Here is a 230,686-nt window from a genome sequence, read left to right as displayed (position 1 = left end):
CGCAATCTGATCATGGAGATCCATGCCGTCGCGCAATGCGTCACGTCTGAAAAAAAGAGACTGTCGTATATTAAAGATCTGTACAGCACCAAGTATCCGCTGGATATGACGACGACAGACGCGCAGTTTGAAAACAGAAGCCAGACAAAGGTCCCGGCGGTTTTTCACGGTGTTCTCGAGACGCCGAGTGCCGTTTCGCGCGTTCTGGCACTCAATGTTCACCCGGGCGCCGTCACACTGGCAGCAGGTTCCGGCGAGATGTCATGCCCATTGAATGTCTGTGTCCTGTATATCAGCGACGACGGACGCGTGTTGTCCGCCATGCGCCAGTTTGATGTCACGGCGGCATCAGAACCCATGGAGAACGCGCATTCAACCGCCAATGCCGTCTGCGGGAAGGACGTCTACGGTGTCCCTGTCGGCAACGCCATAGAGCTGCGCATTCCTGTCGACATGACGATAACGGCAACGACAGCTGTGCCGTTTAAAACGATTGACGCCCTGTCATACGATGAGACGATGCCGCTTGACCGCTCTAAAGAGCCGTCACTAATCGTGACGCGCACCGCAAACGGCGAGTCTCTGTGGGACATTGCCAAGAAGCACCATTCCTCCTCAAAACTGATTCTGGCGGCAAACGAGATGGACAGTGAAGAAAACATGGGCGCCGGTCAGCTGCTCATCATTCCAAAACAGCGGTAAAAAGATAAATAAAAACCAAGCCTCTCTGTTGTCACAAACGACAATAGAGAGGCTTATAATTTGTACAAATAGCACTACTCGTCTTTTTCGCTGCCAACCATGTTTTTCGGGGTCTTTAAGGAGGCGAGGGGAGAGCGCAGCGCAGCCTCGCGCAGGCTGTCACTTTCGACGTGCGTGTAAATCTGTGTCGTGTTCAAATGTTCGTGGCCGAGCAGCTCCTGAAGCGTTCGGACGTCAACGCCGTTTCGCAGCATCAGCGTTGCCGCCGTGTGGCGCAGCTTGTGCGAGGAGTATTTGTCGGCGTCAAGACCGGCCGCCGCCAGGTGCGTTTTGACGAGATGGTGAACCGTGGCCGTCGAGACGCGGTTCCGCCGTGACGAGAGGAAAAGCGCGCGGCGGTCAACAGGTTTTATATCCATTCGGACCGCCAAATAGCTGTTGAGCGCCTCACAGCATGCATCGTTTAAGTAAACGATGCGCTCTTTGCTGCCTTTGCCGAGCACACGCAGCGAGTCGGGTCGCACGTCGCCGAGGTTAAGGCCCGCCAGTTCGGAAATACGCAGGCCACAGTTTAAAAAAAGCGTCAGAATGCAGTAGTCGCGCGATCGGTTTGCACCGGTGACGGACGTTAATAGGCGCGTGCTTTCCTCAAGCGTTAGGTATCGCGGCAGCGTTTTAGTTGTCTTCGGAGAGTCAAGGTCGGCTACAGGGTTTTTATCAAGCTGCTTCGTTTTGACGGATAGGAAATTGAAAAAAGAGCGGAGCGCCGCGATTTTTCTTGCACGGGTTGTTGCGGACAGGCCAGGCTTAGACGTGCCGCCGCGGCTTGCCTTTGTGCGCTCGCGCGCAAGGTAGGCCAGATAGTCGTAGATATCGGCAAGTGCAACCGATTGGACGACGGCGAGGTCGACGTCCTGAATCGAAATATCGTCAAACGCTGTGTCTTTCGGTACTAAGCGTCTGTGCCGCTTTAAAAACCGGAAAAAGGTTCGGAGGTCAAGATAATACTCGTCAGCCGTTTTTTTGGAGTGGCCTTTAATCGTTTCGTGATACGTCAGAAAGTCACGGATCACGGCGGGGGCCGTCAATCTGTCGTCCATTTGAGTTCCTCATTTGCAGTAAGTGATGTCATTTTTACAATTATCATACAACATTTTGCCAGGGAGGTCTATTGACGGATTGACCAAACATTCAACAAAATAAAAATTTTGTTGAATGCAGTGGGGGAAAACGGGGCGAGAGGGGGGTTCAAGCGGTCTGAATATGAATATAAAAAAGAGCCGCTGTATTATTGCTAATACTGCGGCTCTAATTGATGATCAGCAAACTGCCTAAGTTCATGGCAGTTTGTTATGTTTTTAATCGGCGTCCAAAAAGTTGAGGACAAAAATTTGTTAACTTCAAAAAGACAAAAAATCTCATCGTTATCGAGATTGTATGTAACCGCTTTGACCGGCGGGCTGAGTTCTTCGCCGTCAGTTGCCTGCCAAAGCCAGACGTTGGAGTTTTTTCTGAATTTCATACCGACGATCGGCAAAAAGGGCAGTTTTACGAGGCTCGTATATGCGCCGATCAGTTGATGCTCATCATTGAGTACTTTGACGACCAGTGTAACGTTCAATCATCGCTCCCCCTTTATTCAATTCTTATCAATTATACCTTGTGTGACTTGTATTGACAAGCAGAATAAAACCACCGGAGTTTGTATAGATTAGATAAAAAGATCCTAAAAACGTCAATCTCCGACAAAAAAAGCATTCTAATATTTTGTTGAAGCCTGCACACACTAGCATGGGAGGCGAAGGAAAATGAGTCTCATTCCCTGCACCGGAGACTGTGTCTATCAGGCAGATGGTTGCTGCGGGTTGGAACGCGCCGCTTCAAAAGGCATACCGGAGCCATCCGGAGAAAACTGCGTCCATTTCATCCGAAAAAATAAACAGGCGACGGCGCTTGACGGCGAAAGTATCTCATAAGGCCTGAAATATTCACAAAATGAGTATCAGCCTTCTGATGAAGCAAGCGCGAGGCGGATGGCTTCCTCAATGTTACACGCCTGTAAAAGTGTGAGTCCCTCTGGCGCTGTGACTTTCCCCAGACCGTTTTTAGGGAGCAAACAGTATTTAAAACCGAGCCGCTTTGCTTCCGATAGGCGCATGTTCATCTGGGTGACAGGACGCAATTCACCCGTCAGCCCGACTTCTCCGACAGCGACGAGCTCGTCTTTAAGGGGCTTGTCCCGATAACTCGACGCCAGGGCGAGGACGACGGCCAAGTCGGCAGAGGGCTCGTCAATTGAGAGGCCGCCGACAACATTGAGATAGGCGTCACAGCTGCCGAGACGAAGGCCGCCGCGCTTTTCCAAAACGGCTAGCAGCATCATTGCCCTATTGTATTCAATGCCTGTTGCGTTGCGGCGCGGGACGTTGTAACTGCTTGGCGCGACGAGGGCCTGCACTTCGGCCAGAACGGGACGCGTCCCTTCCAGAACGCACGTGACGCACGTCCCCGGTGCGGCCGTCGGCCTGCCAGACAGCAGCAACTCTGACGGATTGGCGACTTCGGCAAGGCCGGTCTCCAGCATTTCAAAAACGCCGATTTCATTTGTTGGGCCGAATCTGTTTTTCGACGCGCGCAGAATTCTGTAATGAGAGGTCATCTCCCCTTCAAAGGCGAGCACGCAGTCAACCATGTGCTCAAGCACCTTCGGCCCCGCAATCGCACCCTCCTTGTTGACATGCCCGATGAGAAAGACAGTCAAGCCGCTGTTTTTTGAAAACTGGAGAAGCGACATCGTACACTCGCGCACCTGCGCAACACTGCCCGGCGACGAAGAGAGCTCGCCGTTATAAAGCGTCTGAATGGAATCGACGATCATAATGTCCGGCCCCAGCACCTCACAGGACGATAAGATTTCCCCGAGCTCTGTTTCGGATAAAACAAAAAGACCGCTCCCCGACACGCCAAGCCGCTCAGCACGCAGCTTCAGCTGGCGGCCGGATTCTTCCCCAGAGACATACATAATCTTTTTCCCGATAGCAAGATGGCGGCAGATTTGGAGCAGCAGCGTCGACTTACCGATGCCCGGCGGCCCACCGACAAGGACAAGGGAGCCGACAACAGCCCCGCCGCCGAGCACACGGTCGAGCTCTGTTAGGCCGGTTGAAAACCGAATATCGGCGGACGCGTCAAGCTCCGTTAAAAGCTTTGGCGTCCGGGCTGATGACACACCGCTTTTAACGGGTGCGCTTTTCGTGACTTTTGTCGCGACGGGCTGTTCAACAACCGTGTTCCAGCTGCCGCAGGCGGGGCATTTACCCTGCCATTTCGGCGTCTCGTTGCCGCACTCCGTGCAATAATATGCTATTTTAGCTTTCATTGGTGCCTCCAAAATCTGTCTGATACAGGCCAGCCCTGCTTGTCAGATAACACGCCGCGACGGTCGCGGCAATTTTTATTTGATACCCGTCTGTCAGCAAACGCTGTTCCTCAGCGGCGTTCGTCAGAAAACCGCACTCAATGAGTAGCGCCGGGCATTTGATATTATTCATCAGGAGAATAGAATCTGGGATTTTTGATGCCGTCCGCCGATTTTTAGGGTCGAGCGCCTGAATAAGCGAGGACTGCATCACATCGGCAAAGGGCTTGCTCCCCCCTGTCGGCGCGTACAGCACCTGCGCGCCGTTTGGGCTGCCACTGGGATACGTATTCTGGTGAATGCTGATGAGCACGGCGTTCGGTGTTTTGTTAATGAGTGTCAGCCGCCTTTTCTGATCCTCCGCTTTTTTCGCCCGGATCGTTGTCGCGCTGGCGGAATAGTCGAGGTCTTCTGTTGTGCGTGTCATCACAACAGGCACGCCGTAAAAAACAGCAATGAGCTCCAGCTTTTTTGCAATTTCAAGGTTAATTTGGCTCTCCTTCACGCCCGAGAGCGATACGGCACCGCCGTCTTCCCCGCCGTGACCGGCGTCGATGATGAGTGTTTGCCGAGATGTTGCCTCATTGCCTGAAAAAACGCGCCGCAGCGCGGGTGAATCAAAGGATAATGCAGCTGAAATCATGAAGATTGTTAACAGTAAAACGACAAGAAACCTTAATTTATTCTGATTGCCCATCTTTAACACGTCCCCTTTCATTTCATGGTATGACTTGAAAAAAGACGTTATGAAAAGGATTCGGCAAAGAGACTGGCACGGTGCCGCGAAAGCAGGATGAACACGGAAAAACGACCTGTCATATACTGGTTCGGGAAACACTTTCCCAAAGAACAAAAGGAGGAAAACACTTGGAGGATCATTACGTACAACCGAGCAGTACCGCGCGGCAGCGATATGCAGCTGGCGCAAAGACAATGCCGTCCGGTGCACAGGCAAACAGCAATGCCGGCGTTATGGGCAGTGGTAGCGCTTCAAATAACATGAACGCCCCGAATATGGGCGCCATGCCATATATGTCCGCAAAGCAGAACATGGGCGTTTCGCCGATGGCCAGCGCCAACAGCGGGTTGATGCCGGAAATGATGAACAAGCCGAACAGTGGCGTGTCCCCGATGAACATGGGCATGATGCCGCAGCAGGCGGCAAAGCCGAACATGGGCGTTTCGCCGATGGCGAACGCGAACAGCGGTATGATGCCGGAAATGATGAATAAGCCGAACAGCGGCGTTTCCCCGATGAACATGGGTATGATGCCGCAGCAGGCGGCAAAACCGAACATGGGCGTTTCGCCGATGGCGAGCGCCAACAGCGGTATGATGCCGGAAATGATGAATAAGCCGAACAGCGGCGTTTCCCCGATGAACATGGGCATGATGCCGCAGCAGACGGCAAAGCCGAACATGGGCGTTTCGCCGTACATGACCGGCAAACAAAATGTTTCCGGTGCGATGACAGATACATCCCCCTGCGGGTATAAAAACGGCGAACTGCCGCCATGCGCGCCTCTGTCCGTCGGATATGTCCCGTTCCAATCGAAAAATCCGCCGACATATCAAAATGATGAGGCGTTAACGCGCGGAACGCTTTTCCCCGGCCTAGACTTGCCGTTCATGAACATCGCGAACAACACAAACCCATACGCCGGAACACCTTTGGGCGAGCTGATGGCGCTTGGTTTTGCCATCGACGAGCTCAATCTTTATCTGGACACGCATTCAAATGACAGGGATGCGCTTGACATGCTGAAAACGCTCAACAAGCTAATGAAAGAGGGCATGGATAAATACGTCCAGCTGTACGGACCTCAGACAATTATGGACATTACATCCGGCGATGAATTCACATGGCTTAATAACCCCTGGCCGTGGGAATACGCCGAAAGAGGGGCGGGTAAATAAGGATGTTTGAATATCAGAAAAGGCTCGAATACCCCGTCAAAATCTCAACACCCAATCCCGCCCTGGCAAAATTCATCATCAGTCAGTACGGCGGGCCGGACGGCGAACTCGGCGCTTCCCTGCGCTACCTCAGCCAGCGCTACTCTATGCCTTACCCGGAGCTCAAAGCGCTGTTAACCGATATAGGTATATGGTAGACGCAAAAGACTTTTTTGTGTTCTTTACCGTAAAACGCTGTGAATAAGAGGCGCTGGCGATGGCTTGTCAGGGCCGTATGAAACGGCGGTGTTGAGATAGGCGCGGGCGGGAGCGAGGCGGCTTTTATCGCTTGTGTGCAAGACGGCGAGCGTCTCGCCGGGGGCGCAGAAATCTCCAAGCGATTTATTAAGCACAATACCGGCCAGCGGGTCAACACCTTCTACGGCCTTCTCCCGACCGGCCCCGAGGGCGGACGACGCTTTGCCAAACAGCTCGGCGTTGAGGTGTGTTAAATAGCCGCCTTGGGAGGCGACGAAAACGTCTTGGACGGGTGCTTCGCCAAGTGCCTTGGGGTCGTCAATAAAGGCCGTATCGCCGCCCTGATAGGCTATCCACTGGCGAAACTTCTCGAGGGCGCGGCCGCTTTGCAGGGCATCGTCCACCGCCGCGGCGCTTTGCGCGTGCGGCCAGCCATGGCATAGGGAGAGCATCTCGGCGGCGAGGGCGCAGGAAACGTCGCGCAGCGCCCCGCCCTCCCCTTTCAAAACACGGACAGCCTCTAAAACCTCCAACGCGTTGCCGATGGCGCTCCCGAGCGGCACGTCCATTGTCGTCACAAGGGCGGCCATGTTGCGGCCTGCCGCTTTGCCGATCGTCACCATCGTCTGTGCGAGCCGGGCGGCGTCTTCCGGGGTTTTCATAAAAGCACCGCTGCCGAATTTCACGTCCAGTACGATGTTTTGCGTGCCGGAGGCGAGCTTTTTGCTCATGACGCTCGACGCGATGAGCGGAATGCTGTCAACCGTTGCCGTCACGTCGCGCAAGGCGTACATTTTTTTGTCGGCTGGCGCAAGCGTGCCCGACTGGCCAACGACGGCGATGCCGATTTCCTTGACTTGCTGTATAAACCGATCACGCGTCAGCGTTGTCTGAAAGCCCGGGATCGCTTCAAGCTTGTCCACCGTGCCGCCCGTGTGTCCAAGCCCGCGGCCGGACATTTTGGCGACAACGACGCCGAGGGAGGCGACAATCGGCAGCGCGATCAGCGTTGTTTTATCGCCGACGCCGCCTGTGCTGTGCTTGTCGGCCGTCAAACTGCCAAACGGGGACAAATCGACGCTGTCACCAGACTGTTGCATGGACAGCGTCAGCGTTGTGACCTCGCGTGCGTCCATCCCGCTGAAATAGACGGCCATGAGAAACGCCGCCATCTGATAATCCGGCACGTCGCCCACCGTAAAACCGTCAACCGCATAGCGGAGCTCATCGTCCGTCAGCGCCTGTCGATCACGTTTTTTTTGAATGATATCGTAAAACCGCATAACGCGCGTCCCTTCTCCGGAATTTTCCTTATCATATCACATCCGGCGGCTAAAGTTAATCCTCAAATTGCGCCTGAAACGGCGCTGAAAGGCCGAACAGGCGGATCGTCACGCCGCCGTTTGTGACGGTGAGCGACTCAACAAGGCTCAGATAAAATACGTCGTCATCGTGCATACCGGCGCAAAGCGCTGACAGCGCCGCTATGAGCGTCTCGTTTTCCCTGCCGGATATGGTTTCAACGGATCCAGCTTGATGACATAAGGCGCTTTCCTCCCGCTGATACGCCTCTTTTAAAACATTGTAGACAGCCTTATCAACATCGCCGGACAGATACGCATCCGTCAGCTTCATCTGCTTATCCCGCAAAGCTGTGACAGTGTGCGCGGGCTGTGCGCGCCTTGCCACGTCGCTTAAGTGCCTGAGGATATTTGAGAGGTTTTGCGTCAGCACCGCGCTGTCAAAGCCGGAGACGATCGCCTGCACGCAGGAGACAACAGCCTCCTCCCGCAGGGAGCGGACAGCGTCACAACACCGGCAGCCATCCGGCACCCAAAGGCGGTAGAAGCTGCCGTCGCGGCGGCGGCGCGTCCGGCAGCGATACGTTTTACCGCACACACCACAACGGACTTTGCCGGACAACGGATAACGGACGGCGCGGGATGTGTCGGCGTTTTGTGCTGTATTACGACGATTGAGCTCTTCTTGGGCGGCTGCCCATGTCGCACGCGGAATGATGGGCTCATGATGGTTTAACAGACGGACATAATCTTCAAAGTCGGGATTTCTGATCTTTTGGTGCGACAGATAATCAACGGTGATGGTTTTCCGCTGGACAAGGTCGCCGCAATATTTTTCGTTGCGCAGAATTTTATAAATAGCACCGCCGGACCAGGTTGTTTTCCCGGATGGTGTCAAAATGCCGTCCTCGGTGAGCGTGCGCGCAATCTGGCGGACGCCGCAGCGCCCGTCCAAAAAAAGGCTGAAAATCCGGCGGACGATAGCCGCTCCGCAAGGCTCGACCGTCAGGCTGCCGTTTACCGCCGTATAGCCGAGGAGACTGCGCCCGAAGACAACGCCGCGCTCCATGCGTCGCCGCTGGCCCCATTTGACGCGTTCGCTCGTTTTCCGGCTCTCCTCCTGCGCGACAGACGCCATGATATTCAGCCGCAGTTCGGCATCCGGATCGAGCGTCGAAATACCGTCGTTTAAAAATAAAACACCGACGCCCCATCGCTTTAAAGCACGCGTGTAGCGAACGGTGTCCAAGAGATTTCGCGAAAAACGGCTGATCTCTTTTGTGACAACGAGGTCAAAAAGGCCAAGCTTCGCGTCGCCAAGCATGTCAAGAAAACCGGTGCGCGGGGCTGCCGACGTGCCGGAAATTCCTTCGTCAGCGTAGATTTGATAAAGCGACCAGCCGGGTGTGGCAGCAATATAGTCGGTAAAAAACGTTTTCTGGCTTTCAAACGAGGTTTGCTGATCACAAAGCTCGGTTGACACGCGGCAGTAGGCGGCAACGCGCGTTGTCAAAAGTCTGCCTCCAGTCGATCAAAGCACCAAAAGAGTGCCCCTTCCGATAGCAAACAGCGCCGCCGTAGCGCGAGTAAGGCCTGCTTTTCAAAAATACGGATGAACCCGGCGCTTACAGCGCGCTGTTCCGCATCAATCATCTTTAAGCTTTTCAACGCCATCCCTCCCCAAAAATCATATTCGGGCGCGCAGGTGTCTTTGCCTGTCTCAGAAAAATTTGTGTTATTGCGTTAACGAAATAGGTACGGAGGAACTGGGCCACCTCGAGATGGTCGGCACTATCGTCCACCAGCTGACGCGGAACATGAAGGTGGAAGACGTTAAAGCAGCTGGGATGGAAGGCTATTTCGTCGACCACACGGCGGGCGTCTATCCGCAATTTGCCTCCGGCACACCGTGGACAGCCGCGACGATGCAGGTATCCGGCGACACCATCGCCGACCTTACAGAGGATATGGCTGCCGAGCAGAAAGCGCGCAAAACGTATGACAATATCCTAAGGCTCTCAGACGACCCGGACGTTAATAACGCCATCCGGTTTCTGCGGGAGCGCGAAATCGTCCATTTCCAACGGTTTGGCGAGGCGCTCCGCCTCGTCACCGAGCGGCAGAACCAGAAAAACGTTTACGCCGTCAACCCAAGCTTCGACAGATAAAAAAGCATGGCAGCCGGTTCATGAACCGGCTGCCGTTTTTCCATCGAAAAGCGATGACACAGACTGACCGCTATTTCGCGACACAAAAAAGCTATACGCAGCGGAACAGTTGTATTATAATAGACAAAAAAGAGAAGGACGGCATCATCATGGACGAGCGGCTCGGGTTTATACGGGACAAGCTGGATATCAAAATTCTGATTTTGTTTATTTTGCGGCGGCTCCCCGAACCGGTCACTATGGAAACGCTCAGCGACCTCACGCTGTGTGACGAGGGCATCAGCTATTTTGATTTTGCCGAATGCGTCACAGAGCTTGTTGAAACGGCACACCTACAGACGGACGGGCATACGTACACCCTGACGGAAAAGGGCGTTCAAAACGGTGAAATCACGGAGAATAGCCTGCCGTTCTCAGTTCGCGTCAAGGCAGAGCACAGCGCTGCCGACATGCGCTTTCGGCTCAATAGAAAATCGATGATTTCAACGAGCCATGCTATACGGCGCAAAGGCGGCTATTCCGTGCGACTGTCACTGTCAGACGGTGTGAGTGACCTTGTGTCGATGGAGCTGTATGCTTCAACCGAACAGCAGGCGCGCACGCTTGAAAAAGGCTTTGCGCAGAATGCCGAGTCCGTCTATAACCGCCTGATTCAAATGCTTTTGGAGCCGTCAAATGACCCCGTACAAAAATAAAAAGATCATGCTGAGGCCGCTGCCGAAGAAACGTGAAATGCCGGGTTTTTACCCGGCATTTATCAGTGCCTCTTTGCACGGCTCAGTATGACAAATTGAAGAAGAATATGGTCCCGCAGCTGCGGTTATGCACGAGGGTGCGACTTGTTGTAGACATCCTTGAGTTGCTTTTTGACAAGCTGCGTATACACCTGAGTCGACGAGATGTCGGCATGGCCCAGCATTTCCTGTAATGAGCGGATATCCGCACCGTTTTCCAGCAAATGCGCGGCAAAGGAGTGGCGCAGCGTGTGCGGCGTGATTTCTTTTTCGATCCGGGCTTTCTCCTGGTAGTGCTTAATGATCTTCCAAAAGCCCTGACGCGACATGCGCTCGCCGCTCATGTTGACAAAGAGGGCCACTTCCGTCGGCAGCGCGAGCATCTGATGGCGTACGAGCGTGATGTAATCGGCAAGCGCCTTGATCGCCGCCGGATAAAGCGGGATCATCCGCTCTTTTTCGTTGTTGCGGCAAACGATAAGACCGGTTGAGAGATTGATATCATCTTCATTGAGCGATATGAGTTCACTGACGCGAATACCTGTTGCATAAAGAAGCTCCAGCATCGCTTTGTCGCGGTAGCCCTTCATATCGGTGCATTCCGGCTGCTCTAATAAAAGCTCTACTTCCCTGCTCGTCAAGATCTGCGGGAGCTTTTTAACCGTTTTGACAGTTTCGATATTATAGATCGGGTTGCCGGACAGACGTCCAGCCGCCGTCAGAAAATTGAAAAAACACTTAAGTGACGCGACCGAGCGCGATATTGTCGCCGTCGACTTGCCGTTTTTCGTCAGCCAGTCAATATACCGCTCCACATCCCCCTTGTCGACACCCGATAAAGAGGTATAACCTTTTGTTTCGAGATACATGAGAAATTGATTGATATCCCGCATATAGGATGAAATCGTATTCTTAGACGCCTGCTTCTCATCCGTCAGATATATTTGAAAATCGCTTAAGGAAACAGATTCAAGCACGTCTTGTACCTCCCGTCATGAAGTAATATGCGAAGCGGTAAGCGCAATCAGGTGCGCCGTCAAATATGTGTCGACCACCGCTGTGAAAAATAATACTATAAAGCACAGACCACAGGAGAGCAGCATGCGCCTGTCCACAAGCTCAGCGGCCGGCTTTAAAGAACCCGGAAGAGCCCGCTTGAGCAGCGACAGGGAGGCTGAATAGGCGGTGAGTGCGATGATAAAGAAACACGGGAGCGTCAAAAGCGTGTTCATGCCGAAAATCGACAGTGATAGCAAAACGCCTCGGCCGCCGAACAGGCGGACAATGGCGGAGACTGAGAAGCAGAGAAAAAAGCCGCGTGCTGCCGACAGAAGCGGGATCAAGACAACGCCGAATACCGATAAACCGAAGAAAACGGTCAGCAGCTGGTATTTAAAATTCGTCACAACAGCTGAAAAAAGCGCTGGCTTTGATGCCGATGCGCCTGAAAACGAGGATAGATAGCTCTCCAGATAATGACGGAGCGTTGTCCCGTCGTGAATAAGACCGGCTGAAACGGTACCGGCAATCGCGCCGCAGATAAACAGGACGGCACAAAAGACAAGGCCGGTGCTTTGTGTTCTGTCCGCCCGAAGCGACAAAACAAAGAATCTTTTGTTCAAGTCAATCACCCCATATAAAATATGGGACAAGACTGAAAAAAATGCCATGCTTTTGCGCATGAGCTGCCGTTGAAATCTTAACAGTAAAAACACTATAGTACAAACAGGCTCAAGAATCAAGGATGACAGTGGATATTTCGAAAGTTTGTTAATTATGTCCATTTATTATGTCGATTAGATTATGTAAACATTGAATATACAGGCTGCAAAAGAAACAAATAATAACAAAAGAACTATATATAGGACGCATGCTTAGAATGCGCCTATATATAGAACGGAATGAAACAGTTATGTCAATCTCTCGAAACGCTTTAGAGCATTTTTGGTTGAAAACAGTCTCGTTCAATTTCGACAATTACGCACGCTTGTGATGTGTTTTTTTCATATTAAGCGCGCCGCCGAGCACGCCGCCCAATAAAAAGACGGCAAGATAAACAGGCGTTCGCGAGCTGATGAGGCTGCCGTTTTCGTTCAATGAGGCTCCCAGGAGCGTGAGGCCGAATAAGACAGCCCCGACGAGTGCACCGACGACGACAATACGGCTTTTGTTACGCCTGCCGGCAACAAATGCGCCGATAAGCGCCCCGGCAAATGCCGCGGCACAAACAATCGCAACCATCAGGTTTTCCGGCACAGTGCCAGATACAATAAGTGCGGCGAGACCGGCAAACAGGATCAATATGGCGGCAATGCCGACGACAGCGCCAAGGACAACACTGACGGCCAGCTGACGTGCCGGGCTCATTTGATTGTCGTTTTTACGCATGATAATGCCCCCCGTGCAAATAGTTTGTACAACATCCTATTCGCACAGAGGGCTCAAAATGACTGACGAGAAGCTTATTATTTCGGTGGTTCTTCCGTGGCTTTTCCGACCGTTGAAATGGCCCATTTGGCAACCTGAACGCGAACCCTGTCCTCGCTCGTTTCAAACGTGACGGTGTCATTTGTGACGGAGACAACCTTGCCGATAAAACCGCCGATTGTCGTGATGACATCACCGACGGAAAGTGTATCGCGCATTTCCTTGAGCTTTTTCTTCTTCTTGTTTTCTGGGCGAATCATGAAGAAATAAAAAACGACAACAAGGACAACGATCATTGCGATCGAGCCATACTGTGAAGCAAAAAATTCCATAATGTACCTCCATGAACGTAATGCTTGCATTATACGTGCCGCGCCAAAAAAAAGCAAGTATAAATATAGGCTTAAAGGCGTTTGTCAAGGATTTCAGCATATTTTGCCCGAAAAGCGTCAAATGTATCCGTCTTCAGAGCGTCCCGGATGCGGGCGGTTAACGTGTTGTAGAAATAAAGGTTATGGAGAACAGAGAGCCGGAGCGCCAGCATTTCGCCCGACTTAAAGAGATGGCGCAGATACGCACGCGAATAGCGGCGGCAGACAGGACACGCGCAGTCGCCGTCAATGGGGCCATCATCCGCCTTATACTTTTCGTTATGGATATTGATAATGCCGGACCATGTGAACAGGTGGCCGTGGCGGCCGTTTCGCGCCGGCATTACGCAGTCAAAAAAGTCGATGCCGCGGGCGACGGCCTCAATAATATTGACGGGGGTGCCAACGCCCATCAGGTAGCGCGGCTTATCGGCCGGCATAAAAGGCTCCACCGTCTCAATCGTTTCATACATCTCGCTGACGCTTTCACCGACGGCAAGGCCGCCGATGGCATACCCCGGCAAGTCGAGGGCGGCAATCTCCTGCATATGGGCAATGCGCAGGTCGGGGAAAACGGCGCCTTGATTAATACCGAAGAGCAGCTGCCCGCGGTTGATAACATGAGAACTTTCTGAAAGCCTTTTGAGCTCGTCGCGGCAGCGGACGAGCCAGCGGGACGTTCGGGCGCAGGAGGCCTTCACATAGTCGTAGGCAGCCGGTATGGCAACGCACTCGTCAAACGCCATGGCGATGTCTGACCCGAGATTGCTTTGAATGCGCATGCAGTCTTCCGGCGACATGAAGATTTTGCGCCCGTCGACATGTGACTGGAACGCGACGCCTTCCTCAGAGAGTTTTCGGAGCCCGGAAAGTGAAAAAATCTGAAAGCCGCCGCTGTCGGTGAGGATCGGCTTGTCCCAAGCCATAAAAGGATGCAAACCGCCGAGACTTTTAATGAGCGCGTCACCGGGGCGAATATGGAGGTGGTATGTGTTCGACAATTCGACCTGACAGCCGATGTTTTCCAAATCTTCCGACGAGAGACCGCCCTTGATGGCCGCCTGCGTGCCGACGTTCATGAAAACAGGCGTCATCACAACGCCGTGCGCCGTTGTGAGTTCTCCAAGCCGCGCGCGGCCTTCTTGTTTATGGCGTTTAAACATAATATCTCCGATTTATTGAACAAATAAATGCTTGCCGCTGCTTAAAACGTCCAGTCAGCTGATGAACATCGCGTCGCCAAACGAGAAGAAGCGGTAGCGCGCTTGAATGGCCGTCTCATAGGCGTTTAATACATGCTCACGCCCGGCGAGAGCCGAGACAAGCATCAAAAGCGTACTCTCCGGCAGATGAAAATTTGTGATGAGTGCGTCAACGCACTTAAAGCAGTAGCCCGGATAAATAAAGGCGTTTGTAAAGCCTGAAAATGGCGCGAGCGTTCCGTCTTCCTCGGCGCGGGACTCCAGCGTCCGGCAGGACGTTGTGCCAACGGCAATAACGCGCGCGCCGCTCCGCCGCGTTTTGTTCACGATGTCGGCCGTCTCCTGCGATATTTCGCAATATTCCGCGTGCATCACGTGGTCTTCAATCTCTTCCGATTTAACGGGACGAAACGTGCCGAGACCGACGTGAAGCGTCACGGCGCAAATTGTAACACCGCGCGCTTTGACAGATTCCAAAAGTGCCGGCGTGAAGTGAAGCCCGGCCGTCGGCGCGGCTGCCGATCCCAAAACACGGGAATAGACGGTCTGGTAACGCTCGGTGTCGGTGAGTTCTTCATGGATATAGGGCGGCAGGGGCATTTTGCCAAGGCGCTCAAGTACTTCCATAAAAATACCGTCGTATTGAAATGTCAATAGGCGGTTGCCGCCGTCAATTTCACCCGTTACAACGGCTGTTAAATCACCATTGCCAAAAGAAAGCGCCGTCCCCGCACGCGTTTTTCGGCCCGGGCGCGTCATGCATTCCCAGACACCGCCACCCCTGTCACGCAGCAGAACGACTTCAACGGCGCCGCCGTGTTCCCGCCTGCCATATAGGCGTGCCGGGATAACGCGGGAATCATTTATAACGAGGCAGTCCCCTTCTTTTAAAAGCAATGGCAGGTCATAAAAATGGCGGTGTGCGAGATCGCCCGAAACCTTGTCAAGCGTTAAAAGCCGGGAGGAATCGCGCTCGGCAGCTGGTGTTTGCGCGATCAGCTCCGGCGGGAGGTCAAAATAGAAGTCGCTTTTCTTCATCCAACGGTAACCCCGGTAAAATAAAACGTTAAAATCTGGTCATATGTCTTGCCGTAGTACTTGGCCATGGAATAAGCGCCCCACTGGCTCATGCCGACATTATGGCCTTTTCCCGCGCCGGAAATAACAAACGTCTTGTCCGTCGACTCGCCGCCGACAGGAACGGTGCTACCAGAGCCGTCCACAGCATACAGCTGGCCCTGCCCCAATAGCGCCGGAACGCCGCTGCCGCCGACGGCATAGTACGTCTCCTGCTCGCCCGTGAGCACGCTGCCGGAGCCGTTGACGTACAAGTCGTCCGAGCCGCTTGTCGTGATCGTAAAATGAATAGAGCTGACGCCGAGGGCCGAGCGGACGCTCTCCCCTTTAGTAAACGTAAAGGTCTTGCCGGTATCGTCTGTCAGCGTGACCTTGTAAACATTGCCGACGGCCGTCGTCTGCGTCACAGCCATGCTGACGATTGTCGAGCAGTTATACCCCTTGCTGCGCAGGCGCTGCGTGATGCTGCTGGAGGTATACGTCACCGTCCAGTAATAGCCGGAGGCAATAGACGTGATGTTCTTTTCATACGGGTCGGCGACGCCGCGTAGGTACGGCACGGCTGAGGCCCACACATTTTCGCTGTTTTCCGTCGCGCCGCCGTCACAGGAGGAGTAAAAAGCGACGCACAGCTGGCCGTTATACGTCAGGTACTTCCCGGCCGTCTGGTCAACGGCCGCGTCCGTCGTGGCGTTGGATAAACTGACGCCGCGGTAAACCTGGCAATCCTCCGTCGTGCAGACATCGAAGCCCGAGTGCTTGCCGATGTTGGCCAGTACATATGTCCGCGCGCAGACGGCCTGCGCCTTTAAGGCCTCAACCGGCCACGTGTTCGACATTTCATATGGGATAACGCCCTTTGTGTAATCTTCAATATTGACGCAGTTAATAACGGTCAAATCACCGCCGGATGGCCGGGAGTACTGAAAGCCGCCATAATACTTATAACCTTTAAACCACGTCTGGCATTTGGCGCCGCCGCTAGACAGCGGAAAAATAACGAGATAAGACGTTGTGCCGTTTTCAAACTCAAAGAGGATTGTATCCGTCCCTGTTTTAACGACGGTGACGGTATTCGATGTACCGGATGTGACGGCGGCATTTTGAATACTGTTGGCTGTTATGTATGAAGCGGCTTCATCCTGGGAAATGAATTCGCCGATACAGACGTAAAAGCTGCCGCATGAATACTTTACGAAGCTTTTCACATACGCGGCTGCCGCCGCTTGCGCACTGGCAAATGTCGCATACGATGTATTGAGCTGGACGTGGTAGCAGCCGACAACAATGGTACCGGCGGAGCCGGGCGTATAACAATTGACCGCGCTGTCATAGACCATGTTCCGGTCACGCAAAACAGTCAGTTTTGTTTCTGCCGTCGATACGCCAAGCGGTACAAACTGGCGACTGCCGTCGAGCGTGCCGAACTGATAGCCGCTGCCGGCCCCCGTCACATTCTGGAGATTGGCCGAAGACAGGGCGCTTGAACCGTAGTATAAACCGACTTTCACGGTTGTAAACGGCGGCGTGTAGGCCTGTGCTGTCTGTAAAACAGCTGCAGATATTAAAATCACCGCAGACAATATCAAATGAAATAAGCGCCTTAAAACATTCTTCATTCCAAAACCTTTCAGTAAAAGCGGCCTACATGATAAAAGACCAGAAACCGGCTGAAACAGCAGGCGTTTTTATTGACACAAAAATAATCTTGTGTTAATATATATAATTATTATTAAGCGCAGAGGCGCGGTCCTTATCAGTAGCGGCGGCGAGGCGTCCGGTTTTGCCGAAGACCTGCCGTGAAAGGAATGACCGCCGAAGGACGGCCGCTATCGGAAGCGGCACTCCTGGTTTTCGGGTTAACAGCCCGGCGACTGTCACCTTGAACGAGGTGGAGAGCTGACTGCTTTTGAAATATTGCCGTCTATTTAATGGCGACATTATATTACAAAATCAGCCGGTTGACTAGCCTGCTGATTCATTTTTTTAGGCTGGATAATTTTAGCGGTATTTATGAAGGCGCACGAATACATTTTATTGAGGTGTGGGTACGATGAATAAGTATAAAGTCGGCGTGATCGGCGCAACGGGCATGGTTGGGCAGCGTTTTGTTTCCCTGCTGGAAAATCACCCGTGGTTTGAGTTGACGGTTGTCGCAGCCAGCGCGCGTTCCGCCGGAAAAACATATGAAGAGGCCGTCTCCGATCGTTGGGCCATGACGACGCCGCTACCGGAGAGCGCAAAAAATCTGATCGTTTTATGCGCTGAGACGGATGTTCACGACATTGCAAACAAGGTCGACTTTGTCTTTTCCGCCGTTGATATGAAAAAAGAAGAGATCAAAGCCTTAGAAGAAGCCTACGCGCGGGCTGAATGCCCCGTTGTCTCCAATAACAGCGCCCACCGCTGGACGCCAGACGTCCCGATGGTTGTGCCGGAGATTAACCCCGAGCACATTGAAGTGATTGACAGTCAGCGAAAACGGCTGGGGACAAAGCGGGGTTTTATCGCCGTCAAGTCTAACTGCTCCCTGCAAAGCTACGTCCCCGCTTTGCACCCCCTCAAGAACGAATTCGGGCTAAAGAAAGTGCTCGTGTGCACCTATCAGGCGATATCGGGCGCCGGAAAAACATTTGAGACGTGGCCCGAAATGATTGACAATGTCATTCCCTACATCGGCGGCGAGGAGGAAAAATCAGAGCGCGAGCCCATGAAAATCTGGGGCTGCGTTGACGGCGGCGAAATCAAAGCAGCCACGCTCCCGTCAGTCACGGCGCAGTGCATCCGCGTGGCCGCCTCCGACGGGCACTTGGCGGCCGTCTTTATGACTTTCGACAAAAAGCCGACCATTGCGGAAATCCGCGCCAGATGGGCGTCGTTCAGCGGCCGCCCCCAGGCGCTCTCGCTTCCCTCGGCCCCAAAGCAGTTTCTGCACTATTTTGAGGAAGACAACAGACCACAGACGAAGCTTGACAGGATGTTGGAAAACGGCATGGCCGTCTCTGTCGGCCGCCTGCGGGAAGACACGCAATACGATTATAAATTTGTATGCCTCAGCCACAACACGCTGCGCGGTGCGGCGGGCGGTGCCGTTTTAATGGCAGAGCTTCTGTGCGCCGAGGGGTACATCACAGCCAAATAAGGAGGTTTTATAACCATGAAGACACCTGTATTTACCGGCTCGTCCGTTGCCATTATAACGCCGTTTCGAGACGGCAAGATTGATTTTCAAAAGCTCGGTGCGCTCATTGATTTTCAGATAGCGGGCGGCACAAGCGCCATCACCATCTGCGGCACAACCGGCGAGAGCTCCACGCAGAGCATTGACGAGCACATTGAGGCGGTTGACTTCTGTGTCCGTCACGTCAATGGGCGCGTGAAGGTCATCGCCGGTGCCGGCAGCAATGACACGATGGCGGCGCTCCAGCTGTCCCTCGAAGCCGAGAAGTCAAAGGCTGACGCGCTGCTGCTCGTGACGCCCTACTACAACAAGGCCACGCAGCGCGGGCTTGTCAAGCACTACACATTTATTGCCGACCGCGTCTCAACGCCGATTATTCTCTACAATGTTCCCAGCCGCACCGGCGTGACGTTCACGGCCGACACGTATAAGGAGCTCTCCCGCCATCCGAATATCAACGGCATCAAGGAGGCCTCCGGCAGCTTCTCACTCCTCACGACAACGCTTGCCGCCTGCGGTGACGACATGAACATCTGGAGCGGTAACGATAACGAGGTTGTCCCGATGATGGTGCTCGGCGCGAAGGGCGTTATTTCCGTTGCCGCCAACATTATCCCCGGCGTGATGGCGGAGATGACAAAATCCTGCCTCGACGGCGATTTCAGGCGCGGCGCTTCCTTGCAGCTAGAGTACTTAGAGCTCATTGACCGCCTTTTCATTGAGGTAAACCCCATCCCCATCAAGGCGGCCATGAATCTGATGGGTATGGATGTTGGTATACCGCGGCTGCCGCTGTGCGAGATGGAACCGCAGAATCTCGAAAAGCTCAGCGCGTCACTACGCCGCCATGGTCTCATTCAATAAAAAGAGGGAGAGACAACGCATATGCTAAAGATGGTCATATCGGGCTGTAACGGGTATATGGGAAAGACTGTCGCTCGTTTGGCACGGGCGGAAGGCGATATTGAGATCGTCGCCGGCTTTGACGTCAACACGACGAAAACGGACGTCTTCCCTGTCTACGCCGATCCGATGGAATTCGGCGGACAGGCAGATGTCGCCGTTGATTTTTCAAACCCGGCAGCGCTTGAGAGCCTGCTCGTCTGCTGCACGCATAAAAAACTCCCCGTCGTCCTCTGCACGACGGGCTACTCGGAAGCCCAGCTGGACATGGTGCGTGACGCCGCCAAAAAAATACCGGTCTTTAAATCCGGCAACATGTCCATCGGTATTAATCTCCTCATGGATCTCATCCGCCGCACGGCGCCGTTTCTCGGTACGGGCTTCGACGTTGAAATTGTCGAGCGCCATCACCGGCGCAAGGTTGATGCCCCGAGCGGCACGGCGCTGATGCTTGCCGACGCCGCGAAAAGCGCCCTCCCCTATGATCCCGTTTATATTTACGAACGGCAGAGTGTCCGGCAACCGCGCGGCGACCGCGAAATCGGCATCTCTTCGGTCCGCGGCGGGACGATTGTGGGTGAGCACGACGTTATATTCGCCGGGCTTGACGAGGTCATTGAGCTCAGGCATACGGCCTATTCGCGTGACGTTTTTGCCGCGGGCGCTGTCAAGGCCGCTAAATTCATCGCCGGTATCACGAAGCCGGGCATTTACGACATGCAGGACCTGCTCGCGAAATAAACTAAAATATCATTCATTCCAGCCGGCGTTATGACGTCGGCTGAAATTTTTAAAAATTTTGTAACTGGTGCAAGGATTCGGCCTGCCGAATCGTTTTAAGTGCAGAGAGGTAAAACGATGGATCAAAAAACTTTCGATACAAGCGATTATGTCGTCCGGGCGATTGATAAATATGCCGACATGATTCGTCGTGTGACGTTTCTCCATCTGAAAAACCGCGACGACGTTGAGGATATTTTTCAGGAAGTGTTTTTGCAGCTTTTGCGCTGTAACAAAATATTTGACAGTGAAGCCCATGAAAAGGCATGGCTTCTTCGTGTTGCCATAAACAAATGCAAAGATTTACATAAGAGTTTCTTTCGAAAAAATGTTCTATATCTTGAAGATTTTGATTTAACAACAGAGGATGAAACGGATCATGAGGTTTTACGAGCAGTACTCTCGCTTCCAAAGAAGTACAAGGATGTTATATATCTCTTTTATTATGAGGGCTATACGGTTTCTGAAATTTCAGGTTTATTAGACAGAAACGAAAATACGATTTATTCGCAGCTTCACCGGGCAAAGACGCTGCTTAAAATAAAATTGGAGGATTAGACATGAACGCACTTCAAAAAGCGCTCTCAGGCGTATCGGCCGACGCGCTGTTAAAAAGTGACACAGCGGCCTTTATCAAAAGTCAAAGCGCTGTCGTCCCGTTGACACCTGTAGCCGGTACTGGCAACAAGCGTATTTTAAAAAGGATTTTTGCCGTGGCGTGCGCCGCTGTGCTTTTTTGCGCCCTACCGGCCGGCGCTTACGCCTATTACAAGACACCGACGTCCTACGTCAGCGTTGACATCAACCCCAGCGTCGAGCTGGGTATCAACGCCTTCGGCGTCGTCGTCAGCGTGACGCCGTACAACGACGATGGAAAAACGATTATAGAAGGATTGTCGCTCGTGAACCTCGATGTCGGCGAGGCCGTCAAACAGCTTGTTGTATCGGCTTCTGATCACGGCTTTATCATGGATGACGGGTCAACACTGATTGCCGTCACGGCCGAGTCAAATAACGATAAGACGGCGGAGCAATTGCAGGAGGAAGCCAAAGAGGGTGCGGAGGACGCCGTATCGGGCGAAAACAATACAGCCGCCGTGCAAGCAGAGGCAATCGGTCTGGCCCGCCGGGACAGAGCCCTTGCGCTTGGTATCACGCCGGGCAAACTCAACCTGATAGAAAAGCTTCAGGCGCTGGACCCGACGATCAAAGTGGAAGACTACAAAGATGCTTCGGTGACGGAGATCCAAAAAAAATACACTGAGCTCAAGCGCGAACAGCATCAAAACGGACAGGACGCGGACGAATCAGAATCATCAGACACAGATGAGACGCCGGATGAGTCCCCCGCCGTGACGAATACCGACGATGCGATTGAAACAGAGAAACCAGGCAATACCGATAAGCATGAAAATTCTGGAGAAACCGAGAAAAATCACGCCAAGTCCGAACAGAACAGTCAAAAGCATAACGAGGACGAAAAAGCAACACGGTCAACGAATAAGCCGAGCGATCACGACGATGAGGAAAACGACGACGACTCAAATTAATGACGGCGATAAAAAAGACAGCTTCGAAAGAGGCTGTCTTTTGCGTTTTCAGCTGCGGTATATTTACTTCCGGATGGGAAAAAATATCACAGATTATTGACGCCGGGAGGAAACAGACATCCATGTCAAGCACTGAAAATGACACGACCATCAATACGGAAGACCTCAAAAACAGCGCGGCGAAAGCCGCCGCTGAAATGACGCCGCACGGCCGTGTTTCAACGAAGGGTACGGCCGCAAAAGCACTCGCCGATCTGAGCGCCATCAAAGCTGTCATGCAGCGCGCCGCCGCTTATGCCGAAACGCACGTCAGCATACCGCAGGCGCTGGAGTGGCTTTTGGACAACTGGTACATCGCCGAGCGGGAGGGCAAATGCGCCATCCATGATCTCAAAGCTTCCCCCCGGCTTCGCGCCGCCTTTCATAAAAAGCAGACGCTTGTTATCGCGCATGCTGCCGAGGCGCTCGTCCGCGCCGGTGCGGGGCGCGTTTCTGGTGATGGATTGGGCGTTTTCCTTGATGTCTTTCAGGAGACGGTCTGCCTGTCGGAGGACGAGCTGGCTGCGTTCGTTCCGGCCGTCCGTCTGGCGCTGATTACGAGCTTAGCAGACGTTTGCCGCCAGCTGCGTGCTGTCATGGCGGAAAATGTTTGCGGGGACGGCCTAGCCGCGTATCTGGGGCATCTTTTTACATCGCTTCGATTTTTATCTGGTTTCGATGCGTCCAAAACTCTTGAGTGCGTCAACCGCGTTGAAACAACACTCCGCAAGGACCCTGCCGGTATCTATCCGACAATGGACGAGCAGACGCGCTTTACCTACCGGCGTACTGTTGCCGCCCTGGCACGAGAGACGGGCCAGAGCGAATTTAATGTCGCGGCGCATGTTTTGGCGCTGTCGGCAGAAATAAACGCCCACGTCGGCGTCTTCCTTTTTATTAAGCCGCTTGGCAAGGAAAAAAAAGAACATAAGGGCTCCTTTTATATTGGTCTTTTACTCCTATCAAGCTTTTTTATAGCGCTGCTCGTCAGCTTTCTGCTTGACGAGCCAGTGATAGCGCTTCTTCTGCTGTTCCCTGTTTTCGAAATCATCAAAAACGTCACGGATTATTTTGTTCTGCGATTTATCCCGCCTCAGCGTGTTTTTCGCCTAGAGCTCGAGGAAGGCATCCCGGACGATGCGAAAACGGTGTGCGTCATTTCACTTCTGCTATCAGACGTTAAAAGCGGCGCACGCGCGGCAGCGCTTCTGGAGGAATACAGGCTGGCCAACCGGGACGCCGGAAAAAATCTGCTTTTTGCCCTGCTGGCCGACTTGCCGGACGCACCGAGCGAAACAATGGTGGACGACAGCGCAGCGCTTCAGGCGGCCGCCGACGCCGTCAACACGCTCAACGAAACGTATGGGGGCGGTTTTTTTCTTTTAACGCGCAAACGGCGGTTTAATAGCGCCGATCGTCAATTCACAGCCTGGGAGCGCAAGCGCGGCGCTATTTTAGAGCTTTGCCGGTTTTTGAACGGCAGACCTTCCTCGTTGTATTGTCCGGCGGGAAACGGCGGTGCTGCGATGGGCGCGCGATATGTTTTGGCGCTCGACAGCGACACACGTCTTTCCGCCGGATCGGCGCGCGAGCTTGTAGGCGCCATGCTGCATCCGCTGAATACGCCGATAATTGACGAAATTCGCGGCATCGTCACGCATGGCTGCGGTCTGATTCAGCCGCGGATATCTGTCGACCTCGCGGCCGCCAACCAAACGGATTATACACGTATTTTCGCCGGACAGGGCGGTATTGACCCTTACGGCGGCATCACAAGCGACATATATCAAAATCTATTCGGCACAGGCAGCTTTGCTGGAAAAGGCATTATTGATGTGGCGGCATACCTGGCTTGTCTCGACAGCCGCTTTCCCGAAAACACCGTCTTGTCGCACGATTTGCTTGAGGGCGCTTACCTCCGGTGTGTCTATGCTGGCGATATTGAGCTGACGGATGGTTTTCCCGGCAAGGTTACGACGTTTTATGACAGAATGCACCGCTGGACGCGCGGCGACTGGCAGTCTCTCCCTTGGTTGTTCGGCAAGGTTAGAACGGCAGATGGGACACGCGTCAAAAACACCCTGTCGCAGCTTGACCGCTGGAAGATAGCCGACAATCTGCGTCGAAGCCTCACGCCTGTGTTTTCCTTCGCGGCGGTTGTTATCGGTATGCTGTTTGATAATAAGGATTTTCTCTGGGCATCCCTGATTGCTGTTTTGGCGGCTGTATCGCATCTGATCATTGCCTCTGCTGCCGGGATATTCCAAAAAAGATACGGCAGGGTGCGATATCACACCACCATCATAAGCGGGCTCGGCGGCCAACTGCTGCAAACACTGATCCGGCTTGTCCTGCTCCCTTTTGAAGCATGGGTCTGCCTGCATGCTGTTATGACGGCGCTTTTCAGAATGCTCATTTCTCATCGCCATCTGCTGCGCTGGGTGACGGCCGCCGATACGGAAAAAAGGTCAAAAAACACTGTTTATACCGTCATTATACGCCTCTGGCCTGCTGTTTCGGTATCCATCCTGCTGATGCTTCTAACGCCGTTTCCGGCGGCGGCAGCCGTCGGAGTCGTTTGGGCACTGTCACCAATACTTGTCATAGCGCTCGGTCGGGACACGCGGAAAAAAGATGTCTTGCCAGTTGAGGACAAGCTCTTTCTGGCGCGTTGCGCCGGTGACATCTGGCGCTTCTTTGACGATTTGCTGACAGCGGAGGATCATTTTTTGCCACCGGATAATTTTCAGGAGCAGCCGGCCGTCGGCACGGCCCATCGAACGTCGCCCACGAATATCGGCCTGGCGCTGCTGTCGGCTTTAGCCGCCGTTGACCTCGGCGTCTGCCAGCCTGAAAAAGCGCTTACTGTGATTAAAAATATTTTCACAACGATTGACAAGCTGCCGAAGTGGAACGGCCATCTTTACAATTGGTACGACACACAGACGCTCTCTGTCTTGCAGCCGGCTTACGTTTCGACCGTTGACAGCGGCAACCTTGCCGGTTGTCTCATCGCCTTGCGCGAGGGCCTTATGGAACTCAACGAGCCGGTGCTGGCCGAGACGGCTGCCCGGCTTGAAAAAGCCATGCGTTTTGACGTTTTATTTGATGAGAAACGTCAGCTGTTTCGCATTGGACGCGACATTTCAACCGGTGAAATGACGGCGGGCTGGTATGACCTGTTGGCGTCTGAAGCCCGACAGACGAGCTATATTGCCATTGCCCGCGGTGACATTTCGCGCAAGCACTGGCGGCGGCTTGGCCGCTCGCTTGTTGCCAAGGACGGATATCGGGGCATGGCGTCCTGGACGGGGACGATGTTTGAATACTTCATGCCGGAGCTTTTACTCCCGTGCTATGAAAACGCTTTGATTGATGAAAGCCTTCGTTTTTGCCTGTACGTACAGAAAAAACGGGCCAAAAAAATGCCTTGGGGCATGTCGGAAAGTGCTTTTTACGCATTCGACCAGTCACTTTCCTACCGCTATAAGGCGCACGGCGTTCAACGCCTTGCGCTTAAGCGCGGGATGGGACGAGAGAGCGTCGTTGCCCCATACGCAACGTTTCTCACGCTGCCGGTCGCTCAGAAGTCGGCCGTCAAAAACCTCAGGCGGCTGTCCAAGCTTGGAGCCGAGGGGCGGTATGGCTTCTATGAAGCCATGGACTTCACACCAAGCAGAATGCGCGCGAAGCCTTTTGAAATCGTCAAAACATATATGGCGCATCACCTCGGGATGAGCCTCATAGCGCTTGACAACGCGCTTAAAAACGGGGTGATGCAAACACGCTTTATGCGCGATCGCAGTATGGCTGCTTTTGCCGAGCTTTTGCAGGAAAAGGTCCCCGTCGGCGGTATTATTTTGCGTCAGCCGCCGCGCGACGTGCCGGAAAAACCGACGCGCATCACCTCCCCCCACTGGCGGTTTACAAGTGACAGCATCGATATATTCAAGCCGCGCTGCACCCCGATCGGCAACGGCGCATATACCGTTTTATGCGCAGAAACGGGTCAGACAAGCTCTGTGTGGAATGGCGTGACCCTGACGAAAACATCGGACGAATCGTTCGGGGAAAACGCCGGGATGGCGTTCTTTTTAAGCTGCGGTGACGAGACTGTCTCCCTCCTCCCCACGCCTTTTTTTGATGCCAATGTGCATTATGAAGCCGAGCTCGGCGGCGCGTTATCCCGCCTGACGGCCAAATGCGCCAGCCTGCACAGCACTGTAACCGTTACCGTGCCTGAAAACGAGGCGGGCGAAAAGCGCGTTGTGGAGGTTGTGTCAAGCGCCGCGCGCGATATGGAACTCGTTTGTTATTTTGAGCCTGTTTTGGCTCGACAGTCCGATTATGAGGCGCACCCCGCGTTTTCTAAACTGTCGCTCGAATCGGCGCTCGTTGATGGCGCCGTCGTCGTTCGGCGGCGGCCGCGAGCCAAAGGGCGCGGTATCGCGCTGGCACTCGCTGTCTCGGCGCCGTTTACGTTTGACACATCGCGCGAGAAAGCGCTGGGCCGCGGCGGGCTTTTGGCGATCAAACAGGCGCTGCGGCGTCCGGCTGGCGGCTCTCAAGGTGCCGTTTTAGACCCCTGCGTTCTCGTCCGCATCAAACTGACACTTAAGCCAAACGTGCCCTGCCGCGTCGCCTTCGCGCTGACGACTGCCGCGACAGACATGGCAGCCGCCGCCGCCGCCCAGCGTATCCTAACGGCGGAAAGCCCGGCGGTTTATTCCCGTCTGGATGAAACGGCGCGTCGCCTGTCCCTCACATCGGAACAGCTGGAAAACGCGATGACGCTCTTACCGGCGCTCGTCTACCCCTCTATTGACAGGCGGCTTGACAAGCAAGCTTATGACGCCCTGAAAAGCGGGCAAAAAGCGCTTTGGGCATACGGGATATCAGGTGACCTGCCCGTTGTTACTGCGTCCGTGGCATCCGACTGTGATCTTCCCGCCGCGGAAGAGCTGATTACGGCGCACCGCTTTTTATCGGAAAACGCAGCCGCCTTTGATCTCGTTTTCCTCCTGCGTGATGCCGGTGACTACAGAAGCCGTCTGCGTGAGGGCATCCTTGATATTTTGCGGGCAAAAGGCCTCGACTTTAAGGTCAGCGCGCGCGGCGGAATTCATTTGGCCGACAGCGCCGCCCCGTCGGCATCGACGGTACTCGCTGTTTCCTCGCGCGTCATCGCACCCGGTGAAAAACTGAAAAATAGTGAAGCGCGTCAGTCAGCGCGCCCCCTGCCGCTCCGGCTGACGGATGCTTCAGCCCGCCCGGCGCTCGGCTGGACGTATAACGACGACAATAGCGTGACCTTTTCGGGACGGCTTCCGGAAAACGCGTGGAGCCAGATGCTTTCAAACGAACATTTCGGCTTTCTGGCAACAGATGCCGGAACCGGCCATCTGTGGCACGAAAACGCGCGTGAAAACAAAATTAACAAGTGGCAGAATGACAGTCTCAGGACCCTTGGTACGGAAAAACTCGCGCTGTTAACGGCGACCGGGCCTGTTTCGCTTTTCGCATCACCCGACGGGCCGGACTGCGCCGTGACATATGGCTTCGGCTGGGCAGCGTGGAAAAAGGAAATCGACGGCGTTTTGTATACGACGACGGCATTCGTCCCGCCGGACGTCTCGGCTCGTGTTCTCATCATTTCTGCCGACCGTGAAATCGATATTGACATTGCGTACGAGACTGACCTTGTTCTCGCCCCGGATGATAAAAACGCAGTTTACGTTGTCACCGCGCACGATGACGACGGTTTCACAGCGCGCAACCCATACAACACCGACTTTCCCGATACCGTTTTCCGCGTCACGACAAACGTGAAGGCTAACGCATTTACCTGTCTGAAAACAAGCGCACTGGCGGGCGTTTATGACGGCGTGACCGGTGCCGGTTTTCTGCCGTGCATTGCCGCGCGGTACAAAGCCGTTCAAACGGTTGTCCTTGTGACAGGCTGCGATCAGGACGAAACGCTCCGCGCGCTGACAAATCCGTTGGCGGCTGCCGCTTCACTCAAGGAAACGCGCGCGTGGTGGGCGTCCATCACAGGAAAAATGTCCGTTAAAACGCCGAGCGACGCGCTCAACCGGTATTTAAACGGCTGGGCAACGTATCAGACGCTGGCTTGCCGTGTGTTCGGGCGGAGCTCACTGTATCAAAGCGGCGGCGCTTACGGTTTTCGTGACCAGTTGCAGGACGTCGGCGCGCTGATTGACGAGGTGCCCGCGCTCGTCCGGGCGCATCTCGTGCGCGCGGCGGCGCATCAGTACGAGGCGGGTGATGTCCAGCACTGGTGGCACCCTGTCAAAAACAAGGGCGTCACCGGCGACAAAGGTGTGCGCACACGGTGCAGCGACGATTTATTATGGCTGCCGTATACGCTGTGCCTTTATATTGAGAAAACGGGCGACCGTGACGTTTTGAATGTGCCGATCTCCTATCTCCGGTCAAGTCCGTTGGCGGAAGACGAGCAGGAACGTTATGAAGAGCCCCTGCTGTCGCCTGTTCAAGAGCCGCTTTATACGCATGCCGTCCGCGCTGTCGACCTCGTACTGGCGCGCGGCACGGGTCAGCACGGACTGTCGCTTATCGGCAGCGGCGACTGGAACGACGGCATGAATCTTGTCGGCGCGCTCGGCTCTGGCGAAAGCGTTTGGCTTTCTTGGTTTGCCTGTGTGACGGCTGAAAAAATGGCCGCACTCTGCCGGGATAATAACGATTCCGGCACAGCCGCTCGCTTTGCCGAGGCAGCAGATGCCCTCCGTGCCGCTTCTAACGCTTCCTGGGACGGCGACTGGTTCCTGCGCGGTTACTATGACGACGGAGCCCCGCTTGGCTCTTGCACGTCGGAGGAGTGCCGGATTGACTCGATTGCCCAGAGCTTTGCGGCTTTTGCCGGCGGCGAGCCGGACAAGGTGAAAACGGCACTCTCCAGCGCCGTCCGAAAGCTGTATGACAAGCCGGACAGCGTCGTGCGCCTGTTTGACCCGCCCTTTGCAGACGGCGGTTCAACGCCGGGCTATATCAAGGGCTACAGCCCCGGCTTCCGTGAAAACGGCGGACAATACACGCATGGGGCTGTCTGGCTCGCGATGGGTCTTTTTCAGTCCGGTATGACGGACGCCGGATGGGATGTTTTGGAAGCATTGCTGCCGCAGGACCGGCCGATTGACGTCTACAGAACGGAACCGTATGTGCTGGCGGCCGATGTCTACTCGGCCCCCGGCCACATTGGCCGCGGCGGTTGGACGTGGTATACGGGCGCGGCGGGGTGGTTTAAGCGCGTTGCATTGGAAAACCTTCTCGGCTTGAACCTTGTCGGCGGCGTTTTGCATGTCGCACCACGTTTGCCGTCCTCTTGGGATGGCTATGAAGCGGATTGGCAAACAAGTGCCGGAACGTATCATATCACAGTGAAAAATGGCGGCGAGACAGCGGTCACGTTAAACGGCAGCGCCATCTGTGACGGACGGGTCATCGTCGAAAAAGCCGGTGAAAAATGTCTGTCGGAAAAAGAGTGAAAAAAACATTTTCCAAAGTTTATGGAATAAGGTATACTATAAAGGAACGCGGAGAGCAAAAAATCCCCGCGTGACCGGGAATTTTGAAGCGGAGGCCGCCAATGCAGGATGTTATCGCAAAACAAATAATGCCGGATGTGACACTCACATGCGTCAAAACAGATAAGTTTAAAACGTGCTGTCTGTCAATGAACCTGATCACAAAGCTTGACCGCGAAACAGCGGCGAAAAACGCACTGCTGCCGCGCGTCTTGCTACAGGGCACATCGTCGCTGCCCGATATGGCGCGTGTGAACAATTATCTCGACGCGCTGTACGGCGCGCGCGTTGTCCCGATGGTGCGGAAAAAGGGTGAAATGCACTGTATTGGCTTTCTCGCCGATTTTATTGACGATGATTTCGTACAGCCGGGCGAAAATATTTTAGAAAAAGTGGCAGCACTGCTGGGGGAACTCTTACTCTCGCCGAAAACGCACGGCGGTCTGTTGACTGCGGAAGCTGTCGAAAGCGAAAAGAAAAACCTGATTGACGACATCAAATCGCTTATCAATGATAAGCGCGCTTACTCAGTCGAGCGCCTGTATGCGCTCATGTGTGCCGGTGAGGCGTTCGGTATCGGCCGCCTTGGTGATGAAAAGGAAGCGGAAGCCGTCACGCCAATGTCGCTGACGAAGCATTATAAAAACTTGATCGCCGCGTCGCGCATGGAGGTTTTTTACGCTGGGGCCCATGAACCCGCGCGCGTTGAAGCGGCGCTTTTAAGCGCTCTGTCTGCCCTGCCGCGGACCGGTTCCTTCACCGAGACCGGCACAGACGTTGTCCTGACAGCGCCGGACGGCGCGCCTCGGTCTTTTGTTGACGAGTTTGACGTCAACCAGGGTAAATTGGCCATCGGGTTCCGGCTGGGCAGCGTTATGCGCGCGCCGGACTATCCGGCGATGCAGGTCTTTAACGCTGTTTTCGGCGCGTCCGTCACCTCAAAGCTTTTTATGAACGTTCGCGAGAAGCTATCGCTTTGTTATTACGCAAGCTCCGTCATTGAAAAGCACAAGGGCGTCATGGCCGTTGCCTCCGGCGTCGAATTTTCAAAGTTTGACGTGGCGCTGCGCGAAATCTTGGCGCAGCTCGACGCCGTCAAAAAAGGCGACATCAGCGATTGGGAGCTCTTATCCGCCAAACGGGCCGTCATCACAGCCGTCAAATCCACGATGGACAAGCCGACGGGTCTGGAGGAACTCTTTTTCGATCAGGCCGTCGCATCCATCAAATGCACGCCGGACGAGCTGGCAGCCTTGGCCGACGGCGTGACCCGCGAGGACGTTGCCGCCGTCGCCGCCGGGATTGAACTCGACACGGTCTACTATCTCACGGGTCTTGGCAAAGGGGGTGCTGTCCATGAAAAGTAAAGGGTATGACCGCATCCGCGAACAGGTGTTTACGGAGAAGCTTGAAAACGGCCTGACTGTTTTCGTCGTCCCAAAACGTGGCTATAACAAAAAATATGCTTTTTTTGCAACAGATTACGGCGGAGCCGACAGGCGCTTTCAGCGTGCCGGGCAGTGGATTGACACGCCGATGGGCGTGGCGCATTTTCTTGAGCACAAAATGTTTGATACGGAAGACGGCAACGCGCTGGCGAATCTCTCGGCGAACGGGGCCTCGCCCAACGCCTTTACGTCGTCGGATATTACGGCTTATTTCTTTGAGAGCATCGACAAATTTGAGGAAAACCTTGAGATTCTGCTCCAATTTGTCTCCGTCCCCTATTTTACGCCCGAAAGCGTCCAGAAGGAACAGGGCATCATCGGGCAGGAAATCCGCATGACGGAGGACGAGCCGGATTATGCCGTCTACTACGGGCTGATGAAGGCCCTTTATCGCCACAACCCGCTGCGGGACTCTGTTGCCGGAACCGTTGAGAGCATTGCTGAAATAACGGCCGACACGCTGTATAACTGCCACGCCGTTTTTTATAACCCGTCAAACATGGTCCTCTGCGTCGCCGGGGATGTTGAACCGGAGAGTATCCTTGAGCTTGCGCGCAGGATATTGCCGAAAGAAGCGGGCGAAATTCCCAGCCGCGATTACGGCCCGGCGGAATCTTCCGAGCCGGAAATAAGGCGTACGGAAAAAAAGATGTCCGTCAGTATACCGATTTTCCTCATCGGCGCAAAAGCAAAGCCGGTCAAAGACGGGGCCGATTATCTCCGGCAGGAGCTGGTTGGCAATCTGGCGCTGGACATTTTGGCGGGGCACTCCTCCCCGCTTTACCTCAGGCTGTATCAGCAGGGGCTCGTCAACAGCGGCTTTTCGGCAACGTATGAAGCGGCTGCCGGGGCCTTTTACACCATGCTTGGCGGTGAGAGCAAGGATCCCGACACGGTTTTTGAGGCCATTAAAGAAGAAGCGCTTGCCATCGCCAAAAACGGGTGTGACAAGGACTTGTTCGACCGGCAGAAAAAAGCCGCGCTCGGCCGCCAGATCCGTGCGCTCAACGCTTTTGACGCCGTCTGTTACAACATGGCGCACGCCTACTTCAGAAGCTACGACGCCTTTGAAGCAACAGAGGTTTTGAATGCGATCACGCCTGACGACGTGACAAATTTTGTCCGTGACAATCTCACGCCGGACGCGATGGCACTGTCCGTTATTTTGCCGAGCGGCGACGCATGAAAGGTCGGCAGCTTTTAAATTGCCGATAAAAGGGTGGTTTCAATGCATGAGATTCCGATTTCGTTCCCGATGTTCGGGGAGCACTTTGTTATAAACCCGCCGCGCGCAATGACGGTGTTTGGTTTTGCGATTTATTGGTACGCCGTTCTGATTGCCGCCGGATTTGTTCTGGCGACGCTGTATGTGATAAAAAGACGCGATGATTTCGGCCTGACGCAGGACGACGTGCTCGACCTATTTATCTGGGCCGTCCCCTCTGGCATTGTCGGTGCCCGCCTGTACTACATCCTCTTCAACGCCTCAGACTATTTCGGTCCCGGCAAATGGCTCAATATCCTGAAATTCCGTGAAGGCGGCCTTGCCGTCTATGGCGGCATCATTGCAGCAGTTTTATGCGTCTGGATTTACTCGAAAGTCAAAAAAATTCCAGTCGGCGTTCTCTTTGACGTCGGGGCGCTCGGCCTTTTAATTGGTCAGGCCGTCGGCCGGTGGGGCAACTTTATAAACCGTGAGGCTTTTGGCGGCCAGACGGATCTGCCGTGGAAAATGGGGTTGACGACAACAGCCGGAACGGTTTACGTCCATCCGACCTTCTTGTATGAATCGCTTTGGAATGCCATCGGCTTTGTCCTGATTCATTTCTTTTCAAAAAAATACAGAAAATATGATGGTCAAGTTTTTCTGCTTTATGTGGCCTGGTACGGTCTGGGGCGTTTTATGATTGAAGGCCTTCGGACGGACAGCCTTTATATTCACGGCACTGATATCCGTGTCTCACAGCTTGTCGCCGCGCTGTCGGTTGCCGCCGCCGTTATCATCCTGGTGCGCAATCAGCTTCGGAAAACGCCGAGGCATCCCCTCTATGTCAACGCCGTTTCGGAGACGTTGCATTCTGCCGACAAGCTGGAAACAGATGACCCCGACCAGCACAAGAAAGACAGCAAAAATACCCGCAAAACATCTTTAAAGACGAAGACAAGTGACAGCCGACAGAACACTTAAGGAGGTTTTAATCATGACAAATTTCGATGATCTCAAGCAGATTGCCAAGGACACGATGGAGACAATTGCCGACAAATCCGTTGAACTTTATAAAATTGCCGAGGAAAAAACAAAGGTGCTAGCCCGCACAACGAAGCTGACAACGGAAATCGCACTGGAAAAAGGCAACATCCGCCGATTTTACCGCGAGCTCGGCCAGCTCTACTTTGAGCAGCACGGCACATCCCCCGAACCGGCTTTTGAGCCCGGCTGTACGGCCATAACGGCGTGTCTTTTAGTCATTGCCGAAAAGCAGAAAGAAATTGACGACCTGAAAGCCAGCGGTGCTGACATCGACGACGTTGTTGATGATGTTTTAGATGATGATGACGAAGACGACATCGACACATCACAAAAGACATCTTCGGTTTCGGAAACAGTCTGGGACGCTGAAGACGATATGCAGGAGGGCGGAAAATCAACACCGCCGGAATTCAAGCTTTAAAAGAACAGTGACGGGCGGCACGGCAGTGTCTGTGCCGCCCGCCGTGCGCCCTGATTTTCCCTGTTAGAAAACCAAATCGTCAAAGGTGTTTTATAAAATACCGGAATTTTTGTATTTTTGAATGACTTTTTTGGATTATTGTATTTAATAACCAAATAAACATACGATTTAGCACTTTGTTATATTTACTTAATCTCCTCTTGGTGTTAAAATCATCTGGGTTTGTCGGTACATAAAAAGCGTTTGCGCAAGACGCAGCCTCAGACGCTTTTTATCCTGAAAGGAGTTACCGACATGACTGTTTGCGACACAATGGCAAGACGCACGGCCTTTTCCTTTGAAGTGTTTCCGCCAAAGACGGACGAGGGTATGGCAAAGCTGATCGGCAAAAACGGTGTTTTAGAAAAGCTGTATACACTCAAGCCGGACTATATATCCTGCACCTATGGCGCAGGCGGAACCAACGCCGGCAGGAATCTTGAGGTGCTTGACGCCGTCAAAAAATCCAATGCTGCAACGCCAATAACACACTTTACCTGCATCGGCAACACGCGGGACGGAATCCGCAGCCAGCTTCAAACGTACCTTGACCACGGTATTGACCACATTCTCGCCCTGCGCGGCGACCTTCCCTTCGGCTGGACCGGGACAGGGGGCGATTTACACTACGCGACAGAGCTCGTCTTGTTCATCCGAAATGCGTTTGGCAGCCGGTTTACGATTGCCGTCGCTGGTTCTCCGGAAGGCCACATTCAATGCCGCAGCCTAGAGGCGGATATCGGTTTTTTAAAACAAAAGCAGGATGAGGGCGCCGACTTCATCATGACCCAGCTCTGTTGGGATATTGACCAGTTCCGGCGGTGGCTCGATCAAATTCATAAGGCCGGTATCACCATGCCGGTCGACGTGGGTATCATGCCGGTGCTGGACGCTGGAGCGACGATCAATATGGCGCTGTCCAGAAACGGCTGCGTGATGCCGAGGGCTCTTTGCGAAATTATTTCGAAGAACTGGATTTTTCCGAACCCCTTTGCGCCGGGTGAATCCGAACAAGCCGTGGCGGCAAAAAAGGCCGCCTTTAAAGAAGCGGGCATCGCTTATACAATCGGCCTCATTGACGCCTACCGCGCCGCTGGCGTTAGCGGTATTCACCTCTACGCCTTGAATAAATATGACGACATGGCCCAGCTCGTCAAGTTGTCCGGTATTCAGGATCTTTAGACGTCGCATCAATTTGGTAGATAAGCATTTCAGCTTATATATAAACATTTTTAAGGAGGACTTAAACATGCTTGACCCCAGAGAATACAAAGACTGGCAAATTGCTGAAGACGCAGAAAAAAGCTTACCCGGCGTCGAATATTTCCGTGAGAAGATGGGCCTTCTCCCCGAAGAAATCATCCCCTACGGAAAGACACCGAAGCTCGACTTCATCAAAATCATGAAGCGCCTCAAGGATAAGCCGGACGGCAAGCTCATCGAAGTCACAGCCATCACCCCGACACCGCTCGGCGAAGGCAAGTCCACAACCTCCCTCGGTATCATCGAAGGCCTCGGCAAGATCGGCAAGAACGTCGGCGGCTGCCTGCGTCAGCCCTCCGGCGCCCCCACGATGAACGTTAAGGGTACGGCGGCCGGCGGCGGCAACGCCCTCCTGATCCCGATGACTGAGTTCTCCCTCGGCCTCACCGGCGATATCAACGACATTATGAACGCCCACAACCTCGGCATGGTCGCTCTCAACGCCCGTATGCAGCACGAGCGCAACTATACCGATGAAGAGCTCGCCAAGCGTGGCCTGAAGAGACTCGACATCGATCCCGATCGCATTGAGTTCGGCTGGGTTATCGACTTCTGCGCACAGGGTCTCCGCAACATCCGCATCGGCATGGGCGCAACAAAGAACGACGGTTTTGAAGTCAACTCCAAGTTCGGCGTCGCTGTCGGCTCCGAGCTGATGGCTATTCTCGCCATTGCCCGTGACCTCAAAGACCTTCGTGAGCGTATTTCCAACATCGTGCTTGCTTACAGCAAGAGTGGCGCGCCTGTCACAGCCCGCGATCTCGAGGTCGACGGTGCTATGTGCGCTTGGATGCGTAACACCATTAACCCCACGCTCTGCTACACGATCGAGCATCAGCCCTGCCTCGTCCATGCTGGCCCGTTTGCGAACATCGCCATCGGCCAGTCCTCCATCATCGGCGAGCGCCTCGGCCTGAAGCTGTGGGATTACTATGTCACAGAGTCCGGCTTCGCTGCCGACATCGGCTTCGAGAAGTTCTGGAACGTCAAATGCCGTCTGTCCGGCCTGAAGCCCAACGTCTCCATCATCGTGGCAACAATCCGCGCCCTGAAGATGCACGGCGGCGGCCCGGCCGTCGTTCCGGGACGTCCCCTCCCCGCCGAATACACGCAGCAGAACCTCGAGCTCCTCGAGAAGGGCTGCGCCAACCTCTTCCACCATGTTAAAAACGTTGTCAAGTCCGGCATCAAGCCCGTCGTCTGCATCAACAAGTTCTACACCGATACAGACGAGGAAGTCGCTCTCATCAAGAAGCTCTGCGCTGAGAAGAACGTCCGCTGCGCGCTCTCCGAGCATTGGCAGTTTGGCGGCGAAGGCGCAGTCGAGCTCGCCAACCTTGTTGTCGAAGCCTGCGAAGAGCCCGTCGATTTCAAATACCTCTATCCGCTTGAGATGCCGCTGCGTCAGCGTGTTGAGACAATTGCCAAGGAAATCTACGGCGCCGACGGCGTTGATTGGGCACCGCTTGCTCTCGAGAAGGCTGAGCGCTTCGAGAAGGATCCGAAGTATGCCGACTACGCGACAATGATGGTTAAAACCCACCTGTCCCTCTCCTCTGACCCGACGCTCAAGGGTGTACCGACGAATTGGCGTCTGCCGATCCGCGACATTCTCGAGTACGGCGGCGCGAAATTCCTCTGCCCGATGGCCGGTACGATCAGCATGATGCCCGGCACAGGCTCTGACCCGGCATACCGCCGTATCGACGTTGATGTCGAAACAGGCAAGGTTTCTGGTCTCTTCTAAACATCACAACTATTCTCTTCGTCTATGCCGCTATGCCGCCATTCTTTGAATTGGCGGCATAGCCCCATCCATCGCGTGCTCTAAAGCCGCGAAAAATAAAGGAGAATGACTATGTCTTTTGTTACAGTTAACTGCAACGAATTTGTTGAAGTGCTCGCGTCAAAAGCTCCCGTTCCCGGCGGCGGCGGCGCATCCGCCCTTGTCGGCGCCATCGGCACCGCGCTTGGTTCCATGGTCGGCAACCTGACGGTCGGCAAGAAAAAGTATGCCGATGTTGAAGCTGATATCCTCAAAATCATGGATAAGGCCGCCGCGCTCCAGAAAGACCTTCTGAAGCTCGTCGACGAGGACGCCGTCGTTTTCGAGCCCCTGTCCAAAGCTTACGGCATTCCCAAGGACGACCCGAACAGAGATAAGATCATGGAAGACGCTCTCAAGGCCGCCTGCTCCGTTCCGATGGACATTATGCGCGCCTGCTGCAAAGCCATTGAGCTCCATGAAGAGCTTGCTGCTAAGGGCTCTGCCCTTGCGCTCTCCGACGTCGGTGTCGGCGTTGTCTTCTGCAAATCGGCTCTGATGGGTGCCAGCCTCAACGTCTTCATCAACACAAAATCGATGATGGATAAGGCGCATGCCGCCGAGATCGAAAAGGAAGCCGACGCGCTCCTCACAAAGTACTGTGCGCAGGCTGACGCGATCTATGATTCCGTCATCAAACGTCTCAGATAGGAGATCAATAAATGGCTGAAGTATTAAAAGGCGCGGCAGTTGTCGCCGCGATGAACGAAAAAATGACGGCTGAAATCGCCGTCTTAAAGGAAAAGGGCGTCACACCGACGCTGGCGATTCTGCGCGTCGGCGAGAGAGATGACGACATTTCCTACGAAAAGGGCGCGATGAAGCGCTGCGATACAGTCGGCGTTGCCGTCAAGAACGTCGTCCTCCCTGCCGACGTTACGCAGGACGTGCTCATGCAGAATGTTGAAGCGCTCAACAACGATAAGAACGTCCACGGCGTTCTCATCTTCCGCCCCCTGCCGAAGCATCTGGACGAGGAAGCCGTCCGTCAGGCCCTCAAGCCCGAAAAGGACATTGACGGTATTACTGACGGGTCGCTGGCCGGCGTCTTCACCGGTAACGGCAACGGCTTTGCACCTTGCACTGCGCAGGCCTGCATGGAAATCCTCGATTTCTACAAAATCGACTGTAAGGGCAAGCGCGCCGTTGTGATCGGCCGCAGCCTTGTTGTCGGCAAACCGGCCGCCATCATGCTCATGGGCAAAAACGCAACCGTCACGGTCTGCCACACAAAGACTGTTGATATGCCGGCTGTTGCCCGCACCGCCGAAATCCTCATCGTCGCCGCCGGTAAAGCCAACGCCGTGACGAAGGAATATCTCGCACCCGGTCAGGTTGTTGTCGATGTCGGCATCAATATGACGGAAGACTTCAAGCTTTGCGGTGACGTGAAGTTTGACGACGCCGAGTCCATCGTTGGCGCGGTAACGCCGGTTCCCGGCGGTGTCGGAACGGTCACAACGTCCGTTCTCGTTTCCCACGTTGTCGAAGCCGCGAAGAAATCTCTTTAAGCGATATGATTATTATTGCCGAAAAACTCAACGGTTCCATACCGTCGTGTGCCAAGGCAATCGCCGACCGTGACGCCGCCTACATCCGGACTCTTGCCGCGATGCAGGCGGCCGCCGGGGCGGCTTACATCGATGTTTGCGCAGCCGTCAAGGAAAACGAGCTTGAGACACTTCGGTGGATGATTGACCTTATCCAAAACGAGACGGATACGCCCATATCCGTTGACAGCCCCGATGCGCGCACGTGTATGAGCGCGATGCAGTTTTGCAACAAGCCTGGCCTTATCAACTCCGTTTCCGGAGAGGGCGATAAAATGGACGTCGTCTTCCCTGCCATCACCGGGACGGACTGGAACGTCATGGCGCTTTTGTGTGACGACACAGGAATCCCGCGGACGGCCCAAAAACGCATTGATGTTTTTGAGCAAATCATGAAAAAAGCCAAAACCTTCAGCATTGAACCGTCAAAAATTCACATCGATCCGCTGATTGAAATGCTTTGCACGTCGGAAGACGGCATTGCCATGGTCTGCGAGGTCATGACACATATAAAAAAGACGTACCCCACCGTACATCTGTCCGGCGCTGTTTCGAATATTTCCTTCAATCTCCCTGCACGCAGACTCATTAACCAGGCGTTTACTGTTTTGGCGATGAACGCAGGAATGGACAGTGCCGTTCTTGACCCATTAAATCAGGATTTGATGGGCATGATTTTTGCGACGGAAGCTCTTCTCGGAAATGACGAAATGTGCCTTGATTTTATTGGTGCTTATCGTCGAGGCCTCTTTGGTCAAAAGAATAAACCGTGACGCCGTATCAACATACTGAACACACTATTTGACAGGAGGAATTTTCGCATGTCAAAAATCAAAGATGTCGCCAATGCCGTCGAATTAGGGAAGGTCAAGCTGATCGAAGGCATCGTTCAGGAAGCGCTGGCTGATGGTGATGACCCGAATACAATTCTCAATGAAGGCATGATAGACGCCATGGGCATTGTCGGCGCGAAGTTTCAAGCAAACGAAATTTTTGTACCTGAAATGCTTGTTGCCGCTAAAACGATGAAAAAAGGCGTTGAGATATTAAAGCCGTTTCTTGCCGCCGGAACAGGTGCCAAGCACGGCAAATACATCATCGGAACTGTTGCCGGTGATCTCCATGACATTGGTAAGAACCTTGTCGCGCTTCTCATAGAATCGGCCGGTTTTGAAGTGATTGACTTGGGCGTCGATGTTCCGGCAGAAAAATTTGTTGAAGCGGTTCGGGAAAACCCTGACTGTAAAGTTGTCGGCGCTTCAGCGCTCTTGACGACAACGATGGATTCGCTTCGACATACCGTTCAGGCAATGATTGACGCCGGCTGTAAAGACCAGGTGAAGATCATGGTCGGCGGGGCGCCCATCACCCAAGCGTTTGCCGACGAAATCGGTGCCGATGCGTATACGCCGGACGCCGCCACAGCTGCTACAAAAGCGCTGGAGCTCGTCAGAGGGTGATCTGAATTGGATAATAAAAGCCCGGGCTTTGGCCCGGGCATTTTTTCTTTTATATATCGGCGTCCGACGTATCCCCGAAGTAGTTGTTGCGAAAGCGCTTCGGCGAGACGCCCGTTTCCTTTTTGAAGACCTTTGTAAAGTAGCTCTGATCTTTAAAGCCGCATTGCGTTGAGATGATAGCGAGACTGATGCAGTCCTCCAGAAGCATTTTTTTGCTTTTTTCAACACGCACCTTTGTGATATACGCCGTCAGACTCATGCCGGTCTCCTGTTTGAAAATACTGCTGAGATACGATTTGCTCAGGTAAACCTCCTTGGCCAGAGAATCAAGCGTCAGCTTTTCAGCACAGTTTTTCTTAATGTAATTGGTGATTTTGAAAACAACGTCGGAGTGTTTCACCTGTGCGAGGTCAAACGCTTGGACAATAAAGCGGCGAACGATATCGGATATCCAGAAAGCCAACTGGTCGACATCGACGTAAGATTCGATTTGTAGGATAAAGTTTTCCGACAGGCGGAACGTCTCGGTCGGGTCCGCCCCCGCTTCAATTGTTGCGCGCGACAGGATGACAAGCAGCTCCAAAAGACGTGCCTTGATAGCGCTGATGTCAAAATTAGAGTAAACATATATATGCGCCAGCATTTCATTGAGCATCTGAAGCGCCGAGCTTTTTTCGCCGCGCAAAACGGCGATGCGCAAGTCTTTTTCAAACTGGAGCAGCATGTCGGCACTCTGCGTGTCCATATCTTCGTAGTAATCTTTGGCGACGTAAATTTCCTTCAGGATCTTTTCCTGATCATACAACATATTCTGGTGCTCGACACCTGAGATATGTGCCGTGACGACAGAGACGATTTCAGAAATATGCTGAACCTTTTTCGTCGAAAACTCACTGAGCTGCGACACGGCCCACGCCATATCCGGATTCGGGAGATCATACAAAACGTCCTGCATTTCTCCCATGACAAAGGGGCCGAGCACGAGACCGGCCGTTAATTCACCGGCACTGTCGGAAATAGAGGCGGCGATAAAGGTTAGCCCCAGCGGACAGTAATAAATATACTTGCCGTTCCAGCGGTGCGCCTCATGGCAGCCGTACAGATGTGTGGCAAGCTCGTTTTTCTCAAACGTACAGTGTGCGCAGAAGTTCTTCAGTTCGTCTTCGTGTAAAAGAGAAGGCGGTTCCTTGTCCGGCACGTCGACAATTTTGCAGCCGATATCGAGAAGTTCGGAAAAATGTTTTTGATATTTGACGCATTTTTCCTGGAGGCTTTGCAGCACGGTCAGCCCCTCCTTTACAAGTATTTAATATAAACATATTAACTAATAGAATAAATCTGAATTCGGTTTTTGTCAACTTTCATTTTTTCATCAGTCAGGACTTGATGATTTTACAAAAATATCAGCCATCACCATGGCGCGTGCGTAAAAAATCCGTTTTGCCGGCACAAACGGGCAAAACGGATATGAAAAGATGCAAGTGTTATCTGGAACCGATGCAGATGTTATAAGCAACCTGCGCGGCGTCAATGGCATTATCGGTATATAAATCGGCACCGATGTGCTCGCAGTAGCGCTGTGTCACCGGGGCGCCGCCAATCATGATTTTAACTTTGTCCCGGTAATCTTTTTCTTTAAAATAGTCGATAACGTGACGGATTTCCTCCATCGTGGCAGTTAAAAGTGCTGAACAGCAAACGATGTCGGCGTTGCATTCAACGGCCGCATTATAAAAACGCTCGGCTGATATATCAACGCCAAGATCAAACACCTTCAGGCCTTTTGTCTCCATCATCACACGCACAATATTTTTGCCGATATCATGCACGTCCCCTTTAACGGTTCCGATGACAACAACCCCCGGCGCTGTATTGTCGGCTGATAAATAGGGCTTGAGAACCTGAAGACCGGCATTGATGGCTCGGGATGATACAAGGATATTCGGAATGAAAACATCTTCCGTTTTGAACTTTTCAGTGACGCTCGTCATGCCGTGCAGCAGACCTTTGTCGATGATAACCTGCGGCGCTATGTTTTCTTGTAAGGCTTGCGCAACCAATTCCTTGACTTTCGCAATTCGGCCTTTTTGCAGAAAATCACTGATTTTTTCCAACGTGGTCATCGTTTTCTCCTCGACGCTCTTCTGTGTTCTGTGACAAGTTTCACATGGAATTGACAAGGTTTTAACCTGAATTTAAAATTTATGTTACTATTATAATGAATTTACACCTGAAATGCTATCGTTTTTCAAAAACACCAGGCGTTTTGCGTCTGCCATTTGTTGTCATATCAGCAAAATATTAAAGCATTATAGACAGAATACCCGATGTGTTTGGGTCACTTATCGTGACAATGACGGTATCTGTTTATTAATTCACAAAATATTCACAATATTTTGTGAAGGACGACGGATAATATTGGGCACTCAAAGAATCATTATGTCAACTTATAAAGGAAAATTCTCCGCCAAAAGGCCCGTAACGACAAGCGTCTCGGGGGGCGCTTGCGCCCCGGAGAATTAATTATGGTTAGTTCAGGAAATCCTTTAGCTTTTTGCTGCGGCTTGGATGGCGGAGTTTGCGGAGGGCTTTGGCCTCGATCTGACGGATACGTTCACGCGTGACATTGAATTCCTTGCCCACTTCTTCAAGCGTGCGTGTGCGTCCGTCCTCAATGCCGAAACGGAGCCGCAGAACCTTTTCTTCGCGCGGCGTCAGTGTCCCAAGTACGTCGGAGAGCTGTTCCTTCAACAGCGTAAACGAAGCAGCCTCCGCCGGTTCCGAGGCATCCTCGTCGGGAATAAAATCACCGAGATGGCTGTCCTCCTCCTCACCGATGGGCGTCTCCAGCGAGACAGGTTCCTGCGCAATTTTCAAAATCTCGCGTACCTTTTCGACTGGCAGCCCCATATCCTCTGCGATTTCCTCCGGTGACGGATCGTGGCCGAGCTCCTGAAGCAGTTGGCGTGAAATGCGCATAACCTTGTTAATTGTTTCAACCATATGGACCGGAATACGAATCGTCCGCGCCTGGTCGGCGATGGCCCGCGTGATGGCCTGGCGAATCCACCATGTGGCATACGTTGAAAATTTATAGCCTTTTGAGTAATCAAATTTCTCAACGGCTTTTATAAGGCCGAGATTGCCTTCCTGAATCAAATCAAGGAAAAGCATCCCACGCCCGACATACCGCTTGGCGATACTGACGACAAGACGGAGATTGGCTTCCGCCATGCGTTTTTTGGCTTCCTTATCACCTTCCGCCATACGCATAGCGAGCTCGATCTCATCATCAGCGGACAAGAGGTTGACTTTGCCGATCTCCTTGAGATACATCCGCACGGGGTCATCGACACTGAAGGTGTCAACAAGTGTCTCCGGGTCGACGAGCTCATCTTCGTTCAGGCTTTCGATTTCCTGAAGCTCTTCAATTTCCGGCGTCAATTCATCAGTAGCGAGGAATGTATTATCGTCGCCATCACTTGTTTCGATATTAAAATTTTCGAGCGTGTCATAAAAGCGATCAATCTGCTCCTGTTCGAGGTTCATTTCTTCCAAGACATCAAGAAGATCCTTCGAGCTAAGCCTGCCGCGCTTTTTTCCTTCTTCAATCAGCGCTGTCAGGCGCTCTTCATTGTCCTGCTCTTTTGTCTTTTCCGTGTTTTCCTCTTCACGGGGCTTTTTCTTTATATCCATTACTTTCCTCCACACCCTGATTTGTCTCTGTAAGACGCCAATACAAGGAGGGGATCCTCCTTGGCGGTTCTCTTTTTTTGCTCTGTTCTTATTTTATCTATGTAATCTCGCATGGCCTTATTCGCGTTGGCCAGCGACTCCGGTCGTTGCAAAATAACGGATAGCTGCGAGGCCTCTGATGAGCCGAGCTCTGCTAAAAGCGCTGCCGTCGTGACATCCAGACCGGCCTGACGGCGTTTTCGGATGATGGCAAAAACATCAGCTAAAAAAGGTGATGAAAAGTCAGCTTCCGTAAAATCAAGCTTGTCCGCAACATCGCACATGGCGCTGTCTAGGACGGCGAGGCGAACAACACCTTCCTCTGCTGTCGCTGAATAGACGTTTTCATACCGGATTGCTCTGTCTGTTGGCTGTCGGACATTTTCCACGTTTTGCTCGGCACGGTCTTTGCGCTTTTTCTCAGCAGAAAGACGCTTTTTGAAGGCCTTTTTCACCTCATTTTTAACGGCTTCAGAAGAGACGCCGGCCGTTTCGGCGACCTTCGCGCCATATATTTCACGCTCGACAGCGTTGTCAATGCGGGAGAGCATGGTTGTGGCTTCGGCAAGGTAATCAAGCCTTCCGGCATCGGACGATAAATCGTGTTTTTCGCGGATCAACGTCAGGCGATAATCGATATGGTTTTCGCTGCGTTCTATCAGGACGGAAAACGCGTCACGACCGAATTTTTGAATAAATTCGTCAGGGTCCTTCGCCCCCTGCAGGCGCAGGACGCGGACATTGAGTCCGGCCTTCTCCAACAGGCCCAGTGCGCGCTGTGCCGCTTTGATACCGGCCGTGTCACCGTCATACGCAACGGCCACGTTCTGTGTGTACCGCGACATAAGGCGAACCTGATCTTCCGTCAGCGACGTGCCGAGTGAGGCGACAGCCCCGTCAAAGCCGGCCTGGTGCAGGGCGACAACGTCGATATTCCCCTCCGCCAAAATCAGCATGTCTGACTTTGTCTTTTTCGCAAGATTGATCGCAAAAAGGTTGCGGCTTTTGTCAAAAACAAGTGTATCGGGCGAGTTGAGGTATTTGGGTTCGCCATCGTTGAGTATGCGCCCTGAAAAACCGACGACGCTGCCGCGGACGTCTATAACGGGAAACATCAATCTGTTTCGAAACGTGTCGTAAACGCTTTTTTCATCCCGGCGACTGAGCTTCACAAGCCCGGCATCGAGAAGCTCCTGACGCGTGTAGCCAAGTTTGTGCATCGCAATGGATAGGGCCGTCCAATCGTCCGGCGCGGCGCCAAGGCCGAAGCGCGTGACCATGGCCTTGGAAATATCACGCTTTTCAATATACGCTCTGGCTGCCGTGCCCTGTGGCGTCTGTAAAACGGAATAAAAAAAACGCGCCGCGTCGCGGTTGAGTTCCAAAAGGCGGGCTCTCTTACTCTGTGTTTCCTTTGACGATTTCAAATCGGGAACCACCATGCCGGATCGCTGGGCCAAAACGTGAACGGCGTCGACATAAGAGAGATTTTCAATTTCCATCACAAAATTGACGACGCCCCCACCCTTCCCGCAGCCGAAGCAATGATAAATCTGCTTATCGGGGCTGACGGAAAAAGACGGTGTTTTTTCACTGTGAAACGGACAAAGACCGAAAAGATTGCTACCGCTTTTCTTCATCAGGCGGACATAGCTGCCGACGACGTCGACGATATCATTTTTTGAAATCAGCTCGTCCAGAAACGATTCGGGAAAAGCCATGTTAACCGTCCTTTCCTCTTGTGCGCGCCGAGGGCTTGACAAAAAAGCGGATTGACTGGATCAAGGCATGCAATTTCAGGCTTTTCCTGTTATCACGGTATTTATACCATCTCCGGGGCTGTTTTATACACAAGCGTGATTTTGGCAGCTTTAGAGAGGAACACACATGGAAAAACTTATTTAACCTGCCACGCCTCCGGGATAAACAGCGTGTTATATTGTGACATGGCATATTTATCCGTCATGCCGGAGACATAATCGGAGACGGCACGCTCAATACCGTCGCTGTCGGCAATGTGGCGGTATTCCGGCGGCAAGTGCTCGGGGTGATCGCGGTAATAATCAAAAATGGCGGACAAGATGCCGTAGACCTTTTTTTCCTCGCTTTTCGCGCGCATATTTGTATAAACACGCTCAAACATAAAGCTGCGAAAGCTGTTGAAAACAAACGTGACGCCGGGACTCATGCGGATGGCTGTTCTGTCGGCGCTGGCAACGATAATGTCCTTAATAATCGTATCGATCCTAAGGCTGTAATGGTCACCCAGTGCGCAGGCAATTTCCTGCGGTATATCGGTTTCGTACAAAATACCGGCGCGAACGGCGTCATCGACGTCGTGATTGATGTAAGCGGCTCTGTCCGCCAGACGGACGACCTGCCCTTCCAGCGTTTCCGGAATTGTGTCGCCGGTGTGGCAGACTATGCCGTCGCGAACTTCATATGTCAGATTCAGACCTTGCCCGTCCTTTTCAAGCCTGTCAACAACGCGGAGGCTTTGCAGCGCGTGGTTATAACCGCCGAAGTCGGATAAAATGAGGTTCAGCGCGCGCTCTCCGGCGTGACCGAACGGCGTGTGGCCGAGATCATGCCCCAGAGCGATCGCCTCTGTCAAATCCTCGTTGAGCAAGAGGGCGCGCGCGATCGTCCGCGCGATGCGGGCCACCTCGATCGTGTGTGTCAGACGCGTTCTGTAATGGTCACCCTCCGGCTGAAGGAATACCTGTGTTTTATGCATCAAGCGCCGGAACGACTTGCTGTGGATGATGCGGTCAACGTCGCGCTGAAAGCAGGTACGCACGTCACTTTCCTGTTCCGTGACGGCACGGCCTTTTGTCGCTTCCGATCGCACACCGGGCGGCAGGATGATGAGGCGCTCGTGCTCTTCGCGTTGCTGCCTGACAGTCATAAATAACGCCTCCGCATTTTTTCCGTACAATTTCTTATACCGCGCCGAACCCTAAAATCCTCTTTTTTTTGATTAATAATTATCAAGACCGCGAAAATGCGTCGGTTTCGGGCGCATTTTAATACCTGATATGATACCCATCGCGGCAAACATCGTGACAATTGACGAACCGCCATAGCTGAAAAACGGCAGCGTTAACCCGATGACGGGCGTCAGGCCAAGGCACATGCCGATGTTCTCCAGGGTTTGAAAGAGCAGCATGGCAGCCAGCCCAAAGCAGACGAGAAATCCAACGGTGTTGTTCGAGCGGATGCCGACGTAAACACACCGGATTATTATTGCCATGAGTAAAATGATAATCGCGAGGCTGCCGATAAAGCCGAGTTCTTCCCCGGCAACGGAAAAAACAAAGTCGGTATACTGCTTTGGAACGGCACCGGATTGTGTCATCGCCCCGTTATAAAGGCCCTGCCCTAAGAAGTTCCCGGCGGCAATGGCGATTTTACTCTGGCTCGATTGCCAGTTGACGTAGAGACCGGAAGGGTCGATCGTCGGGTCATACGGGGCGAGAATGCGGGCTTTCTGATATGCCGAAAGGAAAAACCTCCAAGCCAGCGGAATAAACGCGGCTACAAGTCCACCGCCAATAATCATCCAGCGAAAATCCAGCCCCGCGATAAAGAGCATCATGAATAAAATAAAGAAATAGACGAGCGCTGAACCAAGGTCTTGCGACGAGATTAGAATGAATATAAACATAACGCCGAAAACAGCTATGATTTGCAAAAGCGGCATCGTCGCGTTGAGTGTCCGCCGCTCCTTAAAATCGGAAATCATTTTTGCCATGATGATTGTAAACGGAATTTTAACGACCTCCGCCGGCTGAATGCCGATCGATCCAAATCGAAGCCACGCCCTGTTACCCGTACCGCCTTCAACGCCCCAGATAAACAGCGTTGAAATGAATAGAAGGCTTAGGACATAGAGAATCTTTGACTTGTCGGCCATGACGTCAATGTCCAGGAGTGAGAAGAAGACAAAAAGGCCGATACCCAGTAAAAGCGCAATCGTTTGTATCACGACATACGATGTGCTCCCGCTGCTTTGAACAGCGCTGTCAATTAAAATAATGCCGTAAACGGTGCTGATGACACACAATGCCAGAAGCAACATGTCCGCTTCTCTCATATAGCGGATTACGGCGTCCATCTTCTTTTTCACGGTTTCGCTCCTGTCATTTGTTTGAAATGATACTTCTAATCATTTTATCATTTTTCACACATGACGTAAACATGAAATTCACTCTTTTACACTTTGTTTAAAAGTGGTATACTCGGCCTATCAATTTGAAAACGGGTGTTTTATGACAATTGTGACAAACAGTGCCGAGGAGACGACAACAGCGGGGATAAGCCTCGCCGCCAAACTAAAGGGCGGCAGCGTTGTTGCGCTGCGCGGTGATCTCGGCGCGGGCAAAACACAGTTTGTGCGCGGCTTGGCGATTGGCCTTGGCATACAAGCGCGCGTCACGAGCCCAACATTTACAATCGTCAATGAATATTCCGGCTCCGTGCCGCTTTTTCATTTTGACATCTACCGCCTGCACGACGCAAACGCGCTGTACGACATCGGCTGGGACGATTATCTCGACCGAGGCGGCGTCATTGCCGTCGAGTGGAGCGAAATCGCTGAGTCGGCATTTCCCGATAACACCGTCCGCGTGACGATTACAAAAGAAAACGATACGACTCGGCGGATAACCATTGACTTTCCGGAGGCGCACGCATGAAAATACTGGCCATCGAATCGTCGGCGAAAGCAGCGTCCGTCGCGTTGACGAGCGGTGAGACGCTGATCGCCCAATACTTTCAAAATTCAGGCCTCACGCACAGCAGAACGCTCTTGAAAATGGCCGAAGCGCTATTAAGCGATACCGGTATCGGTTTTGATGCGCTGGATGGCATTGCCGTTGCCCAAGGGCCGGGCTCCTTTACCGGCGTGCGCATCGGCGTGGCTGCTGCCGTTGGGCTCGCGTTGGGTTCTGACCTCCCCGTCTGCGGTGTGTCAACGCTCGTGGCGATGGCGTATCAGTGCCCCGATTTATCCCATATTGTCTGCCCCGTGATGGACGCGCGGCGCGGCCAGGTATACAATGCGCTGTTTGACGGCACCACGGGAGAACCAAAAATGGTCTGCCCCGACCGTGCCATTGTGGTGACAGACCTGATTTGTGAGGCACACAGTGCGGAGCGGCCGTACCTTTTCGTCGGCGACGGCGCCGTGCTCTGCGCTGAGCAGTTTGAAAAAGCGGGTGTTTTGTACACGCTCGCGCCGCCGCTTATACGCCTGCAAACAGCATACGGTGTTGCCCGCGCCGCCTTAAATAAGCCCTTTATCTCTGCGCTTGACTTGCAGCCATCCTACCTGCGCGCCTCCCAAGCCGAACGCGAGCGGCGCGAAAAAGGGCTTCCACTCTAAAAGACAATACGATAGAAAGGAGCGCCTGCATGGCTGTACTTCATATTCTGGACCACCCGCTGATTCATCATAAGCTGGCACTGCTGCGCGACAAGAACACAAGCGTCAAAGATTTCCGAGAGCTTGTGGCCGAACTGGCTGTGCTTTTATGCTGTGAAGCCGCGCGCGATTTGCCGCTGGAAACGATCAATATCGAAACGCCGGTCGCCACGGCGTCCGTCCGAAAGATAGCCGGAAAGGAACCGGCCGTCGTCGCTGTTTTGCGGGCCGGGCTTGGGATGGTCGACGGCGTTTTGCGCCTGATACCAGCGGCGAGAGTCGGCCACATTGGCCTCTCCAGAGACCCGGAAACACTCAAGCCCGTTCAATACTACTGTAACCTGCCGACTGATATCGCCGCGCGGCCCGTTTTTCTTGTTGATCCGATGCTGGCAACGGGCGGCAGCGCGTCGGCCGCTATTACAGCGCTCAAGCAGTACGGCTGCTCTTGCCCTAAGCTTCTTTGCCTCATTGCCGCGCCGGAGGGCATCGCGCACGTTCACGCTGAGCACCCAAACGTTCCTATTTTCGTCGCTGCTGTTGATGAAAAGCTCAATAGCCACGGCTACATCGTCCCCGGCCTCGGTGACGCAGGCGACCGGATTTTCGGGACGCTTTAGCGGTTTTATTGCGCAAGGCTTTCCCAAGCGTTGATTTTTTCATCGAGTGCAGCTTGAAGCGCCGTCTCGCGCGCGTCAAGGAGCAAAAGCTTTTCGTAATCGGTACAAAACGTTTCTTTCTCCGCTGCCAAATCGCGCAGTTGATCCTCTAATGATGCTATGTCGCGCTCGAGCCGGGCCAGTACCTTGTCCGGCGACGGCGCGCCTTTTTTTCGCGTCTGCTTCGCCGTCTCCTTGGCGGCAGGGGCTGGTTTTGAAGCTGGCTGCGCCGTCATGGCGCGGAAATGCTCATAAGTCCCTTTGAAATCGGTTACGCAGCCGTTTTCAAGAAGCCAGATTCTTGTGGCGAAACGGCTGATGAAATACCGGTCGTGCGAGACGAATAGGAGCGTTCCGCCGAACGAATCAACGGCATTTTCAATCCACTCGCGTGAGGCGATATCGAGATGGTTTGTCGGCTCGTCAAGTACGAGGAAATTGATATCGTCCTGCATCAGCTGGCACAGCCGCAACCGGCTGCGCTCGCCGCCGGATAGCTCAAAGACGGATTTAAAGACATCCTCTCCTGTAAATTGAAATGCGCCAAGCCTGTTGCGGGCCGTCTGCGGCGTACAATTGTCGGCGTACACGAGGGTGTCGAGGAGCGTTCGCTCGGGGTGCGCAAAAGTGACCGCCTGTTCTAAAAAAGCCGTCTTGACGGACGGCCCTAACCGGACAGCGCCCGCGTCGGGGCGCAGCGTCCCGAGCAGGATTTGAAGCAGTGTTGACTTCCCTGCCCCGTTTGCGCCAAGCAGCGCGATACGCTCGCCGCCCTCAATCAACAGTTCAATATTCCGCAGCAGATCCCTTTCGCCAAAGCGCTTGGAAACACCGCGCAGCTTCAGCACCTCGTCACCGCGGAAGTCCTTTTCGGAAAAGCGGGCGTTCGGGTTTTTCTCGCGCGTCGGTTTTGCTGTTGTCAAAACGCGGTCGATACGCTTTTCGATTGCCGCTGATTTTTTCATAAGGTTTTTATTGCCTGTCCCCCACTGGGCCAAACGGTCTGCCGCTGCCTGCAGGCGCGCGGCCTCGTGCTGCTCACGATCATATATTTTTTGCTGTTCTTCAAAGCGCCGCGCTTTTTCCGCGACGTAGAATGAATAATTGCCCGCGTAATGCGCAGCCTTTCCATTTGAGATTTCAATCGTCCGCGTCACGACACTGTCAAGAAAATAGCGATCGTGTGAAATGACGAGAACGGTGCCCTTGTATTTTTTTAAATAATCCTCAAGCCAGGCGCAGGCGTTTAAATCGAGATGATTCGTCGGCTCGTCGAGCAAAAGAATGTCCGTATCCTCTAAGATAAGACGCGCCAGATTGACACGCGTTTTCTCACCGCCTGATAGGGTTGAGAAAAGCTGCTCACGCTGTTTTTGGGGGATTTCCAAGCCATTTGCCACTTTGTTGCGCGCGTAGTCTAAGTCATACCCGCCGCAGCGCTCAAACGTGTCAGCCAGCACATCGTATTCCCGGAGCTGTTCAGTCGTCGCCCCATGCGCCATCAAGTCTGTCAGGCTCGCTATGCGTGCTTTCATTTCTAAAAGACGCTGCTGCGCTGAAATAAGCACATCCTCAGTTCTGTATGCAGGTGGAAAATGCGGAATTTGTGACAAAAGCCCTGGACGACGCGATTTAGGGATGGCAATAACGCCCTCGTCCGGCGTGAGGTCACCGGCGATGATACGAAAAAGCGTCGTCTTCCCGGCACCGTTTCGGCCAAGCAGGCCAACGCGTTCGCCTGCGGTCACGTCAAACGACAGGCCGTCAAGCAGATTTTTGCCGTCTTCAAACGACTTTTTGATATTTTGAACGGATAAATCAATCATATGTGACTCCGGATGGATGGCGCGAAATTTGTTGAATTCGTCAACGCATTATAGCATAAACAGTTGTTATTCACAACGCATGATGCTATAATACCTGCTAAGCGGTATTATGTTAGCCTGCAACGGCCACGGCCGCATGCTAGTTTAATAAAAACGTCCGATGCCGGGTATACCTCGTTATATCCGGTTTAATCTTAACCGAGGTGATCCTGTGCGCTTTGCAATTGACGGCACGATCAATATTGACAAGAAACGGCGCTATGATGTTGTCATTGTCGGCGCAGGTCTTGCCGGGCTGTATACGGCGCTGCATATTGACGAGCAATACTCCTGCCTCATTTTAGCCAAGGACAAGATTGACATGTCGAATTCCTGGTTTGCGCAGGGCGGCATCGCGGCGGCCATTTCAAGCGACGACACGCCTCGCCTCCACCTGGAGGACACACTCATTGCCGGTGCCGGGCTGTGCGACAAGGCCGCTGTCACCGTCCTTGTTGACGAGGGGCCGGGCGACATTGCGAAGCTTGTTTCGCTCAACGTTCCGTTTGATATCAATGAGAGCGGCGACTTGCAGATCACGCGCGAGGGCGGCCATCGTAAAAACAGGGTCGTCCATGCCGGCGGCGACGCAACGGGCCGTGAGACCGTGAAGGCGCTTGCCCACATCGTCTCGCTGCGCAAGAATATCTCTTTTTCGGATGACACGTGCTTCTATGATATTTTGACAGATCGGCTCGGCGCCGTCTCCGGCGTCATCATCAAAAAAACCGGTGAGGACTTTCTTCTCATCGAAACGTCTCACGTTGTGATCGCGACGGGCGGCATTGGTCAGGTTTATAAAGCGACGACAAACCCCTCCGTCGCGACAGGCGACGGCATTGCCGCAGCAATGCGCGCCGGGGCCGCCGTAAAAAATCTTGAATTTATTCAATTTCATCCGACCGGATTGTGGAGCCCCGTCCCAGAAGACCGAGAGTTTTTAATTTCCGAAGCCGTTCGCGGTGAGGGCGGCCTTTTAAAAAACAAAGCGGGCGTCCGTTTTATGGCTGGGACGCACGAACTTTCCGAGCTTGCCCCGCGCGATATTGTCGCCAGGGCAATCGTCCGGGAGATGCAGAAAACGGGTGACGACCATGTTTTTGTCGACATCACAGCCAAGTCCGAAGAGTTTTTGAAACACCGCTTTCCGACAATTTATCAAGAATGTCTGCGCCGTGGTATCAACATCGCGCGTGATTTTATTCCTGTCTGCCCCGTTCAGCATTATCTGATGGGCGGTATCCAGACCGATTTAAAAGGCCGGTCAACGATACCCGGTCTCTATGCCGCCGGTGAGGCTGCTTTTACAGGCGTTCACGGCGCCAATCGTCTGGCCTCGAACTCCATGCTTGAATGTCTTGTTTTCGGCCGCCGAGCCGCCGAGGACATCAGCCGTCATTTGAAGACCGGGTCTCCCGCCGCTAAAGTCAGTCTGCCGGTCATACCCCTCCGGCAAAAATCAACGCTCGACTATGCTGCCCTGCGCCAGAAAATTAAAGACATCATGAATGAAAACGGCTACGTTATCCGCCATGAAGAAGGGCTTCAGGAAGCTATTGAAAAAGTCGAATATATCTTAAGTAAGCTTGAAGATGTTTTTGATGCGTCGAGCCTGTATCTCGAAACACTGAACATGGCAACTGTTGCGCTGGCTATTTTAAAGGCGGCGCTGCAGCGCACAGACAGCATCGGTTCACATTACAGGGAGGATGCCTTATGACAGGTTATCTGGACGACATTGGGCTTGACACCCTTATTTCTGCATCCCTTTTGGAGGACATCGGCACCGGCGACGTGACAACGCTCTCCTGTGTTCCGGCAGAAGCCGCTTCAAAAGCTGTGTTTATCGCCAAGGAATCTGGCGTTTTCTGCGGCATGACCGTCCTACAGCGTGTTTTTCAGCTGCTTGACACCCGCGTTGACGTGACACCGCTCTTTCAGGACGGCGACCACGTCGATAAGGGCGCGATCATCGCCGAAATTCAGGGCCCGTCCCGCAGCATTTTAACCGGCGAGCGAACGGCTTTAAATTTCATTCAGCATCTATCCGGCATCGCCACACGGACGAGTGAGGCCGTCCTGCACCTTCAAGGGACAGCCGCCGCGATTGTTGACACGCGCAAAACGACGCCCGGCCTGCGCGTGCTTGAAAAATACGCCGTATCCTGCGGCGGCGGCAGAAACCACCGCTTTGGCCTGTCGGACGGCGTTTTGATTAAAGACAATCATATCGTCGCCGCCGGTGGTATCCGGGCAGCCGTTGAGGCGGCACGGAAAAACGCGCCGCATACGTTAAAGATCGAGGTGGAGACGGAAACGCTTTCGCAAATCGCCGAGGCGCTTGATGCGCGCGCCGATATCATCATGCTTGACAACATGACGCTTGAGGCAATGGCCGAAGCCGTTCGCTTTATCGACAAGCGGGCGCTGACGGAAGCCTCCGGCAATATGGGCGACCGTGATTTAAAGGCTGTCGCCGAGACAGGCGTTGACTTTATTTCCGTCGGTGCGCTCACCCACTCTGTTCGAGCGCTCGATATCAGTTTAAAATTTCGTTGAGTAATTAAAGACGCGTACAGGCGGGACGATTTGTCCCGCCTGTTTTTTTCTTGACAGAATATATCATCATCCGTTATACTAAATTAGTAATTTACTAAATATTTATAGGTGTAAAATGAAAATTCCAACAACACTCAAGCACAAGCCCGTCATCGTCTCAGCGGATTACGACAGAATTGACGGTCGGTACGCCGGAAATTCCGACGCGAAGGGGCTTTCCGTCGGCCTTGCGCAATGGAACGACCGCGGAAAAGTTGACGTTTCGGCGAAGATCTGGCGTTATACCGGCGAAAAATGGTCGCGCCAGTCGGAAGAGATGCCGCTGCACCGGGTTTTAGACCTTGCCATGCTTATATGCAAAACGAAAGCGTATCTGCAGGAATCTTATCGCTTCCCAAAGCTCTATGACCCGGAAAACACGACGATTGACCGCGTCGCGATACAGGGCGGTGCGCTGGATGTTTCTGTCTGCACCGATAATCCGATGCTTGATGCGGATGTTGTGCTCCTGCGGGACGCGCTTATGAAGGATGACGAGCTCTTAAGCGAGCGCCTGCACCGCCTCTCGGCACTTTTAAAGGAACTTGGTTATTAAAATGGATAAAGAGCACAGAAAACAGCAAATCACCGATTATAAAGAGCGCCAGCAGACAGGCGGTGTTTTTATCATCAAAAACACTGTCAATGGCAAGGTGCTTTTAGACGCCGCACCCGATATTCTGGCGGCGCAAAACCGATTTGAATTTGCAAAGCAAATGAACTCCTGCGTAACCCCCAAGCTCAAGGCCGATTGGGAAAAGGACTCTGCCACTGCCTTTACTTTTCAAGTATTGGAAACACTCGATAAAAGTGACACCCAGACGGCCGAACAATTCCGTGACGATTTAAAAGTTTTAAAAGAACTCTGGCGAGACAAATTTTCGCTCGATCTGCTCTACTGACGCATAAATAAAGGATGAGGCTTCTGCCTCATCCTTTTATGTTTTTCATGCTTTGCCGTCGCACCCGAGGACGCTAATGAGCTTATTTCTAACGAGCGCCCTTATGTTGTCACGTCCCGGTGTGAGGTACTGGCGCGGGTCAAAATGGGACGGATTCTGCGCCATATACTGGCGGATCCCCGCCGTCATGGCAAGGCGCAGATCCGAGTCGATATTTATCTTGCAGACGGCCATTTTTGCCGCCTGTCGCAGCATATCCTCCGGAATGCCAACGGCATCCGGCATCGCGCCGCCGTTGTCATTAATGATTTTGACAAGTTCCGGAATAACGGAGGACGCCCCGTGCAAAACGATCGGGAATCCCGGCAGACGGCGGCCGACCTCCTCCAGAATGTCAAACCGCAGGCGCGGCGTCTGGCCCGGCTTGAACTTATACGCGCCGTGACTCGTCCCAATGGCGATGGCGAGCGAGTCAACGCCTGTTTTTGTCACAAATTCCTCTACCTCGCCCGGATGGGTAAACGAGGCGTCTTCATCGGAGACGTTCACATCGTCCTCGATTCCGGCGAGCTTGCCCAGCTCCCCTTCCACAACGACGCCGCGGTCGTGCGCGTACTCGACGACTTCGCGCGTTAAACGGATGTTCTCTTCAAACGAATGCTTCGAGCCGTCAAACATGACGGAGGTGAAGCCGCCGTCAATGCAGGACTTGCAGACGTCAAAGCTCTCGCCGTGGTCAAGATGAACGCAGATAGGCAGGCCCGTATCGGCCTCCGCCGCTTCAATGAGCTTCATGAGGTAGACGTGCTTGGCGTATTTGCGCGCCCCGGCGGAAACCTGCAGAATCAGCGGCGCGCGCACCTCTGCTGCCGCCTCTGTGATTCCCTGAATTATTTCCATGTTATTGACATTGAAAGCCCCGATGGCATAGCCGCCGTCGTAAGCCTTTTGAAACATGTCTTTTGACGTGACAATTGGCACGATATATTCCCCTTTCAGAAGGTTTTTTCCACTGCATTATTTTACCACAATTTTAACGCAATTCAAGATAAACGGGTCGTATTTCCCGTTTGATTTTAGGCCGCTATTATGATAGTATGAAGTGATTGATGTGATACTCTGGAGGTAACTTATGGCAAATACACTGACGGGCGCCTGCGTTTTCGCCCAGTCCGGCGGCCCCACCGCTGTTATTAACGCCAGTGCTTACGGCGTTATCAAGGCAAGCCTTGACGCGCCTGAAATCACCGCCGTTTACGGCGCGGCACACGGTATTATGGGCATTTTAAACGATACGCTTTACGATATGGGTCAGGAAGACCTTTTTGAACTGGAGCTTTTACGCAATACGCCCTCCAGCGAACTCGGTTCCTGCCGCTACAAGATGGCTGACCCTGAAAAAGACGAGACGGATTACCGGCGCATCCTTGAGATTTTTAAAAAATACAATATCCGGTATTTCTTTTACAACGGCGGCAACGACTCGATGGACACGTGTGCCAAGGTCAGCCGCTTCATGGAGAAATCAGGTTATGACTGCCGCGTCATGGGCATTCCGAAAACGATTGACAACGACTTGTGCGGCACCGACCACTGCCCCGGCTACGGCAGCGCCGCCAAATACATAGCGACTTCCGTCGCCGAGGTCTGCAAGGACACGCACGTCTACGATGTCGGAACGGTCACGGTTGTTGAAATCATGGGGCGTCACGCGGGCTGGCTCACGGGCGCCGCGGCGCTTGCCGCCATTTCCTGCGCGCCGCCGGACCTCATCTATCTCCCAGAGGTCGACTTCAACATGGAGCACTTCGTGTCGGACGTCTCCCGCATTTACGCCGAGAAAAACAAGTGCCTCATCGCCGTTTCCGAGGGCGTGCACTACGCCGACGGGACGTTTGTCTCCGAGGCGAAGGTCTCCTCCACCGACGGGTTCGGACACGTTCAACTCGGCGGACTTGCCGCGACGCTGGCGGGCCTTGTAAAGCTCCATACCGGCTCAAAAGTCCGCGCCATTGAGCTGAGCCTCTTGCAGCGCTGCGGGGCGCATCTGGCATCCCAGACGGACATTGACGAGGCCACAGCGGCTGGGCGTTATGCCGTTTCGTGTGCTATCGCCGGTGAAACGGGCAAAATGGTGGCGTTTGAGCGCGGCTCTCAAAACGGCCAATACGTCTGCAACATGATTCTTCAGCCGCTTTCCATCGTGGCCAATGCGGAGAAAAAGGTTCCGCGCGACTGGATTAACGCCGAAGGCAACAACGTCACAAATGACTTTATAGAGTATGCCCTGCCGCTCATTCAAGGTGAGAACACACGCGCCGTTGAAAACGGCCTGCCGCGTTTTGCGCATCTCAAAAAAGTGCGTGTGCAATAACGTCAAAATAAAAAAGATTCTTCACGGGGCTGAACCTGTGAAGAATCTTTTTTATTGACTGAAAAGCGTTTTTAGAAAACCATTTTCTGCATGGCGACGTTATCAAATTTCTTCAGCTCCGCTTCGAGCTTTGCAATCTCCCCGTCGGCATTATCAAGAAATTCTAATAAGATCACGCCGGAAGGACTGCACGCGTCTTCTGATGCCGCATGCAGGCCGATGCGCGTTTGAATGCTGCAGCCATACTTGGACAAAATGGTCTGGAATTCAGCGGCGTCTTTCATGCGGTTTTTCAGCTGGACACCCATAATAGTTTTTGACATTTACATGCCTCCTTATTTATATCTCACTCGCAGTATACCATTTATTTTCTATGTTTCAACACGATTTCATTCATTTTCAAGCGTCAACTGCCAGTTCACGCCAAAGCGGTCTGTCAGATAAGCATAGCAAGACGTGAATTATGCGGACTTGCGGAAAATTACAGACGCTATTTAATGAGTAGTAACAGAGTCGTAACGCCAGCCAATTACTTAAAATTTTAGACAATTATTTAAGAAATAAAAAAACCGTGTAGTCGTAGCAACTACACGGTTATTTCAGTCCGAGTGACAAGACTTGAACTTGCGGCCTCTTGACCCCCAGTCAAGCGCGCTACCAACTGCGCCACACCCGGCTATTCAATTTAGACGCTCAATGATGATACCATAAATCATACCGCAATGCAACACCGCATTTTACTTTCGCGGTCAAATTTCGATTATTTCGGTACGTTAAAAGTGAAACCGCTTGATCAGCTCGTTCTTATACTTTTTGTCGCCGAAAATAAACATTGCAAGCAGCGTGAGGAATGAATAGACGGCAGAGACGAGGCTGGGCCAGGCTGTCGTCACGAGATGGGCAAGGACGGAAATGACCGGCAGAAGACCTAAGATGATGGTGATAAACTGGTACAGGGCGTATTCGCGCCATTTCATCCATTTGATAAGGATGACAAGGGATATAAATGTCGTCGCCGCGATGAACAAAAACGGTACGACATAATCAAGGCTCCACCCTTTCGCGCGAACAACAAAATGCGCGGTGATAAAAAAGACACAAACACTGACGGCGTTGACGGCAATGTGATGGCCGATATTTTTACGGACGGTCACCGGATAGATAACGGCGGCCCAGAATACGGCGATACCGGCAGCAACGAGAAGCGACCACAGCATGCCCTGATATGTCAAGAGATTAATGAGAAGTGTTGAAGCCACTGCAAAAAGCGATAAAAACGCTAAAATACGGAGCGTGAGATTGTATTTTGCTTTTGCGTTATAACGCGGATAAATATCATGCTGCTCTGTCGCAGACAGTAAACCCGACATTTTTGGAAGATCCGATTCACTTGGCTGAGCGGTCAGGCGCATCCCACAAAGTGGGCAGAAATCGTATCGTGTGTTGACTGACACACGGCATTTATCGCAGTTTTTCATAAGCCGTCTCCATTGTTTGATTCAATGACGATCTGCAAGCCGCGTGCAGCTAGAAAGCGAAAGAAATAGCGCTCAATATCGGCCTCCTCCATCACACGCGAAAATGAGACGATCATACTGCCGTCAAAGGAGCAAACGGCACAGCTGAAAGCGTTCATGACGGGCGCGCCTAAAATGAAATTAAAACGCCGAATATCGGCTTTCATCGACTCCGGGATCGTGACGACACCAATATTTGATAAAACGGACGTCACCAGACGCTCCCCATACAGCGTGTACGCTGTTTTCAGCGCAATGTTCTTTAAAAACAGCGGCGTCAAGCGCATGAAAGGGCTGCGCTCGGCACTAACATTCGCGCCGAATCTTTCGATCAGCTTGTCTTTTTTGATCCCGTCTCGCATCTGCGCTTTGACAGAAGCCAATATTTCTTCAAACGCGTATGACCCGGCACCGAAGGTCATCCCCACATTGATATAGGAGGTAAAGTTGCGCATTGTTGTTGACGGAAAGTGCTTTCTCAGATTGATAGGGATAGACACTTTGACAGGATGCTTGTGACCGCGTCCTTTAAGCTGCGTTTCGAACACGGCGTCAATCATGAGCGCAGCGGTATATTCAGTAATTGTTGCCCCGGCATCTTTGGCCAGCTGCTTAAACGCATCAAGCGGGATAATCCCCTGTGTCACACGGAGATTTTGTGGCGGAATCCGCGTTCCTTTAACCTGATAGGCCACCTCCTCCGCGCGGCTGCCGATGGCTTTCTGATCGTAATACTTTTGAAAGCTGTCTTCAATTTCGCTGTGTGAGAGGCAGCGCTCTCCGGCAACGATACTCTCGTCCGGAACGATCCGCCTGCCGGTCAGTGTGAGATAATGATAGACAAGCGTTTTCAAAAACGTGATGGCACCTGTCCCGTCCGACAGGGCGTGAAAGACCTCCAGACTGATCCGCGCGTAATAATACGTGACGCGGAAGAGATAACCGTTTGTTTCGCGCAGGTTGACCGGCCTGCAGATTGGCGCTAGTTCCTCGGATACGGTCGCGCTTCCCGGGTTATGCTCAAAGTAATACCAGAAGAGGCCGCGCTGCATCCGGACATCAAAAGTCGGAAAGCGACGCAGCGTCAGGGTCAGCGCTGTCTGCAAGACTTTGGGATTGACGTTTTTCATCAGCTCTACAGACATCCGATAAACGCTGGCGCGGTTTGCATTGGTCACGGCCGGATAAATTTTGGCGGCGTTATCGAGCTTGTACCATCTATTTTCATTTTTTAACGCTTTATCGTCGTTTGGCATGGTAATCCCCTCATCTATTATGCGCCAAAATGAAGCATCAAAATGACATAAGGATGCTTTCGCGTCAAGATATTATACATATGATGTCGAAATTTCAACCGCCATTTCCCGGCATCCAGTGACGTGACCGGTAACAGAACCGGCCGTTACGTCCGATAGGCGCATCAAAAAAAGCGGTGCTTTGTCTTCGGTAAAGGCCGCGGTTATTGCAATATCGGCCCCATATTGGGCACTGTCAATAAGGCCGGAAAAGGCTTCAATCTCGATTTTAATTCGGTCAAACAGATGATACGGGCAAGCAAGCTCAACAACAGCCATCTGGCGCATCCCGGCAATTCCGGCAGCCTCAAGCGCCATTTTTGCGGCCATTGAGTAGGCCCGCGTCAAGCCGCCGGTACCAAGAAGAATGCCGCCGAAATACCGCGTGACGACGCAGAGAACATTTTCAATGCCACCGCGGCGAAAGACCTCCAGCATGGGCAGGCCGGCCGAGCCTTGCGGCTCGCCGTCGTCTGAATAGCGCACAACGGTGCCGGCGCGCAGGATATAGCACCAGCAGTGATGGCGGGCGTCGTGATGCGCCGATTTGACAGCGTCAAGCTGCGCTTTGGCCGCCGCTTCCGTCTCAATGGGCCAAACTTCACCGATAAACCGGGATCTCTTTTCAGTCAACTCGCCCAAGCCATAGCCGGACGGCGTCAAATACGCCACACGTTTACTCCTTTGCCGTTGTGGACTCGTCCATCATAAAGCCCTGCAGCCTGCCGTACGTCTCTGGATTTAAGACGGCTTCAATTTCAATGCAGTCGTCCAGATAAGAAAGACGCGTCACCGAAGCCTCCCGATGGAGCATTTCAACAATGCCGCCCTGCTCATACGGCAGGCGCAGCGTAACCTTTTTCTTTTTCTTTTCTAATATCTCCTCGATCTTTTGAAAGAGCGCCTCAACGCCTTCACCGGTACGCGCGGAGATATCCACCATGTCGCTGCCCTTTGGATGCGTGACACTTAGTGCTTTGTCGCACTTGTTGAACACTTCAAGCCTCGGCGTCTCCTCCGCGCCAAGCTCTAATATCAGCGCGTCGACAACACGGGCCTGGTCAATCCAGAGGGGACTTGACGCATCGATAACGTGCAGGAGCAGGTCGGCATACTGCAGCTCCTCCAGCGTCGCTTTAAAGGCCTCAACGAGATGGTGCGGCAGCTTGCGGATGAAACCGACCGTATCAGACACGAGCACCTCCAGCGTGTCGCTGATTTTCAGGTGGCGCGTTGTTGTGTCCAGCGTGTCAAATAGCCTGTTTTGAGCGGAAATATCCGCCTGTGTGAGACTGTTGAGAAGTGTTGATTTCCCCGCGTTCGTATAACCGACGAGCGCGACGACGGGAACGCCGTTTTTCTCTCGACGGCGGCGCTGCGTGGCGCGTATCTGACGGACAGCTTCGAGCTCCTCCTCCAGCTTCGCGATCTTCCGGCGGATGTGGCGGCGGTCCGTTTCAAGCTGTGTTTCACCGGGGCCGCGCGTGCCGATGGGCGCTGATGTCCCGGCTTGCCGCTCAAGATGCGTCCACATGCCGGTCAATCGCGGGAGCAGGTACTTATACTGCGCCAGCTCCACCTGCAGGCGGCCTTCGCGTGTGCGCGCGCGCTGGGCAAAAATATCAAGAATGAGCGACGAACGGTCGAGAACGCGCACAGCCAGATCCTCCGACAGGGCGCGCATCTGCGAAGGCGACAGCTCATTGTCAAAAACGGCCAGCGTTGCGCCCGCCGCATCTAAAAGCGCCTTGACCTCCCGGACTTTGCCGTCACCAATAAACGTGCGCGGCTCCGGCGTCTGCCGGTTTTGAAGAACACGGCCGACGGCGACGCCGCCGGCCGTCTCTAAAAGCGCTTCCAACTCGTCCATACTGTCGTCCGTCGAGCGCTCGGAGACGGCCATGCTGTCGGCATTAAGCCCGACGAGAACGGCTTTTTCTTTTTCCTGTGTATTGGGGGTATCGATAACAGTCACCTGCTTTTTTTTACGTTTGAAAACCGCGCCTCACTTTGCCAAAACCTCAATAATTTCACCGATGTACATCCGGTGGTAGTCTAAACTCTCATAAACCTTTTCAATTTCGGGCGCTAAAAAGTTTTCTGGATCAAACTCGCCGAAGTAGATTTTTTTGCAGACGAGAACGAGCTCCGCCTCTTCAAAATAGACGGCGCCGCAGTCGGCAAAACAGGGCGTTAGGCCCGTCTCGCGAACTTTGTCAATATCACGGCCGCTCTGTGAACCGCACAGATAGAGCTTATCTCTCATTTTTTCAGGATAAAAGCTGAGCGTGTAGTATGTGCCATCATCAATAAACTTTCTCGTATAGCGCTGCGGGCGAACAAAGGTAAACGTCACGGGCTTCTGCCACAAAACACCTGCCCCGCCCCAGCTGGCCGTCATCATATTAAATCCGGCGCGGTCACCCGCCGTCACCAGCATCCATTTGTCTCCGATGAGCTCAAAAACGTTATCCTTGATGTCCTTAACGCCGATTTTACGAAAATCCATGCGAAAAACCTCCCAAAATCTGCTGATCTGGAATCATTATATCGCAGGCGGACAAAAAAATATACCCGCACTTTTCAGCGCGGGTAAGTTTCGGTTATTTTTGCAAGCCAAACTTCTTGTTGAACTTATCAACGCGGCCGCTGGTGTCTACCAGCTTTTGCTTGCCTGTATAAAAGGGGTGACACTTCGAGCAGATTTCCACCTTGATATCCATCTTCGTGCTTCCCGTTTCAATAACCTCACCGCAGGCGCACTTGACCGTCGTCTGCTGATAGTTGGGATGGATCCCTTCCTTCATCATGTTCACCTCTTTAAAGTATCGTCTGTAGTTTTTCGCGCTCGTGTATTTTAGCACAGATTCCGCCGGAATGCAACAGATATTTGCAAACTTATTCGGTGATTTCCGCAGCGCTGTCGAGCGCAAAGAAATAGAGAAATTTCCCGGCAACGGGAAGACCCGTGATGCGGCGCATCGCGCGGGCATATGCATCAAGCTGCGGCTTGTAGAGGGCTGTTTTTTTCGCCAGCGTCTCATATGTCACGCGGTCTGTTTTAAAATCGACGATAAAGAGCGCGCCTTTTTCCTCAAAGCAGCAGTCGATAACACCCTGCAACAAAATTTCGTCATCGCCCCCGGCCGGAAAATACAAGCACGCCTTGTCGAGCAGCGAAAATTTAAATTCACGGTAGAGCTTTTCCGCCGAGAGGACGCGCCGACCAAGCTGAGACTGAAAAAATGTTAGAATTTTTTGTGGCGAGACAGCATTAGCCTGTTTTGGCGTGAGAAAGGCCATATCTGTCAGGCGCTTGAGCTCGTCGCTGACTGATGCGATCGACGAACAGCGCGAAAAATCAATAAACTGCATCGCCAAGTGCAGCGCGATACCGCGCTCGGCAGCCGTGAGCCCAGTGTTTTCCATCAAAAACGCGGGCCGTGGTGACGGGCTTTGGCCGATAACAGGAAGGCTTTCGGCCTCGTCAGCCGCTTCAAAGTCGGTAAACCGCCCCTTCAAACCCGTCGCCGTCAATTTGGACGGAAGAGCGGCTGCCGCTTGAAACGGATACGAAAAGGCCAAGTGTTCGCGGATCGTTTCTATATACGAAGCATCCGGCGTGAAAGCGACTTCCGGGGGCGCTACCGTGTCATTTCGGGAAACCGCGACGGGCTTCCATGTCATGCGCCGGATCACCCAATCGCCGTCCGCCTGCTGCGTGACACTGTCACCAGCGCGGAGACAATCGGCCTCCGGGCGCGTCAGCACCGGCAGGAGAATAAAACCCGCCAAGTTCCGAACCGTCTCTAAAACCTGTGGCTCAACGGGGCAGGCGGCGTCCCTCAAAAGCTTTTGAAGCGCCTTGTCGGCATCCTGAAACGTCGAGACGATGATGAGTTTTTCGCGCGCGCGCGTCATCGCCACGTAAAGAACGCGCAGCTCCTCGGCCGTCATCTCCGAGACAAGTTTTTTGGCGATTGCCAGACGTGCCAGCGTTGGAAACTCGATGCGGCGGCCGGTATCGCGGCACTTCGGGCCGACGCCGAGGTCGGCGTGGATGAGAAGCTGGCGTGCGGCGTCCTGCAGGTTAAACTTTTTCGTCGTGTCGGCGAGGATGACGACGGGAAATTCGAGACCCTTCGATTTGTGGATGCTCATGATCGAGACGGCGTCAACACCGCCTGCGACGTCCTCCTCACCGATGTCTCCCCCGCTGTCCATGAGCTTTCGCAAAAACGACAGGAAGGCATATAGCCCCTGATAGCCCGAGGCTTCATAGCGCGCCGCCAGGGCGATCAGCTTCAAAACGCGCGCGCGCCGCATCTCGCCATCCCGTTGTGCCGCAAGGATCGCGAATAACCCAGTTTGATGCGCGACGTGCCAGATGAGCCTGTCGGCCGGAAGCTCGGGCGCCATGAGGCGAAAAGCGTCAAGCGCCTTGAGAAAGCCGGCGCTGCGGGCGTTTGTCTCCGCGTCTTTCTGCAACGCCGTGAAAAAGTCACCTTTCCGGTCAGCCTGCCGGATTTCCGCCAAATCGTCCGGCGTGAAACGATAGATGGGGCTTTTTAAAACGGTAACAAGCGGCACGTCCTGCCTCGGGTTATCGATAATCTCTAGAAGCGCCAGCGTCAGCGCAATTTCAAAGCTCTCGAAAAAGGTTTCACCGGCGGGAGACGTACAGGGAATGTGCCGTTTGGACAGCGCTTCGGCGTAATACCGGCTTTTGTCCTTAACCGAGCGGAGCAAAATGGCGATATCCCCATACCGGAGCGGTCTCAAGCCGCCCGCCCCGTCTGGAATGCTCAAGCCGCTTTGCAGGAGCTCTTCAATTCGCCCCGCGACGAACGCGGCCTCGGCATCAGCCTTTTCAGGGCTTTCCTCGCTGTCGTCTTCCTTTGCTTTGAGGTCAAGGATGTTCAGTTCAACAGGCGCGTCCAGGCAAAGCGTGCCGTCCCGCCCGGGGCGGAGCGCCTCGTTTTCGGTATAGGCCATCTCGCCAAACGCCGGTGACATGATGTTTTCAAAGATAAAATTGACGGCGTTTAAAATGGCCGCCTGCGAGCGGAAATTTGTCGACAAGTGGATGCGCTGATTTACGTCCGGCGTATTCTCCGTTAAATCCTGATATCGCCTGTATTTATCAAGAAAAATTGACGGGTCTGCCAGCCGGAAGCGGTAAATCGATTGTTTGACGTCTCCCACCATGAAGATGTTCGCGCCGTCTTTTGATACAGCAGTAAAAATGAGCTCCTGTATGGCGCTGACATCCTGATATTCATCGATGAATATTTCACGGTACCGATCGGATACGGCGCGGGCGAGCACGTTTGGATTACCCGTCTCCTGATCCGTTAAAAGGCGGACGGCAAGGTGCTCAAGATCCGTGAAGTCCACTACCCCAGCGCGACGCTTGAGCGCCGTGAACACATCGTCAAATTGCAGAACGCGTTCTAAAAGCGACGTTATGACCGGTCGGACGGATACCATATCAGCGACCAGCTCGTCGGATGTGTATTCAAAAACAAGCGCTGCTTTTTTCATCGCGTCACGGCATCGCGCGCGGATATCCTTGATTGCCTCATAGCCCTTTACGCTTTTTGCCCGCGGAAAATCGATTGCTGAGGCCGCGCGCGCCGCGTCCCACGATATGTCAAGCGCCGCAAGAAAGGCTTCAAGGCTCAAAACCGTCTGCTCGACGCTGGCGCCGTAAGCGGCGTAAAGGTCTTCATATAATGCAATATCGGCTGATAGGCTCTCCATAACGCCGTGCCAGTAAACAGCTTTTTTGCGAGCGTCATCCATTAAAAACCGGCCCCAAACTGTTTCCGACGCGTCCTGCCCCGCCATCAGGGCGAGCACTTGCAGCTGATCTTTAACCCATTTTCCGGGGTTTGGGTGACTCATCAGAGCCCTATGGGCGTCTAATATGACGGCAGCCAGCTTTTTATCATCCCGCCCGGCCGACATTGCGTCGACAAGGGCTGCAAATTCCGGCGCGGCGTCAAGCCGGTCATAGGCCTCTTCCAACAAGACGTCAAGCGCCTTTTCTTTTAAAATCCGGCTTTCATTCTCATCGGCGACGCGAAAGTCGGACGGCAGGTCGTATGATGCGGCATATTCACGTAAAAGGTCGGCACAAAAAGCGTGAATTGTGCCGATTTTTGCCTGGTAACAAAGCGCCGACTGCCGCCGGAGATGCCTGTTTTCCGGGTCGTGCGACAAGCGCTCGGCGATCTCGTCGAGAATACGCGACCGAAGCTCCCCGGCGGCGGCACGCGTATATGTAATAATAAGAAAATCAGTGATATCGCAGCTGTCATTGGGGTCTGTTATCCGGCTTAAGAGGCGCTCCACAAGCACCTTTGTTTTTCCTGACCCGGCCGCCGCCGACACGAGCAGCGACGTACCGCGAGACGAAATTGCCGCCTGCTGCTGCGCTGTAAAATTGGTTTTACTCATACGGCCTGCCCACCTTCCAGCAGCGCCCAAACCTCTGTTGTTCGGAGCTTTTTAAGGGGCCTGTAGGCATCACCGTCTTTTTCACTGAACTGGCAGGCCGCGCCATAGTCACAATAGAGGCAAGCCTTGTCGTTTTGGTTTTTATAATAAGGTTCGGCTGTAATGTCTCCCGCGCGGAGCGTTTGTCCAATCGCGCGCAGCCGGGAATCGACAAGGTTTTTTAAAGCGTCCAACTGCTGCGGCGTTACGAGACTGTCACTGCCGCTTTCGGCAGCCGGTATATACTGCTTTTCGTCGCCGTGTTCCATCGCTTCGATAACGGCGGCATCCCCAAGGATAATGCCGCTGCGTCGGCGCTTTTTTGCGCGTTCCGCTTCGACCGTTAGGGCATCGGTATTCCGTCCTAGCGGCAAAAGCTCTTCGCGCGCCGGGGCATACAAAACGCCGCACGGCACGATGTTATGCCCATATCGCGCCGCGCCGCCGCCTGAGAGCGCGAAGAGATAGATGAGCATCTGGAGGTTCAAGCCGTACCATATATCCGATAACGTAAACGTCTTCTTCCCTGTCTTGTAATCGATCACACGCAGGTATAGCTTGTCGTCCCGTACCCAGCCGTCAACTCTGTCAACAAACCCTTTGATGGAAAGCGCACCGCTTCCGTCCGTCATCCGATATGGGGCAACGTCACCGCTTTCAGAGAATTCAAGCTCAAAATCGACCGGGTGGAACGAGGATTTCTTCAATTCGCGCACCATATCACCTGTGATAAACGCGGCGTCACCGGCAAGGCGCTCGAAGAGGTAGCGAAACCGGCCGGACTTGTCGGCAAAGTCACCAAGCGTCTCACGGACGTAGCGGCTGACAAATTGCGCCGTCAGCTCCCGGCAGGTATCATCGTCAATATTTTGAAACCCGACGCTTGTCTCAATGGCGCGTGTCACGTTCTCCAATAGATCGTGCAAAAATGTCCCGGCGACAGGCGCGTCGAACCCGGCCTGCTTTCTGGGGCGCAGCTTGAGGCCGTATTGGAGAAAATATTGATACCGGCAGGCATAGAATTTATCAACGCGGGACGCCGACAAATCGGGAGACATGCCATAAAGCCCGGCGGAGGCCTCTGGTGACAGCGCGCCCCGCGCGCGGTGCGCCCCGGCTGCGATGTCTCGAAGAAGCGCCGCGGCTTGCGCGTCGGCGCTGAAATACGTATAAGCGGCCGCCGCCCACGCGTTTTCCGGCTGGCGGAGCGCCGACACGGCAAGCTCAAAGCACGGCGTTTTGGCGGCGATGCGCGCGTTCGGCTCTTCGCTTTCCGAAAAAGCGAACAAGGCGTTTAGTCGCCGCACGAGGAAGGACGGGCGCTTTTCAGACCCAAAGGCGCTCGCCGGATGCGTGACGACGAGGGTATCGGTCGGCAGCGTAACGACGGCATAAACGCCGTATAATTCTCTGTACAGCCGTTCCTCCGCTGTTTGGACACCGCTAAGGCCAACAGCGCGAAGCGCCGTTCTGTCGCTGTCCGTCAAAAAGCCGCCCGCCGCCGCTTTTGGCAGGGCGTCGTCCGTCGCGCCGAGAATAATGAGCGCTTTCAGCCCGCGGCGCCGGACGCGCGAGACGTCGCCGATGGTGACGCTGTCGAGCGAAACGGGAATCGACGCGACGTCATACTGCGTGATGAGCAATTCCCAGAGCCTTTTAAAGGCGGCAATCGACGTGTTTTCCGAGCCGAGCATCGCGGCAAACTGTTCCATTGCTCCAAGGAGTATGTTCCACAGCTGGTCATATTCGTCGCCAAGCTGGACTTCGCCGACGCGGCGATATGCGTCCGCTTTTTCCTGAATCCGCTGATACAAATTGATCTCCGTCAAAAATTCGTATAAGGCGCGCAGCTTTTCCGTGTTGCTGCCCGCCTGAAACAGACCGTTTTTGAGTTGGAGGAGCGGCTTGATAAGACGGCGGCGCAAAGCATTGAGATACACAAGCTTCTTCTCGTCCATCGCCTTATCGCCCGGTTCATAACCGGAGGGCGAGAGAACCCAGTCCTCTTCCCGCGTCCAGACGGTGCCCTTCAAATCCCAAAGGAGTGCATAATTTTCAAGCGTATCGGCCTCCTCAAGCGTTAATCCGCAGAGCCCCGTTTTTATATATCTAAAAACCGAATCAACCGTCCAGCCGTTTAAGAGAAGTTCCAACGCAGCCGTCATGACGGCGATGGGCGGCTTTTGGCGGATACCTTCCTTCCGTCCGGCAAAAACCGGTATGCCGAATTTTTGAAAAACATTCTCAAGAAGCGTCTCGTAAGACGGCCAGTCTGGTGCGGCAACGGCAATATCACGCCACCGGCAGCCGCCGCGGACGGCCGCAAGCACCAAGGAAGCGGCATAATGGCACTCATCCTCCGGAGAAGCAAATCGGCGGCAGATGACAGCGCCGTTTGTCTCGCCAAAACACGTCTCGTCATATGTAAACAACTGATTTTCAAGGTGTAAAAGCGCCGGTGCTCTATTCATTCTTTCAGTGCAGAGGGTGACGGATGTCAAAACGCCGCTTTTTTCCGCTAAACGGCTGAGCTCGAGTGCCGTATGGCGCGCCGGCTCAAAAATTTCAGAGCCGCCGTCGAGACCGTCGCACGTCAGAGAAACGGTCATCGGGACATTTTGACGAATGAGTGCTGTGATGACGGCGAGCTCCTGCTGCGTGAAATCGGAAAAGCCGTCAAAGTAAATATGCGTGGGCTGAATCGGTGCGCGCTCGTTTATAACACGGGCCAGTCGTGTAAGGCTGTCGTCCGGGTCGGCGTGTTCACCGTCAAAAAAACCGCCGTACACCGACAAAATCAGTGACAGGTCGCGGAGCTTTTCTTTCAGCGGGCTTTGAAGCGCATCCGCGGCAGCAGAAACAGCCTCCGGTGTGACGGCGGCGCTTTTAAGCTCCTTCGCCAGGCCGACAAGGCTCTCTAAAAGATCAACTTGCCGCTCCGTTACCGACAGCGCCTCCAGCTTTGCCTGAACGGCAGAAACAGCGCGCCACATTAAAAGCAGCTTGCCGCCGCTGTCGACAATCGGTGCGGCCAGCCCGCCTACTTCGGAAAAAACACGGCTTGCAAGCCGCGAAAAACTCAGCACCTCGCCGTGCAGGGTGAGGCTGTCCCCGCACGAGGCCAAGAGGCGGCGTTCGGCGTCGTGCGAGTACTGCTCCGGCACAATAAAGTAAAGGCGCTTGGCACCGGCATCCATTTTTCTTTTAAAGTCATCTATGAGGCGGGATGTCTTCCCTGTCCCCGCGCGGCCAAGCAGCAGGTTTATCATACTTCATACCTCTGTCGTCATTGTTCTTTTATTATAAACGTTTACCGCTTAATTGTCAGCGCCTTCCTTGAGATTATGAGACAGAATCCAGATTGTTGCAACATTTATCAAAATGAATCATATTTTGTCATTTCCTTTGACCGCGTTTGTGATTATAATGGACATATAGCGATTAGGAAGCGGGGGTTTTATGTCAGTTTTGATTTACCGGCTTGTTGCCTTTTTATTGGCGCTGATCACGTCATCTAACGCTGCGGCCATCAATACCTCTGACGCCCCCTCGGCGACTCATACGCCGCAAATAACATCAGAAATGCCCCTCGTCGCGTACGACGGCCCCGTCGAGCACCTTTTCTTCCATCCTCTCGTCGCCTATCCGGAGCTTGCTTTTGACGGCGATAACAAAGAAAAAGGCATTGACGAATACATGGTCACCGTCTCGGAGTATAACAAAATCTTGCAAAGCCTCTACGATAACGATTATATCATCGTCAGTATGAACGACGTCTGGTCCGAAAAGCAGGACAGTGACGGTATTTCCCAGATGGTTCGGAATACACTCATGCTGCCGTCGGGCAAAAAGCCGATCATCTTGTCGTACGACGATGTTAATTACTATAACTACATGATCCAAAACGGCTTTACCTATAAGCTTGTCATTATGGATGGCGAAATCTGGAGCTGGGGTCTCGACCCCCAGGGGAATCCTGTTTACTCGCAGGACCTTGACGCCGTCACCCTTCTCGACAAATTTGTCAAGGCGCACCCTGATTTTTCTTTAAACGGTGCCAAGGGCTGCCTGTGCCTGACCGGCTACGAGGGTATTCTCGGCTACAGAACGATGACGGATATCGCCAACGAGACGCCGGAAGCCGCGTCGGCGCGCCAGGCGGAAATTAACGCCGTTAAGCCGGTCATTACGCTTTTGAAGCAGACCGGCTGGTATTTCGGCTCCCACTCGTGGGGCCATATCGATTTATCAAAATCGAGCTTAACGAGAGTCGAGGCCGATACGCAGCGCTGGCTTGACGAGGTCGGCACCCTTGTCGGCCCGACATCTCTTTACATCTACCCCTTTGGCGCCCGCCCCGATGGCGACGACGTCAAAAAATCAGGACCTATATTAAAATATCTTCAAGGTCAGGGCTTTCGTATTTTTTCATCCGTCGGCATTAGTGCTTTTTCAGAAATCAAAACTGATCTCGACGCCGTTATATGCGACAGAATGCATGCAGACGGGTCAACGCTGCGCACACAGCGCGCGCGCTATCTGAAGTTCTATGACGCTGCGCTTGTGTTTGACGCGGCTGTACGGCCAAACTATGGCGTAAATTGGTGACAGAAAGAGCCCCGCCTGACGGCGGGGCTCATGCGTTGTTGCTTCGTTAGATACCGAGCCATGCGCGGACTTTGTTGATAAGCTCGATAGACTTGAATTTGAGAACGTATTCCGGCTTGTCGGACGAAATCAGCTGTATTTCATCATCCGTCAAATTTGTCATTTTTGAAAAGTCAACGGCGGCGGACGTACAAAGCGGCGGGAAGATGACGCACCACCAGTTATGGCCCGCCCCGGCCCCAATGATCACGCGGAGGGACATATACGTCCCCGCAGGCAGCGAAAAGCTGTCATAGACGCGTGTCGGGAAGTCCTCAGGCCCGATGGTTGCTGTAACATCATACGAATAGCCGTTTGCTGTAACCGTCTGTTTCGCGTTGGCGATGATTTCAGGGAGACGCTCTTGAATAATCGATACTGCCGCGTCCCTGTCGGTGACGCCGTCTAAAAGATCGGCGACCGAGCCGAGTATTGTGTCACGCACCTTGAGCTTTAAGGCCTGATCGTCATCGGTATCCGAATTTGCCACAACGTGCAGGCGGATCAGCTTTTCTGACAAATCGGCGTCTTCCTTTGACAGCGCCGCGCCGCACAAAATTGTTATAACAAGCGCGGCAATGAGCGCTATTTCCCATTTTTTCAGTTTCATAAGTAAAAAAACCTCCGAGCATTTGTATGAGATATACAAATGATTGACGAGGTTTTTTGTTTTTATACCAATAATAAGTATTATTTACAAAATGATCTTTTCAGACGGGCGTGTTAAAAACGTTTCTGGAAAGCGCATTTTTAAGTCGATGGCGGCAGTTTCGGCCTCGTCTGCCTTTTCAAAGACAGCAAAGACAGCCGAGCCCGTTCCCGTCATCACGGCGCCAAGCGCGTTATAATTGAGAAGGCGGTCTTTTATCTCGCCGACAGCACCAGTGCCCTTTGGGAGAACATCTTCAAAAACATTATACATCCTTCGGGCAACGCCTGTCAGGCTCTGGCTTTTGAGCGCTTCAACGAGACCCTCTGTATCAGGCCGCAGCCGAATTTTATCGCAGACGATTTTTGAAAAAAGCTCCGGCGTCGAAATCGCAAACGGCGGCTTACAGATGACAATCGCGCATTCCGGCATAGGCGAAAGCGCCGTCAGCCGCTCACCGCGGCCTTCGGCTAGGGCTGTCCCGCCCGCCACGCAAAACGGCACGTCTGACCCGAATGATGCGCCGAGGCGCTCAAGTGCAGCTTGGCGCAGTCCTGTTTGAAACAGCCTGTTAAGACCTCGTAATACGGCGGCGCCGTCCGAACTGCCGCCGCCAAGCCCCGCGCCGACAGGAATTCTTTTTTCAATGGCAATTTCCGTCCGATAGCCTGTGATGCCGGTCTCATTATAAAAAACACGGGCGGCGCGGGCAGCGATGTTGCGCTCGTCAACGGGCAAATATTTCAAATCGGTCTTGATGAAAATGCCGTCCCCGGGTGTACACGTGATTGTCACGCCGTCGTTCAGCTCGGTGCTTTGCATGACCATGCGCATATCGTGATAACCGCTTGCCAATTTGCAGACAATGTCGATGGAGAGATTTATTTTTGCATAGGCTTTTTCAACAACCGTCATCACAGTGCCTCAAACAGCATGCCCATGAGCTTGATGCCGGCGTCGATAAAAGGTCCTTTCTCACCGTTTGCTTCCGTGTAAGATAAGCCGCTGCCTGTTGCCTTTCGGCTGTCGTACAGGAGAAACGGGACGGGGTCTCCGTCATGGCCGCGTGTTGACGTCAGCGTTTTATGGTCGGATAAAAGCAGCAGACGGTATTCGATATCCTGATTGGCCAGCGCTTGCGTCAGCGGCGCGACAACGCGCGCATCCAGCCATTCAATCGCTTGAAGCTTCCCTTTGAGGTCACCGTTATGCGTGCATTCGTCGGGCGCTTCGACATGGAGGGCGACAAAGTCATGCGCTTTTAAAACGTTCAAAGCAGCCTCGACCTTGCCCTCATAATTTGTTTCAAGCTCGCCCGTCGCGCCGTCCACCGTGATTATCTCAAGGGCGACGAGCGCGGCTATGCCATGGCAGAGCGGCACGGCAGAGACGACGCCGCCTGTTTTGCCATACGTTTTCGTAAATTGCGGCAGGGCGACTGCTGTCCCCTCCGCCCAGAACCAGATGCCGTTTGCCGGCATTTTACCAGCTGCGCGGCGTTTTTCATTGATTGGATGATGATCGAGAAGCGCATGCGCCGCGATCATCAAATCTAACAGCACCGCGGCATTCACGCAGCCCGACGGAAGAATTGGGCCGATCTTTTCGCCGAGATGATCGTGCGGCGGCGTTAAAACAATGCCGTTAATGTCAGCCTTGTCCTGCACGGCAATGTGCCGGAAGGACGGCGACGGGTATACGCGCACACCAGCTTTTGCAGCAAAACTCTGAAAGGTCGGGTCATTAAACAAAGCCCGAATAAGAGCTTCGGAGTCCTCTCCTTCAATGGAACCTGCCGAGTGCGAGAGAATTCTCTTTTCAGAAAAAGGCACGTCCGCGTCTTCAACCGTCACCATATTGCAGCGGTAGGCAATGTTGCCGGGCTGCAACACGATGCCGCTTGCCGCAGCCTCCAAGGGGGCGCGCCCTGTATAGCACGCCCGCGGGTCGCAGCCGAATATCGAGAGAATCGCCGTATCGCTCCCCGCCGGTAGGCCCGCCGGAACATTTTGGACGGAGCCGACGATGCCGTTTGCTGCCAGCGTGTCAATCGCCGGTATATGTGACGCTTCGAGCGGCGTTTTGTTGCCAAGCGCCGCGACGGGGTTGTCGGCCATGCCGTCGCCGATGACAAGAATGTATTTCATGGTAAGCCCTTTCGTTTATAATCTGTTTAAGAAGCGCTCAAGGCGCTTGAGGGCTTCCGAGATATTGTCGATCGAGGAGGCGTAGCACATGCGGACAAAGCCCTCGCCGCTTTTACCGAAGGCGTCTCCGGGGATGACGGCCACCTTTTCCTCCAAAATAAAGCGCTCACAGAATTCTTCTGACGTTAGCCCGGTCGACTGAATACACGGGAACATATAAAAAGCACCCTTCGGTTCAAAGCAGGAAATATTAAGGTTCCGCAGACCGTCAAGCAGGAAGCGGCGGCGGTAATCGTAATCCTTCCGCATCATTTCAACATCCGGGTCACCCGTTTTGAGCGCTTCAATCGCGGCATACTGGCTCGTCGTCGGCGCGGACATGATGGCGTACTGATGGATTTTCAGCATTTGCTGGATGATGGGTACCGGGCCGCAGACGTAGCCCATACGCCAGCCCGTCATGGCATGGCTTTTTGAAAAACCGTTGACGACAATCGTCCTGTCATACATCCCGGGGATGTTCGCCATGGAGACGTGGTGCTGGCCATAAGTTAGTTCGGCGTATATTTCATCCGAAAGCACCATAATGTCCGTTCCGCGCAAAACGTCCGCCAGGGCTTCTAGGTCCGAGCGCTCCATGATACCGCCCGTCGGGTTGTTCGGATACGGGAGCACGAGAAGCTTCGTCTTTGGAGTTATGGCGGCGCGCAGCTCGTCCGCCGTCAGGCGGAACTCGTTTTCAACCTTTGTTTCTACATAGACAGGCTTACCGCAGGCAAGCTCCGTAATCGGCCCATAGCACACGAACGACGGCACCGGCACAATGACCTCCTCGCCGGGATTGACGAGAGCGCGAATGGTGAGGTCAATGGCCTCGCTGCCGCCGACAGTGACGATGATCTGATCTTTGAAGGTGTATTCCAGATTGAAGCGGCGCTTTAAGTACCCGGCGATTTCGCCGCGCAGGCGTGTTAAGCCCGCGTTGCCCGTGTATTTCGTAAACCCCTTTTCAAGCGAAAATATTCCGGCATCTCGGATATGCCATGGCGTCACGAAATCCGGCTCGCCGATTCCGAGGGAAATCGCGTCGTCGCTGTTGAGCTCTTCCAATATGTCAAAAAACTTTCTGATGCCGGAGGGCTTAAGCTTTTTAACGTTGTCACTTAATAAATGATTGTAATCCATCATACGAACAGCACTCTCTCTTCCTGCTCCTCCTGAATGCGGTAGACGCACCCTTTTTCCTTATATTTTTTCAGCATAAAATGCGTCGCCGTGGCGGTCACACCCTCAATTGGCGCCAGGCGCGCAAAAACAAACTGGGCAACGTCCTTCATTGATTTGCCGGTGATGTAAACGGCTAAATCAAAATCGCCGGACATGAGATAGAGGCTGTCGACCTCGTCATACTGATAAATCCTCTGGGCGATCCTGTCAAAGCCCTCGCCACGCTGCGGCGCAATTTTAACCTCGATAAGCGCCGTTACGGATTCCTCACCCGTCTTGTCCCAATCCACGAGCGCCGTATATTTTAAGATGATTCCATCTGCTTCGGCTTTGGCAATGGCTGCTTCAACATCCTTCACATCCATGCCCAGCATCGCGGCGATTTGTGCTGCCGTCAGCCGCGCGTCCTTTTCAAGAAGCTTTAGAATTTCGTCCATGTCAAAACCTCCGTTTTATTTTTCGAAGCTGCCGGTGCGTCCGGCAGCGCCGGTGCGCCATCTGTAATGTGTTATTATACAGTATTCAAAATGATTATAAAACAGTAAATTTCGATTTCCACGTGAAAAAGTGTTCAAATATCAGGCTGTTGGCAGCTCTTTTTTTGATCGCGCGCATTTCTTTTTTCGACATGCATAGTTTTTTCACGCGCGGTTATATTAAGCGTGTAGCATATAAAGGAGGAATCCAGCAATGATTATGGATCGAATTGCGCTTGTCCTTGCAATCATCGGCGGCCTCAACTGGGGTTCGATCGGTCTTTTCAAATTTGATTTCGTTGCCTATCTGTTCGGCGGTCAGCTGTCGTCGGTCAGCAGAGTCATATACACCCTCGTCGGTCTCGCTGCTATTTGGCTCATTTCCCTGCTGTTCAGGGACCGTGAAGCGGAGCACGAAGAGCGGGTATAACGATATCCAGAGGCTTGACCTCTGGATACATAACAAACCGTGGAATTTTAAAGCGAAGCGTTCGAAAAACGACCTGCCGCCGGTCAAGTACCGGTCGGCAGGTCGTCAAACTTCCCACGAAAGAGAATTTTAAGCGAATCCTTTGGCGGGCCTTCCAAAAGCGCCCCGCTGGCGTCGTAACGGCCGCCATGTGCCGGACAGTCCCACGTTTTTTCTGCGGTGTTGAACCGAAGCTCCGTTCCCATGTGTGTGCATGTGATATCAAGGATCGTCACATCGTCGTTTTCATCCCGGTAAATGCCGGCTTTTTGACCCTCAAACCGGATGACACGCCCTTCCCCCGGCTGCAGGCCCGACAAGTCGTCCGTCCCTTCCAGCTTTGATTTTAAGAGTTCGGCAATAGGGCTTAAAATACCGTACAGTGTTTTTCCGGGTGCGGCGATTAAATCGCCGCGTGTTCTGGAATAAAGGCCTTCAAACCGGCAGGAGCCTTTGTCGATCAGGTCGGCGATCATCATACCGGCAAGCGTGCCGGTTGAAAGACCCCATTTTTTAAAACCGGTCGCCACATAAATATTCGAACGCTCGGACGTTCGGCCGATATAGGGTATCATATCGGGTGTGTCATAATCCTGTGCCGACCACATGGCGAGCACCTCTTTGACGCCCGCCAGCCTGTCGGCATAGCCCATGAGGTTATTGAAGTGGACGGTCATATCGCGCGCGCCGCGCCCTGTCAAATGGCTGTCGCCCACCGCGATTAAAATCTTTTCGCCGTTTTCCAAATGCGTCCGGAAGGAACGCGTCGGCATCCCGGCTGATATAAAGCTGCCTTCCGCCCAGTCGCCTTTGGCGCGGACGGCGATACCATATGTCCTTTTTGGGTAAAGCCGGGCAAAAAAGACGTTCGGCCCGTCATATAGTGGGTATTGCGTCGCCTCAACAACATGTTTTGCGGCAATGACGATATCGTCCTCGCAATAGACACGAACGACATCGTCTGTTTTTTCAATTTTAATGGCTTTTGTCCCACCGTGGATAACGGCGCCCCTTTTGACGGCAGCGTTGGCAAGCGCGTTAACATAGCGCACCGGGTGAAAAACAGCCTGCGCCGGGAAGCCCATCATGCCGATGTTTTCAACAGGAAATGTTGGTTTTTCAAGCAGCGCAGACGCGATACCCACCGAAGTTGCCGCTGCGTGTTCCTTTTGAACGTCCTCCCATTCCTTTTCGTTTCTGGCAAAGATATAGGCAGTGTTCTCGGTCAGCTGGCAGTTAATTGATTCCGAAAAAACAACACTTTTAACAAAATCGAGGGCGATTTGCTGTGAGGCGGCATAGTCGCGGGCGGTATCCAGCCCGTATTTTTTGAGTATCCTTGAATAAATGATATCATGCTGGATTGTCACTTTTCCGGTTGTGTTACCGGTTGTGCCGTCTGAAATGCCGCCCGCCTCAATAAGAAGCGGTTTAAAGCCTTTTTTCGCGAGACAATAGGCACAGGTTACACCGGTAATCCCCGCGCCGATGATACAAACGTCGGCCGTCAGGCTTTTTGTCAGGCGCGGATAATGCGTTTTTTCACCGGTGAGATTCCAATTGGAAATTGTGTTGTGCTGCATAGCGTGCCCTCCGCCTTATTTTGTGGCAAATTTACCCTCATGGCGTTAGTTTGAGGTCGGCGGCGTTATTTTATGCATAGACGCATGTCCGCTTGCATATGTGAAAGGTTTGTCCGCTGAAAAAAGACAGATATCTCCTCTTTTGACAAGCTCAACCCTCTCATAACTGCCCTTTTTCATGCATATAGTCTAGCATGACTATTGCCGGGAGTGATGTTTTTGAAATCCAACATCGAGGAGCGCGCCTGTGATTTGGCGGAATACATCATAGAGAGCAAAGCGACGGTGCGGTCGGCGGCTAAAAAGTTCGGCATCAGCAAATCAACTGTACATAAAGATTTATCCGAGCGGCTTGAACACATCAACAGGCCATTGTATCTCCAGGTAAAAGAAGTGCTGGAATTCAACAAGGCCGAACGGCATATACGGGGCGGACTGGCCACAAGAATGAAATATAAGGGCGTCTGAAGCAAAAAGGAAGTCCGGCTTTTGGCCGGACTTCTTTCTCTCAGGACACCAGCCTTCAGCGGCGGGTGCTTTTTTTTATCGGTTTTTTTGTTTTGCCGTGATCGTGCGGGCGCCCTGATTGTTTTTTGGGCCGCTCCGGGTTTGTTACCGGGCGGACAAGGCACTTCTTCCCAAAGCCGATGAGGTCTTCCCGGCCTGCTGTTTTAAGCGCTTCCAAGACAAGCGGCCTGTTCTGCGGGCGCTTCCACTGCAAGAGGGCGCGCTGCAGGGCTTTTTCATGCGCGGTGCGCGGTACATAGACCTGTTTCATCGTGCGCGGGTCCAGGCCGGTGTAGTACATGCAGGTCGACAGCGTCCCCGGCGTCGGATAAAAGTCCTGCACCTGCTCCGGCTGAACGCCGCGCGCGCTGAGATATTCGGCAAGGCGGACGGCGTCGGCAAGCGTTGAACCGGGGTGGGACGAGATGAGATACGGCACAAGAAATTGCTTTTTGCCGTAACGCTCGTTGAGTCGGTTAAATTTCTCTTCAAACCGGCTGTATACCTCATGCGGCGGCTTGCCCATCAGGGCAAGGACAGCGTTGTCACAATGCTCCGGCGCGACCTTGAGCTGGCCGGAGACGTGATGCTTCACCAGCTCGGCGAAAAATTCGCCGCTTTTATCTTGCATCAGGTAATCAAAGCGGACGCCGGAGCGGATAAAGACCTTCTTGACGCCCGGCACCGCGCGAACCTTCCGCAATAGCTGGAGATAATCGGTGTGATCAGCCTCTAAGTTTTTACATGGTTGCGGGGCAAGGCAGCTTTTTGCTTTGCACAGGCCGGTTTTAAGCTGCTTTTGACAGGCTGGGGCTCTAAAATTGGCCGTCGGGCCGCCGACATCATGGACGTAGCCTTTAAAAGCCGGATGGCGCGTCATCTCCTCGACCTCGCGGAGAACAGACACATGGCTGCGGCTTGTGACAATTCGCCCCTGATGGAACGCCAGCGCACAAAAATGGCATGCGCCGAAGCAGCCCCTGTTGTGGATGACGGAAAAAAGCACCTCTTCAATGGCCGGGACGCCGCCTTGCGCTTCATACATCGGGTGTACCGCGCGCGTAAACGGGAGCGACGCCACGCGGTCAAGCTCTTTTGTATCAAGCGGCAGCTGGGGCGGGTTCGCAACGAGAAATTTTTCGCCGCAGGGCTGAAGGACAGCTCGGCCGCAGACAGGGTCGTGCTCATCATATTGCAGCATGGCGGCCTCGGCATAGCGGCGCTTGTCCCCCGTCACATTTTCAAACGACGGGCATGAGACCGACTCAAACGAACAGGCAGCCAAATCGCCCGTCACATAGCACGTACCTCGGACGTTTCTTATTTCCTCGGGCGGGACGCCGTCAGCGAGCGCTTTGGCAATCTCCCGTACGGCGTTTTCACCCATACCGTAAATCAGCAGATCAGCCTGTGCGTCAAATAAAATCGGGTGGCGCACCGCATCGTCCCAGTAATCATAGTGCGCAAAGCGCCGGAGCGATGCCTCAAGCCCGCCCAGGACAATCGGGAGCCCCGGAAAAGCTTCGCGGACGCGGTTTGCGTAAACAATGGTCGCGCGGTCCGGCCGCAATCCGGCCTTTTTACCGGGCGAATAAAAATCTTCACCGCGGCGCTTTTTTGCCGCCGTATAGTGGGCGACCATTGAGTCAAGATTCCCCGCGTTAAGTAAGGCCGCATAGCGCGGGCGGCCCATCGCCGCAAAATCATCAGCCGATTTCCAGCCCGGCTGTGCAAGGACGGCTACGCGGTACCCCTCAGCTTCCAGCACCCTGCCAATGACGGCCGTGCCGAAGCTTGGGTGGTCGACGTACGCATCCCCCGTCACGAGGAGAAAATCGTAATAATACCACCCACGCGACACCATATCCGCTTTTGAGACAGGCAGAAAGTCAAATAATGTCATACAAATTCTTCCCGCCCAGTGCGATATTCATTTCCAGAATATCGTGACGACCGTTCGGGCCATCCTCTTCCCTTACCTTCTCAAAGCCGTATTTGGCGCAGAACCAGTAAGCGCGCTCGTTATGGGCGCTCACGGCAACACGCAGGCGCTCCCGACCGAGCGTGCGGTAGACAGAAACGGCCTGGCCTAATAGTTGAACGGCAATTCCAGTTTTTCGGTGCGAGCCCGTCATATAGAAAAATTCAATGACGCCGACGTTATCAAGAGCACCCTCCTTTGTTGCCAGCTCAATGGCACCGACGGGTGTGTCGCCAATCAGCGCCAGTGACACGGCACGCGAGTGCTCCTGCGCGTGGCGGCGGGCGTTCTCCAGCCAAAACCCAGCCATCGCGTCACAGGGGCGCTCTGCGTCGCACGCCTCGGCGCGATACTCGAGATAGAGCGGCACATTTCCGGATAGGTCAAACGGAACAAACCGGATATTTGTGGAGTCAAACGTCGTATTCTCACGCCACCACTTCTGATGGGCAAACGTCGAGTACTCCTCCGGCAGATGTGAATTGTCGCCATAATAATCAAAGGTCATTGTATCGCCGTCGGCAACGAGACGGGCAACAGCCGTATTGTCGCAATGCGGCACGCGGCGTATTTCCTGCGGCGAAACATTCATGACACCGCTGGCAAAAGCCCTGATGGCCGAGCCGTGCGAGAAAACGGCAACCGTCTGGCCGTTATGGCAGGCGGCTATTTTTTCAATTTCGCGCGTCATGCGCTGCCGGAGGTCTAAAAAGCTTTCCGCGCCGTCAACACGCCACCGCGTCGGATCGTTATTGAAAGCGTCCAACTTGTCCGGCTCGAAGCGTTCAACCTCGCCCCACGGCGTGTCCTCCCAGACACCCATATTGACCTCGCGGAGCGCCGGTGTGAAAGCGGCGTCAAGCCCATGGTTTTTATAAATGGCGGCAGCCGTCAAACGCGTGCGTGTCAAATCGCTTGAATAAACGGCGTCGATTGAAACATCGGCAAAGCGTTTTTTCAGCGCGCCGATCTGCTTGTAACCGCGCCGCGTAACAAGGCTGTCATACTGCCCGTGGATGCGCCGGTAGAGGTTCCCCTCCGCCTCGGCGTGCCGAATCAGATAAATCGTCGTCATATCAGCTGCGAATAACCCTTCCCGTCAATTCTGTGACCGACGTTATATTTTTCCTGCTGAGATACGCTTTTATGCCCGCCGTTATCGCTATCGGTGCCAGTGGGTCATTAAAAATCGCCGTGCCGACGGCGACCATATCGGCCCCCGCCAGAAGCATCTCAACGGCGTCCTCACCCGTTGAGATGCCACCCATGCCGAGAATCGGAAGCGGGACGGCTGCAGCGACCTCATACACCATTCGCAGCGCGACCGGAAAAACAGCGGGGCCGGAAAGGCCGCCCGTCTTGTTCGCCAGAACAGGCCTGTGCGTTTCGATGTTGATGCGCATGCCAAGCAGCGTGTTAATGAGCGACAGGGCGTCCGCCCCGGCGTTTTGCGCTGCACGGGCAATTGACACAATGTCCGTCACATTCGGTGAGAGCTTCACCATCACGGGCACTTTGGCACGGTCTTTCACCGCACGCGTAACGGCGGCGGCGCCGTCACACGAAGTGCCGAAGGCGATCCCCCCCGCCTTGACGTTCGGGCAGGAGATGTTGACCTCAATCATGTCAACGCCTGCTTCGGATAGCTTTTCGGCCATTTCGGCGTATTCATCTACCGTATTGCCGGAAATGTTGGCAATAATATTGGTGTCAAACTGTTTTAAATACGGCAGCTCACGCGTGATAAACGCGTCAACACCCGGGTTTTGAAGCCCGACGCTGTTTAAAATCCCCATCGGCGTTTCAGCAATGCGCGGCGGCGGGTTTCCGAGCCGCTCCTTCAGCGTCAGGCCTTTAACGGCTATCCCGCCGAGCTTTGACAAATCGAAATACTCGGCGTACTCCCGGCCAAAACCGAATGTGCCGGACGCCATCACAACCGGCGTCTTGAATGTAACACCGGCAAAATTAACCGATAAATCCGTCATGACCAGCAAACCTCCCCGGCGTTAAAAACAGGCCCATCCTTACAGACGCGGCGCATGTGCTCTGTCCCGTCCTCCTGCGTTTTACAGGCGCAAACGAGGCACGCGCCGACACCGCAGCCCATGCGTTCCTCCAGCGATACCTGACAGGGGACGTGAAAGTCTTCAGCCAACTGCGCCACGGCACGGAGCATCGGTCTTGGCCCGCAGGCCAGAACGCCGTCATAAGCGCCTGTTTCAAGGTAGTGCTTGACCAGGCCCGTCACAGGGCCGTGCGCCCCGGCGCTCCCATCGTCCGTCGCGATACTGACAGGGCAGTGCTTTCCGATCTCGTTTGTCAGGATTATTTGATCTTTTGAGCGAAAGCCGAGAAGCGCCGCGTGCTGCCCGGGCATTGTGCAGGCAGCGTAAAGCATCGGCGGCACACCGATCCCCCCGCCAACAAGCAGCAGGTGTTTCCCGTTCAGACTGTAGCCGTTTCCGAGCGGGCCGAGAACATCAAGACAGTCACCGGGACGGCGCTCTGAAAGCCACGAGGTACCCGACCCGCGCACGTCGACGACAAGCGTCAAAACCCCGTCATGCCAGTCACAGACGCTGATTGGGCGGCGCAGTAGAAGCTCCGCGCCGCACCGAATATGGACAAACTGACCGGGCTTCGGGCGCATGTCCCGCGCATCTAATCGCAGGGCAAACACCGTATCCGTCAGGCGATCGTTTTGTAAAACAGCAAAGGTTCCGTTTTCCGGCATACTGTGCCTCCTCAATAGTCATTATTGTTATTTTACCGCAAATATCCTGCCGTGACAACAGCGCCTTGTTTAAGTTTACAATTTTAACGTTTTATATTTGTTAATCTTGAAATAACACGCAAATTATTATAGTATACTGAGGGTTAAATGCATTATTTTTCAAGCGCACATTAGATTTTGACCGGAGGAACGTTATGAAAAAAGTTGCGGTTATTATGGGGTCTGACAGCGATTTGCCTGTCGTCTCCGCCGCCATCAAAAAGCTCAAGGCGTTTGACATTCCGTTCGAGGCGCACGTGATCTCCGCGCACAGAACACCGCTTCAGGCCGAGCGTTTTGCCAAATCGGCGCGTGACAACGGCTTTGGCGTTATTATTGCCGCAGCCGGTAAGGCCGCGCATCTTGCTGGCGTGCTCGCAGCGTATACGACACTCCCCGTTATCGGGCTGCCGATCAAATCCTCGACGATGGACGGGCTCGATAGCCTCCTCTCCATCGTTCAAATGCCGACCGGCGTCCCTGTGGCGACGGTCGCCATCGGCGGGGCTGACAACGCGGCCATTCTCGCCGCGCAAATTCTTTCGCTTAGTGACGACGCCCTGGCCGCGCGTTTACAGGACTTCAAAGAAAAAATGGCATCAGACGTGCTTGAAAAAGATAAAAAACTGCAGGATGAGGTAATGGCATTATGAAAAAGCTGGAGCAACTCTACGAGGGCAAAGCCAAAAAGGTCTATAAAACGGATGACAAGGACCTGCTGATCGTCGATTATAAGGATGATGCGACCGCCTTCAATGGCGAAAAAAAAGGCACCATCGTCGGCAAGGGCGTCATCAATAATAAGATGACCAACCACTTCATGCGTCTTTTAGAAGCCGACGGTATCCCGACGCATTTTGTCAAAGAGCTTTCCGACCGCGAAACACTTGTCAAGACGGTGACGATTCTGCCCTTAGAGGTTATCGTCCGCAACATCGCCGCCGGCTCTTTTTCCAAGCGCTTTGGCGTCAAGGAGGGCACTGTTTTTAAAAAGCCGACGATTGAGTTTTCTTATAAAAACGATGCGCTCGGCGACCCGATGCTCAATGACTATCACATCTTCGCCATGGAGCTGGCAGCACCGGCCGAGCTCTCACTCATCCGCGAATATGCCTTTAATATTAATGATTTCCTGAAGGCAACGCTGAAGGAATGCGGCATAACGCTTGTCGATTTTAAGCTGGAATTTGGCAAAACGAACGACGGCACAATCATTTTAGCCGACGAGATATCGCCGGACACCTGCCGTTTCTGGGACGCCAAAACCGGCGAAAAGCTTGACAAAGACCGCTTCCGTCAGGACCTCGGCAATGTTGAGGGAGCCTATCAGGAAATGGCAAAGCGCCTGCTCGGCGCGTAATTTTGTTTGATTGCATCAATTTGAAAGGATGTCAGCATGCTAAATTCTAAGTCGGACAGTTACGCAGCGGCCGGTGTCGACGTCACCGCCGGTTATGAATCGGTTGAACGCATTAAGCCTCTTGTCAAAAGTACTTTCCGTCCCGGCGTTCTCGGCTCTCTCGGCGGCTTCGGCGGTCTGTTTGAGCCTAACACGGCCAATATGACCCGCCCTGTTTATGTCTCCGGCACGGACGGCGTCGGCACAAAGCTTAAAATTGCTTTTATGATGGATAAGCACGACACGGTTGGTATAGACTGCGTTGCCATGTGCGTCAACGATATTATTTGCGCCGGTGCCGAGCCGCTCTTTTTTCTCGATTATCTCGCCATGGGCAAAAATTTCCCGGAACGCACGGAAAAAATCGTCGCGGGCATTGCCGAGGGCTGCCGTCAGGCGAGCTGCGCACTCATCGGCGGCGAGACGGCCGAAATGCCGGGTTTTTATCCGGAGGACGAATACGATATGGCCGGGTTTGCCGTTGGTGTCGTCGACCATGACAAAATGCTTGACGGGTCAAAAATCCAGTCAGGGGATAGACTGATAGGCCTTGCCTCATCCGGTGTGCATTCCAACGGTTTTTCCCTCGTCCGCAAGGTGCTCAATATCACGCCGGAAGCCCTGAAAACGTATATTCCGGAGCTCTCCACAACGCTTGGCGAAGAGCTTTTAAAGCCGACACGCATTTATGTTCCGCAGGTGCTCCACCTTTTAAAAACTCTCGGCATGAAAATTAAAGGCATTTGCCATATCACGGGCGGCGGTCTTTACGAAAACGTGCCGCGCATGCTGCCGGACAACGTTACGGCCGTCATCCGGCCGCACGACTTTCCGGAAAGCGCGATTTTCTCCTATATCGCCTCAAAAGGTGATATTCCGGCGCGCGATATGTACAACACGTTTAACATGGGCGTTGGCCTCGTCATGGCCGTTGACAGCCGCGACGTCGGCAGCGTTCTGGACGCGCTGATTCAAATCGGCGAGCGCCCATATGTGATCGGCAGCTGCGTCAGCGGCGACAAAGGAGTTGAGCTGCGTTGGTAAAAACAGCCGTTCTCGTCTCCGGCGGCGGAACAAATCTTCAGGCTATCATCAATTCTCTCAATTTTGGCAAAATTAAAAACTGCGAGCTGGCGGCCGTTATTTCCTCTAAACCGAATGTATTTGCGCTGACGCGTGCTAAAAACGCCGGGATTCCGACGTATGTTGTCGATTACGCGGGTTACCCCGACCGTGACGCCTTTAATGAAGCGATTTATCAAAAGCTCAAAAGCCTAGAGATTGAGCTTGTTGTCATGGCCGGATTCCTCGTTGTCCTCGGCGAGCCGCTCGTCTCTGCGTATGAAAACAGAATTATCAACATTCATCCGTCCCTCGTTCCCGCTTTTTGCGGGGAAGGGCTTTACGGCATTCGTGTCCATCAAGCTGTGCTCGACTACGGCGTCAAGATTTCCGGTGCAACCGTCCACTTTGCCACCGGAAAAGCCGACGCCGGCCCCGTCATCATGCAGCGCGCCATCTTTATCCGCGAGGATGAAACGCCGCAATCCCTTCAAATGCGAATCATGCAGGAAGTCGAATGGAAGATCTTGCCGGAAGCGATTTCGCTCTTTTGCGAAGGCCGCCTGTCCGTCGTCGGACGCATTGTGCATATTAAGGAGTCGATAGAATGAAGAATTTGACCGAGGCACTTGAATCGAACACGTATCCGGGCCGCGGCATTCTTTTGGGCCGCAGCGAGGACGGCAACAGCGCCGTCCTTCTCTATTTCATCATGGGGCGCAGCGAAAACAGCCGCAACCGCGTTTTTGTCACAACAGACGACGGTATCCGTACCGAAGCGTTCGACCCTGCAAAAATGTCCGACCCCAGCCTGATTATTTACCATCCTGTCCGCTTTTTTGATAACCATGTCATCGTCACAAACGGCGATCAGACCGATACGATTTGGGACGGCATGAAATCAGATCGAGGCTTTATAGCGTCCTTAAACACGCGCACCTTCGAGCCGGACAAGCCGAATTATACGCCGCGCATCTCAGGCCTTTTAAGGCCGGACGGAACCTATGCGCTATCCATTCTCAAAAGCCACGATGGTAACCCCGACTGCTGCTGCCGCTATTTCTTCGATTATGAAACAGCGCTTCCCGGCGTCGGCCACCTCATCCACACCTACCAAAGCGACGGCGACCCGATCCCCTCTTTTGAGGGCGAACCAAAGGCCGTTGCCATGACGGGCAGTCTGCTGGATATTGCCGACGGCGCTTGGCGCGCCTTAAACAGTGACAACAAGGTTTCGCTGTACGCCTTTTCAAAAAACCTGCTGACCGGTGAGACGGCCAATATGATTTACAACAAAAATGCCTGATTGAGGTGACGATAATGACAGAACTTGAACTGAAATACGGCTGTAACCCCAACCAGAAACCGGCCCGAATCCTGATGAAAGAGGGCGCGCTCCCCATCGAAGTTCTCGGCGGCAAGCCGGGCTATATCAACTTTCTAGACGCGTTCAACGGCTACCAGCTCGTCCGCGAGCTCAAGGCCGCAACAGGCCTTCCGGCTGCCGCGTCGTTTAAGCACGTATCTCCGGCCGGTGCGGCCGTCGGGACACCCTTGACCGATATTGAAAAACAAGTCTTTTTCGTTGAAGGCCTGCCCCTTACCCCGCTGGCCGCAGCCTATGCGAAAGCGAGAGGCGCCGACCGTCTGAGCTCCTACGGCGACTGGGCGGCGTTGTCGGACGTCTGCGACGAGGAGACGGCGTCCCTTTTGGCACTTGAAGTGTCCGACGGTGTCATCGCGCCGGGGTATACCGAGCGCGCGCTTGAAATCTTGAAGGCAAAGCGTAAGGGCGGGTACAACATTGTGCGCATCGACCCGCAATACACGCCGAGCCCGCTTGAGCATAAAGACGTTTACGGCGTCACCTTTGAGCAGGGCCGAAACGACCTTCATATTGATGAAAAGATGCTTACAAACATTGTGACAGATGCCAAAGACCTGCCGGACTCTGCCCGGCGCGACCTCGTCATCGCGCTCATCACTTTGAAATATACCCAATCCAACTCCGTTTGCTATGTGAAGGATGCGCAGGCCATCGGCATTGGCGCCGGTCAGCAAAGCCGGATTCACTGCACGCGCCTGGCCGGCAGCAAGGCCGATAACTGGTGGCTGCGTCGGCACCCACTGGTGCTCGCACTCCCCTTCCGTCCCGACATTGGCCGCCCGGCGCGCGATAACGCCATCGACGTCTATATTTCCGATGAATATGAGGACGTTGTCTCAGACGGCGCCTGGGAAGCCGTCTTTACGAAGAAGCCGGATATTTTAACAACCGACGAAAAAAAGAGCTGGATTGCCGGGATGACGGGTGTTTCCGTCGGCAGTGACGCCTTCTTCCCCTTTGGCGATAACATTGAACGCGCGCGAAAATCTGGCGTCTCCTATATTGCCCAGCCGGGCGGCTCCATCCGGGATGACAATGTCATCGATGTCTGCAATAAATACGGTATCGTTATGGCCTTTACGGGCATCCGCTTGTTCCATCACTGAAGCGCCATTTTAGTAGGGGCGGATTCTTTATCCGCCCCGATAATTGTATAGATGGAGGTCAACCTATGAATATCCTCGTCGTCGGCGGTGGCGGGCGTGAACACGCTATCTGCCATGCGCTGCGCCGCTCCCCGCGCACCGACCGTCTTTATTGCGCGCCCGGCAACGGCGGCATCGCCGGTGTTGCCACGTGCGTTGACATCAAGGCAACGGATCTTGATGGTATCGTCCGCTTTACAAAGGATAATCAAATCGACTTTGTTATGGTAGCGCCGGACGACCCATTAGCGCTTGGCCTTGTCAATAGGCTGGAGGAGGCGGGTATCCGCGCTTTCGGCCCCCGTGCTGAGGCCGCCATCATTGAAAGCAGCAAAATCTTTTCAAAGAACCTGATGAAAAAATACGGTATTCCGACGGCTGAATACGCAGTCTTCGACGACATGGACAAGGCCATCGCGTATGTTCACGAAATGGGCGCGCCGATTGTCGTCAAAGCCGACGGGCTGGCGCTCGGCAAAGGCGTCGTCGTCGCGCCGGATGAAAAGACGGCTATTAACGCCGTCAAATCCATGATGGCTGACAAGAAGTTCGGGGCCAGCGGCTCCAAAATCGTCATTGAAGCGTGCATGACGGGCCCCGAAGTCACCGTTCTCGCTTTTACGGACGGAAAAACAATCGTCCCGATGCTCTCCTCACAGGATCACAAGCGCGCTTTCAACAATGATGAAGGTCCAAACACCGGTGGCATGGGCGCTTTTTGCCCAAGTCCAAACTACACACCTGAGATTGCCGAAACCTGCATGGAGACAATTTTTCTGCCGACAATCCGCGCGATGGCACAGGAGGGTCGGCTGTTCAAAGGCGTTATTTACTTCGGCCTTATGCTGACGCCGAAAGGGCCGCGCGTCGTCGAGTACAACGCCCGTTTCGGCGACCCCGAGACACAACCGATCTTAACGATGCTGGAAACGGATCTCTTAGATATTTTCGAGGCCGTTGTTGACGAACGTCTTGCCGATATACCCGTTAAATGGCATAACGGTGCCGCCTGCTGTATCGTGATGGCAAGCGGCGGCTATCCCGATAGCTATGAGAAGGGCTATGAAATCAAAGGACTGGAGACAGTTCCGTCAGATATCACCGTTTACCACGCAGGAACACTTTTTAAAGACGGTCAATACTTAACAAACGGCGGGCGTGTTCTCGGCGTAACGGCGACGGGCGCAACGCTGTCTGACGCCGTTAAACGCGCCTATGACGGCGTTAAACGCGTGTCCTTTCAAAACGCTCATTACAGAACGGATATCGGCTCAAAATAAAACGCAAAAAAGATAGCGGCACGTGCCGCTATCTTTTTTTATTTACATCGTTGTTTCAGCTGAATTTTTCAAGTAAAACACCTGTGTATTCGCTGGTTCTTTCAGGAATGATGATGCTTTCTTCCTCATAATCGCGACAAGCTGTTTTATTGACCTTAAAGTATGCCGTTTTGTCTTTCAGCGAGGCCGCCTGACTTGTCAGCTCTTCGCTTGCCGCTGCGCTCTCCTCGGAAATTGCCGCCGTGTTCTGAACGACCTGAGAGACCTCCACAATCCCTTGGTTGACTTGTTCAACAGAAGTCGCCTGTTCCTGCGAGGCAATGGCAATCGAGCCGATGAGCTCTGCCGCCGCTGTCACACGCTGGACAATCTCTTCAAGCGCTTCGGCCGTTTTATTGGCAATCATCGTGCCTTTGTCAACACTCTTGACGGAACCTTCGATGAGCGCTGTCGTTTCCTTGGCCGCGTTTGCGGATTTAGCCGCCAGATTTCGGACTTCTTCCGCCACGACGGCGAAGCCTTTGCCATACTGACCGGCGCGGGCCGCCTCAACAGCTGCATTGAGCGCGAGAATGTTTGTCTGGAATGCAATATCGTCAATAACCTTGATGATTTTGCTGATATTGCTCGACGATGTATTGATCTCCTCCATGGCCGAGAGCATTTCTTTCATCTGTTCATTGCCTTTGGCGGCTTCATTTTTGACGTCGAGCGTCAAATCGTTTGCCGTGCTGGCGTTTTGCGCATTTGTTGTTGTTTGTGCCGCAATCTCCTGAACAGCGGCCGACAGCTGCTCGACCGTGCTGGCCTGTGTTGACGCACCTTGCGCCAGTGAAACACTGGAGTCACTGACCATACTGGCGCCTGAGGCAACCTGATCAGACGCGGCGATAATCGACGCCGTCAGCTCGTTAAATTTTTCAACAAGCTCTTTTAACGCCTTCCCCAAAATATCGTAGTCGGAGCGAACGGTGACAACTGTCGTCAAATCGCCTTCGGCGATTGCCTGCGTCTGCTTTGCCATTTTCCGAGTGGTATCAATCATTTTAAAGAATGAATTGGCAATCCCGCCGATTTCGTCCTTTCTCTGGTCCCACGCCATATCAGCATCATCAAGGACTTTTGACACGTCCATGTCACCCAGCGCCAGCTGCTTTGCGAGGGCTGACAGCTTCCGAAGCTGCGGTCCGTTTAGGCTGATGAGAATGGCTCTGATGATAAAAACAAATGTCACCGACAGTGCTGCTACAACGGCCAGGATGATGACAAGAAGCGTCGCCTTCAGGTTATCTTTGTCAAGTGTGTCCTTCGCCAGATTTTCATTCGTAATGGCGACATTTTCAAGTGCGTCACCAGTTTTATTAGCCGCAGCACTCGCGCTTTCAATCTGCGCTAAAATCTGGTCTGCACCCACGCCGGCTTTTGAAGAATTAACAATTTGGATAACGGCTGCTTTATAGCTTTCAAATTGTTTCAGCGCCGCATCAATATTGGCTTGATCGGTGGTGCCTGTAACCGTTTTTTGATAGTCAGAAATTAACGAGTCAATCTCGTTTAGATTCGTATTAATTGCGTCGTAATACTTCGTTTTATCCGGCAAGGCATTATAGATATAGAGGTCACGAATGTCCATTCTGATATTCAAAAAGTGATTTTTAACGTCTTCCGATATTTTAATGCCGACGGTGCTTTGATTGAATGTTCTAGCCTGATCGCTTTTTAAAACAAGCAAGCCTGTTATTCCGATCACACCGATAATAACAGAAAATATGGCTGTGATCAGAAAGCTGACTGAAAGTCTTTTTGATATTGGAACATTGCTTAACCACTTAATCACATTAGGGTCCTCCTTTATGTCTTTGGTACCAAATGATGTATCGGTTGAGGCGATGCACAGATGAACAACGAGCTTCACTTTGTTTTACTGGGCGCCGTTGCTCCTTTTATTATATATCGTCTTTTTTTATCTTTTTTTTACAAAAATTGAATCAAGCGTATAAAATTTTTAATGCCTCTTTTCGGATACAAAAAAGACCGCAACGCATCAACATGCGTTTGCGGTCTTCTGGCGGAGAAGGAGGGATTTGAACCCTCGCTACGCTCATCACGTACTACTCCCTTAGCAGGGGAGCCCCTTCGGCCTCTTGGGTACTTCTCCGAATAATTTGACATATAAAATTAACTGTTGATTTAATAAGAACGGCAAGCACACCGATTTCCGAAAATGATGGCGGAGAGAGTGGGATTCGAACCCACGGTACGTTGCCGTACGACGGTTTTCAAGACCGTTCCGTTATAACCACTTCGGTATCTCTCCGTTTAAGCGCAACATGAATATTAACATAAAACGAAAAGCTTGTCAACGAAAAAGACCTAAAAGGCCGTCTCAAAACCGGCCTTTGTAAAGTGTTTATGAGCTCAATTGAACGATGATTTATCCTCTATTTTAATACCCAGGATAACGAAGATGCAGGACGTTCCCCAGCAAATACCGGACGCCCGACAATGGGCTTGGCAGCGACCCTTTTAGCACAAGAATAACAGCAAGCGTCGTCACAACGCCGTAAAAACCAACCAAAACAATGATCTCCTTTTGTTTCTTTTCGCGAATGAGTTTTGAGAAATCAGCAAGTGCCATAAAAGCAAAGATCATGATGACAACGGCAAGCATTTTCTTATCCCCCTTCATCTGAAATCAACACGATTGACTTGATGTTACTGTCCGGCTGTCTGTGGCTTTTTAAACATGCCTCTTATAAGCGCCGTCAGTAACGTTGCAAGCGGCAGGAAAACGGCGAAAAAGGTCACTTGAAATGCAGCGGCGCCGCTTGTAAACCAAGCGCTGTGGTCAAACATGGAATGAAACGCGTTATTGGCGTACAAGATGAGCAGCGCGCCCATAATATACACGAGAAACTGGTACGATTCAAATTTACACAGCCGTTGGAAGGTGGAGACTGCAGCGTAAAGCGCAACGGATACCTTAAAGAACATGAGCGCAATAAGCGTAAATACATAAATGATGTCCATACGCGTCAGGATGTCCCCCACGTCGATCATTCGAACGACGGCGTATGCTGGAAATGAAAATATTGTTGATATGTTTCCGAGCACGGCAATATCTCTTAAAACGATGATGAGAAGAACGGCCCCGCCAAGCGCAAGACCATTAAAAAGCGCTTTCCCAAACGCACGCGGATTTTGCATATTTGGCTGAAACATAAGCAACAAAAACGGGTCTGCCAGCGGAATAAGCGAGATCAAATGCGAGGCCGCGAAATAATCGACGGGCGGTTTTACAAAAATCGGGAGAAAATTCTTGTAATGAATTACTTTGTACAGCAGCAGCAGATTTAATAGAATAATCAGTGTACTGCCGACGGCGAACAGCATGCCGTATTTGAGCATATTTGACGGCCCTTTCCGGACAGCCCAAACACAGACAGCCGTAAAGGATAGCATAATTAAGATCAGGGGGGTATTTTGAAGAACAAAGTTTTTAATAAACGTGCCCATGCTGTTTGTGTTAACGGCGGCTATTGTAATAAAAAAATAAAGATAGAAAATTGAAATAATTTTCCCAATGACCTTTCCGAAGACAGCCTCACTGATTTCAACAAGTGAAGAGCCAGGAAATTGATAGCTTAAACCCGCGTATATCGCGGTATAAAGCGCGCTGAGGAGCAGCCCTATTATAACGGCAACCCAGGCTTCCGTCCCTAAAAACGTATACAGATGCTTTGTCATCAGACTAGTAGCGATGATGATAACGGCCGACGCATACATAATTTGCTTCGCGGTTATTTGAGCTTTCATATCAATTGCCCTCCGGCGCCAGCGGTTTGCCGATGCGGCCGCTACCATCAGCTTTGGCATTTACGCTGACGGTAACTGTGATGTTTTTATAGGCGTTTTTCCAGTTGTCCTTCAGCTTCTCCCACTGTTTCGGATATTTCCGATAGAGCATCTCGCCAAACCCAAAAATGTCGGCGTCAAGCTCCTTGGACTTTTCAACGGCGCTTAATATTTCGCCTTTAATCGCTTCGGCAGTGGCCGCAAGGACCGGCGCAAACGTTTTTTCATCCGAAAGCGTGAGCGTGCCCGTCTGATCGCCGATGCCAATCAGTGTTTTGATGTCAATATTGAAGGCAGCCGTACCGTCTGTGTAAAGCGTCGGCGTGACGTTGCTTGACGCTTCCTTGATTTCAATGGTTGAGGAGACGCCTTCTACCGAAACAGGGATGACGCCAGTCTGCGTTTTTCCAGTGGCAAATAGAAGCCCGCGGGTTTCAACGGCATTTAATTCTCCCACCATGCGGCTTTGATCAAATACGGCGCAGCCCTCAACCGTCAGTCTTTTTTTCCCGTTGTTTTCATCTAAACGGACAAGTGGGGCATAAGCAGCCGTCGTCTTGCTGCAGATTGATTCGACAAAATCAAATTCCGTTATAATTGGCGCTTCCGACGTAATTTTTTGGTCTTTGAGCATTTTTGAAAGCTCCGTGCTTGTTATTTTTTCAAATTCTGGCTTTGTACTCAAAATCTCCTGCGCACGTCCTTTCGCGACAAATACGTACAGCGTCATACGCGCTTCCGGTGCCCGAAGAAAAAAATCCAGACTGTCCCGCAAACCGCTTTTAGCCAGATCTTCCCCGATAACCATGACCTGACTGTGCGCGACATAGATACGGCGGCTCATTTCGTGCTGCATATCGCGAATAATATCATTGATCAGTTTACCGCTGCCGGTTTGATTGATATAGGCTTCTTCCGTGCCGGTGCCCTTTTCGCCAGCCTTCGAGCCTTTAGACGATTTTGACGATGAGGCCCCGCCAGGATTAGCCATCTGAACGGTGACGTCCGTCTCCCCCTCCGTCTCTGATTTATCAAGACCGACGCCGAGTACGATCCCAAGCGTATCGAGCTCACGCCTGTCATAGCAGCCGGATAAACCCGCCATCAGGCAGGCGGCGACAATGAACGTGACAATCTTCCTGACGGCTTTCCCCATTGACTATTCCCCTTCTTTGTTATTGTCGGTCGGCGGGATATCATAGTTTCTCCGCTGGTGATCAAGCGCCATCCCTTTCGGCCGGCTAAGCATCATCCAAAGCGGTGCGCGGATAATGGCGTCTTTAGAATCCTCAAGGTCAAAAGGCACCGTTGGCGACAGGTAATCATATCCAAAGGATTCGAGTGACGACATATGCACCAGCGCCCCCAGAAGCCCAAGTGTGATACCGAACCCCCCCAGAACCGCTGCCAGAACAAGCAGGACAAGCCGCAGGATAACGGCCGAGTCATTTTGCCCCGATACTAGAAAACCGGAAACCGCCGTAATGGCTACAACGATAACCATCGGCGCACCGATCAGCCCCGCAGCGACGGCCGATTCGCCAATAACAAGTGCACCGACAATACTCAGTGCCTGCCCGACCGGCCGAGGCAGACGCACACCGGCCTCTCTCAAAATTTCAAACGTTATAATCATAATCAGCGCTTCAACAAATGCTGGAAAAGGAACACCCTCACGTGCGCTGGCTGACGTGATTAAAAGGCTTGTTGGGATGAGTTCCTGATGATACGTCGTCACAGCGACATAAAAAGCAGGCGCTAAAATTGTAATGAGATATCCGATGACGCGGATTATCCGCGTAAATGTCGCGTAGTACGGGCGAAAATAATAGTCCTCAGCCGCCTGAAAGCTCTCTAGCAGTAAAAATGGTACGGTCAAGACAAAAGGTGTGCCATCGACAAGAATCGCAGCGCGCCCTTCAAGCAGCTTTGCCGCAACAACGTCCGGCTTTTCCGTGTATCCAATTGTCGCAAAAATCGAGCCCGGAGAATCCTCAATTAATTGCTCGATATAGCCGGACTCTAAAATAGCGTCCGTTTTAATCGCCTCAATGCGGCGGCGGACTTCATCGATAAGCTCTTTTTTTGCCAGACCGCTTATATAGGCTATGACGACATTTGTTCTCGTTCGCCGGCCGATCGTCATCGACTCAAAAGTTAAAGCAGGGTTTTTGATTTTTCGGCGGATCAGCGCCGTGTTTGTTCGCATACTCTCAATAAAGCTTTCGCGCGGGCCGCGGATGACAGCTTCGCTTGTTGGTTCGGAAATGCCGCGCTTTTCCCATCCCTTTGAGTTCATATCGATGGCTCTCGTCTCACCGTTTACAAACAAAACGACGTCGCCAGATAAGACGGCGTCCATTGCATCGGACAGTGTTGTGAGCACCTTGATCTCATTAATTGAAATCAAGGTTCTTTCAATATAACCAATAATGTCTTCGTGTTTGATTTCTGGCGGTGTCGAAGCTGATTGAAATAGGAGCGGCTTAATAACGTCGTCATTGATGAGTTTGCCGTTGACAAGCCCGTCAACAAAAACGAGCGCGCAGTCGGCAGCGATTTTCCCGTCAATATAAAACCTTCGAATCACAATATCATTGCTTGAAAACGTACTGTTTTTAATTATTGTGACAACATCGTCAAGTGCGGCTGAAATATGATCGTCCTTTTCAGGCCGTGGTTTTTGTCGGGTCATTTCCTGCTTCCCGGCAAACCAAACACCCGCTTTTCTCAAAAAATATCCGAACATTCTCGTCTCCATCTAAAAGCTTAGTCCTACTATTATTTTCATTAATAGAAAAAACATAAATGCAGATTTATCCAAGCGCAAAACAAAAGCCGGCCTTTCGGCCGGTTTATGGTATAATTTTCCACCTTCGTCACCTTTCATCTTATTTCGCCGAATTGTGCCGTTATAATGTCGGTATTAAACAGTGACGGGCGGTATTAGGATGGAAATCAATAAACTTGTCTGCTTGAGCGTCGAAAGATCGGAACAATGGTGCCTATATCTCGGTTGCTGGCATGGCATACCTGTATTCGTCACAAAAGATGAAAAAGACGCCAAAAGCGCCCTTTATCAGGACGGTACCTGTTTCATCGTCGTCGGCGCAAAGCTTGCGCGTTTTGGAAAAACGCTTTTCCTGAACAGGTTGTGGCATGAAGTCTCGCATCTTTATTTTGCCGATGTCTGGAAGCCGTGGGACATGCGTTACGAATATAGAGCGGATCTCGTCGCCGCGGCGGCCACAGGGCGCGACGCAACGCTTCAACGCTTGAGCGGAATGCTGACCGCCTGCACAAATCCGTCAGCCGAACGCCTCATTAGGCTGCGGCTGTTTAATCTGATGACATGTGAAAAGCCATACTCGCCAGACGATGTCTCCGTGATGCTCAAAGCGCTCCGTCCCGTTACCGTCCTCTCGTAAATCAGCCGAGGCAGCCCCTGAGATAAATACCCTGATGCAGAAGCGTCAGATAACCTTCATGAAAGGACGACGTTGCGTTGGCGCAGCTGCCGGCATTAATAAGCGAGCGAAATACGGCGCTTGACGTTAGCTGATTGTCGCCATCGGTTGGTACGTTTTCAGCCGGCACTGGTAAATCATTTGCCGCCGAAACCACCATAAAGCCGGTTTCAAGAATTTTTCTATTGACGTCACGCAGGGACGGGTCAACGCTTGATGTTGTGCAGATGCTGTCAAAAGCGTGTTTCATCGTTTTTGTTTCCATACCTTTTCCCCTTTTCAGCCGGTCAGACGGCTTTTTTTATGCCCCTTTATCGAGAATAATGCATAAGTCCTCGCGGATAGCTTCTTCAGAAATATAGCGGTTTTTGACGACAATTGTTTCAATCAAATTGTCCAGCAGATGAATCAGCGTTCGGATGATGACAATCCAGTTTTCAACATCACCAAGGTGCGGCATCACAAGCTGGAAATGCCACGGGATGAGAGATTTTTCCCACTCATCCATAATTTCTGACAGTTCCTCGTCGCCGTCGAATGATAAGCTTACTTTTACGCCAAGGCGAAAAACCTTTTTATCGTAGCTATCGAGCTGGTTGAGGGTGTAAACGTATTTTGTGTAATACTCGACAATATTATTTTCTTTGATTTGTCTGGAATGCCTGTTGAGCAGTTCAAAATAGTCTTTTTTTATAATCTCGTGAAAAAGCTCTTTTTTGCTGCTGAAATAGTAATAGACCATCGGCAGGGAGCAATTGGCATCTTTCGCAATATTGCGAATCGTTGCGCCGTGATAGCCGTCTCTGTTGAAATGTTCGACGGCGACTTCCTTGATTCGTGCCCTTAAATCCGAATCCATATGACGGCTCCTTTATATTAACGTTCGATAGTATTATATGACAGTATATTAATTATTTCAAGCATATTTTCAATATTTTCTCATTATTTACCGATTTTAATCAAAAAAGAGGCCTTATGCCTCCTTTTTGATGTTTATATATGACTAAGGCATGTAATACGTCAACGTCATTTCTGTGACTTTATTGCCAACTATTGTAAATGCCAGCTCATCATACTCCTCACTGTAGCGGTAAATATCGGACCCACTTTGATTTTCTGCTTTTTCGGCTTCCGGGAAGACCTTCAACACCGTATTGAGCGTGTCGCCAACGTGCAGAGCAGCGAATGCCGCAATGGTCTTGTCGGTCACCTGAATCTGCATGAGCCAGAACGTTGTGATGTCATCCTTCGGCGCAAAGAGCAGGAGCTTTAGGCCACTGTACTGAACCGTTCGCACAGACGAACCGGTAAAGGTGTCGTTCCCCTCACCCAAAACTTCTGTCTTGTCGGCGAGGCGCTTTAATGGAATTTTATTTAGCGTAGCCTCGGGAATCTGCTCCTGAAGCGTCAACCGGACAGTGCCGACCACAACGCTGAAAATGCTCCCCGTCGGGCCACTGTCACCCGGCGTCGATGTCGGCTTTGAATTCGAGGAGGCTGACGGCGCATCAGTGTCAGCCGGGAGCGGCGACGCGGTCTCTTCCCCGGCCGTTGCCGCAGTATCACCCGTCGGATAAGGGGACGATATCGGGTTGACCGAACCATCCGGTGGCGTTGCATATGTAAGCATCAGACCGCCTGATTTGCAGGCAGATAATGACACGAATACCAAGCAGGCGACGAGAAAGGACCCTAGTTTTTTTTTCATGTAAACGCCCCGTTTCATAAATAAGGATGCATGACAATAACTGTCTATTGCCGGACAAAGGCCCCTATAAAAGGGGCCTTTGTCTGCAAGATATATAGTCCGTTCAGCCACGTGTGACAGCGACTTCCTGCTTTTTAAAGGTCGGAACGAGAATACCAACTTTTTTAATCGCCGAGCCAAAATCCCTGTTATCGATGGACTGGCACAGCTTATCAAATTCAGCCTCGAATATGATCGGCGGGCTGCCGTTGGCCTTCAGAATGTATATGCGCTGGTTTTCTGTTTTTGAGACGATTTCATCCGAGAGACTCAACTCTTCAAAAAGCTTTTCGCCGGGCCGCAGCCCTGTAAATTCAATTTTAATATCTATATCCGGCTTGAGTCCGGATAGGCGAATCATTGATTTGGCAAGCTCATAGATGCTAACGGGCTCTCCCATGTCAAGCACGAAGATTTCCCCGCCCTTCGCCAGCGCGCCGGTCTCCAGGACGAGCTGGACGGCTTCCGGAATCGTCATAAAATAACGTTTGATATTTTTATCGGTCACCGTCACCGGGCCGCCTTCTGAAATCTGCTTTTTAAACAGCGGGACGACACTGCCGTTGCTGCCAAGGACGTTGCCGAAACGAACCGCTGAAAATCGCGTTGTCCCCCAGCTGTTCGCCCGCTGAATCAGCATTTCAGCAACGCGCTTTGTCGCGCCCATAATATTTGTCGGATTCACGGCTTTGTCGGTTGAAATCAGAATAAACTTATCCACCTGATGCTTAATGGCCATTTCAACCATGTAAAGCGTTCCCATAACATTGTTTTTCAGCGCTTCTTGCGGGTTGAGCTCCATCATCGGCACATGTTTATGCGCGGCAGCATGAAAAACGATAGACGGCTTGTACAGGTCAAAGACCTCACGCAGGCGTGCCCGGTCCTGGATGGAACCGATTGCCGTTACAAACTGCGTTTTCGGGTATTTTTTTCTCAGCTCAACGTCCGCTTCAAACAGCTTGTTTTCATTGATATCGAAAATGACAACGAGGCGCGCGTTGTAATTCAATATTTGGTTGACTAGTTCGAAGCCGATAGAGCCAGCGCCGCCGGACACAAGAACGGTTTTGCCGGTGACATAGGCGCTCACACTTTCCAAGTCAAGCTTGACGACATCACGCCCCAAAAGGTCTTCAACGTGGATTTCGTTGATCGTTGCCTTTGAGAGGCCGTCGGCCGTGAACGTTGTCATATTGCCAAAGCGTTTGACGTTGAAGTTGGCCTCGCTGCAGAGCCTGAAAATATCACGGATCGTTGAATTGTCCACAAACGGGATAGCGATGATAATCGTATCCGCCTTGTATTTTTCGGCAGCGTATGGGATAAGCGCCCGCCCGCCAACGACCCGGAGGCCTTTGAACATTTTACCCGCCTTGGCGGGATTGTCGTCAATAAAAGCGACGGGGTACATGTTTTTTGACTTATCGTTTCGAAGAAGGTCCGCCAGATATTTACCGGCGTCCCCGGCGCCCATGATGATCACGCGCTGCATCGTTGACGAGCGGCTGAAGTTAGAAATAACATTAACGGCGCGCCTGAGAAATAACAGCGCGAGCCTGTATGTCCCGAGGAAAAAGATCGAGTAAACAAGAATGTTGATGAGGTAGATCACATCAAAGCTCTGGCCATAAACGAGCAGGTGAAACACAAGCGCAAGAGCCAACGCCACTAAAAAAGTCCCCGATGAAAACAAGACACTTAATGAAAAGTTTTCAAAGATCGGATCGTTATACGTTCTCAAAATGATGCTGAAAAGCCCCATTGTGATAATAACCATCAGAAGAAACGCACGAATTGACAAGAAGTTCTCCGTCACCGACGCCTCGGGATGGTATAAGACCGTACACAAAACGCTTCCGAATACAACGCTTAAAGCATCTGCGGCAAACGTCATGATTTTTCTTAATGAGTCGTTAATCTTCATCATTTTTCACCTCAGTCTGGTCAGACAAGCGTTTAACAAAGTTTATGCAAGCTTGACCAACTTATCACAAATTTTCTGCTTTTTTAAGCAATTGAAGAACTTTTTTATACGTTGTAACCTCTTCTTCCAGCTCTTCCAGACGTGTGACAATGATACGAATATCGTCATCGGAAATACACGGGCTATCTGTGCGTGATTTTCGAATCCATCTGTAAAAAGTTGATTTTGGAACGTTATACTCACAGCAAATCTCTTCAACGCTTTTCCCTTGCCGATAGCGCTCCAGCATTTGTTTCTTTAGTATCTCCTTCGACATACTTAATCCCCTTCAAACTTGATTTTGCAGGACGCTGTCAGAAGGCAAAAACCCCCTTCACCGAATCTCGGGAAGGAGGCTGAAGATCAGATATCCTTCAAGTTCGGCAACCGGCTGTCATAGTCATACGACCTTAGACCCTCAGCTTTGCGTCCCTGCTTTTCAACAGGTTTGCCATTTATCGCTTGAACTATTAAATTATATACCAATTCACTATGTTTAATTTAAAGTTAACACAGCCAAGATATATTGTCAAGCTTCTTTTCTCAATTTTTCTCACAATTTTTCAATTTATTGTTTAAAACAGTGAAATTTCGTTATGATTAGCTAATATTGCGTGTTGCCCGGGACAAGTATTTGTCATTTTTGGTGCTTTTTTGCGCAAGCGTCCGAATACTGGCAGCCACTGCAACTGCAGGAGCAGTTGCTGATCCCTCGCTTTTTTCGCCGAAGAAGCCAAATGATGACACCGACCACAGCCCCAACAAGCAGTACGCCGATAAAAAGCGAAGCCAGATGATATTGCACAAAGAACAGCATGGCTCTCCCCCCATAATAAGCAATTCTATAATATGCCGAGGATTGGATTTTTCATACATAACAAGCGCAGGTCGACGTTTTTTACATGTTATCAGTTGTCCGCCTGAAACTAATTTTTGTATTTCCTGTCATTTTCCGACTGCTTTCTCACAGAAGAGCCGATAGACTGTACTTGTCCCACGAGGACGGAACATGCGCTTTTGGAGGAATGCAACGTTGAAAGCCTCAATTAAATCAGGTCTTATTCTGCTGTGTGCGCTCATCTTTCTGTCAATGCTGACGGAGGTTCGGACGCAGGCTGCCGACTATAAATTCAATATGTCATACATATTCTTCGGGAAATCTTACACAGGTCTCGTTGACAAGACGCAAAACAGTCTCAACGAGGTCGCGCCGAATTATTTTTCGCTGAATAAAAACGGAAGCCTTGCCTTAACGTCGGCCGTCAGCGCTTCATTTATCAGTGACATGCACAAGCGCGGCATTTCGGTCGTCCCCTATCTGACGAATGATTGGTCGCGCTCTGTTGGCCGTGCTGCCATGAAAAACAGGCAGGCGCTGGCACAAGCCCTTGCCGACGCCGTTATCACGTACGGCCTTGACGGTGTGAATATCGACATTGAAAATCTGACATCATCCGACCGTGACGACTTTGTCGAATTTGTTCAGCTTCTGCGCGCGGCGCTCCCGGAAGGAAAATCAATCGCCGTGTCCGTCGCCGCGAACCCTTGGGGTATTTCAACGGGCTGGCAGGGGTCATACGACTATGCCCGGCTTGCCGAATACAGCGATTATCTCATGATTATGGCATATGACGAGCACTATTGCGGCGGTCCCGCCGGTCCTGTATCCAGCCTGTCCTTTGTCGAAAAGTCAATCAAATACGCCGTCAGCGTGATTCCGAAGGAAAAGGTCGTTCTGGGCCTCCCCTTCTACGGTCGTATCTGGTCGAACAACGGTGGTTATCCAAACGGCACCGGCATCACAAACGCGAAAATCGCCCAGCTCGTTAACAGCTATGGGGGCACTGTGACTGTTGACCCTGCCAGCCGGTCAACAAAAGCTGTTTTTACGGTCAGCCAAAATGCAAAAAAGCCTGTCGTGGGTGGTCAGTCGCTTGCCGCCGGGACATATACCATCTGGTACGAGGGCGAGCAGTCGATTAAAGAAAAGCTCTCGCTCGTCACAAAATACGATATCAAAGGCACAGGCAGCTGGGCACTCGGTGAAGAGTCGGACAGTACCTGGGATTATTATAAGCTCTGGCTCAACAGCTGCACGTTTGGCGATATCGAAAAAAACTGGGCAAAAGACGATATTCTGGAGGCATATTTAGACGGCTGGGCGGACGGTATCAGCGATACGCGTTTTTCACCGGATGCACCGCTCACGCGCGCGCAGGCCGTTGCCATGATCGTCAAGCGCCTTGGCATTGAGCTTGTCTCCGACCCGGCGCTGCGGTTTGATGATTGTGTCGGTTCCTGGGCGGAACCTTACATCGAGACAGCGCGCCAATACCACATTGCAGACGGCATCGGTAATAATCTTTTTGACCCCGACAGGACTGTTACGCGCGAGGAACTGGCCGTCATGCTCAAAAACGCTACGTCGTATCAAGCAAAAACCGACGTTTCAGATGGCAATAACGCGTTTTCAGACGTCTCGCAAACGTCAAACCCGGAGTCGTATAATGCGATTGAAACGCTGCGTCAAAACGGCATTTTGTTCGGCTATCCGGACGGCAGCTTCCGACCGGAAAAAATTGCAACGCGCGCCGAGGCAACAGTTATGATCTCACGCCTCACCCCCGGGTCAGCGGCAGCGGCTGTTTTCACCGGTGACGGGGGTCTGTTCTAGCTGCCGCTTAACAATGTACCAGCATTAATCACCGAACGACTCGTTTTTCGATTCTTTATCGCGGCGTTTTGCTTTGGGCCTGTTATATGCTTTTGGATTTTCCGGCCGCCTGGTGACAGGGTTCAGGGCGCCCCATGTCCTGCGCTTTCGGGCGAGCTGTTCCCGTTTTTGTCGCTTTGACATTTTTTCAAACGGCACGAAACGGTCCATTGGCATGATCCTTTCAATTAAATTAATAGAAGTTTATCAAACGCGCCGGACCTTGTCAAACTGGCGCGCAGCAAGACTTTTAACAATCCGCTCATGCGGATTGTTTTTTTTTTAACGAAATTATAAATATGTCCGATAAAGATGTTAGATCAGATTTTACACCAAGCAAAAAGGGATGACGACGATGTTAAAAAAATTTCACCTCGATAAGCTCAGCATTCAAATGCTCATTTTTATATCCGTTTTAATTTTTGCTTCCGTTGCTTTGACGGCCGTCTTGTCAATCCGTTCGATGTATGATGTTGTCGGTTCCATCAAACAGTCGGAAGTTCAGTCTTCATTATCTCTTTTGAGTCATGAAATAAGCGATATGGCTGACAGCAGTAAAAAAACTTCCGTCGTCATCGCTTCGGACGGTCAGCTCGTCAGCGCTGTGTTATACGGTGACGCCGCAGCCGTCACGCAGAGGGCTTCCGCCTTTTCCAGCGCGCTCCAAAACGCCTGTGTGACCGTCACAGATCGATACGGCGCTGTTCTCGTCCGCTTACAGGGTGCCGACGCATCGGGCGATTCGCTTGCCGACCAGGCCGATATCAAAGCGGCGCTCGTCGGCGAACCTTTTTCCGGTGTCCTCTCCGACAAAACCCTTGGCTTGTCTGTCGTTTCCGCCGCGCCCGTTACCGACAACAGCGGCGCTGTTATTGGCACGGTCTCCGTGGCGTTTCCGCTGACGGACACGACGTTTCTGGATCAATTAAAAACGGTCTCCAATAACGACTATACGATTTTTTCCGGTGACGTCCGTATTAATACGACAATCATGCAAAACGGTAAGCGCGTCATCGGCACGAAACTCAGCGCCGCTGTCACAGACGTCGTAATTACGAACAAGCGATCCTATATTGGCAAAGCAGCGATCCTCGGTGAAAACTATGTGACGGCATATCAGCCGATTTTCGCCGCCGACGGGTCAACAGTTCTGGGCGTTCTCTTTTCTGGCGCGAAGGTTACGGACATTGAGCAGTCGTACGCGTCCAACCTGCGCAGCATCATCCTTGGCGCCCTGGCGCTTGTGATCGTTTTTGACGTAATTGCCTTTTTCCTCGTCGACAGAAAGATCAAACGGCCGCTCTGCACAGTCGTGCAGGCTGCGCAAGCCATTGAGACCGGCAGTATTGACCCGGCCGTCACAGTAAGCCTTGCCTCTGTCCGCAGTCAGAATGAAATTGGATCCCTCGCGCGTTCCATGGAGAAAGCCGTCGGATCGATTGAACGCATCGCCCGCGATACCGCCTCTTTGGAAGCCGTTGTCGATACGAATAACCTCTGCATTCGTGTTGACGCCACAGCGCATCAGGGTATCTACAAAAAGATTATGGAGATTGTCTCCAAGCTCGTCATGCAGCTGCACGGCACCGTTTCCAATATCAGCGCCATTGCCGAACAAGTCTCTGCTGGGGCGCAGCACCTCTCCGACGGGTCACAAGCGCTCTCCCGCGGGGCAACAGAGCAGTCCGGCGCGATTGACGAGCTATTCGAATCCGTCACGAATGTTGCCGACAAGGCGTACAGAAACGCCGAAAACGGTGGCCGAGCAACCGAATACATGAATGAAGCCGCTTCGAGCGTTTCGGAGAGCAACAGCTTTATGAAACAGCTGCTGCAGGCGATGGGCGCCATAAATACATCATCGGAAAAAATCTCGAGCATTATTAAAATCATTGATGATATATCCTTCCAAACAAATATCCTCGCTCTAAACGCCGCCGTAGAAGCGGCGCGTGCCGGTGCCGCCGGGAAAGGCTTCTCCGTCGTTGCCGATGAGGTGCGTATGCTGGCGTCCCGCAGTGCCGACGCCGCCAAGCAAACGGATGAATTAATATCAAATACGATTAACACCATCCGCCAAGGGACAAAGCTTGCCAATGCAACGGCAGACACCTTAAATACTGTTGAAGAGAAAGCGACACTCGCGCAAGAGATGAATGCCGACATAACAGCAGCCTCCAACGAGCAGGCGTCGGCTATTCTTGAAATAAAGCAGCGGTTAAACGCCATCTCTTCCGTTGTCCAGAACAATACGGCGACAGCAGAAGAAAGCGCTTCAATCAGCGAGGAACTGTACGCCCAGTCGGCAAGCCTCTATAACGAAATCAAAAAATATAAAATCTAGCGACGAGAAAGCCCGCCCGGCATGATATGCCGGGCGGGCTGATTTTTTAAGAGTGCTAGCTTCTTTGAAAGCGCTCGGCAATCGCCGCATTCCCGCGCGCGGGGTCAATGCCCATCTCTGCCAGAAGAGCGTATTCATCGAGTGTGCCCGACCCCTGCAAGACGCGGTACGCCCCGCAGTCGCTGCCGGAGGCAATCAAGACGCCTTTTTGATAAGCCTCAGTTAATACCGCTTTCTGCGCCTCATGCACATTTTTCATCACGACACCGTCATACCGACCGTCACCGATGAGGTTATAAGCCGTAACGGCCGTTGGTACCCAGACGGCTTTTGTTTGCAAAAACCAGTCGATAACCGACCTGTCCGGCCAGAAGCCGTGTTCAATACTGGAAACGCCCGCCTCCATGGCGTTTTTCATGTTTTCGGCGCCGTTGCAGTGGGCCATGACAGCAAAACCCTCGCCCTTGGCGATGTTGACGGCCTCACGCAGCACCGATGTCGGTAAGATAGGGCCCATAATCGCACCGCGGTCGTTAAAATCCAGCATACCGGTGACGGTGATTTTGATAAAGTCGGCCGACAGCGCCTTCGCCCGCAGGACAAGCTCTTTGAATTCCGCCATCGTCTCGAAGGCGACGCCGTACATCCCGCCGTAATACCCCTTCATGTGTGTGATATAAATCGGCGTGCGGTAATCAAGGCCATATTCCGGCGCAATCTGCTTGGCAAACGCGGAAACCATGTACTTGTCTCCCCCGTCGCGGTAAAAACCAATGCCGCTGCCGACAACCGTCTTTAAATTTTCTCGGACGTACGCCTCGTCAACGCCGTTTTTATGGCGGCGCATCGCGTCGGCGTAGCTGACCCCGTCTGCTATGATGTGACCGTGGCACTCGAATTTCACTGTAAAAACCCTTTCTCGCGCAGCCATGCGACAGATGACGCGGCCTCGCGCGTTTCAAGCGTCAGCGTCGCGTCTTTCTGACCTTCGGCGATGATGCGTATGATGGTCTCCATGTCGATGACGCCATCGTCCAGACCGGCATGGTCGTCCCAGGTGCCTGCGTTGTTGTGCAGGTGCGCGTGGCCGAGGTATGGCAGCACGGCTCGCGTCCACGCTTCAAGCGTCATGTCCCGGCGCATGATATTGGCGTGACCGACGTCAATGCACAGGCGAAGCCGCTTGTCGTCAACCGAGCGCACGATGTCCATAAGCTGCTGGGGAGAATCCTCCAGAACATTTTCAAGGACAAGACATAAATCGCTCGGCTTATCTTTTAAAAAGTCGCGCCAAAACGTGACGGAGCGCTCAACGAAATACTCTTTAAAATACACAAGCGGTATGTATCCGGAGTGGACGACAATCCGATTGATGCCGTAGCAGCGTGCCAGCTTGACCGCCTGCTCGTAGCGTCTTTTGGCGACGTCAAGCACAAGCGGGTCGATGGCAGACGGGCACAGCTCGTTAAACGGCGCATGCAAAACGCGGCGGTCGACGCCGCTGATTTTCTCGCGGACAACACCGTCCCACAGCGCAAAATCAGCGTCCATATTCGACGCCGTGCAGAATTCAGCAATCTCTAGACCGAACCCGTTTTCGCGCGCCGTTATCGGCGCGTCGTCAGCCAGCGTCGACAGATAAAGGCGGCCTTGAAGGTCGCCGGTGTGTAAAGCCACTTTATCACCTCAAAACATGATAACGTTAGCATGATTCGCCATCCTTGTCAATAAACGCTGTGAAAGGCCGCAAAGGCCGACAGCACTTGACAAAACAGCACGCTGCCGATAAAATGGTGAAAAAATCGACATGCCGGGGAAGCCGGGCCGGCGCGGGCGTGCTTTTGCGCGACACTCTCCGTCACCGGAGAGTTTTTTATTAGCCCTATTTCGACGCCAGATAAGGATACACCATGGATATTTTAAGCCTCAATCAAGATATAACAGGTGCCAGCCGTGAAGCAATGGCGCAGGCGCAACAGCGCTGGGACGGGATCGCCAAGCCGCTTGGCAGCCTTGGCCTGCTTGAAAAGGTTATTGTTCGCCTGGCTGGAATTACGGGCAGTGCCGATGTTTTTATCAACAAGCGCGCCGTCCTCGTCCTCTGTGCCGACAACGGTGTTGTATGCGAGGGTGTGTCGCAGTCCGGCAGCGAGATTACGCGGCTAGTCGCAGAGAACCTGACGAAAAAGCAGACATCCGTTTGCCGCATGGCTGAGGCCGCGCACGCGGACGTCATTGCCGTTGATATGGGCATGGCCGAGCGCTTTGCAAGCCCCCTGCTGCTCGACCGCCGCATTGCCGACGGGACGCGCAATATTGCCGCAGGCCCCGCCATGACGCGCGATGAGGCGCTATCCGCCATAGAGGCCGGTATTGACCTTGTCCGCCTGTGCCGTGAGCAGGGCTATCAGATCATCGCCACCGGCGAAATGGGGATCGGTAATACGACGACATCAAGCGCCGTCGCGTCGGTGCTGCTGCAAAAGCCGTCTGCTGCCGTCACCGGGCGCGGTGCCGGCCTCTCCGACGAGGCACTGGCGCGGAAAAAGGCCGTCATTGAGAAGGCTGTTGCCGTCAATAATCCAGACCCATTTGACGCGCTGGACGTCCTCTCAAAGCTCGGCGGGTTCGATATAGCCGGGATGACCGGCATTTTCCTCGGCGGGGCTTTATACAAGATGCCTATTATTGTAGACGGCATCATCAGCGCTGTTAGTGCGCTGTTGGCCCATCGCCTGTGCCCGAAAGCGGTTGACGCGATGGTGGCCAGCCACGTCTCCGACGAGCCAGCAGGTAAAATGCTCTTAGAGGCCCTGTCTCTTCAGCCGATTATTCACGGCGAAATGCGCCTCGGCGAGGGGACGGGCGCCGTGGCCCTTTTGCCTCTTCTTGACCTCGCGCTGGCCGTTTATCACGGCTCGTCATCTTTTTCCGACATCGGCATGGATGCTTACACGCCACAGGGAGGGTTATAATGCTTACACTCGTCATCGGCGGCGCTGCCAGCGGCAAAAGCGAATACGCCGAATCCCTGGCCATATCCCTGCCATTGCCGCGTTATTATGTCGCAACGATGATGCCCTTTGATAAAGAAGACCTCCTGCGTATTGAAAAGCACCGGACAATGCGTGCTGAAAAAGGCTTCACAACGAAGGAGCGCTACACGAGCCTTGCCGGTCTGCGCCTACCAGAGCGCGGCACTGTTTTGCTGGAATGCCTGGGCAACCTCACCGCCAACGAGCTTTTTGCCGTCGGCGGCGCCGGTGATAGGACGGTTGAAGCTGTTTTGGCGGGCGTTCTGGCGCTTGAACAGCAGTGCGAAAACCTCGTCATCGTCACAAACGACGTTTTTTCCGACGGCGTTTCCTACGACCCCGAAACAGCGCGCTATATCGAGGCGCTGGCAGCCGTCAACAACGTTATCGCCGCGCGATGCGCGTGTATTTATGAGCTCGTCTGCGGGATTCCGCTGCCGCTTCGGGAGGCCGCCCTATGAGTTTTATCCGCTCATTTCTATTTTCATTTTCAATGTTTTCCCGCCTGCCTATGCCGACTCTCAAATGGCATGACGACAACATGCGCTACATGCTTGCGATGTTCCCCTTCATCGGCGCTGTCGTCGGTCTTTTTGTCTGGGCTTGGCTCGCTGTCTGTCAGGCGCTTGATTTTGGTGTTCTGCTCCGGGCCGTCGGGCTCGCGCTCGTCCCAGTCGCCGTCACCGGCGGCATCCATTTGGACGGCCTGTGCGACACGATGGATGCCCTGGCCTCCCACGCGCCGCCCGTGCGTAAACGTGAAATTCTCAAAGACCCCCGTGCCGGGGCTTTTGCCGTCATCGGCGCTTTGTCCTATATCGTTTTCTATATCGGCATCGCGTCTGAACTGCTCGTCACACCGATTACGCCGATGCTCCTCGGGCTGATCTATGTCCTCTGCCGCTGCCTGTCCGGTCTTTCTGTTCTCCTGCTCAATGCAAACGCAGACAAAGGGCTGCTCAGTTCCTTTAAGGATTCGGCCGACAAGACGGTTTCCGTGATTATTCTGGGTTTTATTTTCGCCGGCGCTGCCGTCTGGCTGCTGCTGACGGCGCCCCTCACCGGCGTCGTGATGCTTCTTGCCGCTTTTATCTGCTTCATCTATCTAATTGTTATGTCGCGGCGCCAGTTCGGCGGCATGAGCGGTGATTTGGCCGGTTTTTTCCTCCAGCTTTGTGAGCTGGCTATGCTGGCTTCTATTGTCATTGTCGAAAAGGTGGTTTAAACGTGATATTTGTTATTGGCGGTCTCGGCGGCGGAAAACGCGGTTATGTGAAAACGCTTGGCTTTACCGACGCGGAGATGGCAGACGCCGTCATTGACGACAAACCAGTCGTCTATAATCTGCAGAATCTTGTAACGGCGCGTCAAGGTGCGTATATGGACCTTCTGCCGGTGCTGCTTGAGAAAAAGGTTGTGATCTGCAACGAGGTCGGCAGCGGTATTGTCCCCGTTGACAGGGCAGAGCGCTTTGCCCGCGAGGCGACAGGCCGCCTGTGCGTTGAGCTGGCGTCTCAGGCGGAGAAGGTCGTCCGTGTCTGCTGCGGTATTCCGGCTGTGATTAAAGGCTGAAAGGTGCTTTATTATGGACGTTGTTTTTTTACGGCACGGCGCGACGAAAAGTAATCAGGAAAAGCGCTATGTCGGTATGACGGATGAGCCGCTCAGCCCAGAGGGAGCCGTCTTTGCCACGTCAACCGGCATTCTGCCCGACGTCCAAAACGTTTATGTTAGTCCAATGCGCCGCGCTGTAGAGACGGCACACATAAAATTTCCAAACGCCGAATTCATCATCTGCGCCGACCTTCGAGAAATGGACTTCGGCGATTTTGAAGGCCGCACAGCTGATGAAATGGCCGAAGACGCCGACTACCGCCGTTGGGTAGACAGCGGCTGCACAGACCGCTGCCCGAACGGCGAGCAGCTCGACGAATTTTCAAATCGTACCTGTCGCGCGTTTGACACGATTGTCCAAGAGGCCATTGAGCACGGCGCGTCTCAGCTTGTGATTGCCGCCCACGGCGGAACGCTGATGGCCATATTAAGCCGCTATGCCGAGCCGCCACGCGCGTATTTTGACTGGCGCGTCCCCCCTGCCTGCGGCTATCGGGCTGTGCTTGACGAAGGCAGCTGGCACGATGCGCCGCACCTGATGCGCGTTGAATATTTCGAAACGCTCTTACCAAATCAATTTAAAGGTGATCAAAATGTCTAAAGGTCTGACGCATGTTTATTACGGTTACGGCAAAGGAAAGACAACAGCAGCGCTCGGTCTGGCGCTGCGAGCCAGCGGCTGCGGCAAGAATGTTGTCATCGTCCAATTTTTAAAAGACGCTAACACCGGTGAACTCTGCAATCTGAAAATTCTGCCGGGCGTCACCGTCCTGCGCGGGACGGCAGCGAAAAAGTTTGTTCGCGATATGACGCCTGACGAGCTTACTGAAACAAAAAGAATTCAAAACGATCATCTAATGAAGGCGCTGTCGCTCGTCGAGGCGGGCGGCGTTGATCTGCTGATTCTGGACGAAGCGTTGGACGCGTATCAGCTCGGCCTGCTTGATGAAGCGCTTTTCTTGGAGCTTGTTTTCAACAAGCCGTCATCTTTGGAGCTCGTCATCACCGGCCACCGTCCGGACGAAAAAATTATGGCCGCTGCGGACTATGTCACCGAAATGGTCAAGCACAAGCATCCGTTTGACAATGGCATCAAAGCCCGGCGCGGCGTTGAATTCTAAGTTTGTAAATTGACAGCATGGCAGGAAATATGCTACAATTTGGGTAACGAAAACGAAAAGGATTCGATGCTCATGAAGCTGACGACGCGCTGGCGATAAAATCCTTGAAAGGCTGCTCACACGGCTTTTTAAGGGTTTTTCATTTTTAGAGGCGACGCGTTTATAGGCGCGCATCACACGACAGGAGACACAAATGAAACTCGACGCTTTTTTTGCTGAAAATCCGCGGTTTGCGCTCGCCTATTCCGGCGGCGTTGACTCGACGTATCTGCTTTCCGCCGCCAAGGAATATGGCTGCGACGTGAAGGCGTATTTCATCAAGTCTATTTTTCAGCCGCAGTTTGAGCTTGACGACGCGCGGCGCATGGCTTATATGCTGTCCGCCCCCATGACGGTTGAGACGATCGAAATTCTTAAAAATCCGGATGTGGCGGCCAATTCGCCGGACCGCTGCTATCATTGTAAAAAAGCCATTTTTTCACGCATTTTGGAGCTCGCGCACCGTGACGGTTACACCGTCGTCTGCGACGGCACGAACGCCTCCGACGACGCGGGAGACCGCGCCGGGATGCAGGCGCTGATTGAGCTTGGCGTTCGCTCCCCGCTGCGCGAGTATGACATGACGAAAGCGGAGATCCGCAGCCTTTCCCGCGCGGCGGGCTTGTATACGCATGACAAGCCGTCCTATGCCTGCCTGGCAACGCGCATACCGACCGGCACCGAGATCAAAGCCGACTGTATCGACACCGTCTCCAAAGCGGAAGAGGCGCTGCATGTGCTCGGCTTTTCCGATTTCCGTATCCGCTTCTTTTCGGGCGCTGCCCGCATTCAGCTTCCGGAGGAGCAGTTCCGCACAGCCTTTGATAAGCGGCGAAAAATACTTGACACGCTGTATCCGTATTTTGACGCTGTTTTTCTCGACCTGCTGCCCAGAAAAACAGAGTTTCAGACGCCCGACACATATTGACCCGCCTAAACCAAAAGGAGGATTTTGTGGAACAAGACAAGCTCCTGGCCCTGTTAAACGCCGTTCAAAACGGCGTCACTTCGCCGGAGGAGGCGCTGTTAAAGCTGAAAATGGCACCGTTTGAAGACCTTGGCTATGCAACGGTTGATCACCACAGGCGTCTTCGCCACGGTATCCCAGAGGTTATTTACGGTGCGGGCAAAACACCTGAACAAATTGCCGGTATTGCCGCCGCCATCAAAAAGAGCGGCAGCAATGCCGTTTTAATCACAAGACTGACACCGGAAAAAGCCGCAGACCTCGCGCAGCTTCTGCCGATTGACTATGACAACATCTCGCGCCTTGCTGTTCACGGCACGTCGCCGAAACCGTCAACACGCGGCACCGTTACCATCGTCGCCGCCGGGACGAGCGATTTGCCCGTTGCAGAAGAAGCCGCCAAAACGGCCGAGGTTTTTGGCAACCGCGTTGAGCGTGTGTTCGACGTCGGCGTAGCGGGATTACACCGCCTGCTCGGGCGGCTTGAAGGCCTCATGACGGCGAAGGTTATTATTGCCGTTGCCGGGATGGAGGGCGCTTTGGCAACCGTTGTCGGCGGGCTTGTCGCCTGCCCTGTCATCGCCGTTCCGACAAGCGTTGGCTATGGGGCCAGCTTTAACGGTCTTGCCGCGCTTTTATCCATGCTCAACTCCTGCGCCGGTAACGTCAGCGTCGTCAACATCGACAACGGCTTTGGTGCTGGGTATCTTGCCAGCCTCATTAACCATATCGGGGAGGAATCCGCGTGAAGCTCTTTTTAGACTGCCAGATGGGCGCTTCCGGCGACATGCTGATGGGGGCATTATTTGAGCTGCTCCCTGAGCAGTCCCTTTTTTTGCAGCGTATGAACAGCCTTGGCCTGCCGGGCGTTTCCGTCACAGCCGAACCGATGACAAAATGTGGCCTTGATGGGACAAAAATTCGCGTTATAGTCAATGGTGTTGAGGAGACAAGCGAGGACATGCCCGATCCGGTATCGGACAGCAGCCACGCGTCTCACAAGCACAAAAATCAGCCGGTGAAAAAACAAGACGACAGCGGTGCACCGGCACCGCATCGGCACTACTCATATACTGACATCTGCACACTGATTCTGGGCCTTGACCTTGCCGAAAACGTTAAAACACAGGCGCTCGACGTTTACCGCCTGCTCGGCGAGACTGAAAGCGCCGTTCACAACGAGCCGCTTGAGGCGCTTTCCTTTCACGAAGTCGGCTCGCTTGACGCCGTTGCCGACATCGTTGGCTGCTGCCTTTTATTCCACATGCTCGGCCCTATGACCGTGACTGCCTCCCCTGTCCATGTCGGCGCCGGCTTTATCCGCTGCGCGCACGGCGTTCTGCCCGTCCCGGCACCGGCGACGGCGGCGCTCTTGAAGGATATTCCGATTTACGGCGGCAGTATCAAGGCTGAGTTGTGCACGCCGACTGGCGCGGCGCTGCTGCGCCATTTTGTCTCGCGGTTTGGCGAGATGGAACCGATGGCTGTTTCAAAAATTGGCTGCGGTATGGGGACGAAGGATTTTGACCGCCCCAACTGCCTGCGTGCCTTTTTAAGCGACAGGACGGCTTCAACCGACACTGTCGTTGAAATCTCCTGCAATCTTGACGATATGACGCCGGAAGCGCTTGGTTATGCAACGACTTATCTCATGGACAACGGCGCGCTGGATGTGTTTACGACACCGATTTTTATGAAAAAAAACCGCCCTGCCGTCCTGCTCACCTGTTTGTGCCGTCCGGAGGAGAAGGATATTTTGACGCAGGCGATTCTTGAACAGACGACGACGTTCGGCGTCCGTTTGATGACGCGGCGGCGTGATGTTCTCGACGTAACGCTTGAAACGGTCGAGACGCCTTATGGCAGCGTCCTTGTCAAAACCGGCGGCGGTTACGGTGTGACGAAATCAAAACCGGAGTATGAAGACGTCCGCGCCTGCGCCGACCGCCACGGCGTTTCCTTTCAGACGGTCTATAATGCCGTGATGGCGGTAATCGCCCCTTGAAGCAAATAAAAAATCCCGGCCACAAGGCCGGGATTTTTTTATGCCTCTATATACGAACAGCAATAGTCGGCCGTTTCCTCAACAATCAGTTTGAATTTACTGTTGGCTGCCACCTCGAAGGCCTCACCCGCCGTAAAGCTCTCCCAGATGTTCTTTCCGGGCAGCTCAACTTGCAGCCGCCCGCCGAGGATTTCCATCACCTCTTTATCTGCCGTCCCAAATTCATACGTCCCAGGGAGCATGATACCGAGCGTTTTTTTGCTGCCGTCCTGAAACACAACGGTCCGGCTCGTCACCTTTCCGTCAAAATATATATTCGCCTTTTTAATCACAGCGACGTTTTCAAATCTGTCCATTCCGATCCTCCATAAAAATGATATGTCTTTTGCAGACGTCCAGGGTTTCTGACAGTATAAACCGAAACACTCGGCTCGTCCAGAAATATTTCTCTTGACACATTCCCTATTATTACTTATTATTACTTATAAAGACTATTAAGGAGCTTTAATATTATGAACGAAACATATTATACCGTCGAACACGTATCGGAAATGCTGAACATCCATCCAAAGACGATTCAGCGCTATATCAGAGAGGGTAAGCTCCGCGCCGTCAAGCTCGGCAAAAGCTGGCGGATCACGGGGCATGACCTCAGCCGCTTTACTGAAAACGGCCTTATCATGCCGTACAGTGATGACCAAAACGCCTCGCCGGCTCTGTCCGTCACGGCTTCCGCCGTCATTGACATCGCTGTCCGCGGCAAAGAGGACGCCGTTCGTATCATGAACGCCTTAACGGCAGCCTCCATCTCTAAGCCACCGGAGTACGGTCACTCGTCTCTCCAGTCTCAGTATATCGTCGAAGAGAGCAAGGTCCGTTTATCGCTTTGGGGCGGCGTGCGATTTATGGCCGCCATCATGGCGTCCGTTGCCTATTTGACGGAGGAAGACGGGAGGAATGATTAATATGGCGACAAGCGTTTTCAAATCGCCGGAAGCGCGCGACGCCTTCCGCACCGTGTACAACGGTGTTCTCAACCGTTTCCCTTTCGGGCACCAATATGTGGACACAGCCTTCGGCCGGACCTTTATATTGACAGCGGGTCGCGAGACGGCACCGCCTGTCTTCGTGTTCCATGGGTCGTGCTCCAACAGCGTTTTTATGTCTCAAGAAATCATCGCGTTGTCTCAAGATTACCGTGTCTATGCCGTTGATCTCCTTGGAGAGGCTGGAAACAGCGCTGAATTCAGACCGAACCTCGAATCAGATGCCTTTACACTCTGGCTTAAGGACATTTTTGATGCGCTCAGCGTTGAAAGCGCCGTCATGCTCGGCAGCTCTCTCGGCGGCTGGTTGGCTCTGAAATTTGCCACAGCGTATCCGGCGCGCGTCTCGCGCCTTATTCTGATTGCACCGGGCGGCCTGTCAGGACAGAACCATGAATACACGATAAAAGCTGACAGTGCCAGAGCACGAAACGAAACGCTGACGATGGATGAAGCCGTTATCGGCGACGCGGCGCTGCCGAAAGAGGTCGTCGATTTCATGAACCTTATCCTCGCGTCGTATAACCCGATCACGGCCATACTGCCGGTATTCACAGATGACCAGCTTAGACGGCTAGTGATGCCCGTTTTGTTCATTGGCGGTGAGAACGACATTCTGCTTGACGCACCCGGGGCGGCTCGTAGAATCAGCGAAAACCTCCCGCATGCAGAAGTTCATCTGCTTCCGAATACAGGACATATAATCTTAAACGCATCCGACTATTTCATACCATTTCTTCAAAAGGAGGTATCGCCGTGAAAACGCTCGAAAATAACGGAATTTCAATCGCCGTCTGTGATACCGCGTCGCACATAGGCACTATTTCAGATGTCCTTGATTTGCTTGCGACGGCGACTTATGGGTCTGAATGCGCCGGTCTTGTCCTACTCAAGGAAAGCCTGCCGGAGGCATTTTTTGACTTAAAAACAGGCTTCGCCGGTGACGTCTTGCAGAAATTTTCAAATTACCGGATGAAGCTTGCCATCGTCGGCGATTTTTCACAATATACAAGCCAAAGCCTCAAAGATTTTATTTATGAGTGCAACAAAGGCCGTCTCGTGTTTTTTAAACACAGTCTTGATGAGGCGATGACGGCTCTGACAGCCTCGCCCTGAACGGGCGGGGCTTTTTTATGAAAACACACGCCGAATTTCAGGCACCATTTTTTTCGCCGACTCATAGCCCGCGTCAAGGCAAGCCGTCATCTGCTCAAACGTCAGAAGACCGGCCGTATCCGGCAGGAGTGGGACTAAGGAGAGCTTTTCGCCGCTCGTCCTGTAGCCGCTCAGGCAGCTCATCAGGATGGATAAGGACTGGTTGCAGACATCAAGAATGTTGCCGTCTGCCTTCATGGGGGTGGCTGTGTTCACATCAACGCCCAGAACGTTTTTTTCTCCGGCCGCAATGAGCAGGTCAACCGGTACTATATCTGTCACGCCGCCGTCAACAAGGAGCATCCCGTCCAGCTTCTTCGGCTGAAAGACGGCGGGAACAGCACAGGAGGCTCGCATAGCCGCGCTGATTTGAACGTCTGATTTCCAGATGACGTTTGGCATTTGTACAGCCTTGGCCCTATTATTTGTATAGGCAATTGTCTTCCTGCTGAAGAGGTCAACGGCTGCGATGACAGTTATCATGCGAAGGTCTGTCATTTTTTTGCCGCCAGCTAACCCCTCCAAATACTTCTCCAGCTTATCGCCTTTAATAAAACCTGAAAATGTCATGCGCTTCTTGCGAAACAGCTGCACAACAGATCGGAGAATCCCAAAATAATCCGCGTCCATGAGTGACGGGCCCGATTTACTGAGTTTTAAAATAATCTCCTTCATGCTGCTCGGCGTATAGCCTAACGCATACAGCCCGGCGACAAGGCTGCCGGCGCTCGTTCCGGCGACAGACGTCGGCAAAAGCCCGGCCTCCTCCAAGGCACACAGAACGCCAACGTGTGCCGCGCCACGTGTGCCACCGCCGGACAACGCAATTCCAAAACGCATCACCAACGCCCCCTTTATCGGTCTGAGTGATTATATTTTGTGTGCACCGAAAAATTGCCTGTACGCCCCTAAAGGCAAAAAAATCGCGGGGCAATAACCCGCGATTTTTTGATACTGTTCCGATTATGAGAGTTTGTCAAGCAATCCGAGCTTCTCCAGCGTGTTGTACAGCGCTGTGGCGACGGCTTCCCGTGTCATGCACTGCTCCCAACCGAAATTGCCGTTCCCATCTCCACTGATGATCCCTGCTTTTGTGAGCTTTTCAACAGCCGCATCCGCCCATGGACTGTGCGCCGCGCCTGTTTTGGAGATTTCCGTCAGCGCCTTGCGCGCCGCGCCGACCGTCGTCGGCAAATTTTCATCCTGAGCAAAAGGCAATCGCCACAGACCTTTTTCGTTATAAGCCTCATTGAAGTCGACGGATATCCCGGCAGCTGTCTGACCATTTTGATACTGATAGATGTCGGCACGTGCTGACTTCTTACCACCAGACCAGGCATACGTCTGCCAAAAGCAGTCGCACACGGCGCGTTGTGCCATCTCCTCGATGACATCAAAGCTTCCATAGACGCCAACTTTATAGGGCGCGATTGCTTCTTTTGCTGCTCTTAAATAGGCTTCAATGGCTACCATATCTTTAGCGGTTGCCTGAAAATCAACGGCAAAAATAATAGCGTTGTCTTCCGGCATTTTTACCGCCCGTGCCGCTTCCAGTGCCAGCAAACCGTCCGCCGAACCGTTTTTTCCGCCGCCGCGCGCTCTTTTAGCGCTCGTTTCAAAAACGGATACGATAGACAGCCCCGCAGCCGTCAGGCGTTCTGCTTCGCCGTATGATAAATGCTTCGGATAACTGTCCGGAACGAGATAACGGCAGACGAAGCGGTATCCCGTCGTATATAACGCTGCCGCCGTCGTTTCTAAAATTGGGGTGCTTGTATCAATACCTTTAATCGATGCCATTTTATTCTCCTTCCCATACAGCATATGATACAGGCTGTCTTTTTGAGACAGCTGGGAAGTCTGAACAGTAGCCATCACTGGACGAAAAAGAGATGTTCCCTTTCGTCAATCTTGTCACACGCGACGGTAAAAGATTTTCTTGATTGATTCAACCGATGCAATATAAAGTGCAACAATACAGCCGATAACAAGTAAAACCCACGGCTGCATTGGAATAAATCCAAAGAGCCCGGCAAGCGGTGTATAAGGTATAGCGACTGCGATAAGAGCGATGAGCAACACGGCCAACGTCAGAGCGCCGGACGGTCTGCTTTTGAAAAACGGTTTTCTCGTCCGGACAATCAGGACAATGATCGCGGCTGAAACGACCGATTCGATGAACCATCCCGTTCTAAACGACGTGTCTGTCGCGTGCAGGAAGAACCAAAGAAGCGCAAAGGTGACATAGTCAAATATTGAACTGATTAGGCCAAATGTTACCATGAAGCGGCGGATAAATCGGATATCCCAGCGCCGCGGTTTACTGATCAGTTCGCTGTCAACATCATCGGAGGCAATCGTCATCTCCGGAATATCCGTCATCAGATTTGTGAGCAGAATTTGCTTCGGCAGCAGCGGGAGAAACGGCAGAAATAGCGACGCGCCCGCCATGCTGAACATGTTGCCGAAATTGGCGCTCGTCGCCATAAAGACGTATTTGAGCGTGTTGGCAAACGTGACGCGCCCTGCCTTGACACCACTTAAAAGCACCCGCAGGTCTTTTTCGAGCAGGACGATATCAGCGGCCTCCTTGGCCGCGTCCGCCGCGCTGTCCACCGATATGCTGACGTCAGAAGCGTGCAGCGCCGAGGCATCGTTAATGCCGTCACCCATATATCCAACGACATAACCGGCTTTTTTGAGCGCTAAAATGATGCGCTCTTTCTGATTCGGTTCAACCTCGGCAAAGATTGACACCGTCGGCGCTTTTTGTATCAGCGCATCGTCACTCATCTGGCGCAGGTCTGACCCCGTTAAAAGGTCGCCGCCGATGCCAATCTGTGACACAACTGTCGCGGCAACGAGGTGATTGTCGCCCGTGATGATTTTGAGGCCGACACCGAGCTCCCGCAGATGCCCGATTGTCTCGCGGATGTCTTCTTTAAGCGGATCAAAAAAAGTTAAAAAGCCGAGAAAGGTCATGTCGTGCTCGTGCTCATTCTCGTGAAGCGTCTCAACACCCGTTTTATATGCGACGCCCAGCGTCCGGTAGCCTTTGCTTGAAAACGCCGCAAAATGTTTTTCAATTGCGCTTCTGACCGCTTCAATGTCGACAATACTGCCATCGGCCGTCTCCGCTTTTGTGCAGACATCAAGAATATTTTGAAAGGCGCCTTTTGTCACAACGAGCTGCCGTCCCATCTGGTCTGCCAGAAGAATGCTCAGACGCTTGCGGATAAAATCATACGGCTCCTCTTCAAGCTTTTCATATCCGGCTATATCAAACGGCTGGTGTGATCGGATCGCCGCGTCTATCGGGTTATTGAAGCCCGACTCAAAAGAAGCGTTGAGATACGCATAATAAAGCACCTTGTTATATTCAATGCCGTCGATGCCATACGGTGCGTTGAGGCGGACCATCCCCTCCGTGAGCGTGCCGGTTTTATCGGAACAGAGGATGTCCATACTGCCAAAATTTTCGATTGCCGCTAAACGCTTGACAATCACTTTGACCGCCGCCATCATCTTCGCGCCGTGCGCAAGGTTGATGCTGATGATCGCGGGGAGCAGCTGTGGCGTTAGACCGACGGCAAGGGCGAGTGAGAAAAGAAAGGCGTCGAGCGGCGGTCTTTTTAAAATGATGTTAATCGCAAAAATAGCAAACACGAGGATAAGCGTGATCTCCATCAGCAAATACCCGAAGCGCCTGACGCCGCGTTCGAATTCCGTCTCCATGGGGCGCAGCTTCAGACGTTCTGATATTTTTCCGTATTCCGTCTCTTTGCCCGTTTTGACGATGACGGCGCTGCCGGTACCGCTGATAACGTGCGTCCCCATCCACAGGCAATTCTTCCGTTCGGAGAGAACGGTCTCCGCCGGGAGAAGAGCGACCTGTTTTTCAACGGGGTATGTTTCCCCTGTCAGCGTTGCCTCGTCGACAAACAGCGCGTTATCCTCAATCAGCAGGCAATCTGCGGGGACAAGGTCTCCCGCTTTCAGAAGCACAATATCGCCGGGGACGATGTCCTCAACACCGATGTCCACATCCCGGCCGTCGCGGCGTATCAGTGATCTGATCTGCACTAAGGCCAGCAACTTTTTCACCGAATTGTCCGCCCCGTATTCCTGCCAAAAGCCAAGTAGGCTGCTTATTAAAACGATTGCCAGAATGATGAGTGCGTCGGCTGTGTCTTTTAAGAAAATGGATAGAGCAACAGCAAAAAATAGAATAATAAGAATCGGGCTTTTAAATTGCGACAGCAGAAGCGACAGGGCGTTTGTGTTTCGCTTTTCTTTGAGGACGTTTGCGCCAACCAGCTTAAGTCTTGCCGCAGCCTCCTCACTTGTCAGGCCGTTTTTTTCTGTTTGAAGGTCTGAGAGGATATCGGCCGTCTGATACGCCCAAAAGCAATCTTTTAGTTCCGCCATTGGTTGCCCTCCTGCATCAATGCTTACTTTTGCATGATTCATTTTAACATGTTGCGCAATAAATACATAGGGGGGTGTCTTCCAAAGCGGTGGATTTACTCAGCGGTCTTCTAAATCACAGCTCATTGATATATAATAATGGGCATCTTGACAGGCGCACTGAACGAAAGGTGCCTTAAAAAAAGATTGGAGTGTTTATTTTGCTCATTCAAAAAGAAACGGCGCTCATTGTTGTCGATATGCAGTACGGCGGCGGCGCGCCCGACGGGTCACTTGTTAAAATGCTCAATGTCGATGTCACCCGCCAGGAAGACATTGTCACGCCGATGATCGCGCTCAAAGACTTTTTCAACGCGAACGGGATGCTCGTCGTCAACGTAAAAACGGAATATGAGGCGGATTTCAGCGACTGGCCGATGCTGGACGCGCGATTTGAGGTCAAAAAGCACCGCCATTTTGTTAAAGGGACGGCTGATGCCGAAATCATCCCGCCGCTGGCGCCGCGTGACGGCGAAGTCCTCATTGTTAAAAACAGATGGAACGCCTTTTTCAATACAGACCTGGACGGCCTGCTTCAAAAGCATGGCATCAAAAACCTCGTTATCGTCGGCGCCGCCACCGATGTCTGTGTCCTAGAAACGTGCAGCGCCGCGTTCTCACGCAATTACAACTGTATTGTTCCGATTGAAACGACGGCTTCATTCACGCCGGAGCGCAAACAACTCGGCCTTGAAATGCTCGCCTTTGGGCGAAGCCTTGTCGTTCATGTCGACGATGTTTATAAAATGTTTGCGTAATATGAATATTATTATTGACATATGCCGATATCTCTGTTATGATGCGGCTAGTATCCGGCATATGCCATGAATTCGATGGTGTGAGGTGATAGGATGCCGCGTCCGAAAAAATGTCGGCGCGTCTGCTGTATGCCCCAGAGCCTCAGCTTCGGGCCGCTTAACGGTGCGTCGGAACAGTGCGCGCGTGTTGTGATGACGGTGGACGAATTTGAATCGATCCGGCTGATTGACCTTGAAGGGCTCAGTCAGGAAGACTGCGCCGGACAAATGGGTGTGGCGAGAACGACGGCACAGGCAATTTACGGCAGCGCGCGTCTAAAATTGGCACAATGCCTTGTCAGCGGCTTAGAGCTATCCATCAGCGGCGGTGACTACGTTTTATGTGACGAATCGTCGCCACCTTGCTCTTGCCGTCATTGTCACAAAAATAATTGTCATTTGGGAGATGAAGTAAAATGAGTGAAACGTGCAGCAGCAGCTGTACCTCCTGCGGGAGTGATTGTTCTGACAGAACGGAAGAACAAACAGATTTCAGGGAGCAGCCCCACGAACTCAGTCACATTAAAAAAGTCATTGGCATTGTCAGCGGCAAGGGCGGTGTCGGCAAGTCGCTTGTCACGTCTATGCTGGCCGTTCTGGCTCGGCGTGACGGGTTTAAAACGGCTGTCCTTGACGCCGATATCACGGGGCCTTCCATCCCCAAAGCGTTTGGCCTTTCAGAAAAAGCCACTGGCAGCGAGCTGGGCATTCAACCCGTTAAAACAAAAACAGACATTGCCGTGATGTCACTGAACCTTTTAACCCAAAATGAGACGGACCCCGTCGTCTGGCGCGGCCCTGTCATCGCCGGGATGGTCAAGCAGTTTTGGAAAGACGTCATCTGGGGCGACGTTGATTTGATGTTTATTGACATGCCGCCCGGCACGGGCGACGTACCGCTGACGGTCTTCCAGTCGATCCCGGTTGACGGCATTGTGATCGTCACCACACCGCAGGAGCTCGTCGGCATGATTGTTGAAAAAGCTGGCAACATGGCGCGGATGATGAAAATCCCCGTCTTCGGGCTTGTTGAGAACATGAGCAGCGTCACCTGTCCTGATTGCGGTAAAAGCTTCTCGATCTTTGGTGAGAGCCGCGTGGAGGCGTCTGCCGAAAAATATCAAATCCCGGTGACGGCTCGCCTGCCGATCGACCCAAAGCTGGCAGAGGCGTGCGACGCGGGGACGATTGAGCAGTTTGAAGGCGACTGGCTCGATGATATCATTAACTTCATAGAAAGCGAGGAAATGATGTGAGGGTTGCGGTAACATACGAAAACGGACTCGTTTTTCAGCATTTCGGGCACGCGGAGCGCTTTAAAATCTATGATATCGATGACGGCCGCGTTCAGGCGGCGACGACTGTCAACACCAACGGCAGCGGCCACGGCTCGCTGGCGGCCATCTTAAAGAACCTGAACGTTGACACCCTCATCTGCGGCGGTATCGGCGGCGGTGCCAAAACTGCCCTCAGCGACGCGAACATTCGTCTTCTGGGCGGCGTCTCCGGTGACGCGGACAAGGCCGTTGAAGCTTTTCTGGCGGGCGCGCTTGCCTATAACAGCGAGATCACCTGCAATCACCATGGGGAGCATCACGGCGGTCACAGCCAAGCGCACACCTGCTCAGAGCACGGCTGCGGCGGTGAACACCACCATCATCACGGCGCGCACTGAATTATCTGATAAAACAGCGGCTTTCCTGTAAGAGGAAAGCCGCTGTTTTATCGGCATGTTGTTATTTTTACTGGCTGGGTGGCGTTATATGCTGACCGAGTGGCTTAAACCAGACGTTCATACTCTCCACCCCTCCGGAGATGTGCGTGTTGTTGATGAGCGTCCCGGCAAATAGATAGCCTATTTTTGCAAAAGTCACATTCATGCCATATGACAGGGCTCGCGCTATTGTATACGCCGTGAGGACACCTCTATTTTTCATTTCGCATTCCATCTCGCAAAGCAAATACCCGGCAAGGCCCTTTGACCGATACGCTTCCAGCGTGGCAAAATCGGTCATTTCTACATTGTTGTTTTCCAGGTCCATCTCACAAGAGGCGGCAGCAACGAGCGCGCCGTCAGCTCTGATGCCGAAGTAGACGACGTTTTCACGCATCGTCTTTTTCAGATACGCCGGATCGAATATGGGAAATGGGTAGGATGGAAAAACGCGCCGGTAAAGTGCCGCCAAATCGTTGGCGTCGCTTTCCGTCAGCAAGCTGAAGCGAAACCGTCTGTCAGGAATAGGCGTCTTAACCGCCATCTTAGTTTTTTCGGCAGCTTCAAGTATTTGCGCCGCTTCCGCCTCGTTTGTCTCAATTTTTCTGGATGCATCCAGATATCGGGCTATAAAGCGTGCGTCTTCCCTCCCTTGAAAGAAAAGAGGAATGCGCGCCTCTGTGGTATATCCTTTTTTTTCGAATTCTTCAGCTGCCCATTGCGGAATCTTGGCAAAAATTTTGGTATACTGATGACGGGCCGCCAAGTCCTCCATCTGACCGATGATTTGCGGGTAATCGGCTTTAGAGAGCTTCATCAGATAGACCCTGTTGTTCAAGGGGCCGTGCTGGAGTGTTGAAGAGCCCAGTTTTATTGTTGCATCAGTCATTCTATGACTCCGAAACGGTGTTAGTCCGTCTGTTTATTCTTGCGTTGTTTTCAGGGATCAAAGAGATGTCTTCATCATAATCCGACAGCAGTCTGCTGATGCCGACGGCGTTTATTTCCTGCTTTTCATCGATATTCAACTGTAAGTCGCAAGTGTCACAATCCCTGTCACACGATATTGATTTATACGAATCCGGCTCTCGGTAAGTCGTGATGATGCCTTCGTAATTTCTGAGAACGACTTTATTGTCCGACCACGAAATGAGGTAGTTCGGCATAACGGGAATCTTGCCGCCCCCGCCGGGTGCGTCAATAACATACGTCGGTACCGCAAAGCCGCTTGTATGACCCAACAGGTTTTCAATAATTTCAACGCCTTTGCCAACGGACGTCCGAAAATGTGTCAGCCCTTCCGAAAGATCACATTGATACAGGTAATAGGGGCGCACCCTGTTTTTGACGAGCGTATGCACCAGCCTTTTCATAATGATCGGGCAGTCGTTGACGCCTGCGAGCAAAACCGACTGATTTCCAAGTGGGATACCCGCGTCAGCCAATTTTTTCAGCGCCGCTTTTGAGGACGCTGTTATTTCATTCGGATGGTTGAAATGCGTGTTGATCCAGATCGGATGATGCTTTTTGAGCATGTTTACGAGTTCGTCCGTAATCCTATACGGCAGAACAACTGGCATCCGCGTCCCGATCCGGATAACTTCAACATGCTCAATTTTCTTGATTTCAGTTAAAATCCAGTCGATAAAGTCATCCGGCAGCATCAATGGGTCGCCACCGGAAAGCAGCACGTCTCTGACGCGCGGCGTATTCCTGATATAGTCAATCGCTTTCATGATTGATTCCCGGTCAGGTATGTTTTCAACGTCGCCGACTTTCCTTTTCCGTGTACAGTGTCTGCAGTACATAGAACAGACATTGCTCACATGCAGCAGGACTCTGTCGGGATAGCGGTGCGTTAAACCCGGAACAGGGCTATCCTTTTCCTCGGCAAGCGGATCGGCCATTTCATGCTTCTGAACAATCAATTCACTTGGGTTCGGGAAAGCCTGTTTATAAATTGGGTCGTTTTTTAAATCCTTTTTATCGATCAGTGACAGATAATAGGGCGTGATGGACAGCGGAAATTTATCCAGCGTTCTAACCAGTTCCTGCCGCTCTTCAGTATCAAATTTTATATCCAGCAGCTTTTCAAACGTTCCGATATCTTTTATTCTGTGTTTGAGCTGCCATTGCCAATCCGTCCACTGTTCATTTTTCGTATTGAGCTTATCTGTCAGCATTCGATTCATCATTTTTTTCTTTCACCTTCCTTTTTTAAATTAAAAAAACCAGAGTCAGATATAATTTGAATCACCGGTATTAAAGCCCCGATTGAATCAATTATATATAACTCTTTGTATAAGTTTATCATATTTTCGTCATAGTGTCAAATTTGCATCCGATTTCTCCGTCTTTCTCTGTATATTTTGAAATCATAACCTGCTTTTTTTATCTTCCGTCGGAATCTCTTAACGTTTGATTTTTATCATGTTAAAATAGATACAGGCGGATACATCATCCTGCAAATAGACTAAAAAGAATGGAGACACTTTGTTTTGCTTTACGGAATTATTGATCTCGGTTCAAACACTATCCGGCTTTCGATATTCACATATGAGCAGGGCGAGGCAAAGCTGCTGCTCAATAAAAAAGTCATGGCTGGTCTTGTCTCGTATGTTGACGACCAAAAGCTCTCAAGCGCGGGAATCGCCAAAGCTTGCGCGGTCCTCAACACCTTCAAGGAGCTGCTGACAAATTTTAATATTAAAATCTATCATGTCTTTGCAACAGCATGCCTGCGCAATATTGCCAATACGGACGAGGCAACCAAGGCAATCACCGACGGGACGGGTCTTCACGTTGACGTTTTGACTGGCGAAGAAGAGGCACGCTTTGGCTTTTTAGGTGCTTTGCGCGTCATTGACTCTGAAGACGGACTTTTAATTGACATCGGCGGGGCAAGTACGGAGCTTCTCATCTTCAAGAAAAAAGAGATCGTTCAGGCGGCCAGTATGCCGATTGGTTCCCTAAATCTCTATTTAAAATACATCGCCGACTTTCAGCCGACGAAAAAGGAACTCGCGGAAATTAAAAATGGCGTATTGTACGAAATAGAAAAGACAGGCATTTCCGGCACTGTCCGCGACCTGTTTGCCGTCGGCGGCACAGCCAAAACGGCCTGCAAGCTCTATGACGACTTTTACGATCTCCCGACGAGTAATGTGATTATGGAAACACCGAAATTCGAGGCACTTTTACAGGCCTACAATGATAACAGCAGCGGCTTTTCACGGCGCATTCTACAAGTTGAGCCGGAACGATTTCACACGATTATCCCCGGGATGGTTGTTTTAAATACGATCGCCAAGAGTTTTGAAAGCGACAGCATCACGATCAGCAAGTGCGGCATTCCGGAAGGTTACTTATACAACCGGGTCGTCAAAGCGCGTACAGATGTATAAATAATTAAGCTGAAAAACAGAATTATTGAAAAAAACGGTACCGAAAGGTACCGTTTTTTCACAGCAAAATGGAACGATTTTTATCCTATCAAAGCTCTCAGCGCTGGCTTAATAGCGATTACATTGTGGACAGGGGCGCCGCCAGTCTGAGCAGAAGCTCCGATAGACTTCTTGTGGACGTTTTTATATCGCTATCAATCCATTTCTGAATGACGCCCACGCAACCGGTGATCTTGAAGGAATAAATATACTCGGCGTCTTCGCGCGTGATAATGCCGCGGGATATCTGCTCGTCAATATCCTTGTCATAGACCAGCATCATGATTCTTTTCTGAAAGTCCAAATCGCCGCGCTCGCTGATGAGGATTTTACACAGCAAGGCGTTTTTTTTGATATATTCAAGAATCTGTTCAACCATGTCAATAGTACCCGCATCTCCCGCGTCAAATGTACAGCCATGCAGATGGGCTGCAATATTCTCAAACAGACCTTCCTCAATTTTGCGCAGCAGATCATATTGGTCGCTGTAATGGGCGTAAAACGTCGCCCGGTTAATATTTGCCCCTTCGCAGATTTCCTTGATAGTGATCTTCGAGATATCCTTTTCAGCAAGCAGCTTTATAAAGCTCTCTTGGAGGACCATTTTTGTATATTGAACCCGTCTGTCTTCCCTGCCGGCCATGTTTCTTCCTCCCCAGCGGCGGAGAATTTGACCCGCCGTCCCGTATGCGTTTTGCTTGACAATAATCGCTCTTTCACTTTTGACCGTATTGTTTAGGAATGTAAATAAACTGTTAACAAATAAACATAATTCGAAATTCTGTCTGAGAACTGACATATCCTTCTGATCTGTTCGTTGACTTGTTGACACCGAGGATTATATTATACACGTGTCATATAGTCAACATCATGTCGTATAATGCATTTTTTCGGGAGTTTTAATGAAAAATATCGCAAACGCTGTCATTCAGCATAAAAAAAGCGTTCTGATTGTATTTATCGTGCTCACGGTTCTCTGCGCCGTATTCAGCTTGCTCGTCTCTGTCAACTACAATATGGCAGATTATCTGCCTGAGGACGCCCAGTCCACCAAGGCCATCGAGATCATGAAAAGCGAATTCGGCGGTGCGCTTCCAAATGCCCGCGTCATGGTGCGCGGCGTGACGGTACAAGAGGCGCGCGCATACAAAGAAAAGCTCGCATCGGTTGACGGTGTGACGTCTGTCACCTGGCTGGATGACGTCATCGGCAGCAAAACGCTCTCCAGCGTTCCTTTGTCATTTCTCGATCAGGCTCTTGTTGAAAAGTATTATAAGGACGCGACCGCTCTTTTCACCGTCTTCATCGACAGCGGCCGGGAGAAGCGTGCCGTCTCCGCCATTCGAGAAATCATAGGGGATAACGGCGTCGTTTCCGGTGATGCCGTCAACACTGCCGTCACACAAAAATTGTCCTCTTCCGAGGTCGTCAAAGCCATGGTGATCCTCCTCCCCGTTATCTTGCTGATCCTGCTGCTGACTACCGATTCATGGGCAGAGCCGCTCCTGTTTCTATCTGCGATCGGCGTGGCGGTGGTCATCAACATGGGCACAAATGTCTTTTTTGGCGAGGTTTCCTTTATTACAAAAGCCGTCAGCCCAATTTTACAGCTGGCCGTCTCTCTTGATTACGCCATATTCCTGCTCCACAGCTTCGACACATACCGCCGTGAGCATCCGCCGGAGGCGGCAATGGCGCTGGCCATGAAAAAGGCCGCAAAGTCTGTTGCCGCCAGCGCTGGCACAACGCTCGTGGGATTTTTGGCCCTGCTCTTCATGCGCTTCGGCATCGGGGCCGACCTTGGGTTCAATCTGGTCAAGGGCGTTCTTTTAAGTTTCATCGCCGTTATGATCTTTTTACCGGCGCTGACGCTCATCAGCTACAAGCTTTTGGATAAAACGCGGCATAAAAGTTTCATTCCGTCCTTCAGCCCTGTCGGCAAGCTTGTAACAAAGATCAGCCCGGTGTTTTTGATTTTAGCCGTGACGCTTGCCGCACCGGCATTTTTGGCCCAATCCAACATTGAATTCCAGTATGGTATGGGCTCAGTCTCCGCCTCCACTAGCGCCGCTGCGGATGACGCGGCCATCGAGTCGGTTTTCGGAAGTGACAACACACTTGTGCTGCTTGTCCCAAAAAGCGAAGCAGGGAAAGAGGCGCTTTTAGACGCAGCGCTCAGCGACGTACCGCACGTTACAGGCGTCATCTCTTACGCGGCCGCCATCGGTTCCGAAATACCGCCGTCGTACCCGTCTGCGGAAATTACCAGCCAATTTTACTCGGATCATTACGCCAGAGTTATTATTAATACGGATACAAAAAGCGAAGGGAGCGAAGCCTTCGCCACTGTCAAGGCCATACTGGATACGACAGGCAGCTTTTACCCCAATGGGTCGTTCTGGCTGGCCGGCCAGAGTGCCACGCTGTACGATATGCGCGCCGTCGTCTCCACCGACACCATGAGCGTCAATATCGCCGCAATCGTCGGGATCTTCCTGATTCTTCTGATGACCTTCCGCTCCCCGATCACGCCGCTGCTGCTGGTGTTTACAATTGAATCGGCCATCTGGCTAAATCTGTCGTTTGCCTATTTTTCGGACCTTTCCTTCAATTTTATCGGATATCTTGTTATCAGCACGGTCCAGCTTGGGGCAACGGTAGATTACGCCATTCTCATGACCGACCGTTATACGACAAATCGCTTAACCATGCCGAAGAAGGATGCCATACGGAAAACGATCAGTGATAATCTGGAAGTCATCCTTATTTCCGCCGTGATTCTTTCCGGCACCGGTTTTATCCTCGCCGCCACGTCGTCAAATTCAATCATATCGCAGCTCGGCCTGCTCCTCGGCAGAGGAACCGTTCTGTCATTTCTCATGGTTGCGCTTGTCCTTCCGGCGCTGCTGACGCTGTTTGACGGTGCTGTTCAGAAAACAGCTTTTCGTTTCAAGAAGCCTCGCGTCAACGAGAATTGACGCAGATTGTAAGGAGTCGTCTCATGAAAAAATTCGTTTCCGCCACTCTGTCTGTCATTCTGCTGCTCAGCCTGACAATTCCAGCTTCCGCCTCGGAGCGCGCGCCAACCGAGAAGGAAGAGGTGGTCTATGCCATACTCGGCCTAGACGGACAGCCCGAGCGCATTGACGTGGTCAATATTTTTAACACCGGTGACATTACCGACTACGGAGATTATTTGGGCGTTGAAAATCTCACCAATGCCGACCCAATCACGCAAAACGGCGATCAAATGTCCGTCAGCACTTCAGCCCAACGGTTTTATTATCAGGGAACGCCGAAAGCGGCCGTACTTCCGTGGAATTTTGCTATCACGTATACGCTGGACGGCAGCGAAATCGCCCCTTCCGCGCTTGCCGGAGCCTCCGGTACCCTTTCCATACACATTCGTGTCTCGCAAAACCCGAAAGCCGACAGTTCGTTTTTTTTAAACGATGCTCTGCAGATCGCCCTTAGCCTGAACACTGAACTCTGCCAGAACATCGTTTCCGAGGGCGCCACCGTAGCCGACGCCGGGGCCGACAAACAGCTCAGTTATATCGTTCTGCCGGGCAAGGGCGCCGACATTACCGTCACCGCCGACGTTCACGACCTTGAAATGGCCGCCATGAGCTTCAATGGCATCAGGCTCGTCCTCAATATGGATGTGAGCGGTACGGCGCTCACGGGACAGCTCGGCAAACTGGCCGACGCCATCGCGGGTCTGGACGACGGCGCTGCGGGCTTGCAGGACGGGGTCCGCCAGCTCAGTGACGGAATGACGCAGTATCTCGACAGCTTAAACGCATTCAATAGCGGGTTTAAAGACCTCTCTGATGGGGCGTCCCAGCTCGCGTCCGGTATATCCGGTCTGGAGACCGGCCTTAAAGACCTTGCTTCACAAAACGACGCGTTTGTCGCCGGGGCCCTCGCGTCACGGCAAGCGGCTTTTGATTCGGCAAACACAGCGCTTGCCGGTGCGGGGCTTCCACAGCTGACACCGGAAAATTACAGCGAAGTTTTATCCGCAAACGCTGCTTTTGCCGAAGTTAAGTCGCAGTTGGACGGTGTCGTCTCGTTTGCCGATGGCATCATCGCATACACGGACGGCGTCTCCCGTCTGGCGTCTGGTGCTTCAGATTTAAGTAGCGGCGCGCAGGGCCTCGATGGCTCGCTTTCTCAGATGGCTGCCGCCGCGCAGGGGCTCTACGACGGCGGCGTCAAGCTGAGCGCCGCGATTTCGAGTCTTAAAGAAGGCATCTCTGAATATAAGAGCGGCACGGCGCAGCTGCGCGACGGCACAAAAGATATGAAAAGTGATGTTGCCGGTCAGATTGATGATTTGCTTTTGGGGATATCCGGCAGCGACGCGGTAAAATCCTTCGTATCGCCGAAAAACACAAACGTCACTTCCGTTCAGTTTGTGTTTAAAACCGGCACGATCAATATCCCAGAAAAGGACACGGCCGTTTCCATTCAAGAAAACAACCCGACCTTCTGGGAAAAGCTGCTCGCCCTGTTCGGTATGAAATAAAACGCCGCTGCCAATAGGCTGCAGGAACAGTTTGCGGCCATTATGCAACGCTCAATGCGAGCTTGCAGATTCGGGGATCCGATCATTTGAGATGCTGATTCACCGTAAAGAAATCTTTCCATGGGTCTTCCCTCCCGATTCTCAGGAGCGCTTCTTGCATATCAACACCGTCGGGTGCGACCGCGTCAAGCGCATCCCATGAAATGGGCATAGACACTTTCGCGCCTTTCCGCGCTCTGACGGAATAGGGGGCAATGCTCGTGGCGCCTCTCCCGTTTCGAATCCAGTCGATAAATATCCTATCCGTCCGTTTTGCTTTTCTGACATTGCTTGTGTAGCGATCCGGCCATTTCTGCTCCATAACCTCGGCCACGCGCCTTGCAAAATCGTGAAAAGCATCCCATGGGGCAGCAGGCTTAAAAGGAATAACCACATGATATCCCTTGCCACCGCTTGTCTTGAGGTACGATATAAGCGACAACTCGTCCAGAATACTTTTCAGGTCTTTTACCCCCTGCCGTACCCTGTCAAGGTCCATCCCTTCGTCGGGATCCAGATCAAAAACCATCACATCCGGCTTTTCAAGCGCGTCTATACGGCTTCCCCAGGTGTGAAACTCCAGCGTTCCCATCTGCACTTCCGAAATCAGGCCGGTTAGGTTCTCAAGATAAAAATAATCTTCCGTGCCGCCTTCGCTATTGGAAACCGGAATCGTGACGATGCCGCTCTCACCCTGCCCGGGGTGCTTTTTATAAAAGCAGGTTTGGGAGATGCCCTTTGGGCAGCGAACGATGCTTAAAACCCTGTGCGAAACGTAAGGAAGCATGCGCTCGGATACCTTTTTGTAATATCGGATCACATCGATTTTGGTAATCGGGGGATCGTCAAACAGCACCTTGTCGGGATGTGTAATTTTGACGCCCGCGACGATCAGATCGTTTTTTACGGTTTCCACCGGCCTGCCCTCCCTATCTTCATCAGATAAATCGTCAAATGTCTCGTCATCCGCTCTTTCTATAATTACAGTCTTTGGACTTTTGTCTAGGCGCAGGCCTTTGAAGCTGGCCTGCCTTAAGAGATGATCCTTCGTCCATTCGGCAAACCTGATTTCAGCGACCAATTCCGGCTCAAGCCATGTTATTGCTTCATTTGGCCTTGCCTTCGGGGCGAGCCTAAAAGGAGAGGCCGCCCTTCCGATCTGCGCAAATTTTTGTTCGAGCTCTTTCGCGTCCGATTCGCTCATGCCTGTTCCAGCACGCCCGACAAAGAAGAGGTTGTCTCCTTCATAAACGCCAAGCAAAAGCGCGCTGACGCCGCTTGTTTTTTTGTCCGTCAACGTATAACCGCCGATGACGAATTCCTGCCTTCTTTCGCACTTGAGCTTGATCCAATCACCGTTTCTGGTGCTGCTGTAAACGGAGTCCGCTCTTTTCCCGACGATTCCTTCCATCCCCATTTTGCAGGCAGCCGCAAAACTCTCCTTCCCGCTTCCCCGGACATGGCGGCTGTAGCGGAGACTTGGCGGCGCATCCCGCAGCAGCGCCTCAAGCGTATCCTTCCTTTTAACAAGTGGCTCCTCTCGCAGGTCTCTGCCGTCGAGCGCCAGCAAGTCAAAGATCATATAGGTCAGATTTTGGCGTCTTGGGTTCTTGAGGTAATTTTGAAGCGCCTGAAAATCCGTCTTGCCCGACGCGTCCGCCACCGTCATTTCGCCGTCCAGAATCATCGCTCTGCCGTCTGCCCAATCGGCGAGGGCTGTGGCAACGCTTTGGAACCGCCCCGTATAATCGTTCCCGTTTCTGCTGATGAGGCGCACGCTGCCGCCTTCAAGATACGCCAGTATCCTGTAACCGTCGTATTTGAGTTCAAAAAGCCAATCCGTCCCGTCTGGAATCGTCTTGGTTAGTTTTGCAAGCTGTACATCTGCTGTGCTGAAAGGGTTTTTTGTATTTTTCTCATCGGCCCCCGCTTCAATTTCCGTCATCGTGCGCCCTGTTCTGACGCTTGTCGTCAAGTCAGAGATGCCGTCTGTCGTTTTGGCGTATTCGTCCTTTTCCTTAAGCAAAAGCCAGTTATCCTGCGTCTCGGCCGCCTTCCCCTTCAGCCGAATAATCGCCCATTTGCCCTTGAGCCGACGACCTTTAAGCTCAAATTTTAGGCTGCCGTTTTCAAGGCCTTCCGCCACATCCCCGAAAGGCGTCCAGAAGCCCTCGTCCCAGAGCATGACGACACCGCCGCCGTATTCCCCTTTAGGAATCGTCCCCTCGAAGTTTCTGTATTCCAGCGGATGGTTTTCAACCTGTATGGCCAGCCGTTTATCCCGGGTATTATAGGAAGGCCCTTTGGGCACCGCCCAGCTCAACAAAACGCCATCCCATTCGAGGCGAAAGTCATAGTGGTCACGGCGGGCCATGTGGTGCTGCACGACAAAGCGCAAGCCTTCTTCCGAACCGTCTGAAATGCCTTCCGGTTCCAAGGTCTTTTCGAAATTTCTTTTTCGGTTGTACGCGTCAAGCTCCATCATGAATGTTACGCCGTTTCCTTATCTTTCTTGGCCTTTTCAACGCTTGCCTTCAGGGCTTCCATCAGGTCAATGACCTTACCGGCACCCTGCGCTTCTGGTGCGACGACCTCTTTACCGGAAATTTTCGTCTCAACGAGTTCTTTTAACTTGACCTGATACTCGTCCTTGTATTTTGACGGGTCAAAGGGCGTGTCCATCGAATTAATGAGGGTTTTCGCCATAACAAGCTCCTGCTCGGATACATCCGGTTTGGCATATTGCTTTTGAAGCGCCTTCATGTCGTCGGCGTAAAACATCGTGGAGATCAAAATACCGTCGTCGCGCGGAATGATGGCCATCAGCGTATCCTTTGTCCCCATAACGGTTTTGCCGATGGCGATTTTCTGCTCGGCCATCAGCGCGGCCCGCAGCAATTCGAAGGCCTTTTCGCCGCCTGTTTCGGGCGCCGCCTGATATGTTTTATCGTAATAAACGGGCGATATTTGATTGAGCTGCGCGAAATGCAGGATCTGAATAGACTTTTCCTTTTCCGTCTTGATTTTTTCGATCTCTTCGTCTGTCACGACGACATATTGATCCTTGTCGTATTCAAATCCTTTCACGATATCCTCAGCCGCCAGTTCTTTGCCGCAGTGGACGCAGGTTTTCTTATATCGGATGCGACTGTTGTCATCCTTATGAAGCTGATTGAAATGGATGTCGTTATCCTGCGTTGCCGTGTACAAGGCAATCGGGATCGCAACCATGCCGAATGTGATGACTGATTTGCGTGCTACCATCATAACACCTCCTCCTGTAGTGTTTCCATTAATCTTTTTCTTAATATAAAAAACCACGCCGGAGCAGTCTCCAGCGTGGTTTTTGCAAATTTGATCGTTACTGTGCCATGGCTTTGCATTCAGCAGCGCAGGCGGTGCATTCACTTGCGCATTTGACGCAGTGGTCGTCCTTAAACATGCCACATTCTGCGGCGCATTTTTCGCACACGGTCGCGCAGAGCCTGCATAAATCTTTCGCATGTTGCGCGTCAAAAGACATGAAGCAGGCTGCCTGCTTGCAGAGCGCCGCGCATTCAATCAAAATTCCGATACAGCTTTTTCGCGCCTGCACGTCAGCTTCGTTCAGGCAGAGCTTCGTGCACTCGTCGCACGCCTGCGCGCAGCGGTTGCAGGCGTCAATGCATTTTTGATATTTGTCGGTGAGGGTTGAGACGATTCCTATGGTAAACATCCTTTCGTTCCGTATTTTTCATTGAGTTTAGTCCGTTTTTCGCCTTTGTCAGTATTTCTCTATAAGTCGCCATATATCCATTGCAGCAGAATCGGTTGTAATTAACAACGAAAAACAGCCGCCCGATGGCGGCTGTCCTATTTTGGCGGAGAGGGTGGGATTCGAACCCACGTGCGCTTGCGCGCAAACTGATTTCGAGTCAGCCCCGTTATGACCACTTCGATACCTCTCCGTATTGCATTACTTAAAATACACGATTATAATATGTTTGTCAACCTTCAGTAAAAGGCGGTGTGAACGTGGCAGGAGGGCTTACCGAAATCAACATTAAGGCCGATCTGCCGACGTCAAACGACGCGATCCGCCGCCTTACTTATCACCTGCGCACGGCTAAAACCCTCGGTTTTTCAGCCTTAAAGGTCATTCACGGGTACGGTTCGACCGGTAAGGGCGGAAAAATCCGCATAGAGGCGCGCCGCTATCTTGGCGAGCAGAAACAGAAGGGGCTCATCCGTGATTTCATCACCGGCGAAGATTTTTCAATTTTTGACGAGACTACGCGCCGCGCCTTTGAGCATTGCCCCGACCTGCGGCGTGACAGCGATTTAGAGCGCCACAACAACGGTATTACCGTTGTTATTTTATAAAAACAGGAGGCATTATGGATCTCATTGTTGCCGTAGATCAAAACTGGGGCATCGGGTATGGGGGGACGCAGACGATTGTCATACCGGAGGACAGGCATTACTTCCGCGAGTTGACGATCGGTGAGACGATGATTGTCGGTCACAGGACGCTTCTCGATTTCCCCGGCAAAAAGCCGCTGCCCGGCAGACGAAATATTGTCATTTCGCGCAACAAAGACCTTAAAATAGACGGCGCCGACGTGGTCACCTCCCTTGACGAGCTTTTTAAAGCTCTGGGAGATACGGATCTTGAGACGGTGCATGTTGTGGGCGGCGGCACAGTTTTTAAAATGCTGCTCGATTACTGCCAGTATGCTTATGTGACGAAAATTAAAGCTGCCCCCGAGTCGGACGCCTTCTTCCCAAACCTTGACGAGATGACGAACTGGTCGCTTGATAAAAACGGCGAGACGAAAACATACAACGGCATCGAATATGTCTACCTGCGGTATCGGAACAGTACCCCGCTACATTATACAGATAAATGAGGAATCGCCATGTTTGAACATTTCGTAACCGGTGTAACGCTGCCGGAAGCCTACCATAATGCCCTTTTAGCGCTTTACCGCGAGCACATGACGCTCCCCTGCCCCGATTACAACACAGAGCAAAAGGAAGCCTCCATGACGTTTGTCGTCAAAGAGCCGCTGACAGAGCCGATGATCACGAAGTTTTTTATCGGCGACCCACGCTCCCTCGAGCAGTACCGGCAGGAGATGCTGGACGGGATTCTTGATTTTGAGGTTGGCCGCGGAAATTGGGAATACACGTATCATCAGCGCATGGAACGGCAAATCCCCTGGGTCATCGGCGAGCTGCGCCGCAATCCGGATTCCCGCCGCGCTGTTATCAGCATTCGCAGCGAGGCGGATATGCACACCGGCTCACCGGCTTGTTTGCAGAATATCCACTTTCTCATCCGTGACGGCAAGCTCCACTGCAAGGTGCTGTTCCGCTCAAACGATGCCACAAAAGCAGCCTTTATGAACGCCTTCGCGCTCATTATGCTGCAGCAGCGCATTGCCGAGGCCGTCGGCGTTACCGTCGGCACGTACACACACCGCGCCAACAGCTTTCACGTCTACGCGCGTGACTGGGCGATGTTTGACGGGTATATCCGGCGCATTGAAGGCTCTGGTGACAACGCCTACTGCTACGTCGGCGACTGGGACGAACTGATGGAAGAAGCCAAGCCGGAAATCGAGGCCATGGTCAACCAACTCAAAGAACGCCTGTAACGTATCGTGCCGCCTGAAATGTCATTTCAGGCGGCTTTTTCACGCCTTGTGTCGAACACTGCTGTTTGCAATTATTTTCCGCCTGTGATATGATGCTTTCCAGTGAATTGACGAAAGAAAAAGGTTTCTGTATGGATTTAAAAATGTGCGTACCGACGCTGTTCGGCTTGGAGGGGCTCGTTGCCGACGAGCTTAAGCGCCTTGATATGACCGATGTCCGCGCCGAAAACGGGCGCGTTCTTTTTACCGGCGATAAAATCGACATCGCCCGCGCCAACATCAATCTTCGCACCGGTGAACGCGTTTTGCTCGTTGCCGGTCAGACACGCGCCGAGACGTTCGATGCGCTTTTTGAGGGCGTTCGGGCCATGCCGTGGGAAAATTATATCCCCATTGACGGGGCCTTTCCCGTTAAAGGGCACGCGCTCAATTCTGCCCTCCACTCTATTCCCGACTGCCAAAGTATTGTTAAAAAGGCTATCGTTGAGCGCCTGAAGGCCAAATATAAACTTGATTGGCTCAAAGAGACTGGCGCTGTGTATCAGGTTCAGTTTGCCATCATGAATGATATCGCCGCGCTGTATATCGACACGTCGGGCGCTGGGCTGCACAAACGCGGCTACCGCCCCGTCGGCAACGCCGCCCCGCTGCGTGAGACGCTGGCTGCTGCTATGGTAAAGCTTGCGCGGTACCGCGGCAAGGAGGAGCTCTGCGACCCGTTTTGCGGCTCCGGCACGCTGCCGATTGAAGCGGCGCTGGCGGCGCTTAACCGCGCGCCCGGCATAAACCGGCACTTTGCTGCCGAGCGCTGGATTTGGCTCGACAAAGGCCTTTGGGCGCGCGCCGCGTCTGAAGCGCGCGACAAGGAATATAACGGCACCTATGCCATCTGGGGCGGCGACATTGACCCGGAGAGCATTGAGATTGCCAATGCCAACGCCAAGCGCGCCGGTGTTGAAAAGCTTATTCGTTTTGACGTTTCTGAGGCCGCCGACTTTGCACGGCAGACGTCCGGCGGGATTATCGTGACAAATCCGCCGTATGGTGAGCGCGTCATGGCGCACCGAGAAGCCGAGCGGATTTACCGCCTGTTTGGCGCAGCCGTCAAAAACCTCGACCATTGGAAAATGTATATTCTCTCTTCGCATACGGAATTCGAACGCGCCTTTGGCCAGACGGCCGTCAAAAAGCGCAAGCTCTATAATGGCATGATCAAATGCGAGTTGTTTATGTATTATTAGACGACGATAGCTATTTTTGATTAGATTTATCAGCTTCCGGCGGACTCAAGAAAAAGTGGCGGTGAAATCGTGAAGCATCTTTTTATCATCAATCCTGCCGCCGGCGGCGTCAAGCGACGCCTGAAGGCGATCGCACAAAGTATTGACAATCTGATGCAGAAACGCGCGCTCGACTACGAAATCTACATCACCAAAGCGCCGATGGACGCGCGCGATAAGGTCTGGGAAGAAGCCAAGGCCATGACGCCGCTGCGGGTTTACGCCTGCGGCGGTGACGGGACGCTGAACGAATGCGTTGGCGGCGCGGCAGGGCTTCGCCATGTTGCCGTGACGCATTATCCGTGCGGCACCGGCAACGACTTTGTGAAGCTCTTCGGCAAGGCGGACAGCACCCTGTTTAAAAATCTGGAAGCGCTTGTCGACGGTTTTACGATGCCGCTTGATCTGATTGACTGCAATGGCCGTTACGGCCTCAACATCTGTTCTGTCGGCATTGACGCGCGCATCGGTGCCGACGCCCACAAATACAGCGGCCTGCCGCTGATTGGCGGCGCAACGGGCTACCTCGTTTCCATGCTCCTGAACGTTCTGCGCGGGATTAACCAACCATTGTCGGTAACAACACCGTCCGAGCGGTTTGAGGGCGGCTTTGCGCTTATCTGCGCCTGCAACGGCCGATTTTACGGGGGCGGCTTTAACCCCGTGCCGGACGCTATGCCGGACGACGGACTGCTTGATTTTCTCCTTGTCAAAGCCGTTTCAAGGCTCCAGTTTGCTCGCCTTGTCGGCAAATACGCTACTGGCCGCTTTCGCGAGCTGCCCGAGCTGATAACGCACATTCGCGGCAAGACGATGACCATTAGAAGCCCCGAGACAATTGTTGTCAATGTCGACGGCGAGATTTTGCGCGCCAAATCCGTCACGTTTCAGATCATTCCCGGCGCCATCTCCTTCTTGTTCCCTTGTGGCATGCAATTTTTTAATCTTGACAGTTCATCTGACGCCATATGCGTGTGATATCAGGAGATTTAAGAAGATATCTCCAACATAATTTAAAATATTCAGACTATTTGAGTGATTTTACTGCTGTTATCAAGAATATAGACATTGCACATTGCTAAATGTTGGACTATTATTATACCTGCGTTAGCACTCATAATATCAGAGTGCTAACGCAGCAGTAATGATATAAGCAATTAATTTTTTATACTGGAGGTAATCACAATGACATTGAAACCATTGGCCGACAGGGTCATCATCAAGCAGGTCGCCGCCGAGGAGACAACCAAAAGCGGTATTATTCTCACGAGCGCCGCGCAGGAAAAGCCGCAGGTTTACGAAGTGCTTGAGGTCGGCCCCGGCGGACTGGTCGACGGCAACGAGGTCAAGATGGTTGTCAAGAAGGGTGACCGGGTCATCACAGGCAAATACTCCGGTACAGAAGTGAAAGTTGACGGCGTTGAGATGACGATCGTCAAGCAGAGCGACATTCTTGCTGTCGTCGAATAATCAATAATTAGGAGGTTTGTAGAATATGGCAAAGCAGATTATTTACGGTGAAGAAGCCCGCAAGGCCCTGGAAAAGGGCGTCAACCAGCTGGCGGATACCGTCAAGCTGACGATCGGCCCCAAGGGCAGAAACGTCGTTCTTGATAAAAAATTCGGCCCTCCCCTCATCACCAATGACGGTGTGACAATCGCCAAGGAAATTGAGCTGAAGGACCCGTTTGAAAACATGGGCGCGCAGCTTGTGAAGGAAGTCGCCTCCAAGACAAACGATGTCGCCGGTGACGGCACGACCTCGGCAACTGTTTTGGCGCAGGCTATCATTCACGAGGGCATTAAAAATGTGGCCGCGGGCGCAAACCCCATGATCATGAAAAAAGGTATTGAAAAAGCTGTCGTGGCCGCTGTCGCAGCGATGAAGTCAAACTCCCAGCCCGTCTCCGGTTCTGAGGACATTGCGCGCGTCGGCGCTGTCTCCTCCGGTGACGAGACGATCGGCAAGCTGATTTCCGAGGCTATGGAAAAGGTCTCCAGAAACGGCGTTATCACGGTTGAAGAATCCAAGACAGCCGAGACGTACTCCGAGGTTGTCGAAGGTATGCAGTTTGACCGCGGTTATGTCACCCCTTACATGGTCACAGATTCCGAGAAGATGGAAGCCGTTGTCGATGATCCGTTTATCCTGATAACCGACAAAAAGGTTTCCAACATTCAGGAAATTCTCCCCGTTCTCGAGCAGGTTGTTCAGGCTGGTAAAAAGCTTGTCATCATCGCCGACGACATCGAGGGCGAAGCACTTGCCACGATCATTCTCAACAAGCTTCGCGGCACTTTCGTCTGCATCTGCTGCAAAGCGCCCGGTTTCGGCGACAGACGAAAAGAAATGCTGCGTGACATCGCCGCGCTGACGGGCGGCCAGGTCATTTCCACAGAGCTCGGCATGGAGCTGAAGGAAGCCACGATCAATATGCTTGGCCGTGCGCGTCAGGTCAAGATGTCCAAAGAAAATACAATCCTTGTGGACGGTGCTGGCGACCAGAACGAAATTCAGGCCCGCATTAAGCAAATCAAAACGGAGATCGATATCACAACCTCCGACTACGACAGAGAGAAGCTTCAAGAGCGCCTTGCCAAAATTTCCGGTGGCGTCGCCGTCATCAAGGTCGGCGCGGCGACAGAGACAGAGATGAAGGAAAAGAAGCTCCGCATCGAGGATGCTTTAAACGCCACGCGCGCGGCTGTTGAGGAAGGTATTGTGGCCGGCGGCGGTACGATTTATGTTGTGGCCGCCAAGGCTGCCGATGCCCTTTTGAAGGACGCCAGCGGTGATGAAAAAACGGGCATCGCCCTCATCGCCAGAGCGCTGGAAGCCCCCATTAAGCAGATTGCCGCCAACGCCGGACTTGAGGGTGCCGTCATCCTTGACAAGGTCAAATCAAGCGCCGACGCCGCTTTCGGCTTTGACGCCTATAAAGAGGAATACACAGACCTTATTAAGTCCGGCATCGTTGACCCGACGAAGGTCTGCCGTTCAGCACTTGAGAACGCGGCATCCGTCGCCGCGATGGTCTTGACGACGGAGTCCCTTGTCGCGGATATCCCGGAACCTCCCGCCCCCGCCCCGGCAGCACCGGACATGGGTGGCATGTATTAATTGACATAGAAGAAAACGGACGCAGGCACATCCTGCGTCCGTTTTTTATATGGCGTCAAAACTCGGCAATTTTCGTTTTCTCCAAATAATCGGCAAAACGCCGCTCGTAATTTTTGTGGTTCGTCTGCTTTTCTTCGTACATGCTTCTGTCAGCCGTAATCATCAGTTCATGGTAACTGGTCGCAGAGCGAAGATAGCCGACTGACCATCCTACTGAAATGCTCACCGGTGCGGACGACGTCTCCTTGTTATAGCTTTCAACGGTTGCGCGCAGCTTTTCACGTGCCGCTCTTGCCGACTTCGAGTCGCACGACGGCAGAATGACAACAAATTCATCGCCGCCGATACGCACGACAATTTCGTCGTCCTCAAAGCAGTTCGTCAATATGCTGCCCACGGCGACGAGCAGCGCGTCTCCGGCGTGATGGCCGCAATGATCGTTCACGAGCTTGAGCCCGTCAATATCGATGGTGATAAGCGCGACGGGATCATAGCGTCCTGCTGCAAAGCGCTCAAAGATCTCTTCGAGATACGCTCTGTTAAAAAGGCCTGTCAGCCTGTCGTGAAAGCTTAAAAACCGCAGCTGCTCCTCAAACTTCTTATTTTCCGTCATATCGTCAACGAGAATAATTGTCCCCGTAAATTTATTGCTGACATCGCGCATTTTATGAAACTTGACAAGCAGCGCGCGTTTTCCAAGCCGAGCCGAATTATAATCCAGCTCGATCGTTTTGACGGTCTTGTTCTCCCGTGAAAACTCTAAAAAAGGTTCATAGAGGAAGGGCAGCGCATCCTTAACATCTCGTTTATCACTGGCATCGAGATAATACGCCCTGTCGGGTGATAATGGGTCTTTGTCAAACAGGCGCATTGCCGCGTAATTGATATTGACGCACAAATGCGCCGCATCAAGCAGAATGGCCGGTGTCGGCATACTTTCAAAGATCGTTAAATATTTGTTTTTTTCGTTTGTCAAATCAATATTGCACGCCTGCATTTCCTGAAGAACCGTTTCAAACGGGTGCGAGACCCATTCCGCGCAAAAGGAGATTTCGTTTAAATCAAAAAATCGAATAATCCATTTTTCAAAGAGCGCTCTTTTTGAGGCATCGCCCACTGACTCGGCAACGAGGTCAATATAAACTTGCCTGTAGAGCTTCATCATCGACAAAAACATCTCCAGACGAATGCCTCTATTCCGGTGCCGAAGGGCTTCTTCCATCCCAAATTGCGCCTCGGGGTTGACCGTTTGAATCGACGATACCGTTATTTCAGAAAGTGTCTCGCTCACTGTTACCGATTTGGCCATTGCCTGGGAAAGACCGTTAATTGAGACGATCCACGGCTCTTCAAGTGTCGAGGTGAACGCCGTGAAACCAGCGCTTTTGGCAGAGTCAAGAATGCGTTTGACCAATTTTTCCTGATGATTCAGGATGAGCCCGATCAACTCACGCATAGAGATTCCTCCTTCTCTATCCGGCACCCTATAATATTCCATAATTGGTTGACATTACGTTATTTTAAACAATAACTTAATAATATATTTCAATATTATTGTCCATATTATACAACTGATTTGACGTTTTAGCAACTTATTTTTATTAATCCTTTGCTAAAATAATAAAAACAGCGCGCCCATTTGGGCGCGCCGGATAAATTTATACGTTATTCTTCCCAGTTGTGCCAGACGTTTTGGACGTCGTCATAGTCCTCCATGAGCTCCAGCATCTTCTCCATGTTCTTGACGTCGTCGGGATTTGTGAGCTTCACGGTGTTCTGCGGCACCATTTCAAGCTGCGCGGAGAGGAACTGATATCCCTTTTTCTCCAAGGCGTCTGCCACAGCATTAAAGCCGTCAACCGTTGTATAAATCTCAAAAGCACCCTCGCCCACCACGAAATCTTCGGCACCGGCATCGAGCACGTCCGTCATGACGGCGTCCTCTTCAAGCGCTTCATCCTCATTGTCGATGATGATAACGCCCTTGCGGTCAAACGACCAGGAGACGCAGCCGGTAGCGCCAAGGTTGCCTCCGTACTTATCAAAATAATGGCGGACCTCCGAGGCCGTTCTGTTGCGGTTGTCTGTCATGGCTTCCACAATAACGGCAACACCGGCCGGGCCGTAGCCTTCGTAGGTGATGCTTTCAAAATTATCACCGGCTCCGGAGCCGAGCGCCTTTTCAATTGTTCTCTTGATATTGTCATTGGGCATATTGGCCGCCTTTGCCTTTGCAATAACAGTGGCTAGGCGCGAATTGTTGTTTGGGTCCCCGCTGCCCCCTTCTTTAACGGCAACGATCATCTCTCGCGCTATCTTCGTAAAGGCCTGCGCGCGCTTGGCGTCGGCAGCGCCTTTTGTTTTTTGAATATTATGCCATTTGGAATGCCCCGACATGAAAACAACTCCTCAATAATTCTCTATCGACCCACACTATGAGCAACAGAGATTTTACCATAATTTCGACCGTCTAGCAAGCCTTTCTCACCGATGTTTTCAACAATTAAAGCAACGGCCCGCCTCCGTATAAAACACCACTATGTTGTGCACAATAGCGTTGAATCATTGAAGGAGGTGGCAGAATATGGCCTCAAAGGGAAAAAATCAGCAGGATATGAATAGCAACAATCAGCAAACACCGCAGCAAAATCGATCGGTCAATCAGACTGGCATGAATCAGCAACAGCAGCAGAAGAAAAACCCAAACGCCAAGTAAATACGTAAGCGGCGGCCATTGGCCGCCGCACTGTTTTTAGGTAACGCCATTTATTAGAAAGCCTCATCATCCACGGTTTCCCGGCTCTCTTTAGCGAGCAAGAGCGCGCGCAGATCTTTTAAGTGCAAGCCGAAGGCACGCGCGGCGTTAAAAACCGCAAAAATGCAAACCGCGGCGTCGATAAAAACGGCGAGCCAGACCGGAACAATACCAATCAAAATCGTCAGCAGGAGCAGTGCTTTAACACCAAGAAGCGCAATGATGCTTTGTGTTACTGTTTTTGCCGTTTCACGCGCCAATGTGACAGCCACGGGAATCTTGCTTGCCTCATCTGTCATCACAACGACGTCGGCAGGCTCAAAAACCTCCGAGCGGCCGAAACCGCCGAGCGTCACGGCGATATCCGCCATTTGAAACAGCGCGGCGTCGGCAACACCGTCGCCGACAAAGAGGAGCTTGTCCCCTTCCAACTGCATCTCACGCAGGCTCTTAAGACGCTTCTCCTTCTCATCCGGCAAACACTCGGCATGCAGCTCCCGTATGCCAAGAGATACCGCAACGTCGGCAGCGGCTTCTTTTTTGTCGCCGGTAAAAAGCGCGATTCTGTCAATCCCAAGGGCTTTTATATCCGCAATAGCTTTTTGAGAATCTGGTTTTAAATCATCGCGAAGCAATATGCGCCCGGCGTATTTCCCGTTGACGGCAATGTATACAACACTTGCCGGTGCTTGCGAAATGTCCGGCGTGATGCCGACTTCGGCCATCATGCGCTCGTTACCGGCTGTAACAGTGACGCTGCCGATTTGAACCTCGACACCGCGGCCGGGAAGCTCCCGATAATTGGAGGCCTTTGACTCGTCCGGCTCTGTACCCGCGGCAGCGGCAATGGAGCGGGCTATCGGATGATTTGAGAACATCTCGGCATACGCCGCCAGCAGAAAAAGGCGCTCACCTGAAATTTCATAGGCATGAATATCGGTGACCTGAAAGCGGCCTGTTGTCAAAACGCCCGTTTTATCGAAAATAACCGACGTCGTGTGTGCAACGGCATCTAAAATGCTGTGTCCTTTAAAGAGAATGCCGGACTGCAGCGCACGCGCAATGCCTGCGAAATATGTTATAGATACCAACGCGCTATAGACAGTACCGGAAGCGACAAAAAGCAGCGTGAGCGCCCTGTAGAGCCACGGGGTTATCGGCAAGCCGCCAATGAGCGGCACTGCAAGACCAATCAAGACGGCCAGAACGATGACGGCAGGCGTTAAGAGACCCGTCACACGCGCCAGGCGGCGCTCGGGCTTCGCTTTTCTCTCCGATGCTTCCTCGACAATGGCGGCAGTCTGTGCGACAAACGCATCGTCAAACGTCATCGTGACACGAACATTCAAAACGCCCGTGTTGTTCACGCTGCCCGAGGTCACAAGGCTGCCGTCCGTGACCGGCACAAGGCGCGTATCACCCGTGAAGGCAGACGTATCAAGCGCCGATTCGCCGCTGATGACAATCCCGTCAAATGCGAGAATCTCACCGGGTGCGACAGAGACGATATCACCGACCTGAACACGCCCGGCAGGGACGCGCGTGACAGCGCCGTTAATAACAGCATTGGCAGTCTCCGGCCGACGGTCGAGCCGGCTTTTAATATGCGTTGTTATTTTCTCCGTTATGATCTCCCGCAGAAGCGTCCCGGCTCTCAACATCAAAATTGCCGCAGCACCCGCACCGGCTTTGCCAATACAAAAAGCGGTAACGACACCAATTATGAAAAGCAGGTTTTTGTCAAGCGATCTTTTTTTAATAAGTCGAAAAATAGCTTCTAAAATCATGTCATACGTCGACAACAGAATGGAAGCGCCGAAAACGGCCTTTTTAACCCAGGCGGGTACAGGAACCGCCAAAGCTGCCACAAACAGTATAAAAGCACCCGTCAGACAGACAAATAAGACGATTTCGGGCGCTGGTTTAAGCCGCGTGATATTCAGTTTTTTCAAAATATTCTTCAAATTCCGATCCTCACACGATTTTCTTAAACACGCCGTGTTTACAAAATACGACGAATTCCGTCTGTTTGTCAAGTCGGATTTCTAGCATTTTTATACAAACAAGGAAAAAGCGCCTCCGGTTGCACCGGAGGCGCGATTGGGTCATCGTCGCCGGACTGCTTACTCGCCCTTTTCTTCTTCCTCGTCATCGAACTCGAACTCCAGCTTGTCGCCGCATTTCGGGCAGTCGACCGAGCCGTGTTCAAGGTCTGTCTCATCGATAACGATGTCCTCACCACAGGACGGGCATGTCACTTCATAGGCGATTTCATCACCGCAGCAGCAGTCATCCTCATCATCACAGCAGCAGTCACAGCCGTCTTCGTCGTCGTCTTCATAATCGTCGTCATCGTCATCGCCGAAAACGATCTCTTCAACATCGGCCAGATCGTCCGACAGGGCGTCAAGCTCATCGCCGATGTCAAGCGCGTTTTCACTGAGATCTTCAAGCTCCAGCGCAATGTCCTCAAGCGTATCTATGATAACCGAAATGAGTTTGTCTTCCTTTTTATCCGTGTCGAGCCCGAGCCCTTCCGCAAGACCTTTTAAATATGCCACTTTTTCAGAAACTGTCATTATGTGCCTCCTTCAGCTGTTAAACACCTTCGTATACTTAAATCGCTTTGCGATCTCAGCCCTTGGCGCGCTCCAAATATTCACCTGTTCTCGTGTCGATGCGGATCTTTTCGCCTTCGCTGATAAAGAGCGGCACCTTGACCTCCGCGCCCGTCTCAACCGTTGCCGGTTTTGTCACGTTCGTTGCCGTGTCACCTTTAAATCCCGGGTCGGTCTGCGTGATTACGAGCTCGACAAAGTTTGGCGGTTCGACATTGAAAACCTTGCCTTTGTAGGCATAAATCGTACACGGCATATTCTCCTTGACAAATTTAAAATTGTCACCGAGGATGCTGCCGTCAATCGGCTCAAGCTCAAAGCTCTCCATGTCCATAAAATAATACAGATTGCCGTCGTTATAACTGTATTCCATATCACGGCGCTCAACAAAAGCGTTTTCGAATTTGTCCGTCGGGTTAAACGACGTTTCAACAACAGCGCCCGTGATGACGTTTTTCATTTTTGTGCGGACAAATGCCGCGCCTTTGCCCGGTTTGACATGCTGGAATTCGACAACCTGCATAACCTTCCCGTCCATTTCAAAGGTTACGCCGTTTCTGAACTCACTTGCAGAAATCATTTTTTTTCCTCCCGTTTCGTGTCTGGTCTGCAGTTATTTTATCCGATGTCCACCACGTTTGCAAGGACAATTTATACAACGAGCAGTGTCTTCGGAAGGCTTGTCAGGTTTTCGCAGCCGTCCTGCGTGACGTAGACGACGTCCTCAATCCGGACGCCATAGCGGCCGGGGATATAGACACCCGGCTCAGCTGAAAGGACGGCGCCGGCCGGTATGACCCCGTCAAACGACGGCGCGGCCGACGGGGACTCATGCACGTCTAACCCGACGCCATGGCCAAAGCCGTGTGTAAAGTATGTGCCATAGCCGCTTTTCTCCAGCACGCGGCGGGCAGCCGCGTCAATATCGCACCCGCGTACCCCGGCGCGTACGGCGGCAATCCCTGCTTCCTGCGCGTTTAAGACAGCATGATAAATTTTTTGCATTTCTGCGTCCGGCTGCCCGACGCAGAGCGTGCGCGTCGTGTCGGAGCACCAGCCGTCTTTTTTCACGCCGAAATCGAGCGTCAGAAAGCCCTTTTGGATTTTCGCGTCGCTTGGAGCGCCGTGCGGCAGGCTTGAGCGCGGGCCGGAAACAACGATGGGGTCAAACGATTTGTCGTCTGCGCCATTTTTTAAAAACTGGCAGACAAGCTCGGCGGCAAGCTCTTTTTCCGTGATATCTGCCCCAACAAGCGGCAGAATTTCCTCAAATGATTTTTCCGCAATACGCTGCGCGGCAATCATAAAAGCAAGGTCTTCCCTGCTTTTAACGGCGCGCAGATCGTCAACAAGCCTGCTGGAGGCGACGAGCAGCGGATCGAGCTTCTTTTGCCACTCGGCGTGTTCAGAAACAGTCATCGTCGCATCTTCGAAGCCAAGTGAGCGGATGGCGTTATCCGCACAAATTTCGTTGAGCTGCTTTGCATACGGTGCTTCCCGGCCGACCGCCAAAACTGCGGCGTCCCCTATCTGCGCTTTGGCCGCCTCAAAATACCGGCTATCCGTCAAAAACCACGCTTTTTCCGCTGCCACCAGACAGACGCCCGCCGTTGAGGGAAAGCCCGTCGCGTAAAAGCGAGCAGTTGCGCTTGTTAGCAGCACGGCGTCTGTGCCGCTGTTTTTAACGGCAGCCTGAATTGTCTGTAAATGCGTCACAGCGCTCTCCCCCTTGCGCAAAAAAGCGCATCTTATTCCGCTGTTTTTTGCTGCCCCATTTTATTGCGGCACATAGCCCGGAAGGGCGCTTCCAGCCAGTAGCGCAGGTTGAGCACAGGGTTAATGAGCCGGATTGGCTCGACAATGATGGATGTGATACCGGCGGCGTTGGCGGCAATGATGTCGGTATAGACCTGATCACCGGCGAGGGCCGTTTCCGACCGATGACGACCCAAGCGCGCGAGCGCCTTATTGACGCCGGTGACGAACGGCTTGTTGGCACCCTTGATGTAGTCAACGCCAAACGCGGCGGCAAGGCTTTCAACGCGTTTTGATTTTCTGTTGTTCGTCACGATAAAGAGGTCAACACCGCTGTCACGGACGTTTTCCGCCCACGCGGCGATTGATGCCGTTGGTTCCAAAGTACCGTACGGCGCCATCGTATTGTCAAGGTCCAGCAGGAGCAAAGTAATGCCGTGCCGCCTGAGAAATTCGGGCGACACATCACAAATGCTTTTAAAAGAGAAGTCCGGTACCAGTGAAAAACTCATATAAGACACCTATTTATCATACTTTATAGTATATCAAGTCGCGCCCTTTTTAACCGGCTAATACCGGTCAGACGGCAGACGAATGCGGCACATTGAGCATGCGCCGAGCGTTTTGAATAATACTGTTTGATTCTACCACGTTCTGGGAGGCAGGAACAATTGGATAATAACACAAATATTTTCATTGCCGCGCCGCCGGAGTTCATTGAATCAGCCGGTCGGAGCGGCCTGACTGTCGCTCACATGATTTATCGGATCGGCCGTGGTTACCGGCTATATCGGGCGCAAGGCGCGGAGGTCAAAAACGGCGGGGTGATGGTGCTCGATACAGACGGGTTCACGGGCGGCGGGCCGGTATCCGAACTAGTTGCCGAAATCCTCACCGAATGCGCGCGGCACAATTTCACGGGTATTGTCTTGGAAACGGGCGATAAAGCGCCGCCAGCCGCCGCCTCTTTGGCTGTTCGACTTTCGGCGGCAGCCGCCGAACAGTCCCTCACGCTTTATATTCAGGAAGCACTCGCACCGGCCTGCCCAACGGGCGTTGTGCTCATTCAGTCGGCGCTGTCCGGCGGGCGGCTTTCTGACCATCTCGGTGACGCCGTCACGCGGTACGGGGCGCATCGTGTCGCCTTGGAAATTGAGCGCGTTAAAATGGACTTTCTTGTTCCGGCCGTCACCGGGGCAGGACGGGCACTCGCACCGGGCGAATTTGAAGCGCTTTTGGCGGAGTACAAGCCGCAGACCTTTTTATCGAATGACCTATGTGCCAATTATTTTACATACCGCAATAAAAAAGGCACACATTTTGTCTTATTCGATACAGCCGCCAGCATTCGGCGCAAGCTCGCCGTCGCGCAGCGCCTTGGCATCACGACAGCGTTTCTCTACTACCCGCATGTTTCTGATCTTCTTGGTAAGATTTTAGAGCCTTAGGATTCATTCGGGACTAGATCAGCTACCGCTCGATTTTTTTGATGTTTTTTTCGATATTGCTCCGTGCGCTCATGATTTCGTGCCCGCAGCCGGTGCAACGCAGCTTGAAATCGGCCCCGATACGCAGCACCTGCCAAGTGAAAGCGCCGCACGGGTGCTTTTTTTTCATTGTGACGACATCGCCGACTTGGACGTCCATACGCGCCTCCCATTTGAGCGTGGAATTTGTTTTTTTTGCGTAGGGGCGATTATGAATCGCCCGCCAATCTATCCCCATTCATGATTAAGTCCCAGTATTTCTTCGCGGCCTGCTCTGTTTTATTGTCGCCGTACTCATAATATGTCGTGTTTTTGATCGTGTCCGGCAGATACTGCTGCGCGACCCAGTGATTCGGATAGCTGTGCGGATATTTGTAATTCTGTCCGCGCTCCATGCCGGTCGAATCGGCGTGAACGTTTTGGAGTTCGCGCGGAACCTCACCGCTCTTCCCCTTTCGGATATCCTCGAGCGCGGCGTCGATGGCGAAATAAGCGCTGTTTGATTTTGGCGCCGTCGCTAAGAGGACGGCGGCCTCGGCCAGCGGTATCCGTGCCTCCGGCAGGCCGAGCTGAAACGCGCTGTCCACGCAGGCTTTGACGATGGCAATGGCCTGCGGGAATGCCAAGCCGATATCCTCCGCGGCGATAACGAGCAGGCGACGGCACGGCGAAATGAGGTCCCCCGCCTCTAAAAGACGGGCTAAATAATGCACCGCCGCGTCCGGGTCGGAGCCTCGGATCGACTTTTGAAGCGCCGAGAGAATATCGTAATGGCTGTCGCCGTCCCTGTCGTAGCGCATAGCGCTGCGCTGCGTCAGCGCGCTGGCATCGTCAAGCGTGATTCGGACAATGCCGTCTTTTTCCGCCGAGGCCGCATATAACAGCTCGACGGCAGACAGCGCTTTGCGAACGTCGCCGCCGCAGGCGCTTGATACGTGCGCAACAACACCGTCTTCCGGCTGAATCGTCACGTGATCGCGCCTTTCAAGATAGCCGAGCGCCCGCAAAACGGCCGGGCGGACATCCGCTGCCGTCACCTCCTTGAATTCAAAAACGGTGCTGCGGCTTAATAGCGCGTTATAGACGTAGAAATAGGGGTTTTCCGTCGTTGAAGCGATGAGGGTAATTTTCCCGTTTTCGATATACTCTAAAAGCGTCTGTTGCTGCTTTTTGTTGAAATATTGGATTTCGTCGAGATATAGAAGCACGCCGTTTGGCGCGAGCAGTGTGTCAAGGTCGGCGATGATGCTTTTTATATCGCCGGAACTCGCTGTTGTGGCGTTGAGCTTGTGAAACGATCTGCCGGACGCGCGCGCAATGATATTAGCCACCGTCGTCTTTCCTGTGCCGGACGGGCCGTAAAAGATCATATTCGGAATTGTGCCACTGTCAATGATACGGTGCAGCAGGCCTTTTTGACCCAGAATGTGTTTCTGCCCTACGACGTCGTCGAGCGTTTCGGGGCGCATTTCATCCGCAAGCGGCCTGTCCATACGATCATCACCTTTCACAGTCAAATCTACCTGAGATGCACAGAAATAGCAACTGAATCTTTTGCGGTCATAGAATGCTTGAATGCCTAAGATTTGCATTTCATAATCGTTGATGCTAATATGTATTTATTGTAACTGACACCATATTTACCTAAAAGAGTTGGAGGTTATTATGATCTTATTCTGGGTTGTGATTGGCGTCACTTTCATCTCCTCGGTTTTATTGTTTTTTGGAAAGGGCAGTTGGCTCATCGCCGGATATAACACGGCAAGTCCCGCGGAAAAGGCAAAATATAATCAAAAAAGTTGTCCCGGGCCGTTGGTATCGAGTTATTCTTTGTTGATTTGGCGACGGTTTTTTTAATCGTGTTACATAATGTGACATACTCGATCCTTTACATTATCCTGCTTGCGTGTTCCGTTATTTTTTTAATGATGTACACCAACAAAAAATGCCTCGCTCAAGGGCGTGACATCAGTTCTCAACCCGCACCAAACAAAAAAAATATGATCGTTTTAATTATCGTCTCGATTTTTATTTTGCTGACCGTCGGCGGTTCCGTCGCCTTGGTTGTTTACGGCGGTAGTGCGCCTGTCTATTCTATATCGTCAACTGACCGGACGTTTACAATTAAATCCATGTACGGCAAAACACTCAATCTTGCGGATATCAAAAGCGTTGACCTAAAAGAAACTTTGCCAGGCAATTTGAAACGGACGAATGGCTACGGAGGAGCTGGTACTGTTACAAAAGGCTATTGCAGCTCCGATATCGGCGACGTTTTAGTCTTTGTCGATTCATCTATCTCTCAATATATTTACCTCACAACAACGACAGAAATCATAATATTTAATAACCACGATATCGTCCAGACGAAAGCGCTGTATGACGAACTTGTTGCGGCGATAGCTCAATAAATTTCGGGTGAATCCTATGAAATACGATCCTGACATTCATCACAGACATTCTATCCGATTAAAATCATTCGATTATGCATCGGCCGCTTCCTATTATATAACGATTTGCACCATGAACCGAGCGTGTTTATTTGGTGAGGTTAACGTAGGGGCAGACCTTGTGTCTGCCCACGTCGTTTTGAACACGGCTGGGAAAATGATCGAAGACGTCTGGATGGAAACAATCGCTTCTTTTCCATGTGTATCATCACCCGAATTCATACTCATGCCAAACCACTTGCATTGTATATTAACTATTGCAAGGGCAGACACAAGGTCTGCCCCTACGATGGTGGCACAGGCAGACACAAGCTCTGCATTTACGATGCCGGCACAGGCAGACACAAGCTCTGCATTTACGATGCCGGCACAGGCAGACACAAGGTCTGCCCCTAAGATGACGGTTGGGAAAATTATTCAAGTTTTTAAATCAAAGTCAACTGTAAACTATATTCGAGGCATTAATAGTGGCATCTTCGAAGGATTCGAAAAGAGACTCTGGCAGAGAAACTACTACGAACATATCATTCGTGATGAAAAAGACTACCTATCAAAGTGCAACTATATCCGGCAAAATCCATGCCGATGGACGGACGATGAATATCATGCCGGGACATCTGGAAAGTAGGGGCAGACCTTGTGTCTGCCCAGAATTTAAAATTCAAAAACGGGCGGGATTGCTCCCGCCCGTTTAGTGCCTACTGTTATTAATTGTACAACGGATATTTTTCCGTGAGCTGACTCACCTCACTGCGGATATAGTCGGCCTTGTTATTGTAATCCGAGGCTGTGAGGAAAATGAGCTCGGCGACCTTTTTCATGTCCTCTTCCATAAACCCGCGACCGGTGACGGCCGGTGTGCCGAGGCGGATGCCGCTTGTGAGCGAGGCGTTCTGCGGGTCGTTCGGAATCTTGTTTTTGTTGGCTGTAATGTAAACGGTGTCTAAAAGCTTTTCCATGTCTCGCCCCGTGACGTTGAATTTGCGCAGGTCAACGAGCATCAGGTGATTGTCCGTTCCGCCGGAGACAAGATCAAAGCCGTAGCCCAAGAGGGCTTCCGCCAGCGCCTTGGCGTTTTTGCGGATCTGCTGCTGATACGTTTTATATTCGGGCTTGAGCGCTTCGCCGAAAGCGACGGCTTTGGCGGCAACGATGTGCATCAGGGGGCCGCCCTGCGCGCCCGGGAATACGGCGCTGTTGATTTTTTTGGCAAGAGCCTCATCGTTTGTCATAATGAGGCCACCCCGGGGGCCGCGCATTGTTTTATGCGTCGTCGTCGTCACAATGTCGGCGTACGGCACGGGCGACGGATGCTCACCGGCGGCAACGAGGCCTGCAATATGGGCAATGTCAACCATGAGTGACGCGCCAACTTCCTTGGCGATTTCCGAAAACGCCTTAAAGTCGATAATACGGGGATAGGCTGAGGCACCGGCAACGATCATCCGCGGCTCATGCTTCTTGGCCAGCGCGCGCACCTCGTCGTAATCAATAAGGTTTGTGTCGGGCGTGACGCCGTAGGAGACGATGTTATAATATTTGCCGGAAAAGTTAGCCGGGCTGCCGTGCGACAGATGGCCACCGTGGTCGAGGTTCATGCCGAGCACCGTATCGCCCGGTTTCGTGAGCACCATGTAGGCCGCGTAGTTTGCGGAGACGCCGGAATGCGGCTGGACGTTGACGAAATTCGCGCCAAAAATCTTTTTTGCGCGCTCGATGGCAATCGTCTCCACCACATCGACTTCCTCACAGCCGCCGTAATAACGGTGGCCGGGATAGCCTTCGGCATATTTATTCGTCAAAACTGTTCCGGCGGCAAGCAGCACAGGCTCCGTGACACAGTTTTCAGAAGCAATCAGTTCAATATTGCGGCGCTGGCGGGCAAATTCCTTTTCAATTGCCGCACCGACCTCCGGGTCGTAATCGGAAATCGCGGCCATCATCTCTCGAATCACGGGTCTTCCTCCAATAACATAAAATTAAGGACATTATATAGAACTTCCGCCGCTTTTTCAACACATAATTCTGTAAAATGAGTGGCTTTTCAACAGGTGTCATGCTATGATCGGATTAAATATTCTTTTTGGAGATTTTTTATGACCGGTCAAAACGCCATACAAGATATCATCCGTGTTCTGGCATCATTATACCCCGACGCGACCTGCTCGCTGCACTATAAAAAGGACTACGAGCTTCTGTTCGCCACACGCCTGGCCGCCCAGTGTACGGACGAGCGCGTCAACAAAATTACACCGGCTTTTTACGCAGCGTTCCCGACACTCGGTGCGATCGCCAATGCCAACATTGAAGATGTTGAACGCTATATTCACTCCTGCGGCTTTTATCATGCCAAAGCGCGCGATATCGTTGCCGCCGCGCAGATGCTCGTTCGTGATTTTTCCGGACGTGTCCCCGATACGATGGAGGCTTTGCTGAAACTACCTGGTGTCGGGCGCAAAACGGCCAACCTCATCCTCGGCGACGTCTATAAAAAACCGGCCATCGTCGTCGACACGCACTGCATCCGGCTGTCGAACCGGCTCGGTCTTGTCGACACGGAGGACCCGGTTAAAATCGAGTCGGCCCTGCGCGCGCTTTTGCCGCCGGATGAATCGTCCGACTTCTGCCACCGCCTCGTGCTGCACGGGAGAGCCGTCTGCACAGCGCGGCGGCCCGACTGCGCCGCGTGCCCCTTGCGTCCCTATTGCCGGACAGGCAGCATCATTTGAGCGCAAAAAACGGTCTTGACAACGCCAATAAATTTTAGTAATGTTATAATATTAAAGACGCTGAAGGGAACAAGACATTTTGACGTGACTTCAGAGAGCCGCCGGTTGGTGCGAGGCGGCACACCGATAAATGTGTATAGCTCATCCCGGAGTCGCCTGCCCGACATGTAGGGTGGGACGGTTGGCCTCGTTATCGGCACAGACCTTGCCAGAGGTCACGAGGGCACCGGCGCAAGCCGCTGCCGAACCGGGGTGGTACCGCGTGAATGTCACGCCCCCGACGATTGTATCGTCGGGGGCGTTTTGATTTCCCCGACAGCCATGACTGTAAGGAGGAACCAGCATGAAAACAGCACACGAAAAGTATATCCCCTTCAAGCCCGAAGTGATGACCACGCGCGCGTGGCCCTCCAAGGTGCTCACAAAAGCGCCCGACTGGTGCAGCGTTGACCTGCGAGACGGCAACCAGGCGCTTATCGACCCCATGAATCTCTCTGAAAAACTTGACTACTTCAAAATGCTCGTCGACATCGGCGTTAAAGAAATCGAGGTTGGCTTCCCTTCGGCCTCCGAAACGGAATATGAAATCCTCCGAACGCTCATCGACGGCGGCCACATCCCGGATGACGTGACGATTCAAGTTCTCGTTCAGGCGCGCGAGCACCTCATTAAAAAGACGTTTGACGCCGTTCATGGCGCTAAAAACGTTATTATTCACTTCTATAACTCGACATCGACACTCCAACGCAAGGTCGTTTTTAAAACCGACATGGACGGCATTATCAAAATCGCCGTCGACGCCGCCGCCCTCATCCGTGATTTAAGCCGCCCGGCGATTGACAGCGGCATGAACATCCGCTTCGAATATTCCCCGGAGAGCTTTTCAGGAACAGAGATGGACAACGCCGTCAAAATCTGTGAGGCTGTCATGACGGCGCTGGGCGCAACGCCGGAAAACCCCGTCATTTTGAATCTGCCGTCCACCGTTGAGGGCAGCATGCCGAACCAGTACGCCGATCAGATCGAGTACTTCATCAGCCGCCTGCCGAACCGCGACGCGGCCATCATCAGCATTCATCCCCATAACGACCGCGGTACCGGCGTCGCCGCAGCGGAGCTTGCCATGCTGGCGGGTGCCCAGCGCGTTGAGGGCACGCTCTTCGGCAACGGCGAGCGCACCGGCAACGTCGACCTCGTGACGCTGGCGATGAATATGTATTCTCAGGGCATTGACCCGAAGCTCGACTTGTCGGACATCACGAAAATCCGGGCGCTGTACGAAAAGTGCACGCGCCTGCCCGTCCACCCGCGCCATCCGTACGCCGGCGACCTCGTTTTTACGGCGTTTTCCGGCTCGCATCAGGACGCCATCAATAAAGGATTTAAGTATATGAAAGAGTCCGGCACGGAATACTGGGAAATCCCCTACCTCCCCATCGATCCCGCCGACGTCGGCCGTCGCTTTGAGCCGATCGTCCGCATCAACAGCCAGTCCGGCAAGGGCGGCACGGCGTTTATCATGGAGCACAATTTTGGGTTTGAACTGCCAAAGGCCATGCAGGCCGAGTTTTCTGCCGTCGTTCAGAAAGAGAGCGACCATGTTGGCAAGGAACTCCTGCCCGAGCGCATTTTTGAGCTGTTTAAACAGGAATATCTGAATCTTGACGCCCCGTACCGCCTCGTCCGGCACGCTTTTTCGGAGTCCTCGGAGGAAAACGAGCAATCAACCGTTCGCTTTTCCGGGACGATGATACACAAGGACACGACCTTTGAGATCAGCGGCGAGGGCAACGGCCCGGTTGATGCCTTCTTTAACGCCATCCGCGGCCAGAAAATGGATCGCTTAACGTTTGTCGACTACAAGGAGCACGCCATCTCAGACGGTTCCGACTCGCAGGCTGTGGCGTATATCCAGCTGCGCGACGAGGCCGGTCATGACTTTTTCGGCGTCGGCATGTCCCCAAACATTAACCTCGCACCCCTGCGCGGCATCATCAGCGCCATCAACCGTGCATCAAAAAAGGCCTAGTGCACAATAACACAAAGCAGCCGCCGGTTAAAACCGGCGGCTGCTAATTTTATCTGATGCTTACTGAACGAGCTTGGAGATCTCGTCGGCGAAGTTTTCCTGCTTCTTCTCGATGCCCTCGCCTTTTTCAAAGCGCGTAAACGCCTTGACGGTAATCGTGCCGCCGAGCGCCTTGGCTGTCTGCGCTACGTGCTGCTCAACGGTAATCTTATCGCCCTTGACAAAGGCCTGCTGCAGGAGGCAGTTTTCCTCATAGAATTTGCCGACGCGGCCCAGAACCATCTTTTCAATGATGTTTTCAGGCTTGTTGGCGTTCTTCGGGTCTTCCTTCGCCTGAATCATGAGGATTTCTTTTTCCTTGTCAAGAACGGTCTGGTCAACGTCCGACTTGTCTCTGTAAGTGGGGTTCATCGCCGCGATCTGCATGGCAATGTCCTTGCCAAGCGCCGTAACGGCGTCCATGTCGGCAATGCCTGAAACGTCCATATTAACCATAACGCCGATTTTGCCGCCCGCGTGAACGTAAGGCACGCAGACGCCTTCGGTGTACCGGATAAAGCGGCGCGTTGTGATGTTCTCGCCGATGACGAGCACCATCTCCTGCTGCATCTCCTGAACCGTTTTGTCGGAACCGGGATACTTGGAAGCCAAAAGCGCCTCAAGGTCGGCCGGTGCATTTTTGGCGACAGCCTCGGCAACGCCCTTTACGAAATCGACAAACTTCTCGTTCTGCGCGACAAAGTCTGTCTCCGCATTGACTTCGACAACGACGCCAATGTTATCAATAACAGCTGAATAGGCCATGCCTTCAGCGGCAATGCGGCCTGCTTTTTTCTGTGCGGCGGCGAGACCCTTTTCGCGCAGCCAGTCAATGGCCTTCTGCATATCGCCGTCGGATTCCGTCAGCGCTTTTTTGCAGTCCATCATGCCGACGCCCGTCAGTTCACGGAGCTCTTTAACGTCCTGTGCGGAAAATGCCATCTTATTCTGCCTCCTCTTTTGCCGGTGCCGCTGCCGCTTCCGCAGCAGGCGTTTCGGCAACGTCAAGACCCTGGCGGCCTTCCTGAACGGCGCTGGCCATGGCCTGCGAAATGAGTCGAATAGCACGGATGGCGTCGTCGTTGCCGGGGATGATATAATCAATTTCGTCAGGATCGCAGTTGGTATCAACAATCGCGACAATCGGGATTTTCAACTTGCGTGCCTCGGCGATGGCGTTGCGCTCTTTGCGGGGGTCGACGATAAAGAGAGCCGACGGGAGCTTTTTCATGTCCTTAACGCCGCCGAGATATTTTTCGAGCTTTTCGATTTCATTCGAGAGCTTGATAACTTCCTTTTTCGGAAGCATGTCAAATGTCCCGTCTTCCTGCATTTTGCGCAGCTGGGCGAGACGGTCGATGCGGGTGCGCATCGTTTTAAAGTTTGTCAGCATGCCGCCGAGCCAGCGGGCGTTGACAAAAAACATGCCGACGCGCTCTGCCTCTTCCTTAATGGCATCCTGCGCCTGCTTCTTCGTGCCGACGAAAAGGATTGAACCGCCGTTTTCGCTGAGCGTGCGGACGAAGTTATAAGCTTCTTCCAGCTTTTTAACCGTCTTCTGCAGGTCGATGATATAAATGCCGTTGCGCTCCATGTAGATATAGTGCGCCATTTTGGGGTTCCAGCGGCGTGTTTGATGGCCGAAATGGACACCCGCTTCGAGAAGCTGTTTCATTGAGACTACTGCCATGATTTTTCCTCCAATTTTGTTTTTCCTCCAGCCTCATCAGCTTTCACGCCGACCTTACGGCACACGGCGCGAAATCCGAGGCTGTGCGTATTTGTACAGCAAATGGTAGTTTAACAGATAAATCCGCTAAAATCAAGTACTAATGTTATATACAATACGAATTATTTTTATTATGATGATGCATGGAAAAAGGCATGATCGCCAGCCCGTGCCGACGATCATGCCCATTAGGTGCGTCTTACTTATACCCAAATAAACTTGCGGCGTTTTTCGCGGCGGTAATCGCCGCCGACGTCGATGAGGATGATGTCCTCCCCGATGCAGCGAATACACTCCCACGGGATGACATAATCGTCTTCATGCCAGAACAGGCCGAAGAATCGGCACGGCCCCGGGACAACGATGGCGATGACACAGCCCGTCAGGGTGTCGACTAGGACGTCACAGACAAAACCCAGCCGAAAACCGGTGCAAACATTGATGACCTCCTTGCACCGAAGGTCGGCGATCCGACACTGCATGGTCAGCACTCCTTTACGCGTTATCCGTTTCATTTTATTCCCGCAAAGTTAAACTATGTCTTCAGCCAAGCTCTCCCAGTCGACCGCCGGTAAAACTGCGCCAAATACAGCTTGACGGACGGCGCTTTTTGCTGTATCATGTGTCAAGTAATAATGCTTAACACCGGAGGCGGCCAGTATGACGGATAAAAAGCTCCAGATGGCGATGCTTTTTGATTTTTACGGCGACCTTCTGACGGACAAACAGCGCGAATACTTTGACCTCTACCACAACGAGGATCTGTCGCTTTCCGAGATTGCGGAAAACGCCGGGATTTCCCGCCAGGGCGTACACGATTTGATTATGCGGGCGGAAAACACCCTGTCGGCTGTTGAGCGCAAAACCGGCCTCATTCAGCGCTTTGCACTGATGCAGTCCGTGGCGGATAAAGCCGCTGCGCTTACCGGTGAATTACTGGCCGAGCAGGCGCAAAACGGCACGCCGTCCCGGCGGCTGCAGGAGCTTTACGATATGTTAAACGGTCTGAAAGGTTAAGGGACTTTTATGGCATTTGAAAGCCTTTCCGAAAAACTTGGCGCAGCCTTTAAAAAGCTGCGGGGTAAAGGGCGACTCCACGAGGCTGATATTAAGGAGGCCATGCGGGAGGTTCGCCTCGCTCTTTTGGAAGCCGACGTCAGCTTTAAGGTCGTCAAGGACTTTATAGCGGCTGTCAGCACCCGCGCCGTCGGCAAGGACGTTTTGGAGAGCCTAACCCCGGCGCAGATGGTCATTAAAATTGTGAACGAAGAGCTCACGGCTTTGATGGGCACAACAAACGCTAAAATTCAAATTTCGTCAAAACCGCCGACGATTGTCATGCTCGTCGGCTTACAGGGCGCCGGTAAGACGACGAATGGCGCGAAGCTTGCAGCGCTTATGCGCAAACAGCACAGCAAACGTCCCCTGCTTGTCGCGTGCGACATTTACCGCCCGGCGGCCATTAAGCAGCTTGAAACGGTTGGCAAGCAGCTCGATTTGCCCGTTTTCCAGATGGGGACGGCCAATCCCGTTGAGATTGCCACGGCAGCCATCGCGCACGCCAATAAGCACGGCAACGACATGGTTTTTCTCGACACCGCCGGTCGCCTTCATATCGACGAGGCGCTGATGGATGAATTAAAAAATATCAAGGCTGCCGTTCAGCCCACAGAAATTCTGCTCGTCATTGACGCCATGACCGGCCAGGACGCCGTCAACGCGGCGCAAGCCTTTGACGATGCATTAGGCATTGACGGCATTTTGATGACAAAGCTTGACGGTGACGCCCGCGGCGGCGCAGCGCTTTCCGTCCGGGCTGTGACGGGCAAGCCCATCAAATTTGCCGGTACCGGCGAAAAGCTTGACCAGATAGAGGTTTTCCACCCCGACCGGATGGCCTCACGGATTCTCGGCATGGGCGACGTGATGACCCTCATCGAAAAGGCCGAGCAGAACTTTGATGAGAAGAAAGCCCGCGAGATGGCGGAAAAGCTCTCAAAAAACAAGTTTACGCTGACGGATTATTACGAACAGCTGACGCAGCTCAAATCGATGGGCAGCCTGTCGGATATTGCCGGGATGCTGCCGGGCGTCGACGCGAAGGCGCTGGCCGGGGCCTCCATCAACGAAAAGGATATTACAAAAACAGAGGCCATCATCCTGTCAATGACAAAGCGTGAGCGCGACAACCCGTCCCTCTTGAACTCCAGCCGGAAAAAGCGCATCGCCGCGGGGAGCGGCACGCAGGTCGTTGACATCAACCGTTTGCTCAAGCAATTTGAAATGATGCAGACCATGACAAAGCAGATGTCGAAGGGCCGCATGCCCGCGATGTTCGGTGGCGGCAAAGGCCTGAAAGGCAAAAAAGGTCTTTTTGGTTTTTAACACATAACGTCATTTAATATCACTTGATATTGAATTATAAAATCTATTTAAATAACGGAGGCAAATATCATGGTAAAAATCAGGCTGCGCCGCATGGGCGCGAAGAAAAACCCCTATTACAGAATCGTCGTGGCCGATTCCCTCTCCCCGCGCGACGGCCGCTGCATTGAGGAGATCGGCTCATACAACCCGCTGACCGAGCCGGTTGAACTGAAAGTTGACGCTGAGCGCGCACAGTATTGGATCAAAAACGGCGCACAGCCGACCGACACCGTCAAGGCGCTTCTTAAAAAATCCGGCGCTGTTTAATCCGAGGAAAGACAATGAAAGAGTTGCTGCTTTATATCGCGCAGAATCTCGTCGACAACCCCGACGACGTCACCGTGACGGAAAAGGAAACCGAAACAGAGACGGTTTTTGAGCTGCGTGTGGCGCAGAGCGACATGGGCAAGGTCATTGGCCGTCAAGGCAAGGTTGCCAAGGAAATCAGGGCGCTCATGCGTTCCGTCGCCCAGCGGCAGGGCAAGCGCATCAGCGTTGATATTGTCGACTGATGATATCGGAGGTCATCCATGCTCAAAGAGTTTCTCGAAGCCGGAAAGGTCACGGGGACGCATGGCATCCGCGGCGAGGTTAAAATCCAGCCGTGGGCCAACACCCCGGCCTTTCTCGCCGCGTTTAAAACGCTCTATCTAGACGGCGTGCCCGTCGCTGTTATTTCGGCGCGGGTGCATAAGGGCAGTCTCATCGTTTTATTTGGCGGTGTCGAAACCATCGACGATGCCGTCCGGCTGAAAAACAAAACAGTCTTTATTAAACGGGATGACGCGCCTTTACCGCCGGGCGAGCATTTTATTGCCGATCTGATCGGGCTTGACGCCTTTGACGACGATACGGACGAAAAGCTCGGCCGCGTGACGGACGTTTTAACGCTCACGCCGCATAATGTGTACGTTATTACCGGTACGCATGAAATCCTCATCCCGGCCGTGTCCGACTTTGTCCGGCGCGTTGACTTGGACGCCGGTATGATTACCTTTCACCGGATCGAGGGCATGTCATGATTATTGATATCATGACGCTTTTTCCCGAGACGGTCGGCGATGTGCTTTCTGAGAGCATCATCGGCCGCGCGCAGGAGCGGGGCTTTGTACGCGTTGTTTGCCATCAGATTCGCGATTATACGACGAACCGGCAAAATCAGGTGGACGACTACCCCTATGGCGGCGGACGCGGCTGCGTCATGCAGGCACAGCCGCTCTATGACTGCTGGAAGCACATCTGCGATGAAGCGGGCTCACGCGTTCACACCATTTACCTCTCCCCCTGCGGGACGGTTTTTACACAGGCAGACGCCATCCGTCTTAAAAACGATTATGACAGACTGATCCTCGTCTGCGGCCACTATGAAGGTGTCGACGAGCGGTTTATCGAGGAGAGCGTCGACGAGGAAATTTCGCTGGGCGACTTTGTTTTGACCGGCGGCGAAATCCCGGCGCTCGCCGTTGCCGACGCCGTCTGCCGCCTTGTGCCAGGCGTTTTGCCGGATGAATCGTGCTTTACGAACGAAAGCCATTGGAACGGCCTTTTGGAATACCCGCAGTACTCAAGGCCGGAAATTTGGAACGGCCGCCGAGTGCCGGAGGTGCTCTTATCCGGTCATCATAAAAATATTGACAAATGGCGGCGGAAACAGTCGATTCTCCGCACGCGTCTGCGCCGCCCTGATTTATACGAGAAGCTGTCGTTTCAAGACAAGCAGGACCGAAAGCTTCTTGAGGAAATCGATAAAGAACTCAAAAAAGAGTAACTTGCACATCACAAAAATAATACAAAAAAAGTCGAATCGGCTATAAGCATGATATTTCCGCTGGTATAATCGGTTGCGTTGGACTAAAATGAAAATAAAATGTCAGGGAGGTCTATAAATTACATGTTTCGAATTGCTACAAAAAAGAAACTGAACGATGCGGTTACCTTAATGGAAATTGAGGCACCTGAAATCGCAAAAAAGGCGCTCGCCGGGCAGTTCATCATCTTCAAGATCGATGAATTCGGTGAACGCGTCCCGCTGACCATTGCGGATACCGACCCTGTCCGAGGGACAGTGACGATTATCTTCCAGATCGTTGGTCGCTCCACGATGCTGCTTGATCAGCTCAATGTGGGCGACACGATTGCCGATTTTGTTGGCCCGCTCGGTATCCCCACGCATATTGAGGGCATCAAAAAGGTCTGCATTGTCGGCGGCGGCGTCGGCTGCGCCATCGCCTACCCCTCCGCTAAGGCCCTTTTCAATGCCGGTGCCGAGGTTGACATTATTGCTGGCTTCCGCAGCCAGGACATTGTTATCCTCGAAGACGAGATGAAAAAGGTCTGCAAAAATTATTACCTGATGACCGACGACGGCACAGCCGGTGAAAAGGGCTTTACAACAACAAAGCTCAAATCACTTTTAGAGGCCGGTAATCAGTATGATATGGTCATCGCCATCGGCCCCATTATTATGATGAAACTGTTGTGCGACACGGCAAAGCCCTTTAATGTGCCCTGCACGGTCAGCCTCAACCCCATCATGATCGACGGCACCGGCATGTGCGGCTGCTGCCGCGTCACGGTGGACGGCGTCATGCGCTTTGCGTGCGTTGAAGGCCCTGATTTTGACGGCCATAAGGTTGACTTTGACGAGCTTATGAAGCGCAACTCGATCTATAAAGAGCGTGAGCAGCATGATCGTGAGCATGTTTGCAAACTGACGGGAGGTATCAGAACGCATGGCTAACATGGACAAGAAAAAGACCCCGATTCCGGAACAGGAACCGCAGGTCCGCAATAAAAACTTCGAAGAAGTCGCGCTCGGGTACACCGAGGAAATGGCCAAAAACGAAGCCGCCAGATGCCTCAATTGCAAAAACAAGCCATGTGTTGAGGGCTGCCCCGTTAACGTGCGCATACCCGAGTTTATCGGCAAAATTTCTGAGGGCGACTATGAGGCCGCTTATGAAATTCTGACCTCCACGAACAGCCTCCCCGCTGTCTGCGGCCGTGTCTGCCCGCAGGAGTCTCAGTGCGAGGCCAAATGCGTCCGCGGCATCAAGGGTGAGCCTGTCGGCATTGGCCGCCTTGAGCGCTTCGCCGCCGACCGCCACATCACCTGTGCGGAGAAAAAGGCCTGCCCGACGATTCAGAAAAACGGTGTGAAGGTTGCCGTTGTCGGCTCCGGCCCGGCCGGTCTCACGTGCGCGGGCGACCTGGCGATGAACGGCTTTGACGTCACGGTCTTTGAATCCCTTCATGACGCTGGCGGCGTTTTGATCTACGGCATCCCGGAATTCCGACTCCCGAAGTCGATCGTTAAAAAAGAAGTCGAGCAGCTTCAGGGCTACGGCATCACCATTAAAACGGATATGGTCATCGGTAAGACAATGACGATTGACGAGCTGTTCGCTGACGGCTATGAGGCTGTTTTTATCGGCAGCGGCGCGGGGCTTCCCCAGTTCTTGAACATTGAAGGCGAATCGCTTTTAGGCGTCTACTCGGCCAACGAGTACTTAACGCGTATTAACCTCATGAAGTCCTACAAGGACGGCTACGATACGCCGGCTGTTAAAAGCAAGCGCGTCGCCGTCGTCGGCGGCGGCAACGTTGCCATGGACGCGGCACGCTGCGCGCAGCGCATGGGCGCTGAGAAGGTTTATATCATCTACCGCCGCTCGATGGACGAGCTGCCCGCCAGAAGCGAGGAAGTGCACCACGCCATCGAAGAGGGCATTGAGTTCCAGCTTCTCAGGAACCCCGTCAAAATTATCGGCGATGAGAACAGCCGCGTCGTCGGCATCGAATGCGTTGAAATGGAGCTCGGCGAACCCGACGCTTCCGGCCGCCGCCGTCCGATTGCCAAGGAAGGCTCCAACTTCGTCATCGATGTTGATACCGTCATCATCTCCGTTGGCACGAGCCCGAACCCCCTCATCAAGTCCACGACGAAAGGCCTGGAAGCCAACAAGCACGGCTGCCTTGTCGCCGACGAGAACGGCGCGACAACGCGCGAGGGTGTTTTTGCGGGCGGTGACGCCGTGACAGGTGCCGCAACCGTTATCCTTGCCGCAGGCGCCGGTAAAACGGCCGCCAGCGCCATGATGAAATACCTCGAAGAGAAAAAGAAAAAATAACGCATCAACAGACAAACCGGCCGCTAAAAAGCGGCCGGTTTTATTATTGTCTTATAAATGGCGCGATGTCTCCTTCAAAGGCTGACAAATCGCCTTCCCCCTCGACGACGAGCGTCAGCTCAGACTCAATCGTCAGCAGCATAAGCCCAAGGAGGGATTTCGCGTCCGCCGTGCCGCTATTGCCGTGGACCCAGATGTCAAACGGGTATTTCTCGGCGATTTTATTGAGGTTGAGCGCGTCCTCCGCCGTGACAACGCGGACGTTGTAGGTCATCGTAACAGCCCCTTTCAAAAGGCGCGTCGCCGAATGGTTCTAAACCTTCAGCTCTGTCTCAGCGTCAAGGCGGGCGTCAGCCATCGCCTCTAAACGCGGGCGGACAACTGTTTCCAAGAATTCTGTCACCTGCTCCGGCGCCCGGCCGATATATTTGGCCGGGTCGAGTTCTGCGCGTATTTCCGCCTCGGTCAGACCAAAGAGCGGGTCATCTGCCAGCCGGGTGATCAAATCGTTGGCAAGGCCTTCTTCTTTCACAACGCTCCCGGCTGCGACCGAATGGACGCGGATGGCCTCATGCAGCTCCTGCCGGTTGCCGCCTTTTTTGACGGCCTGCATCATGATGTTCTCCGTCGCCATAAACGGCAGCTCCTCACGGATGTGCTTGTCGATCACTTTTGGATAGACCTTGATGCCATTTGCAACGTTGAGACAGATGTTTAAGATGGCGTCAACCGCTAAAAACGCCTCCGGCACCGACAGGCGCTTGTTGGCCGAATCGTCCAGCGTGCGCTCAAACCACTGGCTCTGCGCCGTGATGGCAGCGTTTTGCGCGTCAACGATAACATAGCGCGACAGCGCGCAAATGCGCTCACAGCGCATGGGATTGCGTTTATACGGCATGGCCGACGAGCCGATCTGTTTGCCTTCAAACGGCTCTTCGCACTCCTTGAGGTGGCTTAAAAGCCGCATGTCGGTTGCAAATTTCGCGGCGCTCTGCGCGATGCCGGAGAGCGTGCCGAGCACAAACGCGTCCGTCTTGCGGGAATACGTTTGGCCGGAAACCGGGACGACGCCGTCAAACCCCATCTCTTCGGCAATAAGAGCGTCCAGCTTTTTTATTTTTTCGTGGTCGCCGTCAAAAAGCGCCATGAAGCTCGCCTGTGTGCCCGTTGTCCCCTTTGAGCCCAACAGCTTGAGCGTTTGCAGGCGGAAATCGACTTCATCGAGGTCCATGACGAACTCATTGAGCCAAAGGGCTGCCCTCTTGCCGACGGTTGTCAGCTGGGCGGGCTGAAAATGGGTAAAACCAAGCGTCGGCAGGTTTTTATACTGCTCGGCAAAGTCCGCCAAACGCTCTATAACGCCGAGGAGCTTGCCTTTGAGCAGCCGGAGACCGTCACGCATGAGGATGATGTCTGTATTATCGCCGACGTAGCAGCTTGTCGCGCCGAGGTGTATAATCGGAAACGCTGCCGGGCAAACGTCACCAAACGTGTGGACATGGGCCATGACGTCGTGCCGCAGCTTTTTTTCCATCTCGGCGGCCTTCTGATAGTCAATATCCGTTAAATGCGCCGCCATCTCATCGACCTGTGTATCCGAAATCTCAAGGCCGAGCTGTTTTTCCGCGCGGGCAAGCGCCAGCCAAAGCCTGCGCCAGGTTGAAAACTTTTTGTCGGCGGAGAACAGATACAACATTTCGTCGCTCGCGTAGCGGGATGATAAGGGGCTTTCATAAACGTTTGTCGGCATTGTGTTGTTCCTTTCGGGCAATTATCAATAGTCGTCGAGATTAATATATTTTGGGACAACGCGCTCGGCGGCGGCTCTTTTAAGCGCCGCAGGCAGCGCTGCAATGATCTGATTCATTTGCTCGGGCGTATTGTATTCGCTGATAGACAAGCGCAGGGGTGCGGCGTTTTCCATTTGAGTTAGCCCGAGGGCTTTGAGGATGCGGGACGGCTCGCCGGAACCGGCGCTGCAGGCGCTGCCGGCGCTGGCACAGATACCGGCTTCGTTGAGCGCGGCAATAAGAGGCTCTCCGCTGATCCCACTAAATATAAAAGAGGCGATTCCCGGTACGCGTTTTTCCGGGTGACCCGTCAGTTGGACGCCGGGCATTTTTAGAATCTCTGTTGTCAGCATATCGCGCATCGCCGTTGTCTTCCCGACGATTTCATCCATTCGGCTTGACGCGTCACCGAGCGCCGCCGCCATGCCGACAATGCCGGAAACGTTGAGCGTGCCGGAGCGCTTCCCTTTTTCCTGCCCGCCGCCGATGACCATCGGGGGCAAAACCGTTCTGATATTGATATACAGCGCGCCGACACCTTTCGGACCGTGGAATTTGTGGGACGAGATGCTGAGCATGTCAACGCCCAGCTCGCCGACATAAATCGGAATATGCCCGGCTGCTTGAACGGCATCCGTATGAAAAAGGACCCGGTGCTTTTTTGCAACAGCACAAAGCTCACGAATGGGCTGGATTGTCCCGATCTCATTGTTGGCCGCCATAATGCTGACGAGAATGGTATCTTCGCGAATGGCTTCTTCAAGCTGCTCGGGGCTGACAAGGCCGTAGCGGTCAACCGGCAGAAATGTGACCTCGTACCCCTTTTTTTCCAGATACTGCGCCGTTTTGTAGACAGCGCTGTGCTCAATCTCGGTCGTAATTAGGTGGCGGCCCTTCTGCCGCAGCGCGACGGAGGACATAAGCGCCCAGTTGTCCGATTCCGTACCGCCGGAAGTGAAGTAGATCTCATTGACGCGCGCGCCGAGGCAGGTGGCAATTGTTTTTCGGGATTCTTCGACAGCGCTTTTGGCTTGTGTGCCATAGCTGTGCGTTGCAGACGGGTTGCCGAAGCTGTCCCTGAAGTACGGCAGCATCGCATTTAAAGCGATGTCCGAGACAGCCGTTGTCGCCGCATTGTCCACGTAGATTCTTTGATCTGTCATACGCGTTCCTCCGATTCCAAAGCCTTTATATTCAGTTGTTTTGCCTCTTTTTTATCCTTTCAGGAATTTTTCGAGCCGGTCAAGCCCCTTTTCAATATTCTCCATCGACGCGGCGTACGTAAAGCGGACGAATTCCGGCGCGCCGAAGCCGACGCACGAAACAGCGGCAACGAGCCCCTTTTCGAGAAACGCCAAAGCAAAATCGTCGGCGTTATGGATGACACGGCCGCCAAGTGTTTTACCGAGGAGCTTTTTAATGTTGAGCATGACGTAAAAGGCACCATCAGGTTTAATACAGCCAACGCCTTCCATGGCGTTGATGCGCCCGACGATATAGTCTCGCCGCTTTTGAAAAACGTCGCGCATGGCGTCAATGCCGTCCTGTTCACCGGAAAGCGCCTCACAGGCGGCAAACTGGGAAATTGTCGACGGCGCGCTGGTGGCGTGGCTTAAATAATTCGTCATGACCGTTGCGAGATTTTTCGGCGCAGCGGCAAACCCGATGCGCCAGCCCGTCATGGCGTAGGACTTGGAGACGCCGTTAATCAAAATGGTACGCGCCTTCACGTCTTCCCCAAGAGATGACACGCTCGTGAATTTCTTGCCGTCGTAGACGAGCCTGTAATAGATTTCATCGGAGATGATATAGAGATCATGCCGGACACAGACGTCGCAAAGGGCTTCAAGCTCATCCTTTGTATAAAGCATCCCTGTCGGGTTGGAGGGATTGTTGAGAATACAAAGCTTCGTCTTGTCCGTCACGGCCGCCTCCAACTGGGCTGCCGTGATTTTAAATCCGGCTACCTCCCCGGCTGCAATCACGACGGGGATACCGCCCGCCATTTTCACGGCCTCTGTGTACGTCACCCAATAGGGCGCCGGGATGATGGCCTCGTCCCCGGGATTGAGAAGCGTCATCAAGGCGGCGAAAAGGTTGTGCTTGGCACCGCTGGCGGCAACAATCTGCGTATAATCATAATCGACACCGCAGTCAAGGCGGAGCCGCTCAGCCGCTGCCTTGCGCAGCGGGATGATACCGGCGACAGGCGTATATTTCGTCTGTCCGTCGCGGATAGCGCGGATTGCCGCTTCTTTAATATGATCGGGCGTGTCAAAATCGGGCTCGCCCGTGCCGAAGCCGACAACGTCCAGCCCGTCTGCTTTCATCTGCTTGGCAAGCGCGTCAACGGCCAGTGTGGTGGAGGCCTGCACGGCCAGTGCGATGCGCGATATGTCCTTCATGGATGATTCCCCTTATTGAACAGAGCTCCGCCGAATCAAGCGCTCGGCGTGCTGCCTGTTATTTTAACAGTATTATATTTGAATTCCGTGTTCAATGCAAGCGCGCTGCGGAAATTGCGCCGGATTTTCAGAGCTGTTTATCGCATGCGAATGACACAGGATTTTAAAAAATCCGGTGCCTTTGCGGCACCGGATTATCCATTATTGAAGGGCGCTGCCACTGGCAGGCTTGACGCCATTTTGCGTAAGGATCTCGGCGGCTTTTTCGTTATCCTCCACGCGGAGGATGACAAATGCCCGGCCCGGCTCATGCGTAATGAACGCGTAGACGTATTCCACGCTGATGGCCGCATCCGACAGGGCTCGCAGAACCTTGGCGAGGCTGCCCGGCGCGTCCTCAACGGAGACGGCAAGCACTGGATTGACACTCGTAACGCAATCGGCCTCGCGCAAAACGGCGAGCGCTTTCGACGTGTCGTCCACAATCAGCCGGAGAATGCCGAAATCGGACGTATCCGCAATCGACATGGCTCTGAGATCGATCCCGTTTTGACCGAGCGTCTCGACGACATCGACGAGCTTACCGGGCTTGTTTTCCACAAAAACAGAAATTTGATCAATCGTCATAGCGTGTGCCTCCTTTAAATTTTCCGTTTGTCAACAACGCGAACGGCTTTGCCCTCGCTTCTTGTGAGGCTTTTCGGGGCTTTAAGCGTGACCTTTGCCGAGATACCGAGCATTGAGCGGAGCTTATCCATCAGCTCATGCTCGCGCGCTTCAATTTGCTTGACCGTGTCGGAGAACATCTCCGGGTTCATCTCCACACAGACTTCCAGGGTGTCTGTATGATTGACCCTGTCCACAATGATCTGGTAATTGGCCGACAGGCCATACGCTAAAAGCACTGTTTCGATTTGTGACGGGAAGACATTGACGCCGCGGATGATGAGCATATCGTCGCTTCTCCCCATCGGCTTTGCCATCTTAATAAGCGTTCGGCCGCAGGAACATTTCTTGCGTTCCAGCACGCAGATGTCGCGCGTTCTGTATCGCAGAAGCGGAAAAGCCTCTTTCGAGATGCAGGAAAAAACGAGCTCGCCCTTCGTCCCTTCGGGGAGCACTTCGCCCGTGTCGGGATCAATGATCTCGGCGATGAAATGGTCTTCGTTAATATGCATACCCGTTTGCTCTTCACACTCAAACGAGACGCCGGGCCCGATGATCTCCGTCAGGCCATAGATATCGTACGCCTTAATGCGCAGCTTCTCTTCCAGGCGCTCGCGCATCTCCTGGCTCCAAGCCTCCGCGCCGAAAATGCCGGCCTTGAGCTTGATCTGATCACGGAGCCCCTGCTCTTCAATGATCTCTGCGAGAAACTCGGCGTACGACGGCGTGCAGCAGAGAATCGTTGACCCGAGGTCGACCATGAACTGAATCTGGCGGTCGGTATTGCCGGAGGACATCGGCAGCGTCAGGCAGCCGACGTTGTGCGCGCCCCCGTTGAGGCCCATGCCGCCCGTAAACAGGCCGTAGCCATAAGCCACGTGGACGACGTCGTCCTTCGTGCCGCCTGCTGCGACGATGGCGCGCGCACAGCAGTCGTCCCACAGGTCTAAGTCGTTTTGCGTGTAAAAGGCGACGACGCGCTTGCCCGTTGTCCCACTCGTGGAGTGAATGCGGACGCAGTCATGAAGCGGCGCTGCCAGAAGGCCATATGGGTAGGCGTCACGAAGGTCGGTCTTCGTGAGAAACGGCAGCTTATGTAAGTCGTCCGTTGATTGAATGTCGGCGGGTTTGAGACCCTTTTCATCCATGAGCTTTTTGTAGTACGGCACATTGTCGTACATCCGCCTGACCGTTTGAACAAGCCGCTCATCCTGAATTTTTTTCAGCTGCTCCGGTGCGGCGCATTCAATTTCCGGCTGGAAGTAGTTTTGCATTGAAATCATTCCTTTCTGTCGGATTTTGCTTATTCGGCGCTCTTCCCGAGCGCAAAGGCCTTTTTGTTGAGCTCAAGGAATTTTTGGGGGACGCTCTCGGCAATCGCCTTATCCCAGGCATCTTCCGGCAGCGCAAAATATTTGGACAATCGCCCCATCAGGACAATGTTCACCGCCTTGGACGAGCCCGCCGCTTTTGCCAGCGTCAAGGCGTCAAACGCATCGATATCAGCCCCGGCCGCTTTCATGGCGGACACCAGGTTATCGGGATACGCGGCAGCGCCTGTAATGACCGGCATGGGGTCAATCTGCTGCGTATTTGTGATAATTTTCCCGTCCGGCTTTAGATAGGACAGCCAGCGGGCCGCCTCCAACAGTTCAAAAGATACGATGTAATCGGCTTCGCCGGTATCGATAACGGGCGACGCCACTTTGTCACCGTAGCGGACGTATGTCACGACGGAGCCACCGCGCTGGCTCATGCCGTGCACTTCGCTGACCTTGACATCATAGCCCGCGTTTAAAAGGAGCCTGCCCAGGAGCTTGCTGGCCAGAAGCGACCCTTGCCCACCGACGCCGACGATCATGATATTTTTTGTCTCCATCACTTTGTCGCCTCCTCCGTTGTTTCAAACGCGCCGAAGGCGCAAAGCTGTGTGCAGACGCCGCAGCCGACGCAAAGCGTTGCGTCCACAGTCGCCTTCCCGGCGTTAAAACTGATGGCCGGGCAGCCGATATTCATACAGCTTTGGCAACTTTTGCATTTGTCCGGGTCAACCTTTAAGGGCGGCTTCGGCTTGACCGATTTTAACAGCGCGCACGGTCGGCGCGAAATAATAACAGACGGTTCAGGTGCCTCCAGCTCCTCTTTGACGGCGTCAATGCACTGCTGCAGATCATAAGGGTCGACGACGCGCACACGCCGGATACCGACGGCACGGCAGAGCGCTTCCAGATCAATTTTCCCGGCCGGGTCACCCTTGATGTTAAACCCTGTTGTCGGGTTTTGCTGATGGCCTGTCATGCCGGTAATCGAATTGTCCAAGATGATAACGGTTGAATTGGAGCCATTATAAGCGATGTCAATAAGGCCCGTGACACCCGAGTGCATAAACGTTGAGTCACCGATGACGGCGACGGCCCTTTTTTCGCCTGCTTCCCCCAGCGCTTTGTTAAAGCCGTGCAGCCCGGAAATCGACGCGCCCATACAAATCGTCGAATCCATCGCGGCAAGCGGCGGCATGGCACCAAGCGTGTAGCAGCCGATATCGCCGATGACGGCCGCCTTGTTGCGCACGAGCGCGTAAAAGAGGCCGCGGTGCGGGCAGCCCGCGCACATGACGGGCGGCCGCATCGGAATATCAGCGTCCAGCGTTCGGCCCGGCGTTGCCGGAATTCCCAGCTTTTCTCGGATGAGATTTTGCGAAAACTCGCCGACGACGGGGAAAATGTCCTTCCCGGAAACCGTCAGGCCAAGCGCGCGGCAATGCGCCTCAATAAAGCTGTCAAGCTCCTCGACGACGAAAAGCCGGTCAACCGATGCGGCAAAATCACAAATAAGCTTCGTCGGCAGCGGCCAGACGAGGCCGAGCTTTAAAATGCTGACGGTATCGCCGAAAACTTCCTTCACGTATTGATAGGCCGTGCCGGAGGTGATGATGCCGAGTTTTCTGCCGCCCTTTTCAACGCGGTTTAAGTCGCTCGTTTCGGCAAAGGCGGCAAGGCTTAAGAGCCGCTGTTCAACGACGGGATGCCGCCGCTTGGCATTGCCGGGCATCATAATGTACTTTGCGCCGTTTTTTTGATACGGAACAGCCGGTTTTTCAGTGCGTGGGCCTGTCTCCACGACGCTTTGCGAGTGGGAAACACGCGTACATAAGCGCAAAAGCACCGGCGTGTCAAACCGCTCCGACAGCTCGAAGGCTGCCTTTGTCATCTCGAGGCATTCATCAGAATTCGACGGCTCGAGCATCGGCAGCTTGGCTGCCCGCGCGTAATGCCGCGAATCCTGCTCATTCTGCGACGAGTGCATGCCGGGGTCATCGGCCACGCCGATGACCATACCGGCGTTGACACCGGTGTATGAAATGGTAAACAGCGGGTCGGCGGCCACGTTGAGGCCGACGTGCTTCATTGCGCAGAAGCTGCGCTTCCCGCCAAACGACGCGCCGAAGGCGACCTCCATCGCCACTTTTTCATTCGGCGCCCATTCGGAATAAATCTCATCGTATTGTGAAACGAACTCCGTCATCTCTGTACTGGGCGTCCCCGGATAACTGGAAACAACGCTTGCCCCGGCTTCAAAAAGCCCTCTGGCAACCGCCTCGTTTCCGAGCATCAAGACCTTCAAGCAAAGATCCTCCTTTAATGTTGTCCGGCCGTTGGAGGCCGACGCTACTTGCTGTATTATATCATCACCTGCCGCCCCTGTAAAATTGAAATTAAAGTTTTATGGCTAACAATCGGCACAAGGGGCGACTGTTAGCCATAAACAATTTATTGTAATAGGTTTTTTATTTAACGGCTTTTTTATCAAAGCAGCTGAAGATACTTTCGATCTGCTGCGCGTCCGGCTTCTTTGTGATGAGAGAGACAACCGGAATGATGACAAGGCTTAAGAGCATGGTAATCACGCCTGTAATGATCGGTGATGAAATGAATCCGATGAACGTATTAGATACTGAGATACCAGCTGCGGTCATGGATGGAATGATGAAGAACTTGAGAATCATGTTGAGCACAGTCAGGCCGACGCCGACGATGAAGGACGTCCAAACAGCGGGCCTTGTGACACGTTTCCAATATAGGCCGTAGATGAATGGGCCAAGGAACGAACCGGCGAGCGCGCCCCAGGAGATGCTCATAAGCTGTGCAATAAACGTCACCGTCGATTTATATTGGAAGAGCGCGAGAAGTGCGGAAATCAAAATGAAGACAGCCAGCAGAATTCGAATTGTCAGGACCTGTTTCTTTTCGGTCATATTTTTAACAACTGTCCCCTTGATGAAGTCAAGCGTTAGCGATGAACTCGACGTCATGACGAGCGCCGCCAAGGTGGACATGGACGCTGAAAGAACAAGAATAACGACGATGCCGATCAGAATATCCGGCAGCGTGGACAGCATACTCGGCACAATTCTGTCAAAGACAACGACATTCTTGCTGTACAGCGCGGAAGAATCAAAAAGCCTGCCGAAGCCGCCCATGAAGAAGCAGCCCGCTGAAATGACAACAGCGAAAATCGTTGAGATAATCGTCCCTTTCGCGATGGATTTTTCATCCTTGATGGCATAAAACTTGTGAACCATCTGCGGCAAGCCCCATGTTGCAAGCGATGTCAAGATAACAACTGCAAAAAGGTTTACTGGATCGGGGCCAAACAGCGATGTAAACGCGCCAGTCTTTCCTGTTGCAGTAGGCACCTGGGAGAGGGCTGTCAGCGCGTGTGAAAAGCCGCCCTGACCGTTGATAACGGCAAGGACGACGGCTACGACGCCGCCCAGCATAATAATCCCCTGAATAAAGTCATTGATGGCTGTGGCGAGATAACCGCCCAATATGACGTAAATTGCCGTTAAAACGGCCATTGCGACGATACAGACCGAATAGTCAATGTTGAACGCCATGCCGAATATTCTGGACAGGCCGTTGTAAAGCGATGCCGTATATGGGATCAGGAAAACAAACAGAATTGCCGACGCGGCAAGCTTGATGCCCTTGCTATTATATCGCTTTGAAAAGAAATCGGGCATGGTAGCGCTGTCTAAATGATGCGTCATAATCCGAGTCCGCCGTGCGAGAATGAGCCAAGCGAGCATGCTGCCGATAATGGCGTTGCCAATACCGACCCACGTCGCCGACAGGCCGAATTTCCAGCCAAACTGGCCAGCGAACCCGACGAACATGACGGCTGAGAAATACGTTGTGCCATAGGCAAATGCCGACATCCACGGTCCGATGCTGCGCCCCCCCAGCACGAACTGATTGACGTCTGTTGCCTTTTTACGGCTGTAGATGCCGATGGCGATGGTGGCTGCGACAAATACGAGAAGCAGAATTAATTTTACGGTCATTGCGCACTCTCCTTTATGTAAATTTGTTTATCCCCTCTTTACGCGTTGTTTTGGTCCGCTACAAGACTTTCGGCGCCGTAGAGCTTGCGAAGGCGCGGTTTTTCAATTTTTCCCGTCGGGTTACGCGGAACATTGGCAAAGACGATGCGGTGCGGTCGCTTGTATCGCGGCAAATCATGACAGAAATTATTGATGCTCTCCGCCGTGCAGGTATGCCCCTGTTTGATTTCAATGATGGCTGCCGAAATCTCGCCGAGACGGGCGTCCGGCAGACCGATAACGGCCACATCCTTCACATCTGGGTGCGCGCTTAAAAAGTTTTCGATTTGGACGGGATAAATGTTTTCACCGCCCGTAATGATAACGTCCTTTTTCCGGTCGACGAGGAAAATAAAGCCGTCCTCATCCTGCTGCGCCATATCGCCCGTAAAAAGCCAGCCGTCGCGGAGCGTGTCCTGTGTTGCCTTGGGGTCGTTATAATAGCACGTCATGTTGCCGTCGCCTTTGACGCAAAGCTCGCCGACGTCGCCTTTTTTCACGTCATTGCCGGTTTCATCAACAATTTTGACAGCCCAGCCATGGCCGGGAATGCCGATGGCGCCGACCTTGTGAATGTTTTCAACACCAAGGTGCACACAGCCGGGTCCGCTTGACTCCGACAGGCCGTAATTCGTGTCATATTGATGGCTCGGAAAATATTCCCTCCAGCGGCGGATCAGGCTCTGCGGCACCGGCTGCGCGCCGATGTGCATCAGCCGCCATTGGCCGAGCTGATAGTCGGATATTTTGAGATCACCGCGGTCGAGGGCGTTTAAAATGTCCTGCGCCCATGGGACGAGAAGCCAGACGATCGTGCACTTCTCGTTCGAGGCGGCCTCAAAAATGTATTTCGGATCCGTTCCCTTTAATAAAACGCCTTTGCCGCCAACAAGAAAGCTGCCAAACCAGTGCATCTTCGCGCCCGTGTGATACAGCGGCGGGATACAGAGGAATACATCGTCCTTTGTCTGGCCGTGGTGGGCCTGCTCGACTAAGCAGGCATGCATCAGGCTGCGGTGTTTATGTAAAATCGCCTTAGGGAAGCCCGTTGTGCCGGAGGAGAAATAAATAGCGGCAAAATTGTCATCCGTGAGGCTGATATTTGGCGAGGCGCTCGAGCAGTCGGCCGTCAGCGCTGCGTAGCACTCGGCAAAAGAGGGGCAAGCCCCCTCCCCGGCATACAGAAGCAGACGGTTTTTGCCGATATCCTCGGCAATCTCTTCAACGCGGCCAATAAATTCCGGCCCGAAGATCAAAGCGTCTGCCTCGGCGAGGTCAAGGCAGTATTTGATTTCTGCCGACGTATAGCGAAAATTGAGCGGAACAGCCAGCGCGCCCGTCTTCAAAATTCCAAAGTAAATGGGCAACCATTCAAGGCCGTTCATCATCAGGATGGCGACCTTGTTTCCTTTATTGATGCCGCAGCCGAGCAGGAAGTTGGCAAAGCGGTTTGCTTTTTCGTTAAAAATATTCCAGGTAATCTCCCGCCTGTAATACGGCGCGTAGGACGGCTCAATGAGGTCGTATTCCTTCCACGTGACGTGCCGGCGGTTCTTCTGTTCGGGATTTATTTCGACGAGGCATACATCGTCCCCATACAACTTGCAGTTTGTTTCAAGAATCTCTGTAATCGGCATGCAGATACCTCCTTGTATTGATCCGAGCAACAAATTGCAACCGTCTGGGCGTCTCGTCGCAGCGGCGCTGTTTATATCTTTATTGATTTAAATTCCCTGGGATTTAAATCAATATGTCTTTAAAGTGTTGAAGCGACTATACCAAATGACCATCTTTTTGTCAATTCATGACCCCGCCGAAAATGCAGGCGCTCATTTGGGCGCTCCGTCAGTATTTGCTTTACAAAAGCTGGCACGAATGATACCATTTTAGTTGAAAAGAGAGAAAAAGGGGCGATGTCATGCGCAAGCTGGCGACGGCGGCCGCGTCTTTTTCAGCCGCCGTTTTTATATCGCTGAAGCTTCTTCCGCCGTCGTTTGTTTTGATCGCGGCGGCAGCGGCCGCCGCTTTGTCGCTCTTTGGCCTGCTGTTACACGGCCCTGCACGCCGTCGGTTTTTTCTGATCGCGCTATCCCTGTCGGCCGGTTTTCTCTGGGTTGGCATATACAAGGCCGTCTTTTATGAACCGGCCCGCCAGCTTGACGGTCAGACACGAACCGTTAATGCCGTTGTCTGCGATGCGCCTATCGTGACTGACACAGTGACAAGGCTGCCCGTTGCCGTTTCGCTGGCTGGTCACCCCGCCGTCCGCACGCAGCTGTATTTGTACGATAACGACGGTGTTTCCGGCCTCGCGCCCGGAAACACTATAACCGTGACGGCGCGCTTTCGCCTAGCTGATACGATGTACGGCGAGGAGACCGATGTTTTCCTGTCAAAAGGCGTTTATTTGTTCGGTACGGTGACAGGCCCCGTGACGGTGACGGACAGCAGCAAACCGGTTTTGTTCCTCCCGGCGCGGGTTGCCGCTGCCGTCCGAGAAATGATTTCAAGGCTGTTCCCGGCAGACATTTCCGGTCTGATGCGCGCGCTCATCATCGGTGATACGTCTCAATTAAGCCGTGCGTCCGCGTTGTCCGCCGCCCTGTCGGCCACCGGCACGACGCACATTATTTCCGTCTCCGGCATGAATATCGCTTTTTTGATGGGGTTTGTTGGCCTGCTTATCAAAAACAGGCGGGCACGGGCGCTTGTCGGCATCCCTCTTGTATTCGTCTTTATGGCTGTTGTCGGCTTTGCGCCACCCGTCACACGCGCGGGGATCATGCAGATTTTCATTCTGACGGCACCGTTTGTCAAAAGGGAAAGCGACCCAGTAACGGCCTTGTCGGCGGCGCTCCTGCTCATATTACTCTTTAACCCGTTTGCGGTCGGGAGCATCGGCCTGCAGCTGTCCTTTCTCGCGACGCTCGGCATGATTCTTATGACAGAACGCCTGAACACATCGCTTCTCCGCCCGCTGGCGCGCTATAAAATCCTTCAGCGGCGGTTTTTGAAAGGCATTATCCGGTATGTCGCGGCAACACTGGCAGCGACGGTGGGGGCGCTTGTCTTCACGCTGCCGCTGATTGCTTTGTCCTTCGGCACCGTTTCACTGCTTGCGCCCGTTACAAACATTGCCGTTCTCTGGGCGTGCGAGGCAGCGTTCTGCCTCGGTATTGCAGCCGTCGTCCTTGGCTTTATCTGGTTTCCGCTCGGCGCGGCGGTCGCTTTTCCCGCTTCCCTCTTGGCGCGGCTTATGACGGCGGTCATAGAATTTTTTGGGCACACGCCGCTTGCTGCCGTTTACACCGCCAATCCGGCCATCACGGTCTGGCTTGTCGCGCTGTATATCATCTTTGGCGCCGTCCTCCTTCTCAGACTGAGCAAACGCCACCTCATCGTCCCTGTCTGTCTGTCGTCCTTAGCGTTGTGTTTCATCCTGACAGTGACCGCTTTTTATTTCGACAGCCCGGCCCTTTCCGTGACGGCGCTTCAAATCGGCCAAGGCCAGTGCCTTGTTCTGACAAGCCGCGCCGCCACCGTCGTCATCGACTGCGGCAGCTCGAGCGGCAAGGACGTCGCCGATATTTTGACAAAATACCTTCAAAGCCGCGGGCGGACAACGGTTGACCTGTTAATCCTCACGCATTTTCATGCCGATCACGCAAACGGCGTTTGCGCCCTTTTATCGCGTGAAAAGGTGTCGGCTATTCTGATGCCGGACCCCGCCATCGACAGCGGCACGCTGCCGGAGGACATCCGGCGCACCGCCCGCACACATGATGTTGCCGTCATCGAGGTGACGCAAAACTGTGCGGTGACGGCAGCCGATACTGTTTTGCATGTTTACGCGCCGCTCGGTGACAGCGGCGAAAATGAACGCGGTCTGTCAATTCTCTGCTCGAGCGGTGATTTTGACGCGCTCATCACCGGCGATATGAACGGCGCGCAGGAAAAAAGGCTTTTGGCATCGGCCGAGCTGCCTGATATCGAGCTTTTAATCGTCGGGCACCACGGCTCAAAAACGGCGACGTCCGATGACCTGCTCCAGGCCGTTTCGCCGGAGATTGCCGTCATATCCGTCGGCTATAACACTTATGGCCATCCCGCGCCGGAGACACTCAAAAGGCTTTATGACAGAGGCATTCTCGTCTATCGAACCGACGAGGCAGGTCCCGTCACAATTAAATCAACGGCTTAATACAAACGCACAGAATCGAGGTCATTTTTATGGCACAAAAAAAAGACAGCAGCGGGTACGACACGCTGCGCGCAGCCATCAGCACCGGCACCATCGGCAACCTGTATATCTTTCACGGCGAGGAGCGCTATCTGCTGGAAAACAGCCTTGGCGCCATCCGGGAGCGGCTCGTCGTCCAGTTTCCGGAATTCAACCATAAGCGCTTTGACGGGCGCGGTCTCACGATGGAAACACTTGCCGAAGCGTGTGACACGCTGCCCGTTTTTTCGGAACGGACGCTTGTAGAGGTAGAGGACTTTGATATTTTCAAGGCCGGTGAAGAGACAAAGAAAAAGCTCTATGACCTTTTGTCGGCGCTGCCGGACACCGTCTGTCTCATCTTCATTTATGACACGCTGGACTACAAGCCCGACGGGCGGCAGAAAATAGCAGCGCTTATAAAAGACCGCGCTGTGACCGTAGAATTCACAGTGCAGGACGCCTCCAAGCTTGTCCGGTGGATCAAAGCGCACGTTGCCGACGCCGGTAAAAAAATTGAGACGACGGACGCCGAATATCTGGCTCTCATGACCGGCGGCCTTATGACAACATTAAACGGCGAAATTGAAAAGGTCTGCCAGTACGCCTCCGGCAGCACCGTCACCCGCGCCGACATTGACGCGCTCGTCGTACCCGTGCTCGACGCCGTCACGTACAAGCTGACAGACCAATTGGCAGACGGCCAATTTAGCAATGCCCTGCAAACGCTCTCTGACCTTTTAAGCCTGCATGAGCCGCCTCACAAGCTGCTTTTTTCCATCGGATTGAAGCTCCGACAGCTTTTGGCGGCACGCGTTTTGCTTGATAATGCCCTCGGTGAAAAAACGCTGATGACGCTTGCCGGTATCCGCTATGATTTTCAGGCAAGAGGGCTATACGCCAGCGCTCGGAAAACGCCGCTGTCTTATGCGCGCCAAGCTGTTACGGAAAGCGCCGAGACGGCTTTGCGCTTAAACGGCGGCGGCGACCCGGAAAAGCTTTTAACAGAGCTTGTCGTTCACTTGGCCGTTTTACGGAAAGGGGCGGCGTCGTGAAACGTGTTTCGGAAGTCATTGTCGTCGAAGGGCGATACGATAAAAACACCGTTAGTCAAGCCGTTGACGCCACGGTGATCGAAACAAGCGGCTTTCAGATATTTTCCGATGCGGAAAAAGTTGCCCTGCTGCGCCGCCTAGCCGCAAAACGCGGTTTGATTCTCTTAACTGACAGTGACGGCGCCGGTTTTCTCATTCGCGGCCGCCTGAAAAGCCTGCTCGGCACAAACAACATCAAAAACGCCTATATCCCCGACGTTTTGGGGCGCGAAAAGCGCAAGCGCACCGCGTCGAAGGAGGGCAAGCTCGGTGTTGAGGGGATGCGCCGCGATGTGATTATTGAGGCGCTTGTTCGCGCCGGGGCAACTTTTTTAACAGAGAATGCCGCCACCCCAACGGGCGACCCCATCACAAAAGCCGATTTATTTGAGCTTGGGCTGTCCGGCACCACTGGGAGCGTTAAACGGCGGCAAGCCCTCATGAAAACCCTTGACTTGCCGGAGCGCTTATCACCGAACAGCTTTTTAGATGTGCTCAACGTTCTCATGACACGAGAAGAATTTTATCGTCTGGCGCAAATTTGAATTGACATTTATGCCAAATTATCTCTAATTAATTTGACCCTTGTCTATACAGCGGGGATGAATACCGTATTCTGTCGCAAAATGTGGTGTATTTGTCGAATTTTGTCGTATTCTGCGCTATTTTACGATGGAATTTATTAAAGTCCTGTGGAATAATTTCGATGAAGTAATTATTTTAGGGGTGGTCTGGGTGCGTCAGATGGAAATTTGTCAGAAGCTCTTGTCCTGCGAAGAAAAGCCCGCGCAAACACTTGTTTACTTCATTACGATCGAAGACACTGCCGACAAAGACGATGGCATTTGCTGTGAAAATTACGGCGTCGGCGTGACGGTTACTGAAAGCGGCGAAACAGCGCTTGTTTCAAACGTCACCTTTTCTCAGACAGATATCCTTACACTGGCAGACCTTTTGGCTTCCCATCTCGTCACGCCGACAACAATGCAGGACGTTATCAGCGACTGGCTGTGCACTTGACATAAATAACAAATACAGTAACGGTATACGATCAATTTTATCGCATACCGTTTGTTTTTTTGTGTACATATCGGGTCTTTTTATGTTATAATGGCTGTTGTTTCATCGGCCAGACATAAAAAGATAGAACGGAGGCCCATTTATGAAATGCCCCTACTGCGGTTATTCCGAAAGCCGGGTCATCGACTCAAGGCCTGCTGAGGAGGGCGCCACCATTCGCAGAAGACGCGAATGCCTCTCCTGTCAGAAACGGTTTACGACGTATGAAATCATGGAGCGCGTTCCCCTTGTCGTTATCAAGAAAGACGGCAGCCGCCAGACCTTTGATAAAATGAAGATTTTAAACGGCATGCTGCGCGCCTGTGAAAAACGCCCCGTCCCGCTGGCCGACCTCCAGAAGGCCGTTGACGAAATTGAGCAGGATCTCTCAAACTCATTAGAGCGCGAGATTGACTCCACCGCCGTCGGCGAGCTCGTGATGAAAAAACTTAAAACGCTTGACGAGGTCGCGTATGTTCGCTTTGCCTCGGTATACAGGCAGTTTAAAGACCTCAACACCTTTATGAACGAGCTCAACAAGCTCCTCAACGACAAATAATCAAAAGATACTGCCGATTTTGATCTGCTCGATCGCTGAAATGCTATGCAGTCTGGCTCTTGCCGCCTTGGCAGCGCCTTCGGCACCACCTGATTCACGCGCGTATATTTTTTCAAGTAGGTCGTACAGCGCGTCCGTCGCCGCATCGATCTCCGGATGCCGGAGCACGAGATGCGTATACCCGTCGCTTCCCTCCCATAATGCTGATGCCTCTTCGGCTTTTCGTCCGGCAGCGTCCCACTTTTCTGCCGCGGCGTACGCACCGGCCTCATCGACAAGTTGTGTGACATGATCGGTCAGCTTATTTAAAAAATAAATGTTGACAATAGCGGCGGCAATTATAAGCGTAAAAAACACGCCGATAAAAAGTTCCTTTTTCATGAGACGCCCTCTTTTTCGGCAAAATAAATCCGCCCGGCCTCGTCAACCGTCATCAGATAGACCTTTTTGACGTCTGGAATGTTACGGTTTGAGAGCTGGCGTTTGAGCCAGATGTCGTTATACCCCATTTTTTCGAGATTGTTGCTCAACACCCTGCCGTCATTAACGATCATGACCGGGTAAGCCGTATCGTCTGTCTGCACGTTCATCTGTTTTGGCGTCAGCGGTGATTGATCGGCGTAAAGAAGCGTCGAAAGCGACCCGTCCGTTTCCAAAACAGCGTACTTGACGGTGCTGATATCCGAAATATCCTTTTTGCGCAGCTGCTCGGACAGCTCGTCGAGCGTAAAGCGGTTCTTTTTCATTTCAGACTGAATGATTGTTCCCTTTTGGATGACAAGGCTCGGCTTGCCACAAACAAACGCCCGAAATTTCAGGCTTTTGATAATAAACGCCGAAACAAAAACTTCGCAGCACAACAGCGTCACAACCGGTACGAGCCCGTATAAAAGCGGCGTGCCGATATCCTGCAGGGGATGCGCAGCGAGGTCTGAAATCAAAACGGCGACGACAAGCTCCGCCGGTTCCAGCTCGCCGAGCTGCCGCTTGCCCATCAGGCGCATAGAGACGATGATCGCGATATAGATAATGAGCGTTCTGATTATTGAGATCGCCAAACCATCACAACCCTTCGTATTTTTACGTATTATTTCCTCCCTCCGGCCGGATATTTACCGCCCGACTGGAAAGTTCTAACGCCATCGCGCGGGGGCTCGCCCGCCCAAGAAGGAGAAAGCATGTCCATACACGAAGAATGCGGCGTTTTCGGCATTTATGACGAGGCCGGACGCTGCGCGCAAAGTACGTATTACGGCCTATATGCCCTGCAGCACCGCGGTCAGGAGCAATGCGGCATCGCCGCCGTCAACGACCTGGAGCTGACGTGCTACAAAGACGCCGGCCTCGTCGGCGATGTTTTTTCGGAATCGATTCTTGACGATTTAAACGGCACGATGGCCATCGGTCACGTCCGCTATTCGACGACAGGCGGCTCCCGCCGCGAAAACGCGCAGCCGTTGACACTCAAATACGTCAAAGGTTCCCTCGCCGTGGCGCACAACGGCAATCTCGTCAACACGGAAGAGCTCAAGCGGGAATATGAATATAAGGGCGCGATTTTTCATACGACGACGGACTCGGAGGTCATCGCCTATATCATCGCTCAGGAGCGGCTACACTCCCCCAGCATTGAGCAGGCCGTGCGACAGGCAATGGATCATCTGGACGGCGCGTACTCCCTCGTCGTCATGTCGTCCCGCAAGCTGATTGCCGCCCGCGACCCATGGGGCTTCCGCCCTCTTTGTATGGGCCGTCGCGGCAATGCCATTGTGTTTGCTTCCGAGAGCTGCGCGCTCGACAGCGTCGGCGCTGTTTTCGAGCGTGATATTGAGCCTGGCGAAGTTGTCTACGTTGAGGACGGCGTTGTCAGCAGTCTCAAATATGGCTGCGGCAAAAAATCGAACCTCTGCATTTTTGAATACATTTATTTTGCCCGCCCGGACAGCGTGATTGACGGGCAGAGCGTGCATGACTCGCGGATGCTGGCGGGGGCTTACCTTGCCGAGCAGTACCCAATCGACGCCGACGTCGTCATCGGTGTGCCGGACTCCGGCCTCATCGCCGCCAAGGGTTATGCCCTTGCCTCCGGCATCCCCTATAACGACGGCTTTGTCAAAAACCGTTACGTCGGCAGAACGTTTATTAAGCCCACGCAGCAAAGCCGCGCGCTGGCCGTCAAGCTCAAGCTCAACCCCCTTCGGGCAACGGTTTCCGGAAAGCGCGTTGTGATGATTGACGATTCCGTCGTGCGCGGGACGACGTCCGGCCAGATTATAAGGCTCTTGCGCGATGCGGGCGCAAAAGAAGTTCACATGCTCTCTTCCGCGCCAAAATTTGTCGGCCCCTGCTATTTCGGAACGGATATTCCCTCTAAAAACGAGCTTTTTGCCTGCCAATATACAACCGAAGAGATGTGCCGGATCATCGGGGCCGACAGTCTCGGCTTTTTAAGCCTTGATAATTTACAAAAAATCGCCCCCAACGCCAAATGTACTTTTTGCGACGCCTGCTTTACGGAAAATTATCCGATTTCAGGAATTCATGATGGGAAGTGCTGCGGTTGAAATTCACTAAGATGCACGGCATCGGCAACGACTATGTCCACATCAATTGCCTGACCGAAACAGTTGACGATCCGGCCGCCCTTTCGCGCCGTCTCTCCGACCGCCATTTCGGGATCGGCGGTGACGGGATCATACTGATCTGCCCGTCTGAAACGGCTGATTTTAAGATGCGCATTTTCAATGCCGACGGTTCGGAAGCACAAATGTGCGGCAACGGCATCCGCAGCTTTGGGAAATACGTTTTCGACAGAAGTCTGACCGAAAAAACTACGTTATCGGTTGAGACGCTCGCCGGTCTCAAATCCCTGACGCTGAACGTTGAAAACGGCACTGTCGCCACTGTGCGTGTCGATATGGGTGAGCCGATTCTAAAGGCCGCCGACATCCCCGTTTTGTCAAACACGGAGGACTTTATCAATAAGCCTGTCACATCGGGCGGCGAGACATACACGATGACGTGCGTCTCGATGGGCAATCCGCACGGCGTTATTTTTGTTGATAGCGTGGACGCACTCGACCTTGCGCATATCGGGCCGCCGCTTGAAAACCACACGATTTTTCCTGAACGCGCCAACATCGAATTTGTTGAATGTCTTAACGACGAGACGCTGAAAATGCGCGTTTGGGAGCGCGGCAGCGGTGAGACGCTTGCCTGCGGCACCGGCGCTTGCGCGGCGCTCGTCGCCGCCGTTTTAAACGGCAAAGCGCGACGGCACACGACGCTTCTGCTGCGCGGCGGGGCGCTCGATATTAACTGGGACGAGAGCACAAACCATGTTTTCATGACGGGCCCGGCCGAATTCGTTTTCGACGGTGAAATATAGATGAAAATGGGCAGACACAAGGTCTGCCCCTACGATAAACACCAAAGTTCATTTTCATACCTGGAGGTCACACGGCATATGCTAAAAATCAACGATAACTTTACAAAACTACCCGGCGGTTATCTTTTTCCGGAAATCAGCCGCCGCGTCAAAGCCTTTTTGGCTGAAAACCCGCCAATGCCCCTGATCCGCCTCGGCATCGGCGACGTAACGCAGCCGCTTGCGCCCGCTGTCGTCAGTGCGATGCGTCAGGCAACTGACGAAATGGGAAAAAAAGAAACCTTCAGAGGGTACAGCGACGACTCGTGCGGCTATGATTTTTTGAAAAACGCCATTTATCATAACGATTACGCCGCACGCGGCGTCACGTTTGATGTGAACGACATCTGCGTATCCGACGGTGCGAAGAGCGACTGCGGCAATATCGGGGATATTTTTGCCGTTGACAACATCGTCGCCGTCTGCGATCCCGTCTACCCTGTTTATATTGACACAAATGCGATGGCAGGCCGCGCCGGAGCGCTCGGGCCTGACGGGCGCTGGTCTAATCTCGTCTATCTCCCATGCACCGAGGCGAACGGCTTTTTCCCGGCCCTGCCGGATAAAACGCCCGATATCATCTACATCTGCTCCCCAAATAACCCGACGGGTGCCGCGGCAACGGCGCAGCAGCTGAAGGTCTGGGTTGACTACGCCAACAAAAACGGCTCCGTCATTCTTTTTGACTCGGCGTATGAAGCCTACATAACGGACGAGACGATCCCGCACAGCATTTATGAGATTCCTGGCGCCGAAACGTGCGCCATCGAGTTCCGCAGCTTTTCCAAAACGGCCGGGTTTACCGGCACGCGCTGCGCGTACACAGTTGTGCCGAAAACACTTGTGCGCGGCGGCGTCTCCCTGCGAGACCTCTGGATGCGGCGGCAGAACACGAAATTTAACGGCGTGCCATACGTCGTCCAGCGGGCGGCTGAGGCCGTTTACACCACCGACGGTCAAAAGCAGACAAAAGAGACGATTGCCTATTATCTGAGCAATGCCCGGGTCATCCGGGATGGACTTTCCAAAGCCGGAATGACGGTTTACGGCGGCGTTAACGCGCCGTACATCTGGGCCAAAACGCCAAACGGTATCGGCTCTTGGGACTTTTTCGATCTTCTATTAAAAAAAGCCTGTGTCGTCACAACGCCGGGCGCGGGCTTCGGCCCTTCCGGCGAGGGCTATATCCGCCTGACGGCCTTCGGCGACGCCGACGCGACAGTCGAGGCTGTTTCGCGCGTCGTCGGCGTTCTGTAATCTCGCTTTAAGGAGTATTTGATATGTGCGGAATAGTTGGATACACCGGCAAGCGCGAAGCCACGCCCATTATGCTCGACGGCCTCAAACGGCTTGAATACAGAGGTTATGATTCTGCCGGCGTCGTTGTTTGCGCCGATGGGGAGCTCACGTTATGCAAGGCCAAGGGCTACGTCGGCCATTTGAGTGACAAGCTCGACGGCGGCCGTCTTTTAAAGGGCAACACCGGCATCGGCCACACCCGCTGGGCCACACACGGCCAGCCAACAGACGAAAACGCGCACCCGCATCTCAGCGACGGCGGAAAAATTGCCGTCGTCCACAACGGCATTATCGAAAATTACGCCCGCCTTCGTGACATGCTGACTGCCAAGGGCTTTGCGTTTAAATCAGAGACTGATACGGAGGTCGCCGTCAATCTCATTCAGTATTTTTACAAGGGTGACATCTTAAAAGCCGTTTCCGAAGCCGTTTTACGGATGGAAGGCTCTTACGCGCTTGGCATCGTCTGTGAGGATTATCCCGACCAGCTCTTGGCGACGCGTAAAGAAAGCCCCCTTGTGCTGGGCATCGGCGACGGTGAAAATTTCCTTGCCTCGGACGTGGCCGCCATTCTTTCTGAAACGCGCGATGTTTACGACCTGTGCGACGGCGAGATTGCGCTTCTCTCCCCTGGCGGAATTAAAATCTACACGAGCGAGCTTGAGGAAATCAAGAAAGAGCCGCGCCGCGTTGACTGGGATATTTCAGCTGCCGAGAAAGGCGGCTGGGAGCATTTCATGATCAAGGAGATTATGGAGCAGCCGGAGGCTATCCGTAAAACCATTTCGCCGCGTCTGCAAAACGGCCGCGTCGTCCTCGACGGCATTGATATCGAGCCGGACTACATCAAAAGCATCACACGCATTTATATAGTCGGCTGCGGCTCGGCCTACCACGTCGGCGTTGTGGCGAAATATAATATCGAAAAACTTGCCCGCATCCCTGTTGAAGCTGTTCTGGCCTCCGAGTTCCGTTATTCTTCCCCGCTTGTTGATGAGACAACGCTCGTCATTTGCATCAGCCAGTCCGGCACGACGGCGGACACGATCGCCGCCATGCGCGAGGCCAAGAAGCTCGGCGCGCGCGTCCTCTCCATTGTCAACGTCGTCGGCAGTGTCATCGCCACCGAGTCTGACTGGTGCCTATACACCTGGGCCGGCCCAGAGATCGCTGTCGCCACAACGAAGGCCTACTCGACGCAGCTCGCCGTGGCAGACCTCGTTGCGCTCTATTTTGCCGATATCCGCGGCACCGTCTCCCCAGAGGCGTACGCCGAAATTGTTGACGGCCTCCTTGAACTGCCAGCTAAAATTGATGATATTTTGAAGGCTAAAGAGCACATCCAATACCTCGCCTCCCTCTATTTCAACAAGGAAAATATCTTCTTTATCGGTCGCAACGTCGACTACGCGCTGTCGCTTGAGGCATCCTTAAAGCTCAAGGAAATTTCCTATATCCACTCGGACGCGTACGCCGCCGGTGAACTCAAGCACGGCACCATTTCGCTGATTGAGGACGGCACGCTTGTCATCGCCGTGGCGTCTTACAAAAAGCTCATCGAAAAAACCGTCAGCAACATTGTTGAAGTGAAGTCTCGCGGGGCAGAAATTTTGACACTGACGACGCAGAGCGGCACGCCGCTCGTCACGCACGCGTCCGACAACAGCATAACGATTCCTGACTGTCACGACGTGCTTCTGCCGTCACTGGCCGTCGTCCCGATGCAGCTTTTCGCCTATTACGTCTCCCTGCTGCGCGGGTGCAGCATCGACAAGCCGCGTAATCTCGCCAAATCCGTCACCGTTGAATAAATCAGCCGTTTATTTAAGACGGCTTAATAAGCGTATAACGATGAAAGGGCGAAAAATATGAGGTATAACATCGTCGGCGACAGTCTCCCTGTCGTCATTTGCACTCTCGACCCGGGTGAGACCATGATCAGTCAGGCAGGCGGGCGCACCTGGTGCCGCGGTAACGTCATGACGGACACCACATCCGGCGGCGGCGCGCGTAAAATCCTTGGCAGAATGCTGACCGGTGAGAGTCTGTTTTTAAGTCAGTACACGGCAAACGGGCCTTGTGAAATCGCTTTTGCCTCCTCGTTCCCCGGCCGCATCATCGCGCGCCAGCTGGCACCTGGCGAAATGATCGTCTGCCAGAAGCGCTCTTTTCTCGCGGCGACGGCGGGCGTTGACCTGGCCGTTCACTTCCAGAAAAAAATCGGCGCCGGAATTTTCGGCGGCGAGGGCTTTATTATGCAGCGCATGACAGGCCCCGGGCTTGTTTTCCTTGAAATTGACGGGCATTGTGTTGAATACACGCTCGCGCCGGGCGAGCCGCTCGTTTGCGACACCGGCGTTCTTGCCGCGATGGACGCCACGTGCGGTCTCGATATCCAAATGGTCAAGGGCCTAAAAAATGTTTTCTTTGGCGGTGAAGGCCTGTTCGACACCATCGTAACAGGACCCGGTAAAGTGTATCTCCAGTCCATGAGCGTCCACCATATCGCCAATTTGATTTATCCCTATCTGCCTAAAAGCGGCGGCAACTGAACATCTGTTCTGGTGATTGACAAAAAGAAGGGGGCATGCCCCCTTCTTTTTTTATTCTTTTTCCCGAAGCAGCTTTTCAAGCGTCTCAACGCCCTTTTTAATTTCGTCAAGCTCGTTTTTGTATTTCTCAACAAGCTTGGCGGACAAGTGAACATTCTGCTGGCCTAATATGAGCTGCCGCTCTTCCGCCACCTCATCATACAGCTCCTGCTGTTCCTTGAGCTTTTCGCGCAGCTCGCTGGCGCTCATTTGATCGTATGCACTCATTTTTCAAATCCCCTTTTTATTTTTTATAATCGATCAGCCGTCAAGCGGCACTTAAAAACCACGGTCGTACGCTTTGAAGCAATCGAGGCAGACTGTTTTCCCCTCTTGCAGGCGCATTTTATGCTCCGGTGCGCCCTCACCGCAAATCTGGCAGGAAACAGTTTGAAACCGCCGCGCTTTTTCTGGCAGGTCATATGCCGGCTCGGTGATGGCAAACACCTCGCTCAGCGGTGCTGACAAAATATAGTCCATGCGCTCGTCCCGGCTCATCTCTTTTTCAAGCCGTTTGAGCATGAACCTCACTTTACTGCCGCTCCGCCGGTCGAAAAAGCTGAAGGCCTGTTTACCGGTATCCCGGTACAGGAGATTCCCTTTCCCAAAGGTGCAGCCCGTCAGCACCTGAACGCCGTCAACGCCACAGGCGTCGTTTTCCGTCACGCAGACGAGCTCTTCATCTTCGGACGCGCCTGTTTTGAGCCGCGCCATTGCTTCAACGGCGGCGCGGACGCCGATGGCGAGCCCCGGGCAGGCGTGACCGTGAAAAGCGACGGCTTTTTCCCATTTTGCTTTGTCTACCATTTTGATCGTTCCCTTCTGCTTGCGTTTGGCAAGTTCATCGCGCATCATCGCTGTTTCAGGCGCATATTTAATGTCATGATTATGCGTCGCGTTGGATGAAATCAATTTGACTCTTGCATTTGCTTTCCGATGATGCTATTATATACCCACTAGGGGTATATTGCAAGAGGGGTGTACACATTTGCGGCAAGAAATTATCAAAAGATATACAACCGAAAGTGCCTGCTGCGATAACTTGAGCTGCGGCAGCAATCTTGACTTTTTGAATATTACAGCCGGTGAAAAGATTCTTGACCTCGGCTGCGGCCGTGGGCGTGAGACGATTGAAGCAGCGCAGCTGACCGGTCGGGATGGTCTGGCTGTCGGGCTCGACATCACCGATGCGATGCTTCGGGAGGCAACCCGTGCCTCAAAAGAGGCCGGGGCGGCAAACACACGGTTCGTTGTTGGGGATATTGAGGCGCTGCCGTTTGACAGCAATTTTTTCGACGCCGTTATGAGTAATTGTGTTATTAATCACACCAGAGACAAAGTGGCGGCCTATCGGGAAATCTACCGCGTTTTAAAAAACGGCGGTCGATTTGTTGTTTCGGACGCCGTAACGAAAAGCCCGCTGCCGGACAGCGTGAAAAACGACCCGGAGGCGTGGGCACAGTGCTTCGGCGGTGCCGTTACCGAGCAGGAATATCTCGAAAGCGTTCATAAGGCCGGTTTTGAGGAAATTATTATTTTGAAGCGACGAGAATACGTAAAAAACAATTATGATTTTATCAGCCTGACCATGATGGCCGTAAAATATGACGCTTAGCGAAAGGAGGTAACCAACATGAAAAAGGTTACGAAAAAGGAGACCGCCGCCACCTGCTGCACAAATTTTGTGACAGCGCAGTGCTGCTCCAAATCATCGAAGGTTGTGGCCGGCTGCCATAACTGAATGAAAACAGGGCGGCTTAAAGGCCGCCCAGCTTTTCCGGCTTTGATCTGACGGTGAGACTGCTCGTTATCAGATTGCAATATAATACTCTTGAATAGAGGGAAACTGATGATACCGGCAAAAAATAATATTGTTATTAAACTTCAGGACGGCGGCGAGTACGCGATTTTCAATCCGCTGTCCGGCAGCTTCGATTTAATGGACGCCCGCGAACACAGCATGCTTGACAACCTTGAAACTGCCGATGCGCCATTCAAAGCGTATCTGCTTGAACGCGGGTATGCTTATGAGCAGGCGGCAGACGAAAAGGCGGTGGGTGAAAAAGCATATGCCGATTTTCGTGCCGAGATAGACGATACACAAATTCAGCTGATGCTGATTCCGACTTACGGCTGCAACCTAGCCTGCGTTTACTGCTATCAAAACGGCGTTTCCGCCGACCATCAGGTCATCACAAACGAGACAGTTGACGCTTTTTTTGACTACGCGCGGACAAATTTTGCAAGCCATCCAAAAAAACCGTTTATCACGCTTTTCGGCGGTGAGCCGCTGATCAACAGCCCGGCCCAACGCGCAGCCATTGCGTATATCGTTGACAAATGTGCCGATGAAGGTTATGAGGTCGCCGCTGTGACGAACGGTTATGATTTCGTCGAGTTCGTCGATATTCTGAAAAAAGCGCGCGTCAAGGAAATTCAGTTCACGCTGGACGGCAGCCGCGACGTGCACGACCGGCGGCGCGCCACAGCTAACCATAAGGGGACGTTTGACCGCGTTATCGAAGGGATGGACGCCGCCGTCCGTGCCGGGTTCCCCGTCAATCTCCGGACGGTTGTCGATCTCGAAAACCTTGAAGACCTTGTCCGCCTTGCTGCGTTTTTAGATAAAAAAGGCTGGCTCGACCTGCCGCCAACGCTGTTTAAAACGCAAATCGGTCGAAACTACGAGCTTTTCAGCTGTTATGCCAAGCCGGAGCATTTGCTGACACAAACGGCGCTGTGGGCAGCGTATTCGCAAATGAGTAAGCGCCACCCGATTCTTGAGAAATTTCACCGCCCTGATTTCTACGGCGTGCGCCACATTGTCGACACCGGCGAGGCGTATATGGCGAGCTTTGACACCTGCCCCGCCTGCAAAACGGAATGGGTCTTCGATTTAAACGGTGAGATATACGGCTGCACAGCCAGCTGTGGCCGTGTAGAATACCGCCTCGGTACTTTTTATCCGACCGTCGCTTTGAACGACAACATCGTTCTGCCCTGGAGAAAACGCGATGTGCGTTCAATTGAGAAGTGCCGCACGTGCAAATACGATGTCATCTGCGGCGGCGGCTGCGGTGTTGTTGCGGCGAATAAAAATGCCACCGACCCACTCACACCCGATTGCAGACCGATACAGGAAATCCTTGAAACAGGGATCAACCATTATGCCGATGCGCTCCGGGCCATGACAGAGTCAACCGATGCAGCGGCGGAAGCTGCGCCGCAAAGCCACGAGGAATCCTGCTGCTGTGGTAAAGAAGGAAAGACCGGCTGCCTCGTCTGCGGCAAACCACTTGTCTATTCGGCTACTGCCGAGAATAAATCGTGTCAAATCTGCCACCGTGACTTTGAAACGGCCGTTGTCTGCGAAAACGGGCACTATATTTGTGACGGCTGCCACAGCGGCGATATTCTCGAGCGCGCTGAGCGCTTTTTATCCGCCAGCGTGGAAAGCGATCCCATCAAGCTGGCTCAACTGGTTTTTGCGCTGCCCGGCCTGAATATGCACGGGCCGGAGTATCACAGCATCGTCCCGGCTATCCTCGTCGCGGCGTATCAGAACGCGTCGGGCGTCCGGGAGAGGAGCGATATCGCCGAAGCAATCCGCCGCGGGAAAGATGTCAAAGGTGGCAGCTGCGGCTATCTCGGGGGCTGCGGCGCGGCACTCGGAACCGGCATAGCCGCTTCCATCATCGGCAAATCCACACCAATGTCCGGTGACGAACGCGGCCGGGCGCTGGCTGCTTCCGGTCAGGCGCTTCTGGCGCTGTCGGCGCATGGCGGTCCGCGCTGCTGCAAACGTGACGCGATCGCGTCCATTCAAAGCTTTATCCATCATTCCGGTTATTTTACCGGCTTGCCCGACACAAAATATGTCTGCGGTCAATTTAAGAAAAACGTTGACTGTATCAGGACCAAATGCCCCTACTACCCGGCGTCAAATTCACGGTGAAAGGAAAAACGGATGAGCACCAATATCTCATATCTGAACAGCGCCTTGTTTGACGAGGCGGTGCTGAAAAGCGATAAACCCTTTATCGTCGATTTTTTTTCAGACGAATGCCCACCCTGCGACGTTCTCGCGCCTATTTATGAAAAGCTTGCCGAGAAGTATGACGGACATATCAAGTTTGTAAAAATCTTTCGGCAGGAAAATCGGGAGCTGGCCGCAAGCCTTCATGTAACCGGCAGCCCGACGGTTCTCTTCTTCAAGGACGGTGTCGAGGTCGGCACGCGCCTGAGCGGATATTTGAGCAAGGCGCAAGTGCGTTTGGCGATTGAAAACGTTTTGGGGGATGTCCTGCCCAAAACGGCGATGCGCCGCGTTGACTGTCAGCTGCTCATTTTAGGCGCGGGCCCCGCCGGTTTATCCGCCGCCATCTATGCTGCCCGGGCAAAGGTACAGACCGTTGTACTGGACGTCAGCGTACCGGGCGGGCAGGCCGCTTCGACGTATCATATTGAAAATTACCCCGGGACGGCGGGTGCCGTTGGCGGCAAGGCGCTGACGGAAAATATGCGCCGCCAGGCGGAGCAGTTCGGTGCGGTCGTCGATGACCTCAAGGAGATTTTTGAAGTCCGTTTGACAGAAAAAATCAAGGTTGTCCGCACGGAGGACACCGAGTATTTTGCCGGTGCCGTCATCATCGCCTCAGGGGCCGCACCGCGCGCTCTGCCTGCCGAGAACGCCGAGTCATTTGTCGGTAAGGGCGTTCATTATTGTGCAACGTGTGACGGGTCGATGTATCAGGACAGAAAAATCATCGTTGTCGGCGGCGGCGACTCGGCTGTTGAGGAAGCGCTTTATCTGACGAAATTTGCCTCACATGTCACACTCATTCACAGAAGCCAATTCCGGGCGGCAAAATCACTGCTTGATAAGCTCACCAGTCACGACAAGATCGATGTGATTCTTGATACAAAGATTCGCAAGGTCGTCGGCAAAGACTATGCTTTAACGCACGTCGTACTTGAAAACGTTAAAACCGGTGCCGTCACGGAGCTGCCGACGGAGGGCGCTTTTGTCTACATCGGGTCTGAGCCCGCAACGCAGCTGTACCGCGGGCAGCTGGCGACGGACGACGCCGGTTATATCATCGCGGGAGAGGATACGAAAACGACTGTTCCCGGCGTCTTTGCCGCAGGTGATATCCGCACGAAGCTCATCCGACAGGTCGTGACAGCCGCTGCCGATGGCGCCGTCGCCGGAATTATGGCCGAGCGTTATTTATCCGAAACACAATCTCGTTTAACCGGCGCCAACATGGGGTAATATAATAGATTGAAAATGGTCAGGAGGTTTGCAAATGTTCACAGTGTCTTTATCGGAAAAAGAAATTGACCTACTGAAGAAATCCATCCAGCATTGCCTATCGACATGCCATGAAGGCGGCAGCAAAGACGGCTGCACCGATTGCGCGGCTCTGGAGTCTGTCCTCGCCCGCCTTCCCGCCTGATGGCGGCACTCAAAAATCCCCGGGTGATAAACCCGGGGATTTTTGTGTTTAATCAGAAAATTTCATAAAGCTCCGCATCGTCGCGGCCAATTCTGTGAGGGCTTTTTCACGGTCCTCCCCCTCTACCGCGTCTCGTATGCAATTCATGGAATACTTCTCCAGAACAAGGCCGCCGACGCGGTTGATGGCTGCCCGCACAGCTGCCACCTGCGTGATGATATCGGTACATGTTTTTTCATCGTCGATCATTCTCTGGATACCTCTGACCTGACCTTCTATCCGCCGCAGCCGATTGATAATCTCATCCTTTGTGTCGCTCATACGTAAACCCGTCTCCTTCCAATACGCTATGGGGGTATTATTATTATACGCTCATTTCAATAATTTGCAAGGACATGACGGAGACCTAAGCCCGCATATATTGTAATGATTCGGACAGTTTGGGAGGGCTCAAATGCAGCGCGGCAAAAAAATGCTCATGAATACGCTCTTACTGACGGCAACATCGCTTTTTATGCGAACAGTCGGTATGGCGTTTCAGGTGTACCTTTCCAAAAAGATCGGCGAAACAGGTATTGGGCTGTTTCAGCTCATTATGTCGGTGAGCATGCTGGCCGCAACCTTTGCCATTTCTGGCGTCCGTTTTGCCACCACGCGCCTCGTTGCGGAAGAGCTTGGTCTTTCACGCAACGGCGGCGTCAAAGCAGCTGTTTTCCGCAGCCTGCTTTACGCGCTCACTTTTGGGCTGGCAGCCTTTGCGGCGCTTTTTTTCGGTGCCGACACGATTGGCCGCACCTGGATTGGCGACGAGCGTACAGTTTTATCCCTGCGCCTTCTGGCGTTGAGTTTGCCGGCGTTTTCCCTGTCGGCTGTTTTGTCCGGCTACTTTACGGCCGTTTCCCGTGTCATTAAATCGGCCGTTGTCAACATCTTGGAGCAGTTTATTCGAATCGGCGTCGTCGTTGTTGCCCTGACGCTGTCGAAGGGATATACCGTTGAGACGGCCTGCGCCGTTATCGTCATTGGCGGCGTTGTCGGTGAGATGGCGTCTTTTTTAATGCTTTTTGTTTTATATGTTGTCGACAGGCGGCGGTATCGCGCCGACGATCAAAAGGTGACTGGCATGACAAAGCGCCTTATTGTCATTGCCTTTCCGCTCGCTTTGTCCGCCTATGCGCGGACGGCGCTTTCGACGCTTGAAAACCTGCTTGTTCCGCGCGGCTTTCAAAAGTCCGGCGCTTCAAGCGACAAGGCGCTGGCTACTTACGGGATGATTCAGGGGATGGTTTTCCCGATCATTGCCTTCCCGTCCGCTTTCTTTTACTCGCTGGCAGAACTCATCGTCCCCGAGCTGACGGATGCACAGGTACGCGGCAGAACGCGCGAAATCTCTGACAAAGTCAGCCGGATTCTTTACTTATGCCTTTTGTTTTCAATCGGCGTAACGGCCGTTATGTTTACATATTCCGGCGCGCTCGGACAATCTATCTATCAACGGGACACCGTGGGAACGTATATCCGGCTGCTTTCTTTTCTCATGCCGATCATCTTTCTTGACAGCGTGACAGACGGCATGCTCCGCGGACTTGGCCAACAAATGGTCACCATGCGGTATAACATTCTCGATTCCTTCATCAGCGTTCTGCTTGTCTATTTCCTTTTGCCGAAATACGGCGTTTACGGATATGTTTTCATCATCTATTTTACGGATCTCTTTAATTTTACGCTCAGCATCCGCCGTCTCGCTCGTGTCACAAAAATACGCTTGCCTTTTGGTAATGCTTTAATAGCTGTCTTCTGTGCCGCCGGGTCCAATGTCCTGTCACTTTTTCTGCTGCGTGCCGTCGGGCTGCCGCTGCGTGCACAGCTGAGCGTCTTGCTGCTGCACATGATCTTAGCCTGCGTGCTTTACGTTTTGCTCCTGCTTCTCACGCGCTGCATTGAGCGGCGTGACCTCGGGCGCTTTCTGTCTTTCTATCATCAAAAGAGAAAGCATCCTGCCAGATGACCCTAAATTATAAATTACGTTACAAATTACCAAAATAATATATTATTTGACAAAATTGTCATCCTCGTATAGTATGTGAGAGTTGGAGGTGATCGCATTGAAACGCCGCAAAACGGTTCTGCTGCCTGTGTTATTACTGGCCACGCTGCTCGTTGCTTTAGCGATCATCATCTATGTCAGCGTCCGCTCGCATGTTAGCGGCCTGCTTAACGACAGCTACCTCACATCTTACACGGGCGGTTGGAAGACAGCCGACGGGGAGCCTGTAACCTTGCCGGGACAACTTCCGCAAAACGGTCATGACGCCGTAACGATTTTTAACGCCCTTCCTTCGGACATGCCCGGCGACGCTTATCTGTATCTCGAAACGAATTTTCAACAGCTTGAGGTAATAGCTGACGGTCACGTTCTTTTTTCACTGTCCGACCGTGATGTTTTTAATCATATAGCTGTGACGTCCACGTATCTCATTAAAATCCCGGCGTCTGAGGCCGGACAAAACATCGAAATTAAGCTGACGCCCTATCACCCCGACAGAGAGGTTGTGGTCTACCGTCTGACGCTGGGAGACGGTATTACGACGGCTATAAACATCTTAGAAAGTAAAGCCGATATCGCGTTTTTATTTTTTATTTTGTCGATCCTAACCGGGATTAATATTTTCTTTCTCATCCTGCTGGGTAAACAGAAGAATCGAAGCCATTTTTGGAGCATGCTTTCTCTGACGGCTTTTATTTTTATTTCAGCAACATGGATTTTAACGGATTCAAAGATCCTATATCTCTTTTTGAATCATGCTGAAATAAACGTCTATCTCTACAGCTTTTCGTTTATGCTGATGCCGGTACCTCTTTTGCTGTATTTTCGGCAGCTCTTTATTAAAGGCAAGGCCTTTGTTAATCTACTTGTTTTGTTATATCTTGCCGTTTTCTGCTTCCGCATTATATGCCACATCCTCGCCATTGCCGATCTGATGCAAACCTTGTTTCTGGTGCACATACTCATGTCCATCACGGCATTATTGTTTATCGTACTCGGTATAAAAGAGCTCGTCAAACGCCGGCACAATAAGAGTTTTTTGATTCAGGCGGCTATTACTGTTTTAGGTTTTGCAGGGCTCTTTTCAATCTTCCGGTATGTAACAACGTCAAATGACAGCTCTGTTCTTGTTGAGTACGGCCTTGTCGTTTTATCGGCAGCAATCGGATTCAGCGCCGTGCGAGACGGCATGGCGACGTTTGTCAAAACCAAAAATTTTGAAAAGCTGACAGGAACGATTCCCAGCGGTATCTGCCGGATTGAAAATCTCGAAACGGCACATATTCTCTATGCCAACCCGTATTACTATGACCAGTTCGGATACAGCGCGTCGGAGGCGAATAAAATCGGCTTTACGTCCGCTGATTTTACCGTCCTGCCAACAGATTTGCCAAAGCTCAAGGCATCTGTTCGAGAATATAGAGCCGCGAAGCTGTCAAGCTTTGAGCTTGAGGCGCGCCATGTGACGAAAAAAGGCGCTGTTTTATGGATTCTCTCGCGTTTTAGGCTTGACGCTGACGAAAGCGGTGAAATGACGGTTGTCATGGTCGACATCACCGACAGGAAAACAGCCGAAGAACGTCTGCGCATCAGTGAAGAGGAATACAGAATCGCCACAAAGCAGAGCAACAAGATGATCCTCCGATATGATTTTGCAACGGATGTCTGTTGCCGCCAGCCAGACGCCGCGCATTTCGTTGGCTTCCCCGACGTGATCGAAAACGCGTCGAAGACCATCGCGGCAACCCCGATCGTTGCCAAGGACAGCAAAATCGTCTTTACAACGTTTATCCAAGCCGTCCTCAGCGGCGAGCGCAATGGGAGCGCCGTTGTCAGCCTTCTGGATCGCGAGGAGAGCCGCTATAAATGGTATCATCTTGACTTTACAACTATTTTTGACGAAATGAACGAACCGGCACGGTCAATAATTTCTCTCTACGATGTGACGCCGCAATACCAGAAAGAACTGGCGTTCCGGCGCTGGCAGCAAAATTACGAGGCTATTCTGAACACATCCGCCTACTATTATGATTACAACCTGACGAGCGATAAAATCGAACACGAAGAGGGCCGCCTCTTTCCGACTGTCCCGAAAACTGTTTCACGGACGCTTTCGGGTATTGCACAGCATGTCGCCGAACGGGAAGTTTTTGAATGCGACCGCGAGCATTGGCTCTCTTTTATGTCGAGAGAGCGCCTATTAGAGCGCTATGCCGCCGGTCTAAATACCGACAAAACCGAATTCCGGCGCTTCTCGAACGGCGCCGCGAAATGGACGTCTCTGAGTGTTCAGCTGATACCGGACCCGTATTCTACAGCCGTCAAAGGCTATTTTCTCCTGGAGGACATTGACGAGAAGAAAAATGCCGAGCTGACGCTGCAGGAGCGCTCCATCCGCGACGCGCTGACAGGCCTTTTGAACAGGGGCGCTTTCATTGAGCAGATTGACGCCATCCTCGCTAAAAGCGACGAACGCACACAGCACGCCCTGATCATGCTCGACATTGATAATTTCAAGTCAATCAACGACACGCTCGGTCACAGCGCCGGAGACGCGCTGCTCATGAATATCGCCGAAAAGCTCCGTTTTGCCCTCCGGTCGGACGATGTCTGCGGCCGCCTCGGCGGTGACGAATTTGTTATCCTGCTCAAAAACATGAATTTCGGCAAGCCGCTGGAGGCACGCGTCAACGATTTGTGCAACCTCATCTGCGACGAGCTGGTCTGGGGCATTGCCGTCTCGGCAAGCTTTGGTATTGCCGGATATCCAAATGATGGGCTGACCTTTGAAGAGCTCTATAAAAAAGCCGATGTCGCTCTTTATAAAGCGAAAGCGCACGGCCGCGGCGGATATGCCCTGTATGACCCGCAGCTGAGCTTTGACGATTTGTCATTAAAAAATTAAACGATATCGGCGTTGTTAATAGCTATTGCGAAAATCCCCGGATGCCGGGGATTTTTTTTGACCTTTGTCTCGAAACAAGCCGTATATTTGTTCACCACGGTACATACATATTACGGAGATCACAATCCATAAGGAGGAGTCAGCGTGAACGAGCACGGTATTTATGAGGATATCGCCCTCCGAACCGACGGGGATATATATTTAGGTGTTGTTGGGCCCGTCCGGACTGGAAAATCAACCTTCATCAAACGCTTCATGGAGACACTTGTCATTCCGAACATCGACAATGTCTATATGCGTGAGCGCGCCCGCGACGAATTGCCCCAAAGCGGCTCCGGCCGGACGATTATGACGGCTGAACCGAAATTTGTTCCCGAAGAGGCCGTTTCCGTCACGATGGACGGCGGCGCGACATTTTCCGTCCGCCTCATTGACTGCGTTGGTTACATGGTGCCGGGGGCGGTCGGACAGTTTGAAGGGGAAGCGGAGCGCATGGTGACGACACCCTGGTTCGACGACGACATTCCACTGACGGAAGCGGCCGAGGTCGGCACGCACAAGGTTATCGCCGAGCACTCGACGATTGGTCTTGTCATCACGACGGACGGGACGATTACCGACATTGAACGCCAGAATTACGTCGAGCCGGAATCCCGCGTTATTCGCGAGCTCAAGGAAATCGGCAAGCCGTTTCTGATCATCATCAATTCAGCAAATCCGACCTCGGAGCGCGCACAAAAGCTCCGCGCGGAGCTGTCTGAGCGGCACGGCGTGACCTGCCTTGTTAAAAACTGCATGACGCTCGACAAGGAGGACGTGACAGGCATCATTAAGGCCGTTCTGTATGAATTTCCTCTTTCCGAAGTCGGGTTTTACTTGCCGGCGTGGGTCAACGCGCTGCCGATGGAGCATCCCATTAAAAACGAGCTGCTGACATCCATTCGCAGCAATATGGAAAACGCCGCACGGATAAAGGATGTTGAAAACGCTGTCGCCGCTATTGGCGAGACATCACCTGTGAATATGTCATCCGTCCGCGATATGGACCTTGGCCGCGGCGTCGTCACGGCGACGCTGGAGCTGCCGCATGAGCTGTTTTACAACACGCTGAGCGAACAATCCGGTCTGACCGTTCAGGACGACGGCGATCTCATCAATCTGTTAACGCAGCTATCGAGCATCAAGCGTGAGTACGACCGCATCGATTCGGCGCTGCAGGACGTCCGCACGCGCGGCTACGGCATCGTCATGCCGGGACGCGAAGAATTGCATCTCGAAGAACCCGAGATCGTCCGTCAGGGCGGGCGGTATGGCGTTCGCCTGAAGGCGTCGGCCCCGTCCATTCACATGATCATGGCCAATATCGAAACCGAGGTCTCCCCTGCCGTCGGCGGTGAAAAGTCATCGGAGGATATCATCAATTTCCTTCTGCAGGAGTTTGAGGGCGACGTCAGCAAGATTTGGGAATCGAACATTTTCGGCAAATCCCTCTATGATATCGCCGGAGAAGGCCTCAACGCCAAAATCAAGAAAATGCCCGACGAAACGCAAGGCAAGCTGCAGGAAACCCTCCAGCGCATCGTCAACGAAGGCAGCGGCGGCCTCATCTGCATCATTTTATAACAATCGTATCATGGATACTAAAGGGTGAACCGGCACTGCCGGTTCACCCTTTGTGTTGTGGGTAGTTTTAAGCTTATCTCTTATCATTATAATCCTCTCTTTATGAACTTCGAGGGAAAATGATTTCTACCATATTCCGTCTGATATCCGCTCACATCATCCCACATAATCAGAAAATATATTTCCACTAAGAACATTCCATTTAATTTCTGTCCCCTCTTTGATTTCTGGTGTTACTCCCAAATTTATTTCTTTTTCAGAAATCAAAGTCGATAACTTATCTGGCGTAATAAATGGTACCTTAGCCTCATCGAAAATTTCTTTGTATAGGCTTTTCGTATAAATGCTCGCATCCTTGATTGGGTTCATATTGTTGTCATAAACATAATATGTATAGTAACACTCGTTGTTAGTAGTCTGATCTATATCGGCCTCTAAATTGTTATAAAATCGTATTGTATCAAACTCAATTCTATCTGTTATCCCCTTTATCTTTGCCAGTTCAGGAATTTGTTTAAGCTCATCTGACCAGGAGAGTTGATTAATATCGAGTTCACTTTCAATAGATACAATGAAATGCCAGTTACCATCTTTGTCAATCAGACCATATTCTTCATCGTGAAGGCTGGCTCCACCGCTGCCGGCAGATTGATAATATCCATATTCATTCATTGTCGTATCGCTTCTTGCCCAAGTCTCGTAATAATAACAAAGAGATAGTTTTCCAGAGATATATTTTATTACATAAACAAGTGTGCTATCATCACCCTCGCAATAAATGTCCATCCCTTTTAATCGAAGAGCCAATTCTTTTACACCATCATTACCACAATCGATATAGCTATATTCGATGTTCTTTATTTTCTTATTTGATGAGTATTTAAAATAATTTGCTGTTACTATTTTGAGAACTTCCGAAAGTGTATATTCGCTTCCCTTTTTGTAAAAAGCCCCCTCTACATAGTCTTTTGGCATATAACGGTCAAAAGACACCTTCATTTCATTTCTCATAAAGTTCTCATAGGCTTCCATAGAAAGTTCATCTAAAGTGTTGTTTTGTTCCGATGCTGGTGCAAACGCTGGCGTTGTAGATGTTTCTATATCGGATGTAATACTTGAAGCTACTGTCCCGAGTTTTTTACATCCACTAATCATAAGCAACGATGTAATAATCAAAGTTATAATAACCAATTTCTTCTTTGTCATTATTCAAATTCCATCCTCAGAATACTTTTTGAGCGAAAGCCAGACAATAAAGAAATAGATTAACCAAATTGTCTTTATAAAAAAGCAGAAGAAAATTGCTGTCTAACTAGCTTTATTTTGGTGGATAATCATAGCTTGTTATTGGACTTTTCCCAAAGCCTTCATATGCAATTTTGTCTGGTTCATTTGTTTTTAATCCATAAGAACTGACAAGTTCTTTAATGTCGCTTTTTTCAACAATTTTGAAAAGCATATCACCGGATATTAAGTATCTACTAATACTTAATTCTTCAATTATTATCATGTTATCCTCAACCCGCCATGTTCCCGAGTAGAATGGATCAGCTCCTTCATTTCTAGAAACTTTTCCGTTTTCCAATAACGCGAATGCATCAGGGTATTGCCAATAATAATGCGACCAATCAAATGCTTCAATAAAAATTAGGTCTTTGTCATAGACGCCTCCGCCCGGGTTATCAATGCTATACACGCCAATATAATTACTCATTTCCTGCCCGGCCAGACTGTTTTGGACTGTATTTCCATCTTGGGTATTTGGTACTTTCGGACTTTCATTTTGGCTTACGTCAGCAATTATACTGCAGGCTGCGGTTAGAACAATTATTGCTATTACCGTTAATATTAAGGAGACTCTTTTCATAAAACAACATCCTAAATTCAGTATAAAAGATAAGCAAGATTATTAATATGAAGAGACTTGCTTAGTTTATATATCGTGAGGATACTCTCTTAATTACCTATTATTGTATCACGCATCTAATTGTCAATCAACGCAAAATATAGCAAAAAGCGACAGGGGTTATCCTGTCGCTTCTTCAATGTTGGTGTGCAAAAATCTGATCTAGCGGGAATGCTGCTGCTTGTTTTATTGAGTTCTTCTATGAAACTCAAATATAAGCCTCATAGCCTTACTGGCCAAACAAATCCGACGAGGTGACGCGCCAGATGACAGCGCTCATCTCCGAGCGCATGATGCTGCTGTCTGGATAATACTTCAGGCCGCCCGATACATTGACGCCGGTAATAATGCCGCAGTAATAAAGCGTCAGGACGTGGCCGTTTGTTGTGTCCATAAAAATCGGTTCAGGGTCGAGCGCCGGAAGGCCGAGCGCTTTTGCCGTTATTTTGGCGACCTCCAAACGGGTAATCGGCGCATTTAAATCCGTAATCTCGCCGCTGTCAACAAAGCCCCTCGTCAGCGCCAACTGCAAATAACCGCTGGCCCAGCTTGAAGCGTCACCGGGCTGCTCGTCAAATCCGGCAGCGCGCAGGATGAGCTTGAGCGCTTCACCGCTGCTCACTGTTCTGCTGGGCTGAAACGTACCGTCCGGGTAACCGCTGACGACTTTTTGCTCGGCAAGGCCGCTCACGTACGGATAAAACCAATCTGTCTGCTTGACATCCGGAAAACCGCCGGGCGTCACGGGCCCCGGCCCGTCTGTCCAGCGCGCCGTCACACTGAGGTTTTTCACGGCAAGGTCTGTCGGTGAAATCTTCGTGCCGTCCGACGTATACCAGCCGTCGAGCGTTTTGCCGCTCAGCGTTGCCGACTGAAGCGCCCCATAGGGCATGTTGTACGTGTAAAAGTAAATGCTGTACGGCACGCTGCCGCCCGCGGCGTCATATGTAATGTATTTGTATTGATGCGGGTCGCTGCCGGTATAATCGTTAAACAAAAGCATCTTCGCTTCTCGTATGCGCCGCTCCACCAGCTTGTTGAGCACCGCCTTTCCCTGGTGGCACCATGTGCCGAGGGCATTGACGATTTCAAGCTCCGTATAATTGTTAAACCCGCTGAGCATATAGCTGTAAATCCTGTTTGAGGAGCTCATCCAAACCGTTCCGATATTGTAGGACAGCGAGAGCAGCGCGTCGTATTCATTTTGTTTGAGCGTAATGTTATACTTCGTCAAAACCTTGTTAACAGCATTTTCCTTGACGTCTAGCGCCTTGCGCAAAAGGCTGTCTGCCGTGGCCTCCGAGATGCCGTTCGGGTAGTCGCCGGGGTTGCATTGCGTGCCGTACCCGATAAAATACTTTCCGGCGTCGATATAGGCTTTGCTCGAAAAGCCCTCATATTCTTTAATGAAAGAAATCCCCGCCTCGCTGACGGACGTGACGCCGACAGCGGCAGCCGATGCCGGAAAACCGATGACGCCGAGAATGAGCATTGAGGCTATGATGCGCGCAAGCGCCTTTTTCAAACGGTTTCCCTCCCTTTGCGTCATGGTGCGCTTAAACTTTAAAAAAAGCGGTACCGTTGGACAGTACCGCTTCGTTTCCGCCAACTTTAATCGGTAGAAAAAACCATTAACTTATGTAACTGATGACAAGTATAGCGGCTTGCTGATACAAATTCAACTAATTTATAACTATTTGTAACATTTTTGAAATATTTAATCGGTTTTTGACGGTTTAACAAAATATTGATGTCCAATTTTTACCTGTCTGTCAATTCAGCGTGTCGGCTTTCAGCTCGAATAGAACCGCAATACGTTCTTTGAGACGCCTGTTTTCCGGTGACGCCAGCGCCGGGTCACCCGCGAGTACTTCATCAGCTGCAACCTGCGCCTGCGATAGAACGCTCATGTCCGCGGCGAGATTGGCAATGCGCAGCTCCGGCAGGCCGTGCTGGCGCGAACCAAAAAAGTCACCGGGGCCGCGGAGCTTTAAATCCTCTTCGGATATTTTAAAGCCATCGTTCGTGGTGCACATAATTTTAAGCCGTGCCTCAGCAGTCTCCCCGCCCGTTCCCTCAAACAAAACACAGTAGGACTGATACGCCCCCCGGCCTACGCGGCCGCGAAGCTGGTGCAGCTGGCTTAAACCAAACCGGTCGGCGTTCTCGACAACGATGAGCGCGGCATTCGGCACGTCAACGCCGACTTCAATGACCGTCGTTGCCACGAGGATATCCGTCTCGCCGCGTTTAAACGCTGCCATGACGGCCTCTTTCTCTTTCCCTTTCAAGCGCCCGTGCACAAGCGCCACGCGCAGGTCCGGGAAAACGCTGTCTTGAAGCTTTTTAGCATACGCCTGCGCTGATTTGAGGTCATTATCCGGCGTATCGCTGTCCTCAACCATCGGGCAGACGATATAGACCTGCCGCCCCTCTGACACGAGCTTACGAATAAAAGCTTCAATCCGTGGGCGCATCGCTTCCGATACGGCAAACGTTTCAACCGTCTGACGGCCCGGCGGGAGCTCATCAATAACCGAGACATCTAGATCGCCGTAAATGATAAGTGCCAAGGTGCGCGGGATAGGTGTAGCCGACATGATAAGCACGTGCGGCGCAGCGCCTTTCTTTGTCAGCGCGGCGCGCTGGCCAACGCCGAAGCGGTGCTGCTCGTCCGTCACGACGAGCGCGAGGTCAAAAAAGTCAACACCCTCGGACAAGAGCGCATGCGTGCCGACGGCAATGTCAATTTCCCCAAGGCGGAGTCTGTTACAAAAGTCGGTCTTCTGCTTCGCCGTCATGCGACCTGTTAAGAGGCCGACTCGAACGCCGAGGGGCTCTAACAGCGCAGTCAATGTTTGATAATGCTGCTCGGCTAAAATTTCTGTCGGCGCCATGACGGCCGATTGGCAGCCGGAGCCCTGTGCAAGCCAGCAGCAGGCCGCCGCGACGGCCGTCTTGCCGGAGCCGACGTCGCCCTGTACAAGCCGGTTCATCGGCACAGTGCGCGTCATGTCAGACGTGGCTTCCCAGATGGCACGCTGCTGGGCGGCCGTCGCTTCAAACGGAAGCGCTTTGAAAAAAGACTCCAGATCGGCGTTTTCAAGCGCCCGGCCGACTTCAGCGGCGCGGCGGCGGCGCAAGAGGCGCATGGCTGACGCGATGACGAAGAGCTCTTCAAAGATGAGACGACGCCGTGCCAGCTCCAAGGCTTCCGGGTCTGCCGGAAAATGAATATTGTGATAGGCATAAAGCGCCTGTGACAGCTTGTACCGCTCACGGACAGACGGCGGCAGAGCGTCCGGCACGCTGTCCCCGACGGCGGCAAGCCCCTGACGGACGGCATTTGCTATCATGTTCTGCGACAGACCGCGCGTCAGCGCGTAAATCGGGACGATACGACCCGTCACCTGACGCACCGTCTCTTTTTCAAAGATGGGGCTTTGCATCTCCGGCCGCAGCGCCGTGCCTGTAACCTTGCCGTAAAACACATATGTTTCGCCCGGCTTTATCTGGTCTTTCACAAAGCTTTGATTGAAAAAGGTGAGCTCCAAGCTGCCCGTATCGTCCACAACGCGCAGCTTAACTAGGTCAAGCCCCTTTCGGATGTGTGACAAACGCGGGGCCACGGCCGCCAGCGCCCGGACACAGACGGTTTCTCCCGGCGCGAGGAGCGCAATCGGCTTGAAGAGCGTTCGATCCTCATAGGCGCGCGGAAAATACGTGATAAGGTCATAAAGCGTCGCGATGCCGAGGCGCGCCATCGCTTTCGCGCGCGCCTCGCCAACGCCCTTAATATATTGGATAGCCGTGTTGAGCTCCGCCATACGCGCCTCCCCACCCGATATTTGCCATCAGTTTACCATAGCGCCACCTGTTTTGCAAAAGGCTCTTACGGCAGAAAAAAGCTGGGGCGGACACACTGTCTACCCCAGCTCGCGCTGCATACTTTATATCACTTGTTTTTTCAGCGTTTTTCGCAGAACCGGTGCGATGAGGGAGGCTAAAGCGATTTTTATCGCGTCGCCGAGAAGAAACGGCAGGACGCACAGCGTGAGCGCCTTTTGAAACGGTGCCCCAGTGACATGAATAAACCAGGCCGTGCCGCAGGCGTACAGCACGATCGTCCCAAGTACCATCGCAACTGGATATATCCACTTCTTAAGCTCAAATTTATCAACAAGCAGGCCGATAACAAAAGCGCACGGGATATACCCGATGATAAAGCCGCCCGTTACGCCAACCAGCTTTTGCACCCCGCCGGTAAACCCGGAGAAGACCGGCAGGCCGACAGCGCCGAGCAGAATGTAAACGATCACGGCAAGTGTCCCGTATTTCCAGTTGAGGACCGAGGCCGCAAGGTAAATCGCGAGCGTCGCCAGCGACAGCGGGATCGGGCCGATCGGAATCACGAAGGGGGACGCCACGCAGATCAGCGCTGCGAAAAGCGCTGTAAATACCATGTTTCTGATGCTCATGTTTTTCATTTTTATTTCCCTGTCTTTCATTTATTATCTGTGCCGCATGGCGCACGGCGCGGCCGGACGCGCACCTCACCGGACGAAAGCGCCTCAATCGACCCGTCATCATATCGAACAATCAGACGGCAGTCATCGTCAATATCGATGGCGCAGGCTTTTCGCGTTTTGTCACCTGCCAGAACGTCGACATCCTGGCCGATGAGAAACGAGCGCTTTTTGTAAGGCGTCAAAAACGGTTTATCACCGAGCTTCTCATAATACTGCCACAGGCGTTTTAAAACCTCGGCAATAAGGCGCGCCTTAACGCCGGACGGCGCCGCGCCCTCATAGAGCGCCCCCGCAACGTCGCGCAAGTCTTCTGGAAAACCGCCCGACGGCAGCGCCACGTTGATGCCGATGCCGACGACGACATAATCCAGACCGCCGCTTTCCATGTCGAACGCGCCCTCTGTCAGGATACCGCAGACCTTTTTGCCGCCGACAAATAAATCGTTGACCCATTTGATTGACGCCTGTTTGCCGGCGACGGCCTCGATAGCCTCGCAGGCGGCAACGGCGGCCGCTGCCGTTATCAGCGCGGCGTCCATCGCAGACAGGCGCGGCCGCAGCAAAAGGCTGAAGTAGACACCCGTGTCGCCAGGCGAGTAAAAGGAACGGCCTTGCCGCCCGCGCCCACTCGTCTGCTCACATGAGGCTAATACTGCCCCTTCCGGGGCTCCGTCAGACGCTTTTTCCTTTAGGGAAGCATTCGTCGAGGTCGTTTGTTTGACAACCTCTATTTTAAACGTCCCGGCGCGGTCGCCCAGGTGCTTTTCAATGGCAGCCGCGGAGAGGATATCGCTCTCCGGCAGCAGGCAGTAGCCTTTGTTCGTCACAGCCTGAATCTGATGACCTTCCTCTTCAAGTGCTTTCACGGCCTTCCAGACGGCGTTGCGGCTGACGAAAAGCCGCGCTGCCAGCGCACTGCCCGAAATGTACTGCCCCCTATTGTCTTCCAGCGCTTTTAAAACGGCGCTTTTCAATTCCATGCGCATCACCCGTCCAGCGTTTTGATTATTCTAAAAGAAAAAAAACACATTGTCAACATATCTTACGATATTGGTGACAATGTGTTTTGTGTTTTTAAATTCAGCCGATGATCAGCTTTTTCAGTTCTTCCTCAGCCGCAAGGGCGTTGGCGCGGCCTTTTGACTCGCGCATGACAGCCCCGACGAGCGCCTTGATGGCCTTTTCCTTACCGGCTTTATAATCGTCAACCGATTTAGGATTATCATCGATGGCTTTTTGGCACAGGGCTTTAAGTGCCGACGCGTCAAACCCCGCCATGTCCTCCTCCGTGATAAAGGCCGTTGCCGGTTTCCCGGTTTCAAGCATTTGCGAGAAGACACGCTTGGCGAGATTGCGGCTTATTTTATCGCTTTCCAGAAGCCGCGTGAGTTCACCAAGCTGCTCGGCAGTGACGGACGGCGACCAGTGCTCGCGCTCAGCTTCCGTCTGAATGACGCCGAACATCTGCGTCACCATGAACGTGGCGACTGTTTTAGGGTTTTGCACGCCCGCTGATGCCTTTTCAAAATAGTCGGATACAGCCCGGTATTTCGTCAGCATGCGTGCGTCGGCTTCCGGCACGCCGAGCTGTGACACATACCGCGCAAGCTTTTTATCCGGCAGCTCCGGCAGGCTGCTTTCAAGCTGCTCTAAAACGTCGTACGGCAGGATGACGGGAATAATGTCCGGATCGGGGAAATAGCGGTAATCATCGGCATTTTCCTTGCCGCGCAGGTTCGTCGTCTCGCCCGTATCGGCATCAAAATGCCGCGTCTCCTGCACGACGACACCGCCCGACGAGAGAATCTCCTCCTGCCGCTTAAACTCATGCTCGATGGCGGCAGCGACCGACGTGAAGGAATTGAGGTTTTTAATCTCGGCGCGGACACCGAAGGCCGTCTCCCCTTTCGGGCGCAGGGAAATGTTGACGTCGCAGCGCATGGAGCCTTCCTGCATGCGGCAATCCGACACACCGACGGCGCGGAGAATCGTCTGGAGCTTTTCGAGGTATTCCGTGGCCTCCTCGGCGCTTCTGAAATCGGGCTCTGAGACAATTTCGATGAGTGGGACCCCGCCGCGGTTATAATCGACAAATACAGCGCTGCCCTGATGGACGAGCTTGCCCGCATCCTCTTCGATGTGGATGCGCGTTAAATTGATGCGCTTGCCGCCGGACAGCTCGACCCAGCCGCCCTCGCACAAGGGCAGCTCATACTGCGAAATCTGATACGCCTTCGGCAGGTCGGGATAGACGTAATGCTTGCGCGCCATAACGGAATGCCTATTGATGCGGCAGTTCAAGGCAAGCCCCGCCGTGACGGCGTATTGGACGACGCTCTTGTTCAAGACGGGGAGACTGCCGGGCTGGCCCGTACAGATGGGGCAGCAGTGCGTGTTCGGCGCGCCGCCGAACGCCGTTGTGCAGGAGCAGAATATTTTAGACTTTGTTGAGAGCTCCACATGCGTTTCGAGCCCGATGACCATTTCGTACGTCACAGTGCCACCCCCATGTCAGCCGTCTTCAGATAAGACCGCGCCGTCTCGCGTTCGAAGGCGAGCGCCGCATTCAAGACCGTCGCCTCCCGGAAGCGACCGCCGATGAGCTGCAGACCAATCGGCAGGCTCTTGCTGTCCACGCCGCACGGAATCGACACAGCGGGAAGCCCAGCAATGTTTACGGAGCAGGTGCAGATATCCGTCTGATATGTCTCGACAGGCGAGAGGTCCGCGCCGAATTGCAGCGCTGTGACCGGCACTGTCGGCGTCAGGATTACGTCACAGCGGGCAAACATGTCGGAGAATTCACGGACAATGGCGCGCCGCAGCTGCTGCGCCTTATTGTAGTAGGCATCGTAATACCCGGCACTTAAAACATACGTGCCCAATAGAATCCGGCGGCGCACCTCTTTACCGAAGCCCTCCGTGCGCGTCCGGCAGATGAAATCGTTTAAATCGGAAAACGATGGCGCCTGGTGGCCGTATCGCAGGCCGTCATACCGCCCGAGGTTGGACGACGCCTCGGCGCAGGCGATGATATAATAAGTCGGCAAAACGTATTGAAGCAGCGGGAAATGAAGCGGCACAATTTCCGCCCCGAGCTTTTCATAAAGGGCAACGGCATCTGACAGCGCTTTGTCAACATCGCCGCTCAAGCCTTCGAAAAACTCGCTGGCTATACCGATTTTGAGCCCCTTGATATCACCCGTCAGTCTGTCCGCCACCGGGGCAGCACCGCGGGACGTCATATCGCCGGGGTCTTTCTCACAGATCGCATCAAAAACAAGCGCGGCATCCTCAACGCACGTTGTGATCGGCCCGATCTGGTCAAGCGATGAGCCGTAGGCAATGAGCCCACGGCGCGACACCGCGCCGTACGTTGGCTTCAGTCCGACGAGGCCGCAAAAGGACGCCGGCATACGGATGCTGCCGCCCGTATCGGAGCCGATGCCGTAAACGGCGATGTTTGCGGCCACGGCTGCGGCAACGCCGCCGGAGCTGCCCCCAGCGACATGCCCCAGATTGTGGGGGTTTTTTGAGCCGCCGAAATACGAATTTTCACACGTTGAGCCCATGGCGAATTCATCCATGTTGCCCTTGCCGACGAGGATGGCGTTTTGCGTGCCGAGCGCCTCCCAGATGGCGGCGTCATAAATGGGCACGTAGTTTTCCAGCATATGCGAGGCGCACGTCGTCGCGAGGCCTTTTGTTGATATATTGTCCTTCAGGCAAAACGGCACACCCTCCAGGGGTGCAAGCGCTTCGCCCCGGCAGAGCTTTTTGTCGACAGCGTCGGCTGCTGCAAGCGCCGCCTCTTTTGTCAGGGAAATATAGGCGTTGACCTGGGGGTTTACATCGTCAGCGGCCTTGAGATAGCGGACGGTCAGCTCCCGGCACGTCACTTCCCTGTTGGTCAGCAAATGGTGAACGGCTTGAATCGTCGTCATGATAAAAGCCCTCCCCGCTTCCGGGCGACAAAATAGCCGTCCTGCTGCGCACCGGCGTTTGATAGGATGTCGGAAACTGGGTACGACGGGACGAGAGAATCGTCACGCAGACACCACGAATCCTCTTCCATCTCCGCCTGCGGTATGTCAACAGCCGCCTGCGCGATCGTATCGGCAAATGCCAGAATGCTGCTGATGTCTTGAATCAGCGCCTCGGTATCCTCCCCGTCAAGTGACAGCTTTGAGAGCGCCGCGAGCTTTTTAAGTTCCTCGATTGTGATCATAACATCCACTCCTTTGTGCATAATCGCATGCACCTGTGGTTTTTCGTGTATGGGCGACGAGCCGTCTCCCGTGTTGTCCTTGTCTCATAAACGGGCGATTGATAATCGCCCCTACAAATATGACTTAAATCTTAACGTATCTTAATATGCACGTCCCTGAGCTGATGCTCCGTGACCTCGCAGGGTGCGCCCATCAGGAGGTCCTGCGCGTTGCCGTTTAAGGGGAAGGCTATGACGTCCCGGATCGTCTCTTCACCGGCAATCAGCATCACCATGCGGTCAACGCCGGGGGCCATGCCCGCGTGCGGCGGCGCGCCATATTGGAAGGCTGTGTAGAGGGCGCCGAAGCGCTGCTCCAGCTCCGCCTCCGAATACCCGGCAATTTCAAACGCCTTTTTCATAACTTCCGGCGAATGGTTGCGCACCGCTCCGGAGGACAGCTCGACGCCGTTACAGACAACATCATACTGATGGGCGAGAACGTCCAGCGGATTTTTCGTCTCAAGCGCATTAAGCCCGCCTTGCGGCATGGAAAACGGGTTGTGCGTAAACGCGATTTGATTCGTCTCGGCGTCGCGCTCGTACATCGGAAAATCAACGATGAAGCAGAATTCAAACGCGTCCTTTCGGACAATGCCAAGTGTTTCGCCAAGCCATGTTCGGATGAGCCCGGCAAATTTATTGACGTTTTCGAGGGCGTCACAGATGAAAAACAGCGTCTGTCCCTCTTTTATCGCACAGTGCGCCGTCAGATACGCCTTCTGCTCGTCGCTTAAAAACTTTTCAATTGGGCCTTTGAAAGCGCCGCCGGTCAGCGTGATATAACCAAGCCCCTTCATGCCGATGGACTGGGCGTATTTGAGTGAATTTTCAAAAAAGCTGCGGGTGCAGGCGGCGCAGTCGGCCACGATGCCGCGAACGGGCCTGTTTTTAAACGCGGCAAATTCAACGCCCGCAAAAAAGTCTGTCAAGTCGCAGATGACGAGCGGATTGCGCAAATCCGGCTTGTCGGTGCCATAGCACAGCATGGCGTCCTGAAACGTGATGCGCGGAAACGGCGTCGGTGTCACATCTTTGTCGGTGAACTGATGAAACGTGTCTGCCAGCACCGTCTCAGCGACGGTGAGCACATCCTCCTGTTCGGCAAAGGCCATCTCAAAGTCGAGCTGGTAAAACTCGCCCGGCGAGCGGTCGCCTCTGGCATCCTCATCACGGAAGCAGGGCGCCAACTGAAAATACTTATCAAAGCCGGACACCATGAGCATCTGCTTAAACTGCTGCGGCGCCTGCGGTAAGGCGTAAAACTTCCCCTTGTGCTTTCGGCTCGGGACAAGATAATCCCGCGCGCCCTCCGGCGACGACGCCGTTAAGATCGGCGTCTGAATCTCCAGAAAGCCCAGCTCTTCCATCCGGCGTCTTAAAAAGCTCAATATTTTCGCCCGCAGGACGATGTTCTGGTGGATAACCGGGTTGCGCAGGTCGAGGAAGCGGTATTTCAGGCGAACCTCCTCGCGCGTTGAAACAGAATCGCGGATATCAAACGGCAGAGCGTTCTTACAGGTGCCCAAAAGCGTCAGACGCTCGGCGGCCAACTCAACGGTGCCGGTCAGCAGCTTTTCATTGACGGTTTCACTGTCACGCGCGCGCACCGATCCGGCGACGGCGACGACCGCTTCACGATTGACCCCGTCCAAAAGCGTATCATCGTGGATAACGATCTGTGTGACGCCCGTCTCGTCCCGCAGGTCAAGGAATTTGACGCCGCCGTGGTCGCGGATCGTGTCAACCCACCCGGCAAGTGTGACGGCCTGGCCGATATGCTCCTGTCGCAGCGCGCTGCAGGAATGTGTTCTGTACATGAAAAGCCCTCCTAAAATGCAAAAAAGCCCGGAAATTATCAACATAATTCCCGGGACGAGCAGCTTTTACTGCCCGCGGTGCCACCCGCATTGACGCGGCAGGCCGCGTCCACTTTCTATTCAGTTTCCGGTCTCATCGAAGTGTTCTCCAGCTTTCTACTCATCCGCATCGCGCTCTCAGTCGGTGGCGCGAGTTCTCTGTCGGACTTTCCATCAAAGCGGCGTCTTCGCCGATATTATATGATATACGAAAATTTCTGTCAACTGTCAATCTCAAATGACTGCTTTGTGACAGCTTTCCCGATGCCGCGCCGCGTTATGCAGGGTTCGGTCAGATGCCGCCGAGCTTCGGGTGGCTGCCGGTGATGGAATATTCGACCCATTCGGCAACGTTGACGGCATGGTCGCCGATGCGCTCAAAATACTTAGCGATCATGAGAAGATCGAGAAAGATTTCGCCCCGCTTGTCGCCGCCGGATATTAAATCAATGAGCTCTTCCTTAATCGCCCGGAATTGGTCGTCGACAATGTCGTCGTAATCAACGACGGAACGGGCCAGCGCAATATCCTTTTTGACGAAGGCGGAGACGGCGTCTGCCACCATTTCGGTTGTGGCGTGCGCCATGTCGGCAAGATGCAGCTTTTCAATCAGCGCGCCCTCACCGGAGACATATGATGTGATTTCCGCAATATCGTAAGCCTGGTCACCGATGCGTTCCATATCGGAGATCATTTTCATCGCGGCGGAAATAAGGCGCAGGTCTCGCGCCACGGGCTGCTGCTGCAGGAGCAGCCGGAGGCACATGTTCTCGATTTCGCGCTCTTTCTGATCGATGCCGCGCTCGGCGGTTTTGGCGCTCTCTCTGAAAAATTCCGTCCCTTCCGTCAGCGCCTTGGCGCAGGAGGAAATCGCCTCCTTGCACAAGGCCCCCATATCAACAAGCTCGTGATTGAGCCGATCAAGCTGCTCTTCAAAGCGGGTTCTCATCAGCCGAACCTCCCCGTTATGTAGTCCTCCGTCCGTTTATCCTTTGGAACGGAAAAGAGTGATTCCGTATTGCCGAATTCAACGATTTCGCCCAGCAGAAAAAAGGCCGTCTTATCGGAAATGCGCGCGGCCTGCTGCATATTATGCGTGACGATGATGATGGTGTAGTGCTCCTTAAGCTCTAAAATGAGCTCTTCTATTTTCGAGGTGGAGATCGGGTCCAGCGCGCTCGTCGGCTCATCCATCAGGAGAACGTCCGGCACGACCGCAAGCGCCCGGGCGATGCAAAGCCGCTGCTGTTGCCCGCCGGAGAGGCCAAGCGCGTTTTTTTTGAGCCTGTCTTTTACCTCATCCCAGATGGCGGCGCCCTTGAGGGAGCGCTCGACAAGGTCATCCAGCACGGCCTTGCCGCGAACGCCGTGAACTCTGGGCCCATAGGCGACGTTGTCGTAAATGCTCATGGGAAAAGGATTCGGTTTTTGAAACACCATGCCAACGCGCTTACGAAGCAGGCCCAAATCCATCGCGCCATAAATGTTTTGGCCGTCAAGCAAAACTTCCCCGGTGATACGGCAGCCCTCGACAAGGTCATTCATCCTGTTGAGCGTCTTCAAGAGCGTTGACTTCCCACAGCCGGAAGGGCCGATAAACGCCGTTATCTCCCCGGCCGGAATATTCAGATTAACATCCTTCAGCGCCTGAAAGCCGCTGTAAAAAAGGTCCAGCGACCGGACGGTTATTTTATCCATAAAGACCCTCGCCGTCTTTCAATTTATCATCCTGCCCAACGGGGGACAGTTATGCGTTATTTTATTAAACAACACAAAAGTAAAAGCTGTTATAGCGGCTATGTTAAATCTGCGTTAACTCAGCATATCCGGAATAACAGCTTTTTATTTATTTTCTGATAAACAAAATTCCCAGCGTTTTCGGGCCGCAGTGACAGGAGACGGCGCAGCCGGCGCGTGTTTCAAGCACCTCGTCAAAATGAGCGTAGCGGGCAACGGCCTCTCTCGCGCCTTGAACGGCCTCGGGCGTCGCTTCCGGGTGCGTGATAAACAGGCGCTCCGTTACAATATCGTTCCGGCCTTCGAGCTTGTCTCGGACGTACGTGCCGACGCAGCTTTCAAACGGGCCGCGATATTTTTTGGTAACCATCATTTTTCCGCCGATGATTTCAACGCAGGTGCGCAGATGGAGGATGTTTGCGCCGAGCGCCGTTGCCAGCGAGCAGCGCCCCCCCTTGAATATGTAATCAAGCCGGTCGATGAGGAAGCTCGCCTCTACACGGTCAACAAGTGCGCTTAGCTTTTCAAGAATCTCTGCCGTGTCGAGGCCTTCTTCAGCCATTTTCGCCGCTTCAATAACGACGTGGCCCTGCCCCGTTGAAAGATTTTTCGTATCGAAGGCGAAAACGTTATTGTGCACCTTCGCCGCGGCACAGGCATTCACATGACACATTGAAAACGAGGCCCCAAGGCTTAAGTGAATAACGGCGTCGTATTTGGCGGAAAACGCATCAAAAAAGCGGATGTAATCAAAGGTGTTAACGGCAGCCGTTGTACAAAAGTCGCCCGTTTGCTCAACATAACGGAAGATGTCTGCCGGGGTGATATCGACGCCGTCGCGGTAAGATTTTCCGTTTTTCAGAATCGTGAGCGGAATGACGGAAATATCATAACGGTCAAGCAGTTCTTGGGAGAGATCGCAGGTACTGTCCGACGTGATTTTGATCCTCATGGGCTCCCTCCTCTTCCAATCGGCGGCTGCTATCGTCCTGAGCCGATTCTTCTGAATCTGTTATACCGGTTATTTGTCAGCTCTTCCTGGCCGACAAGCTGCATTTTTTTGATCCAGGCACCAATGTCACCGGCGAGCGAGGCAAACAGGCGGTCGGTATCGCCGCCGCGTTCGGGGATAATGCGCTCGACAACGCCAAGCTCAAAGGCGTCTTTGGCCGTGAGCTTCAAACTCTCGGCCGCCTCGGCCGCCTTATCCACATCGCGCCACAAAATATTAGCGCAGCTCTCCGGCGCGATGACGGAATACGTCGCGTTCTCGAGCATCCACACTTCGTCGGCAACGGCGAGGGCGAGTGCACCGCCGCTGCCGCCCTCGCCGATCATGACAGACAAGACCGGCACCCGGAGCGCCATCATCTCCATAATGTTTTCGGCAATCGCCTGACCCTGCCCGCGCTCTTCGGCACCGATACCGGGGTACGCGCCGGACGTATCAACAAAACAGACAACGGGGCGGCGAAACTTTTCGGCCTGTTTCATCAGACGCAGCGCTTTGCGGTACCCTTCCGGGTTTGCCATACCGAAATTGCGCTTGATACGACTTTTCGTATCGCGCCCTTTTTCGGAAGCTATCACCGTGACGGGAACGCCCTCCAAAAAGGCGACACCGCCGACGATAGCCGGATCGTCGGCAAAGCGGCGGTCACCATGCATTTCAATGAAGCTGTTGAATATCCGATCAATAAAGTCAAGGCCTGTCTGGCGATCCTTTGACCGCGCGGCTGTGACGTATTCATAAGCAGTTTTCATATGACACCTAACCCCTATGCATTGACAAAAGCGTCGAGATGACGCGCCGCTGTTCGGCACGCGGGACGATCATGTCGACAAAGCCGTGCTCCAAAACCGTCTCCGCCTTTTGGAAACCGGCCGGCAGCTTTTTACGCACGGTCTGCTCAACGAGCCGCGCCCCGGCAAAGCCGATCGTCGCGCCCGGCTCGGCGATGATGATATCACCCTCCATGGCGAAGCTGGCTGTGACGCCGCCCGTTGTCGGGTCTGTGAGAATTGTCAAATATAAAAGTCCGGCATCGCTGTGCCGTTGCACGGCGCCGCTCGTTTTGGCCATTTGCATGAGCGAGAGAATCCCCTCCTGCATGCGTGCCCCGCCGGAGACGGTGCAGCCAATGACCGGCAGACGCTTTTCCGTTGCATATTCAAACAACCGCGTGATTTTCTCACCCACGACAGTGCCCATGCTGCCCATCATGAAGTACGGCTCCATGACGAAAAGCGCGCAGGGATTCAGGCCGACCGTCGCTTCACCGCAGATGACGGCCTCCTTCTCACGGGCGGAGACACGGATGCTCTCCAGCTTTTCCTTGTAACCCGGGAAATTGAGCAGGTCAACGCTTTCCATGTCGCCATACAGCTCGCGGAAGCTGTCCTTATCCGTCAAAAAGCGGATTCTCTGGCGGGAGTTCATGCGGAAGCAGTGCCCGCAGCGGCAGACGTGCAGGTTTTCCCACAGTAGGCTCAGTGGAATGTCATTACCGCAGGCGGGGCATTTTTCTGAAATCTCATACTCCGTCTCGGCCTTGCGGGGCGGCAGCCGCCCGCCCTTTTCCAGCTCGTTTTTCGGCTTCTTAAAAAACGCGTCCAGCGTCATGTGCGTTCACCACGTTCTTTTATAAAATTAGTATTGTAATCACCCCGAATAAAGACCGGGTCGCTCACAATTGATATCTGCTCGTCGATGTTGTTGGCCACGCCGTCAATGACAAGCTCGCAGAGGGACGCCTGCATTTTTCGGATGGCCTCCTCGCGCGTTTTGGCATGCACAATAAGCTTGCCTAACAGAGAGTCATAAAACGGCGGAACGACGTATCCCGTCCACAAGGCGCTGTCAAAGCGGACGCGCGGCCCGCCCGGGATGTGCAAAAACGTTACCTTCCCGACGGCGGCGGCATTGATTCGGCATTCAATCGAACTGCCCTCAATGACAATGTCCTTCTGGGTGACGTCAAGCGGGACGCCCGCGGCGATTCGTATCTGCCATTTGACAATATCGATGCCGGTGACCTGCTCAGTGATCGCGTGCTCAACCTGCAGCCGGACGTTCATTTCCATAAAATAAAATTTGCCGTTTAGATCGAGCAGGAATTCAATCGTCCCGGCGTTGCAGTAACCGACCGTTTTAGCGGCTTTGATGGCCGCCTGCGTCATCTCCGCGCGCAGCGTGTCGTTAACGCCAGGGGATGGCGACTCTTCAATGAGCTTTTGGTTGTTGCGCTGAATCGAGCACTCGCGCTCGGCGAGACAAACTGTGTTGTGCGTCTCATCGGCAAGAATCTGAATCTCGATATGCTTGGCAGGCTTGATCTGTTTTTCGAGATAGACGGCCCCGTCACCGAACGCCTCCAGCGCCTCATGCGAGGCCGTTAAAAAGGCGTTTTCCATCTCCTCCGGCACGGTAATGATGCGGATACCCTTGCCGCCGCCGCCGGAGCGCGCCTTAATTAAAACAGGATAACCGATTTTTTCAGCCGCGTCGAGCGCCTCCTGCGCGTTATTTAATATATCGGTGCCCGGAATAATCGGGACGCCGGCCTTTTTCATCACCTGCCGCGCCTTGTCCTTGTCGCCCATCAGGGCGATGACCTCGGCTGACGGGCCGATAAACTCGATGCCGTTTTTAGCGCAGAGCTCGGCAAAGCGGGGGCTCTCCGACAAAAAGCCGTAGCCCGGATGAATGGCTTCGGCGTTTGTGATGAGCGCCGCGCTGATGATACGCTCGGCATTTAAATAGCTGTCAAGCGGTGAGGCCTCTCCGATGCAGACGCTCTGGTCAGCGAGCGCCACATGCAGGGATTCTTTGTCGGCTACCGAGTAGACGGCAACTGTCGAAATACCCATTTCCTTGCACGCCCGGATGATGCGGATGGCAACCTCGCCGCGGTTAGCGATCAGAATTTTTGAAAACACAGTGTCACCCCTAAAAGCCTGTCGTGTCATGAACACGATGCGGCTTATGATATTCGCGTGCTATGGCTTAATGAGGGCAAAGGAAAACGACGCCTTGACGCAAAGCTTACCGCCCACCGTGGCCTGCCCTTCGGCAAAGAAAAACGGCGGACGTGATTTCGTGATGACGCATTCCGTCTCAATGGTGTCGCCCGGCTTGACGGGCGACTTGAAACGGACATTGTCGATGCCCGTAAAATACGGGATGGCCCCTTCGGCATTGCCGTTTGCGAGCAGCACGCATGCCGACTGCGCGAGAATCTCGCACAGAATGACACCCGGCACAACAGGGTTTCCGGGAAAATGCCCCTTTAAAAACCACTCGTCCCCGCGCACATGATACGTGCCGCGGGCTTTGCCGTCAACCAGCTCAGCCGTCTCAATAAGCAGCATATTGTCGCGGTGCGGCAAAATTTTCATGATTTCTGTCTGATTCAAGCTCTCGTCCCCTTTGCCTTGCCGACGCGCGGCATTAATCCTGACTGATGCGGAACAGCGGATGACCGTATTCAACGATCTGCTTGTTCCCGGCGCAGATTTCCGTGATCACGCCGCTTTTTTCGGCGGTAATCTCGTTCATCATTTTCATCGCTTCGATGATGCACAAGACGTCGCCAACGTTGACATGATCGCCGAGCGAAACGTACGGCTGCTTGTCGGTCGCGGGCGCGGCATAGAAGACGCCGACCATCGGAGAGGTTACAGTATACGTCCCGGCGGCTGAATCCGGCACGGCAGCAACCGGCTCGGCTGCCTTTACTTCAACGGCGACAGGCGCTGCCTGCACAACGGCCGCGGCGCGTTCCAATCGGATACTGGCTGCGCCGTCGGTATAATCGAGTGTGACAAGGCCCATATCCCGCATGAGGGCCGCTAATTGCTTGATGTCGTTAAACTCCATTTTTTAGCCCCAATCCGCCGTCAGTAACGGCACTGTTATAATATGCATGAGCAAGCCGTTTGCTTGTTCAAATTTTCGCAAAAGCCACACACGCGTTGTGACCGCCGAAACCGATCGATACCGAGAGTGCCGCCGTCGGGTCGGCTTGGCGTGCCTCAAGCGGTACATAGTCAAGATCACACGCGGGGTCTTTTTCCCGGAGATTGGCTGTCGGCGGCACGATGCCGGTTTGGAGCGCCAAAACAGAGATAATGGCCTCGACGGCGCCGGCGGCACCGAGCATATGACCCGTCATCGACTTGGTGGAGCTGACAAGGATATCATCGATCCTGTCACCAAAGGCTTTTTTGACGGCAACGGTCTCGGAGGCGTCGTTAAGCGGCGTCCCGGTACCGTGCGCGTTTAAGTATATTTTCCCGTCAAACGCCCGGCCGTCTTCCAAAAACGCGTCACGAATGGCGCGGGCGCTCGATTCTGCCTGCGGGTCAGGTGCCGTAATATGATGGGCGTCACACGTTGAGCCGTAGCCCACGACCTCGGCGTAGATTTTCGCGCCGCGCTGCTTGGCGTGCTCGTATTCCTCCAAAATCAGCGTTCCGGCGCCCTCGCCCATGACGAAGCCGCCGCGGCGCTTGTCAAACGGCAGTGAGGCCGCATCCGGGTCAACAGATGTTGTGAGCGCCGTCATGTTCGTAAACCCGGCGATGGAAATCGGCATAACAGCAGCTTCGCTGCCGCCGGTAATGGCGGCGTCGGCATAGCCGTGCTTAATAGCGCGGAAGGCTTCGCCGATGGAGTTGGAGCCGGTGGCGCAGGCCGTCACGATGCACAGGCAGGTGCCTTTGGCACCAAAACGGATGGCAATGTTGCCGGCAGCGATATTGGAAATCATCATCGGGATAAAGAGGGGCGATACCTTTCTAGGCCCGCCTGCCATCAGCTTGTTCTGCTCCTCCGTCAGCGTATTGATACCGCCGATGCCGGAGCTGAAATAAACGGCGAGGCGTTCCGGGGAAACGTGCCCGATGATACCGCTATCCGCGACGGCCTGACATGCCGAAGCCATGGCGTACTGCGCGTACAAATCACTGCGGCGGGCGTCGCCCTTGTCCATATAGAGCAGCGGGTCGAAATCCTTGACCTCGGCGGCAAGCTTGGCTTTATAGTCGGTGCAGTCAAATTTTGTGATCGGGCCGATGCCGTGATGACCCGCAACGATGTTTTCCCACATCGTTTTGATATCATTGCCGACCGGGGTCACAGCGCCCAGACCTGTAACGACGACTCTGTTCATCTAATCTCTCCTGTCTCTTACATAGCAAGGCCGCCGTCCACACGAATAACCTCGCCGGTTATATAGTTGGAGCAGTCCTGCGCGAGAAATGCGGCCAATTCTGCGATCTCTTCGGCTTCCCCGACGCGCCCAAGCGGTATACCGGCCATCAGGGGGTTGTCAGCCGTGATATTCTCCGTCATATCCGTACGGATGAAGCCGGGGGCGATGGCGTTGCAGCAAACGTTGCGGGACGCCAGCTCCCGCGCGACGGATTTGGTCAGCCCAATGAGGCCCGCCTTCGACGCGGCGTAATTGGCCTGGCCGGGATTGCCGAACAGACCGGCAACGGAACTGATGTTTATAATTTTGCCGCTGCGCTTTTTCACAAACATCGAACAGCAGTGCCGGATCATATTGAAAGCGCCCTTGAGGTTTGTGTCAAGCACGTCGTCAAAGGCTTCTTCCTTCATCGACATTACGAGCCCGTCCTTTGTTATCCCGGCGTTATTGACGAGAATATCCACTGGGCCAAGGGCATTTTTAACGGCTTCCACCGTCTCTTTGACGGCATTAAAATCAGCCACATTGCATTGGAAGGCTTCCGCCCGGACTGATTTTTGGCGGGCCGCTTCGACAACCTCACGCGCTTTTTCTTCATTTCCGGCGTAAATAACGGCGATATCGGCGCCGAGTTCGGCAAATTTCAGGGCAATTGCCCTTCCGATCCCGCGTGACGCGCCCGTAATGATGGCCACTTTTCCGTTAAGCATGTGCGCTGACCTCCGCGACAGTTTTTTGAAGACTTTCCGCATCCTCAACGTTGAAGACGCGAACCGAATCGGATATTCTGGCAACAAGGCCTGAGAGAACTTTTCCGGGGCCAACCTCGATAAACGTATCGGCACCCTCGGAAATCATATTTTCAACTGTTTCGCGCCACCGAACGGGGCTTTTGATCTGCTGGGATAAGAGCGCTTTAAAATCATCCTCATATGGCCGCGCCGTGACATTTGAAAAAAGCATCAGCGACGGCGGTGTGACGACAAATTCTTCTAAATCGGTTAAAAAAGCGTCGGCAGCCGGTGCCATGAAGGGAGAATGAAAGCCGCCGCCGACTTTAAGCGGCATGGCTTTTCCGCCCTTTTCCTTGACGAGCGCTTTAAAACCTTCCAGCGCGTCAACGTCGCCGGAGACGACGACCTGACCCGGGCTGTTGAAATTAACAGGATAAACCTTGTCAAACGCTTGGCAGAGCGAAACGACCGTCTCATCGTCGAGCTTTAAAACGGCAACCATGGATGCGGGTGCTTCGTCGGACGCCTTTTGCATCCGCGCAGCGCGGCGGCAGACCATCCGAAAGCCAGCTTCGTATGTGACGGTGCCGGAAAATGCGAGCGCCGCGATTTCACCGAGGGAGAACCCAGCCAGCAGCTGCGGCTCGACACCGGCTTCTCTCAAAGCGGCAGCGGCGGCAAGATCAACGCAGAAAAGGCACGGCTGTGTGTTTTCCGTCCGCGTTAGCGCGGCGGGGTCGCCGTCAAAGCACTGCGCCGTCGTCCCCGGCCGAGCGCTGTCGGCCATATCGAACACCGCCCGCGCGGCGGCGCTGGTCTCATAAAGCGCCTTGCCCATGCCGATGTACTGGGCCCCCTGGCCTGAAAAAATAAACGCTGTCTTTCCCATTATCCGCTCCATCCGGTTTTACTCAAGTTTTGCCGCCCGCCGGATGACTCCGGCGGGTTTGACGGCAGGGGTCTTCAGCCCATTTTGGATTCAATAAACTTGGCGAGCTCGCCGACGGTTGCAAGCTTTTCCTCGAGCTCGATTTCGATGCCGAGATCCTCTTCCAGCTGCATGACCATTTCAACGGTGTCCAGCGAATCGATCCCGAGGGACTCAAAGGTGGTGTCTTCCGTAATTGTCTCCACGTCACTGCCGAAATGCTCCGCAATTAAAGCTGCAATTTTCTCAAAAACCATCTGTTATTCCTCCTGTTTGTATTATCATCCCCGGCGTTTGACAGCCCGGAATATAACCTGTATTCAGTCGCCCCAGCGGATGACGCACGCCGCGCTTGACAGGCCGCCGCCAAAGCTGCACAGGGCGATATAATCCCCGTTCTTAAACTGGCCGTCCCGGTGAAGCTCGTCGATTAAAATCGGGATGCTGGCCGCTGAGGTGTTGCCGTATTTTTCAATGTTTTTAGCAAAGCGTTCGGCCGGAATATCGAGCTTGCGCCCGGCCGCGTCAATAATGCGCAGATTGGCCTGGTGCGGAATCACCCACGCGATGTCGCTTTGTGTGATGCCCGCGCTCTCAATGACTTCGGCGAGGTCTCCCGCCATGGCGTTGACGGCAAACTTAAACGTCTCCTGGCCGTTCATTTTAATGTACGGCGACGGTGATTCGACCTGATAAAACGGCGATGTCCCCTGATAATTCGGAATTTTAATAACGGTATCGCCGCCCTTTGCAAAGAGCTTTGAGGACAGGTAGTTGTCGCCCGCACCCAAAACGGCGGCACCGGCGCCGTCGGCAAAAATGACGCAGGTGTTCCGGTCGGTCCAGTCGACAAGGCGGCTTAACCGCTCAGCCCCGACGACAAGCATTTTTTTCACCTTGCCGCGCGCAAAAAAACCGGCGGCCGTGTCCAGCATATAGATGAAGCCGCTGCACGCGGCGCTGATATCCATTGCCGGGCAGGAAGCGCCCAAAAGATTTTGAACCATGCATGCCATCGAGGGAGACGCGTCGTCTGCGCTGATGGTCGCGCAAAGGATCATATCGAGCTCCTCCGGCTTGACGCCGCTCATCTCAAGAGCTTTTTCCGCCGCCTTAAACGCCAGCTCCGATGCCGTTTCCGTCGTACAAACGCGCCGCTCACGGATGCCGACACGCTGTGCTATCCACTCATCCGAGGTTTCCACCATGGTGGACATTTCATCATTTGTCAATACGCGCTCTGGCACGTAATGACCTGTTCCGAGGATTTTAAAACTCATGTCGCTGCTCCAACGCCTTTTTCGAAAAATTTATTCAGCCTGGCGATGACGCGGACGACGTAGGCCTGCTCGTCTTCACCAAATTCATTCTCAATTTCATGGATCATGCTCAGATGGTAGCGCTTGTGATACGCGTCAATCTTCCGGCCCTCACGCGTGAGCGTGACGCGGACGACACGCCCGTCCGTCCGGCAGCTGTTTTTGCTGAGATACCCCTTCTTCTCCAGCTTGTTAACGGCAACCGTCACCGACGGTTTGGCCACCTTGAGGTAGTCGGCGATCTCGCTGACCGTCTTCCCGTTTTTATCGGTGCCGACGCATTCGATCAAGTGCATTTCACGGATCGTCAGGTCAATACGGCTGTTGTTTTGAAGAAACTCTTCTTCAAAACGGACGATATTGTGGTAGATCTGCATCAGCATATCATTGAGGGTTTTCTGGAAATTCTGCACGCTCTCACCGCCATCCGGCCGGCCTGCTCCGGCGTTATTTGATCTGTCTAAACCGATCAGCCGCTCAGCCAATTAGTTAGTCTAACTAATTATATCAGAGATTCTACTTGTTTATCCCGCAATTGTCAATAAGAACAAAAGGAAACAAATTGTAGATTTTTATTGACACGCCATGCCCATTATGCTAGAGTAAATGAAGTATTACCGTTGTTACGAGAGGTTTTTTTTATGAAAAACGTTCTTTTTGCAGGCACATATTACTACTTTTACTTTTTTAAAAGCGAAGTAAAGGCGATTTATGCTGCAAAAAGCGTGCACTCGTGAGTTACAGACGGTAACAAACAAGTTCGCAAGAGGCTTCGCAGTGTGATCGCTGCGAGGCCTTAGTTTTTTTCACAGACAATTGAGGAGGAACACAGTTATGGTAGCAGTATTAAAGCCGGGTGCCACCCAGCAGCAAGTTGACAGTCTGACAGAATGGTTTAAAAGCAGAGGGCTTGATGTGCACGTCTCCATCGGTTCGTACCGGACGATTCTCGGCCTGATCGGCGATACGAGCAAGGTGGATGTCGAGCTTTTGGAGAGCCTTGATATGGTCGAATCGGTCAAGCGCATCACCGAGCCGTTTAAAAGCGCCAACAGAAAGTTTCATCCGGACGACAGCGTGATTGATATCGGCGGTGGCCTTCTCATTGGCGGTGGGCATTTTCAGATCATTGCCGGGCCGTGCTCCGTCGAGTCGGCCGAGCAGATTACGAGTATCGCCGAAAGCGTTAAAGCCTCGGGCGCCACGATCCTTCGCGGCGGCGCGTTTAAGCCGCGCACCTCGCCGTATGATTTCCAGGGCCTGCGCGCCGAGGGCATTGAGCTTTTGCTGGAGGCCAAGAAAAAAACGGGCATGCCGATTATCACGGAGATCATGAACCAAAGCCATCTGCCGCTTTTCGAGGACGTTGACATTATTCAGGTCGGCGCACGGAACATGCAGAACTTTGAGATGCTCAAAGAGCTCGGCAAAACGCGCAAGCCGATTTTATTGAAGCGCGGCCTTGCCAATACGCTCAAAGAGCTTTTAATGAGCGCCGAGTATATCATGGCCGGGGGCAACGAGCGCGTTATTCTCTGCGAACGCGGTATCCGCACGTTTGAGACATATACGCGCAACACGCTCGACCTTTCCGCCGTGCCGATGCTGCGGGAGTTGACGCATCTGCCGGTTGTTATTGACCCGAGCCACGCAACCGGTACGGCCAAGCTTGTCAAGCCCATGGCACAGGCAGCGGCAGCCTGCGGCGCTGATGGCCTCATGATTGAAGTCCACAATGACCCGGCCAACGCCCTGTGCGACGGCGCACAATCCCTCACCCCCGAACAATTTCAAGAGGTTGCCGAAAGGGTGCGGCGGATCCGCGAGGTGCTAGGCGAATGACCATCGGAATCGTCGGCCTCGGCCTCATTGGCGGCTCCCTCGCCAAGGCCTATAAAGCGTGCCCCGGCATCACGGTGTTCGGTCACGACGCCGATGACGCCGTCTGCTCCATCGCGCAGGTCGCCGGGGCGATTGACAGCCCTTTGACAGCCGATAATATTGGCCGGTGCGACGTTTTGCTTCTGGCGCTCTATCCGAAGGATGCTGTTGAATATCTTGAAAAGGCCGCCCCAGCCATATCAAAAAAATCGCTCGTCATCGACTGCTGCGGCGTCAAGCGCTTTGTCTGCGACAGATGCTTCGCGCTTGCCGAGCAGTATGGCTTTACGTTCGTCGGCGGACATCCGATGGCCGGGACGCACAACGCCGGTTTTAAGTACAGCCGGGCAACGCTTTTTAAAGGCGCTTCGATGATCCTCGTCCCCCCTGTTTTTGACGATATTGGCCTGTATGACCGTCTTGAAAAGGCGCTCGAGCCCGTCGGCTTTGGGCACTTGACGATGACGACGGCCGAACGGCACGACGAGATGATCGCCTTTACGTCCCAGATGGCGCACCTCGTCTCCAACGCATTTATCAAAAGCCCGACGGCACGCCGCCACAAGGGTTATTCGGCGGGCAGCTACAAAGATTTAACGCGCGTTGCCTGGCTCAATCCAGACATGTGGTCGGAGCTGTTTCTTGAAAACAGCGACGCGCTGCTCCATGAGCTCGATTTTTTCATCGCGTCCGTGACAAAATACCGGGACGCGCTGGCGGCGGGCGACAGTCAGACACTGCGCGACCTGCTCAGCGAGGGCAAATTAATTAAAGAGGAACTGGACGGCCGATGAAAACGATTCAAGTAAACGCCTCCAAAACGTATGACATCTGTATTGAACGCGGCTTGCTTGCCGACGCGGGCGTGCGCATTCGTACCGCCTCCGGCGGCAGCACCTGCTGTGTCGTGACCGACGATGTTGTGAACGCCCTCTATGGCGATCAGCTTGTCGAGACGCTGTCAGCGGCCGGGTACACCGTCGTTCGATTTGTCATTGAGAACGGCGAAAGCTCTAAGAACGCTGAAAATTATATCAGACTTTTAAATTTTCTTGCCGACAGTCAGCTCACGCGCACAGATGTTGTCGCGGCTTTGGGCGGCGGCGTCGTCGGCGATCTGGCCGGTTTTGCCGCGGCCACCTACCTGCGCGGCATTCATTTCGTCCAGCTACCGACAACGCTTTTGGCCGCTGTCGATTCATCAATCGGCGGCAAAACAGGCATTGACCTCAACGCCGGAAAAAACCTGGCTGGCGCTTTTTATCAGCCCAACCTTGTTTTATGTGACCCCGACGTCATGAAAACGCTTCGTGACGAGACGTTTAAAGACGGCGTGGCTGAAATTATCAAATACGGCGTTATTGCCGACAAGACACTGTTTTCTATGCTTGCCGAGCCGATTGCGCCGCGCCTTGACGACATTATCGCCCGCTGCGACGCCATCAAGCGCGACGTCGTCTCCCGAGACGAGCGGGAATCCGGGCCGCGGAAGCTCTTAAACTTCGGCCACACCGTCGGCCACGCGATTGAAGCTTTAAGTAATTTTTCTATCTCACATGGGTGTGCCGTTGCCGTTGGCATGGCCGTCATCGCCCGGGCAAGCGCCAAATCGGGCTTTTGCAGCACAGAAACAAGCGCTTCGATAATAGATAGAATCCAGACAAACGGCCTGCCGACGGAAACAAACATAACGGCGGACGCACTGGCCCGCGCTGCCCGCAGCGACAAAAAGCGCAGCGGCGGCACCATCACGCTCGTCCTGCCGAAGGAAATCGGCGTTTGTACGCTGGAAGAGATGCCGGTCGACCGGCTTGAGGGCTTTTTCGCGCTGGGGCTGTAAACGTGCCAAACAGGCAGACACGCGGTCTGCCCCGACGGAATGATACGAAATGAATTGGGCAGACACATGGTCTGTCCCGACACAGGGCGGCCTCGCAAGAGCGGCGGGCGGATATGGAATCCGCCCCTACAGGATAAGGCCGCAGAATTAAGGAGCCTCTTGATGGATATCAAAATTACCCCTTCTCACCTCTCCGGTGCGCTCCCGGCTATCGCCTCGAAATCGCAAGCGCACCGGCTGCTGATTGCCGCGGCGCTGGCGAATGCGCCGTCACGCGTCGCCTGCGGCGAGACGTCCGCCGATATTGACGCTACAGCCGCGTGCCTTGGTGCACTGGGCGCGCAGATCACCTATCGTCACGGTATCTTTGAGGTTGTGCCCGTTCAAACGCCCGTCACCGGCGAGAAAGCACTCGACTGCCGGGAAAGCGGTTCGACACTGCGTTTTATGCTGCCCGTCTGCTGCGCGCTGGGCGCGACGACGGCGCTTCACATGAGCGGCCGCCTCCCAAACCGCCCGCTTTCCCCGCTATACGAGGAGCTGATCTCCCACGGCTGCGCTCTGTCACCGCAGGGCCAAAACCCGCTGCACACCGGCGGGCAGCTCCGGGGAGGGCGCTATACGATAGCGGGCAACATCTCATCACAGTATATCACCGGGCTTCTCTTTTCCCTCCCACTGCTCGGCGAGGACAGCGTCATCAACATCACCGGCGCCTTGGAATCCGGACCGTATGTCGACATGACGCTCGACGTGCTTAGCCGGTTCGGAATCACCGTCACCGCCGCCGAGAACCGCTTTATCGTCCCGGGAAATCAGACGTTTCGAGCGCCGGGGTCGGTGCGCGTCGAGGGTGACTGGTCAAACGCCGCCTTTTGGCTGTGCGCCGGGGCAATCGGCAAAGAAAGCGTTACCGTAACGAATCTCAGCGCGTCGTCCCTGCAGGGCGACAAGGCTGTTTTTACTGTTTTAAAGCGCTTCGGCGCAACTGTCACCGTCTCTGAGGATACCGTGACCGTCTCGCGCGGTACGCTTCGCGGTATTGACATCGACGCGGGCGACACGCCCGACCTTGTCCCGGTGCTGTCGGCTGTTGCTGCCGTCGCAGACGGGCAAACACGCATTTATAACGCCGGGCGGCTGCGTATTAAGGAAAGCGACCGGCTTAAAACCGTCACGGAGACGCTCTCGGCGCTTGGCGCCGACATCACGGAAACCGAGGACGGCCTTATCATATACGGCAAAAAGCGCCTC

Annotated in this window: 220 protein-coding genes, 4 tRNA genes, 1 riboswitch and 1 other annotated feature (2 of these 226 cut by a window edge); of the genes, 104 read left to right on the top strand and 120 right to left on the bottom strand. The window is 53.1% G+C overall.

The features are described 5' to 3' along the window. A protein-coding gene (locus IZU99_06170; GenBank protein ID UOO36871.1) for a DUF3794 domain-containing protein crosses the window boundary here: on the top strand, positions 1–702 show its final stretch. The gene continues 834 nt to the left of window position 1, outside the view; the window shows 702 of its 1,536 coding nt (coding positions 835–1,536); the start codon falls outside the window, past its left edge; it ends in the stop codon at positions 700–702. 74 nt (positions 703–776) lie between these two features. On the opposite strand, the gene IZU99_06165 is transcribed toward IZU99_06170, so the two are convergent. Both IZU99_06165 and IZU99_06160 read right to left on the bottom strand, forming a co-directional pair. Next, on the bottom strand, positions 777–1,802 hold the full coding sequence (locus tag IZU99_06165) for a tyrosine recombinase XerC (protein UOO36870.1): 1,026 nt from the start codon (positions 1,800–1,802) through the stop codon (positions 777–779). Between the two features lie 194 nt (positions 1,803–1,996). Further along, positions 1,997–2,323: a hypothetical protein gene (locus IZU99_06160; protein ID UOO36869.1), complete on the bottom strand. Its 327-nt coding sequence runs from the start codon at positions 2,321–2,323 to the stop codon at positions 1,997–1,999. 187 nt (positions 2,324–2,510) lie between these two features. Here IZU99_06160 and IZU99_06155 point away from each other — a divergent pair, with 187 nt between their 5' ends. Continuing rightward, the gene (locus IZU99_06155) at positions 2,511–2,678 is read left to right on the top strand and encodes a hypothetical protein (protein ID UOO36868.1); all 168 of its coding nucleotides are present in this window, start codon (positions 2,511–2,513) and stop codon (positions 2,676–2,678) included. 26 nt (positions 2,679–2,704) lie between these two features. On the opposite strand, the gene radA is transcribed toward IZU99_06155, so the two are convergent. Both radA and IZU99_06145 read right to left on the bottom strand, forming a co-directional pair. Beyond that, complete coding sequence (gene radA, locus IZU99_06150; protein UOO36867.1) at positions 2,705–4,081, bottom strand: DNA repair protein RadA; 1,377 nt, start codon at positions 4,079–4,081, stop codon at positions 2,705–2,707. Further along, positions 4,071–4,817, bottom strand: coding sequence for an N-acetylmuramoyl-L-alanine amidase (locus IZU99_06145; GenBank protein UOO36866.1), 747 nt, complete (start codon positions 4,815–4,817; stop codon positions 4,071–4,073). The genes radA and IZU99_06145 overlap by 11 nt, the downstream gene beginning before the upstream one ends. Positions 4,818–5,587: 770 nt before the next feature. Here IZU99_06145 and IZU99_06140 point away from each other — a divergent pair. Both IZU99_06140 and IZU99_06135 read left to right on the top strand, forming a co-directional pair. After that, positions 5,588–6,037 carry a spore coat protein CotJB gene (locus IZU99_06140; GenBank protein UOO38767.1) on the top strand — a complete coding sequence of 150 codons (450 nt, stop codon included), beginning with the start codon at positions 5,588–5,590 and terminating at the stop codon, positions 6,035–6,037. Between the two features lie 2 nt (positions 6,038–6,039). Then, the gene (locus IZU99_06135) at positions 6,040–6,234 is read left to right on the top strand and encodes a manganese catalase family protein (protein ID UOO36865.1); all 195 of its coding nucleotides are present in this window, start codon (positions 6,040–6,042) and stop codon (positions 6,232–6,234) included. 24 nt (positions 6,235–6,258) lie between these two features. Here the strand turns inward: IZU99_06135 and IZU99_06130 are convergent, their stop codons facing one another. From IZU99_06130 to IZU99_06120, 3 genes are read right to left on the bottom strand one after another with little or no spacing between them, the layout of a single operon-like run. Next, a complete protein-coding gene (locus IZU99_06130; protein UOO36864.1) occupies positions 6,259–7,557 on the bottom strand; it encodes a thymidine phosphorylase in 1,299 nt (432 codons plus the stop codon). 55 nt (positions 7,558–7,612) lie between these two features. After that, entirely contained in the window at positions 7,613–9,088 is a 1,476-nt protein-coding gene (locus tag IZU99_06125) for a recombinase family protein (GenBank protein UOO36863.1), read from the bottom strand. Continuing rightward, entirely contained in the window at positions 9,085–9,243 is a 159-nt protein-coding gene (locus IZU99_06120) for a hypothetical protein (protein UOO36862.1), read from the bottom strand. Before IZU99_06120 ends, IZU99_06125 begins: the two co-directional genes overlap by 4 nt. Before the next feature lie 113 nt (positions 9,244–9,356). On the opposite strand from IZU99_06120, the gene IZU99_06115 reads away from it, so the two are divergent. Then, positions 9,357–9,743, top strand: coding sequence for a manganese catalase family protein (locus tag IZU99_06115; protein UOO36861.1), 387 nt, complete (start codon positions 9,357–9,359; stop codon positions 9,741–9,743). A 149-nt stretch (positions 9,744–9,892) separates the two neighbouring features. Beyond that, positions 9,893–10,438: a DUF4364 family protein gene (locus IZU99_06110; protein UOO36860.1), complete on the top strand. Its 546-nt coding sequence runs from the start codon at positions 9,893–9,895 to the stop codon at positions 10,436–10,438. Positions 10,439–10,563: 125 nt separating this feature from the next. Here the strand turns inward: IZU99_06110 and xerD are convergent, their stop codons facing one another. From xerD to IZU99_06075, 7 genes are all read right to left on the bottom strand, one after another. Then, entirely contained in the window at positions 10,564–11,454 is an 891-nt protein-coding gene (gene xerD / locus IZU99_06105) for a site-specific tyrosine recombinase XerD (protein UOO36859.1), read from the bottom strand. 15 nt (positions 11,455–11,469) lie between these two features. Next, positions 11,470–12,099, bottom strand: coding sequence for a stage II sporulation protein M (locus IZU99_06100; GenBank protein UOO36858.1), 630 nt, complete (start codon positions 12,097–12,099; stop codon positions 11,470–11,472). Positions 12,100–12,454: 355 nt separating this feature from the next. Continuing rightward, entirely contained in the window at positions 12,455–12,865 is a 411-nt protein-coding gene (locus IZU99_06095) for a TIGR04086 family membrane protein (GenBank protein UOO36857.1), read from the bottom strand. A 77-nt stretch (positions 12,866–12,942) separates the two neighbouring features. Beyond that, positions 12,943–13,236 (bottom strand): preprotein translocase subunit YajC, encoded by a 294-nt coding sequence (gene yajC / locus IZU99_06090; GenBank protein ID UOO36856.1) that lies wholly within the window; start codon positions 13,234–13,236, stop codon positions 12,943–12,945. 71 nt (positions 13,237–13,307) lie between these two features. Continuing rightward, positions 13,308–14,438, bottom strand: coding sequence for a tRNA guanosine(34) transglycosylase Tgt (gene tgt, locus IZU99_06085; protein UOO36855.1), 1,131 nt, complete (start codon positions 14,436–14,438; stop codon positions 13,308–13,310). A gap of 54 nt (positions 14,439–14,492) precedes the next feature. Then, on the bottom strand, positions 14,493–15,515 hold the full coding sequence (gene queA / locus IZU99_06080) for a tRNA preQ1(34) S-adenosylmethionine ribosyltransferase-isomerase QueA (protein UOO36854.1): 1,023 nt from the start codon (positions 15,513–15,515) through the stop codon (positions 14,493–14,495). Beyond that, a complete protein-coding gene (locus IZU99_06075) occupies positions 15,512–17,065 on the bottom strand; it encodes a SpoIID/LytB domain-containing protein (protein UOO36853.1) in 1,554 nt (517 codons plus the stop codon). Before IZU99_06075 ends, queA begins: the two co-directional genes overlap by 4 nt. A gap of 542 nt (positions 17,066–17,607) precedes the next feature. Here IZU99_06075 and asd point away from each other — a divergent pair. The 16 genes from asd (at position 17,608) to IZU99_05995 (ending at position 39,829) form a co-directional block, all read left to right on the top strand. Then, a complete protein-coding gene (asd, locus tag IZU99_06070; protein ID UOO36852.1) occupies positions 17,608–18,696 on the top strand; it encodes an aspartate-semialdehyde dehydrogenase in 1,089 nt (362 codons plus the stop codon). Between the two features lie 15 nt (positions 18,697–18,711). Continuing rightward, the gene (locus IZU99_06065) at positions 18,712–19,599 is read left to right on the top strand and encodes a 4-hydroxy-tetrahydrodipicolinate synthase (protein UOO36851.1); all 888 of its coding nucleotides are present in this window, start codon (positions 18,712–18,714) and stop codon (positions 19,597–19,599) included. A gap of 21 nt (positions 19,600–19,620) precedes the next feature. Continuing rightward, positions 19,621–20,379 carry a 4-hydroxy-tetrahydrodipicolinate reductase gene (locus IZU99_06060; protein ID UOO36850.1) on the top strand — a complete coding sequence of 253 codons (759 nt, stop codon included), beginning with the start codon at positions 19,621–19,623 and terminating at the stop codon, positions 20,377–20,379. 117 nt (positions 20,380–20,496) lie between these two features. Continuing rightward, entirely contained in the window at positions 20,497–20,976 is a 480-nt protein-coding gene (locus IZU99_06055) for a sigma-70 family RNA polymerase sigma factor (GenBank protein ID UOO36849.1), read from the top strand. A gap of 2 nt (positions 20,977–20,978) precedes the next feature. Further along, entirely contained in the window at positions 20,979–21,968 is a 990-nt protein-coding gene (locus IZU99_06050) for a hypothetical protein (protein UOO36848.1), read from the top strand. 122 nt (positions 21,969–22,090) lie between these two features. Further along, on the top strand, positions 22,091–29,533 hold the full coding sequence (locus IZU99_06045; protein ID UOO36847.1) for a hypothetical protein: 7,443 nt from the start codon (positions 22,091–22,093) through the stop codon (positions 29,531–29,533). A gap of 101 nt (positions 29,534–29,634) precedes the next feature. After that, on the top strand, positions 29,635–30,939 hold the full coding sequence (locus IZU99_06040; protein ID UOO36846.1) for an insulinase family protein: 1,305 nt from the start codon (positions 29,635–29,637) through the stop codon (positions 30,937–30,939). Further along, positions 30,929–32,206: an insulinase family protein gene (locus IZU99_06035; protein ID UOO36845.1), complete on the top strand. Its 1,278-nt coding sequence runs from the start codon at positions 30,929–30,931 to the stop codon at positions 32,204–32,206. The genes IZU99_06040 and IZU99_06035 overlap by 11 nt, the downstream gene beginning before the upstream one ends. A 42-nt stretch (positions 32,207–32,248) precedes the next feature. Then, entirely contained in the window at positions 32,249–33,208 is a 960-nt protein-coding gene (locus IZU99_06030) for a prolipoprotein diacylglyceryl transferase (GenBank protein UOO36844.1), read from the top strand. 13 nt (positions 33,209–33,221) lie between these two features. Beyond that, positions 33,222–33,692, top strand: coding sequence for a hypothetical protein (locus tag IZU99_06025; protein UOO36843.1), 471 nt, complete (start codon positions 33,222–33,224; stop codon positions 33,690–33,692). Positions 33,693–33,986: 294 nt separating this feature from the next. Continuing rightward, positions 33,987–34,913: a methylenetetrahydrofolate reductase gene (locus IZU99_06020; protein ID UOO36842.1), complete on the top strand. Its 927-nt coding sequence runs from the start codon at positions 33,987–33,989 to the stop codon at positions 34,911–34,913. 67 nt (positions 34,914–34,980) lie between these two features. After that, on the top strand, positions 34,981–36,741 hold the full coding sequence (locus tag IZU99_06015) for a formate--tetrahydrofolate ligase (GenBank protein UOO36841.1): 1,761 nt from the start codon (positions 34,981–34,983) through the stop codon (positions 36,739–36,741). A 111-nt stretch (positions 36,742–36,852) separates the two neighbouring features. Beyond that, entirely contained in the window at positions 36,853–37,470 is a 618-nt protein-coding gene (locus IZU99_06010; GenBank protein ID UOO36840.1) for a cyclodeaminase/cyclohydrolase family protein, read from the top strand. Positions 37,471–37,481: 11 nt separating this feature from the next. Next, positions 37,482–38,330 carry a bifunctional 5,10-methylenetetrahydrofolate dehydrogenase/5,10-methenyltetrahydrofolate cyclohydrolase gene (locus tag IZU99_06005; protein ID UOO36839.1) on the top strand — a complete coding sequence of 283 codons (849 nt, stop codon included), beginning with the start codon at positions 37,482–37,484 and terminating at the stop codon, positions 38,328–38,330. Between the two features lie 5 nt (positions 38,331–38,335). Beyond that, a complete protein-coding gene (locus IZU99_06000) occupies positions 38,336–39,142 on the top strand; it encodes a dihydropteroate synthase (GenBank protein ID UOO36838.1) in 807 nt (268 codons plus the stop codon). A gap of 48 nt (positions 39,143–39,190) precedes the next feature. Further along, positions 39,191–39,829: a corrinoid protein gene (locus tag IZU99_05995; protein ID UOO36837.1), complete on the top strand. Its 639-nt coding sequence runs from the start codon at positions 39,191–39,193 to the stop codon at positions 39,827–39,829. 49 nt (positions 39,830–39,878) lie between these two features. Here the strand turns inward: IZU99_05995 and IZU99_05990 are convergent, their stop codons facing one another. The 6 genes from IZU99_05990 to IZU99_05965 form a co-directional block, all read right to left on the bottom strand. Next, complete coding sequence (locus IZU99_05990) at positions 39,879–41,111, bottom strand: AraC family transcriptional regulator (GenBank protein ID UOO36836.1); 1,233 nt, start codon at positions 41,109–41,111, stop codon at positions 39,879–39,881. Positions 41,112–41,313: 202 nt separating this feature from the next. Then, on the bottom strand, positions 41,314–41,952 hold the full coding sequence (locus IZU99_05985) for a corrinoid protein (GenBank protein ID UOO36835.1): 639 nt from the start codon (positions 41,950–41,952) through the stop codon (positions 41,314–41,316). Positions 41,953–42,358: 406 nt separating this feature from the next. Then, entirely contained in the window at positions 42,359–43,525 is a 1,167-nt protein-coding gene (rpoD, locus tag IZU99_05980; GenBank protein UOO36834.1) for an RNA polymerase sigma factor RpoD, read from the bottom strand. Next, positions 43,525–45,285, bottom strand: a complete 1,761-nt coding sequence (locus IZU99_05975; GenBank protein ID UOO36833.1) for a DNA primase — start codon at positions 45,283–45,285, stop codon at positions 43,525–43,527. Before IZU99_05975 ends, rpoD begins: the two co-directional genes overlap by 1 nt. Positions 45,286–45,461: 176 nt before the next feature. Beyond that, the gene (locus tag IZU99_05970; GenBank protein ID UOO36832.1) at positions 45,462–46,472 is read right to left on the bottom strand and encodes a deoxyguanosinetriphosphate triphosphohydrolase; all 1,011 of its coding nucleotides are present in this window, start codon (positions 46,470–46,472) and stop codon (positions 45,462–45,464) included. A 72-nt stretch (positions 46,473–46,544) separates the two neighbouring features. Beyond that, on the bottom strand, positions 46,545–47,693 hold the full coding sequence (locus IZU99_05965) for an FtsW/RodA/SpoVE family cell cycle protein (GenBank protein ID UOO36831.1): 1,149 nt from the start codon (positions 47,691–47,693) through the stop codon (positions 46,545–46,547). A gap of 142 nt (positions 47,694–47,835) precedes the next feature. On the opposite strand from IZU99_05965, the gene tsaE reads away from it, so the two are divergent. The 3 genes from tsaE to upp are packed head-to-tail and all read left to right on the top strand — an operon-like array spanning position 47,836 to position 49,609. Next, the gene (gene tsaE, locus IZU99_05960; GenBank protein UOO36830.1) at positions 47,836–48,261 is read left to right on the top strand and encodes a tRNA (adenosine(37)-N6)-threonylcarbamoyltransferase complex ATPase subunit type 1 TsaE; all 426 of its coding nucleotides are present in this window, start codon (positions 47,836–47,838) and stop codon (positions 48,259–48,261) included. Continuing rightward, entirely contained in the window at positions 48,258–48,950 is a 693-nt protein-coding gene (gene tsaB, locus IZU99_05955; GenBank protein UOO36829.1) for a tRNA (adenosine(37)-N6)-threonylcarbamoyltransferase complex dimerization subunit type 1 TsaB, read from the top strand. The genes tsaE and tsaB overlap by 4 nt, the downstream gene beginning before the upstream one ends. Positions 48,951–48,979: 29 nt before the next feature. Further along, positions 48,980–49,609, top strand: a complete 630-nt coding sequence (gene upp, locus IZU99_05950; protein UOO36828.1) for a uracil phosphoribosyltransferase — start codon at positions 48,980–48,982, stop codon at positions 49,607–49,609. Positions 49,610–49,614: 5 nt separating this feature from the next. Here the strand turns inward: upp and IZU99_05945 are convergent, their stop codons facing one another. Continuing rightward, positions 49,615–51,474: an ABC-F family ATP-binding cassette domain-containing protein gene (locus IZU99_05945; GenBank protein ID UOO36827.1), complete on the bottom strand. Its 1,860-nt coding sequence runs from the start codon at positions 51,472–51,474 to the stop codon at positions 49,615–49,617. 211 nt (positions 51,475–51,685) lie between these two features. Between IZU99_05945 and nadB the strand changes: the two genes are divergently transcribed. From nadB to IZU99_05925, 4 genes are all read left to right on the top strand, one after another. After that, positions 51,686–53,233: an L-aspartate oxidase gene (nadB, locus tag IZU99_05940; GenBank protein UOO36826.1), complete on the top strand. Its 1,548-nt coding sequence runs from the start codon at positions 51,686–51,688 to the stop codon at positions 53,231–53,233. Next, entirely contained in the window at positions 53,230–54,072 is an 843-nt protein-coding gene (gene nadC, locus IZU99_05935) for a carboxylating nicotinate-nucleotide diphosphorylase (protein UOO36825.1), read from the top strand. Before nadB ends, nadC begins: the two co-directional genes overlap by 4 nt. 115 nt (positions 54,073–54,187) lie before the next feature. Next, entirely contained in the window at positions 54,188–54,667 is a 480-nt protein-coding gene (locus tag IZU99_05930) for a hypothetical protein (GenBank protein ID UOO36824.1), read from the top strand. A 1-nt stretch (position 54,668) separates the two neighbouring features. Further along, a complete protein-coding gene (locus tag IZU99_05925) occupies positions 54,669–55,013 on the top strand; it encodes a GIY-YIG nuclease family protein (protein UOO36823.1) in 345 nt (114 codons plus the stop codon). A 45-nt stretch (positions 55,014–55,058) separates the two neighbouring features. Here the strand turns inward: IZU99_05925 and fba are convergent, their stop codons facing one another. Beyond that, positions 55,059–55,994, bottom strand: a complete 936-nt coding sequence (fba, locus tag IZU99_05920) for a class II fructose-1,6-bisphosphate aldolase (protein UOO36822.1) — start codon at positions 55,992–55,994, stop codon at positions 55,059–55,061. A 151-nt stretch (positions 55,995–56,145) separates the two neighbouring features. Between fba and IZU99_05915 the strand changes: the two genes are divergently transcribed. Continuing rightward, a complete protein-coding gene (locus tag IZU99_05915) occupies positions 56,146–57,387 on the top strand; it encodes a 6-phosphofructokinase (GenBank protein UOO36821.1) in 1,242 nt (413 codons plus the stop codon). Positions 57,388–57,458: 71 nt separating this feature from the next. Here IZU99_05915 and IZU99_05910 read toward each other — a convergent pair whose 3' ends face one another. From IZU99_05910 to IZU99_05865, 10 genes are all read right to left on the bottom strand, one after another. Then, positions 57,459–57,710, bottom strand: a complete 252-nt coding sequence (locus IZU99_05910) for a hypothetical protein (GenBank protein ID UOO36820.1) — start codon at positions 57,708–57,710, stop codon at positions 57,459–57,461. Positions 57,711–57,990: 280 nt separating this feature from the next. Then, positions 57,991–58,063, bottom strand: a tRNA-Pro gene (locus IZU99_05905). Between the two features lie 97 nt (positions 58,064–58,160). Further along, positions 58,161–58,865 carry a hypothetical protein gene (locus IZU99_05900; GenBank protein ID UOO36819.1) on the bottom strand — a complete coding sequence of 235 codons (705 nt, stop codon included), beginning with the start codon at positions 58,863–58,865 and terminating at the stop codon, positions 58,161–58,163. Next, the gene (locus IZU99_05895; protein ID UOO36818.1) at positions 58,862–60,160 is read right to left on the bottom strand and encodes a hypothetical protein; all 1,299 of its coding nucleotides are present in this window, start codon (positions 60,158–60,160) and stop codon (positions 58,862–58,864) included. The genes IZU99_05900 and IZU99_05895 overlap by 4 nt, the downstream gene beginning before the upstream one ends. A 72-nt stretch (positions 60,161–60,232) precedes the next feature. Continuing rightward, a complete protein-coding gene (locus IZU99_05890) occupies positions 60,233–60,871 on the bottom strand; it encodes a YigZ family protein (GenBank protein ID UOO36817.1) in 639 nt (212 codons plus the stop codon). A 4-nt stretch (positions 60,872–60,875) separates the two neighbouring features. Beyond that, positions 60,876–62,102 (bottom strand): GTPase HflX, encoded by a 1,227-nt coding sequence (hflX, locus tag IZU99_05885; protein ID UOO38766.1) that lies wholly within the window; start codon positions 62,100–62,102, stop codon positions 60,876–60,878. A gap of 102 nt (positions 62,103–62,204) precedes the next feature. Continuing rightward, on the bottom strand, positions 62,205–62,708 hold the full coding sequence (locus IZU99_05880; protein ID UOO36816.1) for a flavin reductase: 504 nt from the start codon (positions 62,706–62,708) through the stop codon (positions 62,205–62,207). Between the two features lie 94 nt (positions 62,709–62,802). Continuing rightward, positions 62,803–63,006, bottom strand: coding sequence for a 50S ribosomal protein L31 (gene rpmE, locus IZU99_05875; protein ID UOO38765.1), 204 nt, complete (start codon positions 63,004–63,006; stop codon positions 62,803–62,805). A gap of 91 nt (positions 63,007–63,097) precedes the next feature. Continuing rightward, positions 63,098–66,661: a helicase-exonuclease AddAB subunit AddA gene (addA, locus tag IZU99_05870; GenBank protein UOO36815.1), complete on the bottom strand. Its 3,564-nt coding sequence runs from the start codon at positions 66,659–66,661 to the stop codon at positions 63,098–63,100. Then, complete coding sequence (locus tag IZU99_05865; protein ID UOO36814.1) at positions 66,658–69,969, bottom strand: PD-(D/E)XK nuclease family protein; 3,312 nt, start codon at positions 69,967–69,969, stop codon at positions 66,658–66,660. The genes addA and IZU99_05865 overlap by 4 nt, the downstream gene beginning before the upstream one ends. Positions 69,970–70,159: 190 nt before the next feature. On the opposite strand from IZU99_05865, the gene IZU99_05860 reads away from it, so the two are divergent. After that, on the top strand, positions 70,160–71,308 hold the full coding sequence (locus IZU99_05860; GenBank protein UOO36813.1) for a hydrolase: 1,149 nt from the start codon (positions 70,160–70,162) through the stop codon (positions 71,306–71,308). Between the two features lie 46 nt (positions 71,309–71,354). Here the strand turns inward: IZU99_05860 and spoIIR are convergent, their stop codons facing one another. The 5 genes from spoIIR to IZU99_05835 all read right to left on the bottom strand — a co-directional run bounded on the left by spoIIR (position 71,355) and on the right by IZU99_05835 (position 75,807). Continuing rightward, positions 71,355–71,957, bottom strand: a complete 603-nt coding sequence (gene spoIIR / locus IZU99_05855; GenBank protein ID UOO36812.1) for a stage II sporulation protein R — start codon at positions 71,955–71,957, stop codon at positions 71,355–71,357. An 84-nt stretch (positions 71,958–72,041) separates the two neighbouring features. Further along, on the bottom strand, positions 72,042–72,911 hold the full coding sequence (locus IZU99_05850; protein ID UOO36811.1) for a 4-(cytidine 5'-diphospho)-2-C-methyl-D-erythritol kinase: 870 nt from the start codon (positions 72,909–72,911) through the stop codon (positions 72,042–72,044). Then, positions 72,911–74,143: a 2,3-bisphosphoglycerate-independent phosphoglycerate mutase gene (apgM, locus tag IZU99_05845; GenBank protein UOO36810.1), complete on the bottom strand. Its 1,233-nt coding sequence runs from the start codon at positions 74,141–74,143 to the stop codon at positions 72,911–72,913. The genes IZU99_05850 and apgM overlap by 1 nt, the downstream gene beginning before the upstream one ends. Before the next feature lie 15 nt (positions 74,144–74,158). Next, on the bottom strand, positions 74,159–75,328 hold the full coding sequence (locus tag IZU99_05840; protein UOO38764.1) for an aminotransferase class I/II-fold pyridoxal phosphate-dependent enzyme: 1,170 nt from the start codon (positions 75,326–75,328) through the stop codon (positions 74,159–74,161). Continuing rightward, a complete protein-coding gene (locus IZU99_05835) occupies positions 75,328–75,807 on the bottom strand; it encodes an Lrp/AsnC family transcriptional regulator (GenBank protein UOO36809.1) in 480 nt (159 codons plus the stop codon). Before IZU99_05835 ends, IZU99_05840 begins: the two co-directional genes overlap by 1 nt. A gap of 253 nt (positions 75,808–76,060) precedes the next feature. On the opposite strand from IZU99_05835, the gene IZU99_05830 reads away from it, so the two are divergent. After that, positions 76,061–76,276, top strand: a complete 216-nt coding sequence (locus tag IZU99_05830; GenBank protein UOO36808.1) for a DUF378 domain-containing protein — start codon at positions 76,061–76,063, stop codon at positions 76,274–76,276. Positions 76,277–76,359: 83 nt separating this feature from the next. Here IZU99_05830 and IZU99_05825 read toward each other — a convergent pair whose 3' ends face one another. Further along, positions 76,360–77,898: an FAD-dependent oxidoreductase gene (locus IZU99_05825; protein ID UOO36807.1), complete on the bottom strand. Its 1,539-nt coding sequence runs from the start codon at positions 77,896–77,898 to the stop codon at positions 76,360–76,362. A gap of 219 nt (positions 77,899–78,117) precedes the next feature. Between IZU99_05825 and spoIIID the strand changes: the two genes are divergently transcribed. Beyond that, a complete protein-coding gene (gene spoIIID, locus IZU99_05820) occupies positions 78,118–78,366 on the top strand; it encodes a sporulation transcriptional regulator SpoIIID (protein ID UOO36806.1) in 249 nt (82 codons plus the stop codon). 55 nt (positions 78,367–78,421) lie between these two features. On the opposite strand, the gene IZU99_05815 is transcribed toward spoIIID, so the two are convergent. Genes IZU99_05815 through IZU99_05800 form a run of 4 tightly spaced genes read right to left on the bottom strand, consistent with a single transcriptional unit; the run spans position 78,422 to position 83,123 of the window. Then, positions 78,422–80,308, bottom strand: a complete 1,887-nt coding sequence (locus IZU99_05815) for a YgiQ family radical SAM protein (GenBank protein UOO36805.1) — start codon at positions 80,306–80,308, stop codon at positions 78,422–78,424. Continuing rightward, the gene (locus tag IZU99_05810) at positions 80,295–81,461 is read right to left on the bottom strand and encodes a GNAT family N-acetyltransferase (GenBank protein ID UOO36804.1); all 1,167 of its coding nucleotides are present in this window, start codon (positions 81,459–81,461) and stop codon (positions 80,295–80,297) included. The genes IZU99_05815 and IZU99_05810 overlap by 14 nt, the downstream gene beginning before the upstream one ends. A gap of 1 nt (position 81,462) precedes the next feature. Further along, positions 81,463–82,374, bottom strand: a complete 912-nt coding sequence (locus IZU99_05805) for a dihydroorotate dehydrogenase (protein ID UOO36803.1) — start codon at positions 82,372–82,374, stop codon at positions 81,463–81,465. Continuing rightward, the gene (locus IZU99_05800; protein ID UOO36802.1) at positions 82,371–83,123 is read right to left on the bottom strand and encodes a dihydroorotate dehydrogenase electron transfer subunit; all 753 of its coding nucleotides are present in this window, start codon (positions 83,121–83,123) and stop codon (positions 82,371–82,373) included. The genes IZU99_05805 and IZU99_05800 overlap by 4 nt, the downstream gene beginning before the upstream one ends. 194 nt (positions 83,124–83,317) lie before the next feature. Between IZU99_05800 and purE the strand changes: the two genes are divergently transcribed. The 7 genes from purE (at position 83,318) to purD (ending at position 89,435) form a co-directional block, all read left to right on the top strand. Continuing rightward, on the top strand, positions 83,318–83,815 hold the full coding sequence (gene purE, locus IZU99_05795; GenBank protein ID UOO36801.1) for a 5-(carboxyamino)imidazole ribonucleotide mutase: 498 nt from the start codon (positions 83,318–83,320) through the stop codon (positions 83,813–83,815). After that, a complete protein-coding gene (locus IZU99_05790) occupies positions 83,812–84,522 on the top strand; it encodes a phosphoribosylaminoimidazolesuccinocarboxamide synthase (GenBank protein ID UOO36800.1) in 711 nt (236 codons plus the stop codon). Before purE ends, IZU99_05790 begins: the two co-directional genes overlap by 4 nt. A gap of 36 nt (positions 84,523–84,558) precedes the next feature. Further along, positions 84,559–85,605 carry a phosphoribosylformylglycinamidine cyclo-ligase gene (locus IZU99_05785; protein ID UOO36799.1) on the top strand — a complete coding sequence of 349 codons (1,047 nt, stop codon included), beginning with the start codon at positions 84,559–84,561 and terminating at the stop codon, positions 85,603–85,605. Then, positions 85,599–86,234, top strand: a complete 636-nt coding sequence (locus tag IZU99_05780; protein ID UOO36798.1) for a phosphoribosylglycinamide formyltransferase — start codon at positions 85,599–85,601, stop codon at positions 86,232–86,234. Before IZU99_05785 ends, IZU99_05780 begins: the two co-directional genes overlap by 7 nt. Next, positions 86,231–86,929: an IMP cyclohydrolase gene (locus IZU99_05775; GenBank protein ID UOO36797.1), complete on the top strand. Its 699-nt coding sequence runs from the start codon at positions 86,231–86,233 to the stop codon at positions 86,927–86,929. Before IZU99_05780 ends, IZU99_05775 begins: the two co-directional genes overlap by 4 nt. A gap of 14 nt (positions 86,930–86,943) precedes the next feature. Beyond that, positions 86,944–88,116 (top strand): phosphoribosylaminoimidazolecarboxamide formyltransferase, encoded by a 1,173-nt coding sequence (locus tag IZU99_05770; protein ID UOO36796.1) that lies wholly within the window; start codon positions 86,944–86,946, stop codon positions 88,114–88,116. Between the two features lie 65 nt (positions 88,117–88,181). Beyond that, positions 88,182–89,435, top strand: a complete 1,254-nt coding sequence (gene purD, locus IZU99_05765; protein ID UOO36795.1) for a phosphoribosylamine--glycine ligase — start codon at positions 88,182–88,184, stop codon at positions 89,433–89,435. Between the two features lie 55 nt (positions 89,436–89,490). Here purD and IZU99_05760 read toward each other — a convergent pair whose 3' ends face one another. From IZU99_05760 to IZU99_05730, 7 genes are all read right to left on the bottom strand, one after another. After that, positions 89,491–91,272 (bottom strand): methyl-accepting chemotaxis protein, encoded by a 1,782-nt coding sequence (locus IZU99_05760; GenBank protein UOO36794.1) that lies wholly within the window; start codon positions 91,270–91,272, stop codon positions 89,491–89,493. Between the two features lie 229 nt (positions 91,273–91,501). Continuing rightward, positions 91,502–91,593: transfer RNA gene (locus IZU99_05755), tRNA-Ser, on the bottom strand. Between the two features lie 70 nt (positions 91,594–91,663). After that, positions 91,664–91,752: transfer RNA gene (locus IZU99_05750), tRNA-Ser, on the bottom strand. 129 nt (positions 91,753–91,881) lie between these two features. Further along, the gene (locus IZU99_05745) at positions 91,882–92,106 is read right to left on the bottom strand and encodes a hypothetical protein (GenBank protein UOO36793.1); all 225 of its coding nucleotides are present in this window, start codon (positions 92,104–92,106) and stop codon (positions 91,882–91,884) included. Positions 92,107–92,150: 44 nt separating this feature from the next. Beyond that, positions 92,151–93,251: an endospore germination permease gene (locus IZU99_05740; protein UOO36792.1), complete on the bottom strand. Its 1,101-nt coding sequence runs from the start codon at positions 93,249–93,251 to the stop codon at positions 92,151–92,153. 1 nt (position 93,252) lies between these two features. Beyond that, a complete protein-coding gene (locus IZU99_05735) occupies positions 93,253–94,446 on the bottom strand; it encodes a Ger(x)C family spore germination protein (protein ID UOO36791.1) in 1,194 nt (397 codons plus the stop codon). A gap of 3 nt (positions 94,447–94,449) precedes the next feature. Further along, positions 94,450–96,039: a spore germination protein gene (locus tag IZU99_05730; GenBank protein ID UOO36790.1), complete on the bottom strand. Its 1,590-nt coding sequence runs from the start codon at positions 96,037–96,039 to the stop codon at positions 94,450–94,452. 202 nt (positions 96,040–96,241) lie between these two features. On the opposite strand from IZU99_05730, the gene IZU99_05725 reads away from it, so the two are divergent. Next, positions 96,242–96,718, top strand: a complete 477-nt coding sequence (locus IZU99_05725; protein ID UOO36789.1) for a hypothetical protein — start codon at positions 96,242–96,244, stop codon at positions 96,716–96,718. Between the two features lies 1 nt (position 96,719). Here IZU99_05725 and IZU99_05720 read toward each other — a convergent pair whose 3' ends face one another. The 6 genes from IZU99_05720 to IZU99_05695 all read right to left on the bottom strand — a co-directional run bounded on the left by IZU99_05720 (position 96,720) and on the right by IZU99_05695 (position 101,287). After that, positions 96,720–97,022: a hypothetical protein gene (locus tag IZU99_05720; GenBank protein ID UOO36788.1), complete on the bottom strand. Its 303-nt coding sequence runs from the start codon at positions 97,020–97,022 to the stop codon at positions 96,720–96,722. Positions 97,023–97,058: 36 nt separating this feature from the next. Continuing rightward, positions 97,059–97,616, bottom strand: coding sequence for a TetR/AcrR family transcriptional regulator (locus IZU99_05715; GenBank protein UOO36787.1), 558 nt, complete (start codon positions 97,614–97,616; stop codon positions 97,059–97,061). Between the two features lie 144 nt (positions 97,617–97,760). Beyond that, complete coding sequence (locus tag IZU99_05710) at positions 97,761–98,465, bottom strand: hypothetical protein (GenBank protein ID UOO36786.1); 705 nt, start codon at positions 98,463–98,465, stop codon at positions 97,761–97,763. A gap of 103 nt (positions 98,466–98,568) precedes the next feature. After that, positions 98,569–100,434 (bottom strand): polysaccharide biosynthesis protein, encoded by a 1,866-nt coding sequence (locus IZU99_05705; protein ID UOO36785.1) that lies wholly within the window; start codon positions 100,432–100,434, stop codon positions 98,569–98,571. Between the two features lie 61 nt (positions 100,435–100,495). Beyond that, entirely contained in the window at positions 100,496–100,747 is a 252-nt protein-coding gene (locus tag IZU99_05700; GenBank protein UOO36784.1) for a helix-turn-helix domain-containing protein, read from the bottom strand. 102 nt (positions 100,748–100,849) lie between these two features. Then, a riboswitch (cyclic di-GMP riboswitch) is annotated at positions 100,850–100,933 on the bottom strand. A 174-nt stretch (positions 100,934–101,107) separates the two neighbouring features. Then, the gene (locus IZU99_05695) at positions 101,108–101,287 is read right to left on the bottom strand and encodes a FeoB-associated Cys-rich membrane protein (GenBank protein UOO36783.1); all 180 of its coding nucleotides are present in this window, start codon (positions 101,285–101,287) and stop codon (positions 101,108–101,110) included. Between the two features lie 216 nt (positions 101,288–101,503). Here IZU99_05695 and IZU99_05690 point away from each other — a divergent pair, with 216 nt between their 5' ends. Together IZU99_05690 and IZU99_05685 are read left to right on the top strand one after the other, a co-directional pair. Continuing rightward, on the top strand, positions 101,504–103,144 hold the full coding sequence (locus IZU99_05690) for an S-layer homology domain-containing protein (protein UOO36782.1): 1,641 nt from the start codon (positions 101,504–101,506) through the stop codon (positions 103,142–103,144). A gap of 394 nt (positions 103,145–103,538) precedes the next feature. Next, positions 103,539–105,527, top strand: a complete 1,989-nt coding sequence (locus IZU99_05685) for a cache domain-containing protein (protein ID UOO36781.1) — start codon at positions 103,539–103,541, stop codon at positions 105,525–105,527. A 55-nt stretch (positions 105,528–105,582) separates the two neighbouring features. Here the strand turns inward: IZU99_05685 and IZU99_05680 are convergent, their stop codons facing one another. Both IZU99_05680 and IZU99_05675 read right to left on the bottom strand, forming a co-directional pair. Next, positions 105,583–106,431, bottom strand: coding sequence for an amidohydrolase family protein (locus tag IZU99_05680; protein ID UOO36780.1), 849 nt, complete (start codon positions 106,429–106,431; stop codon positions 105,583–105,585). Next, positions 106,428–107,204, bottom strand: coding sequence for a sugar phosphate isomerase/epimerase (locus IZU99_05675; protein ID UOO36779.1), 777 nt, complete (start codon positions 107,202–107,204; stop codon positions 106,428–106,430). Before IZU99_05675 ends, IZU99_05680 begins: the two co-directional genes overlap by 4 nt. A gap of 233 nt (positions 107,205–107,437) precedes the next feature. Here IZU99_05675 and cobT point away from each other — a divergent pair, with 233 nt between their 5' ends. From cobT to larC, 9 genes are all read left to right on the top strand, one after another. Beyond that, complete coding sequence (cobT, locus tag IZU99_05670; GenBank protein UOO36778.1) at positions 107,438–108,502, top strand: nicotinate-nucleotide--dimethylbenzimidazole phosphoribosyltransferase; 1,065 nt, start codon at positions 107,438–107,440, stop codon at positions 108,500–108,502. Next, positions 108,502–109,023, top strand: a complete 522-nt coding sequence (locus IZU99_05665; GenBank protein UOO36777.1) for a bifunctional adenosylcobinamide kinase/adenosylcobinamide-phosphate guanylyltransferase — start codon at positions 108,502–108,504, stop codon at positions 109,021–109,023. The genes cobT and IZU99_05665 overlap by 1 nt, the downstream gene beginning before the upstream one ends. Further along, the gene (locus IZU99_05660; GenBank protein ID UOO36776.1) at positions 109,020–109,787 is read left to right on the top strand and encodes an adenosylcobinamide-GDP ribazoletransferase; all 768 of its coding nucleotides are present in this window, start codon (positions 109,020–109,022) and stop codon (positions 109,785–109,787) included. Before IZU99_05665 ends, IZU99_05660 begins: the two co-directional genes overlap by 4 nt. Before the next feature lie 77 nt (positions 109,788–109,864). Then, complete coding sequence (locus IZU99_05655) at positions 109,865–110,134, top strand: bifunctional adenosylcobinamide kinase/adenosylcobinamide-phosphate guanylyltransferase (protein UOO38763.1); 270 nt, start codon at positions 109,865–109,867, stop codon at positions 110,132–110,134. 13 nt (positions 110,135–110,147) lie between these two features. Continuing rightward, positions 110,148–110,777 (top strand): histidine phosphatase family protein, encoded by a 630-nt coding sequence (locus IZU99_05650; protein ID UOO36775.1) that lies wholly within the window; start codon positions 110,148–110,150, stop codon positions 110,775–110,777. After that, the gene (locus tag IZU99_05645; GenBank protein UOO36774.1) at positions 110,770–111,297 is read left to right on the top strand and encodes a cob(I)yrinic acid a,c-diamide adenosyltransferase; all 528 of its coding nucleotides are present in this window, start codon (positions 110,770–110,772) and stop codon (positions 111,295–111,297) included. The genes IZU99_05650 and IZU99_05645 overlap by 8 nt, the downstream gene beginning before the upstream one ends. Before the next feature lie 193 nt (positions 111,298–111,490). Then, positions 111,491–112,264: an ATP-dependent sacrificial sulfur transferase LarE gene (gene larE, locus IZU99_05640; protein ID UOO36773.1), complete on the top strand. Its 774-nt coding sequence runs from the start codon at positions 111,491–111,493 to the stop codon at positions 112,262–112,264. 110 nt (positions 112,265–112,374) lie between these two features. Beyond that, positions 112,375–113,052, top strand: a complete 678-nt coding sequence (gene larB, locus IZU99_05635) for a nickel pincer cofactor biosynthesis protein LarB (GenBank protein UOO38762.1) — start codon at positions 112,375–112,377, stop codon at positions 113,050–113,052. Positions 113,053–113,072: 20 nt separating this feature from the next. After that, positions 113,073–114,308 (top strand): nickel pincer cofactor biosynthesis protein LarC, encoded by a 1,236-nt coding sequence (gene larC / locus IZU99_05630; GenBank protein UOO38761.1) that lies wholly within the window; start codon positions 113,073–113,075, stop codon positions 114,306–114,308. 38 nt (positions 114,309–114,346) lie between these two features. Here the strand turns inward: larC and IZU99_05625 are convergent, their stop codons facing one another. Further along, on the bottom strand, positions 114,347–114,664 hold the full coding sequence (locus tag IZU99_05625) for a pyrimidine/purine nucleoside phosphorylase (GenBank protein UOO36772.1): 318 nt from the start codon (positions 114,662–114,664) through the stop codon (positions 114,347–114,349). Positions 114,665–114,820: 156 nt separating this feature from the next. Between IZU99_05625 and IZU99_05620 the strand changes: the two genes are divergently transcribed. Genes IZU99_05620 through IZU99_05610 form a run of 3 tightly spaced genes read left to right on the top strand, consistent with a single transcriptional unit; the run spans position 114,821 to position 116,470 of the window. Further along, the gene (locus tag IZU99_05620; GenBank protein UOO36771.1) at positions 114,821–115,273 is read left to right on the top strand and encodes a helix-turn-helix domain-containing protein; all 453 of its coding nucleotides are present in this window, start codon (positions 114,821–114,823) and stop codon (positions 115,271–115,273) included. Between the two features lies 1 nt (position 115,274). Continuing rightward, entirely contained in the window at positions 115,275–116,114 is an 840-nt protein-coding gene (locus IZU99_05615) for an alpha/beta hydrolase (GenBank protein ID UOO36770.1), read from the top strand. Continuing rightward, positions 116,105–116,470, top strand: coding sequence for a DUF4180 domain-containing protein (locus IZU99_05610; protein ID UOO38760.1), 366 nt, complete (start codon positions 116,105–116,107; stop codon positions 116,468–116,470). Before IZU99_05615 ends, IZU99_05610 begins: the two co-directional genes overlap by 10 nt. 15 nt (positions 116,471–116,485) lie before the next feature. Here IZU99_05610 and IZU99_05605 read toward each other — a convergent pair whose 3' ends face one another. The 3 genes from IZU99_05605 to mgtA form a co-directional block, all read right to left on the bottom strand. Then, positions 116,486–117,349, bottom strand: a complete 864-nt coding sequence (locus tag IZU99_05605) for a patatin-like phospholipase family protein (GenBank protein UOO36769.1) — start codon at positions 117,347–117,349, stop codon at positions 116,486–116,488. Positions 117,350–117,472: 123 nt separating this feature from the next. Further along, positions 117,473–118,309 carry a DUF1906 domain-containing protein gene (locus tag IZU99_05600; protein ID UOO36768.1) on the bottom strand — a complete coding sequence of 279 codons (837 nt, stop codon included), beginning with the start codon at positions 118,307–118,309 and terminating at the stop codon, positions 117,473–117,475. A 114-nt stretch (positions 118,310–118,423) separates the two neighbouring features. Beyond that, positions 118,424–120,937: a magnesium-translocating P-type ATPase gene (gene mgtA / locus IZU99_05595; protein UOO36767.1), complete on the bottom strand. Its 2,514-nt coding sequence runs from the start codon at positions 120,935–120,937 to the stop codon at positions 118,424–118,426. 200 nt (positions 120,938–121,137) lie between these two features. Here mgtA and IZU99_05590 point away from each other — a divergent pair, with 200 nt between their 5' ends. From IZU99_05590 to IZU99_05575, 4 genes are all read left to right on the top strand, one after another. After that, the gene (locus IZU99_05590; GenBank protein ID UOO36766.1) at positions 121,138–121,734 is read left to right on the top strand and encodes a cysteine hydrolase; all 597 of its coding nucleotides are present in this window, start codon (positions 121,138–121,140) and stop codon (positions 121,732–121,734) included. Between the two features lie 93 nt (positions 121,735–121,827). Further along, the gene (locus IZU99_05585; protein ID UOO36765.1) at positions 121,828–122,193 is read left to right on the top strand and encodes a DUF134 domain-containing protein; all 366 of its coding nucleotides are present in this window, start codon (positions 121,828–121,830) and stop codon (positions 122,191–122,193) included. Beyond that, positions 122,190–123,029: an Mrp/NBP35 family ATP-binding protein gene (locus IZU99_05580; protein UOO36764.1), complete on the top strand. Its 840-nt coding sequence runs from the start codon at positions 122,190–122,192 to the stop codon at positions 123,027–123,029. Before IZU99_05585 ends, IZU99_05580 begins: the two co-directional genes overlap by 4 nt. Beyond that, the gene (locus tag IZU99_05575; GenBank protein UOO36763.1) at positions 123,026–123,448 is read left to right on the top strand and encodes a NifB/NifX family molybdenum-iron cluster-binding protein; all 423 of its coding nucleotides are present in this window, start codon (positions 123,026–123,028) and stop codon (positions 123,446–123,448) included. The genes IZU99_05580 and IZU99_05575 overlap by 4 nt, the downstream gene beginning before the upstream one ends. 67 nt (positions 123,449–123,515) lie before the next feature. Here the strand turns inward: IZU99_05575 and ablB are convergent, their stop codons facing one another. Then, positions 123,516–124,376, bottom strand: a complete 861-nt coding sequence (gene ablB / locus IZU99_05570; GenBank protein ID UOO36762.1) for a putative beta-lysine N-acetyltransferase — start codon at positions 124,374–124,376, stop codon at positions 123,516–123,518. Position 124,377: 1 nt separating this feature from the next. Further along, positions 124,378–125,682 (bottom strand): lysine 2,3-aminomutase, encoded by a 1,305-nt coding sequence (ablA, locus tag IZU99_05565; protein UOO36761.1) that lies wholly within the window; start codon positions 125,680–125,682, stop codon positions 124,378–124,380. A gap of 303 nt (positions 125,683–125,985) precedes the next feature. Here ablA and IZU99_05560 point away from each other — a divergent pair, with 303 nt between their 5' ends. Next, the gene (locus IZU99_05560) at positions 125,986–126,891 is read left to right on the top strand and encodes a phosphatase (protein ID UOO36760.1); all 906 of its coding nucleotides are present in this window, start codon (positions 125,986–125,988) and stop codon (positions 126,889–126,891) included. A gap of 118 nt (positions 126,892–127,009) precedes the next feature. On the opposite strand, the gene IZU99_05555 is transcribed toward IZU99_05560, so the two are convergent. Further along, positions 127,010–127,573 (bottom strand): TetR/AcrR family transcriptional regulator, encoded by a 564-nt coding sequence (locus tag IZU99_05555; GenBank protein ID UOO36759.1) that lies wholly within the window; start codon positions 127,571–127,573, stop codon positions 127,010–127,012. A 259-nt stretch (positions 127,574–127,832) separates the two neighbouring features. Between IZU99_05555 and IZU99_05550 the strand changes: the two genes are divergently transcribed. Continuing rightward, positions 127,833–129,908, top strand: a complete 2,076-nt coding sequence (locus IZU99_05550; protein UOO36758.1) for an MMPL family transporter — start codon at positions 127,833–127,835, stop codon at positions 129,906–129,908. 23 nt (positions 129,909–129,931) lie between these two features. After that, a complete protein-coding gene (locus tag IZU99_05545; GenBank protein ID UOO36757.1) occupies positions 129,932–131,461 on the top strand; it encodes a hypothetical protein in 1,530 nt (509 codons plus the stop codon). Between the two features lie 82 nt (positions 131,462–131,543). Here IZU99_05545 and ligD read toward each other — a convergent pair whose 3' ends face one another. From ligD to IZU99_05525, 4 genes are all read right to left on the bottom strand, one after another. After that, positions 131,544–133,985, bottom strand: coding sequence for a DNA ligase D (gene ligD / locus IZU99_05540; GenBank protein ID UOO36756.1), 2,442 nt, complete (start codon positions 133,983–133,985; stop codon positions 131,544–131,546). 5 nt (positions 133,986–133,990) lie between these two features. Further along, on the bottom strand, positions 133,991–134,764 hold the full coding sequence (locus IZU99_05535) for a Ku protein (protein ID UOO38759.1): 774 nt from the start codon (positions 134,762–134,764) through the stop codon (positions 133,991–133,993). A 97-nt stretch (positions 134,765–134,861) separates the two neighbouring features. After that, positions 134,862–135,206, bottom strand: a complete 345-nt coding sequence (locus IZU99_05530) for a four-helix bundle copper-binding protein (protein UOO38758.1) — start codon at positions 135,204–135,206, stop codon at positions 134,862–134,864. A 152-nt stretch (positions 135,207–135,358) separates the two neighbouring features. Beyond that, a tRNA-Ser gene (locus IZU99_05525) sits at positions 135,359–135,447 on the bottom strand. Between the two features lie 67 nt (positions 135,448–135,514). Between IZU99_05525 and IZU99_05520 the strand changes: the two genes are divergently transcribed. From IZU99_05520 to groL, 7 genes are all read left to right on the top strand, one after another. Beyond that, the gene (locus tag IZU99_05520) at positions 135,515–135,862 is read left to right on the top strand and encodes a hypothetical protein (GenBank protein UOO36755.1); all 348 of its coding nucleotides are present in this window, start codon (positions 135,515–135,517) and stop codon (positions 135,860–135,862) included. Positions 135,863–135,876: 14 nt separating this feature from the next. Beyond that, positions 135,877–136,389 (top strand): dihydrofolate reductase, encoded by a 513-nt coding sequence (locus IZU99_05515; GenBank protein UOO36754.1) that lies wholly within the window; start codon positions 135,877–135,879, stop codon positions 136,387–136,389. A 9-nt stretch (positions 136,390–136,398) separates the two neighbouring features. Further along, positions 136,399–137,139, top strand: a complete 741-nt coding sequence (locus tag IZU99_05510) for a hypothetical protein (protein UOO36753.1) — start codon at positions 136,399–136,401, stop codon at positions 137,137–137,139. Between the two features lie 131 nt (positions 137,140–137,270). After that, positions 137,271–138,380: a class I SAM-dependent RNA methyltransferase gene (locus tag IZU99_05505; protein UOO36752.1), complete on the top strand. Its 1,110-nt coding sequence runs from the start codon at positions 137,271–137,273 to the stop codon at positions 138,378–138,380. 69 nt (positions 138,381–138,449) lie between these two features. Continuing rightward, positions 138,450–139,397: a diacylglycerol kinase family lipid kinase gene (locus IZU99_05500; protein UOO36751.1), complete on the top strand. Its 948-nt coding sequence runs from the start codon at positions 138,450–138,452 to the stop codon at positions 139,395–139,397. A 207-nt stretch (positions 139,398–139,604) separates the two neighbouring features. Then, complete coding sequence (locus tag IZU99_05495; protein ID UOO36750.1) at positions 139,605–139,889, top strand: co-chaperone GroES; 285 nt, start codon at positions 139,605–139,607, stop codon at positions 139,887–139,889. A gap of 25 nt (positions 139,890–139,914) precedes the next feature. Beyond that, on the top strand, positions 139,915–141,540 hold the full coding sequence (gene groL, locus IZU99_05490) for a chaperonin GroEL (protein ID UOO36749.1): 1,626 nt from the start codon (positions 139,915–139,917) through the stop codon (positions 141,538–141,540). 55 nt (positions 141,541–141,595) lie between these two features. On the opposite strand, the gene IZU99_05485 is transcribed toward groL, so the two are convergent. The 7 genes from IZU99_05485 to IZU99_05455 all read right to left on the bottom strand — a co-directional run bounded on the left by IZU99_05485 (position 141,596) and on the right by IZU99_05455 (position 149,180). Then, entirely contained in the window at positions 141,596–142,996 is a 1,401-nt protein-coding gene (locus IZU99_05485; protein UOO36748.1) for a diguanylate cyclase, read from the bottom strand. A gap of 209 nt (positions 142,997–143,205) precedes the next feature. Continuing rightward, a complete protein-coding gene (locus IZU99_05480) occupies positions 143,206–143,937 on the bottom strand; it encodes a YebC/PmpR family DNA-binding transcriptional regulator (protein ID UOO36747.1) in 732 nt (243 codons plus the stop codon). A 372-nt stretch (positions 143,938–144,309) separates the two neighbouring features. Then, positions 144,310–146,259 carry a cadmium-translocating P-type ATPase gene (cadA, locus tag IZU99_05475; protein ID UOO38695.1) on the bottom strand — a complete coding sequence of 650 codons (1,950 nt, stop codon included), beginning with the start codon at positions 146,257–146,259 and terminating at the stop codon, positions 144,310–144,312. Between the two features lie 159 nt (positions 146,260–146,418). Beyond that, positions 146,419–146,874, bottom strand: a complete 456-nt coding sequence (locus IZU99_05470; GenBank protein UOO38694.1) for a hypothetical protein — start codon at positions 146,872–146,874, stop codon at positions 146,419–146,421. 55 nt (positions 146,875–146,929) lie between these two features. Then, positions 146,930–147,493: an elongation factor P gene (efp, locus tag IZU99_05465; GenBank protein UOO38693.1), complete on the bottom strand. Its 564-nt coding sequence runs from the start codon at positions 147,491–147,493 to the stop codon at positions 146,930–146,932. Positions 147,494–147,564: 71 nt separating this feature from the next. Beyond that, positions 147,565–148,629, bottom strand: coding sequence for an aminopeptidase P family protein (locus IZU99_05460; protein ID UOO38692.1), 1,065 nt, complete (start codon positions 148,627–148,629; stop codon positions 147,565–147,567). A 32-nt stretch (positions 148,630–148,661) separates the two neighbouring features. Next, complete coding sequence (locus IZU99_05455) at positions 148,662–149,180, bottom strand: YqeG family HAD IIIA-type phosphatase (GenBank protein UOO38691.1); 519 nt, start codon at positions 149,178–149,180, stop codon at positions 148,662–148,664. Positions 149,181–149,339: 159 nt separating this feature from the next. Here IZU99_05455 and IZU99_05450 point away from each other — a divergent pair, with 159 nt between their 5' ends. Further along, positions 149,340–150,116, top strand: a complete 777-nt coding sequence (locus IZU99_05450) for a hypothetical protein (protein UOO38690.1) — start codon at positions 149,340–149,342, stop codon at positions 150,114–150,116. 22 nt (positions 150,117–150,138) lie between these two features. Here IZU99_05450 and IZU99_05445 read toward each other — a convergent pair whose 3' ends face one another. Both IZU99_05445 and IZU99_05440 read right to left on the bottom strand, forming a co-directional pair. After that, positions 150,139–150,315: a DUF951 domain-containing protein gene (locus IZU99_05445; GenBank protein ID UOO38689.1), complete on the bottom strand. Its 177-nt coding sequence runs from the start codon at positions 150,313–150,315 to the stop codon at positions 150,139–150,141. 49 nt (positions 150,316–150,364) lie between these two features. Continuing rightward, entirely contained in the window at positions 150,365–151,648 is a 1,284-nt protein-coding gene (locus IZU99_05440) for a replication-associated recombination protein A (GenBank protein ID UOO38688.1), read from the bottom strand. A 172-nt stretch (positions 151,649–151,820) separates the two neighbouring features. On the opposite strand from IZU99_05440, the gene IZU99_05435 reads away from it, so the two are divergent. From IZU99_05435 to IZU99_05425, 3 genes are all read left to right on the top strand, one after another. Next, on the top strand, positions 151,821–152,012 hold the full coding sequence (locus IZU99_05435) for a DUF3784 domain-containing protein (protein ID UOO38687.1): 192 nt from the start codon (positions 151,821–151,823) through the stop codon (positions 152,010–152,012). Positions 152,013–152,155: 143 nt separating this feature from the next. Beyond that, positions 152,156–152,566, top strand: a complete 411-nt coding sequence (locus IZU99_05430) for a hypothetical protein (GenBank protein UOO38686.1) — start codon at positions 152,156–152,158, stop codon at positions 152,564–152,566. Positions 152,567–152,582: 16 nt separating this feature from the next. Continuing rightward, positions 152,583–153,233 (top strand): hypothetical protein, encoded by a 651-nt coding sequence (locus tag IZU99_05425; protein ID UOO38685.1) that lies wholly within the window; start codon positions 152,583–152,585, stop codon positions 153,231–153,233. A 79-nt stretch (positions 153,234–153,312) separates the two neighbouring features. On the opposite strand, the gene IZU99_05420 is transcribed toward IZU99_05425, so the two are convergent. After that, a complete protein-coding gene (locus IZU99_05420; GenBank protein UOO38757.1) occupies positions 153,313–154,548 on the bottom strand; it encodes a serine hydroxymethyltransferase in 1,236 nt (411 codons plus the stop codon). 153 nt (positions 154,549–154,701) lie between these two features. On the opposite strand from IZU99_05420, the gene nth reads away from it, so the two are divergent. Beyond that, the gene (gene nth / locus IZU99_05415) at positions 154,702–155,334 is read left to right on the top strand and encodes an endonuclease III (GenBank protein UOO38684.1); all 633 of its coding nucleotides are present in this window, start codon (positions 154,702–154,704) and stop codon (positions 155,332–155,334) included. Between the two features lie 51 nt (positions 155,335–155,385). Next, positions 155,386–155,616, top strand: a binding site (T-box leader). Positions 155,617–155,677: 61 nt separating this feature from the next. After that, positions 155,678–157,363, top strand: a complete 1,686-nt coding sequence (gene leuA, locus IZU99_05410) for a 2-isopropylmalate synthase (GenBank protein ID UOO38683.1) — start codon at positions 155,678–155,680, stop codon at positions 157,361–157,363. 60 nt (positions 157,364–157,423) lie between these two features. Here the strand turns inward: leuA and IZU99_05405 are convergent, their stop codons facing one another. The 3 genes from IZU99_05405 to IZU99_05395 form a co-directional block, all read right to left on the bottom strand. After that, positions 157,424–158,344 (bottom strand): elongation factor Ts, encoded by a 921-nt coding sequence (locus IZU99_05405; protein ID UOO38682.1) that lies wholly within the window; start codon positions 158,342–158,344, stop codon positions 157,424–157,426. 1 nt (position 158,345) lies between these two features. Further along, a complete protein-coding gene (rpsB, locus tag IZU99_05400) occupies positions 158,346–159,092 on the bottom strand; it encodes a 30S ribosomal protein S2 (GenBank protein UOO38681.1) in 747 nt (248 codons plus the stop codon). A gap of 242 nt (positions 159,093–159,334) precedes the next feature. Then, the gene (locus IZU99_05395) at positions 159,335–159,613 is read right to left on the bottom strand and encodes a YlmC/YmxH family sporulation protein (GenBank protein UOO38680.1); all 279 of its coding nucleotides are present in this window, start codon (positions 159,611–159,613) and stop codon (positions 159,335–159,337) included. 178 nt (positions 159,614–159,791) lie between these two features. Here IZU99_05395 and IZU99_05390 point away from each other — a divergent pair, with 178 nt between their 5' ends. From IZU99_05390 to gltA, 8 genes are all read left to right on the top strand, one after another. Continuing rightward, a complete protein-coding gene (locus tag IZU99_05390) occupies positions 159,792–160,148 on the top strand; it encodes a YlxM family DNA-binding protein (protein UOO38679.1) in 357 nt (118 codons plus the stop codon). A 9-nt stretch (positions 160,149–160,157) separates the two neighbouring features. Further along, positions 160,158–161,516 carry a signal recognition particle protein gene (gene ffh, locus IZU99_05385; protein ID UOO38678.1) on the top strand — a complete coding sequence of 453 codons (1,359 nt, stop codon included), beginning with the start codon at positions 160,158–160,160 and terminating at the stop codon, positions 161,514–161,516. A 66-nt stretch (positions 161,517–161,582) separates the two neighbouring features. Continuing rightward, positions 161,583–161,825, top strand: coding sequence for a 30S ribosomal protein S16 (gene rpsP / locus IZU99_05380; GenBank protein ID UOO38756.1), 243 nt, complete (start codon positions 161,583–161,585; stop codon positions 161,823–161,825). A 14-nt stretch (positions 161,826–161,839) separates the two neighbouring features. Further along, positions 161,840–162,070, top strand: a complete 231-nt coding sequence (locus IZU99_05375; GenBank protein UOO38677.1) for a KH domain-containing protein — start codon at positions 161,840–161,842, stop codon at positions 162,068–162,070. Positions 162,071–162,088: 18 nt separating this feature from the next. After that, positions 162,089–162,580 (top strand): 16S rRNA processing protein RimM, encoded by a 492-nt coding sequence (gene rimM / locus IZU99_05370; protein UOO38676.1) that lies wholly within the window; start codon positions 162,089–162,091, stop codon positions 162,578–162,580. Continuing rightward, positions 162,577–163,326: a tRNA (guanosine(37)-N1)-methyltransferase TrmD gene (gene trmD, locus IZU99_05365; GenBank protein UOO38675.1), complete on the top strand. Its 750-nt coding sequence runs from the start codon at positions 162,577–162,579 to the stop codon at positions 163,324–163,326. Before rimM ends, trmD begins: the two co-directional genes overlap by 4 nt. A gap of 123 nt (positions 163,327–163,449) precedes the next feature. Next, on the top strand, positions 163,450–164,298 hold the full coding sequence (locus IZU99_05360) for a sulfide/dihydroorotate dehydrogenase-like FAD/NAD-binding protein (protein UOO38674.1): 849 nt from the start codon (positions 163,450–163,452) through the stop codon (positions 164,296–164,298). Continuing rightward, positions 164,291–165,688, top strand: a complete 1,398-nt coding sequence (gene gltA, locus IZU99_05355; GenBank protein UOO38673.1) for an NADPH-dependent glutamate synthase — start codon at positions 164,291–164,293, stop codon at positions 165,686–165,688. The genes IZU99_05360 and gltA overlap by 8 nt, the downstream gene beginning before the upstream one ends. 43 nt (positions 165,689–165,731) lie before the next feature. Here the strand turns inward: gltA and IZU99_05350 are convergent, their stop codons facing one another. The 10 genes from IZU99_05350 to IZU99_05305 form a co-directional block, all read right to left on the bottom strand. Further along, positions 165,732–165,962 carry an HPr family phosphocarrier protein gene (locus IZU99_05350; GenBank protein ID UOO38672.1) on the bottom strand — a complete coding sequence of 77 codons (231 nt, stop codon included), beginning with the start codon at positions 165,960–165,962 and terminating at the stop codon, positions 165,732–165,734. 39 nt (positions 165,963–166,001) lie between these two features. Then, a complete protein-coding gene (locus tag IZU99_05345) occupies positions 166,002–167,438 on the bottom strand; it encodes an adenylosuccinate lyase (GenBank protein ID UOO38671.1) in 1,437 nt (478 codons plus the stop codon). Positions 167,439–167,462: 24 nt separating this feature from the next. Then, positions 167,463–168,641, bottom strand: a complete 1,179-nt coding sequence (locus IZU99_05340) for a cysteine desulfurase (GenBank protein UOO38670.1) — start codon at positions 168,639–168,641, stop codon at positions 167,463–167,465. A 51-nt stretch (positions 168,642–168,692) separates the two neighbouring features. Further along, positions 168,693–169,883 (bottom strand): pyridoxal phosphate-dependent aminotransferase, encoded by a 1,191-nt coding sequence (locus IZU99_05335; protein UOO38669.1) that lies wholly within the window; start codon positions 169,881–169,883, stop codon positions 168,693–168,695. Between the two features lie 201 nt (positions 169,884–170,084). Further along, entirely contained in the window at positions 170,085–170,510 is a 426-nt protein-coding gene (locus IZU99_05330) for an ACT domain-containing protein (GenBank protein UOO38668.1), read from the bottom strand. Positions 170,511–170,524: 14 nt separating this feature from the next. Next, positions 170,525–171,823, bottom strand: a complete 1,299-nt coding sequence (locus tag IZU99_05325; protein UOO38667.1) for a phenylacetate--CoA ligase — start codon at positions 171,821–171,823, stop codon at positions 170,525–170,527. Positions 171,824–171,852: 29 nt separating this feature from the next. Next, positions 171,853–172,428: an indolepyruvate oxidoreductase subunit beta gene (locus IZU99_05320; protein ID UOO38755.1), complete on the bottom strand. Its 576-nt coding sequence runs from the start codon at positions 172,426–172,428 to the stop codon at positions 171,853–171,855. Next, positions 172,428–174,173 carry an indolepyruvate ferredoxin oxidoreductase subunit alpha gene (gene iorA / locus IZU99_05315; protein UOO38666.1) on the bottom strand — a complete coding sequence of 582 codons (1,746 nt, stop codon included), beginning with the start codon at positions 174,171–174,173 and terminating at the stop codon, positions 172,428–172,430. The genes IZU99_05320 and iorA overlap by 1 nt, the downstream gene beginning before the upstream one ends. 163 nt (positions 174,174–174,336) lie before the next feature. Continuing rightward, positions 174,337–175,896, bottom strand: coding sequence for a sodium:solute symporter (locus IZU99_05310; GenBank protein UOO38665.1), 1,560 nt, complete (start codon positions 175,894–175,896; stop codon positions 174,337–174,339). Positions 175,897–175,934: 38 nt separating this feature from the next. After that, complete coding sequence (locus tag IZU99_05305; GenBank protein ID UOO38664.1) at positions 175,935–177,572, bottom strand: AMP-binding protein; 1,638 nt, start codon at positions 177,570–177,572, stop codon at positions 175,935–175,937. A gap of 281 nt (positions 177,573–177,853) precedes the next feature. Here IZU99_05305 and IZU99_05300 point away from each other — a divergent pair, with 281 nt between their 5' ends. The 5 genes from IZU99_05300 (at position 177,854) to nrdR (ending at position 182,866) form a co-directional block, all read left to right on the top strand. After that, positions 177,854–180,136, top strand: a complete 2,283-nt coding sequence (locus tag IZU99_05300; protein ID UOO38663.1) for a DNA internalization-related competence protein ComEC/Rec2 — start codon at positions 177,854–177,856, stop codon at positions 180,134–180,136. A 29-nt stretch (positions 180,137–180,165) separates the two neighbouring features. Beyond that, complete coding sequence (gene holA / locus IZU99_05295) at positions 180,166–181,209, top strand: DNA polymerase III subunit delta (GenBank protein UOO38662.1); 1,044 nt, start codon at positions 180,166–180,168, stop codon at positions 181,207–181,209. After that, positions 181,206–181,793 carry a DUF4093 domain-containing protein gene (locus tag IZU99_05290; GenBank protein UOO38661.1) on the top strand — a complete coding sequence of 196 codons (588 nt, stop codon included), beginning with the start codon at positions 181,206–181,208 and terminating at the stop codon, positions 181,791–181,793. The genes holA and IZU99_05290 overlap by 4 nt, the downstream gene beginning before the upstream one ends. Before the next feature lie 199 nt (positions 181,794–181,992). After that, on the top strand, positions 181,993–182,268 hold the full coding sequence (locus tag IZU99_05285) for a hypothetical protein (protein ID UOO38660.1): 276 nt from the start codon (positions 181,993–181,995) through the stop codon (positions 182,266–182,268). Between the two features lie 142 nt (positions 182,269–182,410). Further along, the gene (nrdR, locus tag IZU99_05280) at positions 182,411–182,866 is read left to right on the top strand and encodes a transcriptional repressor NrdR (GenBank protein UOO38659.1); all 456 of its coding nucleotides are present in this window, start codon (positions 182,411–182,413) and stop codon (positions 182,864–182,866) included. On the opposite strand, the gene IZU99_05275 is transcribed toward nrdR, so the two are convergent. Beyond that, positions 182,867–183,247 carry a DUF4363 family protein gene (locus IZU99_05275; protein ID UOO38658.1) on the bottom strand — a complete coding sequence of 127 codons (381 nt, stop codon included), beginning with the start codon at positions 183,245–183,247 and terminating at the stop codon, positions 182,867–182,869. After that, positions 183,244–183,924, bottom strand: coding sequence for a DUF421 domain-containing protein (locus IZU99_05270; protein UOO38657.1), 681 nt, complete (start codon positions 183,922–183,924; stop codon positions 183,244–183,246). The genes IZU99_05275 and IZU99_05270 overlap by 4 nt, the downstream gene beginning before the upstream one ends. Before the next feature lie 120 nt (positions 183,925–184,044). On the opposite strand from IZU99_05270, the gene purF reads away from it, so the two are divergent. The 5 genes from purF (at position 184,045) to IZU99_05245 (ending at position 190,144) form a co-directional block, all read left to right on the top strand. Then, entirely contained in the window at positions 184,045–185,430 is a 1,386-nt protein-coding gene (gene purF, locus IZU99_05265) for an amidophosphoribosyltransferase (GenBank protein UOO38656.1), read from the top strand. Beyond that, the gene (locus tag IZU99_05260; protein UOO38655.1) at positions 185,427–186,254 is read left to right on the top strand and encodes a diaminopimelate epimerase; all 828 of its coding nucleotides are present in this window, start codon (positions 185,427–185,429) and stop codon (positions 186,252–186,254) included. Before purF ends, IZU99_05260 begins: the two co-directional genes overlap by 4 nt. A gap of 78 nt (positions 186,255–186,332) precedes the next feature. Continuing rightward, positions 186,333–187,550, top strand: coding sequence for an LL-diaminopimelate aminotransferase (locus tag IZU99_05255; protein ID UOO38654.1), 1,218 nt, complete (start codon positions 186,333–186,335; stop codon positions 187,548–187,550). Positions 187,551–187,573: 23 nt separating this feature from the next. Further along, positions 187,574–189,403 (top strand): glutamine--fructose-6-phosphate transaminase (isomerizing), encoded by a 1,830-nt coding sequence (glmS, locus tag IZU99_05250; GenBank protein UOO38653.1) that lies wholly within the window; start codon positions 187,574–187,576, stop codon positions 189,401–189,403. A 57-nt stretch (positions 189,404–189,460) separates the two neighbouring features. Then, positions 189,461–190,144 carry a TIGR00266 family protein gene (locus IZU99_05245; protein ID UOO38652.1) on the top strand — a complete coding sequence of 228 codons (684 nt, stop codon included), beginning with the start codon at positions 189,461–189,463 and terminating at the stop codon, positions 190,142–190,144. Positions 190,145–190,195: 51 nt separating this feature from the next. Here IZU99_05245 and IZU99_05240 read toward each other — a convergent pair whose 3' ends face one another. Together IZU99_05240 and IZU99_05235 are read right to left on the bottom strand one after the other, a co-directional pair. Beyond that, positions 190,196–190,411: a hypothetical protein gene (locus IZU99_05240; protein ID UOO38651.1), complete on the bottom strand. Its 216-nt coding sequence runs from the start codon at positions 190,409–190,411 to the stop codon at positions 190,196–190,198. A gap of 51 nt (positions 190,412–190,462) precedes the next feature. Further along, on the bottom strand, positions 190,463–190,990 hold the full coding sequence (locus tag IZU99_05235) for a TraR/DksA C4-type zinc finger protein (GenBank protein ID UOO38754.1): 528 nt from the start codon (positions 190,988–190,990) through the stop codon (positions 190,463–190,465). Between the two features lie 181 nt (positions 190,991–191,171). Here IZU99_05235 and IZU99_05230 point away from each other — a divergent pair, with 181 nt between their 5' ends. The 4 genes from IZU99_05230 to IZU99_05215 all read left to right on the top strand — a co-directional run bounded on the left by IZU99_05230 (position 191,172) and on the right by IZU99_05215 (position 195,642). Next, positions 191,172–191,798, top strand: a complete 627-nt coding sequence (locus IZU99_05230; GenBank protein UOO38650.1) for a methyltransferase domain-containing protein — start codon at positions 191,172–191,174, stop codon at positions 191,796–191,798. A gap of 234 nt (positions 191,799–192,032) precedes the next feature. Next, on the top strand, positions 192,033–194,138 hold the full coding sequence (locus IZU99_05225; protein UOO38649.1) for a radical SAM protein: 2,106 nt from the start codon (positions 192,033–192,035) through the stop codon (positions 194,136–194,138). Between the two features lie 12 nt (positions 194,139–194,150). Then, the gene (locus IZU99_05220) at positions 194,151–195,458 is read left to right on the top strand and encodes an FAD-dependent oxidoreductase (protein UOO38648.1); all 1,308 of its coding nucleotides are present in this window, start codon (positions 194,151–194,153) and stop codon (positions 195,456–195,458) included. Between the two features lie 34 nt (positions 195,459–195,492). Beyond that, complete coding sequence (locus tag IZU99_05215) at positions 195,493–195,642, top strand: hypothetical protein (protein ID UOO38647.1); 150 nt, start codon at positions 195,493–195,495, stop codon at positions 195,640–195,642. A gap of 48 nt (positions 195,643–195,690) precedes the next feature. Here IZU99_05215 and IZU99_05210 read toward each other — a convergent pair whose 3' ends face one another. Further along, positions 195,691–195,963 carry a metal-sensitive transcriptional regulator gene (locus IZU99_05210; GenBank protein ID UOO38646.1) on the bottom strand — a complete coding sequence of 91 codons (273 nt, stop codon included), beginning with the start codon at positions 195,961–195,963 and terminating at the stop codon, positions 195,691–195,693. A 133-nt stretch (positions 195,964–196,096) separates the two neighbouring features. Between IZU99_05210 and IZU99_05205 the strand changes: the two genes are divergently transcribed. The 3 genes from IZU99_05205 (at position 196,097) to spoIVA (ending at position 202,217) form a co-directional block, all read left to right on the top strand. After that, complete coding sequence (locus tag IZU99_05205; GenBank protein ID UOO38645.1) at positions 196,097–197,650, top strand: polysaccharide biosynthesis C-terminal domain-containing protein; 1,554 nt, start codon at positions 196,097–196,099, stop codon at positions 197,648–197,650. Between the two features lie 97 nt (positions 197,651–197,747). Then, on the top strand, positions 197,748–200,594 hold the full coding sequence (locus tag IZU99_05200; GenBank protein UOO38644.1) for a diguanylate cyclase: 2,847 nt from the start codon (positions 197,748–197,750) through the stop codon (positions 200,592–200,594). 144 nt (positions 200,595–200,738) lie between these two features. After that, positions 200,739–202,217, top strand: a complete 1,479-nt coding sequence (gene spoIVA / locus IZU99_05195; protein ID UOO38643.1) for a stage IV sporulation protein A — start codon at positions 200,739–200,741, stop codon at positions 202,215–202,217. A gap of 156 nt (positions 202,218–202,373) precedes the next feature. On the opposite strand, the gene IZU99_05190 is transcribed toward spoIVA, so the two are convergent. From IZU99_05190 to IZU99_05075, 24 genes are all read right to left on the bottom strand, one after another. Continuing rightward, complete coding sequence (locus IZU99_05190) at positions 202,374–203,423, bottom strand: hypothetical protein (protein UOO38642.1); 1,050 nt, start codon at positions 203,421–203,423, stop codon at positions 202,374–202,376. A 112-nt stretch (positions 203,424–203,535) separates the two neighbouring features. Next, entirely contained in the window at positions 203,536–204,084 is a 549-nt protein-coding gene (locus IZU99_05185) for a hypothetical protein (GenBank protein UOO38641.1), read from the bottom strand. A 268-nt stretch (positions 204,085–204,352) separates the two neighbouring features. After that, on the bottom strand, positions 204,353–205,648 hold the full coding sequence (locus tag IZU99_05180) for an S-layer homology domain-containing protein (protein UOO38640.1): 1,296 nt from the start codon (positions 205,646–205,648) through the stop codon (positions 204,353–204,355). A 247-nt stretch (positions 205,649–205,895) separates the two neighbouring features. Beyond that, on the bottom strand, positions 205,896–207,950 hold the full coding sequence (gene recG, locus IZU99_05175; protein ID UOO38639.1) for an ATP-dependent DNA helicase RecG: 2,055 nt from the start codon (positions 207,948–207,950) through the stop codon (positions 205,896–205,898). A gap of 123 nt (positions 207,951–208,073) precedes the next feature. After that, positions 208,074–208,631, bottom strand: coding sequence for a biotin transporter BioY (locus IZU99_05170; GenBank protein ID UOO38638.1), 558 nt, complete (start codon positions 208,629–208,631; stop codon positions 208,074–208,076). Beyond that, positions 208,628–209,632, bottom strand: coding sequence for a biotin--[acetyl-CoA-carboxylase] ligase (locus tag IZU99_05165; protein ID UOO38637.1), 1,005 nt, complete (start codon positions 209,630–209,632; stop codon positions 208,628–208,630). The genes IZU99_05170 and IZU99_05165 overlap by 4 nt, the downstream gene beginning before the upstream one ends. 100 nt (positions 209,633–209,732) lie before the next feature. Continuing rightward, a complete protein-coding gene (gatB, locus tag IZU99_05160) occupies positions 209,733–211,148 on the bottom strand; it encodes an Asp-tRNA(Asn)/Glu-tRNA(Gln) amidotransferase subunit GatB (protein ID UOO38636.1) in 1,416 nt (471 codons plus the stop codon). Then, positions 211,145–212,596, bottom strand: a complete 1,452-nt coding sequence (gene gatA / locus IZU99_05155) for an Asp-tRNA(Asn)/Glu-tRNA(Gln) amidotransferase subunit GatA (GenBank protein UOO38635.1) — start codon at positions 212,594–212,596, stop codon at positions 211,145–211,147. Before gatA ends, gatB begins: the two co-directional genes overlap by 4 nt. Then, positions 212,593–212,880 (bottom strand): hypothetical protein, encoded by a 288-nt coding sequence (locus tag IZU99_05150; protein ID UOO38634.1) that lies wholly within the window; start codon positions 212,878–212,880, stop codon positions 212,593–212,595. The genes gatA and IZU99_05150 overlap by 4 nt, the downstream gene beginning before the upstream one ends. A 131-nt stretch (positions 212,881–213,011) precedes the next feature. Beyond that, positions 213,012–214,739, bottom strand: coding sequence for an aspartate--tRNA ligase (aspS, locus tag IZU99_05145; protein ID UOO38633.1), 1,728 nt, complete (start codon positions 214,737–214,739; stop codon positions 213,012–213,014). Between the two features lie 331 nt (positions 214,740–215,070). Then, positions 215,071–215,727, bottom strand: a complete 657-nt coding sequence (gene phoU, locus IZU99_05140; protein ID UOO38632.1) for a phosphate signaling complex protein PhoU — start codon at positions 215,725–215,727, stop codon at positions 215,071–215,073. After that, positions 215,727–216,476: a phosphate ABC transporter ATP-binding protein gene (gene pstB / locus IZU99_05135; protein UOO38631.1), complete on the bottom strand. Its 750-nt coding sequence runs from the start codon at positions 216,474–216,476 to the stop codon at positions 215,727–215,729. The genes phoU and pstB overlap by 1 nt, the downstream gene beginning before the upstream one ends. A gap of 148 nt (positions 216,477–216,624) precedes the next feature. Continuing rightward, positions 216,625–217,467 (bottom strand): DegV family protein, encoded by an 843-nt coding sequence (locus tag IZU99_05130; protein UOO38630.1) that lies wholly within the window; start codon positions 217,465–217,467, stop codon positions 216,625–216,627. A gap of 29 nt (positions 217,468–217,496) precedes the next feature. Further along, entirely contained in the window at positions 217,497–218,279 is a 783-nt protein-coding gene (locus IZU99_05125; protein UOO38629.1) for an acetyl-CoA carboxylase carboxyltransferase subunit alpha, read from the bottom strand. A 7-nt stretch (positions 218,280–218,286) separates the two neighbouring features. Then, a complete protein-coding gene (gene accD / locus IZU99_05120) occupies positions 218,287–219,138 on the bottom strand; it encodes an acetyl-CoA carboxylase, carboxyltransferase subunit beta (GenBank protein UOO38628.1) in 852 nt (283 codons plus the stop codon). Continuing rightward, positions 219,135–220,454, bottom strand: coding sequence for an acetyl-CoA carboxylase biotin carboxylase subunit (locus tag IZU99_05115; protein UOO38627.1), 1,320 nt, complete (start codon positions 220,452–220,454; stop codon positions 219,135–219,137). The genes accD and IZU99_05115 overlap by 4 nt, the downstream gene beginning before the upstream one ends. Before the next feature lie 60 nt (positions 220,455–220,514). Beyond that, complete coding sequence (gene fabZ, locus IZU99_05110) at positions 220,515–220,931, bottom strand: 3-hydroxyacyl-ACP dehydratase FabZ (protein UOO38626.1); 417 nt, start codon at positions 220,929–220,931, stop codon at positions 220,515–220,517. Between the two features lie 34 nt (positions 220,932–220,965). Beyond that, positions 220,966–221,394 (bottom strand): acetyl-CoA carboxylase biotin carboxyl carrier protein, encoded by a 429-nt coding sequence (gene accB / locus IZU99_05105; protein ID UOO38625.1) that lies wholly within the window; start codon positions 221,392–221,394, stop codon positions 220,966–220,968. Between the two features lie 67 nt (positions 221,395–221,461). Then, positions 221,462–222,688 (bottom strand): beta-ketoacyl-ACP synthase II, encoded by a 1,227-nt coding sequence (gene fabF / locus IZU99_05100; protein UOO38624.1) that lies wholly within the window; start codon positions 222,686–222,688, stop codon positions 221,462–221,464. A 17-nt stretch (positions 222,689–222,705) separates the two neighbouring features. Next, positions 222,706–223,440 carry a 3-oxoacyl-[acyl-carrier-protein] reductase gene (gene fabG, locus IZU99_05095; GenBank protein UOO38623.1) on the bottom strand — a complete coding sequence of 245 codons (735 nt, stop codon included), beginning with the start codon at positions 223,438–223,440 and terminating at the stop codon, positions 222,706–222,708. Next, positions 223,433–224,353, bottom strand: coding sequence for an ACP S-malonyltransferase (gene fabD / locus IZU99_05090; GenBank protein ID UOO38622.1), 921 nt, complete (start codon positions 224,351–224,353; stop codon positions 223,433–223,435). The genes fabG and fabD overlap by 8 nt, the downstream gene beginning before the upstream one ends. A 74-nt stretch (positions 224,354–224,427) precedes the next feature. Continuing rightward, positions 224,428–224,649 carry an acyl carrier protein gene (locus IZU99_05085; protein ID UOO38621.1) on the bottom strand — a complete coding sequence of 74 codons (222 nt, stop codon included), beginning with the start codon at positions 224,647–224,649 and terminating at the stop codon, positions 224,428–224,430. A 63-nt stretch (positions 224,650–224,712) separates the two neighbouring features. Continuing rightward, positions 224,713–225,672, bottom strand: a complete 960-nt coding sequence (locus tag IZU99_05080; GenBank protein UOO38620.1) for a ketoacyl-ACP synthase III — start codon at positions 225,670–225,672, stop codon at positions 224,713–224,715. After that, positions 225,669–226,124: a MarR family transcriptional regulator gene (locus IZU99_05075; GenBank protein ID UOO38619.1), complete on the bottom strand. Its 456-nt coding sequence runs from the start codon at positions 226,122–226,124 to the stop codon at positions 225,669–225,671. Before IZU99_05075 ends, IZU99_05080 begins: the two co-directional genes overlap by 4 nt. Positions 226,125–226,545: 421 nt before the next feature. Between IZU99_05075 and aroF the strand changes: the two genes are divergently transcribed. The 4 genes from aroF to aroA all read left to right on the top strand — a co-directional run. Continuing rightward, positions 226,546–227,553, top strand: coding sequence for a 3-deoxy-7-phosphoheptulonate synthase (gene aroF, locus IZU99_05070; GenBank protein ID UOO38618.1), 1,008 nt, complete (start codon positions 226,546–226,548; stop codon positions 227,551–227,553). After that, on the top strand, positions 227,550–228,386 hold the full coding sequence (locus IZU99_05065) for a prephenate dehydrogenase/arogenate dehydrogenase family protein (GenBank protein UOO38617.1): 837 nt from the start codon (positions 227,550–227,552) through the stop codon (positions 228,384–228,386). The genes aroF and IZU99_05065 overlap by 4 nt, the downstream gene beginning before the upstream one ends. Then, positions 228,383–229,432, top strand: coding sequence for a 3-dehydroquinate synthase (gene aroB, locus IZU99_05060; protein UOO38616.1), 1,050 nt, complete (start codon positions 228,383–228,385; stop codon positions 229,430–229,432). Before IZU99_05065 ends, aroB begins: the two co-directional genes overlap by 4 nt. Positions 229,433–229,594: 162 nt before the next feature. Next, positions 229,595–230,686 carry the 5' portion of a 3-phosphoshikimate 1-carboxyvinyltransferase gene (aroA, locus tag IZU99_05055; GenBank protein UOO38615.1) on the top strand. 177 nt of this gene lie beyond the right edge of the window, so 1,092 of the gene's 1,269 nt are visible here — the first part of the coding sequence; the start codon lies at positions 229,595–229,597; the stop codon falls past the right edge of the window.

Source organism: Oscillospiraceae bacterium CM (genome assembly GCA_022870705.1).
GTDB lineage: Bacteria > Bacillota > Clostridia > Oscillospirales > Oscillospiraceae > Sporobacter.
This window is presented reverse-complemented; position numbering and strand designations above follow the sequence as displayed.

Bases quoted from the DNA above. Each gene is read 5' to 3' on its own strand.
- IZU99_06165 (UOO36870.1), bottom strand. From the start codon at position 1,802: ATGGACGACAGATTGACGGCCCCCGCCGTGATCCGTGACTTTCTGACG.
- IZU99_06155 (UOO36868.1), top strand. From the start codon at position 2,511: ATGAGTCTCATTCCCTGCACCGGAGACTGTGTCTATCAGGCAGATGGT.
- radA (UOO36867.1), bottom strand. From the start codon at position 4,081: ATGAAAGCTAAAATAGCATATTATTGCACGGAGTGCGGCAACGAGACG.
- IZU99_06145 (UOO36866.1), bottom strand. From the start codon at position 4,817: ATGGGCAATCAGAATAAATTAAGGTTTCTTGTCGTTTTACTGTTAACA.
- IZU99_06140 (UOO38767.1), top strand. From the start codon at position 5,588: ATGACAGATACATCCCCCTGCGGGTATAAAAACGGCGAACTGCCGCCA.
- IZU99_06135 (UOO36865.1), top strand. From the start codon at position 6,040: ATGTTTGAATATCAGAAAAGGCTCGAATACCCCGTCAAAATCTCAACA.
- IZU99_06130 (UOO36864.1), bottom strand. From the start codon at position 7,557: ATGCGGTTTTACGATATCATTCAAAAAAAACGTGATCGACAGGCGCTG.
- IZU99_06115 (UOO36861.1), top strand. From the start codon at position 9,357: ATGGTCGGCACTATCGTCCACCAGCTGACGCGGAACATGAAGGTGGAA.
- IZU99_06110 (UOO36860.1), top strand. From the start codon at position 9,893: ATGGACGAGCGGCTCGGGTTTATACGGGACAAGCTGGATATCAAAATT.
- IZU99_06095 (UOO36857.1), bottom strand. From the start codon at position 12,865: ATGCGTAAAAACGACAATCAAATGAGCCCGGCACGTCAGCTGGCCGTC.
- yajC (UOO36856.1), bottom strand. From the start codon at position 13,236: ATGGAATTTTTTGCTTCACAGTATGGCTCGATCGCAATGATCGTTGTC.
- tgt (UOO36855.1), bottom strand. From the start codon at position 14,438: ATGTTTAAACGCCATAAACAAGAAGGCCGCGCGCGGCTTGGAGAACTC.
- queA (UOO36854.1), bottom strand. From the start codon at position 15,515: ATGAAGAAAAGCGACTTCTATTTTGACCTCCCGCCGGAGCTGATCGCG.
- asd (UOO36852.1), top strand. From the start codon at position 17,608: ATGAATAAGTATAAAGTCGGCGTGATCGGCGCAACGGGCATGGTTGGG.
- IZU99_06065 (UOO36851.1), top strand. From the start codon at position 18,712: ATGAAGACACCTGTATTTACCGGCTCGTCCGTTGCCATTATAACGCCG.
- IZU99_06060 (UOO36850.1), top strand. From the start codon at position 19,621: ATGCTAAAGATGGTCATATCGGGCTGTAACGGGTATATGGGAAAGACT.
- IZU99_06055 (UOO36849.1), top strand. From the start codon at position 20,497: ATGGATCAAAAAACTTTCGATACAAGCGATTATGTCGTCCGGGCGATT.
- IZU99_06050 (UOO36848.1), top strand. From the start codon at position 20,979: ATGAACGCACTTCAAAAAGCGCTCTCAGGCGTATCGGCCGACGCGCTG.
- IZU99_06045 (UOO36847.1), top strand. From the start codon at position 22,091: ATGTCAAGCACTGAAAATGACACGACCATCAATACGGAAGACCTCAAA.
- IZU99_06040 (UOO36846.1), top strand. From the start codon at position 29,635: ATGCAGGATGTTATCGCAAAACAAATAATGCCGGATGTGACACTCACA.
- IZU99_06035 (UOO36845.1), top strand. From the start codon at position 30,929: ATGAAAAGTAAAGGGTATGACCGCATCCGCGAACAGGTGTTTACGGAG.
- IZU99_06030 (UOO36844.1), top strand. From the start codon at position 32,249: ATGCATGAGATTCCGATTTCGTTCCCGATGTTCGGGGAGCACTTTGTT.
- IZU99_06025 (UOO36843.1), top strand. From the start codon at position 33,222: ATGACAAATTTCGATGATCTCAAGCAGATTGCCAAGGACACGATGGAG.
- IZU99_06020 (UOO36842.1), top strand. From the start codon at position 33,987: ATGACTGTTTGCGACACAATGGCAAGACGCACGGCCTTTTCCTTTGAA.
- IZU99_06015 (UOO36841.1), top strand. From the start codon at position 34,981: ATGCTTGACCCCAGAGAATACAAAGACTGGCAAATTGCTGAAGACGCA.
- IZU99_06010 (UOO36840.1), top strand. From the start codon at position 36,853: ATGTCTTTTGTTACAGTTAACTGCAACGAATTTGTTGAAGTGCTCGCG.
- IZU99_06005 (UOO36839.1), top strand. From the start codon at position 37,482: ATGGCTGAAGTATTAAAAGGCGCGGCAGTTGTCGCCGCGATGAACGAA.
- IZU99_06000 (UOO36838.1), top strand. From the start codon at position 38,336: ATGATTATTATTGCCGAAAAACTCAACGGTTCCATACCGTCGTGTGCC.
- IZU99_05995 (UOO36837.1), top strand. From the start codon at position 39,191: ATGTCAAAAATCAAAGATGTCGCCAATGCCGTCGAATTAGGGAAGGTC.
- IZU99_05985 (UOO36835.1), bottom strand. From the start codon at position 41,952: ATGACCACGTTGGAAAAAATCAGTGATTTTCTGCAAAAAGGCCGAATT.
- rpoD (UOO36834.1), bottom strand. From the start codon at position 43,525: ATGGATATAAAGAAAAAGCCCCGTGAAGAGGAAAACACGGAAAAGACA.
- IZU99_05975 (UOO36833.1), bottom strand. From the start codon at position 45,285: ATGGCTTTTCCCGAATCGTTTCTGGACGAGCTGATTTCAAAAAATGAT.
- IZU99_05970 (UOO36832.1), bottom strand. From the start codon at position 46,472: ATGACTGTCAGGCAGCAACGCGAAGAGCACGAGCGCCTCATCATCCTG.
- tsaE (UOO36830.1), top strand. From the start codon at position 47,836: ATGACAATTGTGACAAACAGTGCCGAGGAGACGACAACAGCGGGGATA.
- tsaB (UOO36829.1), top strand. From the start codon at position 48,258: ATGAAAATACTGGCCATCGAATCGTCGGCGAAAGCAGCGTCCGTCGCG.
- upp (UOO36828.1), top strand. From the start codon at position 48,980: ATGGCTGTACTTCATATTCTGGACCACCCGCTGATTCATCATAAGCTG.
- IZU99_05945 (UOO36827.1), bottom strand. From the start codon at position 51,474: ATGATTGATTTATCCGTTCAAAATATCAAAAAGTCGTTTGAAGACGGC.
- nadC (UOO36825.1), top strand. From the start codon at position 53,230: ATGACAGGTTATCTGGACGACATTGGGCTTGACACCCTTATTTCTGCA.
- IZU99_05930 (UOO36824.1), top strand. From the start codon at position 54,188: ATGAAAATTCCAACAACACTCAAGCACAAGCCCGTCATCGTCTCAGCG.
- IZU99_05925 (UOO36823.1), top strand. From the start codon at position 54,669: ATGGATAAAGAGCACAGAAAACAGCAAATCACCGATTATAAAGAGCGC.
- IZU99_05915 (UOO36821.1), top strand. From the start codon at position 56,146: ATGGCAAATACACTGACGGGCGCCTGCGTTTTCGCCCAGTCCGGCGGC.
- IZU99_05910 (UOO36820.1), bottom strand. From the start codon at position 57,710: ATGTCAAAAACTATTATGGGTGTCCAGCTGAAAAACCGCATGAAAGAC.
- IZU99_05900 (UOO36819.1), bottom strand. From the start codon at position 58,865: ATGAAAAACTGCGATAAATGCCGTGTGTCAGTCAACACACGATACGAT.
- IZU99_05895 (UOO36818.1), bottom strand. From the start codon at position 60,160: ATGCCAAACGACGATAAAGCGTTAAAAAATGAAAATAGATGGTACAAG.
- hflX (UOO38766.1), bottom strand. From the start codon at position 62,102: ATGGCCGTCTCCGAGCGCTCGACGGACGACAGTATGGACGAGTTGGAA.
- IZU99_05880 (UOO36816.1), bottom strand. From the start codon at position 62,708: ATGGATTTTCGTAAAATCGGCGTTAAGGACATCAAGGATAACGTTTTT.
- rpmE (UOO38765.1), bottom strand. From the start codon at position 63,006: ATGAAGGAAGGGATCCATCCCAACTATCAGCAGACGACGGTCAAGTGC.
- addA (UOO36815.1), bottom strand. From the start codon at position 66,661: ATGAGTAAAACCAATTTTACAGCGCAGCAGCAGGCGGCAATTTCGTCT.
- IZU99_05865 (UOO36814.1), bottom strand. From the start codon at position 69,969: ATGATAAACCTGCTGCTTGGCCGCGCGGGGACAGGGAAGACATCCCGC.
- IZU99_05860 (UOO36813.1), top strand. From the start codon at position 70,160: ATGTCAGTTTTGATTTACCGGCTTGTTGCCTTTTTATTGGCGCTGATC.
- spoIIR (UOO36812.1), bottom strand. From the start codon at position 71,957: ATGAAACTGAAAAAATGGGAAATAGCGCTCATTGCCGCGCTTGTTATA.
- IZU99_05850 (UOO36811.1), bottom strand. From the start codon at position 72,911: ATGACGGTTGTTGAAAAAGCCTATGCAAAAATAAATCTCTCCATCGAC.
- apgM (UOO36810.1), bottom strand. From the start codon at position 74,143: ATGAAATACATTCTTGTCATCGGCGACGGCATGGCCGACAACCCCGTC.
- IZU99_05840 (UOO38764.1), bottom strand. From the start codon at position 75,328: ATGGATTACAATCATTTATTAAGTGACAACGTTAAAAAGCTTAAGCCC.
- IZU99_05835 (UOO36809.1), bottom strand. From the start codon at position 75,807: ATGGACGAAATTCTAAAGCTTCTTGAAAAGGACGCGCGGCTGACGGCA.
- IZU99_05830 (UOO36808.1), top strand. From the start codon at position 76,061: ATGATTATGGATCGAATTGCGCTTGTCCTTGCAATCATCGGCGGCCTC.
- IZU99_05825 (UOO36807.1), bottom strand. From the start codon at position 77,898: ATGCAGCACAACACAATTTCCAATTGGAATCTCACCGGTGAAAAAACG.
- IZU99_05815 (UOO36805.1), bottom strand. From the start codon at position 80,308: ATGACATTATTTGACTTTCTGCCTGTCTCAAAAGCGGATATGGTGTCG.
- IZU99_05810 (UOO36804.1), bottom strand. From the start codon at position 81,461: ATGACGACGATTTATCTGATTCGGCACGCCGAGGCGGAGGGGAACCTC.
- IZU99_05805 (UOO36803.1), bottom strand. From the start codon at position 82,374: ATGACGGATTTATCGGTTAATTTTGCCGGTGTTACATTCAAGACGCCG.
- IZU99_05800 (UOO36802.1), bottom strand. From the start codon at position 83,123: ATGCCGGAAAACGGAACCTTTGCTGTTTTACAAAACGATCGCCTGACG.
- purE (UOO36801.1), top strand. From the start codon at position 83,318: ATGAAAAAAGTTGCGGTTATTATGGGGTCTGACAGCGATTTGCCTGTC.
- IZU99_05790 (UOO36800.1), top strand. From the start codon at position 83,812: ATGAAAAAGCTGGAGCAACTCTACGAGGGCAAAGCCAAAAAGGTCTAT.
- IZU99_05785 (UOO36799.1), top strand. From the start codon at position 84,559: ATGCTAAATTCTAAGTCGGACAGTTACGCAGCGGCCGGTGTCGACGTC.
- IZU99_05775 (UOO36797.1), top strand. From the start codon at position 86,231: ATGAAGAATTTGACCGAGGCACTTGAATCGAACACGTATCCGGGCCGC.
- IZU99_05770 (UOO36796.1), top strand. From the start codon at position 86,944: ATGACAGAACTTGAACTGAAATACGGCTGTAACCCCAACCAGAAACCG.
- purD (UOO36795.1), top strand. From the start codon at position 88,182: ATGAATATCCTCGTCGTCGGCGGTGGCGGGCGTGAACACGCTATCTGC.
- IZU99_05745 (UOO36793.1), bottom strand. From the start codon at position 92,106: ATGCTTGCCGTTGTCATCATGATCTTTGCTTTTATGGCACTTGCTGAT.
- IZU99_05740 (UOO36792.1), bottom strand. From the start codon at position 93,251: ATGAAAGCTCAAATAACCGCGAAGCAAATTATGTATGCGTCGGCCGTT.
- IZU99_05735 (UOO36791.1), bottom strand. From the start codon at position 94,446: ATGGGGAAAGCCGTCAGGAAGATTGTCACGTTCATTGTCGCCGCCTGC.
- IZU99_05730 (UOO36790.1), bottom strand. From the start codon at position 96,039: ATGTTCGGATATTTTTTGAGAAAAGCGGGTGTTTGGTTTGCCGGGAAG.
- IZU99_05725 (UOO36789.1), top strand. From the start codon at position 96,242: ATGGAAATCAATAAACTTGTCTGCTTGAGCGTCGAAAGATCGGAACAA.
- IZU99_05720 (UOO36788.1), bottom strand. From the start codon at position 97,022: ATGGAAACAAAAACGATGAAACACGCTTTTGACAGCATCTGCACAACA.
- IZU99_05715 (UOO36787.1), bottom strand. From the start codon at position 97,616: ATGGATTCGGATTTAAGGGCACGAATCAAGGAAGTCGCCGTCGAACAT.
- IZU99_05710 (UOO36786.1), bottom strand. From the start codon at position 98,465: ATGAAAAAAAAACTAGGGTCCTTTCTCGTCGCCTGCTTGGTATTCGTG.
- IZU99_05705 (UOO36785.1), bottom strand. From the start codon at position 100,434: ATGATGAAGATTAACGACTCATTAAGAAAAATCATGACGTTTGCCGCA.
- IZU99_05700 (UOO36784.1), bottom strand. From the start codon at position 100,747: ATGTCGAAGGAGATACTAAAGAAACAAATGCTGGAGCGCTATCGGCAA.
- IZU99_05695 (UOO36783.1), bottom strand. From the start codon at position 101,287: ATGCTGTTCTTTGTGCAATATCATCTGGCTTCGCTTTTTATCGGCGTA.
- IZU99_05685 (UOO36781.1), top strand. From the start codon at position 103,539: ATGTTAAAAAAATTTCACCTCGATAAGCTCAGCATTCAAATGCTCATT.
- cobT (UOO36778.1), top strand. From the start codon at position 107,438: ATGGATATTTTAAGCCTCAATCAAGATATAACAGGTGCCAGCCGTGAA.
- IZU99_05665 (UOO36777.1), top strand. From the start codon at position 108,502: ATGCTTACACTCGTCATCGGCGGCGCTGCCAGCGGCAAAAGCGAATAC.
- IZU99_05660 (UOO36776.1), top strand. From the start codon at position 109,020: ATGAGTTTTATCCGCTCATTTCTATTTTCATTTTCAATGTTTTCCCGC.
- IZU99_05655 (UOO38763.1), top strand. From the start codon at position 109,865: ATGGCAGACGCCGTCATTGACGACAAACCAGTCGTCTATAATCTGCAG.
- IZU99_05650 (UOO36775.1), top strand. From the start codon at position 110,148: ATGGACGTTGTTTTTTTACGGCACGGCGCGACGAAAAGTAATCAGGAA.
- IZU99_05645 (UOO36774.1), top strand. From the start codon at position 110,770: ATGTCTAAAGGTCTGACGCATGTTTATTACGGTTACGGCAAAGGAAAG.
- larE (UOO36773.1), top strand. From the start codon at position 111,491: ATGAAACTCGACGCTTTTTTTGCTGAAAATCCGCGGTTTGCGCTCGCC.
- larB (UOO38762.1), top strand. From the start codon at position 112,375: ATGGCACCGTTTGAAGACCTTGGCTATGCAACGGTTGATCACCACAGG.
- larC (UOO38761.1), top strand. From the start codon at position 113,073: ATGGGCGCTTCCGGCGACATGCTGATGGGGGCATTATTTGAGCTGCTC.
- IZU99_05625 (UOO36772.1), bottom strand. From the start codon at position 114,664: ATGGACAGATTTGAAAACGTCGCTGTGATTAAAAAGGCGAATATATAT.
- IZU99_05620 (UOO36771.1), top strand. From the start codon at position 114,821: ATGAACGAAACATATTATACCGTCGAACACGTATCGGAAATGCTGAAC.
- IZU99_05615 (UOO36770.1), top strand. From the start codon at position 115,275: ATGGCGACAAGCGTTTTCAAATCGCCGGAAGCGCGCGACGCCTTCCGC.
- IZU99_05605 (UOO36769.1), bottom strand. From the start codon at position 117,349: ATGCGTTTTGGAATTGCGTTGTCCGGCGGTGGCACACGTGGCGCGGCA.
- IZU99_05600 (UOO36768.1), bottom strand. From the start codon at position 118,309: ATGGCATCGATTAAAGGTATTGATACAAGCACCCCAATTTTAGAAACG.
- mgtA (UOO36767.1), bottom strand. From the start codon at position 120,937: ATGGCGGAACTAAAAGATTGCTTTTGGGCGTATCAGACGGCCGATATC.
- IZU99_05585 (UOO36765.1), top strand. From the start codon at position 121,828: ATGCCGCGTCCGAAAAAATGTCGGCGCGTCTGCTGTATGCCCCAGAGC.
- IZU99_05580 (UOO36764.1), top strand. From the start codon at position 122,190: ATGAGTGAAACGTGCAGCAGCAGCTGTACCTCCTGCGGGAGTGATTGT.
- ablB (UOO36762.1), bottom strand. From the start codon at position 124,376: ATGACTGATGCAACAATAAAACTGGGCTCTTCAACACTCCAGCACGGC.
- ablA (UOO36761.1), bottom strand. From the start codon at position 125,682: ATGATGAATCGAATGCTGACAGATAAGCTCAATACGAAAAATGAACAG.
- IZU99_05555 (UOO36759.1), bottom strand. From the start codon at position 127,573: ATGGCCGGCAGGGAAGACAGACGGGTTCAATATACAAAAATGGTCCTC.
- IZU99_05550 (UOO36758.1), top strand. From the start codon at position 127,833: ATGAAAAATATCGCAAACGCTGTCATTCAGCATAAAAAAAGCGTTCTG.
- IZU99_05545 (UOO36757.1), top strand. From the start codon at position 129,932: ATGAAAAAATTCGTTTCCGCCACTCTGTCTGTCATTCTGCTGCTCAGC.
- ligD (UOO36756.1), bottom strand. From the start codon at position 133,985: ATGATGGAGCTTGACGCGTACAACCGAAAAAGAAATTTCGAAAAGACC.
- IZU99_05535 (UOO38759.1), bottom strand. From the start codon at position 134,764: ATGGTAGCACGCAAATCAGTCATCACATTCGGCATGGTTGCGATCCCG.
- IZU99_05515 (UOO36754.1), top strand. From the start codon at position 135,877: ATGGATCTCATTGTTGCCGTAGATCAAAACTGGGGCATCGGGTATGGG.
- IZU99_05510 (UOO36753.1), top strand. From the start codon at position 136,399: ATGTTTGAACATTTCGTAACCGGTGTAACGCTGCCGGAAGCCTACCAT.
- IZU99_05505 (UOO36752.1), top strand. From the start codon at position 137,271: ATGGATTTAAAAATGTGCGTACCGACGCTGTTCGGCTTGGAGGGGCTC.
- IZU99_05495 (UOO36750.1), top strand. From the start codon at position 139,605: ATGACATTGAAACCATTGGCCGACAGGGTCATCATCAAGCAGGTCGCC.
- groL (UOO36749.1), top strand. From the start codon at position 139,915: ATGGCAAAGCAGATTATTTACGGTGAAGAAGCCCGCAAGGCCCTGGAA.
- IZU99_05485 (UOO36748.1), bottom strand. From the start codon at position 142,996: ATGCGTGAGTTGATCGGGCTCATCCTGAATCATCAGGAAAAATTGGTC.
- IZU99_05480 (UOO36747.1), bottom strand. From the start codon at position 143,937: ATGTCGGGGCATTCCAAATGGCATAATATTCAAAAAACAAAAGGCGCT.
- IZU99_05470 (UOO38694.1), bottom strand. From the start codon at position 146,874: ATGACAGTTTCTGAAAAAGTGGCATATTTAAAAGGTCTTGCGGAAGGG.
- efp (UOO38693.1), bottom strand. From the start codon at position 147,493: ATGATTTCTGCAAGTGAGTTCAGAAACGGCGTAACCTTTGAAATGGAC.
- IZU99_05455 (UOO38691.1), bottom strand. From the start codon at position 149,180: ATGAGTTTTTCACTGGTACCGGACTTCTCTTTTAAAAGCATTTGTGAT.
- IZU99_05445 (UOO38689.1), bottom strand. From the start codon at position 150,315: ATGGACGTCCAAGTCGGCGATGTCGTCACAATGAAAAAAAAGCACCCG.
- IZU99_05440 (UOO38688.1), bottom strand. From the start codon at position 151,648: ATGGACAGGCCGCTTGCGGATGAAATGCGCCCCGAAACGCTCGACGAC.
- IZU99_05435 (UOO38687.1), top strand. From the start codon at position 151,821: ATGATCTTATTCTGGGTTGTGATTGGCGTCACTTTCATCTCCTCGGTT.
- IZU99_05430 (UOO38686.1), top strand. From the start codon at position 152,156: ATGATCGTTTTAATTATCGTCTCGATTTTTATTTTGCTGACCGTCGGC.
- IZU99_05425 (UOO38685.1), top strand. From the start codon at position 152,583: ATGAAATACGATCCTGACATTCATCACAGACATTCTATCCGATTAAAA.
- IZU99_05420 (UOO38757.1), bottom strand. From the start codon at position 154,548: ATGATGGCCGCGATTTCCGATTACGACCCGGAGGTCGGTGCGGCAATT.
- nth (UOO38684.1), top strand. From the start codon at position 154,702: ATGACCGGTCAAAACGCCATACAAGATATCATCCGTGTTCTGGCATCA.
- leuA (UOO38683.1), top strand. From the start codon at position 155,678: ATGAAAACAGCACACGAAAAGTATATCCCCTTCAAGCCCGAAGTGATG.
- IZU99_05405 (UOO38682.1), bottom strand. From the start codon at position 158,344: ATGGCATTTTCCGCACAGGACGTTAAAGAGCTCCGTGAACTGACGGGC.
- rpsB (UOO38681.1), bottom strand. From the start codon at position 159,092: ATGGCAGTAGTCTCAATGAAACAGCTTCTCGAAGCGGGTGTCCATTTC.
- IZU99_05395 (UOO38680.1), bottom strand. From the start codon at position 159,613: ATGCAGTGTCGGATCGCCGACCTTCGGTGCAAGGAGGTCATCAATGTT.
- IZU99_05390 (UOO38679.1), top strand. From the start codon at position 159,792: ATGACGGATAAAAAGCTCCAGATGGCGATGCTTTTTGATTTTTACGGC.
- ffh (UOO38678.1), top strand. From the start codon at position 160,158: ATGGCATTTGAAAGCCTTTCCGAAAAACTTGGCGCAGCCTTTAAAAAG.
- IZU99_05375 (UOO38677.1), top strand. From the start codon at position 161,840: ATGAAAGAGTTGCTGCTTTATATCGCGCAGAATCTCGTCGACAACCCC.
- rimM (UOO38676.1), top strand. From the start codon at position 162,089: ATGCTCAAAGAGTTTCTCGAAGCCGGAAAGGTCACGGGGACGCATGGC.
- trmD (UOO38675.1), top strand. From the start codon at position 162,577: ATGATTATTGATATCATGACGCTTTTTCCCGAGACGGTCGGCGATGTG.
- IZU99_05360 (UOO38674.1), top strand. From the start codon at position 163,450: ATGTTTCGAATTGCTACAAAAAAGAAACTGAACGATGCGGTTACCTTA.
- gltA (UOO38673.1), top strand. From the start codon at position 164,291: ATGGCTAACATGGACAAGAAAAAGACCCCGATTCCGGAACAGGAACCG.
- IZU99_05350 (UOO38672.1), bottom strand. From the start codon at position 165,962: ATGACCTACAACGTCCGCGTTGTCACGGCGGAGGACGCGCTCAACCTC.
- IZU99_05345 (UOO38671.1), bottom strand. From the start codon at position 167,438: ATGCCGACAAACGTTTATGAAAGCCCCTTATCATCCCGCTACGCGAGC.
- IZU99_05340 (UOO38670.1), bottom strand. From the start codon at position 168,641: ATGACAGATCAAAGAATCTACGTGGACAATGCGGCGACAACGGCTGTC.
- IZU99_05335 (UOO38669.1), bottom strand. From the start codon at position 169,883: ATGAAGGACATATCGCGCATCGCACTGGCCGTGCAGGCCTCCACCACA.
- IZU99_05330 (UOO38668.1), bottom strand. From the start codon at position 170,510: ATGACGATTGATCAAATTTCTGTTTTTGTGGAAAACAAGCCCGGTAAG.
- IZU99_05325 (UOO38667.1), bottom strand. From the start codon at position 171,823: ATGCAAAACTACTTCCAGCCGGAAATTGAATGCGCCGCACCGGAGCAG.
- IZU99_05320 (UOO38755.1), bottom strand. From the start codon at position 172,428: ATGGAGACAAAAAATATCATGATCGTCGGCGTCGGTGGGCAAGGGTCG.
- IZU99_05310 (UOO38665.1), bottom strand. From the start codon at position 175,896: ATGACCGTAAAATTAATTCTGCTTCTCGTATTTGTCGCAGCCACCATC.
- IZU99_05305 (UOO38664.1), bottom strand. From the start codon at position 177,572: ATGCCGATTACAGAGATTCTTGAAACAAACTGCAAGTTGTATGGGGAC.
- IZU99_05300 (UOO38663.1), top strand. From the start codon at position 177,854: ATGCGCAAGCTGGCGACGGCGGCCGCGTCTTTTTCAGCCGCCGTTTTT.
- holA (UOO38662.1), top strand. From the start codon at position 180,166: ATGGCACAAAAAAAAGACAGCAGCGGGTACGACACGCTGCGCGCAGCC.
- IZU99_05285 (UOO38660.1), top strand. From the start codon at position 181,993: ATGGAAATTTGTCAGAAGCTCTTGTCCTGCGAAGAAAAGCCCGCGCAA.
- nrdR (UOO38659.1), top strand. From the start codon at position 182,411: ATGAAATGCCCCTACTGCGGTTATTCCGAAAGCCGGGTCATCGACTCA.
- IZU99_05275 (UOO38658.1), bottom strand. From the start codon at position 183,247: ATGAAAAAGGAACTTTTTATCGGCGTGTTTTTTACGCTTATAATTGCC.
- purF (UOO38656.1), top strand. From the start codon at position 184,045: ATGTCCATACACGAAGAATGCGGCGTTTTCGGCATTTATGACGAGGCC.
- IZU99_05255 (UOO38654.1), top strand. From the start codon at position 186,333: ATGCTAAAAATCAACGATAACTTTACAAAACTACCCGGCGGTTATCTT.
- glmS (UOO38653.1), top strand. From the start codon at position 187,574: ATGTGCGGAATAGTTGGATACACCGGCAAGCGCGAAGCCACGCCCATT.
- IZU99_05245 (UOO38652.1), top strand. From the start codon at position 189,461: ATGAGGTATAACATCGTCGGCGACAGTCTCCCTGTCGTCATTTGCACT.
- IZU99_05240 (UOO38651.1), bottom strand. From the start codon at position 190,411: ATGAGTGCATACGATCAAATGAGCGCCAGCGAGCTGCGCGAAAAGCTC.
- IZU99_05235 (UOO38754.1), bottom strand. From the start codon at position 190,990: ATGGTAGACAAAGCAAAATGGGAAAAAGCCGTCGCTTTTCACGGTCAC.
- IZU99_05225 (UOO38649.1), top strand. From the start codon at position 192,033: ATGATACCGGCAAAAAATAATATTGTTATTAAACTTCAGGACGGCGGC.
- IZU99_05220 (UOO38648.1), top strand. From the start codon at position 194,151: ATGAGCACCAATATCTCATATCTGAACAGCGCCTTGTTTGACGAGGCG.
- IZU99_05215 (UOO38647.1), top strand. From the start codon at position 195,493: ATGTTCACAGTGTCTTTATCGGAAAAAGAAATTGACCTACTGAAGAAA.
- IZU99_05210 (UOO38646.1), bottom strand. From the start codon at position 195,963: ATGAGCGACACAAAGGATGAGATTATCAATCGGCTGCGGCGGATAGAA.
- IZU99_05205 (UOO38645.1), top strand. From the start codon at position 196,097: ATGCAGCGCGGCAAAAAAATGCTCATGAATACGCTCTTACTGACGGCA.
- IZU99_05190 (UOO38642.1), bottom strand. From the start codon at position 203,423: ATGACAAAGAAGAAATTGGTTATTATAACTTTGATTATTACATCGTTG.
- IZU99_05185 (UOO38641.1), bottom strand. From the start codon at position 204,084: ATGAAAAGAGTCTCCTTAATATTAACGGTAATAGCAATAATTGTTCTA.
- recG (UOO38639.1), bottom strand. From the start codon at position 207,950: ATGGCGGAGCTCAACACGGCTATCCAATATATTAAGGGCGTTGGCGAG.
- IZU99_05170 (UOO38638.1), bottom strand. From the start codon at position 208,631: ATGAAAGACAGGGAAATAAAAATGAAAAACATGAGCATCAGAAACATG.
- IZU99_05165 (UOO38637.1), bottom strand. From the start codon at position 209,632: ATGGAATTGAAAAGCGCCGTTTTAAAAGCGCTGGAAGACAATAGGGGG.
- gatA (UOO38635.1), bottom strand. From the start codon at position 212,596: ATGACGACGATTCAAGCCGTTCACCATTTGCTGACCAACAGGGAAGTG.
- IZU99_05150 (UOO38634.1), bottom strand. From the start codon at position 212,880: ATGATCACAATCGAGGAACTTAAAAAGCTCGCGGCGCTCTCAAAGCTG.
- aspS (UOO38633.1), bottom strand. From the start codon at position 214,739: ATGTACAGAACACATTCCTGCAGCGCGCTGCGACAGGAGCATATCGGC.
- phoU (UOO38632.1), bottom strand. From the start codon at position 215,727: ATGAGAACCCGCTTTGAAGAGCAGCTTGATCGGCTCAATCACGAGCTT.
- pstB (UOO38631.1), bottom strand. From the start codon at position 216,476: ATGGATAAAATAACCGTCCGGTCGCTGGACCTTTTTTACAGCGGCTTT.
- IZU99_05130 (UOO38630.1), bottom strand. From the start codon at position 217,467: ATGAGGATCAAAATCACGTCGGACAGTACCTGCGATCTCTCCCAAGAA.
- IZU99_05125 (UOO38629.1), bottom strand. From the start codon at position 218,279: ATGAAAACTGCTTATGAATACGTCACAGCCGCGCGGTCAAAGGATCGC.
- accD (UOO38628.1), bottom strand. From the start codon at position 219,138: ATGACGCTGGACGCGTTTTTTAAGAAGCCGAAAAACGAGCTGGAAAAG.
- accB (UOO38625.1), bottom strand. From the start codon at position 221,394: ATGGAGTTTAACGACATCAAGCAATTAGCGGCCCTCATGCGGGATATG.
- fabF (UOO38624.1), bottom strand. From the start codon at position 222,688: ATGAACAGAGTCGTCGTTACAGGTCTGGGCGCTGTGACCCCGGTCGGC.
- fabG (UOO38623.1), bottom strand. From the start codon at position 223,440: ATGCTTAACGGAAAAGTGGCCATCATTACGGGCGCGTCACGCGGGATC.
- fabD (UOO38622.1), bottom strand. From the start codon at position 224,353: ATGGGAAAGACAGCGTTTATTTTTTCAGGCCAGGGGGCCCAGTACATC.
- IZU99_05085 (UOO38621.1), bottom strand. From the start codon at position 224,649: ATGGTTTTTGAGAAAATTGCAGCTTTAATTGCGGAGCATTTCGGCAGT.
- IZU99_05080 (UOO38620.1), bottom strand. From the start codon at position 225,672: ATGAGTTTTAAAATCCTCGGAACAGGTCATTACGTGCCAGAGCGCGTA.
- aroF (UOO38618.1), top strand. From the start codon at position 226,546: ATGGTAGCAGTATTAAAGCCGGGTGCCACCCAGCAGCAAGTTGACAGT.
- IZU99_05065 (UOO38617.1), top strand. From the start codon at position 227,550: ATGACCATCGGAATCGTCGGCCTCGGCCTCATTGGCGGCTCCCTCGCC.
- aroB (UOO38616.1), top strand. From the start codon at position 228,383: ATGAAAACGATTCAAGTAAACGCCTCCAAAACGTATGACATCTGTATT.